The sequence below is a fragment of the Sphingobacterium detergens genome, assembly GCF_003610355.1.
GTDB lineage: Bacteria > Bacteroidota > Bacteroidia > Sphingobacteriales > Sphingobacteriaceae > Sphingobacterium > Sphingobacterium detergens.
This window is the reverse complement of sequence record NZ_RAPY01000001.1, coordinates 1914500-2145185: the sequence shown is the minus strand read 5'-3', so window position 1 is coordinate 2145185 and position 230686 is coordinate 1914500. Positions and strand designations below refer to the sequence as shown.

165 protein-coding genes are annotated in these 230686 nt (G+C 40.6%); 123 read left to right on the top strand and 42 right to left on the bottom strand.

Going from position 1 to position 230686, the window contains the following annotated elements; genetic code table 11:
• The first annotated feature begins 677 nt into the window (after positions 1-677).
• From DFQ12_RS09305 to DFQ12_RS09295, 3 genes are read left to right on the top strand one after another with little or no spacing between them, the layout of a single operon-like run.
• Complete coding sequence (locus DFQ12_RS09305) at positions 678-3863, top strand: SusC/RagA family TonB-linked outer membrane protein (protein ID WP_208642485.1); 3186 nt, start codon at positions 678-680, stop codon at positions 3861-3863.
• A 15-nt stretch (positions 3864-3878) separates the two neighbouring features.
• On the top strand, positions 3879-5747 hold the full coding sequence (locus DFQ12_RS09300; protein WP_120258656.1) for a RagB/SusD family nutrient uptake outer membrane protein: 1869 nt from the start codon (positions 3879-3881) through the stop codon (positions 5745-5747).
• A gap of 32 nt (positions 5748-5779) precedes the next feature.
• The gene (locus DFQ12_RS09295) at positions 5780-6331 is read left to right on the top strand and encodes a DUF5018-related domain-containing protein (RefSeq protein ID WP_120259288.1); all 552 of its coding nucleotides are present in this window, start codon (positions 5780-5782) and stop codon (positions 6329-6331) included.
• 107 nt (positions 6332-6438) lie between these two features.
• Here the strand turns inward: DFQ12_RS09295 and DFQ12_RS09290 are convergent, their stop codons facing one another.
• Positions 6439-7317, bottom strand: a complete 879-nt coding sequence (locus tag DFQ12_RS09290) for an AraC family transcriptional regulator (RefSeq protein WP_120258655.1) — start codon at positions 7315-7317, stop codon at positions 6439-6441.
• Between the two features lie 217 nt (positions 7318-7534).
• Here DFQ12_RS09290 and DFQ12_RS09285 point away from each other — a divergent pair, with 217 nt between their 5' ends.
• The 14 genes from DFQ12_RS09285 (at position 7535) to DFQ12_RS09220 (ending at position 24641) form a co-directional block, all read left to right on the top strand.
• The gene (locus tag DFQ12_RS09285) at positions 7535-10504 is read left to right on the top strand and encodes a glycoside hydrolase family 2 protein (RefSeq protein ID WP_120258654.1); all 2970 of its coding nucleotides are present in this window, start codon (positions 7535-7537) and stop codon (positions 10502-10504) included.
• Positions 10505-10514: 10 nt separating this feature from the next.
• Positions 10515-12146: a sodium:solute symporter family transporter gene (locus DFQ12_RS09280; RefSeq protein ID WP_120258653.1), complete on the top strand. Its 1632-nt coding sequence runs from the start codon at positions 10515-10517 to the stop codon at positions 12144-12146.
• A 22-nt stretch (positions 12147-12168) separates the two neighbouring features.
• The gene (locus DFQ12_RS09275) at positions 12169-12876 is read left to right on the top strand and encodes an RraA family protein (protein WP_120258652.1); all 708 of its coding nucleotides are present in this window, start codon (positions 12169-12171) and stop codon (positions 12874-12876) included.
• Positions 12863-15769, top strand: coding sequence for a glycoside hydrolase family 2 protein (locus DFQ12_RS09270; protein ID WP_120258651.1), 2907 nt, complete (start codon positions 12863-12865; stop codon positions 15767-15769). The genes DFQ12_RS09275 and DFQ12_RS09270 overlap by 14 nt, the downstream gene beginning before the upstream one ends.
• Positions 15770-15783: 14 nt before the next feature.
• A complete protein-coding gene (locus DFQ12_RS09265; RefSeq protein WP_120258650.1) occupies positions 15784-16950 on the top strand; it encodes a mandelate racemase/muconate lactonizing enzyme family protein in 1167 nt (388 codons plus the stop codon).
• Positions 16951-16963: 13 nt separating this feature from the next.
• Complete coding sequence (locus DFQ12_RS09260; protein WP_120258649.1) at positions 16964-17755, top strand: SDR family NAD(P)-dependent oxidoreductase; 792 nt, start codon at positions 16964-16966, stop codon at positions 17753-17755.
• Positions 17756-17796: 41 nt separating this feature from the next.
• On the top strand, positions 17797-18663 hold the full coding sequence (locus tag DFQ12_RS09255; protein ID WP_120258648.1) for an SMP-30/gluconolactonase/LRE family protein: 867 nt from the start codon (positions 17797-17799) through the stop codon (positions 18661-18663).
• Between the two features lie 183 nt (positions 18664-18846).
• Entirely contained in the window at positions 18847-19224 is a 378-nt protein-coding gene (locus DFQ12_RS09250) for a hypothetical protein (protein ID WP_120258647.1), read from the top strand.
• 197 nt (positions 19225-19421) lie between these two features.
• A complete protein-coding gene (locus DFQ12_RS09245) occupies positions 19422-19916 on the top strand; it encodes a c-type cytochrome (RefSeq protein WP_120258646.1) in 495 nt (164 codons plus the stop codon).
• Positions 19917-19933: 17 nt separating this feature from the next.
• A complete protein-coding gene (locus DFQ12_RS09240; protein ID WP_120258645.1) occupies positions 19934-20320 on the top strand; it encodes a hypothetical protein in 387 nt (128 codons plus the stop codon).
• Positions 20321-20362: 42 nt separating this feature from the next.
• Positions 20363-21229, top strand: a complete 867-nt coding sequence (locus DFQ12_RS09235) for an AraC family transcriptional regulator (RefSeq protein ID WP_120258644.1) — start codon at positions 20363-20365, stop codon at positions 21227-21229.
• 192 nt (positions 21230-21421) lie between these two features.
• Positions 21422-22888 (top strand): c-type cytochrome, encoded by a 1467-nt coding sequence (locus DFQ12_RS09230; protein WP_120258643.1) that lies wholly within the window; start codon positions 21422-21424, stop codon positions 22886-22888.
• Positions 22889-22904: 16 nt separating this feature from the next.
• Positions 22905-24251: a c-type cytochrome gene (locus tag DFQ12_RS09225; protein ID WP_208642484.1), complete on the top strand. Its 1347-nt coding sequence runs from the start codon at positions 22905-22907 to the stop codon at positions 24249-24251.
• Positions 24252-24371: 120 nt separating this feature from the next.
• Positions 24372-24641 carry a hypothetical protein gene (locus DFQ12_RS09220; protein WP_120258642.1) on the top strand — a complete coding sequence of 90 codons (270 nt, stop codon included), beginning with the start codon at positions 24372-24374 and terminating at the stop codon, positions 24639-24641.
• Positions 24642-24729: 88 nt separating this feature from the next.
• Here the strand turns inward: DFQ12_RS09220 and DFQ12_RS09215 are convergent, their stop codons facing one another.
• The gene (locus DFQ12_RS09215) at positions 24730-25356 is read right to left on the bottom strand and encodes a hypothetical protein (protein ID WP_120258641.1); all 627 of its coding nucleotides are present in this window, start codon (positions 25354-25356) and stop codon (positions 24730-24732) included.
• Between the two features lie 133 nt (positions 25357-25489).
• Here DFQ12_RS09215 and DFQ12_RS09210 point away from each other — a divergent pair, with 133 nt between their 5' ends.
• Positions 25490-25798: a thioredoxin-like domain-containing protein gene (locus DFQ12_RS09210; protein WP_120258640.1), complete on the top strand. Its 309-nt coding sequence runs from the start codon at positions 25490-25492 to the stop codon at positions 25796-25798.
• Positions 25799-25965: 167 nt separating this feature from the next.
• Here DFQ12_RS09210 and arsB read toward each other — a convergent pair whose 3' ends face one another.
• From arsB to DFQ12_RS09190, 4 genes are all read right to left on the bottom strand, one after another.
• Complete coding sequence (gene arsB, locus DFQ12_RS09205) at positions 25966-27012, bottom strand: ACR3 family arsenite efflux transporter (protein WP_120258639.1); 1047 nt, start codon at positions 27010-27012, stop codon at positions 25966-25968.
• Between the two features lie 3 nt (positions 27013-27015).
• On the bottom strand, positions 27016-27630 hold the full coding sequence (locus DFQ12_RS09200) for a low molecular weight phosphatase family protein (RefSeq protein ID WP_120258638.1): 615 nt from the start codon (positions 27628-27630) through the stop codon (positions 27016-27018).
• 21 nt (positions 27631-27651) lie between these two features.
• Positions 27652-28125 (bottom strand): DUF6428 family protein, encoded by a 474-nt coding sequence (locus DFQ12_RS09195; RefSeq protein ID WP_120258637.1) that lies wholly within the window; start codon positions 28123-28125, stop codon positions 27652-27654.
• Positions 28126-28195: 70 nt separating this feature from the next.
• Positions 28196-28528, bottom strand: coding sequence for an ArsR/SmtB family transcription factor (locus tag DFQ12_RS09190; RefSeq protein WP_120258636.1), 333 nt, complete (start codon positions 28526-28528; stop codon positions 28196-28198).
• Here DFQ12_RS09190 and DFQ12_RS28650 point away from each other — a divergent pair.
• Genes DFQ12_RS28650 through DFQ12_RS09175 form a run of 3 tightly spaced genes read left to right on the top strand, consistent with a single transcriptional unit; the run spans position 28487 to position 30394 of the window.
• Entirely contained in the window at positions 28487-28939 is a 453-nt protein-coding gene (locus DFQ12_RS28650; protein WP_425275591.1) for a response regulator transcription factor, read from the top strand. The two genes, DFQ12_RS09190 and DFQ12_RS28650, sit on opposite strands and share 42 nt — an antisense overlap.
• 53 nt (positions 28940-28992) lie before the next feature.
• On the top strand, positions 28993-29400 hold the full coding sequence (locus tag DFQ12_RS09180) for a hypothetical protein (RefSeq protein ID WP_120258634.1): 408 nt from the start codon (positions 28993-28995) through the stop codon (positions 29398-29400).
• 46 nt (positions 29401-29446) lie between these two features.
• Complete coding sequence (locus DFQ12_RS09175) at positions 29447-30394, top strand: hypothetical protein (protein WP_120258633.1); 948 nt, start codon at positions 29447-29449, stop codon at positions 30392-30394.
• Between the two features lie 168 nt (positions 30395-30562).
• Here DFQ12_RS09175 and DFQ12_RS09170 read toward each other — a convergent pair whose 3' ends face one another.
• On the bottom strand, positions 30563-31798 hold the full coding sequence (locus tag DFQ12_RS09170; RefSeq protein WP_147420368.1) for a hypothetical protein: 1236 nt from the start codon (positions 31796-31798) through the stop codon (positions 30563-30565).
• Positions 31799-32068: 270 nt separating this feature from the next.
• Between DFQ12_RS09170 and DFQ12_RS09160 the strand changes: the two genes are divergently transcribed.
• Positions 32069-32980: a DUF6268 family outer membrane beta-barrel protein gene (locus DFQ12_RS09160; RefSeq protein WP_120258630.1), complete on the top strand. Its 912-nt coding sequence runs from the start codon at positions 32069-32071 to the stop codon at positions 32978-32980.
• Here DFQ12_RS09160 and DFQ12_RS09155 read toward each other — a convergent pair.
• The 4 genes from DFQ12_RS09155 to DFQ12_RS09140 form a co-directional block, all read right to left on the bottom strand.
• The gene (locus DFQ12_RS09155) at positions 32977-33705 is read right to left on the bottom strand and encodes a LytR/AlgR family response regulator transcription factor (RefSeq protein WP_208642482.1); all 729 of its coding nucleotides are present in this window, start codon (positions 33703-33705) and stop codon (positions 32977-32979) included. The genes DFQ12_RS09160 and DFQ12_RS09155 overlap by 4 nt on opposite strands.
• 6 nt (positions 33706-33711) lie before the next feature.
• Positions 33712-34752, bottom strand: a complete 1041-nt coding sequence (locus DFQ12_RS09150; RefSeq protein WP_120258628.1) for a sensor histidine kinase — start codon at positions 34750-34752, stop codon at positions 33712-33714.
• An 85-nt stretch (positions 34753-34837) separates the two neighbouring features.
• Positions 34838-35434, bottom strand: coding sequence for a porin family protein (locus DFQ12_RS09145; RefSeq protein WP_120258627.1), 597 nt, complete (start codon positions 35432-35434; stop codon positions 34838-34840).
• Positions 35435-35545: 111 nt separating this feature from the next.
• Positions 35546-37903 (bottom strand): ABC transporter permease, encoded by a 2358-nt coding sequence (locus DFQ12_RS09140; RefSeq protein ID WP_120258626.1) that lies wholly within the window; start codon positions 37901-37903, stop codon positions 35546-35548.
• Positions 37904-38153: 250 nt separating this feature from the next.
• Between DFQ12_RS09140 and DFQ12_RS09135 the strand changes: the two genes are divergently transcribed.
• Positions 38154-38540: a hypothetical protein gene (locus DFQ12_RS09135; protein WP_120258625.1), complete on the top strand. Its 387-nt coding sequence runs from the start codon at positions 38154-38156 to the stop codon at positions 38538-38540.
• Positions 38541-38587: 47 nt separating this feature from the next.
• Here the strand turns inward: DFQ12_RS09135 and DFQ12_RS09130 are convergent, their stop codons facing one another.
• The 9 genes from DFQ12_RS09130 to DFQ12_RS09090 all read right to left on the bottom strand — a co-directional run bounded on the left by DFQ12_RS09130 (position 38588) and on the right by DFQ12_RS09090 (position 54130).
• Positions 38588-40987: a mechanosensitive ion channel family protein gene (locus DFQ12_RS09130; RefSeq protein WP_208642480.1), complete on the bottom strand. Its 2400-nt coding sequence runs from the start codon at positions 40985-40987 to the stop codon at positions 38588-38590.
• A gap of 515 nt (positions 40988-41502) precedes the next feature.
• Positions 41503-43779, bottom strand: a complete 2277-nt coding sequence (locus DFQ12_RS09125) for a redoxin domain-containing protein (RefSeq protein ID WP_120258623.1) — start codon at positions 43777-43779, stop codon at positions 41503-41505.
• A 28-nt stretch (positions 43780-43807) separates the two neighbouring features.
• Positions 43808-44995 (bottom strand): TlpA disulfide reductase family protein, encoded by a 1188-nt coding sequence (locus DFQ12_RS09120; protein ID WP_120258622.1) that lies wholly within the window; start codon positions 44993-44995, stop codon positions 43808-43810.
• Position 44996: 1 nt separating this feature from the next.
• The gene (locus DFQ12_RS09115) at positions 44997-46076 is read right to left on the bottom strand and encodes a TlpA disulfide reductase family protein (RefSeq protein ID WP_147420367.1); all 1080 of its coding nucleotides are present in this window, start codon (positions 46074-46076) and stop codon (positions 44997-44999) included.
• Positions 46077-46113: 37 nt separating this feature from the next.
• A complete protein-coding gene (locus DFQ12_RS09110) occupies positions 46114-47553 on the bottom strand; it encodes a RagB/SusD family nutrient uptake outer membrane protein (protein WP_120258620.1) in 1440 nt (479 codons plus the stop codon).
• Positions 47554-47563: 10 nt separating this feature from the next.
• A complete protein-coding gene (locus DFQ12_RS09105; protein WP_120258619.1) occupies positions 47564-51076 on the bottom strand; it encodes a TonB-dependent receptor in 3513 nt (1170 codons plus the stop codon).
• Positions 51077-51227: 151 nt separating this feature from the next.
• Positions 51228-52295 carry a FecR family protein gene (locus DFQ12_RS09100; RefSeq protein ID WP_120258618.1) on the bottom strand — a complete coding sequence of 356 codons (1068 nt, stop codon included), beginning with the start codon at positions 52293-52295 and terminating at the stop codon, positions 51228-51230.
• A gap of 117 nt (positions 52296-52412) precedes the next feature.
• The gene (locus tag DFQ12_RS09095; protein ID WP_120258617.1) at positions 52413-53006 is read right to left on the bottom strand and encodes an RNA polymerase sigma factor; all 594 of its coding nucleotides are present in this window, start codon (positions 53004-53006) and stop codon (positions 52413-52415) included.
• Between the two features lie 428 nt (positions 53007-53434).
• Positions 53435-54130, bottom strand: a complete 696-nt coding sequence (locus DFQ12_RS09090) for a class I SAM-dependent methyltransferase (protein ID WP_167457222.1) — start codon at positions 54128-54130, stop codon at positions 53435-53437.
• A 160-nt stretch (positions 54131-54290) separates the two neighbouring features.
• Between DFQ12_RS09090 and DFQ12_RS09085 the strand changes: the two genes are divergently transcribed.
• From DFQ12_RS09085 to DFQ12_RS09055, 7 genes are all read left to right on the top strand, one after another.
• Positions 54291-55286, top strand: a complete 996-nt coding sequence (locus DFQ12_RS09085; protein WP_120258615.1) for a hypothetical protein — start codon at positions 54291-54293, stop codon at positions 55284-55286.
• A 409-nt stretch (positions 55287-55695) separates the two neighbouring features.
• A complete protein-coding gene (locus DFQ12_RS09080; protein ID WP_120258614.1) occupies positions 55696-55953 on the top strand; it encodes an FUSC family protein in 258 nt (85 codons plus the stop codon).
• Between the two features lie 313 nt (positions 55954-56266).
• Positions 56267-56791 carry an RNA polymerase sigma factor gene (locus tag DFQ12_RS09075; RefSeq protein WP_167457221.1) on the top strand — a complete coding sequence of 175 codons (525 nt, stop codon included), beginning with the start codon at positions 56267-56269 and terminating at the stop codon, positions 56789-56791.
• Positions 56792-56971: 180 nt separating this feature from the next.
• The gene (locus DFQ12_RS09070) at positions 56972-57937 is read left to right on the top strand and encodes a FecR family protein (RefSeq protein WP_167457220.1); all 966 of its coding nucleotides are present in this window, start codon (positions 56972-56974) and stop codon (positions 57935-57937) included.
• A gap of 108 nt (positions 57938-58045) precedes the next feature.
• Positions 58046-60706 carry a TonB-dependent receptor gene (locus DFQ12_RS09065; protein ID WP_120258611.1) on the top strand — a complete coding sequence of 887 codons (2661 nt, stop codon included), beginning with the start codon at positions 58046-58048 and terminating at the stop codon, positions 60704-60706.
• A gap of 24 nt (positions 60707-60730) precedes the next feature.
• Positions 60731-61987: a DUF4374 domain-containing protein gene (locus DFQ12_RS09060; RefSeq protein WP_120258610.1), complete on the top strand. Its 1257-nt coding sequence runs from the start codon at positions 60731-60733 to the stop codon at positions 61985-61987.
• A gap of 62 nt (positions 61988-62049) precedes the next feature.
• Positions 62050-63225, top strand: coding sequence for a PepSY-associated TM helix domain-containing protein (locus DFQ12_RS09055; RefSeq protein ID WP_167457218.1), 1176 nt, complete (start codon positions 62050-62052; stop codon positions 63223-63225).
• A gap of 115 nt (positions 63226-63340) precedes the next feature.
• On the opposite strand, the gene DFQ12_RS09050 is transcribed toward DFQ12_RS09055, so the two are convergent.
• Positions 63341-64372: a fatty acid desaturase gene (locus tag DFQ12_RS09050; protein WP_120258608.1), complete on the bottom strand. Its 1032-nt coding sequence runs from the start codon at positions 64370-64372 to the stop codon at positions 63341-63343.
• A gap of 265 nt (positions 64373-64637) precedes the next feature.
• Between DFQ12_RS09050 and DFQ12_RS09045 the strand changes: the two genes are divergently transcribed.
• Together DFQ12_RS09045 and DFQ12_RS09040 are read left to right on the top strand one after the other, a co-directional pair.
• Positions 64638-65639, top strand: coding sequence for a hypothetical protein (locus DFQ12_RS09045; protein ID WP_120258607.1), 1002 nt, complete (start codon positions 64638-64640; stop codon positions 65637-65639).
• A 136-nt stretch (positions 65640-65775) separates the two neighbouring features.
• On the top strand, positions 65776-68238 hold the full coding sequence (locus tag DFQ12_RS09040) for a PIG-L family deacetylase (RefSeq protein WP_167457217.1): 2463 nt from the start codon (positions 65776-65778) through the stop codon (positions 68236-68238).
• Positions 68239-68248: 10 nt separating this feature from the next.
• Here DFQ12_RS09040 and DFQ12_RS09035 read toward each other — a convergent pair whose 3' ends face one another.
• Positions 68249-68740: a copper resistance protein NlpE gene (locus tag DFQ12_RS09035; protein WP_120258605.1), complete on the bottom strand. Its 492-nt coding sequence runs from the start codon at positions 68738-68740 to the stop codon at positions 68249-68251.
• 342 nt (positions 68741-69082) lie between these two features.
• Between DFQ12_RS09035 and DFQ12_RS09030 the strand changes: the two genes are divergently transcribed.
• The 5 genes from DFQ12_RS09030 to DFQ12_RS09005 all read left to right on the top strand — a co-directional run bounded on the left by DFQ12_RS09030 (position 69083) and on the right by DFQ12_RS09005 (position 72943).
• Positions 69083-69583, top strand: coding sequence for a hypothetical protein (locus DFQ12_RS09030; RefSeq protein ID WP_147420366.1), 501 nt, complete (start codon positions 69083-69085; stop codon positions 69581-69583).
• Positions 69584-69694: 111 nt separating this feature from the next.
• Positions 69695-70534 (top strand): hypothetical protein, encoded by an 840-nt coding sequence (locus DFQ12_RS09020; RefSeq protein WP_167457216.1) that lies wholly within the window; start codon positions 69695-69697, stop codon positions 70532-70534.
• 116 nt (positions 70535-70650) lie between these two features.
• On the top strand, positions 70651-71652 hold the full coding sequence (locus DFQ12_RS09015) for a hypothetical protein (protein ID WP_120258601.1): 1002 nt from the start codon (positions 70651-70653) through the stop codon (positions 71650-71652).
• A gap of 298 nt (positions 71653-71950) precedes the next feature.
• Entirely contained in the window at positions 71951-72442 is a 492-nt protein-coding gene (locus DFQ12_RS09010; RefSeq protein ID WP_120258600.1) for a hypothetical protein, read from the top strand.
• A 57-nt stretch (positions 72443-72499) separates the two neighbouring features.
• The gene (locus DFQ12_RS09005; RefSeq protein ID WP_120258599.1) at positions 72500-72943 is read left to right on the top strand and encodes a tetratricopeptide repeat protein; all 444 of its coding nucleotides are present in this window, start codon (positions 72500-72502) and stop codon (positions 72941-72943) included.
• A 156-nt stretch (positions 72944-73099) separates the two neighbouring features.
• Here the strand turns inward: DFQ12_RS09005 and DFQ12_RS09000 are convergent, their stop codons facing one another.
• The 3 genes from DFQ12_RS09000 to DFQ12_RS08990 form a co-directional block, all read right to left on the bottom strand.
• A complete protein-coding gene (locus DFQ12_RS09000) occupies positions 73100-73795 on the bottom strand; it encodes a type 1 glutamine amidotransferase domain-containing protein (RefSeq protein WP_120258598.1) in 696 nt (231 codons plus the stop codon).
• Positions 73796-73910: 115 nt separating this feature from the next.
• Positions 73911-74486, bottom strand: a complete 576-nt coding sequence (locus DFQ12_RS08995; RefSeq protein WP_120258597.1) for a Crp/Fnr family transcriptional regulator — start codon at positions 74484-74486, stop codon at positions 73911-73913.
• Between the two features lie 371 nt (positions 74487-74857).
• Positions 74858-75706, bottom strand: a complete 849-nt coding sequence (locus tag DFQ12_RS08990) for an AraC family transcriptional regulator (RefSeq protein WP_120258596.1) — start codon at positions 75704-75706, stop codon at positions 74858-74860.
• A gap of 77 nt (positions 75707-75783) precedes the next feature.
• Here DFQ12_RS08990 and DFQ12_RS08985 point away from each other — a divergent pair, with 77 nt between their 5' ends.
• From DFQ12_RS08985 to DFQ12_RS08885, 21 genes are all read left to right on the top strand, one after another.
• Entirely contained in the window at positions 75784-77184 is a 1401-nt protein-coding gene (locus tag DFQ12_RS08985; RefSeq protein ID WP_120258595.1) for an MFS transporter, read from the top strand.
• Between the two features lie 11 nt (positions 77185-77195).
• A complete protein-coding gene (locus DFQ12_RS08980) occupies positions 77196-77585 on the top strand; it encodes a hypothetical protein (RefSeq protein WP_120258594.1) in 390 nt (129 codons plus the stop codon).
• Positions 77586-77869: 284 nt separating this feature from the next.
• A complete protein-coding gene (locus DFQ12_RS08975; RefSeq protein WP_120258593.1) occupies positions 77870-81043 on the top strand; it encodes a SusC/RagA family TonB-linked outer membrane protein in 3174 nt (1057 codons plus the stop codon).
• Positions 81044-81068: 25 nt separating this feature from the next.
• Positions 81069-82934, top strand: a complete 1866-nt coding sequence (locus tag DFQ12_RS08970; protein WP_120258592.1) for a RagB/SusD family nutrient uptake outer membrane protein — start codon at positions 81069-81071, stop codon at positions 82932-82934.
• A 347-nt stretch (positions 82935-83281) separates the two neighbouring features.
• On the top strand, positions 83282-85285 hold the full coding sequence (locus DFQ12_RS08965) for a DUF5054 domain-containing protein (RefSeq protein WP_120258591.1): 2004 nt from the start codon (positions 83282-83284) through the stop codon (positions 85283-85285).
• A 164-nt stretch (positions 85286-85449) separates the two neighbouring features.
• Positions 85450-87861 carry a hypothetical protein gene (locus tag DFQ12_RS08960; protein WP_120258590.1) on the top strand — a complete coding sequence of 804 codons (2412 nt, stop codon included), beginning with the start codon at positions 85450-85452 and terminating at the stop codon, positions 87859-87861.
• 125 nt (positions 87862-87986) lie between these two features.
• Positions 87987-88565, top strand: a complete 579-nt coding sequence (locus DFQ12_RS08955) for an RNA polymerase sigma-70 factor (protein WP_120258589.1) — start codon at positions 87987-87989, stop codon at positions 88563-88565.
• Between the two features lie 73 nt (positions 88566-88638).
• Positions 88639-89733, top strand: coding sequence for a FecR family protein (locus DFQ12_RS08950; RefSeq protein WP_120258588.1), 1095 nt, complete (start codon positions 88639-88641; stop codon positions 89731-89733).
• 125 nt (positions 89734-89858) lie between these two features.
• Complete coding sequence (locus DFQ12_RS08945; RefSeq protein ID WP_120258587.1) at positions 89859-93200, top strand: TonB-dependent receptor; 3342 nt, start codon at positions 89859-89861, stop codon at positions 93198-93200.
• Between the two features lie 18 nt (positions 93201-93218).
• The gene (locus DFQ12_RS08940; protein WP_120258586.1) at positions 93219-94838 is read left to right on the top strand and encodes a RagB/SusD family nutrient uptake outer membrane protein; all 1620 of its coding nucleotides are present in this window, start codon (positions 93219-93221) and stop codon (positions 94836-94838) included.
• 161 nt (positions 94839-94999) lie between these two features.
• Positions 95000-97357, top strand: a complete 2358-nt coding sequence (locus DFQ12_RS08935) for a glycoside hydrolase family 95 protein (RefSeq protein WP_120258585.1) — start codon at positions 95000-95002, stop codon at positions 97355-97357.
• Between the two features lie 134 nt (positions 97358-97491).
• A complete protein-coding gene (locus DFQ12_RS08930) occupies positions 97492-100017 on the top strand; it encodes a beta-galactosidase (protein ID WP_120258584.1) in 2526 nt (841 codons plus the stop codon).
• 16 nt (positions 100018-100033) lie between these two features.
• Positions 100034-102958, top strand: a complete 2925-nt coding sequence (locus tag DFQ12_RS08925) for a glycoside hydrolase family 2 TIM barrel-domain containing protein (RefSeq protein WP_120258583.1) — start codon at positions 100034-100036, stop codon at positions 102956-102958.
• Positions 102959-102982: 24 nt separating this feature from the next.
• Complete coding sequence (locus tag DFQ12_RS08920; protein ID WP_208642478.1) at positions 102983-104596, top strand: glycoside hydrolase family 43 protein; 1614 nt, start codon at positions 102983-102985, stop codon at positions 104594-104596.
• A gap of 187 nt (positions 104597-104783) precedes the next feature.
• Positions 104784-106127: a MutS-related protein gene (locus tag DFQ12_RS08915; protein WP_120258581.1), complete on the top strand. Its 1344-nt coding sequence runs from the start codon at positions 104784-104786 to the stop codon at positions 106125-106127.
• Positions 106128-106229: 102 nt separating this feature from the next.
• Positions 106230-108128 (top strand): glycoside hydrolase family 97 protein, encoded by a 1899-nt coding sequence (locus DFQ12_RS08910; RefSeq protein ID WP_120258580.1) that lies wholly within the window; start codon positions 106230-106232, stop codon positions 108126-108128.
• Positions 108129-108398: 270 nt separating this feature from the next.
• The gene (locus DFQ12_RS08905; RefSeq protein ID WP_120258579.1) at positions 108399-108935 is read left to right on the top strand and encodes an RNA polymerase sigma-70 factor; all 537 of its coding nucleotides are present in this window, start codon (positions 108399-108401) and stop codon (positions 108933-108935) included.
• Positions 108936-108967: 32 nt separating this feature from the next.
• Positions 108968-109864, top strand: a complete 897-nt coding sequence (locus DFQ12_RS08900; RefSeq protein ID WP_120258578.1) for an aldo/keto reductase — start codon at positions 108968-108970, stop codon at positions 109862-109864.
• Positions 109861-111033 (top strand): enolase C-terminal domain-like protein, encoded by a 1173-nt coding sequence (locus tag DFQ12_RS08895; RefSeq protein ID WP_120258577.1) that lies wholly within the window; start codon positions 109861-109863, stop codon positions 111031-111033. Before DFQ12_RS08900 ends, DFQ12_RS08895 begins: the two co-directional genes overlap by 4 nt.
• Before the next feature lie 20 nt (positions 111034-111053).
• On the top strand, positions 111054-112613 hold the full coding sequence (locus DFQ12_RS08890; RefSeq protein ID WP_120258576.1) for a sodium:solute symporter family transporter: 1560 nt from the start codon (positions 111054-111056) through the stop codon (positions 112611-112613).
• A 79-nt stretch (positions 112614-112692) separates the two neighbouring features.
• Positions 112693-113124 carry an L-rhamnose mutarotase gene (locus DFQ12_RS08885; RefSeq protein WP_147420365.1) on the top strand — a complete coding sequence of 144 codons (432 nt, stop codon included), beginning with the start codon at positions 112693-112695 and terminating at the stop codon, positions 113122-113124.
• On the opposite strand, the gene DFQ12_RS08880 is transcribed toward DFQ12_RS08885, so the two are convergent.
• On the bottom strand, positions 113111-113992 hold the full coding sequence (locus DFQ12_RS08880) for an AraC family transcriptional regulator (RefSeq protein WP_120258574.1): 882 nt from the start codon (positions 113990-113992) through the stop codon (positions 113111-113113). The genes DFQ12_RS08885 and DFQ12_RS08880 overlap by 14 nt on opposite strands.
• A 529-nt stretch (positions 113993-114521) precedes the next feature.
• On the opposite strand from DFQ12_RS08880, the gene DFQ12_RS27930 reads away from it, so the two are divergent.
• The 6 genes from DFQ12_RS27930 (at position 114522) to galB (ending at position 128388) form a co-directional block, all read left to right on the top strand.
• Complete coding sequence (locus tag DFQ12_RS27930) at positions 114522-116774, top strand: hypothetical protein (RefSeq protein ID WP_147420364.1); 2253 nt, start codon at positions 114522-114524, stop codon at positions 116772-116774.
• A 41-nt stretch (positions 116775-116815) separates the two neighbouring features.
• Positions 116816-119095 (top strand): hypothetical protein, encoded by a 2280-nt coding sequence (locus tag DFQ12_RS08870; protein ID WP_208642476.1) that lies wholly within the window; start codon positions 116816-116818, stop codon positions 119093-119095.
• 62 nt (positions 119096-119157) lie between these two features.
• On the top strand, positions 119158-121104 hold the full coding sequence (locus DFQ12_RS08865; protein WP_167457215.1) for a right-handed parallel beta-helix repeat-containing protein: 1947 nt from the start codon (positions 119158-119160) through the stop codon (positions 121102-121104).
• A 90-nt stretch (positions 121105-121194) separates the two neighbouring features.
• The gene (locus tag DFQ12_RS08860) at positions 121195-123420 is read left to right on the top strand and encodes a glycosyl hydrolase family 95 catalytic domain-containing protein (protein ID WP_120258572.1); all 2226 of its coding nucleotides are present in this window, start codon (positions 121195-121197) and stop codon (positions 123418-123420) included.
• A gap of 154 nt (positions 123421-123574) precedes the next feature.
• Positions 123575-125806, top strand: coding sequence for a glycoside hydrolase family 3 C-terminal domain-containing protein (locus DFQ12_RS08855; protein ID WP_120258571.1), 2232 nt, complete (start codon positions 123575-123577; stop codon positions 125804-125806).
• A gap of 65 nt (positions 125807-125871) precedes the next feature.
• The gene (gene galB, locus DFQ12_RS08850; RefSeq protein WP_120258570.1) at positions 125872-128388 is read left to right on the top strand and encodes a beta-galactosidase GalB; all 2517 of its coding nucleotides are present in this window, start codon (positions 125872-125874) and stop codon (positions 128386-128388) included.
• An 82-nt stretch (positions 128389-128470) separates the two neighbouring features.
• On the opposite strand, the gene DFQ12_RS08845 is transcribed toward galB, so the two are convergent.
• Positions 128471-129517, bottom strand: a complete 1047-nt coding sequence (locus DFQ12_RS08845) for a hypothetical protein (RefSeq protein WP_120258569.1) — start codon at positions 129515-129517, stop codon at positions 128471-128473.
• A 203-nt stretch (positions 129518-129720) separates the two neighbouring features.
• Between DFQ12_RS08845 and DFQ12_RS27925 the strand changes: the two genes are divergently transcribed.
• Entirely contained in the window at positions 129721-129909 is a 189-nt protein-coding gene (locus tag DFQ12_RS27925; RefSeq protein ID WP_147420363.1) for a hypothetical protein, read from the top strand.
• A gap of 87 nt (positions 129910-129996) precedes the next feature.
• Here DFQ12_RS27925 and DFQ12_RS08835 read toward each other — a convergent pair whose 3' ends face one another.
• Positions 129997-132534, bottom strand: coding sequence for a TonB-dependent receptor (locus tag DFQ12_RS08835; protein ID WP_244211703.1), 2538 nt, complete (start codon positions 132532-132534; stop codon positions 129997-129999).
• A 591-nt stretch (positions 132535-133125) separates the two neighbouring features.
• On the opposite strand from DFQ12_RS08835, the gene DFQ12_RS08830 reads away from it, so the two are divergent.
• A complete protein-coding gene (locus DFQ12_RS08830; RefSeq protein WP_120258567.1) occupies positions 133126-134124 on the top strand; it encodes a hypothetical protein in 999 nt (332 codons plus the stop codon).
• Between the two features lie 121 nt (positions 134125-134245).
• Here the strand turns inward: DFQ12_RS08830 and DFQ12_RS08825 are convergent, their stop codons facing one another.
• Positions 134246-134842: a hypothetical protein gene (locus DFQ12_RS08825; protein ID WP_120258566.1), complete on the bottom strand. Its 597-nt coding sequence runs from the start codon at positions 134840-134842 to the stop codon at positions 134246-134248.
• Between the two features lie 114 nt (positions 134843-134956).
• Between DFQ12_RS08825 and DFQ12_RS08820 the strand changes: the two genes are divergently transcribed.
• From DFQ12_RS08820 to DFQ12_RS08785, 8 genes are all read left to right on the top strand, one after another.
• Complete coding sequence (locus tag DFQ12_RS08820) at positions 134957-136156, top strand: transglutaminase-like domain-containing protein (protein ID WP_120258565.1); 1200 nt, start codon at positions 134957-134959, stop codon at positions 136154-136156.
• A gap of 230 nt (positions 136157-136386) precedes the next feature.
• Positions 136387-136935, top strand: coding sequence for a sigma-70 family RNA polymerase sigma factor (locus DFQ12_RS08815; RefSeq protein ID WP_120258564.1), 549 nt, complete (start codon positions 136387-136389; stop codon positions 136933-136935).
• 60 nt (positions 136936-136995) lie between these two features.
• Entirely contained in the window at positions 136996-138051 is a 1056-nt protein-coding gene (locus tag DFQ12_RS08810; protein ID WP_167457214.1) for a FecR family protein, read from the top strand.
• Between the two features lie 109 nt (positions 138052-138160).
• Positions 138161-141496 (top strand): SusC/RagA family TonB-linked outer membrane protein, encoded by a 3336-nt coding sequence (locus tag DFQ12_RS08805; protein WP_120258562.1) that lies wholly within the window; start codon positions 138161-138163, stop codon positions 141494-141496.
• 12 nt (positions 141497-141508) lie between these two features.
• Positions 141509-143137 (top strand): RagB/SusD family nutrient uptake outer membrane protein, encoded by a 1629-nt coding sequence (locus tag DFQ12_RS08800; protein WP_120258561.1) that lies wholly within the window; start codon positions 141509-141511, stop codon positions 143135-143137.
• Between the two features lie 60 nt (positions 143138-143197).
• Positions 143198-144721, top strand: a complete 1524-nt coding sequence (locus DFQ12_RS08795) for a hypothetical protein (RefSeq protein WP_120258560.1) — start codon at positions 143198-143200, stop codon at positions 144719-144721.
• A gap of 7 nt (positions 144722-144728) precedes the next feature.
• Positions 144729-146720 carry a hypothetical protein gene (locus DFQ12_RS08790; RefSeq protein ID WP_120258559.1) on the top strand — a complete coding sequence of 664 codons (1992 nt, stop codon included), beginning with the start codon at positions 144729-144731 and terminating at the stop codon, positions 146718-146720.
• A 274-nt stretch (positions 146721-146994) separates the two neighbouring features.
• Positions 146995-148581 carry a glycoside hydrolase family 16 protein gene (locus tag DFQ12_RS08785; protein WP_208642474.1) on the top strand — a complete coding sequence of 529 codons (1587 nt, stop codon included), beginning with the start codon at positions 146995-146997 and terminating at the stop codon, positions 148579-148581.
• Positions 148582-148665: 84 nt separating this feature from the next.
• Here DFQ12_RS08785 and DFQ12_RS08780 read toward each other — a convergent pair whose 3' ends face one another.
• Complete coding sequence (locus DFQ12_RS08780; protein ID WP_120258558.1) at positions 148666-149505, bottom strand: helix-turn-helix domain-containing protein; 840 nt, start codon at positions 149503-149505, stop codon at positions 148666-148668.
• Positions 149506-149674: 169 nt separating this feature from the next.
• On the opposite strand from DFQ12_RS08780, the gene DFQ12_RS08775 reads away from it, so the two are divergent.
• The 3 genes from DFQ12_RS08775 to DFQ12_RS08765 all read left to right on the top strand — a co-directional run bounded on the left by DFQ12_RS08775 (position 149675) and on the right by DFQ12_RS08765 (position 151557).
• The gene (locus DFQ12_RS08775; protein WP_120258557.1) at positions 149675-150241 is read left to right on the top strand and encodes a Crp/Fnr family transcriptional regulator; all 567 of its coding nucleotides are present in this window, start codon (positions 149675-149677) and stop codon (positions 150239-150241) included.
• A 54-nt stretch (positions 150242-150295) separates the two neighbouring features.
• The gene (locus DFQ12_RS08770) at positions 150296-150745 is read left to right on the top strand and encodes a DoxX family protein (RefSeq protein WP_120258556.1); all 450 of its coding nucleotides are present in this window, start codon (positions 150296-150298) and stop codon (positions 150743-150745) included.
• 101 nt (positions 150746-150846) lie between these two features.
• A complete protein-coding gene (locus DFQ12_RS08765) occupies positions 150847-151557 on the top strand; it encodes an HAD hydrolase-like protein (RefSeq protein ID WP_120258555.1) in 711 nt (236 codons plus the stop codon).
• 91 nt (positions 151558-151648) lie between these two features.
• On the opposite strand, the gene DFQ12_RS08760 is transcribed toward DFQ12_RS08765, so the two are convergent.
• The 3 genes from DFQ12_RS08760 to DFQ12_RS08750 form a co-directional block, all read right to left on the bottom strand.
• Positions 151649-154174, bottom strand: a complete 2526-nt coding sequence (locus DFQ12_RS08760; RefSeq protein ID WP_120258554.1) for a TonB-dependent receptor — start codon at positions 154172-154174, stop codon at positions 151649-151651.
• Between the two features lie 125 nt (positions 154175-154299).
• Complete coding sequence (locus DFQ12_RS08755; RefSeq protein ID WP_120258553.1) at positions 154300-155025, bottom strand: LytR/AlgR family response regulator transcription factor; 726 nt, start codon at positions 155023-155025, stop codon at positions 154300-154302.
• Entirely contained in the window at positions 155015-156055 is a 1041-nt protein-coding gene (locus tag DFQ12_RS08750; protein ID WP_120258552.1) for a sensor histidine kinase, read from the bottom strand. The genes DFQ12_RS08755 and DFQ12_RS08750 overlap by 11 nt, the downstream gene beginning before the upstream one ends.
• A gap of 235 nt (positions 156056-156290) precedes the next feature.
• Here DFQ12_RS08750 and DFQ12_RS08745 point away from each other — a divergent pair, with 235 nt between their 5' ends.
• From DFQ12_RS08745 to DFQ12_RS08735, 3 genes are read left to right on the top strand one after another with little or no spacing between them, the layout of a single operon-like run.
• Positions 156291-157250, top strand: a complete 960-nt coding sequence (locus DFQ12_RS08745; protein ID WP_147420399.1) for an aldo/keto reductase — start codon at positions 156291-156293, stop codon at positions 157248-157250.
• Between the two features lie 30 nt (positions 157251-157280).
• The gene (locus tag DFQ12_RS08740) at positions 157281-157763 is read left to right on the top strand and encodes a YdeI/OmpD-associated family protein (protein ID WP_120258550.1); all 483 of its coding nucleotides are present in this window, start codon (positions 157281-157283) and stop codon (positions 157761-157763) included.
• A 40-nt stretch (positions 157764-157803) separates the two neighbouring features.
• The gene (locus DFQ12_RS08735; protein ID WP_120258549.1) at positions 157804-158787 is read left to right on the top strand and encodes a Gfo/Idh/MocA family protein; all 984 of its coding nucleotides are present in this window, start codon (positions 157804-157806) and stop codon (positions 158785-158787) included.
• 197 nt (positions 158788-158984) lie between these two features.
• On the opposite strand, the gene DFQ12_RS08730 is transcribed toward DFQ12_RS08735, so the two are convergent.
• Positions 158985-159968, bottom strand: a complete 984-nt coding sequence (locus DFQ12_RS08730; protein WP_120258548.1) for an aldo/keto reductase — start codon at positions 159966-159968, stop codon at positions 158985-158987.
• A gap of 300 nt (positions 159969-160268) precedes the next feature.
• Here DFQ12_RS08730 and DFQ12_RS08725 point away from each other — a divergent pair, with 300 nt between their 5' ends.
• The 3 genes from DFQ12_RS08725 (at position 160269) to DFQ12_RS08715 (ending at position 165203) form a co-directional block, all read left to right on the top strand.
• On the top strand, positions 160269-161945 hold the full coding sequence (locus DFQ12_RS08725) for an FAD-binding dehydrogenase (protein ID WP_120258547.1): 1677 nt from the start codon (positions 160269-160271) through the stop codon (positions 161943-161945).
• A gap of 174 nt (positions 161946-162119) precedes the next feature.
• Positions 162120-163403 carry a Gfo/Idh/MocA family protein gene (locus DFQ12_RS08720; RefSeq protein ID WP_120258546.1) on the top strand — a complete coding sequence of 428 codons (1284 nt, stop codon included), beginning with the start codon at positions 162120-162122 and terminating at the stop codon, positions 163401-163403.
• Positions 163404-163436: 33 nt separating this feature from the next.
• A complete protein-coding gene (locus tag DFQ12_RS08715) occupies positions 163437-165203 on the top strand; it encodes an alpha-L-fucosidase (protein WP_208642473.1) in 1767 nt (588 codons plus the stop codon).
• A gap of 27 nt (positions 165204-165230) precedes the next feature.
• On the opposite strand, the gene DFQ12_RS08710 is transcribed toward DFQ12_RS08715, so the two are convergent.
• Complete coding sequence (locus DFQ12_RS08710) at positions 165231-165701, bottom strand: hypothetical protein (RefSeq protein ID WP_120258545.1); 471 nt, start codon at positions 165699-165701, stop codon at positions 165231-165233.
• Positions 165702-165914: 213 nt separating this feature from the next.
• Positions 165915-166751 carry a cold-shock protein gene (locus DFQ12_RS08705; protein WP_147420362.1) on the bottom strand — a complete coding sequence of 279 codons (837 nt, stop codon included), beginning with the start codon at positions 166749-166751 and terminating at the stop codon, positions 165915-165917.
• Between the two features lie 298 nt (positions 166752-167049).
• On the opposite strand from DFQ12_RS08705, the gene DFQ12_RS08700 reads away from it, so the two are divergent.
• Both DFQ12_RS08700 and DFQ12_RS08695 read left to right on the top strand, forming a co-directional pair.
• A complete protein-coding gene (locus DFQ12_RS08700; protein WP_120258543.1) occupies positions 167050-167463 on the top strand; it encodes a GNAT family N-acetyltransferase in 414 nt (137 codons plus the stop codon).
• A gap of 15 nt (positions 167464-167478) precedes the next feature.
• The gene (locus DFQ12_RS08695) at positions 167479-168366 is read left to right on the top strand and encodes an SPL family radical SAM protein (protein ID WP_120258542.1); all 888 of its coding nucleotides are present in this window, start codon (positions 167479-167481) and stop codon (positions 168364-168366) included.
• A gap of 49 nt (positions 168367-168415) precedes the next feature.
• Here the strand turns inward: DFQ12_RS08695 and DFQ12_RS08690 are convergent, their stop codons facing one another.
• Positions 168416-169558: a TlpA family protein disulfide reductase gene (locus DFQ12_RS08690; protein ID WP_120258541.1), complete on the bottom strand. Its 1143-nt coding sequence runs from the start codon at positions 169556-169558 to the stop codon at positions 168416-168418.
• A 390-nt stretch (positions 169559-169948) separates the two neighbouring features.
• On the opposite strand from DFQ12_RS08690, the gene DFQ12_RS08685 reads away from it, so the two are divergent.
• From DFQ12_RS08685 to DFQ12_RS08655, 7 genes are all read left to right on the top strand, one after another.
• Complete coding sequence (locus DFQ12_RS08685) at positions 169949-173215, top strand: SusC/RagA family TonB-linked outer membrane protein (RefSeq protein WP_120258540.1); 3267 nt, start codon at positions 169949-169951, stop codon at positions 173213-173215.
• A 4-nt stretch (positions 173216-173219) separates the two neighbouring features.
• Positions 173220-174962 carry a RagB/SusD family nutrient uptake outer membrane protein gene (locus tag DFQ12_RS08680; protein WP_120258539.1) on the top strand — a complete coding sequence of 581 codons (1743 nt, stop codon included), beginning with the start codon at positions 173220-173222 and terminating at the stop codon, positions 174960-174962.
• A 68-nt stretch (positions 174963-175030) separates the two neighbouring features.
• On the top strand, positions 175031-176209 hold the full coding sequence (locus tag DFQ12_RS08675; RefSeq protein WP_120258538.1) for a purple acid phosphatase family protein: 1179 nt from the start codon (positions 175031-175033) through the stop codon (positions 176207-176209).
• Between the two features lie 377 nt (positions 176210-176586).
• Positions 176587-179298: a TonB-dependent receptor gene (locus DFQ12_RS08670; protein WP_120258537.1), complete on the top strand. Its 2712-nt coding sequence runs from the start codon at positions 176587-176589 to the stop codon at positions 179296-179298.
• Between the two features lie 15 nt (positions 179299-179313).
• Positions 179314-180678 (top strand): DUF4876 domain-containing protein, encoded by a 1365-nt coding sequence (locus tag DFQ12_RS08665; RefSeq protein WP_120258536.1) that lies wholly within the window; start codon positions 179314-179316, stop codon positions 180676-180678.
• Between the two features lie 82 nt (positions 180679-180760).
• Positions 180761-182236, top strand: a complete 1476-nt coding sequence (locus DFQ12_RS08660; protein ID WP_167457213.1) for a DUF6850 family outer membrane beta-barrel protein — start codon at positions 180761-180763, stop codon at positions 182234-182236.
• Between the two features lie 37 nt (positions 182237-182273).
• Positions 182274-183404 (top strand): cytochrome-c peroxidase, encoded by a 1131-nt coding sequence (locus DFQ12_RS08655; protein ID WP_120258534.1) that lies wholly within the window; start codon positions 182274-182276, stop codon positions 183402-183404.
• 480 nt (positions 183405-183884) lie between these two features.
• Here the strand turns inward: DFQ12_RS08655 and DFQ12_RS08650 are convergent, their stop codons facing one another.
• Positions 183885-184202, bottom strand: a complete 318-nt coding sequence (locus DFQ12_RS08650; protein ID WP_120258533.1) for an ABC transporter ATP-binding protein/permease — start codon at positions 184200-184202, stop codon at positions 183885-183887.
• 146 nt (positions 184203-184348) lie between these two features.
• On the opposite strand from DFQ12_RS08650, the gene DFQ12_RS08645 reads away from it, so the two are divergent.
• The 11 genes from DFQ12_RS08645 (at position 184349) to DFQ12_RS08595 (ending at position 194862) form a co-directional block, all read left to right on the top strand.
• Positions 184349-185338 (top strand): helix-turn-helix transcriptional regulator, encoded by a 990-nt coding sequence (locus tag DFQ12_RS08645; RefSeq protein WP_120258532.1) that lies wholly within the window; start codon positions 184349-184351, stop codon positions 185336-185338.
• Between the two features lie 78 nt (positions 185339-185416).
• On the top strand, positions 185417-186241 hold the full coding sequence (locus DFQ12_RS08640) for a siderophore-interacting protein (protein ID WP_120258531.1): 825 nt from the start codon (positions 185417-185419) through the stop codon (positions 186239-186241).
• Positions 186242-186470: 229 nt separating this feature from the next.
• Positions 186471-187187 carry a response regulator transcription factor gene (locus DFQ12_RS08635; protein ID WP_208642471.1) on the top strand — a complete coding sequence of 239 codons (717 nt, stop codon included), beginning with the start codon at positions 186471-186473 and terminating at the stop codon, positions 187185-187187.
• A 28-nt stretch (positions 187188-187215) separates the two neighbouring features.
• On the top strand, positions 187216-188574 hold the full coding sequence (locus DFQ12_RS08630) for a HAMP domain-containing sensor histidine kinase (RefSeq protein WP_120258530.1): 1359 nt from the start codon (positions 187216-187218) through the stop codon (positions 188572-188574).
• A 133-nt stretch (positions 188575-188707) separates the two neighbouring features.
• Entirely contained in the window at positions 188708-189139 is a 432-nt protein-coding gene (locus DFQ12_RS08625; protein ID WP_147420361.1) for a hypothetical protein, read from the top strand.
• Between the two features lie 61 nt (positions 189140-189200).
• Positions 189201-190202, top strand: coding sequence for an ABC transporter transmembrane domain-containing protein (locus DFQ12_RS08620; RefSeq protein WP_120258528.1), 1002 nt, complete (start codon positions 189201-189203; stop codon positions 190200-190202).
• A complete protein-coding gene (locus tag DFQ12_RS08615; RefSeq protein WP_120258527.1) occupies positions 190192-191553 on the top strand; it encodes an HlyD family secretion protein in 1362 nt (453 codons plus the stop codon). The genes DFQ12_RS08620 and DFQ12_RS08615 overlap by 11 nt, the downstream gene beginning before the upstream one ends.
• 10 nt (positions 191554-191563) lie before the next feature.
• A complete protein-coding gene (locus tag DFQ12_RS08610; RefSeq protein ID WP_120258526.1) occupies positions 191564-192994 on the top strand; it encodes a TolC family protein in 1431 nt (476 codons plus the stop codon).
• A 129-nt stretch (positions 192995-193123) separates the two neighbouring features.
• Entirely contained in the window at positions 193124-193642 is a 519-nt protein-coding gene (locus DFQ12_RS08605; protein WP_120258525.1) for a hypothetical protein, read from the top strand.
• Positions 193629-194129: a hypothetical protein gene (locus DFQ12_RS08600; protein ID WP_120258524.1), complete on the top strand. Its 501-nt coding sequence runs from the start codon at positions 193629-193631 to the stop codon at positions 194127-194129. The genes DFQ12_RS08605 and DFQ12_RS08600 overlap by 14 nt, the downstream gene beginning before the upstream one ends.
• The gene (locus DFQ12_RS08595; protein WP_120258523.1) at positions 194113-194862 is read left to right on the top strand and encodes a YoaK family protein; all 750 of its coding nucleotides are present in this window, start codon (positions 194113-194115) and stop codon (positions 194860-194862) included. Before DFQ12_RS08600 ends, DFQ12_RS08595 begins: the two co-directional genes overlap by 17 nt.
• A 57-nt stretch (positions 194863-194919) precedes the next feature.
• On the opposite strand, the gene DFQ12_RS08590 is transcribed toward DFQ12_RS08595, so the two are convergent.
• A complete protein-coding gene (locus DFQ12_RS08590) occupies positions 194920-197406 on the bottom strand; it encodes an FBX42 beta-propeller domain-containing protein (protein WP_147420360.1) in 2487 nt (828 codons plus the stop codon).
• A 391-nt stretch (positions 197407-197797) separates the two neighbouring features.
• Between DFQ12_RS08590 and DFQ12_RS08585 the strand changes: the two genes are divergently transcribed.
• The 5 genes from DFQ12_RS08585 to DFQ12_RS08565 all read left to right on the top strand — a co-directional run bounded on the left by DFQ12_RS08585 (position 197798) and on the right by DFQ12_RS08565 (position 207935).
• Positions 197798-199255, top strand: a complete 1458-nt coding sequence (locus DFQ12_RS08585; RefSeq protein WP_208642470.1) for a glycoside hydrolase family 76 protein — start codon at positions 197798-197800, stop codon at positions 199253-199255.
• Between the two features lie 126 nt (positions 199256-199381).
• A complete protein-coding gene (locus DFQ12_RS08580) occupies positions 199382-202561 on the top strand; it encodes a SusC/RagA family TonB-linked outer membrane protein (RefSeq protein WP_120258521.1) in 3180 nt (1059 codons plus the stop codon).
• A 21-nt stretch (positions 202562-202582) separates the two neighbouring features.
• Positions 202583-204643, top strand: coding sequence for a RagB/SusD family nutrient uptake outer membrane protein (locus DFQ12_RS08575; RefSeq protein ID WP_120258520.1), 2061 nt, complete (start codon positions 202583-202585; stop codon positions 204641-204643).
• A gap of 125 nt (positions 204644-204768) precedes the next feature.
• Entirely contained in the window at positions 204769-205581 is an 813-nt protein-coding gene (locus DFQ12_RS08570) for a DUF3823 domain-containing protein (protein ID WP_120258519.1), read from the top strand.
• Positions 205582-205757: 176 nt separating this feature from the next.
• On the top strand, positions 205758-207935 hold the full coding sequence (locus tag DFQ12_RS08565; protein ID WP_208642468.1) for a hypothetical protein: 2178 nt from the start codon (positions 205758-205760) through the stop codon (positions 207933-207935).
• Positions 207936-208254: 319 nt separating this feature from the next.
• Here DFQ12_RS08565 and DFQ12_RS08560 read toward each other — a convergent pair whose 3' ends face one another.
• Entirely contained in the window at positions 208255-209022 is a 768-nt protein-coding gene (locus DFQ12_RS08560; RefSeq protein WP_120258518.1) for a response regulator transcription factor, read from the bottom strand.
• A gap of 2 nt (positions 209023-209024) precedes the next feature.
• Positions 209025-212180, bottom strand: a complete 3156-nt coding sequence (locus tag DFQ12_RS08555; RefSeq protein WP_167457212.1) for a ligand-binding sensor domain-containing protein — start codon at positions 212178-212180, stop codon at positions 209025-209027.
• A gap of 171 nt (positions 212181-212351) precedes the next feature.
• Here DFQ12_RS08555 and DFQ12_RS08550 point away from each other — a divergent pair, with 171 nt between their 5' ends.
• From DFQ12_RS08550 to DFQ12_RS08530, 5 genes are all read left to right on the top strand, one after another.
• Positions 212352-213515 carry an aldose epimerase family protein gene (locus tag DFQ12_RS08550; protein WP_208642467.1) on the top strand — a complete coding sequence of 388 codons (1164 nt, stop codon included), beginning with the start codon at positions 212352-212354 and terminating at the stop codon, positions 213513-213515.
• 158 nt (positions 213516-213673) lie between these two features.
• Positions 213674-215719: a beta-L-arabinofuranosidase domain-containing protein gene (locus DFQ12_RS08545; RefSeq protein WP_120258516.1), complete on the top strand. Its 2046-nt coding sequence runs from the start codon at positions 213674-213676 to the stop codon at positions 215717-215719.
• A gap of 29 nt (positions 215720-215748) precedes the next feature.
• Positions 215749-217593 (top strand): glycoside hydrolase family 2 protein, encoded by a 1845-nt coding sequence (locus DFQ12_RS08540; RefSeq protein ID WP_244211702.1) that lies wholly within the window; start codon positions 215749-215751, stop codon positions 217591-217593.
• Between the two features lie 102 nt (positions 217594-217695).
• On the top strand, positions 217696-218787 hold the full coding sequence (locus DFQ12_RS08535) for a family 43 glycosylhydrolase (RefSeq protein ID WP_120258514.1): 1092 nt from the start codon (positions 217696-217698) through the stop codon (positions 218785-218787).
• Positions 218788-218871: 84 nt separating this feature from the next.
• Entirely contained in the window at positions 218872-219933 is a 1062-nt protein-coding gene (locus DFQ12_RS08530; RefSeq protein ID WP_120258513.1) for an acyltransferase family protein, read from the top strand.
• Here DFQ12_RS08530 and DFQ12_RS08525 read toward each other — a convergent pair.
• A complete protein-coding gene (locus DFQ12_RS08525; RefSeq protein WP_120258512.1) occupies positions 219925-220872 on the bottom strand; it encodes an alpha/beta fold hydrolase in 948 nt (315 codons plus the stop codon). The genes DFQ12_RS08530 and DFQ12_RS08525 overlap by 9 nt on opposite strands.
• A gap of 310 nt (positions 220873-221182) precedes the next feature.
• On the opposite strand from DFQ12_RS08525, the gene DFQ12_RS08520 reads away from it, so the two are divergent.
• The 10 genes from DFQ12_RS08520 to DFQ12_RS08475 all read left to right on the top strand — a co-directional run bounded on the left by DFQ12_RS08520 (position 221183) and on the right by DFQ12_RS08475 (position 230481).
• Positions 221183-222694 (top strand): ankyrin repeat domain-containing protein, encoded by a 1512-nt coding sequence (locus DFQ12_RS08520; RefSeq protein ID WP_120258511.1) that lies wholly within the window; start codon positions 221183-221185, stop codon positions 222692-222694.
• 4 nt (positions 222695-222698) lie between these two features.
• Positions 222699-223184, top strand: a complete 486-nt coding sequence (locus DFQ12_RS08515) for a DUF2271 domain-containing protein (RefSeq protein WP_120258510.1) — start codon at positions 222699-222701, stop codon at positions 223182-223184.
• Between the two features lie 6 nt (positions 223185-223190).
• Complete coding sequence (locus tag DFQ12_RS08510; RefSeq protein ID WP_120258509.1) at positions 223191-225389, top strand: PepSY domain-containing protein; 2199 nt, start codon at positions 223191-223193, stop codon at positions 225387-225389.
• Between the two features lie 13 nt (positions 225390-225402).
• Positions 225403-226410, top strand: a complete 1008-nt coding sequence (locus tag DFQ12_RS08505) for an FAD:protein FMN transferase (RefSeq protein ID WP_244211701.1) — start codon at positions 225403-225405, stop codon at positions 226408-226410.
• 203 nt (positions 226411-226613) lie between these two features.
• Positions 226614-227171 (top strand): RNA polymerase sigma factor, encoded by a 558-nt coding sequence (locus DFQ12_RS08500; RefSeq protein WP_199768592.1) that lies wholly within the window; start codon positions 226614-226616, stop codon positions 227169-227171.
• 22 nt (positions 227172-227193) lie between these two features.
• The gene (locus DFQ12_RS08495) at positions 227194-227520 is read left to right on the top strand and encodes a hypothetical protein (RefSeq protein ID WP_244211700.1); all 327 of its coding nucleotides are present in this window, start codon (positions 227194-227196) and stop codon (positions 227518-227520) included.
• A 242-nt stretch (positions 227521-227762) separates the two neighbouring features.
• A complete protein-coding gene (locus tag DFQ12_RS08490; RefSeq protein ID WP_120258508.1) occupies positions 227763-228056 on the top strand; it encodes a hypothetical protein in 294 nt (97 codons plus the stop codon).
• Positions 228057-228163: 107 nt separating this feature from the next.
• The gene (locus DFQ12_RS08485; protein WP_120258507.1) at positions 228164-228616 is read left to right on the top strand and encodes an Hsp20/alpha crystallin family protein; all 453 of its coding nucleotides are present in this window, start codon (positions 228164-228166) and stop codon (positions 228614-228616) included.
• A gap of 325 nt (positions 228617-228941) precedes the next feature.
• Positions 228942-229223 (top strand): helix-turn-helix domain-containing protein, encoded by a 282-nt coding sequence (locus DFQ12_RS08480; RefSeq protein WP_077436743.1) that lies wholly within the window; start codon positions 228942-228944, stop codon positions 229221-229223.
• 1 nt (position 229224) lies between these two features.
• On the top strand, positions 229225-230481 hold the full coding sequence (locus DFQ12_RS08475) for a type II toxin-antitoxin system HipA family toxin (RefSeq protein WP_120258506.1): 1257 nt from the start codon (positions 229225-229227) through the stop codon (positions 230479-230481).
• Positions 230482-230686 lie beyond the last annotated feature (205 nt).

The window sequence follows — 230686 nt, the reverse complement described above, 5'->3', positions numbered from 1 at the left end:
AATTGGTTGTGATAAGCAAAATAATATCTTAATCCTTATGGAATGACTTATTTTTAATATCTACACTAAATTAATAGGGATTTGTATTTTATTTTAAAAGTTTATTGCTTAATATATAAACTTTTTTAACCCTTTCGGCTTGATTATATGTTGATTTGGCAACTGTCTATTGAGCTAAGGAACTATGATTTGTTCCGAAAAATTAGATTTAAAAAACTAGTCGTGATACTTTATGAAGATGCGTTCATTTGATTGATTCTGCTTGAAAAAAAGATTTCTTTAGCAAATGCTACAGCGATCATTTTTGATTTAGACGGACAACAAAAGCGAAATCTTACGCAACAATAAACATAGAAAAGCTGTTGAGGTCAAGAATGACAATAGTTTGGAGCCACAAGCTGAATTGTATTATAGATGTTTTAGCTAACTTATTTTTTTGCAACTTTTCTATTCGATCACATAATCTCCAAGAGTATTTGTTTGACTTAGATTTTGGCTGTGTATACACTTGTTATCAGCTATATAAGGGGTAATATAGTTTCAATAATTGATTTTCAAGTTTTAGTTTCTCCATTCGATCTGTTATAATTTTGGTTAATAATAGCATTGTAAACCGAAGCGAATCCATGGTGCCGTCGTCTACCTATGCTGAATTATAAACTAACTTATTATTATTTATGAAAAAACTGTTGACCAATAAAAAGCCTAGGGATCGTATGGGCAATTTGGACCTGTTGAAGGTTGGAATGGGAGTAGGGATACTTGTCTTGTCTATTTGTCATGAACAGGATGCATTTGCCAAGGGAAGGCCCGAAAGTGAAAAGATGTTTACCATCCAATGGTCTTACAAAGGCGGACTGAACAGCAAAGCACAAAAGGCGGAACCGGTCCTGATCGAGGGAACCGTGCGGAATAAAAAAGGTGAACGACTGACTGACGTAACGATATTGTCTAAAGAGGATAGTAAAATCGGAACGAAAACTGATGATGAGGGCCATTTTTCCATCCGTGTGGCTGACCGCTCGACCTTGATTGTTCGCCATGTAAATTATAGAAATCAGGAAATCCCTGTTCACGGCGCCCAAAAGAACATAGAAATTTTCTTGGATGATAATGATATCGCTTTGGATCAGGTCGTTGTTATTGGTTTTGGTACGACCAGTGTGAAGAAAAACTCTACTGCTATCGCCTCTTTTGATGCAAAAACGATTGAAAATCTGCCCTTTGGAGACATGGGGTCGGCTTTGCAGGGAAGAATTCCTGGGGTGATCGTACAGCAGGGCTCGGCCGAACCTGGGCAAAATGGCGCCAGTATTTCCATTCGGGGCAATGGGACACCGCTTTATGTAATTGATGGATTTATCTCCACACAACAGCAATTTTTTAGCCTCAATAAGGCGGATATCAAATCGATGACGATTTTGAAAGATGCGGCTTCAACAGCAGTGTATGGAATGAATGCCGGAAATGGGGTTGTGCTGATTACCACCAAACAGGGTGATTCGGGTAAACTCAATGTCAATTACCAGGCAAATTTTGGCTTTAATACGCCTTCCTACCAAACCAAACGCATGGATGCCTATCAATATGCCACAGCGATCAACAACCTTAATCAGGCCTTGGGAATGGGAGTCAACTCGTTCAAGACCGCTGAAGAAATGGAGGATATCAAAAATAATCCCGGTAACTACACCAACTGGGAAAAAGAACTGACCCGCAGGTTTGTGCCGCAACAGGACCATACGCTTTCACTGAATGGCGGTAGCGAAAAGCTACGTTTCTTTGGTAGTCTCAACGCCTTTAGTCAAGAGGGTATTTATAAAGCCAAATCACTGAATTATCACCGGTATACCTATCGGAGCAATGTGTCGAGCAACTTTGATAAAATCGGACTGAAACTCGATTTCAATGTCAATGGATACATCCGAAATGAGGATTATCCACCAGCAAGTGCCTATACAATCTACAGTAGGCTGCGCGATCGTAATCCATTTGAGAAACCCTTTACATCCAGCGGCCAAATATCCAACCAGTTTGATAACCCAGCATTGGCATTACTGAGCCCTGGTTATATCAAGTTAAAGACGGTGTATAATCAACTATCGGGGGCCCTCAACTGGAACGTGCCGTGGGTTGAAGGGTTGAGCCTCGGATTTAATGGGAATTTTAACATCGAATCTCAGGATCGTGTAGACTGGGTAGAAACAGCTACCTATTACGATGAACAGGGAAATGCAACAAAAGAAGATCCTACAAACATTAGTGTCGGACGCTCTTCGTATATGACCCAAAACTTTGACGTCAATTTCAGAGCCGATTATCGGCGGACATTTGGCGATGGCCACAATGTGGAAGCAACCCTGGTTCAAAACATGCGTCAGTATTATAGCAATGCCTTAAATGCGGGTTCCCGTGGGTTTTACACCACAGCGATCAAACAGATTCAAAAAGGTGATGCGGAGTTGATCACAGCGAGCAATACCGAAGGCAAACAGGCATGGATGGGGTATGTGGGCAAGTTTCATTACGATTATAAACAGCGTTATATTTTTGATTTTGCCGGACGTTATGACGGTTCAGACAATTTTATATCAACCAAAAGATGGGGCTTCTTCCCCTCATTCTCCGCTGGTTGGGCGCTGTCTGAGGAAAACTTCTTCAAAGATATAAAGGCCAAAAATGTCTTGACTTATTTGAAACTGAGGGGCTCTTACGGGCAAATTGGTCTCAATGATGCGGATCACTGGGCATATGCTTATCTCGCAACGTACAACTACAATACAAATGGTTATGTGGTGGATGGGAAGTTGGTCAATACGGTTACCCCTGGTGCACAGCCAAGTATCAACATGACCTGGTATACCCGATCGAAATACAATATAGGCGCCGATTTTGCACTATTTGGAAATAAGGTCGATGGTGCGTTGGACTATTTCTTTGAAAAAACCAAAGGCTATCTCGCCGCCGATAATTCCTATCGCTATACAGAACCCATCGGGTATACACTTCCATTAGTGGTGACCAATGCCGAAGACCGGAAAGAGGGACTTGATGGTTTTATCAAATACAAGGACAAGATTGGCAATGTTGATTTTAATGCTGGTTTTAATTTTACCTATTATAAATCGTTTGCCTTTAAAACCAACGAGGACAGTGTCACCTTGGCTAATCCGCGGATTCGTCAGCAAGGTAATTACTATGGTTACGTGGGTACTGGTTATGTGGGGGCACAGTTCTATACGAACCCACAGGATATTCTGAATAATCCCAAACGCGAAACTTCAACAGACCTCAGACTTGGAGATCTCTGGTACCAGGATGTCAATGGTGACGGTAAGATTGATGGGCAGGATCAGGTGCGTTATGGACATAATTCGAGCCCGACATTCGTTTATGGGGTAGACTTGGGCGCGAGTTACAAAGGCTTCAGTGTACAATCTACCATTCAGGGAACAGGGATGAAACAAAATTACTTCTCCAATGTGGCCATGGGCTCCGAAGGCGAACGACGCCTGGACTTTCAGTTTCAGAACGACAATTGGTCGCCATCCAATCCGAATGCGACGATGCCAAGACCCGGCAACGCTAGTTTGAACAATAACAACAACTATTCGTCCTCAGACTTCTGGGCCCGAAATACCTATTATGTTCGATTGAAATCCTTAACCCTATCGTATGATTTTAAATATTCGATCATGAAGTCGCAGCAATGGATGAACAACTTGACCTTTTTTGTCTCGGGTGTAAACCTGTTGGCATTTGGTCCATCAGTCAAATATGGTGATCCCGAATCCAACACTTTTGATGGTTACGCATATCCAATGATGCGAACCTACTCCGCGGGATTTTTATTGGGATTTTAATTAACTAAGAAAATTATGAAAAAACGTTTGATAATAGGGATGCTGGGCTTGACGGTGATGTTCTTCTCTTCCTGTAAAAAGTTTTTGGAAACAACACCATACGATAAAATTACTGGTGAGCAGACCTGGAATAGTGAAAATTTGACAACAGCCTATATTTATCAGGTATATGCTGATGTATTGGGTACCGATGCCTGGATGTCGGGATATGCGCATCCTTATTCGGCAAGATCGGAAGGGACCACTAAAAATGTGATGGTGGGTACGCTGAACGGTGCCTTTTGGACAAAAGAAAGGGCCGAGCTCATGCTAAAATCAGATAATTATGGCTGGTTAAATTATTCACTTTTATGGCGTATCAATTCGGCAATTGCCAATATTGAAACAAGCACGACTTTTTCGAGTGAATTTAAGAACAGGAGTTTAGGGGAGTTATATTTTTTAAGGGCTGCGCACTACTTTGTGTATGCCAAACTATATGGTGGACTGCAACTGATTGACAAAGTGTTGACACTGGATGATGATCTTCAGATTCCGAGAAGTTCAGCCAAGGAAACTTACGATTTTATGCTGGCCGATCTTCAAAAAGCTGCAGCGGCTCTTCCGGCAACTGCCGAAAAGGGACGGGCTACTGCCAAAGCTGCAAATGCTATGATCATGCGCATAGGGTTGCAGGCTGCTGCGTATGTGGATGGAGGGGCTGCAAATAGCGGGTATTATGATAAAGTGATTCAGTCGGGTGAGGCATTGGGGCTCAGTAATGGTGGGACGCAACTCAGTCCTTACTACAACATGTTTCGATCCTATGAAACTGCAGTTACGGCCACCGAGTTTATCCTTACCCGTGAGCGTAACAAAACAAATACCTCCCTCTATGATGTGCCTATGCAATATCAGGGGCTTTGGTCCACGGGTAAGTTTTCGGCTTATGCCAAAGCTAACTTTCCAATCAATGTCACGATGAACTTTTGGGGCATGGATGGCGGTTCGTGGCCAACGCAGGACCTGGTCGATGACTATCTGGTCTCAGATGTAGATGGACAGTTGAAATCATGGAATAACGCCAGTTATGTCACGACAGGTAAAAATGTGGACGAGAAAATGTATTTCTCCAACACCAAGAAAAGAGACCAACGCTTTTATGCAACGATACTCTATGATAGCTGTATGTATTTCAACAATCAGGTACGTGTGTTTTTTAGAAGGGATGGAAATGTGAGCAATGCCAATAGCAAGATTAATGAAGGTTCGGTACAGGAATATGGATACCAGTCCGGAAATACCGAAAATTATAATTCCAGTACGGGTTATGCGATGGTGAAGTATTTTTACGATAATATTGTGAGCCTACCTTCTCCATCGGACCAAAAATTGGACTATGTGTTTTCGGTGCTCCGTTATGGTGAGGCTTATCTCAATATGGCTGAAGCTTATCTCATGAAAGGGGACTTCGCTAATGCAAAAAAATACATGCTGCCGACCATGGTACGTCATGGTGGTTTTTCTGAAAGTAGTGTCAACCAATATTTAAATACACTTTCGGGCAACAATTGGGGGAACTCACTTTTTGAAGCCTACAAAAGAGAACGCAATGTGGAGATGGTTTACGAAAATAACGATCGGTATTGGTCGCTGTTACGCTGGGGCATGCGCACATCGGGTGGTCTGCGTGATGGAGCTTATGTAGGATCGGGATTTGTTATTCCCGAATTACAGGGCGCCTTACGGGGTATTCGAATTTCGAGAGATGGTAAATCCTATTCTTTTTTTGAAGACAATAACGTCGTTGGGGAAGCTCGATTCTCTGCCAAAAGGTACTTGATGCCAATCAACGAAACATTCCGCTTGAAATCGGGCGTGAAGCAAAATCCGGGATGGGAATAAAACTTTGGTATACAGATATAATGAAATTGATTATGCATAGAATAAATCACAAAATAGGGCGTATTCTGCTCGGCGCGCTGACGCTCATTGCGATGGGAAGCTGTTTAAAAAAGGGCTATGAGGAGCTGCCAAACTCGCCAGACAACAAATTGACTGCCGTAAGTTATTCATACCGCTTTCTCTATAATGATACCATACAGAAAGGAACTCCCATGCAGGAGATTGAGCTTGACCGGGTCTGTGAGATCGTTTTTAAGAATATGGCTGTAGCTTTTGATACGAATGGACAAAAAGGATATACGTCTACGATTTCGTACGATATCAACTCAGTTAAGAAGGCGGGGCCTTCGGGATCCGTCACCAAGCAGATGTTATTTGATGAGTTTAAAAAACGAATTCAAAAAGATCAACTTGCTAATCTGTGGGTTACGATCACCGTGTCGGACGTTTCGGTGGTTTCGCCGCTCAATGGATCTCCAGTATTGGGTAAACCAGGCGATTTTTCACAGGATAGAATGTATCGGGTGACAGCAGCGAATGGTGACGCTCAAGATTATACGTTGAAAACAATAAAGGGTTTTTAAATAGGTGTTAGTTTCAGTAAATTGGTAGGAGTGGGCTGTACTTTTGTACAGCCTTTCTTGTTTGTAGCGGATATCAACCCGTTGCTATTGGATCTTTTTGGCGGGACTTACATATCCATCTCTTTTCGAAACTCCCGTGGTGTCTTGTTCATAATGGACTTAAAGAACTTATTAAAATTCGTCAGGTTTTGATAGCCACATTCGTAACAGATCTCCGAAATGCTCAGTGTACGGTCCATCAGTAATTTGCAAGCATGACCAATCCGCATCTCATTGACAAATCGCGAAAAAGGCTTTTGGGTATGGCGTTTAAAAAAGCGGCAGAAAGCATTTGGGGTCATATTGAGCATGTCGCTGGCAACCTGTAGATTAACATCTTCTTTAAAATTGCTCATGACATAGAGGTAGACCTTATTGATACGTTGGGTCTCCTGTTCACTAAATGTGGGTCGATAACCTTCAGAAGCGAGGCTTTCAAATTCGGCTGTTTCCTGCAGCAACTGGATGAGTTTGAGGAATTCGATAATCCGAGGGAATCCGTCCCTATCACTGATATTGGCCATGAGAGCATCGGCTTTATCCAATGTTGCACCATAAAATCGAAGCCCGCGTTGGGCTTTACGGATAAAATGTTGCATTGCCTGAATCGTCTGGTGCTCGTCGGTCAAACGGAGTAGAAAATCTGCTGGAAAGTAAATGACAATTGCACGGGCACGTAATTGGTTATCCTGCTGCAAAAATACATCATCATTACGCCAGATATGGGGGATATTGGGTCCCATCAATACCAAGTCACCTTCCGTAAAGGTGGCTACGTTGTTACCAACAATGCGCTTACCGGAACTTTCCAAAATCAAGACCAGTTCACACAACTCATGAAAATGAAGCGGGTTACTCAAAAATTCCTGATCGACCAATTTAACATGGATTGTCTTTTCGCTGGGGGGAGCAAGTTCGATAAATTGAGGTTTGGATAATTTGTTCATAACTAGATGCATTGGTTGTCTACAAAAATAAATGATTTATTGATATTTCAAACAATATTCACTTAATAATGTGTCATATGTTTTTAATTGGGTATAAATAGTTTTATTTTTTGTATAACCAGTTGTAGTATTGCGATACGAGAGCATCTATCTTTGACAAAGAATGTAACAACGTCGTATTGCGTTTGAATCGGGTGGAATTACAACCTATTATGATATGAAAAAACTAAAAAAAATGGTATTGTTGGCCTTGTGGGGGGTAATGGGGAGTTTGGCAATGGCGCAGCAGGCAGCTTATCAGTTGCCGGCCAAAGTGACTGGTCTGAAAGCTCCTGTACAATCCTTAAATGGCCAATGGAATTTCAAATTTGACCGTAGTTCGACCTGGGAAAATATTCAGGTTCCCGGGGAAGCTGTCATGCAGGGCTATGGTATTCAACACGACCAATCATTTTTTTATAGACGCAAATTTTTAGTACCCAGTCAGTATAAGGGTAAAAAGACGATTATCCGTTTTGATGGTGTATATAGCTTTGCCAAACTGAGCATCAATGGTAAAGCGGTGACAAGCCATCATGGTGGATTTACACGTTGGGAAGTAGATATTACACCTTATGTGATCTTCGGAAGGCAAAATGAAATCGAGCTGGAAGTACAGGATCAACTGGATGATATTTCGTACGCATCTGGTTATGCACATCATCCGGTAGGTGGAATCTTACGGGATGTCACCTTATTTGCAACTGCTACACATCCTGTGACCGACTTTAACCTTGAAACAGCCTTTGATACGTCATATACAGACGCTCAGCTAAAATTGGATTTTGGCGGTTTTGCGGCCAAAGGAGCTACGATTAAGTATACATTGACTGATCCAAACGGCAAAAGTACTGTCTTGGATAATCCTGAAAAACCAATTGTAGATGGTGCCAACAGCCATGTGTTGCGTGTAGCTGCACCACTAAAATGGGATGCCGAACATCCAAATCTTTATCGGTTGGATGTGGAAGTGAAAGAGCAGGGGAGCGCTACGTATGCCTTTCATAAATCGGTCGGTTTCCGCGAAGTACAAGTGGTCAAAGATCAGCTTATGGTAAACGGCAAACCTGTAAAGCTACGTGGAGCCAATCGGCACGATATGCACCCGACCTTAGGACGCAGTGCTTCGGCTTATTATGATAGCCTAGACGTTCAATTGTTTAAAGAAGCAAATATCAATTTCGTTCGTACTTCGCATTATCCACCTACGGAGCGTTTCGTCGAATATTGCAACCAATACGGTATTTATGTGGAAGTAGAGACTGCGATCTGTTTTGTGGATACGTATAGACAAAAAAACTATGCCCCGGGCAACTCGCAAAATGATCCGAAAAAGACGGACCAATACTTGAGCCAATCGCGCGAGATGGTCAATACCTTTAAAAGCCATCCCGCTGTGCTATTCTGGTCCATTGGAAATGAATCAATCTATGGCGATAATTTTAAAAAAAGCCACGATTTTGTGAAACAGGCGGATCCCACAAGGCCTATCATCTGGAGTTATCCGGGCTCGCAAACCACCGAACCTAAGATTTATGAAATCCTGAGCATGCACTATCAGGACGTGTATGGTAACTTGACACAGTATGGCAAGACCACGCGTAACTTTGAGGGACATGGCATCCCAGCTTTATTTGATGAATGGGCTCATCCGGCATGTTATACGTATAAAACCTTACAGGATGATCCGAATATCCGTGAATTTTGGGGTATCTCCATGGACATGATGTGGGGTGGGTTGTTTCCGAAGCAAGGCGGGCTTGGCGGTGCAATATGGGGCTATGTGGATGAGGCATTTATGATTCCACAGCAGCTGAAGAAGGGAACTGCTTTTTGGAAGGAATTTTCCCGTACCGCCAAACCTGAAGATTTTCAGGGACAGGCGGTAGGCTACGGTGAATGGGGGATCGTCGATGTCTGGCGGCGCAAGAAACCTGAATTTTGGTCAACAAAAAAAGCGCAGTCTCCTGTATTAGTCACGTTGAAAGGAAAGATAATACCTGATTTTGCACGCTTTCAGCCACTAGCGATCCCCGTATACAATCGATTTGATCATACTTCGCTCCAGGAAGTTAAACTGCAATACACCTATGAGGGGAAGACCTACACATTGGCATTACCCGATATTGCTCCGCATGAGAAAGGATATATTCAGCTACCGGGTTTAGCCTGGCAACAGGGGGAGCAACTGACTTTGCGCTTTGTGGATAGCAAAGGGATGCTGCTGGATAGCTACCGTTATTTCTTGGGTGAGCATCAGGTCAGAATACCTGAATCGACTCAAAATGGAGGTCTACAACTTGTTGAAGAGCCTAATCGTTACCTGATCACGGGAAGGAATTTCACCTTTCCGGTTTCAAAAATAACAGGCTTGATCGAAAATGCGCTGATCGATGGTAAAGTGGTGATCCAAAAAGGTCCTTTCTTAAATATGGACATCAACCTCAACCACCTGACCGGTGCAGAAGTACGCAAAAGTGCAAGCAAATACCTGCTCGAAGATAAAAATTGGCAATTGAACAAATTGGATGTACGCATCAAAGACAATTTGGCCCTGGTATCGATTGTGGGAAAAAATGGCGGTTTATCCATTCAGTTTGATCTGACTATCGATGGTAAAGGAGAAATGAAGACTTTATACCATACCCAGGGTGAGCCCAATGGCTACCTGCGTGAAATTGGACTAAAGTATTATCTCAGCAATGAACTCGATCGTATTACCTGGAGCAGAAATGGTTATTGGAACGATTATCCCCAAGAATCATTTGCGGGTAATGAAGGAACAGCAAGCTTGTCTTATGTAGATAAGACGCCATACGGTCAAGAACCCAAACAGTCGTGGTACATGGATACGCACAACTATTACTATTGGGCCGATAAAGGAGCGCGTAGTCAGCATCCACTAACACAGCAGGCGAAGGGAATGAAAGAGAATATATACTACTACGCTATGGGTAGTGGCGCAAAGAACCTGATGCATGTGGTTTCTCCGCAAGCAGACAATGCTTGCCGTATGGATCGCCTGGAAAATGAGCAACTGGTTTTGTATGTAAACAACAAATGGGATTATCCTGAAATTGCTTGGGGCAATTATTGCAAGACCTTGGAAGCTTCACCCTGTCAGGGATCTATCACATTAAAATTCTAATGATATCACTATGTTTGCTTGGATTGATCAAATCATTTATCTGCTGTATTTTATTGTTGTCGGCGGCTATGGCTATTACATTTATCGACGTAAACACAGTTCGGGTTCACTAACGCACGACTATTTTCTGGCGGAAGGTTCCTTAAGCTGGTGGGCAATCGGGGCTTCTATTATTGCTTCGAATATCTCTGCAGAGCAATTTATAGGGATGTCGGGGTCGGGTTTTGCACTGGGACTGGCCATTGCATCCTATGAATGGATGGCTGCTATCGGACTAATTATTGTGGCGGTCGTGTTTTTACCCATTTATCTGAAGAATAAGATTTTTACCATGCCTGGGTTTCTGCGTAAGCGTTTCGATCCGCGGGTGAGTATGGTGATGGCTGTATTCTGGGTCTTGGTCTATGTCTTTGTCAATTTGACCTCGATACTTTATCTGGGTGGTTTGGCCATTCAGTCCATTGCGGGGATTCCCATGTTTGTAGCTGTTTGGCTGTTGGCGGTATTGGCCTTGATTATCGCTTTAGGCGGGATGAAGGTGATTGGTTATACTGATGTGATTCAGGTTGTGTTATTGATTATTGGTGGACTTACGACAACTTATATTGCCTTGAATCTCGTGGCGCATACAAAGGGCATGGGACATTGGCTGGACGGACTCCTTATCTTGAAAACGGAGGTGCCACAGCATTTTCATCTTTTTATCGAAAAAGGACAGATGATAAAACCCGATGGTACCGATGCTTATATGGATCTGCCTGGATGGTCGGTTCTATTGGGCGGCATGTGGGTGATCAATCTATCGTATTGGGGATGTAATCAATATATTACCCAGCGTGCACTGGGAGCCAAAAATTTAAAAACAGCCCAAAATGGGATGTTGTTTGCAGCCGTTATGAAGCTGTTTATGCCCTTGATTGTAGTGCTGCCCGGCATTGCCGCATACTATTTATACAACGAAGGTTCTAACCTAAATTTTGCACAAGGTATGCTTGAGGGGAGTACGGTGAAGCCGGACAAAGCTTATCCGCTGCTACTCTCGATTTTACCGACGGGCTTCAAAGGATTGGCTTTTGCAGCTTTAACGGCTGCTATCGTGGCCTCACTGGCTGGAAAGGTTAATAGTATAGCAACGATTGTGTCTTTGGATATTTATAAGAATATAAAAGGCGATGCCGTGAGCGATACAGCTTTGGTGAAGCTGGGCAAAGTAACTGTACTGATCGCCTTGGTCATTGGTGCTTCCTTGGCTCCGCTATTGCAGCATCTGGATCAGGGCTTTCAGTTTATTCAGGAATTTACAGGTTTTATCACACCAGGCGTATTGGCGATTTTTCTGATGGGTATCTTTACAACGTGGACAACACCTAACGCAGCCTTTGCTGGCGCCATTGCTACATTTGCCTATTCTTTGCTTTTTAAAAATTTCTGGTTAGATGAAAGCCCCTTTATGAATCGGATTCTTGTGGTGTTTATATGTACGGTGGCAACAATGGTATTGGTGAGCCTGCTGGGCAATCGAAACTATCGTAATGATACAGTAATCGTGAATAGAACTCTTTTTGTGACCTCCAGTGGTTTCAAATTAGTGAGTTTATTCATCCTGGGCGTATTGGTAGCCCTGTATGTCTTTTTGTGGTAACATGATTTAATTTATATAAAAAATGAAAGAAAACTATCTGGTGGAATGGGCAAATGATGCGGAGCTCTTTGAGCTGATCCGTAAGGAACTTTTTACGGCTGTCATTGGGGATGTGATGGACAAAATGGGATTGTTTCATCAATTTCTACCACCGAATATAAGACCGTTAAAATCCGATCTGTTTTTAATAGGCAGAGCAATGACGGTATTGGAGGCCGATGTCTGCGGGAATGCTGAGGAGCAATCGAAAAATCCGGTGCTGTCAAAAGCATTTGGTTTTATGCTTGAAGCCTTGGATGATTTAGGCCCGGGAGAAATTTATATTTGCAGTGGCTCCTCACCAGACTATGCACTTTGGGGTGAAATTATGAGTGCAAGAGCAAAAGCATTGGGTGCGCATGGGGCGATAGTCAATGGTTACTCAAGAGACACCGTCGGGATCTTGGCGTTGGATTTTCCTTGTTTTTCCATGGGCTGTTATGCGCAGGACCAGGCACCGCGCGGAAAGGTGATAGACTGGCGCGTGCCAATCCGTTTTGGGAATGTCCTGATCAAAGATGGCGATATGTTGATCGGCGACATTGATGGAGTCTGCGTAGTTCCACGTGCACATGAACAGGAGGTTTTCGCTCGGGCATTCGAGAAAGCGAGAGCAGAAAAAGTAGTATTAAACAAAGTGATGGAAGGCATGGCTGCCAAAGAAGCATTTGAAAAATATGGAATTATGTAAGTTCAAATTATCCAAAGGAAGCTGGTTGGTTCTACTGTTGACCTGTTCCAGCTTAGGAAATCTATCTGCGCAACAAGGTGGACAATTTTTGACGCCATTGCCTGATCAATTGTCCACGACTACAACCAGTCGCATTCTTTTGAATGGACAATGGAATTTTAGAGTGGCCGACGCTAAACCCGTGGCCATTCAGGTACCGGGAGAATGGGAAATGCAAGGCCAGCATGTCGCTGCGGGTGAGACGGCAGTGTATGAACGTTCATTTGATATGCCCGACGATTGGGAAGGTAATCCGGTATATATTCGCTTTGACGGGGTCAGTTCGCATGCGCTTGTGAAAGTTAACGATCAGTTGGTTGGTGAACATGAAGGGGGATTTGTTGCTTTTCAGGTCGACCTGACCGGAAAAGTGAAGAAGGGTAAAAATAAACTGACTGTAGAAATTCAGGCAAACACCATCAGTGATATTCTCTCCTGTGTTTCTCAATATGCGGCACATACCGTGGGTGGAATTCTGCGCAAAGCGACTTTGTTTACCCTGCCTAAGGTGCATATTTCGGATGCACAGGCCGTAACAGATTTCGATTCAAAATATGTCCATGCAATGCTTAAACTTGCTGGTCTGGTGCAAAATGGCTCGAACCAGAAGCAGCAGGTCCAATTGCGCTACGTACTCCGAGATGCCGACGGCAAAACGGTCCTTCAAAAATCCTCCGACAAGATTCAGCTTGGAGTAGGGAGCCATAAACAGATCGAAAGTCTATTAGTGGTAAAAAAACCGAAGCAATGGTCGGCCGAGACACCTTACCTCTATGTGTTGGAAACGGCATTGATTGTGGATGGTAAGGCGATACAGAGCAATAAACAAAAGGTCGGATTCCGTGAAATTGAAGTCGTCAAAAATCAGCTGATGGTGAATGGTAAACCGGTCAAGTTGAGAGGGGTGAATAGGCATGCTGTACATCCATTGAACGGGAGGGCTTCAAATCCAGAAATAGATCGACAGGATGTGCTTTTATTCAAACAGGCGAATGTCAATTATATTCGCACGTCGCACTACCCTCCATCAGAGGAATTTTTGAATGCAGCAGACGAATTGGGTATGTATGTGGAGAGCGAGGCCGCTTTGAGCTGGATCCAGCATCATGCCTCACCAATCTGGCGCAAATGGGATTATAAAGACAAGCGTTTCTTGCCTGTCCTACTTGGCGCAAATATCGATAATGTGCTGAGCAACCGCAATCATCCCTCGGTATTATTTTGGTCTCTGGGCAATGAATCGCATTGGAGCCCATTATGGGCCGAGGTTAATTCGCGTATAAAAGCCTTGGATCCAACGCGCCCGACGAGTTTCCATGATCAGACCTGGGGTGGATTTAACAATGGCGGAAGCAAAGCGGATATCGCCAATTACCACTATCCCGGTATTAACGGACCTAAGGCAACAGATACCATGACAAGACCGACTTTATTTGGTGAATACGCCCATTTGTCTACCTATAATAGACGTGAATTATTGACCGATCCTGGTATTCGTGAGGCTTATAATGCTCCCTTGGTGACATTTGTTGACTCGATCTATAAACATTCCGGCAACTTGGGCGGAGCGATCTGGAGTGGTATTGATGATACTTTTCACCTTCCAGATGGACGTATTGTGGGTTATGGGCCTTGGGGGCCAATTGATGGATGGCGCAGACCGAAACCGGAGTACTTTGGCATGAAAAAGGCTTATTCGCCCATCAAAATCGGTAAACCGGTTACTAAAGGTAGTAAAGTCGTTATCGAGATTGAAAATAGGTATGATTTTCTTTCACTTGATCAAATTAAATTTGTAGCCATTGTCGATGGAAAACAATTTCCGTTCAAAGCTGCTATCGGACCTCGTAAAGGTGGACAGGTAACCTTGCCAATTCCAAGCAGGTACAATGCATTGCAGATTATTGCAACAGATAATCAAGGCAATGAGGTCGAAAATGAGCTGTTTCAGAAAGACCTAAAAAATCAAGAACAGTTTTTGGAGACAGCGTTACAACTGAAACAAGATTCGGCGTATATTTATGTAAAACAAGGAAATCTGGATTATACATTTAGTCGAACCTACGGTAAATTGGTATCCGTGCGAAAAGATGGCGGACTTATTTTGAGCAAAGGCCCTACGGTCGCATTAATCGAAGCGAATGCGGAGGACGGTGGAAAACCGAATGTAGCGGGAGAGACCTATCAGAATAATATTGCACCGTTGAAACAATATGAGCAATATACCTTATTTGCCGATGCCGTGGAGGCAATTGATTCGGCTGATAGCATTTCGGTAAGTATGAATCTTACGTATCAAAATGGAAAAGGAAAACAAAAATTTGTTTTCCTTAAGAACGGTCTTTTGCGTGTAGAATACGAAATGTTTTATCAACGGGAGCAGGAAATGGATCTTTATCAATCAGGTTTGATGATGGAATTGCCTTTATCGTACAATAAATTAGCTTGGTCGCGCAAAGGAGCATTTTCAACTTATCCAGAAAATCATATCGGGCGAAATGAAGGTGAAGCTACATTGAATGCCATTCCGCTTTATGAAGTGGAGGAACATGGGAAGCCACAGGCGAAGGATTGGAAAGATGATGCCAATAGTTTAGGATCAAACGATTTTAGATCGACCAAAGCAAATATTCACTGGGCAAGCATAAATGGGCCTGGAGCTAAAGTAACGGTACTATCCAATGGACAACAATATTCCAGAGCATGGAAGCAAGATCAACATATTCAATGGTTGGTAGCGGATTATTCAAACAATGGATCAGAACCTTTTTATGGCTCGCCGCATAGCTATGGCCGTAAGAAAATAAAAAAAGGGGATAAGTTAAGTGGACAGATTATTCTAAAAATAAATTAAAAAATTGAATCGGAATGAAGATTATAGACGTCAAAGTCTGGTTGGTAGAGGGGGTAAAATACAATTGGACTTTATTAAAGATTTATACAGATACAGGTCATACTGGTGTGGGCGAGGCTACCAACTGGCCAGGTAGTCCAATTGTGTTTGAGGCTGCCAAACATGTGGGCCAACGGATCATTGGGTTGGACCCCATGAAAACAGATTTTATCTGGACCAAACTTTATCGCGACTTAAACTGGATAGGGCCCTATGGTGCGAGTATGTGTGCGATATCGGGTATTGATATGGCCCTCTTGGACTTGAAAGCAAAGGTGCTTGGCGTACCTTGTTATGAACTACTGGGTGGTGCATTTCGCAAAGAAATCTTGCTGTACGCGAATTATTGGTTTACCGGTGGCGGACACAATCCACAAGATTATGCCAAACAGGCGAGCGCGGTGAAGGATGCCGGTTTTACAGGATTAAAATTTGATCCTTTTGCGCATACAAACTACCTCTATGGAGAGGATTTGGCGGCTAACCTAACTTTGACTGCTGAGCAGCAAGACTTAGCTTTTGAAGTGAGTAAGGCGGTTCGTGAAGGTGTGGGGCCCAATTTTGATATTATGATTGAGACCCATGCAATGTTGAATTATCGGGTAGCCGTACAGATGGCACAACGCCTTTCGGAATTGAATATCACTTGGTATGAGGAACCTGCAGGTCCAGAAAATGCGGACAACCTGCGTGCTATGCGTGAACGCATACCTTCCAATGTGTCGATCTGTGTCGGAGAAAGACATTACACAAGACATGGAATCCGACCGGTACTGGAAAAAAATATCTGTGATATTATGATGCCTGATATTACGCGATGTGGCGGACCTTCGGAAATGAAGCGGATGGCAACGATGATGGAAGCCTACAATGTATTGTTGGCACCACATAATCCAAATGGGCCACTTTCAACCTTGGCAAGTGCTCATGTGTGTGCATCGGTGCCAAACTTTTTTAGACAGGAATTTATGTTCAACGATGTTCCCTGGAGGGATGAAGTCATCGATCATCCAATTAAGGATATGGTGAAGAATGGTCATTTGATATTGAGTGAGAGACCGGGATTAGGTGTAGACTTGATCGAAGAAGAAATGCTTAAGCATCCCGGGATATTGGAGCCTAGACCAGGTTTTTACGTGTAAATTTTATAAGTAAATGGCATTTACAATTGATTTGACAGACAAAATTGTCCTTATCACTGGTGGTATTTCTGGAATTGGGCTGGGGGTAAGTATGCAATTTGCACAGGCTGGCGCAACAGTGATAGTCTGCGCTGAATTAACTGGTGATGATCCGATGGTGGCTTCATTTTTTGCAAAAATGGAGCCCTTTCAGCGGCGTACATTTTATTATGAGACTGATGTGTCTCAAGAAGCTGCAATTTTGGAGCTGGCTTTACTTTTGCAACAAGAGTATGGTCGTTTGGATATACTGGTCTCCAATGCTGGACAGAATGTTTTCAGGGGCCTGGATGACTGTACATTAGCGGATTGGAAGAACAACAGTGCGTTGAATCTCGCTTCCCATTGGCTGTTGGCCAAGGCCCTTAAACCGCTACTGATGCAAGCCTCACCTGGAGTGATTATTATCATGGCCTCTAACCATGCCTATGCTTCCATTCCGGGATGTTTTCCCTACAATGTCACAAAAGGGGCTTTATTGTCCTTGGTGCGTGCCATGGCTGTTGAATGGGGACCGGCGATCCGTACGGTAGGGCTCGCTCCAGGATTTATTGATACCCCTGGAAATCAAAAATGGTTCGATTCATTTCCGGATGCCGAGCAGGAGCGACAAAAAACTATCGATAGACATCCTGTTAAACGACTTGGTACAGCCGAAGAGATCGGTGGTTGGTGTGTATTTCTTTCCAGTACTTACGCTTCCTTTGCGAGTGGAACTACCTATCTCATTGATGGGGGTAGAAATGCTTTAATGCAAGAAGATTAAGAAATAGGTACATCGATAGAGAAGCTTGAAGCGTAATAGTTATGGAAAGAAATGTAAAAACAGCGCAGGTATTGCTAGAAACGAAAAGTCTGCTCGGTGAAGGCATTTTGTGGAATAAGCATGATCAAAGTTTGTATTGGGTGGATATCTTGCAAAAGCGTATTCATCAGTATAATTTGGAGAACAATGTTTCGACTTTCTGGGAACTCCCTGGCTATGTCAGTAAGATTGTTCCTTTAGAAGAAGATGGCGGCAAATTTCTCATTGCCATGCAGGAAGGGCTTTCAATTTGGAACAAGGAAGATCAGGGCTTATCAATTGTCGCATCCTTGGACACCTATAATGGTCAAATTCGAACCAATGATGGTGGGATTGATCCAGCTGGTAATTTTTGGATCGGAACAATGCATATGAAAGCTTTGCCAAATCAAGGAAAGCTGCTGTGCTTTCGAGATGGTATTTTGGAGACCATTATTCCTGCGGTGACTATCCCGAATGGGCTCGTATGGTCTGCCAATGGCCGTTTTTTGTATTTTATCGATACCCATACACGGGAAATCCGACGGTTTACCTGGGATAAAACAGCGGGCCTCTCAAAAGCATACCATACATTGGTACGTGTGCCTGATAAACTTGGCATGCCAGATGGTATGTGCATAGGACCTGATGGCCATTTATGGGTGGCACATTGGGATGGCTATGGTGTTTATAAGTGGCACATCGAAACAGGAGAACTATTGGATAAAGTGCAAGTAAATGCACCACATGTGACTTCCTGTTGTTTTGGAGGGCCTACGGGAATGGATCTCTTTATTGCGACCGCAAGGGAAGGCTTGGATGATGCCCAACTGGAGGCATATCCCGATAGTGGAAAAGTATTTCATTTTAAGAACCTGATCTCTGAATAAAAATTGAACCTAAGACTCCACTTTACCTAATCGTATGCGTACAAATCAAGTTCGAAAGCACTTATCCTGAAGAATGCATTTATTACCTTACTTTAAATACAATAGACTAGTAGTTTTTTGTTACTTCTAAAATTATTGCACCTCCAATGACAACAATTATTATATTTGCGATACTGTCAATTCATGAAAGCGAAACAATTCATATGGATCTTACTGCCATTGATGCTCCTCCAGAGCTTCTCCACAGTATGGGTATGGACTGTTTTTGAACTCAATAGAGACTATATTGCCAAAAATGAATGTATCAATCGCTTTAATGAAAAGGCGCTATCCTGTAGAGGACAATGTATATTGATGAAAAAGATGCGTGAACATGAAGAAAAGGAGCAGAAAAAACTTGAGACTCGCATCATCGATGTTGTTTTTATCAACAATGCCCTGAATTTTACCTTTGACAGTTCTTCATCTGGGGGAGCATATATTAAACTGGCTTTTGCAGAATTGAAAGAAGATTATGCTTACCGCCCCATCTTTTCTATTTTCCACCCTCCACTCGTCTAATACCTTTTTAACGAATTTATTGGATGCAATGATTGGCGTTTTATGTAAACGATCCAATTTGTACATATTTCCCCCTTTTGGCACTATTGATCCAGCTGGATTAGGCTAATGGGATTGGCTATCAAATCTCCTATCGGCTGAAGGTATAGCACAAGGGAATACTATATACTGTTTTAAACAATTAGAAAAAGAGAGTAATGAAAAATAGAATCACAATAATCCTTGTCTGTTTTGGCTTTATCGTTCTGCTTGCCTGTGCGGACAATGGGGATAAGAAAAAGGTATCAACCGGCAAAGCTACTGAGCCTGCAGCGGCATCTCTAGCAACTGAAATGTTGGACTATAAAACCGAAGGAGCCAAAGGGGTAGGTCCTGTTGTATCTTTTGAGCACAAACCCTTTGATGCACAGCTCGCAAATAGGGGGGTAGAGTTATTTGTCTCCAAATGTGCCATGTGTCATGGCTTTGATCGTACCTTGGTAGGTCCGTCATTGGACGGTGTCATCAAACGCCGTACACCGGAATGGATCATGAATATGATGCTCGATCCGGCAACAATGCTTGAAAAAGATCCTGATGCAAAAGCACTGAGCAAGGAGTTTGCGTCACCTATGATCAGTCTGGGGTTGCAACAGGAAGATGCGCGCGCAATTTTGGAGTACCTCCGCGAACGTAATAGCGCAACGAAATAAAGAAATAATCCATATCGATGAAATCCTACAAGCTGAAAGGACTTTTCTGTCTGTTGATGGCCTGGGCTCTTTGCCTACAGGCAACCAATCTATTGTGGGTATTTATTGGCTTTGAATGCAATCGAGATTATATTGAGCAGCAGCTATGTGTTTATCGCTATGAACCTGCGGCTACCTGTAAGGGCTTCTGCTACCTGAGTGAGGAAACAGTGGAACAAAAAGAGGCCAGCGATGTGCTGATCAAAGTGAAAAGTGCTGAGATACCGCTGTTTGTGCAGCTTGTTCAAGAGCTGACCCGGCAGCAACCCTTTACCCGAATTTTAAGAGTAACTCATCCGCTAACGGAAGGTAACCCCTTGTGTCAGGGGATCTTTGATCGGATTTTTAAACCTCCAATCGCATAACCATTCCCTTTAAATTTTTTATTGAAGAAAAAGAATAAGATAATGGTAATACGAAAAGAAAAACTAGATTTTTTAAGACTAGAAGATATTGATTCGGCTTCCAACGGGATTGTTATTATGCCTATTGCCGAATATTTACAGGTCAAAGGAAACCAGAACACATTGCATGCACGCTCGTTCTACAGTTTAATGTTGATAAAGAGCGGAAACCTGATTTTGGTGGCGGATAAAAGAATGTACGCCATGGGCAGACATGATATCGTAAGCATAAGTTGCAATTGTGTCTGTAGTTTCCAGCATCATGTACCCATTGAAGGATGCGTGATTCTATTTACAGAAGCATTTTTTATGCAGCGTTACAATACTGAAGTGATACATTATTTTAACTTTTTAAAATGTAACCATATGAATGGCTTTGTATTGACAAGTGATGAAATTGAGCGCTGTATTCACTTGATGGACTTGATGCAGGTGGAATATGATATAGCAAAGTTGGGCTCAAGAGAAGTGCTGCGCAATTATCTGAATATTTTACTTCAGATGCTAGGACGCCAGATCACCAAAAACTTCGGATTTGTACAGATGGATGAAAAAGAGGAAAGAATAGTTGCATTTGAGTCCTTGGTTGATGAAAATTATAAGCACAAACGATTCCCGTCTTTCTATGCTGAACGATTGAATATTTCAGTAAATTATCTGAACCGCATTTGTCGTGAGAAGAGAGCCATAAGCTGTGGTACATTGATCAGGGATCGTATCGTATTGGAAGCGGAGCGCCTATTGTACCATACTTTCAAAACGGTAAAGGAAATTGCTTTTGAACTGGGGTTTGAAAATGTACCTTATTTTATCACATTTTTTAAAGCTAAGAAAGGACGGAGCCCAGAGGAATTCAGAAAAAACCAATAGGCATAAACGGCGACAAAAGCGTTCTTTTCACTTGATGAAAAAGACGCTTTTGCTGCTTAATGTACGGGAGTTACGAAAATGGAAATATGTCGACTCTTTATCGAATGAGATCGGGTAGAAACAGAAGGCATCGGAACTGTTATTTCTGCTTTTTGGAAGAATATAGCTAGATCTTTGAAAAAAAGAATAGCGATGGATTTTCCAATGTTTCATTTAGATTGGTTGAATGACCGATTTTTAATCGCAGCTGTGGCGATTATACATGTAATGATCAATCATGGCCTTGCGGTGGGTTTTATTCCTTACGTTACTTGGCTTGAGTTTAAAGGTGTACAGCGTGTTGGCAGGGACCAAATTGCAGATTGGGAGTGGGATAGGCTCATCCATAATAAAATGAAAGTTGGTTTTATCATTATGACGACCATTGGCGCGATGACTGGTGTGGGGATATGGTTTACGGTCGCACTCGTTAGCCCTAGCTCGATAGGAAGCTTAATTCGGGTTTTTTATTGGGCTTGGTTTACCGAATGGATCGTTTTCGTTACCGAAGTGGTCCTGATTTCTATCTACTACCTGAGCTGGGGGAGTGCCAATAAATCGCTCCGCTCCAAGTTGAAACATATCCGATTTGGTGCATTTTTGAGTATTGCTTCCTGGATTACCATGGTTATTATCGTTTCCATATTGAGTTTTATGATGGATCCAGGCAATTGGAATACGCATAAAAGTCTTTTCAATGGTTTTACAAATCCAATTTATATTCCGCAGCTATTTTTTAGAACACCGGTTGCTATGCTGATGGGCGGGGTATTCGGTATGTTGCTGACGACATTATTTACAAAAAAAGGATCAACGCTCCGCATTCAGGTGGTCAGATTGGGTGGCAAATGGATTTTAAGCTGGACGCCGTTCGCACTTGCAGGGGCGCTTTATTACTGGGATGCAATGCCTGAAACTATGAAAGCAAATATGAGTACAGCAGTGGGATCGATAGACTTTGCTGAATATTATGATATACTTAAATATTTTATTGTTGGAGCTACGGTGCTTTCTGTCCTACTCGCGATCTGGGCAATCTGGAAACCTCAAAAAGTGAACGTTGCTGTCGTGATCGTTCCTTGTTTATTGATCTTTGGTTTTCTGGGAATTTTCGAACGGGTACGTGAGTTTGTCCGAAAACCTTATGTAATCGGTGGGTATATGTATTCGAACTTGTTGCGGGAAGAAGACTATGCGCTGTATAAAAAAGACGGAATTTTAAAACATGCCACCTATACTTCAGTTCAGGAAATAACGCCGGAAAATAAGATCGAAGCGGGTAGAAATGTTTTTATGCTTACTTGTAGCCGTTGTCACACCAGTAACGGCATCAATTCCATCGTTGATGTTTTTGAAAAAATGTACGGAAAGGGCAAGCCGCTGGAAGAGGAATCCATGTTGGCCTATATCCCCAATATGCACCAGGGACGTACGTTTATGCCACCATTTCCCGGAAATAAAAAAGAACTTGAAGCGATTGTTGCTTACATAAGGCAATTGCAAGGGTCTGGAGAATCCCTGCAAGGTGCTCAGGTCGAAGGTATTACGGTCAATCCGCTACAGAATATCGAGCAAGCAGTAAAAGTATACGGCGATTCAGTATTAGTTTCAAAAAAATAAAAAAGAACGTTTAAAAATGCAAGTGAATTTATTACATATATCTACCACGCCCGTTCCAAGGGATCTGCCTTTGGATCTTCCCTTACCCGAATGGTTATTGGTTACTCTATTGATCGTCTCATTTCTGCTTCATATCATATTCGTGAAATTAATGGTTGGAGGGAGCATTATTACTCTTTGGGCGGAAGTCAAGGGATTGAAAAATCATGACTACGATGTATTTGCATATGAAATAGCCAAGACGGTGACGGTCAATAAGAGCATGGCAGTCGTATTGGGAGTTGCTCCTTTACTGAGTATCAATACGCTTTATACCATCTATTTTTATTCGGCCAATGCGTTAACGGGGCTAGCCTGGTTTATGATTATCCCGTTGGTAACCATTGCTTTTTTGTTGACCTATTTACATAAATATACCTGGAGAGCAATGGCCAACTACAAGTATTTGCACATCAGTATAATTGCTTTGGCTGTGCTTATTTTTTTAATTGTTCCAACGATTTTCTTGACAAATGTCAACCTGATGTTATTTCCAGAACGTTGGGGGGATATCAAAGGTTTTCTGAGCGCACTGGCATTACCCAATGTGCTGCCTCGGTATCTGGAATTTATTGGTGCTTGTCTAACGGTCACAGGTGTATTTATTGTTTGGTATAACGGTCGAAAGTCGTACAGGGTACATCTTTTGTATGAGACATTCAGTCAAGACAGGTTAAAAAGACAGGGATATTATATCACCACATTTGGAATTGGTTTGCAGTTAGTCTGCGGCATCATTGTTATGATTACTTTACCTGCAAAGGGGATAAGTTTTGAAGTCGTTGAGTTGATGGTATTCGGTGGGCTGATGCTTTTTGTGGCTATGTGGTTTTCCTGGAAAGCATTGTCCGCGGATAGTGAACTCAAACGAGATAAACAATTTTGGAAGGTCTTTATCAGTATCCTGTTTTTTATTCTGGTTTATGGAGGCAGCCGTCAACTCTACCGCGAACAAGCATTGTATCAGCATCGCGAGCTGATGGCAGCAAAAACTAAGGCATTTGAGCAGATGAGTAAAAAGGCCCGGGAAAATCCGGTCAGCGATGCTGGAAACTTGGATATTGATCACGCGTTGGGAGATCTATCGAAAGGTTCTGCGTTATTTAAACAAAATTGTTCCAGCTGCCATAAAGAAAAACAGCGCTTGGTAGGACCTCCAGTTCAGGAAATGATAACTATCTATCGCGGCAATGAAAAAGGATTGAAAGACTGGATAAAAGCGCCCGGTAAGAAAAGAGAAAATTATCCGCAGATGCCCGGCTTTCCTCAATTGTCTGAAGTAGAGCTGACCGAAATAACCAAGTATGTACTGTCAATAAAATAAAAGGGCGATGAATTTGAATGAATTAAACCGTAATAAGGATCTGTTATTGGATACGATACTGATAAGTGTGGTTTTAGGGCAGGTAATTTATATGATTTTCGAAATAGTAAAATAAACAACATGAGAAAGTTTAAAATTTCAAGAGGCTATTTGTCTTTTATGTATCTCATTGAGACCACTTTATTGATCGGATCAGCCTGTACATGGTATCAACATAAAGAACCCCTTGTATGGTTGATGGTGTTGACAGGAATATTTTCTGCATTGATCGTCGTTTTTCAAGGGATACATATTTCTAGCCTTTACTTATTTATGCTAAAGGATGATACGCTGTGGCATAGTGATGATATTCTTGAAAAGAACTATCAGTTTATTAAGGGACTTTATTAAAATCTTTTACATAACCTCAGATTCGGCAGTAGGCTCGCATTTAGCACATTCGCCTACTGTCCGAATTGTTTTTTCTTAACATGTCATCTTATTCGACCAGTTTGATATTGGATACAAGGTAAGCCTTTCCAAAATTTTTGGGGTCATGTGTGACAGTCGCTTGAATGGATTTCCATTTAAGGGGTAAGGAAACCAAACTATAATCAGTCAATCTTTTATGATTGTACTGCCAGATTTCCTCCAGTTGATCCCCAACCTTTTTATCGGTGTAGGTGAGTTGGATCTTTGTTCCAATGTTGATGAGATACTTATCTTCTTCTTTCCAAAGTATGATTTGGGGCGGTCCAGGTATAAATGAGTGTATAAGCGATATTTCAAAAGAATCGTTGCCTGTATATTTCTCCCGACTGATAATTTTAATAAATTGAAGACCGTCGGATGGGCCACCATCCATCAGTTCAGGGCCATTGTAAGCGACCATCTTGGCCTTTATTTTATAATTATATCCGGGCTCCCTATCTTTAAAATTTGAAAGAGGCAGCTCCGCTGATTCTTTTTGTGGTAATAACAAGGGGGCATCGTTAATAGCACCATAATGGTGACTGACCAAAAGCTCGACCTCTTGTCCATCTCTTAGGTTAAAGCGACCATATCCCTTTTCTTTCGAACAGGCAGAAAAGATAAATAGGGTAATTAGTAGGTAAATGTACTTCATGGCTTAATATAATGGTTTGTAAAATGATGTTGTTAAATCTTTCCGGTAGAACGATTTGACTGTGCTTTATGCTACAGCAAATTAATTTTTATCGATGTAATGGCGAATTTCACCTTTGAATAATTTGTGCTAGATCTGTAAACCCTGTATTGCTGCTTTTCCAAAACTGATTGACCTCTATAGCAAATACAAAGACAGAGGTTTTGAAATTATCGGCATATCGACAGACCGGACTATGCGTGTTAAAAATTGGAAGAAAGTAATCCTAGAACAGCAACTTCCATGGGTGCAATATCTCGATGAAAATGCGGTCAAAACCTCTGAAATGTATATTAGACTTTTTCCAACGGCTGTACTGATCGATAAGAAAGGGAATATTGTAAATAAAAAAGCCTCATTAGAAGAGATTGAAATTTATTTGTCCAAAGAATTGGGAGGCTAGGCAATGTCTTTGCACAAGTGGAATTTTCGAAAATACTTCTGTGTAAGCGACTGAGGGGGAAAACATGTAACTAAGAAAACTTTACATGCCAAGTGTATATCCTTTTAGTATACCTTAAAAAAGCCATGTTTTTTGACATGGCTTCGGGATTTATTATAAGTCTATACTTAAGTAGCAAGTTCTTTTACAACGTATTTTTTTCGGAACCAAAATGCGAGGTTGACAAGTGCTATCAATGCGGGAACCTCGACTAGTGGACCAATCACTCCGACGAAAGCCTGCCCGCTATTGATGCCGAATACGCCAATTGCGACTGCAATAGCCAATTCAAAATTATTGCCTGCAGCCGTAAAAGCAATGGCTGTACTTTGTGAGTAATCGGCACCAACCCTTTTGCCAGCAAAAAAACTGATTGTGAACATCAATGCAAAATAAATCAGCAATGGGACAGCTATACGCAATACATCCAAAGGTAACTGTAAGATCATCTCGCCTTTGAGACTAAACATCACCACAATGGTAAAGAGCAACGCTATCAAAGTAATCGGAGAGATCGAGGGTATAAAACGGTTCTGAAACCAATTTTCACCTTTTAAGGCGATCAGTCCATATCTGCTCAAAATTCCGGCGAAGAATGGTATCCCTAGATAAATAGCGACGCTTTTTGCGATTTCAGCAATGGAAATGTTCACGGAAAGCCCAGTCACCCCAAAAAGTGGGGGTAATACAGTGATAAAAACGTAAGCATATAAACTATAGAGTAAGACCTGAAAGATACTGTTCAACGCAATTAATCCTGCGGCATATTCTCTATTACCATCTGCGAGTTCATTCCATACGACAACCATCGCGATACAACGAGCAAGCCCGATTAGGATCAATCCGACCATATATTCAGGATATCCGTTCAGAAATAAAAGTGCCAATACAAACATTAATACTGGTCCTATGATCCAGTTCAGAACCAGGGAGGTACCGAGAACTTTTAGGTTTCGGAAGACCTTTCCAACCTGTTCATAACGCACCTTGGCCAATGGCGGGTACATCATGAGAATCAGTCCGACGGCAAGTGGTATATTTGTTGTTCCACTGCTATAGCTATTGATCCATAGTGCAGAAGCCGGAAAAAAATTACCCAAAGAAATACCAAGAACCATGGCCAGAAAAATCCATAAGGTGAGGTAACGGTCAAGAAATTTTAATTTCGATTGCATGGGTTAGCTTTTAATAGTTGAAAAGACATAACACATTTCAGCCGCAATTTCTAAACTACGTTCTGCATACACCAATGTTTGTTCTGCTGTACCATCTGAAATCTTGGGATCTTCAAAAGTAATCGGTATCCTTTTCTCAGCACCGGGAATAAAAGGGCATCCGCCATCCGCCTGTGAGCAGGTCATGATTGCAGCAAAGCCAGAGATTGGGTTGAATGGACTATCATATTTTTTTGAAAAGCCGATTACTGGCGGGTCGTTGTCGCCATATTTTATTGCATAGATTGGGTTATCTGTGTCTGCGATCTTAAAAACCTCAAATCCTTGTGAAACCAATGTTTCCGCGATTTTAGGAAATAAAGCAGTTTCTTCCGTCCCCCCTGAATAGCAGTTCACCGCTGGGATGTGATGAAAGGATGCTGCCACCTGCGCCCAAAGCTGAGATAAATGGCTTCTACGGGAGTTGTGGGTACAAATGAAATTGAGGTTGATCGGCTGTCCACGATCAACCTTGTCCTGAATAAATTGAATCAAGGGGTTCAATGCCGCCCTACGCTCCTCAGATAGCTGTTGTCTGCTGGTAATCGTGCTGATTATTTCTTCTATTCTTTGATACATTATTGCGGAAATTTTAAGTGATTAACAACAGCCTGAGCCTGGCGTACAGCAAGAGGATCCGCTAACGGGCAACACAGAAAGATTTATTTTCAACTTTTCTGATGGTACACCACAAGCGTCCTGGGCAAGGCAGGCTGTGGTCTTGTTTTTCAGGACAAAGGTTTTACCATTAAAGTCAAGATCGTATTTGCCGATCGTACCGCTTTGGTATTCCACTTCAATTTCCCCATCTTCGATACCCAATTTATCTTCAGACAAATTGATGATATGTAATAGTTTGCTTGGTTTTAGACGGTGCTCATAATCATCCGCATTCCAGAGCTGGAAGTTGACCACTTTCTCCTGACGGATAACACCACCACAGTCAATGAAATTTTTTGTGATCTGACCTACTTCGGTGACATGGAAGTGTTCAGGAACAAATGTGCCATTTTCCAACTGAAAATCAACATGATCCAATGTTGCTAAAATTTCTTTGATTTCTGATAATTTCATAAAAGACTAATTTTATTATTTATTAAAAACTATATATTGCAATATTACGATGTGTTTACTCAAAAAAAAGTTACTTACAGCAACTTGAAATGTTTACGTCCTGATTGAAAAATGCGTTGAACTCCTGTTGCATTTGTTTCCAGACTGCTTCATTAATGCAGTAACAAACAGATTTTCCCTCAATTGTCCCCTGTATTATTCCTGTATTTTTTAATTCCTTAAGATGTTGGGAAATAGTTGCCTGTGCTAGCCCTAGTTCATCAACCAGATCATTACAGATGCATGCTTTCTTGTCAATAATATATTGAAGGATAGCTATACGTGCGGGGTGTCCTAAAACCTTAAATGCTACAGCCAGTTTATTCTGTTCATCAGCGAAAATTTCTGTCTTTGTAAGTCCCATCTTGTTTTATTATATCGCAATATTACGATAATAATTTTAAATATCCAAATTAAGAGAGTTCTATGCGTTTATCGAGAGTCGAAATGTGCTATTCCGCTATTATCCAAGCGAGAGATGGAAATCCTGGCTTTAGTAGCTAAAGGAAACTCCAGTCCACAGATCGCAGAAAAGCTTTTTATCTCCCCTGACAGGGTGCGGACTCACCGGAAAAATCTGTTCAGAAAAACGGAAACCAAAAGTGTTGGCGAATTTGTGCGTAAATACATCGAATGGGGTTTGGTAGGATTGATATTCAATAATTTGCTTTGCACACTTTTTGGCAATAAAATTGTTGAGGTTACTTTGATTAAAGCGCCAAAATGGTATTATACGATAAGATTATACATAAGCCGAAATTGGCTTCAGGATTGATCTTATGCTGAAAATACCTGCGTAAACAAATTTAATTTAGCCATTAATGATAGATGAGACCTATTTTATTGATTATATTCATTCTTTTCATAGGACGTTCGGGGGCGCAGACCCTGGAAATTCCCGATCGTATAAAATCTGCTTTTACGGGTACGTGGGCATATGAGACCCGATTTCAGACCAATACCGTTGTGATCTGGTTTGAACCGGGTAATGAATATGCAAATTTTAAAGATATCGGTAGCGGTGAGGCTCCACCAAGGACTTTTCGGGCTCAATTAAAAGGAAAGGTTTTGTTTATCCCAGCCAAGCTGGGACTTAATGACGAGCTGGAAATGGAGGTTATAAAAGGGAAATTGAATTTAAGGGCAAAATCGATTATATGGGATGAAACAGGAAATATGGTGAAAACCGGAACTGTCGAAACAAGAATTTTTAAACGTACGACCAAAAAGAAATAAAGACCCGCAGGTAAATAGATGCCCTGTCCAAAACGAACTAAATAATATGTCAAGAATAGCTGTCTTTTTTGTATTAGTCCTTTTCTCATGCCAGGGACAGTCGACCAATAAGGCACAGCAGAAAACCGATACTGTTGATGCGAAAATTATCGTTCCGAAAAATAATACTGTTTCTTGCGAACAAGTTATAACGCAATTGGTGAAGTCAAGCAATGCAATCGCATTTAGTCAATTTGGTAATACACTTGTTCAGGTCGCAGTGGCTTACCTAGGCCCTGAAAAGCTGACGATCAAGTTGTATGTTATTAATGATATTTCGGAAAATCCTTCAGAAAAAAGACTGGTAGAACATGCCGTGGGCTGGTTGGAATTTCATCAGAAAACCGGACAACTTTTAGATATAACAAATGACCCCGATAATTCCCTAACCTTGAGATATGACAAGCGTATTGCACAAGAACATGATCTTTCGTCGTTATGTTATTCCAAAGCAACGATTGTCAAGACGGGCAGCGGATATGCATTAAGAGATGTGATGTTGGTCAAGGATATCAAGTTTAACGGTAAGCTGGACAGGTTTTTTACCCGAAGTGATTTTGAAAAAGTTTTTGGTCGGCCCGATAGTATTCAACTGCTAAAAGATGAAGCACCCTGTGTCACCATTTTTGATACCGAAGCTCCAGACGATAAATATCTGTACAAAAGTGGCTCACGTTTTGAAACCAGTGGCGATAGTGTTGCAGTAGAAGATTTTTGGTTTTTGAATGGAAATTTTATCAGCTACAATGGGATCCGGATAGATGCGAACACAACGATAGAAGACATACAACAGCTTTTCCCTACAGCTGTGAATGAACGACAAGGGATGGATAAAGCGGGGAAATTGTGGGTAATCAGATTGCGGGAGGACAATGAAGGGATCGTGGATGGTCATATCAGAATGTACTTTAAAGATGGTAAAGCGCAATCTATACATTGGTGGTCTCCGTGCTAAAACTGAGCAGTCAATAACAAATCGTATCAGCGATATTCTGCTGTAGCCTTGGTCGACTAATCAAAATCAATGTCATTTTGCTTGAATTCAACAGTGTGTTTCATCACAGGTATTTAAGTGAGGATAATCTATCATCGACTTACACCGCCAATGCGTTGAGAGGCCCTGCTATTTGCGTGTTTTTGTAAGCTTTTTATTTTCCTTATCAAATACATATTCAACCCGCTTCTTGTCAACATCAGTCAGGCCCCAAAACAGTCCTTCGGTTCCCCATTGTGCATTAAGCTCTAAAAATTTTGGCTCAATGATCCAGTTGCCTTCCAAGCCAATAAGACCGTACAACTCTGATTTTTTATCCTGGGCAACAACACAGGAGCATGCTTCGTAAAAGTCTTCAGGCCGCAGGTCCGTTTGATCTGCGGAATTCCGTTCATACACTTGTTTGACCTCTTTTGTATTATCCCAGAATACGATAGATGCTTTCTTAAAATCAGATACAAAATATTGCGTCAGAAATAAGGAATCAGCCATTCCATCCAGTTCGGCATTCAATATTTCGGATGAGTACTTCTGATGGACCTCTGCACAAGTGATTTCGTCTTTATCCAAAAGGGCTTTCGCCTGTTCCATGTTTGTAATATAAACACGTAAATCGTCTTTTTTGTAGGCATTCCGTTGTTCGGCTGCTACTGTTGTCAATTGGCGCCCTTTTTCATCTGTAGCCAAAATTCGTACAAGATGCCGCATGGGTTCAGATGTTTTAATCCGCACATACCCATTGCCGCAGTGTATCACTTCAATGCTACCAGCCGAGGTTTCTATACGTTGCCCTGTTCTGGTAATTTCATAACTAACCTCTTTGTTCAGGTGAGTTTCCATGCTATAATCGAAACTCTTAATGGGTTTTGTTCCTGAGAGGACCAAGGTCTGGTCACCAAGCTGCTCCGAAACGATTTTGTCAACAACCTTTATTTCTTGATCCCGGACTGATCCATCCAGAAAGTAGATTTTTTTCAACTTAAATATCGCCTGATCAATATTATTGATAAAATCCATTGTGAATGGATAATCTTTGTCTAATGTATGAGCAATATTAAATCTGTCGAACTTTAATTTAATGAATGTATTTGGATAGATATATTCCGTTATGGGCGGATATCCCTTGTGAAAATGAGAGCTTTCGTCAAATTTGGTCTTATTTTCTTTTTGATAAGGTTGATTGCTGAAGGTAGTCTGCATTTCTTTGAAATCTGTGGCAACATGTTTATCGTTATTCAAAAGATGCTCAAGCAAAGCAAGGTTATCATCCAGCATATCCAGACATTCCTGTTTGGATTGTCCATTGGAACAGCTGTTGTTGGTGATCAACAAAATGGTGAAAACAATCTTAAATATTTTGCTCATTTTTTACCTGTTAAAATGTTCTTACAGTTTATCCTTCAGAAACAGGCGACTATCAATTCCAATTGGATAGGGCCATTGATCACTAAATTATTAATTTGATAAAGAAGAAAATAGCATTGTTTACAATCCGTAAACAACCTTTTACGATCCGAAAAAGGCTTTTGCGTTTTTTGAGATCGCAATAGCTTTGCATTTGGTCAATGGAAAGCAGCGGTACGTCAAAATGTTTACTGCTTCTGGGGATCGAGGCCTTCCTTTGCAGAAAAAAACATGAAGAAACAAGTTTTATGTGCCATCTTGTTCAGCAGCTTAGCGACGCTGACAGCACATGCCCAAAATGCAGTATCTGGACAAGTTATTGTCGATTATGTTCCGCTGTCAAACTATATCCGACCAGAAGATAGCGTAAAGACCGGCTCTAAAAGTGATTTCAAAAGGATACAATTCAATCTTGAAATACCTTTGTCGACCAAAGTGGATTCTTTGGGTAATATCAAACGCTGGTCATGGAAAATGGGCGCTACATACGCAAAGATGCAAAACCGCGATTATGAACAACAGCTTTTTCCGACTGAAATGTTGAATGCCGAAATCGGACTGCAATACTTGACTTCTTTAAAGAAAAACTGGTCGCTATTGACTTTTGCTTCGGTCGGTATTTATTCTGATCTAGTCAAAGTCAATGGTAAGGATGTCCTGGGACAGGGGGGAGTTCTTTTTATCAAACGGTTTAAGCCGAATCTTGCCTTTGGATTTGGTCCGGTATTGAGCAATAGCTTTGGTGTACCGATGATTCTGCCGGGACTGTATTTTGACTGGAAGACCAATGGCAAGGTCAAGTTCAATGTCAATTTCCCTCAGGGTCTTGCCGCTGCTTATCAGGTCAACAAGTTTATGGATCTTCGCGCAGTAGTCAACCTGGATGGTATGACAGCTGAACGGGAAAAGAACGGGAAGTCCACACTCGGCGGATTTATGTTGTTAACGGCCGGTCTTCAACCTCAATTCAACCTCGGTAAGAATCTTAAATTGCAGCTAACAGGGGGAAGCACACTCGCCCGGATGTATGTTGAAAACGACCGGTCCTTAAAGAGTTTCTTCAAGGATAAGAAGCAGGCCGATCCTCGCTTTTCACCGACCTTCTATACCTCGGTAGGATTTAAATGGAATATGCCCTATTAACGGCTAAGGAGCTTCTTAAAAACCACGTTTTGGAGAAGCTCTTCTCTTTTTGTACGGGAGATGGGTAATTCCTGTTCCCGAATGTATACCCTTCCACCTGAGATAATATCAATATGATTGACATTGACCAGATAAGATTTGTGGATACGGAAAAAATGGCTACCCGGTAAAGCCTCTTCCAATGCAAGCATGGTCTGGTGGATAGTGAGGGTCCGTTCTTTAAAATGGAGCTTGGTGTAATTCTGCATGCTTTCGGCATAGAGGATATCTGTCCAGGAGATTTTGACAAAGGCATCACCTTGCCGGACAAAAAGCATGGTATCGTTGGCAACAGGTTCCTGTGTCGATTTATTTCGCTGTACAAATTGCTGAAAGGCTTTTGTTGCTGCCTGAAAAAAACGTTGGAATACAATAGGTTTCAGAAGATAATCCACTGCCTGAAGACGGAATCCTTCCAGGGCATACTCCGAATAGGCTGTAATGAATATACATAACGGAGGATTTTCAAGTGATTCCAAAAAATCAATACCATTGAGATAAGGCATATTGATATCCAAAAAAATAAGGTCAATATCGCCTTGTTGCAATCTGGAGGCTGCCGCCAGGGCTGAAGGAAAAGTTGCGACGAGCTCGAGAAAATCAACCTGTTCGGTCATTTCAGCAATATGCTGCCGTAGCAGCGGTTCATCGTCCACGATGATACATTTCATCTTTGTTTGTTCCATAGTCATTTAGCAGTTAAGATTGATTGTCAGGTCGACGCAAAAACTGTCGTCTTGCTTGTCAATGGTTAAGCTATACTGATTTTCATACTGCAGCTCCAACCTCTTTTTGACATTTTCCAGTCCAATACCAGAGTGTCTTGTTGATGTCTGCAAGGGATAGGTCTGATAGCTATTTCTGATATGAAATTGGAAATAGCCGTCTTTCTCAGCGCAGTTGACGCTGATTTTACCTTTTTGATTCGGAAGTCGATCCACATGTTTGAAGGCATTTTCCACAAAACAGATGAGCATCAGCGGTGCAATATGTAGATCTTCTGTTGACTGTGACCAGCTGCAGTCAACCTCCAGCTCGTCTCCCCAACGCATCTGTTCAATCGTAATAAAATTCTGTAAATATTGTAGCTCACGGCTCAGCAGTACAAATGATTGGTTGCATTCATAGAGCTGGTAGCGCAGGATATCGGAGAATTTTAACAGTAAAAAATCGGCCATATCCACATTCTTTTTCATCAGGATATGGATATGGTTCAATACATTGAACATAAAGTGTGGATTGACCTGATCTTGCAAAATTTTGAGCTGGCTTTCCAGGAAGTTCTGCTGCAACTCGCTATGGTCCTGCTGAATATTGGCATGTTCTTGATAAAAACGGATACCACAGGCTGTGCCATTGATCAGCAAGGAAGAAGGAATAGATTTATAGCATTGAACAAATAAAAGTGTGTTTCGCTCATCCTCTGATAACACCTGGCTATGCATAATAAAATAAACATCCACCACACTGATCAGCAACGCTAAAATAAGGACGAAAAAGATAGCTTTGAAAACAAAGGGCTTCATTTTTTGTGTCTTAATCGCTTTGGGTAAGATGCTGTCACTCAGGAATTGCGAGATGCTAATGGAACAGATCATCACTAATGAGCTATGGATCAGTGCACTGGCTGTGTCCATATCCTGTTTCACTTGTATCCACAGGGCAAACCAGAGGACAAGCCAGAAGAGCGTGAGAAACAGGTGCCGATGGAGATAGTTTTTTTTGAGAAACATGGGACAAAAATAGTCAAATATATGACAAAAACCTTTGAAAGCGAATACAGGATTGCCTTCAAAGGTTGATGTGTTAAGGGTTGTATTAGAATATGAAGTAACCTACACCAATGGAAAATGCCTGTGGCTTGGATTTAAAAGATTTGGACAAGTCCGAAAACCCACGTTCGTACCGGACATCGATACTGAACCTTTGGATATCGACCCCAAGACCACCTGTAAACTGTACATTGGACTTATCGAAATGTTTGACACCTTCTTTGATGGCCTTTAAAGGGGATAGATTGTCATTCAGGGTATAATTATATACTGCACCGGCAAATACACGAAAGTTCATATCCTGCTGTTGGTAGATTTTATAACCGACCATCACGGGTATATCGATCGCATTCCATTTGAGTTTGGATTCGGTCTGTCCCTGTGGTTTGAGCGCAGCTTTACGTTTGCTGAAAAGTGCCTCACCCTGAATGTATGCTCTTCCGAGGTTGACACGTGCCATACCACCGACATGGAGACCAATTGCATATTTGTCGTCCAAGTCTGCAAGCTCGGTGTTCAGCTTGTTGATACTGCTTCCACCTTTGATACCAATCTGAATAAGAGGTTGCTCCTGTGCAAAGACCATTTTACTTAACATCATTGCGAAGAGTACAACGCATGATAAAATTGCTTTTCTGTTCATTTTTATTGTTTTGATATGCACAAAAAAACGAAGGCCAGCGGCGATACAGAAAAGTCTTTGACGAACTGCATACTCGTGGTGACGAAAGTAAAGACGGTAATGTTAACCCTACTATTCGTCCTTCAGGCTCTTCACCGGATTGAGCATGGCAGCTTTGATCGATTGATAGCTGACAGTTAAGAGGGTGAGCACGAAGGCACCTGATCCGGCAATCAGAAAAATATCCCAGGTAATCCGGATGCGATAGGTATAAGAACTGAGCATGTCGTCGGAAATATAATAGGCGATCGGAAATGCGATAAGGCATGATAACAGTACCATGATAAGAAATTCTCGTGACAGCATCTTTGTAATCGAAATGATCGACGCGCCAAGAACTTTCCGGACGCCGATCTCTTTAGTTCTGGTCTCCGCCATAAAGGCTGTCAAACCGTATAATCCCAGGCATGAGATAAAAATTGTCAGTAGTGCAAAAAGGCTGGAAAGTTTACCTAATTGATTGAAGTCTTTAAATTTTTCTGCATAGTTCGCATCAACAAAAGCGTACTCAAAGGGGTATTCTGGGTTATATTCCTTAAATATTTTCTCCATTCGAACCAATGCATCTTGTGTTTCAATATGATCACGTAATCGAATATTGGTTATCGTAGTACCAGCAAAGGCTCCTTGGATAACCAACGGTGTTACGGGATTAAATGGTGATTCTTGAACAAAATCTTTGATGACACCAATGATATGCCAATCCCTTCCATCAACTATTGTCTTTCCGATCGGATCATCAAAATTAAATACCTTAGCAGCCGATTCGTTAATTATCATGGCGGAAGAATCCGTTGGGAATTTGCTCAGGTCAAAGTCTCGCCCAGCGATCAATTTCAATCCGGCAGTATTGACTAAATTATCGTCTACTCCAAACCGTGTAAACATGGTGTTGTTATCTTTTGGTTTACCATCCCAGTTCATGGAATTGTTGCTCCAGTTTTCTGTTAAGGGGGAGGAAGTTCGTGAAACATGTGAAGCAATACCGGAGGAGATTAAAGCATTTTTGATCAGTAATTTGTTTTTACCGATCTTTCCCTGATCAATAATATTGATCAATCTATCTTTGTTATAGCCAATTTCTCTATTTTGAGCATATTTTATTTGTTTTTGAATAGTTATTGTTGTCACAATGAGGATAATAGCAATACAAAATTGGGCAATGACCAGTACTTTCCTGGGGTTGAAATTCCGTTGGGCGTGTAATAATTTGCCTTTTAATACTTTTACCGGTATAAAAGAGGATAGATAGAAGGCAGGATAACTGCCTGAAAGAATACCTGTAAAGAGAACAAAGATTATAAAAACAGACCAAAAAGGAATATCCGTATAAGGCATAGTCAATGTTCTTGAAATTAAAAGACCAAAGTAGGGCAGGGCCAGCATGGTTATCAAGAGTGCCAGTATACCTGCAATACAGGCAATGAGAATGGATTCGATTAAGAACTGATAAATCAATAGCCCTTTATTTGCACCGACAACTTTTCTTACACCAACTTCTTTCGCTCTTTTTTCACTTTGTGCTGTACTTAAATTCATGAAATTTATACAGGCGATTATCAATATAAAGCAGGCAATAGCGATAAAGGAACGCACCATTCCGATTCTACTGGATGTTGGCTTACCCATCTCGGTGTAATTACTATAAAGCCATTTATCCGCAATAGGCTCAATAAAATTCTCCGCTTTATTTTCAGTATGTTTTTGTAGGAAACCCTTTATATTTTTCTGAAACTGATCAATGTTAACGTTTTTTTCTAGTTCAATATAAGTCTGAATGGAATTATTCCCCCAGTAATCATCTGAATACCCTATTTTCTCCATCAATGTCCATGGAACAAGATAGGTGGTGCCCTTCATAAAGGAATTGTCGGGTATGTCTTCAATAATAGCGGATACGGTGGAAATCTGTGTGCTATCTAATTTTATGGTTTGGTTAAGTGGGTCATCCTGGCCAAATAATCGATCTGCGAATGATTTGGTCAGAACGATCTGATTAGGTTTTTTCAACGCTTCAACCGGATTTCCGGCCAGTACTTTATAGTCAAATATTTTCAGGAAAGTACTGTCAACAAAAACACCCTGTTCTTTTGATAGTTTAATTTCCCCTCGTGTTAATAAAAAACCGGTCCCCTTATTGACCCTGGCAACATTGTTTATTTCCGGAAAATCAGTTTTTAAGGCAGCGGCCATTGGTTTTGGGGTATAAAAATGTTCTACGACCTCACCACCCCAGACATCCTTTATGCCTACAGCATATATCTGATCAGTTTTTGAATAAAACCGATCATAGGTAAATTCACTTTTTACCCAAAGCATGATCAAGATTGCTGCCGCCATTCCGATAGCTAAGCCTACAATATTGATTGCTGTAAACCCTTTGTTCTTCTGAAGATTACGAAAGGCTATTTTGAGATAACTTTTAAGCATATTGATCAGTTTAAATTATTTCCACCAATTCGTTTGCCAATTGTTTAATTTATTGATATGTAGTGTTTTATTTTTTAATTAAGGTTCAAAACTGTTCGATGTCGGACGTTTTCTGTACGGAAGCGGACAATTTTATAATGGGAAAAAGAACAACATATACTAAAATTTAAACTATAAAGTTGAGATACATCACGTATTTTTAGCGTAAATTGTTGGTAACAAAAATTTTAGGTATAAAAATAGTCCAATTATGAAAAAGAAGTATTTTTTTATGGTCATCTTGCTGGGTTTGACATGTTCGCTCATGGCACAACAAAGCAAAAAGGTTAATGGTTGTGGTATGGCGTCCACCTATGCTGAAATGGCTTTTGTAAGTTTTAAAAAGGCCTATAAAGCAGAATCGCTGGATGATGCGAAGTCTTTGCTGAAGGAAGCGCTGGGAAAGGCAAAAGAAGCTTCTGCTTATACGATAATCCCCGACTGTAACTGCCTTAATGCCAAAAACTATGCGTTGAATGCTGTGACATTTGGTAATAAAGCCCTAAAATCAGCGGACTTAGACAGTTTGAAAAAATGGACCAAAAAGGCCATGGATATGTCTCTGGATGTATTGACAGCTATACCGAACTGTAAGTAGACCGAGTATGGATTGACCAGCGTGTACATACACATCGCCTATTGAAATTAATCAATCTGATCGTTTGGCTGTTGTCTGTTTACGATCAGCTCCTGGGCTGGCAAAGCCAGCACAATATTTTCTTGTCGAAATATATTGTTGATGGTTACCATGATATCACTTTTAATCTGACCAGTATCTTTGTTCGCCTTGACCCAGAAAAAGAGGTCTAGTGCGACAGATTGCGCGGATACAGAGGCAAACTGTACAATAGGTGTTGGGATGCTAAGAATCTGCTCATTCTTTTCCGTAATGGCTAAGAGCAAACTTTTTACTTTTTCTAGGTCGGTCCCATATTTGACTTCGATATGGCTAGTCAGGCGTTTGCGGGCTGTTCCCTGGCTCCAGTTGATGACGCGTGAACCAAGTAGGTCACCATTGGGTATAATTAGGTTTGCCCCCTCAGTGGTCATGATAACACTACTCCGAAATCCGATGGATTTAACACGGCCGGATTGTCCACCGACTTCTATCATATCATCTACATTGACGGGTTTTTCAAAGGCAATAATTAAACCACTGACTAGATTATTGACAAGTGTCTGTAGACCGAAACCTATACCTACACCCAATGCCCCAATGATCAAGGTAATCTGCTGGATAGGGATACCTGCAGCAGCAAAAGCAAGAAAAAAGCCTGTAAAAATAATTGTAATACGAATCAGCAATAACCAGCTTCCAAGATGAAATTGTGATCCGTCACGTTCGTTGTGGTGGGGCTGTGGACCTGAAGCAAAAAAAGAGACAATCTTGGAAAGTATCGTTGCACAGGCCATGATCAGGACAAAGACCACGATGTTGATGACCGTGAAACTGTAGCTGCCCAACTTGTGCGTGTTGTAGAAGAAATCGTGTATAGGTTCTGACAACAACCTGAATTCGTAAAAATTGCGTCCAAATAGGACAAACCAACCTAAAATAAGGATCAGGTAGAAAAATAAAGGTGCCCGTTTGCCAACACGATCGTAGTTGATATAAAAGAGCTTTCTCTCTTGCTTTTTATAGATCGATGAGGCATAAGTAAGTCCCTCATTAACCAGACGTAAGACCCATAAAAAGATAATTGTCACGACTACATTCAGTAGGCCCGTAACCAGTAGTACTTTGGCAATATTAAAACTACCAGCAAGGTTAAGCCCAAGTGACAACAGTTCCATTACCGTCATCAATCCGATCGGGAACAAGATCCAACGTTCCCGTAGTTCCGCATGACGGGATCTGTTTATTAACGAAAATAAACCGAGCAAAAAGGTCGATGATGCAATGAGTATCATACACCATCGTTCTGATCGTGAGGCCTGCAAAACCATATTATCTAGGACAGCTAAAATATATAGACCCACTAAGCAGAGCCAGATTGTCATCCAGTAATTGGAAATATGTTTGCGAAGTATTACGCTAATGAGTATGGCCTGGGTAATGATTAAGATTGTTGAAAATACAAAAGGCGGATTGACAAATAGAAACTGTACGATACTCAACGCAATGACCGTTCCCGAAATGAGAGGCTGGGCTAAGAGCATGGCTGATTCCGCTTGCATCTGTCCCTGATTTTTTAAACTATTTTTCAATGAAAATAGGTAATAAACAACCAATATTACTGCAGCAATTAAAAACAGAAGCCTCGCCCAGTTGCCCTTTAAATAGTAGGTGAGTGCCAGTTTCGCCTTGATGACAGACAAATGGAGTATCTCTTGTATCGGCCTGTTATAGACGCTTTCTTCCCAGAGTGGTGCAAACTCTTTGTCGAAGGTTTTTTCGGCAATCTGTTGTTGATAATAACGTATTTCCTCCGTATCATTTTCCAAAGCCATCAGTTCTAGGTTCAGTTCATTCTGGAGTGTCTGGATAATACTGATGTTTTTTGTAAGTTGCTTGCTCACTGGCGATATCTCTTTTGATAAAACATGTAACCTGCCTAGGTATTGACTCAGTTGTACGGAATCTTCCGAAACGACAAAGAGAGATTTATCCATCGTGAGAGAGTCTATTTGTAAACGGTAGTTGATCAATTGGTCCTGATAATTGTCTACTCGCTTTTTATAGGTTGATACTTCGGTTGTGAGGGTATTTAGAATATTAAAAGTGGTTGTTAAATTTCTGGAAGAATGGGCGGATCCCTGGTTGTTGAATACGCCATCTTTTGACAGCTGATGCCAACGAATAATTTCCTTTAATTCCGTGCGGACTGCTGCGGTATCAAATCCTTTTTTTAGAAAAGATCCGGCATGTCTTGATATTGTTTTTATCTGTTCGAAAACCTGATTTCGCCTTACTGATGCACGATCCTGTTCGAAGTCGCTGACACTTTGTTTGGCTGATTTGTTGAAAAAGTCCTGCATCCGGGATACATAATTGTCTTTTACTGAATCGGTGGGTACAACTACGCTTTCTGCTGTAGCGGCCATGGATTTTGGCATTGACCTAAGGCAGCACAAAATAATCAACGAAATGTATAAGAATGCATACCTTCTTTTCATACTAGTAAATTGGGTTTCGATAGGGGTAAAAATAATAAAAAAGCAGGAGATTTAATAACAATCATTGAGAGGGAAACAGACTAGATCATTAATAATTCTGCTCACTATGGCTTTAGACTTTAAAATATGGTAAAACCATCCAACGGATTTGCTTTTCTGTTCATTTGACGAACGGCATACTCGCGGTGACGAAAGTGACCGTGGGAATGATATCAAAAATGATATACTACTATATTTGACTCGTGTAGAACGCGCATTCGAGAAGTGATAGTTAGCCTATTTATATGCAGATTGGAAATACTAAAACGGTCCTAAATTACCGAATCCATGAGAATGAGATCTTGATATTGTTATTTTATAAGATGGATATTAATTGTGTTTTGGAAATTTAAGCTAAAAAAAGAGCCGTATCAAACCTCAACTATCCGATACGGCTCTTTTTCTTAGAATTTAAAAACAGTCTTCAGTTTAGCGTCTAGATCGTCTTCACTACCACCGCCACCACCGTAACGGCCAACGATAACACCATTTGGATCAATGAGGATCTTGGTCGGCAAGGTATGGATGCCATAGGCTTCTGAACGGTCTTCTGATTTATCAAAATCACCTTGAGCAGTTGTCTTTAGGCCACGTAAGACATGCTTCCATACACCAATCCTGTCTTGATCGACCGCTTTTTTCCACGCTTTAGGATTGGAATCATCATCTGAGACACCGATAATTTCAAAACCCTTCTTTTTGTATTTACCGTAGAGTTGCAAGAGGTGTGGATTACCCTTACGACAGGGTACACACCAGCTCGCCCAAAAATCCAGTAATACATATTTGCCACGGTATTCGGATAGTTTAAGTGGCTTACCGTTGATGTCCATTCCCGAGAAATCGGTGGCTGTACTTCCCGGTGAACCTGATTTCAACTTCGTAATTTCTTCCGCCAGTTCCTGACCATTGACTGAGTTTCTGATCTCAGGTCCCATCTGGTCGTAAATGCTTTGAAGTTCTGCTAGGTCTACACTGCTAACGAAAAAGCGAAGTTGCGCAGCGGAAACAGCTGAATTAGGATGCTTCTTGATATAGGAAAACTGTTTGTCGCGTATTGCTTGCTGCATAGGGGACATGTCTTCTTTGATTTTTTCAAGTTCATCAAGTTTACCATTGAGAACTTCCTCGGAAGCTCCTTGTTTTTTCAAGGCGATGTATTCATTGTTTTTGTTATTGTACGACTCGTTGAGTGGTTTTAAGGAAGCAATTTCGGACTTAATCAAGTTGTTATAGGTATTGAATTCATCCTGAGTTTTTAAACCAGATAGGACTATCTCCTGGGGAGAACTAGCATCACCACTAATCTGTAGAATACCTGGTTCAATATAAAACTGTAGGTATTGTTCGTAGGACTGAGGCGCGCCGCTTTTTCCATCGCTGAAGTAGCCTGTGGCTTGTGTAGGGGCTTGCACTTTGCCGAGGTAACTGAATACACCATTGAAAATCTGGGTACTGTCAGCGACTTTCCTCCCTGCAGCATCGGTATAACGTATATTGAACCAGGATGCTTTTGCAGGATTTTCGATTTCTCCCTTAATGACGAGGGTATTTTTATCCATGACGGGCGTGCCAAGGAGTTCTGCTAGTTTCTTGTCCAAATGCTCTCCGCGAAGATTTTTGGCGATGATTACACCATTGGGATCAATCAGAAGGTTGGAGGGGATGGATTTGATATCATAAAGCACGCCGACTTCATTTTTCCAGCCTTTGAGGTCAGAAAGTTGGGGCCAGTTTAGATGATCACTATGAATTGCATCCAACCAACGTTTTTGCTGTCCAGGGTAGTCGAATGAAATACCCAATACAGTGAAGTTTTTGTTTTTGTATTGCTGGAAGGCACTGACTACATTTGGATTTTCCATGCGGCAGGGTACACACCAGCTGGCCCAGAAATCAACTAGGACATATTTACCCTGGAAATCAGCTAGAGAAACTTTGTTTCCTAAGGTATCGGCTTGTGTGAAAGGCAGTGCTGTGCGGCCGATACCCGTCAGTTTATCGGTGTTGATGCTATGTTCGATGGCTTTGATTGGGACATTATTTCTTGCTTGTGGACTAGCCTGTTGTAACAGCTCATCCAGGGAAGCAAGATCGTCACCATTGCGCAAAGTAAAGAACATCGGATATACGATTGCGGGACTGTTTTTATGTTTTAGTACAAAGCTCTTGTCCAGTGTGGCTTGTTCAGCATTTTTGTTGTCTATCTCTTTGCGTAATGTAGCGATCTGATCTTGGTCCTTGTTCTTGCGGGCTTCACCAAACTGATCATATAAAGCATCTAACCCAGATACTTTGGAGCGTTGTTGGAATAGGTTGTAATAATCTGCGAGTTTGCCACCACTATATTTCGCATCTTTGAGCATAGGGGTTTTGCTACTGATATTAAGCTTGCCTTTTTCTAAGAATATAAAGGCGCCGTTCATCTCTCCCGAAGCTTTCATTTTGCCTACCTGAAGAATGTAAAAATCACCTTCACCTTCAGGGATATCCAGATCAAACCGAAAGCCTTTTTCAGTCTGTTGGACTGAGTCCTTCTGTCCGTTTACGAATCCAGAAAGATAAATCCATTGGTCTTTAGGCAGATTGTCTAACTTGCCTGTCAGTACGGTGTTTGTTTTTTGCGCAAAAGCCTGACTGGCCAGGGCTAAAAACAGGAATGATAATGTGCTCTTTTTCATGTTGCTGTGGTCTATATGCTTGTATGAGCTATAAGGTACTGAATGCTGCTTTTAATTGGGCATCCATTTCTTCTTTAGAGGTGGTATGTATAATAATTTTTCCTTCTTTGTCCAATAAAACATACGTCGGTAAGCTCGGAATGTCGTATAGGGTTGCGATCCTCGCTGGACTATTTTTGATAGGGAAATCATCGGCTACTTGGATCCAGGGCATTTTTTCCTGATCGAGTGCTTTGAACCAGTCTGGCCAGCGACTGTCATTGGTGACGCCAACGATTTCTAAGCCCTTATCATTGTATGTTCTGTAGGCTTCCTTCCAATGAGGGATGGCTTGGCGACAAGGTACGCACCAGCTGGCCCAGAAATCGAGAAGGACATACTTGCCACGTAGTGAGGAAAGCTGGAAATCGCTACTGTCACGTTTTAACGCTTTGAAATCTGGAGCTTGATTACCAGGCAACAGCGCTTTTTTCACGGCCACTTTGCCTTGAAGATTTTTGATGTAATTGGATTCTTTTGCGGGAGACTGAAACACTTGAAGACGTTTGTCGAGTTCCGCAACCGGCATGGATTCATTAAAGAGTTGATAGCGCTCCAAGAGGTAGGCTCCGGCTACGAGTGATGGGTGCTGTTGAGTGATGCTATCAATCCAGTGAAGTTCCCAGATTTTGTGTTTATCTCCAAAAGCTTCCATTTCTGCACGGATGGCTTCTTTTTCTTCAGATTTGCCTGCGGCCTCGTATTTCTTGTTGAGCTGTTCAAATATCTTTTTGGCAGCAAGGCTTTTGGGATGCTTTTCAAACGCATCAAATATGTCCTGGTTTTCGGAACCGATTAAACTGAAATTGCGTAAGATGGCGCCTTTGCTATCACCATAAGCGGTATAATCATAATGGGTGGATCCGCTCGTATCTGCCTGGAATTGAAGTTCACCCGATTCGATAAACAGGGTGGCTGACCAGTTACCGGGTTCGATCTTGATAGACATCATCTCTGGCCGATCAATAGGACCTGTCAGCTGGAATTTGCCGTTTTGTAGCACTGTGCTATCTATCGTAATTGACTGTCTGGTGGCATCATCGAGACGTTGTAATTTGACTGTCCCTGAGGTAATACCTTTGATTTGTCCATGTAATGCATATTTTCCGTCCGTTTGTGAATTTTTGCAACCCTGCATAAGTAACAGGGTTACAATGGATAGTAAGGTATATTTCATCTTATTGTGTTTTAAAAATATCGTTCAGCTTTTGTTGTAGGGATGCGCCACGTAGGTTGCGAGCAATTATTTTTCCATTGGGATCTACCAGTAGCGAACTTGGTATGCCCTGAATACCATAATAGGTGGATACTTCATTTTCGAAGCCTTTTAATGAAGATACTTGCGACCAGGGCATGCCGTCATCTTTGATGGCTTTTTTCCATTTTTCGGCGTTGTCATCCAAAGAAATCCCAATAACAGTAAAATTATTGTCCTTGTATTTGTTATAAGCTTTAAGGACATTGGGGTTTTCGGCACGGCAGGGGCCACACCAACTTGCCCAAAAGTCGACCAATACATATTTTCCTTTGAAGCTGCTGAAACTGATCGGTCTGCCTTCGGGATCATTTTGCGTGAAATCCAAAATTGTCGCTCCTATGGCACTACGTTTGAGCACTTCCATACGTTCAGTAAGCTGTTTACCTGTCGCCATAGCAAGTACGGTTTTATCGAGTACATCGTAAAGAGGTTTCACCTCTTCATAGCTTCCCATAGCCGATCGGTCAGAGACCAGGCTCAGGCTAAAGGCACTCTTGGGATGGGCGGTGATATAGGCTGCTGCTCGGGCACGACGTTCGGTACTGATTGCATTCAGTTGTTGTTCGAGTTTTAATTGCTCTTCTTCTGTACCTTTTCCCCATTGCTGATAAAGTGGGTTGGATTGTTGTTCCAAGTCTTTTAAGGTCGCTTGGTAACGTTCGGCCTCAGCCTGTATTTTACTGCCCTTGGCTTTTAATAAATGTAATGAATCGGCCTGGCCGGTTATGCTGATATTGCCCGCTTCGAGGAAAAGTTCGGCGTAACGCGATGGGAACATCAGATAGACCTTTTGAGGTTCGGGCATATCTGCCTCCCAAACAAATTTATCTTTCTGAATCTTAACAGTATCTGTTTTCATCTTGCCATCTTTTAGGTAACCAATAGCCACTTGAGCGTCGCCAATACCTTTGATCAGACCGGAAACTTTTGTCTTTTGTGCCAGGGCACCTAGTGTTGTTGTGAGCAGTAAAGCACTAAGTATATAGTTTTTGCAGTTCATATTGTTATCTTTTAAATTTTTATCAAAGTCTTTTTTCTTACAGATCAATATTATAACCCGGGTTTTGTTCGCCAAATTTGGAATTATCTGCAAATTCACTTTTTGGTACTGGCAATATATATTGCTGGATATTGGTTAATTTAGGACGGATGGACGTCACGGTAGCTAATGGCAAACGCAACAGACATAACCATTCCTGTCCATCTTCTGCTACAAGGCTCTTGGACGTTTCCTGGTAGTTGTACTTGAGTATATCTTCACGACTCGTCAGTGCATCAAGTTTGGAAAAATCGGATAAGCCATTGTGTGTACCTATTTCTTTGAGGATCGCTTTGGCCTCAGTGATAGATCCATTATTGCGCAGCAAAGCCTCAGCTTTCAATAAATGTACTTCTGTCAGGCGGATCGCATAATACGTTTCCGAAACGACTGTTGGGACTGTACCCTCAGCAATATACTTTGTGAAAAAATAGTTAGCGTAGTTTTTACGGAAACTACCGACCATCCAATCCTGTCTTGGATCAGCTGTCAGGAGATCACGTAGACCTTGCGTCGCACAGTATAGGGCTGATGCACCAGGATAAAACTGTCGGCTACGACTGTAGGCATAGGCAGGTTGGTTGGGCTGCGGAGCTATACTGAGGATGACTTCTGAGCTACTGGCTCCTTTGGTGCGGAAGATATCTTTTGCCAGTGGCTCAAGTTGGTAAGGACTATTGTTGATGATCTCTTCGGTTAGTTTGATGACTTCAGCATAATCACCCGCCTGGCCACGACACATCAGTACGCGGGCCTTCAAAGCTCTTGCCGCCCACAAGGTGGCATAATATTTTTCATGCTGAGCGGGACAGTGCAAAATGGCGTAATCCAAATCTTGTAGGATGGAGGTATAACTTTCTGCGACTGAGGAGCGAGCCTTTGGGATATTGCCGATTGTGACAGCCTCATAGCGTAATAATACACCATAAGGACTGGAGTGATCAAACCATTGTCCATAGAAGGTTAGTAATTTGAAATGCCCATAGGCCCTTAAAAATCGCGCTTCAGCTTCGATAGGCTCGCGTTCAGCTGTTGGAATACGACCTTGAGGTAAATTATCCATACCACCGATCAACGAATTTGCGGCATTGATAATACCATAGCTATAGGACCAATAGATATCGGACGAACTGAGCATTTGGTTATCTTCTGGTGCTCCGGCGCCGGTACCATATCCATACATCATATATCCTGTCAACTGGGCGGGAAGGCGCTCATTGTTGGTCCATTGGGTGATGCCATTGTCTTGAGACACGTGCGCAAAGCGAAAGTATATACCATTCAAGGCGATGCGAGCTGTTGGCGCATCCAATACAGTATTGCCATCGACTTTTGCATTTTCGGGTAGGGCACCGAGTTGGCTTTCGCAGGAAGTTAGACTCACACTGCTCGTTATAAAGGTTAATCCAAATAGTATATGGAAGAGTTTTCTTTTCATATTCTCGTCATTAAAGTGAAAAACGTAGTCCCAGAATAAATTGTTTAACAGCGGGGAATGTGCCTGGGTCACTTGCGCCGTTGACTAGGCTATAGGGGTCGTTGCTAACCTCAGGATCCACACCAGGATAGCTTGTCCATGTTAGAATATTTGTCGCTGAACCGAATACTGAGGCCTGAGGAATACCGATCCGTTTGCGTAATCCCGCAGGTAGGACGTAGGTTAAGGTCAATGATTTAAGGCGTAAAAATGATCCGTCATATACTGCTGAGCTATTTGTGTAAGCAGTTCCATTTTGTCCGTAAAGAAGTCTTGGCCGTGTAGATGTAGGATTCTCCGGTGTCCATCGACCTAAAATTTCTGTTGTCTTATTTGATCTGTTACTCACATTGTTATTCTGGATATCACCTTGGTACAAAATGTCGTTTCCATAGCTGAACGTAAATAAGGTTGTCAGACTGAGTCCTTTATAGGATATACTATTGGTGTAACCACCGTAAAACTTAGGTTCTGCATGTCCAATGATTTCATTTTCAGGGAAAAATTCACCTTCTGGAATTTTATAACTTGGATCACCAATTCCCAAATAAGGGTCAAAATACATCCAATACTGATTTTTCCCCTTATAGGTATCCACTTGTTCTTGTGTTTGTAATAGACCCGTGAATACCTTTCCATAAATCAGTCCGAGCGGTTCACCTTCCCGGACGATTGCATTCCCGAGGTTATAGTCTGTGATGTCATTTGGATTGGTAAAGTCTCGGTTCACATTGGTTACTAGGGAGCGGTTAAACGAGATATTAAAAGCACCATTCCAAGAGAAGTTCTTCTTTTCTAGAAAGGTGCCACGTAGGGCGATTTCCAGACCTCGGTTACGAATATTGGCCAGATTGGCAATGACACTATGGTAGGAAGAACTACCCGCAACTGCTCTGGTGAACAAAATACCAGAAGTCGCTTTTTCGTAAATTTCTATACTGGCACCAAATTTCGAGTTAAATAAGCTGATATCCAAACCTGCGTCTTTCTGCAGAGTAGATTCCCAACGGATCGCTTCATTGCCGAGTTGTGTAGGTACCATTGCACTTTTACCGCCGTATGCATATGGGCTGTATAAGGTGTAGAACATATTATCGCCAATATTTTGGGTACCTGTGTAACCCGTGCTTGCCCGTAATTTGAGGTCATCTACCCATTTTAGACCCTTCATAAAGGGTTCGTCGGAGATGCGCCAAGCCACACCCCCAGAAGGGAAAAATCCAGTACGGTTGACTTTTGGGAATTTGGAGGAAGCATCCGAACGACCTGTAAAGGTGACAATATAACGGTCCTTCCAGGCATAACGCGCACGTGTATAAAAACTTAGTAGGGAGTTCTGTCCACTGGTCCCAACGGCCGCTGTCACCAAGCTAGCTGATGAAAGGTTGTTCAAATACTTGTCATCAGGATAACCCTGTGCGGTAACACCAAAAAGTTGAAAACGAGTTTTCTGCCAAGAAGTACCACCCACAATATTGAATCGGTGCTGCGCATTGAAAACTTTATCCCAGGTCAATGTATTTTCAAAAAATAGGTCTGTCAACTGATTCTGCGACTGCGATCCCGTTCCTAGACTGGAGGTCCCCACACCGTTTGATGCGGCGATTAAGGCATCACCGGTTACGTAATTGCGTTGGTTCGTACTGTTATAGTTGACTGAAGCAGTGCTTCGAAAAATAAGTTCCGGTAAAATTTTATAATCGGCTGCCACTGATCCTAGGAGAGAGTGACTGGCTGCTCTGTTTATTCCGTCGAGGAGTACAAGTGGATTTTGATAGCCCTGATAATCGTATCCTCCTATAGATTCGCCGGTATATTTAGCAATGGAACCATCCGCATTATAAGCTGCAAAAGTTGGCGGGGCAAAGAGTGCCTGTGTATAAAGACCATTGGTGATATTATTAATGGTATAGCCATAACCAAATGTGGCTTGCGTGCGGAGCTTACTAGTGATCTCGTTGTCTAGGTTAATCCGTCCCGACAAACGTTGGAAGTCGGTGCCTAATACAACGCCTTGATTACCGGTATATCCTAAAGAAATAAAATACTGCGAAGCATTACCACCACCCCTAACGGAGAGATCAGCGTTGTCGGATTTTCCCGTCCGGGTGACTAGATTTAGCCAATCCGTATTCGCAGGACCATAAAAATTAGGATTGTTGATCCGGTTGTCAAAATCGACAAGTTCCTCAGGCGTGAGTGTTTCCCCTGCTGCTTTGCGGGCATCAAGGAGGTTGCGATTAGCCTCTTGCATAATCATGATATATTGGTCACGATTGAGCAGGTTGATTGGTCGTTGCTTGCTAATACCATGATAATAATTGGCCTCCAAAGTTGGTTTTTGTTCACGTTTTCCACGTTTGGTGGTAATAATGACAACACCATTGGCAGCCCGAGATCCATAAATTGCTGTGGCAGACGCATCTTTTAATACATCTATTGTCTCGATGTCGCTGATGTTTAGTCCGGCTAGACTATTGAGTCCACGGGCGAATGAGCCAGATACTGCGCTGTTTGGATCGTCTGATCCAAAGCGATCTACCGGGTTGACCACCTCAGCTGAATTGCTCACATAACGATTTTGTACGGTCATTTGCACCCCATCAATAATATAAAGGGGATCATTACCGCCCATAAGCGAGGTACCGCCTCGAATGCGTATTTTGGCAACCCCGCCTGGCGAGCCATCAGCTTGTATGACTTGCACACCGGCAGCCTTACCTGTCAGGGCCTGATCAATACTGGTAAAAGGCACATCCCTGATCTCCTTCACGTCAACAGAGACAACCGATCCGGTCAGATCTTTCCGTTTGACACTACCATATCCCACCACGACGGTTTCTTCCAAGGTATTTACTCCGGTTTCGAGCTGTACTTTGATTCCTTCTATGCTATGTTTTGTCGTAAGTTTGATATTTTGTGAAACATGACCGACATACGAAATCCGGAGTACTTGTCCAACGGACGCTCGGATCCGAAAAATTCCGTTTTGATCGGTCAATACCGTGTTGTTGTTTTCCCCTAACACATTCACCGTAACACCAGGCAATGGTCGGCCTTGGCTATCCTGAACAAGCCCTCGAATATTAGACTGGGTCGCTAGTGCCTGTTTTTCTTCCTTTGAAAGAATGATAAGGTATTCCCGATGCATCCGAAAACTGAGGTCAGTATTCGTCAATAGTTCATCGAGGATATCTTTGACAGGTTGGTTTTGGGCGTGCACAGCAAATGCTGCACCCAGACCTTCGACGAGATCGTCACCGTAAACAAAGCGATACTTGGTCTGGCTTTCAATTTCTTTTAAAACCGTGCTCAACTTCACCGATGTGAGATGTAAGGTAGCACGTTCATTTTGAGCCAAAGAATTACCTATCGCAGTCAGGTGGAACAGCAGGGTTAGGATGATGGTCAGTTTCACGAGAATGATCGTATTAAAAAGTTTAGGGTAATATCTTCCCTTAACGCGAATTGCGTTATTTTTCATAAGTTTGCAAGGTTAATGTAAACAATTGACAACAGCGCCTAGGATTCGCAGTCACAGCCTGTTGTGTTAATTAACGATTTTGGGAGTATGCCTGGCATGCTCCTTTTTTTTCTCTGTTGGTTAGGTAACTGTATCTTTCATAAGTTTTATTTTATGGATTAGTTAGGTAAATTCTGATGCTGCGTGGCCCGATCTTCCGATAGTTGAAAGGGATGCTGCTCCGTAGGCTTTGGAGCACATTCTGTAGTTCTTCGCGGTCATCGAATGCTGCTGTATATTTTCGGGAGCTGATGTCCGAATTTTGGAATTCAATAGTAATATTATACCAGCGTTCTAACGTTTTAGCAATTGAAGACAGCGGTTCGTTAACAAAGACAAGTTTCTGGTCGGCCCAAGAGGTTTCGGCCAATCGTTGCTCAGCATCATACTGGGTAACGGTCTCCAATTTGTAATTGGATTTTTTTTCTATGCCTGTTGTATTGTTTTTGGAACTAGGCTGCGCTTCTGCTAGTGGAGCAACGACTTTGTCTTTTGGTTTTAGACGGATAGGCGCTTGGGATCTGCTCTTCAAAATAACCTCCGCACTGCCCTCAATCAGTGAGGCAGCAGTAAGTTCTTCGTTGGCATAGGCTCTGACATTGATCGTTGTCCCCAATACCCGGACTTGCAGTGCCTGAGTCGTTACGGTAAAGGGTAATGCTTTGTTTTTAGCCACTTCCATATACGCTTCACCAACAAGTTTGACCGCACGGTTTGTTTTACCAAATCCATCAGCGATCTCCAATTTACTTGCGGCGTTTAACTTGACCAGTGTACCATCAGTGAGTTTAATTGTTTTTTTTTCAGCAGGTTGCGTTAGGTAAGCATTCGTCTGCGATTGGTTGAAATGATATTGGAAGACATATAGGGAAGTGATCAAACACAGAAAGACAATAGCCGCCGCCGCATAATAGGTCCATTTTTTCTTTAACGGTATGTTTTTGAAAGGGGGATCCAAATGGGGCACTAGCCGGACATAGTTTTGCTCGGCATCAATCAAATACAGTGCATCTTGCATAGCCAGCAATTCTTGCTTAGCATGCTGTATAAGTTCCTGCTGCTCGGGATGTTGTTTAATATAACTTTCCCATTTCAAGATTTCCGATGGATCTTGTCTTACCGCATAGCGAAAGAAAGATTCATCCAATATAAAATCCTGAACAGACTGGTATGCACTCATGGTCTAAAAATTAGTCGTTTATATAGATAGAGCCTACCGAGTTCGGTTTTTACCAGTTATTTTTTAGTTAAATATGTAAAAAGCTGTGTGTCTGCTTGTTATTTTTTTTCTAAAAAACTAAAATAAGATTAATAGGGGGAGAATCTGTTTGAGATTTTGCAGACTAGTGTCTTTTTTTAATGTATTGATGGCGCTATGGATCTGATTGTAGACCGCACGTTTGCTCAGGTTTGTTCTTAGCGTAATTTCATCGTAACTGAGTCCCTCGTAATAACGAAGCAGAACGAGCTCACGTTGCCGTTTGGGTAATTGGAGAATCGCATTTTTAAGGACATTAACCCGTGTATTTTCTTCCTGTCGGATAATGAACTGAAACTCTTCAACATCAACCGTATCGGTGTCTTCGTTGTTTTCGAGAAGCTTTTCAAATTTATTTGTATTATTGAGGTCCTTGACTAATTGTCGCTGGTAACTTTTGAAAATATAGTTGCCAACATGATTGGCGTTGCCTATACTTTCGCGTTTTTCCCAGAAATAAAGAAAGGTATTGTTGATGCTGTCCTTTAGGGTATCCCGATCGTCTGTATACCGCAGTCCATATTTCAACAGGCCTTTGTAATAGGACATGTATAACTGCTGTAAAGCAGCTTGTTCTCCACTTCTTAGCGCCTCCCACAATTGTATTTCTAGTATATCGCGATCCTTACTCATGAATGTCTTGTCCTCTACAAAGGTAACATTATGGATATATAAAACGATAATGTTTTAAAAAATGGGCCGGTGGCGAGTGGCGGAAGCAAAATTTACCAAACCATTTCGTTCTGCAACACTTACTAGCTTAAAAAGCCTGAAAAACTATATCCTGTTGTCATTAGATCCGAGAATAGTTGTTTTAAGGCTTCGCGAAGGAGGAGGGACGCCAACGTATTCTACGACGCCCGAAAATTCAGTGTCGGGTTGAAGGGATAACCTGATCAATAAGTATTAATGGATTGGTTATACCATCGCTAATGCATAGCGATTGCTGAACGTGATTGGAAACGTTAGCTATAAATTTAATGAGCTCCGTTTGGAAAATAAATAAGAACCCTCAATTGTTTAAAACTGAGGGTTCTTTATTCTTGAATACCTCTCGATTATTAGATAGTTATTTTTTTTGTTGCTTCGAGCATAAAAAGCCCTTCAGTAGTCAAGGGAAGTCCTAGAATACGGTTTTGGGCGTGGATGTCGACTTCAACGGAACCGAATCCGATTGTTTGCAATATGTCGATATCTTTGGCTGGACGTTCGTGCTGGCTGATTTCCAGCGCCGATTTGATGGCATTCACCTCTTCAATCGCACCCGATGGGCATTCGTCATGTCTGTCTGTGCTAAAGACGGTTTTTCCGAAATCTGCATCCAGGTTGATCAGCTTACCTCCGGGCTTGAGCACACGATGCATCTCGCGGTAGCATTTTTCCAGATCAGGGATAGTCCAGGTCATTAGACGTGTGAACAGTAGATCAAAGGTATTGTCCTCGAATTGCAGGGACTGCGCATCCATGACGCTATAATTTACATTTAGCTTTAGTTCCTCGCTCACAAGCGTTGCGGCTTCGATCATCTGCGGTGAAAGATCAATGGCTGTCACCTCAAAACCGGCCAGGGTCAGGATATTCGCAAAATATCCCGTTGCAGTACCGACTTCGAGTACGCTATTTCCAGCTGCCTGATGCCGGACAGACTTAAAAAAATCAAGCCATTGCTCGGTTTCGGGGCGTGACCAGGCCTCATCTCGTTCCTTGCGCCATGAAACACTTCTTCCATCCCAATAAGTTGCTATTCTTTCAATCATCTCGATACTTTTAGTACATACAAATTTATCCATATTATCCTGAACAAAGGGTTGAATTTATGTCAAGACGAATATATTTTTTCATAAATTAGATTACAGGGATTAGTCTGGTACTGGAAAAGTAAGCGCGGCTAATTTTATACCATGATAACTTAAATATATGGGTAAGGTATTTCATCGGGGGCGTTTTATCGTTCCGGCTTTAGGCAATAAACAAGTCTGTTGGATGTTGATGATCGGAGTGTTTTTGATGACCTCTTGTCGGACCATCAAAGATCCCGGTATACGGGATACACTTTATAACAGCAACTGCAATCAACGGAATTTATATAGCTATACCGCTGATCAACTTCCCGTGGCACTGTACCAACAGCAGCTATCAAAACGTCTGACGGAAAAATTTGATCACAACACGCTTAACATGGCGAATGCCATAGGGATATTGGATCTGATAGATAAGTATATGCAGCTGCGGACCCGGAGAGATAGTACCAGTGTGGAGGCCCGACTCCGTATCCTTGAGATCAAGCAGGATATTGACCATCGGATAAATGCCGCTTCAATTGAGATTTCTGCCGTTTCTTCGGAGATGGACTGTGAGGAAGAAAGGGTAAGTCAGGTAGCCAATTACCTCAAAGGCAGACAGGGGGACCGTGAATCCAAATTGACCAAAGGAGCGATTGTGGTGGGGGCGCTTGGGGCTATCCTCGCCGGTGGAGCGGTTAAAAACGAGGGTGTAAGCAATACTATTGGGATAACAGCAGGTATCGGAGAGGCTGGCCTAGGGTTGATGATGATTTTTAATAAGGAGTCTGTTGAGTTTCATCACAAGCGAAATGCCTTAAAGGACGTGTGGGATAACGTAGAAACTTCGGCGATCTTCCCGCCCTTGGTCTGGTACTACCTGAAATACAAAAACCCGTCTATCGGTCAAGATAAATCTCTAAGAGAACAGATCGTAGAAAAATGGACCAATCTGGGGCAGATCAATCTAGATCCGAAGAAGTCGTCCGTACCGCTCTTCTTTGGTGAAGGAGGGAAGTACTCTACAGATGAACTGGAGAACCGCGCAGATATGTATGATCAATTGGAATCTAGTATTACGCTTATGAAACAGGATCTCAAGGCTCTTATGTTGGAGCTTGATAAGATTTAATACTGTCGTGCTTTCCAAAGGAAGGGGAAGACATAACAACGTCAAACCTTTTCATCGTAAGGTCTGTATCCGCCAGGTAAATTAGCTATCATGCAAGGATATGGAAAGTTCAATGCCTTATAAGGTAAGAGATAAGTAGTCGTGTCTATTTCGTATAATACTACTGAAGTGATACTTAGTCGATACTTAAACAATACTTAAGTAATACTAATAACGTACTGGAGAGTTGATTTTACACGCCTTACTTATTCTGCATTCGCTTCCGTTGGGAGAAGGGGTATGTCTTTAATGTGTGAAAAGTAGACTTTCATCGATCATATCTTTGACCATTATCTTATTGGTGAAATAGGTGAATATTTTTTTAGATTGTATATTTGCTCCATACTATATTGACCAAAACATTAAAACTATGAAAGAAAAGGAACTAACTGAATTGACCGATCAGGAATTGTTGGAGAAAAAAAAGCAACAAAAAAGTAGTAAACTGATCAATGCCATACTTGTCGGATTTTGTGCTGGGATTGTTGTTTATGGTGTCGTAAATAAGGGTATTACTATTTTTACGTTTATGCTTATCGTTATGGGAGCTTGGGCTTTTATTCGCTGGAAGAAAACGGATGAGGCACTTGACAATGAGTTGAAATCCAGAAACCTGAACGAAAAATAACCTGTGGAGGTACTGTATGACAATAATACCGAAGCTTTCATCGCTTCGGTATTATTGTTATGAAGAAATTAGCATCCTTTAGAGGGAAGTCTAGTTGTTGTTTATAAAGGAGTACGTTTATTATATCCTGTATTTTAGATGTTATGTTTAGCATAATCAACCTATATATCTACTTGATAGCTTTGCAATAGATGAACAATAACATCGGTAAATTCAACAGCATCTGAAATTTAAGTATCTAAAAGATATTGTCAGTTTTATTTGAATTCATTCTAAATAGGCCTATCTTTGGAGTCTGAAAAACATGGATAGGATGGCGAACATAACTAAAATATCAATTCTTCAGCTGGATGAATCCAGTTTTGAGGAACTATATAAGTTATATGCTACTAAGATGTACCGGATCTGTTATCGGGAAACAAACGACGAAGATGTTTCCGGAAATATCGTTCATAATGTATTTTTATCTATTTGGGAACGTCGGGAAACGCTGCTATTGGAGAAACCGGAACACTTTCTTACCCATGCAACCAAAATCCAGATCCTCAAATATTTTAGGGATTCCGCTAGTCAGAAACAGCATATGCAAAACTCCTTGATCGATTATAACGAAGCGGACTGTAGCACGCAGGAGGAAATTTATTACAACGACCTTTCTGATCGTGTGCAAAAGCTGGTAGACCTGTTGCCACCGCAATGCCGCAGAGTCTATCTGATGCGTGACCAACAAGGTATGGACAACGCTCAGATTGCTGGCGAATTGGGGATTTCCATGAGTGCAGTGAAACAACATATCGGTAATGCTCTTACATTCTTACGCACGCATCTAGCGCGGTAAAACCACCTCCTGAAATTTAAATGTAATTTTTCTTGTTGAAAATCAATGTTTTGTGTGTTTTCTATAAAACTGACCTGTACTTTTATCTGGCTTAGGGAACTGTATTAATAGAGAATCTTATTTAGACTTGATTAAAACAGAGCTTGGTTTCCGGTGGATAAGAGACTCCTACAAATGATAATGAAAATAACGAGAGAAGAATTCAGACGGTATACAAATGGACAGTCATCTGATGCTGAAAAGGCGAAGATAGAACGCTGGTTACATGAGCAGGAGGGAGAGCTGGAGGAGGCACCTGGAGAAAATCATCAGCTTCGGTCCGCTTGGGATAAGCTTTCGACAAATATAGAGGACAAGGTGAAGGTAATTGATGTTGCGGTTCAAGGGAAACCTGCCATCCAACGTTTATCATTTATCATTGGACTAGCCGCGAGCTTGATCCTCGTTCTCGGCTTAGGTTGGTATATATATCGACAAGATAGATCTGCATTACCTATCGAAAAACAAGCATCGTTAAAAACTGTACGTACTGAAGCTGGGCAACGGCTCACATTGACCCTTTCTGATGGCTCCCATATCGTACTCAACGGAAAGAGCGAACTGGAATACCCGTTGCAATTCGAGGGGACACAGCGACTTGTTAAACTTCGCGGTGAAGCACTCTTCGATATCGCGCATGACCCCAATAAGCCCTTTATTATTCATACAGACTCTACGTTCACGCAGGTACTCGGTACGCGGTTCAATTTAAAAGCCTATGCTGAAGACAGGCAGGTCTTGTTGACTGTTGAGCGGGGGAAAGTACGATTTGGTCGTTACGCTCAGTCGGATCAGGTACTGCTGACAGCGGGCATGCAGGGTGTTATGAACTTCCATGAACCAGTTCTGAGCCGCAATGTAGAAACTACGGATGCTGTGGCATGGACCGAAGATGCTTTTGTCATCAAAAATGAACCACTTGAGGCTGTCGCTAAACGCTTGGAACGTAGGTATGGAGTAAAAATCATTATTGAATCCAAAGCACTTAAAACGCTTACTGTGACTGGGACTTTTAAGAAAACTAGTCTTGATAATATGATGAGCAGTCTGGCATTCAGTACTGGAATAAAATATACAATAGATAATAAAACAATTACAATCAGATAGTAAATGGGATAGGTTAAATATAAAAAGTAACCGGTATGGCGTCGACCAAAACTACATACCGGACTATGAAAAAATCCAAGAAGTATTCATCCATAATATTCGCAAAATATGAAAATATTTTTAGCGCAGCAACCTTCTACTTTTTTGTTGCGTATAATTTCCTGTACACTTTTGTGTATCATGTTATTACCTTTGCCTGCGCTCGCACAGCAGCGCTCCCTATTGGAGAAAAACCTGACCATAGATTTTGCTTCGATCAAGATATCCCAGGCTTTGCAACAGATCGAGCAGCAGATCAATTGTTCGTTTGTCTACAGTAATCAATTATTGGATGCGGATCGTAAGGTCACCAAGCGGTATCGAAATGAAAAATTAGAACGTCTCCTGACGGACTTATTTGCCGGAAAGAAAATTAAACTGAAACAAGATGGTAAACAGGTTTTTATCGGTCTGCAAAGTGAAAGGAAACAGCGTGTTTATGGCAGAATTACGTCGTCTGAGGGACCTCTAGCCGGTGTATCAGTTCGCTTTGGTCAACAGAGTACAACAACGGATCAGCATGGACGTTATGAGCTTAGCGCTTTAGCCGAGCGAGAATATCTGCTGCGCCTAAGCAGCGTGGGGTATAAGACCATTAGCCAAACTGTATTTCTAAAGGAATCGTCGCCTCTGGTCGTGAATCTGACATTGCAGTCTAATGCACAGCAGCTACAACAGGTGGATGTGGACGCGAAGACAGCTAGTCAGCTGGTTAGAGAAACTGGATTTAACGTCGCTGCGCTTGAATTGAGCAAGTATAATAACAGTACCCGTGATGTGAATCAGATTCTGAATACCACAACAGGAGTTCGCATTCGAGAATATGGAGGCTTAGGCTCGGATTTTAACTTTTCATTGAATGGTCTCTCCGGTAAAGCGATACGTTTTTTTATTGACGGTATACCGATGGAGAACTTTGGTATCGGGATGAATTTTAATAATATTCCGGTCAACCTCGCCGATCGGCTCGAGGTATATAAGGGGGTGGTTCCTATTGAACTTGGCTCGGATGCGTTGGGTGGCGGAATTAACATGGTGACCAATAAAGGTGCTAAAAATTACTTGGATGCAAGTTATAGCATCGGCTCGTTTAATACCCACCGTCTGTCTCTGAATACACAGTCGGTCAATGATACAACAGGACTGATGTTTAAGTTGACCGGATTTTATAATTACTCGGACAATGACTATTGGATGCATAGCAATCCAAAATATGATGCCGCGATCCGGGTACCCGATGGACCGAACAGCTTCATCGAAAAGAGCGTAAAGCGCTTTCACGATCAGTACAAATCGGGTATGATTCAAGCTGAGGCCGGTTACATCAATCAGACATGGGCAGATGCGCTTGTACTTGGCATGTTGTACAATAACCATTACAAGGAGTTTCAGACAGGCAACAACCAGAATATCGTCTATGGCAAAGTAAACCGTCATGGAAATTATTTTATGCCCAGTTTGCGCTATAAAAAAGACAACCTCTTTATTGAGGGACTCAATGCGACAGCATTTGTCAGTTATGCTGTCGACAAATATAGCGTGGTAGATACTTCAACAACCACCTATTGGTGGGATGGATCCGCAAGTAGCAGTAATAATGACTTTGGCGAACTAAATAGATCGAAAAATCGCTCCTATACAAATTATCAAAATACTTTTTTGCTGACCCGTGTAAACCTGAGCTATCGTATCAATGAAGGTAATCAATTGACCTTAAACCACAATTACAATAAGTCCGACCAGAAATCGGACGAGGAGTTGAGTCAGAAAATTTTGAGTCCAGCTGGTCAGTCCAAATCCGTGACAGGATTATCTTGGCAAAATAAATCACTACAACAGCGGTTGAATACCAGTGTATTTGCTAAGTTCTTTCATTTTGGCATTGAACTAGGGGCAGTTACGGAAGGAAAAAATCCAATGCCAGCACAACACCGTTCTTATAATAACTTTGGATACGGATTAGCAAGCCGTTACAGCATGGGCGACAATATGGGGGTCAAGTTTTCTTATGAGCATGCGTACCGATTGCCCGAACTCGTGGAAGTATTGGGGGATGGGGTGAATGTGATCCCTAATCCAGATATCAAACCGGAAAGCAGCCATAATTTTAATATCAATGCTGACCTCAGTCGTAAGCATGACCGTCATTTTTATAGCGCTGATATCGGGGGATTTCTCGGTAATGCCAAAGATTTTATCTATACCATTCCGATGGGCAACAATACCTCACAATTTTTGAACGAAGGTAAAGTGATCGTATATGGAGCGGAGGCAGAGGTACAATATAAATATGCCAAACTGGTAGAGCTGACACTGAATGCCAGCTATCAACGGTCTAAACAGAACCAAAAATATACCTATGGAACGGAGACACCGCGGGCAAATTATGGTAATATGATCCCCAATCAACCTTGGTTGTACGGCAACCTATATCTGTCGGTCGGAAAAAGCGACTGGCTAGGCAGGGGGACACGTTTGCAGTTTGATTGGTCCAGCCAATATTACCACAGTTTTTACCTGACATGGGAGGCCTGGGGTAGTTCACAGTCTTTAAATATCATTCCGACACAGTTGCTACATCATGCCGGAATGACCTATTCCTTAAAAGATGGTCGCTACAATATTTCATTTGAATGCCGGAATCTTGGAAACGAACTGGCTTACGACAATTTTCGGTTACAGAAACCGGGAAGGTCCTTCAATCTAAAATTACGCTATTTCTTGCACTAATAATTTTTTATACACACAATTATCATGAAAATAAATATGACTAAATTTGCGATGCTAGCGCTTGCAGCGCTGGTGACGGGTTTTTCCCTGCAATCTTGCTCAAAGAGCAATCCTACTGACAATCCTGACCCAGAGCCCGAAACAGAGAAAATTTTTGCTGTTGGCGGACTTGTGTTGGATCCCGATGGTTCTTACCTTTTCCAGCATAGCACACTTTCGGAAGGTGAAATCTCCTTTTTGGGTAAAGGTGCGAATGTGACCACTCAGGATCCCGGCTTTCTGGCTTTTATGACAAAGGATGGTTTTTATTATTCCTATAAGTCCGGTGAAAATACACTCTCCAAATACAGCTATGTTAACCAGAAGCTGCAATTGGTTAAAGTGATTCCATTTGTCCTGGCTGATGCCAACCGGTACAATCATCAATGGATTGATCAGAACAATCTACTTATCTATGGCTATAAAGGTGCTTATAAAATTGTAAATGTTGAAAACATGACGGTGGTCAAAGAAGGCAAATTTGATATTCCGACCAAGGCTGGCCTCACGGGACCGCTTATCGGATTTGCGGAGCTGAAAGACAATAAGCTACATGTAGGCTATTGGTATGGTGATGAAAAATATCCGGATGCAATCGCCAAGGGTAAAACCAACTACGCAACAGGTACTGCTTATTTTGCCGTATTTGATTATCCAGCCATGAACAATCCTGTTTATAGCGAAGATAACCGCTCGACAAGTCCGGGTAATGACCGAAATGGTGTTTTAAAAACTTTTACATACAATGATGATCTGTATATCATGACTTCACCATTTGAGATGATCTCTCAAAACTGGGATAAACCACATGGTATTTACCGTATCAAAAAAGGAACATCGGTTGTCGACCCTACTTATTTCCTGAATATTTCAGAAAAACTAAACGGGGATCCGGTACTGGGCGGAGGTTATGCTGGCAATGGTAAATTGCTGGTTCGCAGAATTCGTATGGATCTGGCCTTAACCTGGCAATCTTATGGCTTTGGCAATGTACAGGAATTTCATGTCGTTGACATGGCAACAGGTAGCTTGACTAAATTAGACCTTCCATTGGTTAAAGGCCAGCCTACCGCACCGAACATCCTGGCGAATGGCGGAAAGGTTTACTTTCCTGTAAACACCAAAAAAGACAATACAGGGGATATTCATATTTATAGTTATGATGGCGCTGCAGGTAAGATGGTTAAGGGTATCAAAGTAAATGATTTGGATGCTGTAAACGGGCTTTTTAAAGTTAAATAGAGATATAAAGTAGAGACTGGCTTTTCTGCATGGTGGAAGTAGCTGGTCCCTTACTACAACATATGGCAAAATCTAAAAAATCACTGTTCAGAAGAATAAGCAACTGGCTCCATCTCTGGCTGGGTTTATTTTCGGGCATCGTTGTTTTTGTCGTCTGTCTGACGGCGGCGATCTGGACCTTTAGAGATGAGTTTGTTTTGTTCTTGACACCGGGGCAATATGTTGAACAATCGGACAGTCCATTTTTGAAACCTTCGCAATTGATCCAGGCTGTGGCAAAAGATATTCCGGGGGATAGTTTAGGTCGGATACTCTCATTGGAGTTCCGGAATCGGAACAAAAGCTGTATCCTTGGTTACGGACCTGACCGTCATGGTAATTACCATGATCTTTATCTCAATCCCTATACAGGCCAAAAGCTCTATCATCGCATCAATGAAGATGGAATTTCAGTGTTTAATGATTTTTTGCGAGCGGGACATCGTTTTTTTTGGTTTCCAAGACCTTATGGAAGTTATTTTGTCGGCGCAAATTGCCTGTTGTTTCTGATCACATTGATAACCGGTTTCATCTGGTGGTATCCCAATAAGTGGAACAAATCTACACGGGATAAGAGTTTCAAGATTAAATGGGGGGCAAGCTGGAAGCGGGTTAATCTCGATTTGCATAATGTGCTGGGGTTTTATACGTTGATATTTACCGTTATTCTGACGGTGACTGGTGTCGTATTTACATTCGGCTGGTTTGATGATGGTTATCATTGGTTGGTCACTGGTGGCAAAGCAAGATTGGAGCATCCACATAAGGGACTTTCGGATACAACAAGGCTTACCAGTGATTTTAAACAACCTGATGATGAGATCTGGCGAAGATATCAGCAACAACAACATGTTCGGATCAATTATCCCAAAGATGCAAAAGATGTCTATACAGTTTATCTCAATCCAACAACAGGACATAATGATATGACTACTTGGTACGGGTTGGATCAGAAGAGTCTAAGCGTTGTAGGCGGTGTTTCGAAGGATGAACAGATCTCTTTTGGACAGCAGATCTATCGCGCAAACTTCGATATCCATGTGGGCACTATTGGTGGATTGCCTACGAAAATATTGGCCTCATTAGCGTCGCTGGTAGGGGCCTCATTACCTGTGACGGGATTTATTATCTGGTACAACCGCAAATGGGGGAAGAAAAGGAAACCCGCTAGAGCAGCAGCTTCCAATACGAAGGCTTGATATGCTGCAATAAATTAAGTGAATTATTTAAAACAAAAGAAACAGCTAGTACTAGCTGTTTCTTTTGTTTATTGTATAACCAATTTGGTTTGATACCGGGAATCAGATCCCCTGCCTATTTTTTAGCATCGAGATAAGGTTTATGATACTGTTCATCGAACCGTTTTTTGTCATCGCGATAACTGCTGACAGCGCCTAACTTGTGCATCATTTTGATATAACACCAGGCTAGGTCAATTTGGTAAGGTTTAAAACCACTTCGCGCACTTTTGGGATAGAGGTGATGGTTGTTGTGCCATTCACCAGCGACAATACCTGGCCACAATTGATTGATGGATTTATCCTTTTCATTAAAATCTATCCCTTCCCGTTGCTTATCTTCTCCTTTGGCATGTCCTTCATAATTAAATGTACGCACACCAATGGCCCAAAAGCCAGCTGCACCAAATAGACAACAGGCTAGGGCATGTCCACCGATTAAAAAGAATACAACATACCAAAATGACCAATTTAATACCCAGGATAGGATTGCATGTGTCGGGTTGACATAGGAACCCCATTTTTGATATTGTGCATAAGTATTGGCTGTAACACCAGTATGCTTCATAAGCGACTTGACGCGGTTGTAAGAGTTTTCTGTTAGATCTTTAGCAATGGGTTGATGGTTGACATCGGCCAAAAAGCAATATAGAAATCCTGCCTGTGCGTTGTATGGATCTCCTGGTTGATCTGATTTTGCATGATGTACGTGGTGCGAAATGACATAGATTTCCTCGGGAATCACATTGATTGTGAGGTTCTGTGTGAAAAAACGCCAGAAGGGGTTACGGAACTTAAAAGCACCGTGTGTAGAAAATCTGTGATGCCAGATCGTACCATGTGTCCCCATAATGATCATACTGTAGATAAAAGCTGCCAGCACTGTCCACCAGCTAAGGTGAGCAAAGAGAAAAACAAAGAAAAAAGGGATAAGACAAGCTACTTTCAGCCAACTAAAAAAAGGTAACCAGTTGCGTTGGTCCTTAAAAACATTCAATCTTTTGAAAAACTCGCTGAATATTTGTTTTGGGCTGGGTTTAATAAGGTCTCCATTGTCGTCTTTCCATCCGTAGCTGGGTTTTTGGAGCACATGATCTAAAAAGGGCATTCTGTTGGTTGATCTAATTGTTGATAAAGCGCTAAGCTACGGTATATATCGGTTAAAAAGTGTTAATTCCAAAAGTTTAACACATGACCGCAAGTCTTTAGGTACTATAAATGGATTTCTTGATACAATATGATAGGGAAAAATAGTTGTTTCATTTTTTAATTGCAGGTTCCAAATTAATATTCGCGGCCCTTATTTACCCAGAACTCGATATCTTTACTTCGAGTAGAAGTATCCGGTGTGTGCTTTGGAGAAACAGTAAAAAATGAAGATAAAAAAAATATTAATAGGAGCAGTCATTCTGGGCTGTATCGTTGTATTGCCCGATGCTGGGAAGTATTATAAACAGTTAGCAGTGAAATTTCAACGGGTTCCGGAAGTGTACAGAACATGCGGCACATTGGATAGTCTGAAAGATGATGACTATGAAGTGCTGGAGATCCAGGCACAATATTTTGAACCTATCCTCCAGATAAATGACAGCACTTTATTGATTGCTGGAAGTAGATTTATGGACGAAGATGAGAGAACGACGACCGAACATTTTTGGTATAAACTCGATCAAAATGGACGTGTTGTGGATTCATTAACCTATATATATCCGAATACAATAAAGCATAATTATAAGACAATGGATCGGTATGTTGTTGATACAGAGTGTGACACTTATAGCAACTGGATATCCAATGGTGATACGACAAGGTATCCGATTAACAATTTAGATGGGACCCGAACGTTCTCAAAAAAGGAAATTAAAAAATTGCTTTCCACTAAAGAATATATGGCAAAGGAGAGACATGCATTACCCTCTGACCCGGAAAAGTGGGTAGACAAATTATTCCTGTATGGCCATGGCCAGTGGAACTACCTGCTTACGGATAGCTATGATGATCCCGAAGCTAGCGACAGCAAGTTGGAAATAACATATGCGGGAGAACTTACAGACGAAAATGAAGGATTGGATTTTATCCGGCGCGAGTACATCCATAAAGACAAGTGGATTCAATATTCATTTTGGGATTTCGGCAGATACCTAAAATGGGGCACAGGCAATAATTCCCATATTGACCATTGGGAGGGAACAAGTTATTTCAAAATTGTGATGCCCCATAAAACACTGTATTTCAAACAACCCAATAAAATATACGAGGATTTAAAAACAAGAGAATTAAATAATTATAAAGTGTATCGCTCAAATGAAAAAAAATACTTGTTATTAAAAGGGATAGATTTGGGCACATACTATGTAATCAGACAGAAGAAATAACAAGGTATTTTGAGCAGGCGGTTTCGTAAGCTTTCGGCTACATTATATTTAGTATTATTAATAATATCTATAGGATTAGTAGTCTTTTAGAAATTATTGCTATATTTGGCCATCGCAGGTATTAAAATAGATGGATATGGCATTAAAATTTCTCGCACAACAATCTCGACAACAACCTAGAAACGGAATTTCTTCGCAAATAAACCATGCTGGTTTCATGCGTGAGTTATGCAAGTTGAAGGTTTTTGGAAGGATTTTGTATGTAGGTGCCCATCCAGATGATGAGAACAACAAGCTATTGACATTTTTTGCTCAGGACCAGCTTGTAGATGCGGCTTATTTGTCGCTTACGCGCGGCGAAGGGGGACAGAATTTTATAGGTTCCGAAAAAGGAACCGACCTTGGTATACTTCGGGTACAGGAATCCTTATCTGCGCGAAAGACCGAAGGTACAAGACAATTTTTTACACGGGCCAAAGACTTTGGATTTGTAGAATCTGCAGCCGAAACGATGCTCCGTTGGGATGAGCAAGCTGTGCTTGCGGATATCGTATGGACCATTCGGTACTTTCGGCCAGATATTATTATCACGAGGTTTTCACCGAATATTCCTGATCTCCATGGACACCATCAGAGTTCGGCGATCCTAACACAAAAAGCTTATGATCTCGCTGCGAATCCGCAGGCCTATCCTGAACAATTGGAGGAATTGTCTGTCTGGCAGACACAGCGTTTGTTTTGGAACGTTTATCAGGAGAGTGGCGTCAAAGATATTGGTGGTAAGGTAATACCTTTACCACAGCATTTTTCGGTCACTATCCCTGTATATAATCGTTATACAGGCTTGCATCATGGTGAGATTGCTGCTGAAAGCCGTAATAAACACCGTTCTCAGGCGATGGCTAGTTTAACGCAACATACACCCACGCTTGAATATTTTGAATTATTGAGGGGAAAGTCTGTTGATCCTACAGCTGCTGACGCTTTATTTACTTCAACTGAAACGGAGGACCAGTATATCCCTGTTTTTAAGAAACTTGTCGATCGTTTGCTTGCGAAACAGGCCCAGGGAGATAATCGGGAACTTTCAGTGACGATCGCAACAATTTTGATCTGGATGAGAACTGTATCCAAAAATAGTGTAATCCATGAAAAACGCGCTGACTTGGAGCTGCTTTTACTACGCACACTTGGGGTATCCTTTGAAATAAATTCATTGGTCGATAGCTGGGTACCCGGCACCGATGTTAATTTATTTTTGCAGGCAAATATACCTCAGGATTCTGATCTGGTGTTGACCCATGTGACAGTTCCCTTTTTTGAATCGTTATATCATCAGCCTCTTCAATTATCAGGTACAGAACGAATAGAAATTACGGGTCGGCTTAGCAGCACCATTGAGCCCTCATTACCATCCTGGTTAAAGGAAGAAGGAGATAGGGGGAATTATTCTCCGCGGTCTTTCAATGATATTGTACTTGCTCAACATAACAATTCAATCGTTGTACAATTGCAGTTACAGTTTGGCGGGGTATCCATGGCGATTAGTGTACCTGTATTGAATAACAATAAAGCAATCACGATTGCTCCAGCTATTACCGGCACCTTTGATACAGATATTATCGTTCTGGCGGATTCTACCAGTCGTTCTGTCTCACTTGAACTACAATCCAATGTCTCTACAGCAGAGTCTGTCACTGTGAGGTTAAAGGGAGCAGATGAGCTGGGGTTATTTCCTAAAGAGCATACATTGAACTTAGAGGGTAATGCTTCCGAAAAAATTCATTTTCAGTTGACTTCTTTGGGATCCGCTGAACAGATACAACGGATTGGATTTGAGATAGAAAGTAGTTATGGGATCCACCAACGTGGTTTAAAATCGCTTAGCTATCCCCATATTGAGGATGTCGTATATCATCCCAAAGCTTTTTTTAAGGTTTTAGATAGTCCCGTGGCAAACACTGCTAAGAAGATCGCCTACATCGCTGGAAAAAAGGATGAACTTCTAGGTAGCCTAAAGCAATTGGTGAATGAGATCGAACTTCTATCAGTGGCCGCTTTGAAAGATACAGATTTGTCGACTTTTGATGCCATAGTGTTAGGCATCCGAATTTATAATACTGATCCACAATTGGTGAATTTCCATACGCAGTTGCGCGAATATGTTGAAGCTGGTGGCGTTTTGATAACCCAATATAATACCCCCTATGATCTACCTCTGGAAGAGGTGGGAGCTTATCCTTTAGCTGTTACTGGCGAACGGATTACCGATATGGAATCAACCATTAGCTTCTTGGATCCCACCCATCGAATCTTGAATTATCCAAATAAAATAGAACAGTTAGATTTTGCCAATTGGGTGCAGGACCGCGCGCTGTTTCTCCCCAAAGACTGGAATAGTGAATTTAAACCAGTCTTGCGTACCCAAAATTCCAATAACGGAAATGAAGATGGCTTGTTGCTTGTCAATAGAAAGGGAAAAGGATATTACATCTACAGCAGCCTGTCTTTATTTAGACAGCTTCCTGCTGCTGTGTCTGGAGCCTATCGTCTTTTTGCTAATATGCTTTCTATTGGCAGACTGGAATCTCATTCGTGAAACACTGATTTTATTTTTCCTCGGATAGCGTATAGTTCAATTTCGAGTTGATTATCTTTTGATCCTTATCCAACATGATCAACTTACCAGGTTGTGCTGTCAGACGTACAAAATAACGCTTTTCAGTATCACTATCTGGATTTAGGATGTATAAGGTTGCATCATTGTCTTTTTCGTAGCCGCGCTCGATCAACATTGGACCTTTAGACTGTATGGCTTGATCTGATTTTCCCAAATAGGTTTCCTCAAGACTATAGGTTTCATTCACCAAAGTCAATACTGTTTTTATCCCCTCACAATCTGCACAGGGAACTGTCCCAGTATATCGGGTTTGTATTGCAGGTATAGCAGTCGACTGTGTGGTTTTGTTAGCAGCAGATAATGTATCTGTCATTGCCGCTGTATCAATAGCTGTGCTAGTAGATGTTTTGCCACTGTTTTGGCAAGAAGAAATCGTAATGGTTGTCATTCCGACGAAAAAAAAATGAAAGATTTTGTTCATATATGTATGTTTATAACCTGAAATACACAACTACTATACCAGTAAATTCAAATGTATTTTATATCACTTAATTTCGTAAATGTCCACTGATGATCAAGTAGTGCCGCTCTTATATTTCCATACCTAAAATATATGTAATCATATATCAATCTATTCTAAAAAGGGATCGATTAGCCGTTTTTTTGCAGTAAATATTTTTATTTGTTTTCAGCAGTTTGTAAAAGGAACAAACGGATCGTAAATGCGCCTAATTTTATATGGTCAAAATAATGTAGTTTTAGCTATATTGAAAAATCAGCTATACATTTTGACAAAATGGACTAATCATATATATATTATAAAATGGCATATTTTGAAATAAGGACAATGGTTGAAAAAGCAGAAGTAGAATTTACACCAAGGATTTCACCTGAGGTGGCGCAATATATCTGGGATTATATCTATCGTAATCTACTGGTGGGTAAAAAGATATTGATCGATGATCAGTTTAAATATAGGATTACTTTGCACCTAAAGAAATTTGATCCCGAAAAGCATAAATTTTTTACAGACTGTCCTTTCAATACCACCGAGGATAAATTTCGTCCGGAACCAAGATTTAACAAGCAGCGAACTTTAAAGTTTGCGCTACTCTCCGTGATTTCAACAAAAATTGAGCCCCTTATGTCTCCCCGGATTTATGCGGATATTATCTATGACGCCTTTGGATCATTTTTAATTTTGATCTCGAAGAAAGTAAAAAAGGAGGATTTTGATGAGTTAAAAAAGAGAATGGATTATGATAAGATTGAAAGTTTTCTTTTTCCGGCCGTTATTGAGGATATGAAACTATTTATTTTTTAATGGTGTCTGTTAGAACAAGAAATCAGAAATTTGCATACAAAAATGAACAACGGAATAATGTGATCGCAACAGCGATAGAAAGCCTGACGTTAAACTATGAGCTGAGAACCTATGATTTTATACGGACAATTCTCGCAGACGTTCTTCGTCAACGGAAGGGATTTAAATCAAGGTTTGGTAACTAAGTTAAAAAGGGAAGCATATATGATGGAAAAAGATTATCAAAGCACCTATATTGAATGTGCTGATGAATGTCGAAAGACGGGTAATTCAAAGGATGGTATAGCAAAAATGTATGATCTGCTCTATCGTTTACAACAAGCAGATCGAACAAAAGATCAGGATTTGATACTTGTTAACGTATATACATTTTTGGGTTATCATCAATCTGCTTACGATCTGGCAAAGTTGTGTCTGGAATTGGTGGATAGGAAAAATATCGCCAAACTTTATACATTGGAGTCAAAAGCAAAATCTCATCAGAATAATTTTATTATAAAAGACCTCAGAAAGCTTAGACAGAGAAATACCCCAATTACACTTCATCCTGTGGATTTTGTTGTATCTGCGATTGATGAAAATCATATTAGTATAAAAAAAGATATTGTCGTATTTAACAAGATCGTTGAAGCAGAAAGAGTGAAAGTATTTATCTATGCTATTTGTAAACCGGAGGATTATATTGATCGGATCAATGACTATCTTTTTTGGATGGCCGATTGTCAAAAAGAACTGATCCTATTTTATAACCAGGAATTCGCTGAAGGCAGGCCGCAAAAAGCCGATACAGATTGGTATGACACGCTGGAGGTATTCGGGCTAAAAATTATCATAGGTGATAATGGCCGTTTATATGCCGAGGTAGCCAGTGGCGATGAGTATATGACTGATCATATTTTGGATGTTGAAATGCAAGAGCGTGAAATACTAGCGATGCAATATGATGGATAGTTTGTGAAAGTTTAGTATTTTTAGATTTATTATTTTTCTTTAAATATGTTTATTTTGCTGAAATTATTTCGTTTGAATATTTCTAATTTAGTATCTTGTGTAAATTTTTGAATAATATGCGTAAACCTCGTGCTTACCTCGCTGTGCTATTCATTGCTTTTTTCTTGGGCTCATGCAAGAAAGAAGCAAAAAATAATGGTGAAATTGAGAAACCAATAGAACCGGTCCTGGAACTTACCAAACAAACATTGTCTTTTTCGGAATTCGGTACTGACGAAGATATTATGGATCAGATTTTCTTGGGTAATATGTTCCGTGTGGACACAATTGATGGAGATCCAAGGCTTAAGTTAGAACCATTTACAAAGTATACAAAGTTGCCAGTTCGTATTTCTTCTGAATTATACGTTGGAACTTCGCTGGAATTGCCTTCGTTTGCAGCAACGCGCCGGTATAGTGAAAAAATGGAAAAACTTGCTTCTATTTATGATAAATTTATTCCAGGTATCTGGCATCCCATTTCAGATTTCAAAACACTGGTTGTACCATTTGGTTTTCAAAAAGATATTTTGGCTCTTTTAAATAGTGTAATGGATTCAGGAAAGTCTGATTCCAAGGTTAGCGCAGGTCAATCAGCGATTATTTCCTTTAGTAATCAGGGGACTTATAGCATTGATATGTCATTGCCTAAGCGTGAGGAACTGATTTCTATGGATGAAGCGAAAACCTTGGCTGATGCTAATCTCTATTATGTAAATACCGTGGTTTATGGACGTACTTATATGTTGGTTGCGAAGGGGCCTGATTCTGAGCAGCAGCTGAAGGAGACAATGGGGTTAGTTTTCTCGAATAAAGAACTTAATTCGTTGCAAAAAAACATTTTGGGCCGAACGACCCTGTTTGTTTATCTCAGAACCGGACGGTCAAAAGAAAAGCTCTTATTGAAAGCGACAGGTGAACGCGAGATATTTCAAGCAATGGATAAGTTTGTGAAGGCGTATGAAGATACGAAGAACGAATATGCTTATCCAGTGATGTACTCGCTCCGAAGTTTACGAAATTTAGGCAAATTTGAGCACAGTTTCATTTATGCATGTTACTTCCCTGTTGCTAAATAAAAGACTTTTCGGAATTTGTTGAGCGTGCACGTTTTACGAAATTAGTAGGATCGATCCGCAGTTTGTTTGTTAAAAAATAGACTGCGGATTTTTTTTACACCGGATGAGTAGTAATCCGTGTTTTTGAATCTTTCACGTGATCTTGTTAATTCTGCGAGCTGATTTTCCTCAATCCCGGCGAATATTAAATGGATGTTATCGAATTTTAAATAGACAGGAATACCCGCCTATTACTGTCTATATTTGATCGTAAATAATTTTTGAACCAGGTGAGCCCCCACATAAAAACACAATAGAAATGGAAGAGCACAATTATAAATATTTTACGCAGGACGGCAGTAGATATACCTCTAAAAGGATTGGATATTTTGCGCTTTGCCTAGCTTTATTCTGGCTATTTATGGCCATCGGTATTTTAATCGTTGGAATTAAAGATGGAAATATTTTTGGTGAAAAGAATTGGTATTGGATCTTTGGGCTTATTGTCTTTTGTGTGCAGATTAGGATCTTTGCCCAGCAGATGACCATCGATTGTGCGGCGGGTACCATGAGCAAGTCCTATTTTGGACTATTCAAAAAGGAGATTCGCATCGAAGAGATCCAAAAATTAGAAACCCTCAGACATCTTGCTATTGCCCTACACAATGGTACCGACATCATTGTGGTAACAAAGGATCATAAAAGCATAAAAATGCTGGAGCGTATTGGTAGAACTAAAAATGTGGAACCTATATTGAAGGAAATCCAACAGCTGATCCAATTAAATCAGCTTAATGTACAAAAGGGATAAGTGGAAGCTTGTTATTCCTGGTTTTGGAATTAAATAAAAAATATAGTTATCGGTTGTATGGAGATTTTTAGAAAGATAATTGCCGTCTTGGGACTAATTCTTCTACTCAGTGGAATGGCTTACTATTTCTTGTTCAGAAGTGATGGGGAGAAGTATCTGGATCAGGGTAAAGAATATTTTAAAGAAAGTAAATACAAGGAAGCCTTGTTTTATTTTGAAAAAGCTGAAGAGTTTGATATAGGGGAAGCATTAAAATATTCGGGAACCATTTACCTGGAATCTGGTGACCCTCAAAAAGCGATTGTCAAATTTGATAAATATCTTCAGATAGGAAAGCCCAGTGACAATGATCGTAAAATGTTGTTAAATGATCTGGGGGTAGCTTACTTTAAACTAAATGAAATCGAAAAAGCAAAGATCTATTGGAAACAGGCTGCCGATCTGGGAAATATTACAAGCGCCAATAACCTGAAGGAGCTAGAAACGAAACTAGTTAAATAACGATAGGTATCATTCGGTGTCAGTTAACAAAAATCCCATTTTTATTGTTCTTAACATATAAAAATGGGATTTTATAATTGTGTTATTGGCATCATCTATGATCTAGCGTGCGGTTGTATATTTCAAAACGGAAATACAGTTTTAACTGATAGCGTTTTATTGCTCCAACAAGGCTAGTAATTCTTTTGCGGTCTCTTCCGATGAGCCAGGATTTTGGCCGGTAATCAGTTTACCATCTTTGACCACATGACTGCTCCAATCTTGACCTTTACTGTAGTGTCCACCAAGTTTGACGAGCTCATCTTCAACCAGGAAAGGGACGACATCTGTCAATTGTACAGCTTCTTCCTCAGAATTGGAAAAGCCTGTTACTTTTTTGCCCTGTACCAATGGACTACCATCGATATTCTTAACAAACCTGAAAACACCAGGAGCGTGGCATACAGCGGCTACAGGTTTATTATGTTTCCAAAAGGATTCAATCAATGCGATGGAAGTCTTGTCATTCGCAAGGTCCCAGAGTGGTCCATGGCCACCCGGATAGAAGATCGCGTCATAGTCCTGCTCATTAACTTCTGTTAGGACAATGCTGTTTGCCAGTTTGTTCTGAAGTTCAAGATCTGCATCAAAACGTTTTGTCGCTGCTGTCTGAAAATCAGGGAGCGCACTTTTGGGATCTATAGGTGGTTGCCCGCCTTTTGGCGAAGCGATGGTGATGTCAACGCCTGCATCGGCCATAACATAATAGGGGGCTGCAAACTCTTCAACCCAAAAACCTGTTTTAGCTCCTGTATCTCCCAATTGGTCATGTGAAGTCAAAACGACCAATACCTTTAAGTTCTCTTTTTTCATCTTCAAAAAAATTAATTGTTTAAATGATAACACAAAGTAGGGCATAAATCGTTAGACCCCTATGTGATATACATCACATTTTAAAGAATGGTTTGTTTTGGTGATATAGATCACATTATTTGTTGTGATAGAGCCGGCTGAGCGTCTCATGGGAAACCCCAAGATAGGCTGCAATCAAATGCTTTGGAACAAGATTGTACAATTCAGGATATTGCAGCATCAATTCCTCATAACGACTGCGGGCGTCATTGTTGAGCAGGGATAGAATCCTCTTTTGTAGACCGATATAACCCTTATTCGAACGCCAGCGTAAAAATGTTTCGACCTCATGGATTTCCTTGCATACACGTTCACGATCGTCAGCAAATAAACAAAGTGTATCCGCATCACTTACACAATCTAGGTTGACCGTTGCTTTCGTATTATTGTGTAAGGCATTATAATCAGATGCCCACCAGGTTTTTGTAGCAAACTGTAGGATATGCATTTTTTGTTCATCATTGACCACAAAAGTTTTTAAGCAGCCATTGAGGACAAAATATTCGCATTCCACCGTATCGCCCATGGTGATAATCGATTGTTTCTTTTTAAAGGATACCGGTTTGAAAAAAGAAAAGAAATAATCAAATTGATCATCATTCAAGTGGACAGTTTTATTGATATGTTGCCTGAGAATTTCGCGACCGGTCATAGCTTATCGTTATTTAATGGACTAAAATTAAGCAAAATCTCGTAATCTCAGCGCGGTTTATCTCCTTTTGGGAGTGCTTACATGTGCTTGGATATTCACTAGAAAGGGAGGGTATTACGATGTTACTATCGGATTTGGGGATAATTAGTTATGAGCTCAGGCACTAGATAAAGGAGACTAGGTTGTTTGCCTAAATGAATGTTCAACCGGTTTAGCAGTGATAGGAAAAAACCGGTTTTTTTCATTTTTTATTTTGTTTATACAAAGTTATTTTCTACTTTAGTGTTGCCCATCACGGGCACTTTTCATAAAATAGGTTAATAATATGGCTAAAACACCCGGAGTACCCCATGCTATCGGGTGTTTTTTTATTAAGACTTTTGTTTTCTATATTCATTTGGCGTAAACCCTCTATGTTTTTTAAATAGTTTCGAAAGATGGCTTTCGTCAGTAAACTGCAATTCATGTGCAATTTCTCCGAGGCGGATGCTGCTATAGCGCAGATAGGTTTCGACCAATTTCAATCGATAATCGAGTAGGTAATCTTGGTAGGATATACCGGTCTGTTGTTTGAAATACTCTCCGAAGTAATTCTTAGCTATACCAAAGTGGGAGGCTATCTCCTGAATGCGGGTTTTCTCTTTGTCTTTGGCATACTGCTGTATGTACGTGATGATCTTTAAAATTGAAAAGGCTTTTTGATTTTCCCGGATATCTGATATCTCCTTTCCGATGAGGTTTCGGGCGATCAGGTTCAGGAGAATGGAAATACTGTTTCGGATGACGAGGTAATCGTCGGTTTTATTTCTGAACTCTCTTGCGATCTGTAGAACGAGCATTTCGGCAAACTTTTCATCCGATTTGTCCTTGAATACACAGCCCGCACGTGCATGGTAACTGTTGCTGATGTATTGTAGTTTGTATAGATTTTCACAGCTTTCGATCCGGTCTGCTTCGAGACGTATTTTATCAACAAAGGTCAATGGGCATTGAATCAATATTAGTTTGGCTTGGGTACTTTCAAAATGATAAGTCTGATGCTGTGGAACAACGATAAATTTCCCGATGTCAAAGGCAAGTGTATGCCCTTCATAGGTAAAAGCTCCCTCCCCCTGAATTACATACACAAAAGATAAGGATGTCTTTGTGCGGATGGTCTCCGATGTATTGATCAGTGATATCTCACGGACTCCGATCTGTTCTGTATGTATGCTCTTCATCTATTCATACGTTATATTCCTTTAAAAGTACAATTTATATGGTATAAATGAAGGTTATTTTTGCATAAAAAATAACTATGGATATTTATACAAAGCGATGGCAAGCGCTAGGCTTCCTCGTGGCAGGAGCTTTTCTATCTCCTTTGGATTATTTTATTGTCAATATGGCATTACCTGCGATACAGAATGCCTTTGGAGCCAGTGGCCAGCAGTTACAGCTTGTAGTCGCCATTTATGGCCTTACCTATGCCGCACTTATTGTCTGTGGTGGACGACTGGGGGATATTTATGGACGCAAAAGAATATTTATATGGGGGCTGTACCTCTTTCTGTTTTCGTCATTGGCCTGTGCTTTTTCACCGAATATTACCGTTCTTATTGTGTCAAGATTCATTCAAGGAATAGGAGCTTCGCTGCTTGCTCCTCAGGTATTGGCTTCTATTCGTGTACTATTTGATAGTAACGAACAGTCCAAAGCGGTTGGTGTTTTCAGTGCGGTATTTGGTCTGGCAGCAGTGGCTGGTCAGTTGCTCGGTGGTGTATTATTAATGACACATTGGGGCAATTTATCCTGGGAAATGGTTTTCCTGGTCAATGTGCCCGTCACAATTTGCTGCATTATCGGTATTCATTTTACGATGGACAACAACGGTACTGAAAAGGGGGCTGCCATTGACTACAAAGGTGCTTTACTACTGATTATTGCTTTATTGCTGTTGATCTGCCCGCTTATTTTTGGTCGTGAATACCACTGGCCTTGGTGGATATTTGCTGTCATGATGGCCGGAGCGCTCTTGCTGAACATATTTTTTAAACATGAGGTAGCTGCTCATCGACTGCAGCGACCTGTTCTGATCGATCCCATGTTATTATATAATAAGCAGTTTGCCACTTGTCTACCGATGATCTTTCTGTACAATTTTACAGCCGGCCTGTTTATCTGTTATCCCTACTATTTACAGGAATTCTTACACTGGGATGCCATAGATACGGGCTTTGCAATTATTCCCTATGGCATAGCATTCTTCTTGGGACCGCTGCTTGTAGCTAGATTGAGATTTACAACAAATGGATTTATTTATATCGGATTGACACTGCTCATGGGCGGTTTTTTGGGGACAGCCTTGCTGTTTTATTACGGACAACAACCTTTTTGGGCAACACATATTACGCTGTTTATGGCAGGATTGGGACATGGAACGATGATGCCCGTGATGATGCGTACCGCTATTGCCCTTGTCCCCAAAGAGAAGGCGGGGCTGGCCTCTGCTCTGGTCAGTATCAGTATGCAGATAGGTGGGGTTACTGGTGGTGCTATCATTGGGACACTATTCTTTAGTTTGATTGAAACTGTAGGTTTTCCCAAAGCCTTTGCGCTGGCAATAGCAACAATTGCATTGTTCCAGATCATCAGCCTGCTTATCAGTCGCAGATTGTTTGAACTGAGAAATAATGCATTTAATACAATTGATAAATAAATTTTAACACAATGGAGAATAAAGAAAAAGCAAGATTGACATTGGAAAGCTTCTGTACAGACATCGAACTTTGGTTTAGAGGGGGAGAAGCAAATAGGGAAGAACTATCTAAAAGGATCCTCTCAGGGTTTTCAGCTGATTTTGAAATGGTGAGCGGTGATGGTAACCGGATCTCATTGGACTCGTTTATAACTTGGTTACCCACGGTATACGGTATATTTCCGGATCGTCGTGTATTCCTGGAAAATATCGAAATAGCCTGTTCGCAGGATCATGCACTGGCTACGTATGTCGAAATACAGTCCACTAGAAATACAACTACACGACGCAGGTCGTCTGCTGTTTTTCTGATTAAAGAGGAAAAGGCTTTGTGGTTTCATCTTATCGAGCATTGGTTGTAGCAATCTCCGCCTAGATCCTGAAGCAGAAAAACACTTACATAGGATAATCATAGGCTGGATACTTGTAACAAAATGATCGATAGCTATGATCTAACGCCCTCCACAGCATGTTGTGAAGGGCGTTTTTGCTGACGATCAGTCCATTTGTAAGCTGAGTAGATAAGTGAAAAAAACATAGATGTTTGCTAAGATTAGCGTGGTTTGGGCGAAATATTCCGCTTTTATTTGTTGTTGACGGACGTATTATTAAAATATGCCTCTGAAAAACCAAAAAACTAGAAATTATGAAAGAAATTTTAAAAATGCACCTACGGTTGCTCGGAATTGTCTTCATGCTATTGCAATCCCACCATGTTTTTTCGCAAATTAAGATATCAGGGACGGTTATTGACTCTGAGAAAAGAACTCCTTTGGCAGGAGCTACAGTTGTTATCGTAGGGGCGCAAGGAAATTCAGCACTTTCTTCTGTACAAACAGATGCTGTAGGTAAATTTGCGATTACCACAAACGAAGGATCAAGCCTAAAGGCATCAATGATCGGTTACAGGACTATAACTGTGATGGGGAAGCAGGGTATTGTTATAGAGATGGTTCCCACCGCTGTTACATTGGATGAAACTGTAGTTGTCGGTTATACCACACAAAAGAAAGGCCTTTTGGCCGGCTCTGTTGCATCGGTAAAATTTAAGGAAGCAGATATCGAGATTCCAACGACCTCAGTTGGGAATCTATTGGCCGGTCGGATGCCGGGTTTATATGTGTCCACACCGAGTGGTATACCCGGAGCGCAACCCGATATCCGTATACGGACAGCGAGTTCATGGAATGCTTCACCTACACTTTATGTCATTGATGGAAAGGTGACTATTGATGCTGCAGAATTCAACAATTTAAGCCCTAATGAAATTGAAGAAGTGTCTATTTTAAAAGATGCTGCGACTACAGCTGCATATGGCGCCCGGGCTGGTGCAGGTGTTGTGCTGGTTACGACCAAACGCGGGAAAGCGGGAAAAGTTTCTATCAACTACTCGGTGAATACTGGGCGGGATGTTCGTGGAAAGAATATGGAGTTAACGAGCATCATGGAATGGGGACAGATTCAAAACAGAATCTGGGGTGAAGCCGGTGGTCCAGCGAACACACCTTGGACAGAGACTGCAAAAGCTTACTTTAAAGACAGAGATTTTGGTGGCGGTAAAGGATATGGTTTTGACAAATTAAGAGATGTATATGTAAACCCTTCCATTACTACGCATAATTTAAGTGCATCTGGAGGTACGGATAAACTTCAGTATTTTATCGGCGCCTCCTATGTAAATCAGGAAACTTTTATCAAGAACACCAATGAAAAAAAGTATAATGTACGGACCAATATAACGGCTAATTTAACCAAAAACGTTTCGGTTTTTGCTGGTCTCAGTTTGAACAATAATAAATTTAATTCACCTGAAGGAGACTGGTCCGGAGATATGTTTCCCAAACTGCTACTATGGCAACCCTATATGCCTTCTTTCACGGCTTCAGGCTTACCAGTAGATTATTTTTGGATTTCCAATAAATCTGGAGAGGCACAAGGACTCTCTGGTTATAATAAGTCGGAAGGTCTTAAGTCTGTTGTAAATTTGAGCCTGACCTACAAAATGCCATTTTTGGAGGGCTTAAGTGCAAAAGTTGGTTACATCAAAACCTTTAACAATAGTAATCAGAAAATTTACTCACATCCTTTTACCTACTATCAGCTGGCTCAGATAGAACCTGTGGTTTGGGATCTAAATAATATCGTGGGCCAGCGCCTCACTTACCATACACCAGGTATACAGAAAATGGCTGCATGGAACCAAGAAGACCAAACAAACTTACAACTAAACTTTGAAAGAGATTTTGGCCAACATCATGTCAATGCAGCATTGGTCTATGAAAGACAGGAAAGAAGCTATGATGGTATAGATGCGACTATCAATGGTTTTCCGATCTATATGACAGACCAATGGTGGGCGTCCACAGGTGGTTCGGGCATTGTAAACGGTACAGCCACAAAGAGAATTAACAATGCTTATGGATTTTTACCAACAGTTGGACGTAAATCTTATATTGGACAATTTGCTTACGACTACGCGGATAAATATGTCGCCACTTTTGCTTACCGTTACGATGGCTCTGCAAATTTTCCGAAGGATAAGCGATGGGGATTTTTCCCTTCTGTTTCAGCTGCTTGGGTAATCTCTAAGGAAAATTTCTTTAAAAATGTCAATGGAATAGAGTCATTGAAAGTCAGAGCTTCGGTCGGATTAACTGGTAATGACTTCGTTGCGATAAACCCTAGTGGGGGAAAAGATGATGCAAATGCCAAACGCTGGCAATATGAAGATAAATATGTGACTGGTAATAGTGCGATTTTTGGCGAAACTCCAACACTCAATCCAGGTATACAATATGATGTTCTCCCAAATGCAAACATTACCTGGGAAAAATACCTGAATAAAAATTTTGGTGTCGATATCAGTTTCCTGAAACACTTTAATGCAACAGCTGAATACTGGGAGACACGTACTTATGATATTTTAAGTACGAGAATTCAATCTACTCCACCTACTTTCAGTCGACCTTTACCCTCTGTTAATTATGGAGAAATGAAGGCGAATGGTGTCGATCTTAGTGTGAATTACGCAAACAGAACAGGCGATCTGAATTATAATATCGGCCTTAATTTCACTTATGGAAACTCTTGGTATACCATAAGAGATTTAAATATCACGTATGATTATCAGAATTTAATTGGTAACGGCCGTTCTTCCAATATGATCACTGGATATACAGTGGATAAACTGCTTAGAACACAGTCTGATGTCGATGCTTTGCTAGCAGCTCACCCGGGCTATAACTTTAAAGGCAATGCACCTAAACCTGGACAATTTGCATATAGAGATTTCAACGGAGATAATACAATTAATGAGAATGACATCACTGTATTAAATAAGAGCAATAATCCGAAAGTCGTAGGATTAAACCTAAGTGCTGATTGGAAAGGTTTAAGTATCAGCGCGAATTTCAATGGTTCGTTGGGTTATAAAAAGTCTTTCAATAATTTGAGCGACGGTGTAGAGTGGAACCGGATGTGGCGACCTTGGGCTGCCGAATCCTGGAGCCCAGAAAATACAGGCGCATGGTTACCTTATCGCTATAGTGCAAATGATGAGGTGAGAGTGGTTAATACGAGCGGAAGTAATTTTTGGTTGGCCGATGCAAGTTTCGTACGCTTAAAGTTTTTGAATATTGCCTACAATCTTCCGCAAAGCTGGTATAAGAAATATGCGAACAATATTCGTTTCTATGTATCGGGATCTAATCTTTTTGTGATCAGTAAATTCAATAAAAAATTCTATGACCCTGAGATGGATAGAGGGACGTCTTTCCCTATTGTTAAGTCATTTAATGCCGGAATCAGTTTAACCTTCTAAATTTTAACATTAAAAGGAAATCAAAATGAAATATCTAAATCAATTTAAATCGATCCTTTATGTTGTACTACTAGTTGCCTTAGGCGCCTCATCTTGTACAAAGGGATTAGATTACGAAAATACTGGAGCGATAAATCCAAAAAACGTCTGGACAGATTCTGTTCTGATCAAGGCCTATTTAAATGATATATATGGTGGTCTTATGCCGCGCTGGGAGCTTGGAAGTGGAGCGAATGCCGATGAAGGGATAAACGCGGCAGGAGGAAATTTAGGCAGTTTCCAACAGGGGATTGTTGATGTAGCAGTCAACTTCACTAATTTGGATTATACCTATATCGACAAGGCCAATTATTTTATGGATCAATTGGAGGGTGTACAGGAGTCTGTACTCAGTGCAACAACGAAAAATCGATTAATCGGTGAAGCTAAATTTTGGCGGGCTTGGAAATATTGGGAGATGGTCAGTTCAATCGGTGGTGTACCTTTGATCTTGCACACACAAGATGGTAGTGATCTCAATTCATTGAAAGTGCCCAGAAGTAAAACCTCTGAATGTGTTGCACAGATCATAAAGGACCTGGATGAAGCCGCTTCGTCTTTGCCTCCCAATTACAGTGGGGTTGACTATGGCCGTATAAATCGTGCAGCAGCTTTGGGCCTTAAAGCGCGGATTCTTTTGTGGTATGCTAGTCCGTTATTTAATGCAACAAACGATCAAGCGAGATGGACAAATGCGTATAATGCAGCAAAAGCTGCTGTGCAAGCTGCTGATGTTGCGGGGTTTGGACTGTTTGAAAACTACCGGTTGATCTGGTATTCGCGAAATAAAGAGCAGATTATGGTTAGGCAGTATTACTATCCCGATAGTTATATGAATTTTGCACCGATTAGACCTCTTGCATTCACGAATGGAAGTACGAACAGTGACCAACCGATACTTCCCTTATTGATTGCATATCCTAAACGTGATGGCAGTCCTATGCAGCTTGATCAGAACCAATTGTCCAATCCGGCTTATAATCAACAGTTCTTAACAGATTTTTATACCAATCGTGATGATCGTTTCTATGCAACGATCTGGTGTGGGGGTACAGTATATCCAACACCTGATGTCAATGTTATCGGAATGACAACTCCGCGGTCGCGCTCTTATTGGCAGGCCTGGACTTGGAAGGAAAAGGCAACGCCCAGTACTGTGCTTCCAGCTAGAGATAATAGTTTGTTTTCAGGGATTTCTCCACTGATCCAAAATGGTGATGAAAATGGTGTAACTGGATTTTTTCAACGTAAAGGTTTAGATACGCTTTTGGATAGAAATGCGTTAGTGGGTGTTGCGGCCAATGCGAAAAGCTGGTTTTCACCAATGCGTTATGCTGAACTGTTGCTAAATTTGGCTGAATCTGCGAATGAAACTGGCCGGAGCGGTGAAGCATTAAATGCATTATACGCTATTCGGAAGCGCGCAGGGATTGCAGCAGGAACAGCGATAAATTATGGTATTACAGCGACTGGACAGGCAGATCTCCGTCAGGTAATTATAAATGAGCGTCAGGTGGAACTTGCTTTTGAAGGATTCAGATACGCTGATTTAAGAAGATGGAAACGCTATGATATCTTAAATGCACAAGGTACTAGAAAAGGGTTATTATTGATGTTAAATAAAGGTCAGGCCCTGCCAGGAAATACAGATAATATCATGAATGCTGCGGTAAGATCGAAATTCTCTGCTGTCGTTATTGAAAACTTAGATAAAACGGCTTCCGCTAATCAATTTTATAAACTCAGTCTCAAACACTGGTTTAATTCTTTAAATCCTGCACAAATTTCTATTGAACCAGATCAGCTCCCTCAGAACAAAGAATGGGGTGGGACCTTTGACCCCTTGCAATAGTGAGTGGTTATAATTCGGTCAATGCGCTGCAGCTCATGGTGCCTATGAACGTTACTTACATTAAGTTTAAAAAGACGTTAAAATAATAATAGAAAAGAGGCTTGTACATTTTTGTACAAGCCCTTTTTTATGTATGGGGGGCTCTATCTTTTCTTTTTTGCCAATGTTAACTAAACCTAAATAGGATGTAACAACGGATATTTTGTTTAAACCATGTTTAGTCAGTAAATACTTCTTTATAGGAAGATATTTTTCTGTTATTCTCAATTTTTGACTAGGGATTAGTCCTTTTCAATCGTCTTAAAAGAAAATAACGATATTTGAAAACTACAAACCTAATATTAACCATGAAACGCAGAAAATTTTATTGTTCCTGTTTTTTTGTACTGACCTCTTTTTTTGCTTTTGGGCAGCAGCAAAATGATGCAGTTCAAAAGGTACACCTGATCTTCAAAACACATCTCGACATCGGATTTACCGAACTTAGTTCGGTTGTGGAGCAACGTTATATCAATGAATTTATTCCCAAAGCCATTGCTGTCGCTGAGGAGCTTCGGAATTCTGGGGCAAAGGAGCGTTATGTATGGACAACAGGCTCTTGGTTGATTGCCACCTATCTGGAACAGGTAAGTCCGGAGAACAAAGCAAGGTTGGAAGCAGCTATTCGTCGTGGTGATATTGTGTGGAATGCAATCCCCTATACGGTTGAATCGGAATCGCTGAATAAAGTACTGTTTGGAACGATGTTGCAATTATCCAAAAAATTGGATCGCCAGTTTGGCAAACAAACGCGGGCAGCAAAGATGACTGATGTTCCCGGTCATACAAGAGGAATCGTTCCTTTGTTGAAAGAAAATGGAATAGATTTCTTGCAGGTAGGTGTAAATCCAGCGAGCAAAGTGCCAAATGTTCCTGCACTATGTCGCTGGAAAAGTCCCGATGGTAGCGAAGTGACGTTGATGTACCAAAAGGATTACGGTAGTGACATGATATTGCCTGACGGAAAGACGGCGATGGTCATCGCATTTACCGGCGATAATCATGGACCACATACCGTACAGCAGGTTAAAGAAATTTATGCATCCCTCCAGAAGCGTTACCCAAACGCTATATTGCAAGCTTCAACACTTAGTGATGTTGCCGATGTATTACGACCAATGAGAAATAAGCTCCCTGTGATGACACAAGAGATCGGCGACACCTGGATACATGGCTTCGGAAGTTCGCCTTTAATGATGGCTCGGTTTAGAGCCTTATCCAGATGTTATGAGACTTGGGTTCAAGAGGGGCGTATAAATCCAAATAGTGATGCTGCCATCCGCTTTGCCATTCATCTAGGCCTCGTGGCCGAACATACTTGGGGTTTGGACGTCAAGACCCATTTGCAACACTGGGATAAGTATCGTTTTTCAGATTTTACGCAAGCGTTAACATTACCTGCGTTCAAAAAAATAGAAGCTTCCTGGGCCGAAAAAGAAGCTCATGTTGAACGGTCACTGCAATATCTACCCAAAGATCTGCGCACTGAAGCCGATAGTGTTCTACAGCAATTGGCACTGGTTCCTAAACCCAAATTTGAAGGACAAGATTGTTCGCTACAATTCGCTAAAGATGGATCATTCCAATTGGATAAAAAAGGTCTTCGGATGAAAATGGGGGAACTTAGCTATCAGAGTTTTTCAACTAAGGAATTTGAACGTTTTATGGATTCCTATATTACACAAAAAGTGGATTGGGCCATTCGGGATTTTGGAAAACCAGGACTAACCTCGGATATGTCCGAAAGCCGCACCCTGATAGCCTCTCTTCAGAAATCTGTTTATGATAAAACTAAAAATGAAATATACAATAGCTTGAGTCTAACGGGGGGAGATGGGGTCGAACAAGAGGTGCTCCCAAAACAGATCTATAGCAGTTATCATTTCAATGAAACAACAAATCATATCCAGTTGAGCTACACCTTGGTGGATAAACCGGCTAACCGTTTGCCGGAAGCATACTGGCTGAGCTTCTATCCGAAGGATGTCCTGGATATACTCGTTGAAAAAGTAGGCCAACCAGTACGTGTATTGGATGTTGTGGAAGGAGGAAATAGGCAACTGCATGGATTGGATCATTACGTGGATATAGTGACGAACGCAGGTAAAATACGCATCCGTAGTAAAGATGCTTTGTTGGTAGCCGTTGGCGAGCGGGATTTGCTGAATTATTCAGTGCGTCAACCGAATATTAATAGTGGTTTACATTTTTGCTTATTTAATAATGTTTGGGGAACTAATTTTAGAATGTGGTTTGGTGGTACAATGACATACCGATTTGATATTGAATGGATACCGCAGAAAGCAAAATAAACATCTTGAAGTGGAATACAAAATAACAAGGAAGTGACTATAATCGAATCGCAGATTGGGATAGACAATCGGGGTGTCGAAAAAACGAAGGAGCGAGCTCATAACCCTGTTGAAATAAACACGAATAAATAGTTATTTATATACAAATAAATAGATTACATACAATGAAAAATATCACGTTTCTGGTTGGCCTATTGATCTCTGGACTGGGATTTCCTGTATTGTCGCAGGAAGTAAAAACGAACTTAACGGAAATACATTTTAACCAACAGGGCTACTATACTTCAATTAAAGTAGACGGTAAGGAGCTTCTTGAGGCTGGTAAATATCCGATCCTGTCGGTTTATAAAGATCAAAAAATCATACAACCAAAAGGGCTTAAGGTTAATGGGGATCGTTTTTCGCTAACGATGGAGGACGGTCAGGCTGTCGAACTGAAAGTCGGTCAACATAAGGAAGCGATTACATATGAAGTTCTAAAGCTATCACCGGCTTATAAGTTACTGGTGTTTGGCCCTGTAAAAATTAAGCTTCACGAGGTTGTTGGTGAGGTCGTAGGAGTAGCTCAGGGGGAGGATCTGGCTTTTGGTATGCAGTCTTTACATGTTAAAACCGTTGCCGGTATTCCCGAAGATTATATTGGGAATTATAGTACAACTTTTGGCTATAAGGGAGCAAATAGTGATCTATCCGTAGCTAGTATTTCATTTGGTCATTTTGCAGCAGTGGATGCTGGAAATGGAACTGTATTTCAGTTGTCTGCCAAAAATCGGAGTGAGAGGGAATTGCAACAGGTGAAAGGATTGAACAATATGATGACCTTGCCTGTTGAAGGTCCCGATGGATTAATCGTTGGAGCTAAAGTAGCACTCTTTGGTGATAAACGAAGCCAGATATTAAAACGGATCGGAAGAGTGGAGGTGGAGCAGGGCTTGCCTCATCCCATGATCGAAGGGGAATGGGCTAAGCTATCGCGTGACGCGATGCGTTCATACTTGATCACAAACTTTTCCGCTACCAATTTGGATTTTGCGTTAGAAAAGACAAAACTCGCAGGATTTAAAAATCTATACCATCCCGATCCTTTTCTTAATTGGGGACATTTCGAGTGGCGCAAAGAATTGAGTACAGAAGCCGATGCTGGCATGAAAAAATTGGTTGATAGGGCTGCGCAGCGAGGAATCGATATTGGTATCCATACCTTGTCTAACTTTACGACAACGAATGATCCTTATGTTACACCAGTCCCCAGCAAGCACCTCCTCAAACAGGGTGAATTGAAACTCATTGCTGCATTGGATGCTAATCAGCAAGAGATCACCGTTCAGAATAGTGAGCTTTTTTCTCTACCGCTGACACTCAATACGCTACAGATAGAGGACGAACTGATCACTTATGGCAAAGCCGAAAAGAAGGGGGATCAATGGATATTGACCAATTGTGTGCGGGGAGCGTTTGGTACCAAAAAAACAAGCCATGGGGTAGAGAAAAGTGTCTATAAATTATGGGATTATCCCTATAAGACTTTGTTTCCGGATTTAACACTTCAGGATGAATACGCCAAAAGACTGACCACAATTTTTAATAAAACAGGTGTGAAACAGATTTCATTTGATGGTCTGGAGGGCTGCATGTATACCGGACAGGATTATTATGCAACGGGCAAATTTGTGGCTGATTTCTATCAAGGTCTTGAAAATAAAACTGGTCTCATCAATGATGCCAGTCGTCTCGACCATTATTTATGGCATATCCATACCCGGATGAACTGGGGTGAGCCTTGGGGCGAAGAAATGCGTACGGGGCAGGTCGAAAATCGGATCAAGAACCAAGCTTATTTTTATCGCAACTTGTTCCCACGAATGTTGGGTTGGTTTTTGGTACGACTAGCGGATAGAAAGTTTGAAGCCACCTCTTTGGAAGATCTGGAATGGGCACTCTCCGAATCCGCAGGTTTTGATTCAGGATATGCTATGAGTATCGATATGAAAACTTTACAACAACATGGACAGATAGACTTGTTATTGGAAAGCATGAAGAATTGGGATCAACTGCGATTGGCCGATGTTTTTACAGCCGAACAAAAACTCAGGCTGAAGGATCCAAAGACCGAATGGCATTTGGAAAAGATTGATGACACTAAATTTATGCTTTATCCATTATTTGTCTCCAAAAGATTCCATTGTGACCTCTCTTCGATGCAGCCAGGACAACCAGGGGGAGCTGACTGGTCATGGGAGTCGCCAGAAGAAAGCACATTCGCCTTACGAATTAAGGTGGAGGGCGATGGTTCGATCGAAAACCCTTCTATTAAAACAGATAAAGGGATTGTCAAAATCTTGGGGAAACTAGAAAAAGATCAGTATATCCTATTGGATCATAAAGGAAAAGCAATATTAACAGACAAGAATTATCGTCTTATTGCGGATTTATCTGTGGAGGGGACCGCCATGCTGCCAAAAGGTGGTTCTGCTATCGCATTTTCTTGTGACAATAATGGGGATGAAAAGCCAGAGGTTATCATCAGATACAATACACGGATGAAAGGTGAATCGGTAAGTTTAGTTAGAAAATAGGGCATTGAATAGGGACAAGGTAAGAGCTGCTCGTAAAATTTGAATAGCCAATATGAAAATTGATTTTGAAATGATCGTTTAGTTTACTAAGATTGTGACTTAACCAACAAAATTTCATTCGCAGCATGCGCAGATCTACCATTGTCGATAATGCTAAGGAAACTGTTGAATTGGATATCTCAGCACTTTATCATCAGTACTGGGAAAGCCTATTCAAGCAGATGATGCGCATTCTCCTTGATGAGGATGAAGCTGCTGACGTTGTGCAACAAACATTCTTGGACCTCCTTGAAATGAAAGAAAAGATTCCGGAAATCAAATCGGTCAAATCTTTTCTTTTTATCATGGGCAGGAATTTGGCTTTCAAAAAACTCAGAAGAAAACTTGTAAACGATACCTATCGTGACTTTTACGCAAGTCAATACAAAGAAGCGTCTTCTTTAATTGAAGAATGGATTGTGTTTAAAGAGTTGGATGATCTGATTGAGAAAGAAATCGGTAAGTTGCCCAATAAAATGAAGGAAATTTTCATTCTCAGCCGCCATGCTGAAATGTCTTATTCGGAAATTGCAAAAAAATTAAATATATCGGATAAAACAGTAAAAAAGCAGATTAGTAATGCGTTGAAGCTTATTCGTCTTAAGGTGGATAAGGATTATCAACCACTGCTTCTGGCGATTTTGCTGACAGATCTACTTTTTTAATTTTTTTTCTACTACCTAACGCTAGTTCAAGGCTCTTTTCTATATAGACCTAAAAAATCTGACAGAAGAGACTATGAATAAAGATGAACAACTTAAAAAAGTTCTATTGGACTATGCCGCAGGACATCTGTCTGCGAGAGAAACAAAAAAACTAGAACATCTAATCCTTAAGTATCCTTCAGGTGAATCTTGGGATTGGAAAGATAGCAGCCACAAGGAGGCTATGAAGTATCGGATTCAAGCACGAATAGAAGCACATAACAATACGAAGGCTAAAATAAGAAGGATTAATATTCGAATTGCCGTCAGTATTGCTGCTGCACTTGTCTGTTTCTTTATCTTTTTTTACCTGTATTTAATTCCAGGCCCAACAGATACTTTTTATACAGTTGCCCAATCAAAATCGTATAGCAGTGATAAGGTTGTCCTGATATTGCCCGACGGAAAACAATTTCAGCTAAAAGATACAGCCAGTTTTGCGCATTTAAGGAGCGAATTGGGGTTGCAGATGAAATCTTTGGGCTTAGAAAATAATATAACCGTAAGTGTTCCGGGCCAAAAACAGTTTAAGTTGACACTTGAAGACGGTACCAAAGTTTGGCTAAACGGCGGATCTACGTTAAAGTTCTCTTCCGACCTTTATAAACAAACAGCAAGAGAAGTGCTACTCGATGGAGAAGCGTATTTCGAGGTTGCATCAGATAAGATACATCCTTTTCATGTTTTTGGAGGGGGGGCTGAGGTTAAAGTTACAGGAACGAAATTTAATGTGCAGGCTTTCGAAAGTGATCATTTCGTCCGGACTTCCCTAGTTGAGGGGATCGTAACCTTCCGCATGGATCACAAGACTTATAAATTGTCTCCTGGTATGGAGGTGATCGCTGATACTGAACAGAAAGATGTAAGTTCTCAATCATTCGATATTGACAAACTCTTGTCATGGAAAGCGGGGTATTTTGTATTCGATAATATAGAGCTTGTGGATGTCATGAAGGCTGTATCACGCTGGTATAATATATCTGTAGTCGCAAAGTCGCCTATCAAAAACAAGAAAATAGGCGGTACATTTCCTAAGAATGTACCATTGATCGATTTTTTGAATGATTTGACACTTCTTAGTGGTGTTGAGTTTAAAATAAATGGAAAGGAGGTACAGATTATAAACTAATACAATCCCTAATTCAAAATCGATCAAATCATTTAAAATATAGTGTTTTAAATACTTTTATGGTAATGGTGATGACGATTTCAATATGTTAAAAACCAATTAATTATTATTAATATCTGAATCAAATGAATAGAAAATATATAGCATATTTCAATCGATATGACTATGCTTTAAAGTATCTCAATAGGACTAAGGTCACTGTGCTTACAATGCTGTTGATGAGCAGTCAGGTAAATGCCAATGTTTTTGGACAGCGGGTTAGCCTTACGACAAAAACAGCTTCATTGAAGGAAGTTTTCGCTAAAATTAGTAAACAATCGGGTTACCACTTTTTGTATTTAGAAGAGGACCTAAAGAGCAGTGGAAATAAGCTTTCCTTAAAGTTGGAAAATGTTCCATTAAAACAAGTTCTTGATAAGGTGTTGGTAGAGAATGGTTTGGCTTACGTGATTCGTGACAATAGAATTATCGTTGAAAAGGTAAACCATAGCGTATTAACATCTAAAAATGAAGTTGTGAAAATTCAGAAACGTGTTATTAAAGGAACTGTTTCTGACGATAAGGGAAATAAGCTGTCGGGGGTTACGGTCAAAGTCATTCATGGGACTGCAACAGCGACAAATGAAAATGGGGAATTTGAAATTCAAGTCAAAGAAGGAGATCAACTTCAATTTGATTTGATTGGTTATGGTCAATTCATAACAACGATTGATAATCGCAGTGTTTATCAGGTGACGCTATCCGAGAAGGTCGGTGATTTACAAGAGGTTGTTGTGGTTGGTTATGGAACACAGCGAAAAGTCAATTTGACTGGTGCAGTCGCAACAATTTCTCCAAAGCAATTGGAAAATAGGCCGATCAGCTCACTTTCAGCGGGACTTCAAGGTTTGGTTCCCGGAATGACAATCACACAGGGGAGTGGTCAGCCAGGTAAAGATAATGGAACAATTCGGGTTCGAGGGGTCGGGACATTGAATAACTCCAATCCGATGGTGCTAGTTGATGGGATTGAATCGTCGATGGAAAATGTCGATCCCAATGATGTTGAATCAATATCTGTACTGAAAGATGCGGCTTCTGCATCGATTTATGGTTCTAAGGCTGCTAATGGAGTAATCCTTGTAACGACTAAAAGAGGTAAAGAAGGGAAAACAACGATCAATTACAGTAATTTCTTTGGTAAGCAAAATGCGACGAATATAGCCGAACGCCTGAACTCATGGGAATATGCAGAATTGTACAATGAGGGATTGAGGCTAGATGGGAAAAAGGAGCGTTTTACAGCGGAAGATATCAAAGCTTTTAAAGATGGAACAGACCCATATAAATATCCAAATACAAACTGGCACGATTTGCTTTTGAAGGGATCGGGATTTCAGCACCAGCATAATCTCAACATTTCCGGAGGTGCAGAGAAAGTCCGTTATATGGGAAGTATAGGTTATCAGGGGCAAGATGGTATTATTAAGTTGACTTCAAAAAAGCAATTTAATGTCCGTACAAATTTGGATATGACGCCAATAAAAAACCTAGATATCGGTTTGTCAATGTACTTATCGAACCGTAAGCTTCAGGAGCCCACCAACCCATATGTAGGTGGTATGGACCAATACTTTCGTCTAGCCAACCAAATGGCCCCATGGATTCCTTACAAAGATGCAAATGGCAATTATGGTACGATCAGTGACGGAAATCCAATTGCGTGGATGGACCAGAGCGCAACCACTGATGAGGTCCAACGCCGTTTTAATGCGATTGGTAGTGTACAATATAAATTTATCGATGGTCTTTCCTTGAAAGCACAGGGATCTTATAGGCCGTCAACGGATGATTCGCATGAATTTAGAAAAGACATTTGGTATAACTCCTCGAAATATCAAGGGCCAAATAAACTCTTCGAGAAAACAACGATATCGACAATGTATACCGGTGACATTACCTTAAATTTTGACCGTACATTTTCAAATCATCACATCGGAGCATTGGCAGGTTATCATGCCGAGCAATATGATTACAAATATGGAGAGATGTATCGGCAGAATTTTCCAAATAACGACCTCACAGATATCGATGCCGGCGATACAAATGGGCAAACCAATAAAGGTGATACAAAACACCTGAACATGCTTTCCTATTTTGGTCGTATCAATTATGATTATAAAGGTATTTATCTTTTCGAAGCGAATGTTCGCCGAGATGCTTCTAGCCGTTTCTCCGAAGGTTATCGTTGGGGCACATTTCCATCCTTTTCAGCCGGTTGGCGACTTTCAGAGGAATCGTTTATGGAATTTGCAAAATCGACCTTTAGCAATATTAAACTTAGAGGATCGTGGGGACGTTTGGGGAATCAGAGTGCTTTAGAATACTATCCTTCAATACCTGTAATTGGTTTAGGCAAAGACTACTCCTATCCGTTTAATAACGTAATTTATCCTGGAGCGACACTAAAAAAAGCAAATAAACGCAGCATCACTTGGGAAAAGACGCGTACTTGGGATCTAGGATTGGATCTTGGTATCGGAAACAATTTGACCCTTACATTGGATTATTACGACCGTTTAACAACTGATATCCTCATGGAGGTTTTGGCCCCTGCGACCTATGGACTAAAGGGATATGTAGATAATGTTGGCCGTATGCAAAATAAAGGTTTCGAGGCTGTCGCGACCTACCGAAAACGCTTAGGAGCAGTTGATTTTAGTGCAACCGCTAATTTTTCTTACAACAAAAACCGTATTCTTGACCTAGGTGGAGATCCTTACCTTTTGGACGGAAGTTGGAAAATCAAGCAAGTCGGTGCACCCATCAATTCTTTTTATGGTTACCAAACTGCAGGGCTATTCCAAAGTACAGCAGATATTCAAAACTGGGCACAATATAAAATGGCAAACAACAAAGTGTTGCCTGGTGATCTGCGCTACGTTGACCGTAATGGAGATAAGAATATAACCGCCGATGACCGTACATTACTCGGCTCAACTGATCCGAAATATACTTTTGGATTAAACCTCAGTGCAGCCTACCATGGTTTTGATATTCAGGCATTTTTCCAGGGTGCATCGGGCGTGTACGGTTATGTTGAATCATCGGGTATAGGCGAGTTCAGTGGCGATACAGGAAGCCCCTTGCGTTTTTGGCTTGACCGTTGGACACCTGACAATCCGACAAGTACAATCCCACGTATTCAGAACAACAATGGAATAAGTAGCCCCAATCGAATTGTTTCAGATTACTGGGTCCAAAATGCAAAGTATGTACGATTGAAAAATCTGCAACTTGGCTATACTTTTCCTGATGCTTGGGCAAACCGAATAGGAGCATCAAAGGTCAAGTTATTTTATAGTGGACAGAATTTATTGACCATAACCAAATTCTTGAAGGGTTATGATCCGGAAATGCCTGCAGGCTCTGGGTCGTATTATCCTCAGGTAAAGGTAAATACTGTTGGAATGAATATTACATTTTAGTTGAGAGGGTTTATACAAATGAAAAAGATATATTTATTAATTATGCTGGCAATAGCTAGTTTACAGTCATGCTCCGATTTCTTGGACAAGTTTCCTGGCGATGCATTGACACCAGAGACATTTTGGAAAACAGAAGCGGATGCCAAACTTGCTTTAGTTGGTTGTTATCGTGGCTGGGAATCTGAAGAGATTCTGTATCGCGATTGTGCGTCTGATAATGCGTATAGCTTCCACAAGCATGAAGGTTGGCAGGTGATCGGAAATGGTGGGATGAGTTCTGCGGACCCCGGGGCAGAATTATACGATTACACGACAATTAATCGTTGCAATGACTTTTTGGAACACATTGATGCAATCAATTTTAAAGATGCCGACCTGAAAGAACGATATAAAGCTGAAGTTCGTTTTCTACGGGCTTATCGTTATTTCCTGTTGACCAACAATTATGGTGACGTACCGCTCGCAACTAAAACTTATGCGACTATCGAGGAGGCACGGTTGACGCGTACACCAAAAGCTGAAGTCGAGAAGTTTATTCTAGAAGAATTGAAAGCCGTTGCTGCGGTGCTTCCTGAAAAATATAGTTCTGCAGAAGTCGGACATATCACAAAAGGTGCAGCTTTGGCTATTCGCATGCGTTTTAACCTCTATTTGGGCAACTATGAGGCAGCTTTGACTGATGCGACAGCGATCAAAGCATCAAACGTATACCAATTGTTTCCAACTTATGATGGTACTTTCCAATTAGCTAATGTGAATAACAAAGAGGTTATCCTTGATGTACAATATAAGGCAAATGACTTGGAAAATTGGCTTATTGCAGCATTGTTTCCGAATGGCGACGGGGGCTGGTCTTCTATTGTCCCTATTAAGGCCTTGGTAGATGCGTACGAAATGAAAGACGGAAGTACTGTCGAAGAGGCAAAATCAACTGGTGAATACGACAGCAAATATCCTTTTCTAAATAGGGATCCACGATTGAAAATGTCTATTCTTTATCCAGGACAGGATTGGAATGGCCGTATCTTTGACCCATTGGCAAAAAATATTAATGAAGATGGAAAAGAGGTAAGCAATCCGGATTATTTTAATGGAGCCAATAACGCATCAAAGACGGGATTCTCGTTCAAAAAATACACCGCTCCAATTTCCCAATACGATGATCCATGGAATACGAGCATGAATTTAATTGTTAGTCGTTACGCTGAGGTTTTATTGACCATTGCAGAGGCTAAGATAGAATTGGGTAGATTGGACGAAGAAATGTACCAAAGTTTGGATATGGTTCGTGAACGTGCGGGAATGCCTAAAGTGAATCGGATTAAATATGCATCGAAAGACAAGTTAAGAGAACTGGTTCGTCGTGAACGCCGGGCAGAATTTGCCTTTGAAGGATTGAGAAGAGCGGATATTATCCGTTGGGATATTGCCAAAGATGTATTGAATGGAAAAGCAGAAGGTAGTTGGATGGGGGGCATTAATGCGGATGAATCTAATGAGGACAAGCGGTTAATACAGATTGGAGAGCCTATCTCAGTGGAAACGAGACAATTTCAACCATTCAATAGGTATTTGCCGATTAGCCAACAGCAGATCGATCTCAATAAAAACCTGACACAAACTCCTGGGTATAATTAGTCCCTAAACCAAAGTTTTACATCGAAAAAAAGGTGTAAAACTTTGTTAAATTGCTTATCATCAATTTAGGTTAAGTTTAGGCATAGAAAAGATGATTTAAATAACCATGCAGTGGAAACATATTTGTTTGACTGAACGTAAACACTAATAATAATTTCTAAATGAAAGTATATTTATGGAGCTTCATATTCATGCTCTCTGGCATGCAGCTAAAAGCGCAACATCAAGATCACGTGTTATGGTACCGTGAACCGGCTAAAGTTTGGGAGGATGCCCTTCCTGTCGGTAATGGACGTTTGGGGGCTATGGTTTACGGAGATTGGAATAAGGAGAATATCCAGGTCAATGAAGAAAGCCTATGGGGTGGTTCCAAAGTGGATGCCAATGCCTATGCAGCAGACAAAATTCCCGAAATTCAACGTTTACTTGTCGCCGGAGAGATCGAAAAAGCTGCTGCGCTGTCTGAAAAGGAGCTCAAGAGCAGTCCCCTGCGTATACGATCCTATCAATCATTCGGGAACTTTCGCATCGATTTTGGAACCGAAGGCTTTTGGCGGGAACAGGTCATAGACTATCGTCGTGATCTTGATTTACAGACCGGATTAGCAACAACGAGCTATCGTATCGATAGCGTAAAATATACAAGGGAAGTATTTGCCTCGGCACCCGACAATATGATTGTGATTCGTCTATCGGCAGACAAGCCTGGAAAGTTAACCTTTCGGTTTTCTTATTCACGTGAACAGGATGCAGTTGCGACACCTTTATCTGACCATGAGCTGAAAATTCAGGGACAGGTGGTGGATCTACCGATGGCAGATGGTGGTGAGATAGGTGCACATATGAAATTTGCAGGACTAGTCCAGGGGAGTCACAAAGGCGGAAGCATGATAACCAATGCAAATTCTTTTTTTGTCAAGGATGCGGATGAAGTCCTTTTTTACTTTACGGCAGCCACAGATTATGATGTGTCAAAATTAGACTTTGATCATCGTATTGATCCTTTGGCTCGCTGCCGGGCACTATTGGATCAGGCTCAAAAACAGAATTATGAACAGATTCTTTCCAGGCATATTGCCGATCATCGTCAACTTTTTGACCGTGTGGTCTTCAATATAGGACAGCCTTCGGATTTACCAACAGACCAACGTCTGAAAAAAGTAAAAGAGGGCGGTCAGGATCTTTCTTTGATCAGTCTTTATTTTCAGTATGGACGCTATTTGTTGATGGCTTCTTCGCGTAGTCCAGGTGTACTTCCGGCCAATTTACAAGGGATATGGAATAAGGAGATGAATGCAGCCTGGAGCTCCGATTTTCATACGAATATCAATATCCAAATGAACTATTGGCCGGCCGAAGTCTGTAACCTCTCGGAGACAGTAGTTCCTTTCTCCAATTTGATAAATGCCTTGCGCGAACCGGGGCGAGTAACAGCCCGGAAAACCTACAATTCCTCGGGCTGGACAATGAACCATCTGACGGACCCATTTGGACGTACAGCAATTGCAGATGGCGTCGGCTGGGGAACATTTCCTATTGCCGCAGCATGGCTGGTACTCCATCAATGGGATCATTATTTATTTACTAACGATAAGAGCTACCTGAAACAGGAGGCTTATCCCTCCATGAGAGAAGCTGCTGAATTTATTTTGGGTTATCTCGTAGAAGATCATAAGGGCTACCTTGTTACTGCTCCATCCAATTCTCCTGAGAATAAGTATCGTATGGCCGATGGAAAAGAATTTCAATTGACATATGGTGCTACCATGGATATCGAGATTATTCGTGAGTTATTTGAGGCTTGCCTAACAGCTGGCACAATGGTCGGAGAGGAAACTGATTTTACTAAAAAACTGAAACATGTGTTAGCTAAATTGCCTCCTATCCGAATCAGTCCACGGTATCAGACCATCCAGGAGTGGATTGAAGATTACGAAGAGGTCGAACCGGGGCACCGTCATATGTCCCACCTTTTTGGACTTTATCCGGGGAAGTCGATTACTTCAGATAAAAAGGATCTGTTTGAAGCCGCGCGAAAAACGATTGCCCGCCGTCGATTCTATAATGAAAACGAAAGCAACCGCAATGGCTCCTATACAGGATGGAGCAGGGCTTGGATGATTAACTTTTATGCACGACTGCTCGATGGTGAGGAAGCTGGTAAGAATGTACAAGCATTGCTCGCTAAGACAACATTAAACAATCTATTCAATACACATCCACCTTTCCAAATTGATGGTAACTTTGGCGGTACGGCCGGAATTGCCGAGATGCTGATCCAAAGCCATAATCAAGAACTTCATTTGCTTCCTGCACTACCGTCATTTTGGTCCGATGGTGAAATTAAAGGTTTGCGTTCCCGTCAGGGATTAACCGTTGACCTGAAGTGGAGTCAGGGCAATTTGATTTCGGTAACGCTAACTGCAGACGAGGATACAACAGTCAAATTGCGGTACAAGGATCATGTCAAAAAAGTAAAAGTAGCTGGCAAGAAGCCATTAATTCTAAGTCGTTTATAATCTCATGGATACTTTGGCAGTGATGTATTTTAAAAAAGAAAATAACGCTGTTGAAATCATGAGATACCGATGGAATTAAGAGTAAACTCATATGGCTATTCCATATGAACATTGAAAAGATGCATTATTTACCGATGAATATATTTAAATTAATTTTTAGCAGGAGGGATGGTACTCTGTTTGTAAGCCATTTGCTTTTCTGCTGTATTATTTTTTGCTCTTCCGCAGTACTCGCACAAAATGGTGACCAGGTACGTCCAGTCAAAAAATTTGCCCGTCCAGAACGGATCCGTTACGATGGATCCTGTATGACCATTGAGGGAAAGGACGTTTATATCTATAGCGCGGCTTTCCATTACTTTCGTTGTCCCGAGGAATTGTGGCCTGATCGGTTTCGGAAAATAAAGGAAGCGGGTTTCAATACAGTAGAAACTTATGTACCCTGGAATTGGCATGAACGTCATATTCCAAAAGATATGCAGGATCAATCCAAATTTGATTTTTCCGACCTCAAAAGGTGGCTAAAAATGGCGCAGGAAGAGTTTGGTTTTTATACTATTGTTCGTCCCGGCCCTTTTATTTGTGCTGAATTTTCTGGCGGTGGTTACCCAAGATGGCTAGCCAAATACCGCCCCGACAATCTGGAAGGTTTTTGGTTGCGAGGCAATGACGAACAACATATTGCATGGTCGCAGCATTGGTTTAATGCAGTATGCAAAGAGTTGGTCCCTGAGCAGATCACACGTAAGGAAAAGGGTGAAAAAGGGATTATCATGATCCAGATTGAAAATGAATATGATGCGCATTGGAGTCCCGGAAAAGATAAAGTGCTGAAGGCCCTCAATGAATCAGTGCATAAAAGTGGGATGGATATTCCGGTTTTCACCTGCTTGACGAATGAAACAAGAGGGAGCAAAGATCCTGAATTATCGCAGGTTTTCGATTGTGATAATTACTATGTAAGCGGGCCATCGGACGCGCCAAGCTGCGCTTATCGCATGATGGATCTACGCAAAAAGCAACCTGATGCTCCCGGGTTTGTGACTGAATTGCAAGGTGGATGGTTTTCGCTGGTCACAGGGAGATTGAGTGAAGAACATTATTCCGACGACCGACATTTCAAAGCTATTGGTTTAATGACTATGCTAGGAGGTGGAACAGGAATCAATTACTATATGTTTTTTGGTGGTACACATTTTGATGGCTGGGGAGCAAGGGGCATGACCACAAGTTATGACTATAATGCAGCGATTCATGAGAACGGTGCTATAGGTCTTAAATACCTTGCTGCTAAAGAAATAGGTTCATTCATCCAAAAATTTGAATCCAAACTCGTCCGCACGGAAGGAGGACCTTGTGAACTGCAAGGCGCTCCAAAATCATTATTTGGAGGAGTGAGAGTGGCCAGTGATGGTACAAAGTTTATATTCCTGCACAATACGGACCCTAAACAAACAATCAAGGGAAAAGTGACCCTATTGCCAAACAGTGTCAATCTTGTTAAAGATCCGATCTATAATGTCAATCAAAATGGGGAGAAAGTACTGATCAAAACCGATGATCAGCTGGTCAATCAGGTTCAGCAAATGGAGAAGATTGAAGTAGATTATGATCTTGCGGGTTTGGAATCAAAAATATTGGTTGTGGCAAAAGGGCAATCGGCAAATAAGGGCGATTGGTGGCCCAAGAAGGCTGCTGCTATTGAACGACCTTCTAAAGTACCGGCGGGAGTCCGTGTCAGTACAGCCCGTAAGGCTGAGGACGCTATAGGACAGGCCGATTGGGACACGATGTCACAGTTGGTCAGTCTTTCTGATATGGACATCAACGATTTTAGATACAGCAGCTATCGCAGTCATGTGGTCCTGACGGCAAAACAAGCGGAACGCGAACATTATTTACTGTTCAATATGTATACTCGGGATATTGTATCGGTACTCGTTAATGGAAAGCCTGCTAAGCGACTTTTTCCAGACCGTGCTGATGCGCAAAGCTGGACAACGCGTAATGCCTTTGAGCGTATTCGACTAGACGAGTACGATAACCGTTTTGATGTGGCCAACTTATTGAAAGCAGGAGAAAATGAAATTGTTGTGGCTTATGAAAACCTGGGGCACGCACATGGTTACGTACCGATGGAGGAGTTGGCAGGTATTCATCAAGCGGGACTCTCGTTAAGTGAAACAGCGCTTACGCATCCTTTGGAATGGGAGTTTTCGACAGATCTTGCCGGTTTGCAGCAAGGCTGGAACTTACCCGATTTTGATGATACAAGCTGGTCGACAGTTTCTCTGGAAACAAAGAATGAAATTCCACGCAAAGGTAATCAAGTACAACCCAAGGGTAAACAGGACGGTCTTGTTACTTGGTACCGTGTTGAATTTAATCTAGACAAACTCCCGAAAGACCTCTGGGTACCCTGGATGGCAAAGGTCAATGCTTCGGGCAACGGTTATATGTGGCTCAATGGACACAATATCGGACGCCATTGGGAGGTAGGACCTCAACGTGAATTTTTTCTTCCGGAATGTTGGCTGAATTTTGGTGCGAAGAAAAATGTACTCACTTTTGGGCTGAGACAGACTGAAAACGGAGCACTTTTACACGCATTGGAGATCGTACCTTATCCTAATACTGCTGAGGTAAGAAAAAATAAATAATCAATACTTATGAAGAATGAATAAGTTTTTAAGAGAATTAACAATCCTGCTTTTATTGGTATGGGGATCCTGTCTCCAGAGTTTTGGGAAAAAGCCAACGAGCCGTATTGAGTATCAATTAAATGCGAATTGGGCCTTTTATCGTGGCGATCTTAAAGGTGGGGAAGGTATTGGTTTGGATGACTCCAAATGGATCCCGGCAGTATTGCCACACGTGATGCAGCTTGAGAAGAAGCACAACGGTGGTGATGTTATCTACGATGGGATAGGTTGGTATCGACGCTATTTCAAACTCTCCAATCAGTATCGTGGTAAGAAGGTCTTTGTGCAGTTTGAAGGTGTGATGAACAGCTGTGAGGTGTTTGTCAATGGTAAAAGCGTTGGTAAGCACCATGGTGGATATGTTGGCTTTACTTTGGATATCACAGATCAGCTCCATTTTGATCAGACAAATAACGTTATTGCAGTTCGGGTGTCGGCTGAGTACGATCCATTGACACCTCCGGGTAAGCCCCAAGATAGACTTGATTTCTATTATTATAGCGGAATCTATCGGGATGCCAAATTGGTAGTTTCCGATCCCTTGCGCATTACCGATGAATTGGAACCAGATGCGACCCAGAATTCGGGTGTTTTTGTGCATTATCCTAAGGTGGATAAAAGCAATGCCACGGTCGCTGTAAAGACTGAATTGAAAAATGATGATAAAGTGGCTAGGAAGGGGCATCTCTTGACCTTATTGAAAGATACCAAAGGAAAAGTTGTAGGGCAGCAACGCGTATCATTTGAGTTGAAACCGCAAGAACGTCGACGGATAGACCAACAGATAGAAGTCAAAAATCCTCAATTGTGGCATCCCTATCATCCTATCTGCTATAACTTGGAAAATCGGGTGTATCTTGCCGATGGTGTCGAAGTGGATCGCCGTTCCGAGCAAATAGGTATCCGTCAGATTCGATATACCAAAGATGGAGGGTTCTTTATTAATGGCGAGCATCTTTATATGGTCGGTGCCAATCGACATCAAGGTTATCCTTATGTTGGTGATGCAGCATCTAATTCCGTACAGGAACGGGAAGTGATCGATATGAAACGTGGTGGATATAATGCGGTTCGGGCAGCACATTATCCACACGACCCTGCATTTTTGGAAGCTTGTGACCGTCACGGCCTCTTGGTTGTCGAATGTGTCCCGGGATGGCAGTATTTTAATAAGGCAGCAGAGTTTACAGATCGTTTGGAATCCATAACGCGCAGTATGATCCGTCGTGATCGAAACCGACCTTCTGTTATTCTGTGGGAGACGGCATTAAATGAAACCAGTTACCCCCTGTCGGTGGTGAAGCGTATTGCTGAAGCCGCACATGCCGAATATCCCGGGGATCAGTTTTATACCGCCGGTGATTATTTTAGTCATGAGGAAACAGAATCTTATTATGATGTTTTCTACAAACAGGTGTCCAAATACCCCAAAGATGGTAACGTGATGAGCAATTATCTTGAAGATCAGATAGCAGTTAAACCTTTGTTGACCAGGGAATGGGGCGATGGTGTAGGGGAAAAGCCAAGGGTAAGTCTGACCGAAAATGAATATGAGCAAATGCGGCAGGGACGTAGCCGATTACATCAAATGAATGGAAATGGCTATTTCGATTGGTGTATGTTGGACGCCAACCCGCGTATGGGGGGGCACTTTATGTGGAGTTATAACGATTATACCCGTGGTGCTGAGGAAGAGACTATGTATTCTGGTGTGGTCGATGTAAACCGATATCCTAAGTTTGCCTATTACATGATGCAGAGTATGCGTCCTTATCAGCTGAATCAAAAGGGAGTCTTTACAGGCCCTATGGTATTTATTGCTTCCTATAACTCGCCGGAAAAACTGAAGACATCAAGTACTGAAATCACGATTTATTCAAATTGTGAAGTTATTGAACTCTATAGAAATGGAAAGTTTATTGCGCGGCAAACCCGTGAAGAACGAGCCAAGGTCTACCCGTACATCGTGGGAAAAGGCGGGAGTCCAAGTTTTGTTTTTGATGCGGGCGAATATGAAGCCGGCGAACTGAAGGCATTAGCCTATGTAAAAGGCAAAGTGGTTGCACAAAATACCGTGCATACAGCCGGTGCAGCTCATCATATTGAAGTCCTGATACCGGAATATGGCATTCAGCCAGCTGCGGATGGATCCGATATGATTCCGGTGTATTTTAAAGTATGTGACAAAGAGGGCAACCTGTTGCATGATGCACAGACAGAGATCCGTATTCAGGTTACAGGTGAAGGACACTTAATTGGGGATGGTTCGGCGCGTATCGCAGCAAACCCACAGGTCGTTGAAGGCGGAATTGGATTTGCTTTTGTGCGTACCAGCAAAAAAAGCGGGACAATTCATATCAGCGCATCAGCTGCAGGTTTGGAAAGCGGAAGCAAAGATGTCAGATCGATCCGACCTACATCCAGTGAAATCCTTGATGGTGATCACGCTGTCTTTTGCGGAAAGGAAGAAGATCATGCAGTTATTAAACACACAAAATGGGATAAAGAACTGCTGGCTCGGCCAAAAGTGAAATTTAAAAGTATAACAGCAACATCAGCACATCCTGATTTCCCGGTTGCTCATGTGAACGATAGCGATGACTATTCGTGGTGGATTGCAGATCAGGATAAGTTCCCGCAGGTCGTTAACTTTGAATTGGACGAGGCAACCCAGGTGGTCGGTGCCCGTATTCGTTTGCAGAAAGATAGCTCGAAATATCGCTATAAAGTAGAAGGGTCGTTAGATGGAATTACATGGGAAGATTTGTATGAAAAGGAATGTACGGGGTGGGATTTTAAACCGGTCAAACTGGATAAAGTGATGCGATTTATACGGATCAGTATCTTGGAGGTATCCGAGGGGAGAGCAGGATTAGCCGAAGTGTCCCTGTTTCAATAAATAATAACAACGAATTAAATAAACATGAATACAATTATAATGAAGCGCTACTGTAAGTCATCCACGAAACTGGGATTTGCGCTGGCTTTGACACTATCAATTTTTGGCCGGGTGTCGGCACAACAGGTATGGAGTCCTGACAATGGAAACGGAACGTTTACCAACCCTTTGTTTTGGGGTGATTGGCCCGATCCGGATGTTATCCGTGTTGGTGATGACTTTTATATGATTTCAACGAGTATGCACTATGTACCGGGTGCACCGATTGTGAAGTCTAAAGATTTGGTGAATTGGGAAATGTTAGGTTATGCCGTAGATCGTTATGAAGAAGATCCCCGTTATAATATGGAAGGAGGAACTTTGTACTTGAATGGTTCATGGGCAGCAACCTTGAAGCATCATAATGGGAAATTCTACGCTGGATTCTGTACACCATATGGTTGGGGGCGAGAAAAAGGTAATTTTTCCATCTGTGAGGCAGATAAAGCTGAAGGTCCCTGGAAACGGACTATCTTTCCTGAATACCTTTATGATCCGGGATTGTTCTTTGATGATAATGGTAAAGTTTATGTCGTGCATGGTCAAGGTACATTATACCTAACAGAACTAAATGCAGATGTTAAATCCGTGAAGAGCGATAAAGTCAAAATCTGGCAAGGGAGTTTCAAGAATGCCAACGAACTTGGAGGACATTTTGGAATGGAAGGAGCACATATGTACAAGATCAAGGGCAAGTACTATATCACCTGTCCGGCAGGTGGAACACAGGGCTGGCAGATCTGTTTGCGTTCCGATAATATTTATGGTCCCTATGAACACAAATTGATTCTTAATGATAATAGTTCTTATCCCGACAACGGTTTACATCAGGGTGGTATGGTACAGTTGAAAAACGGAGACTGGTGGTTTGTGATCATGCAGGATCGTGGTGCCATAGGTCGGGTCCCTCATCTTCTGCCTGTCAAATGGGAAGATGGATGGCCGATGCTCGGAACAGGTAACAAGGATGTCATTACCTATAAGAAACCCAATGTCGGAAAGACCTATGCTGTAAAAACTCCAGCGACGACAGATGAATTCAATGGAAGTAAACTGGGCTTACAATGGCAATGGAATCATAACCCTGACAATAGCAAATGGTCACTGCAAGAACGTAAAGGTTATATGCGTTTACATGCTTCACGCGCAGATTCTTTAAAAACGGCCCGTAATACCTTGACACAACGTGTGCAGGGGCCGAGTTCGGAAGGTACTGTTGAAATTGATCTGAAGGGATTGAAAAATGGCAATGTAGCTGGCTTTGGTATCTTTGAATTTCCTTATGCTTTCGTCGCTGTGGAACAGGTCAATGGCAAACGAAAAATTATCATGAGCAATGATGATAAGATTATTGAGCGCAAAGAGAATTTTGAAGGTGACAAACTATGGGTGCGGGTGCGTGTGACCGATAAGGGATTTGTTGCGAAATTTTATTATAGTACCGATGGTGAAAATTTTTATGTCATTGGAAATGATTTAACCATGCAACTCGGCTTACCTTGGACAGCAAACCGTTTTGCACTGTTCAACTATAGTAAAAGTGCTGAAGGGGTGGACGGTTATGCCGACTTTAACTGGTTTAGGTTTACCAATAAGTAAAATATGGTTTAAAAATAATAGCCTATATTTACACGAAAGCCTAGTATCATTTGACGATGCTAGGCTTTTTTGTTGCTTTTTGCAAAACGCATAACTATTCTGATACAGTATTGGCAATAACAGTGATTTTAGGTAAGTTTAGAAAACAGTACCAAGAACCACGCATGAAGCAGTCCCGTGAGAAAATATGAATATTGTTGACAAACAGACCTTAGCAGATTTAAATGTTACGAACAGTCAGTATAGAGACATGGTTGATTTTTTCGACCGTACAATTACATGGGGTGGTCGAGATACCCTGTATACGTATTTTCTTGAACCGCTTTCCGCCAAATCGGAAATAGAAGATAGACAGTGGATTATTCGTTTTATGCAAGGGGTGGATATTACGGATATTCTGGATAAATATATGATGCAAGATCTCGAAAAATATTTATCGTTACCATTGGAACCCTATTCAGCAACCAAAACATCCTATTACTTGGAACTGGTATCGACAAATTTTCTTTCGTTAGACTTCAAAAAACGCGATCTATTAATCAGACGCTCTATTTATGAAATAGCGAAAATCATAGATTATCTCAACGTATTTCTCGGGTCCATTAAGTCTCAGCATCCCACCAGAAGTATTATAGCCAATTACTGCGATAAAATTGATTGTGTACTTGAAGATATCGATCAGGCTGAGTTTGAAAAACTGTTGGAAAATAAACTGTCCCTGGAACTGATGATTAAATATGATTATCAGTTTAGGAATATAAAGCGAAATGCAATACGGGAAGTATTTGAGGTTTTATATCAACTGGACGCCTTGTATGGTGTGGCTCAAGCTACCAAAGGTAAGCCCCTTAATTTCCCTAGTATTGACGATCGAAATTTAGGTTCCGATATGATAAAAATAGGGGCAGCGTATAATCTTTTTCTAGAAGATCCGGTCAAGAATGATATTGAAATAAAAAGAGGTGGTAACTTATGGTACCTTACGGGCGCGAATATGACGGGCAAGTCTACCTTATTGAAAACCATTGGAACCTGTGTGTATTTGGCGCATCTTGGCTTTCCTGTCCCTGCGGATGTTATGGAAACGGTGTTGTTTGATGGGATATCAGCGACAATAAATCTAGGCGATAATATCAATGTCGGTGCGAGCCATTTTTTTAATGAGGTACTTCGTGTAAAACACTTAGCTGAATTACTTGCTGCGGGTAAAAAGATGTTTGTGCTGATGGATGAGCTATTTAAGGGCACAAATCACAATGATGCCAGTGAGGCAACATTGGAACTCATCAACTGTCTTCACAAATTTGACAATAGTGTATTCTTATTATCTTCCCATATCACTGAAATATCATCTTTGCTAGCTGGAGGAACTACCATAATGAAGCACTTGGCTGTCAGGTTAGATGAGGAGAAAGGACTTCTGTTTACCTACCAGCTTGCAGATGGTGTTGCAGAAGAAAAACTCGGTATGTGGCTCCTGCGGCGAGAACATGTATTTGATATTTTGCGGAAAACTCAGTCACAGCAATGATCGCAATAGCTTAGATTTTATTTTCTTTAGAAGCATACTAGGGTTGCGGTGATTCTACACGTCTTATACAAAGAGTTATTCTTTAGATAAAAAATCAAATTTATGATAAAGGTTATTTTACTTACTCTTTTTATTCCGCTGATTTCTATTGTACATGCACAAGAGATAAATTTGAAGAGCCCTACAGCTGTATTGCAGGCTGAGGTAAAGCTTACTTCACAGAAAAATTCCATACAATTATTGTCCAGTGCTAAGAAGGTGCTTACGACTATTGATCTATTAAACTTTGACTGGACTGAGAATATTGTAAAAGGAGACTGGCGACTATCCAAAAGTAATAAGAATACAGTGCGTCAGAAATGGAAACCTGTTTTTGGAGAATGTGATAATATCAAAGATTATTATAATCAATTGGACCTGCAATTGGAGTCTAGTGGAAATAAAAAGAAAATCTATGTGTATATACGACTTTATGATGAGGGAATAGCCTTAAAGTATGGTTTTGATGCCAATGATTTTTCTGGCGCTGCTATTAAATCTGAATATACAGCCTTTCGTTTCGGGACAGATGCAACTACCTGGGTTTCTGGCGCTGCACAAAGTGCTTATACAAAAACGAATCTGAGTCAGTTAAAAGGTGAGTTCGAGAGGCCGCTTGTTGTCAATCCTGCGCCACAATTATTTATGGCCATTGGAGAGGCAGCTTTGGTGGATTATGCCCGTATGAAATTTACTTATCAGGAAGAAAAACAAAGCTATGTTGTTCAGTCTGCACTATCCGGAGCAGTTGATTTAGATAAGGCTGGATATGAAAGTCCTTGGCGTTATGTTATGGTGGGAAATTCGGCTGGAAAACTGGTTGAAAATAATTATTTTGTTCTTAACCTCAACAAGCCTAACACGATTAAAGATACCTCTTGGATAAAGCCCGGCAAAGTGCTGCGTGAGGTGACTTTGACCACTGATGGTGGGATTGCAGCAGTTGATTTTGCAGCACGTAATCAGATTGCTTATGTAGAATTTGATGCAGGCTGGTATGGACCTGAGGAGTCGACTACCTCGGATGCCTCTCAGGTAAACGTTGATCTCGCACGTTCCAAAGGCCCTTTGGATCTGCAATATATTATTGACTATGCGAATAAAAAAAATGTAGGTATCTTACTTTACGTCAATAAAAAGGCTTTGGAAAAGCAGTTGGATGAAATCCTACCAATTTATCAAAAATGGGGCGTTAAAGGCCTTAAATTTGGCTTTGTTAATGTGGGTAGTCAAGAGGCTACGGTATGGCTTCATGAGGCTGTTCGTAAAGCCGCTAAATATAAATTGATGGTTGATGTACATGATGAATATCGGCCTACGGGGTATTCCCGCACTTTTCCAAATCTTATGACACAGGAGGGTATTCGTGGTGATGAGGAATCGCCGAGCTCTGAACAGAGTCTGACGACAATGTTTACACGTGCCATTGCAGGTGCTGGTGATTATACCAACTGTTATCATGCCGTTCGTGTAAATACCAAAATGGGAGGGAAGGCAGCCCAAATGGCCAAGGCAATTATGATCTATAGCCCATGGCAGTTTATCTATTGGTACGACCGTCCGGCTGATGCACCGCATAAAGCTGGTGGCGCAGGAGGAGAACACGAAAGCTTGATTGACGAATCTGAAAATACCCTAGAATTTTATCGTGGTCTCCCTGTAACTTGGGATGAAACCAAAATTTTGAAATCGGATATTGGAGAATGTGGTGTTATCGCCAGGCGTTCGGGAAATCGCTGGTATATTGCCATGCTTGGCGCAAATATAAAACAAGATATCAAAATAGACCTTTCTTTTGCCGGGAATCCGGAACATCTCAAAGCACATTTATGGAGTCAAGATACTCAGGATCTAATCAATAATATCGTAAATAAAAAGGAGCTCAAGCTAAATTCGGCAACATTTGCTACAGTGCTACCACCTAATGCAGGGGCCGTATTGATTGTAGATACCTTGAAATAACTGTCGTTCAATCTTTAATACTTTTAAAATCAGCCATTGACATTAATGGCTGATTTTATTTTAGCCTCAATCTATGTTTTTACCCTTTTGGCAAATGATGATGAATTTAAAGGGCTGCAAAGAAAACACCAATAATAGTCAAATTTGACGTGGTTGTAGTGTGTGCATATTTGAAACTTTACAGATAAGAAAGAAACAATTTGTTAGGTAGGGAGAGATAAAACTCCATTGCAATGAAGACAAAAGCTTTCCATATTTCTAAACTATGTAATGAAACAGATAGCAGACAACTTTGATCAATTATTTAAAGCGTATCATTACCGATCGTTTTTATTCGCAAAATCTTTTGTTCATATCGATGTGGTTGCCGAAGATATCACTGCTGATGCACTTATGATAACATGGATACGAATGCAGGAGAAGAATTTGTTGTCACCAAAAAGCTTTCTGCTAAAGGTAATTAGAAATAAAGCTCTGGATTATCTGAAGCATCAGCGAATTCACCGGCAATTGATAGAATCTTTGGATAATTGGGACGAGTGGGAACAGCAACTGCGGATTGACAACTCAAACGAAGTCAATGATGGACAAATTTTCCTAAAAGAAATTAAGCAAATAACGCAGCAAACCTTGGATACAATGCCTATGAAGACGAGAGAAGTTTTTGAATTGAGCCGGTTAAGTTATGTTAGTGGTAAAGAAATCGCTCAACAATTAGGGATTTCACTAAAGGGGGTGGAGTATCATATCACCAAAGCGCTTAAAGTATTGACGGTTAACCTGAAAGAATATATGCTGGCTTCTTAGTATTTTAGATACTGGATTTTTGATTAAATAACATGTACAATCAAGGAATAGATAGGGTAATATTGGGGACAGCTGGATTGGGTGGTGCCTGGGGAGCTGTGGACGAGGAAGAGTCTGTTCAAACCATATTTGACGCTTTGTCCCATGGAATTATGGCACTGGATACAGCCCCGGCCTATGGGCGCGCAGAACATTTTGTTGGCATAGCCTTAAAACAATGGGCAGGAGTGAAGCCTGCAATTAGTACCAAAGTAGGCCGATTAAAAGGGGATACTGCTACTGAGGCTCGTTATGACTATTCGAAAAGGGGGATGGAAAGGAGTCTAGAGGATAGTCTAGCTAGACTCGGAATACCACAGGTTGATGTACTTTTTTTACATGAACCCGCGGTTGTAGCACCAGAAATGGCCGAAGGGGTCGTACGTCAAATGTTACGGTTTAAAGAACAGGGCCTAGCGAAGCAGATCGGCCTAGGTGGTAACCTGCCGGAATGGTTCAGGCCATTTTTCGTAGAGGGGCAATTTGATGTTTTAATGGAGTATAATAGGTTGAATGCCTGTAATCTAGATGCAACTCATAGCACTATTCCGATATGTGTACAAGCTCAAAAAGAGTACTATGCTGCGAGCCCGCTGAATATGGGATTGTTGGGATGTAATTTTAGGCAATTCTCTCAGTCAATACCCGACTGGCTTGGTTCCAAAGCGGTGGAACAGGCAAGACGGGTGCACGCCATTGCGGAACGGTATGGTATGCTGTTGGATGTAATGGCATTACGATTTTTATACACAATACCCGCATCTTTTAAAATTGTAATAGGAGCTGCAAATCAATATCAACTAAATAGTTCCCTTAATGCGATTAGCCATGGTGCTCTGCCGGTCGCGATTTATAATGAAATACTTCAAACGTTTAACGAGAATAAATGAATAGAATAGAACAGGAGATTTTTAATATCCAAAAAATCAGTATTCGCGTCTTAGAACCAGTCGCGACGATAACTCCTTTTCAAGATGCAACAATGGGACCTTTCCCGAGTTTCGGCCTGTCGATCATCCGTATTGAGGATGCTGATGGTTATGTTGGTGAAGCTCCTGTATATAACAGTTATAACAATATATTAGAAACCTGCCTATTTCCGATATTATTTCATTGTGAAGGCATGTCCTACCAGGAGTTTTTCCCAAAGTTGTATTGGTCTATCCGAAATGAAGGATTTAAAGGTGCAGCCTCTGCTTTATTGGGACAGGTCGACATGGCCCTTCATGATTTGGCGGCCAGCAGGCAAGGTGTACCCCTGTATCGTTATATCGGTGGGGAAAGAAATCGGGTAAAGATCTACGGCAGTGGAGGGGGAACCAATTATACATTGCAGGAGTTAGAAAATGAGGTTGCCTTATTTTTGGATGCTGGAGTAGATTGCTATAAAATGAAGATCGGTAAGGATTTTGGAACGAATATGGCCGCTGATATTGATCGGGTAAAACATGTGCGTAAATTGGCGGGGGATCAGATGCAAGTGGCTGTGGATGTTAATCAGATCTGGTCTTCAGCAGATGTATTTAGATTTATAGATGCTATTGGTGAAGATGAATTATGTTGGCTTGAGGAACCTTTACATTCTGCGGCATACGATCAGATTGAAGAGCTCTGCAAGCGCACATCGGTAGCTGTGGCCTATGGTGAATCTGAGCGTACTTCCAAGATTTTTCCCATGTTGGCTAATTGTGGTGTCAAGCATTTACAACCGGTACCAACCCAGTTTGGTGGCATAAGAGAATGGATGGAAGTTCGGGACTTATGTGCGAAGCGTAATTTGCAGCTCTCTTCTGGCGGGTATTCCTTATATTCGAGCTTTTTAATGACAACAGCAAGCGAAAACAGTACGATCGAATATTTGTATTCCCTGATGTATGGTTTGGAAAAGTATTTTATGATTCGACCGACATTGGAAAAGGGGCATTTTCATTTACCAGAATCAGCAGGATTGCCTGTAAGGATTGATTGGGATTATTGTTTTAAGGAAAATAAAATCGTACGGGAGCAGGTCTGGTTAAAGCAGGACGTACCAGGATATAATCCACTAGTTAGCATGTAGCACCATAAAAATAGAATCTAATGAGCCTAACATTTAATAGTATTGATTATCTGGTTTTAGTATTATATGCAATAGCTCTGTTTTATATCGGTTTTCGCTTCAGTAAAAAGGAGAAAAGTCAACAAGATATATTTTTGGGTGGACGGTCGCTGAAGTGGTGGCAGATCGGTTTCTCTATCTTTGGCGCCAATGCAGGACCAATGATGTTGATCGGATTTGCGAGTATCGGATTTTCTCATGGTATTGTAGCTAGTAATTTCGAGCTGCTTGCCTGGGTTTTTCTGATGTTGCTGGCGATGATTTTCTTACCTTACTACCTGAAAGCCAAAATAAGTACGATCCCACAGTTTCTATTAATTCGTTTTGGCAAAAGATCTTATAATTTCCTGATTGTATACAGTTTGATGTCCATATTGGTGGTATGGTTAGGTAGCGCTTTGTATGCGGGGGGATTACTCATCTCTGGTATTTTCGGTTGCCAACTATTTACAGCCATCGTAATCATTGCTGTAGTGGCTACTAGTTTTACCGCAATAGGGGGATTGAAGGCTGTCGTTCGTACCGGAGTTTTTCAGTCTGTGATCATTATCATATCCTCTGTTATTTTAACCTTCCTTGGCTTTCAAAAGATTGGTTCTCTTGATGCTCTGGTCAGCCAAACTCCAGAATCTTATTGGAAATTATTTCTTCCGGCATCTAATCCCGAGTATTCATGGATAGGCATTGTATTGGGCTATCCTGTGGTGGCCATCTATTATTGGTGTGCAGATCAGACGATCGTGCAAAAAGTGCTTGCAGCAAAAGACCTCAAGGAAGGACAATATGGAGCTTTATTTATCGGCGCACTTAAGATTATTATGCCGATCATATTTATTCTGCCGGGTATCATGTGCTTTGTGTTATTTAGGAATACTGCGCCAGACAATGCCTATATTACCATGATCAAACAATTGATGCCCCACGGTTTATTGGGTTTGAGTATTGCAGCTCTGATTGCTTCATTGGTGGATACGGTATCCTCCAGCTTAAATTCGTTCTGTACAGTATTTACATTAGATGTGGTCCAACAATTTAAAGTGCTGAACAGTAATCAGCAAAGACGTATGGGGAAGTGGGTAACGGTATTTGTTGCCTTGGTAGGGATTGGAATAGCCATGTTATTTTCCTATTCCGGAAAGGGTTTTTTTGATCTGACACAAGGCTTGGTGTCCATTTTGGCTCCGCCACTGGCCGTAGTCTTTCTTTGGGGAGTTATCTGGCGTGGTGTCAATGGGATTGCTGCCGAAGTTGTACTCTACGGAGGTGGCCTAATCTGTTTGGTGTTGGGTGTCTGCCATGTTCTAAATTATCCGTATCAGGGCTACTGGCCGCATTTTTTAATGCTTTCTTTTTATATTTTTGTCGCGTTGAGCCTTGTTATTGTTGCGGTGTCACTCTTGACCAAATCCAAAGATAATCTGGAAATACCAACTTTGTTTGAACAACACGCAGGAGAGACAAGAGGGCAGTCTAAATCTGTCTGGCTGAGTTGGGCTGGTCTGGCAATTGTTATGATCATGATTTATATTTATTTTAATTGACATTATTCGTGAATTGGTATCCGATCTAATCTGGTTTCAACATATCGACCATTTAACTGATGGAATAAACAAATTGGAAATGAAAATTCTTATTCGACTATTAGGACTATGCACCGCTGTGTTATTTGTAATGTGTAAAGGGGAGGTCTCAAAATCTCCATTGACTGACTATGATGAGCATGTCTTTGTTGTCAATATTGTAGACGATGCCAAGAAATTAAAGGAATACTTGACTTATCACAAGCAGGTGTGGCCTGAAGTGGAAGCTGGGTTTAAAAAAGCAGGTTACCAGCGGATTGCACTTTATCGTTTCGATAAACTGATTGTTATGACAATTCGTGTACCTTCGGGTGCCGATCTGGCAAAGATGGGTAAGATAGCCGAATCCTACAGCCCAAAATGTGCTGAATGGAACCTCCTCATGAATACTTATCAGCATGGGGTCCGTGGAACCAGCGAAAAACAGACATGGGTAGAAACAGATCTTTTTTACGAATTTAAAAACAAATAGCTTCCGGCGTACGGTATTGCTTTAAGAACTCACGGGGTGAACTACCTTTGACATCCTTAAAGTGTTTGTTGAAGTTTGAAATATTATTGTAACCGCTTTTATAGCAGGTCTCTGTAATATTATATCTTCCCTCCATCAATAATTTAGCGGCATGACCAATGCGTATTTCTTTTATAAAATCTACTAAAGTTCGATTGGTCTGCATTTTAAAAAAACGACAAAAGGCCGAAGAAGACATAGGGACAACAGAAGCCACATCCTGTAAAGTGATATCTTCCCTAAAATGCTGGAATATATAGTCAAAAACTCGATTGATCCGATTCGCATCACTGGAATTTTCAATGATATTAAAAGAAGGAGAAGATAAAGTTTTATACGATCTAGATAAGGCTAATTTGTCTAGAAGTTGTAACATCAATACAACACGGGATAGTCCTGTTGCGTGCAACATCTCTTTGAGGATTTCTTTGGCCTGTCTGACGATAGGGCCGGAAAATATAACTCCTTTTGCAGCATTGATAAACAACTGGTTGAGGAGGATAGCCTCTGGCTTAGTCAATAAATCTTTTCCCAGAAAATCAGGATAGAAATGTATGATGGTAGCACTTGCTGGTTTGTCTGTCTCAACAGTATTATGATATTGCCAACAATGTGGTAGATAGCTGCCTAATAGTACCAGTTCATCTCCTTCGAAGTCTTCGATATGGTCGCCGATAAATCGTTTTCCGATACAATTTTCCAAGAGTGCAATTTCAAAATTCAAGTGCGACTTTAACGAAGTGTATTTCTTGATTTCGAGTTCTTCACTACGGACGGTAAATGATTGATCAGGTGGAAATGTAAAGTTTTCATAAATATGCTGCATCATAATAAAAGCTTTAAATCGTTTAAAAATCCTTGCATTATAGCAACCGGTTGCATAATTTAGTTAAAGGTAGAGAAAATTTTTGTTAATTTATAGCATTTAAGATGTCCATGTATCAAATGTCCTATGCAAAATAACATAATAAAAGAGCAATTTATTGGTGGTTCGGTTTTTATATAATCGCGAAATTTACAGATAACCTGAGCTATATAAATGATACAAATAACCATGTTCAATAGAATACGCTTGTTTATGGCCTGGAAAGTATAAATTCAGTGTACAGGGAGTAAAATTGAAATAGAATGATGATCTCGATGTGAATTTCATGAGTTTAGCAATTTTGTGAATTAAGTGATAGAGCAGATCTATGGAAAGATCCGGAAGTAATTTTGCATACACTGTATGATATAAAAATGAAAAAGTCGCGGTATAATTTAGAGTACCTTTTGACCCGTGTGGAAGTTGGGCTATTATTACGACCCAACTACTTATGTTATCCAACGACTATTGATCAGAATAATAAATCTAATAGATGAGAAGCAAATACAATATACTACTAAAAAAAATAGTGGGAAGCCTGTTGCTCTGTGTAACTACATTCAATAGTTTTTCTCAGGACTGGTTACCCAAACAGCAGGATAAAAAAGTGGTATTCCGTTTATTGGACTGCCATTATGAGGGTGCAAAATTAAAGCAAAGTTCTGTTATAGACATACATTCCGACAACTGGGATGTCAAGCAGGAGATTTTGAAAAAGATAGGGGACAATGCGGTAAGTTACCGATTTATTTTTAAGGCGAAAAAGGCCATGAAAGATGTGGGGGTAGCCGTAGCTTTTGATGCATATGATTGGTCTAGCGATAATTTTGTTATGATCCCTGCTGTCGTCTATAATGGTAATAGACAACGTATTGTTAACCGCGAATATGCGACAGGGCTAGACAAAACGGATTATTATCGAAAGGATTTGGCACTAACATCCAATCCGATTCCCCAGCTTTCCCCTGAATTTGGCGCACGCTCCCAATTGGAGGTCAATATAAGTAATACTACCACGCCACTGATGGCCTACCTGGACCGCAAGCAAAAAAGAGGAGTTTTTCTTTTTACAGATCAAGGTATCACATGGAAAAGTGAGGTGAAAGACCATGCGTTAATTGTTGAAGAAAGCTCAGATCGGAGCATGGCTAGTTTTGTTGTCAGTGCTCCTGGAGTAAGATCACGTAAACCCGAGTTTATCGGTTTTAGCGATAGCCCCGATCGTGGGATCACTGTAGCCCCAGGTGATGAACTTGAGATTCGGGTCACTAGGATAGAATTTCAAGCCGAGAATGTCGCTAGCCTCTACGATCGTTTTATGAAGGAGCGGAAACTACACCTCAGGGAAGCATCTCCCCGTAATTTAATGCCGATGAGTGAAGTCCTGTCCCGCATGGCAAAAAATATTGATGAACGTTATTATTCAAAAGATAAGGTGGGATTTTACTGTCCTGAAAATGCAGATTGGATGTCCTATGGCTGGGTTGGTGGATTGATCAATACCTATCCTATGCTTGCACTGGGCGATAGTGTACATTTTGGACGAGTGAACAGCACATTCAATTTCGCACTTCCTCAGGGGCGTGGCGCCAGCGGTTATTACTATGATGTGCTTGGTGCAGATGGCCAAGTTATTTATCGGGATGGCGCCAAACTAAATCCAGGTATCGGATTGACGCGTAAAAATGCCGATGTCCTGTACTGGATGGTGAAGCAGTTTATGTTATTGAAAAAACAGGGTAAATCTTCTTTGATTGTCAAAGAGTGGGAAAACTCAACCCGGCAACTTGCGGATGCATTTGTGAAAACTTGGCGTGAGGAAGGAACTTGGGGTAATTATTTGGCCGTTGAATCTGGTAAAGTTGCAGCTTATAATACAACAGGGGGAGCGATGGCTGTTGCGGGACTCACATTGGCGGCCTCTTATTTTAAAAACGACAATTATCTGCTGATAGCAAAAGAGGCTGCAAAAAAATATTACGATGATTTTGCACTGGTTGGTTTTACTTCGGGGGCCTGTGGCGATATACTTCAAAATGCGGACTCCGAAACCGCAATCGCTTTGACTACTTCGTTGATGACACTTTTTGAACAGACTGGAAACCGGATGTATCTGGAGCAGGCAAAAGATCTAGCAAATTACACCGCTTCATGGACGGTATCTTTTCCCTATCAGCTACCCGAAAATACAGCTCTCGCTAAATTGGGAGCTAACCTAACAGGAGCTGTATGGGCCAGCACGCAAAATAAGCATGGTGCTCCAGGCTTCTGTACACAGTCCGGTGATGTGCTATTTAAACTTTTTCGGGAAACGGGAATAAGCTTGTATGCTGACCTGATCCGCGATGTTATTCATGCTCACGCTGAAGGTATCCAACCAAATGGAAAGATTACCGAACGCCTGACGTATTGTGATGCAGATAGTCGAGGATCGCGTGGCGATGGTGGAAAAACAGGATGGAATGAAACCAATGGCGCGTTAATGGCCTTGGAGATACCGGGACTTTACGTTCGCAAGGACAAAGGGACTGCTTATGCCTTTGATCATATTATCGTGAAAGCGATCAAGAAAACAAGTCAGGGTTTAGCTATGACATTGTATAATCCAACAAGCTATGACGCGAATGTCTCGCTGCTGGCAGAAGATGCCGTCCAATCAACGAAACCTTTGGGAGAAAATGCTTTTTTGGACTGGAGTAAAAAAATAAAAATCAAAGCTGGGGACACGGTTCAGATAACGATATAAGGAGGGGCAGTACAGATACAAGATGTTTAAAAATAAAGCTAATGAAATTTTTGAAAACTAAATTACTATGTCTCGGGTTGATGGGACTATCGGCTGCAGGCTATAGTCAGACAACATTAAAAACAGATTATTTTAAGATTGTGATAGACCAGAAGGGCTATATCACGAGCATGCAGAACATGACAAAGAAACCGAACCGTGAGTTTAGTCCAGCAGACAAACCTTCGCCCTTAATGGTGATTTATAATGCCAAGAAAAGACTATACAACTATCCGGAACAAGCCAGTTATTCTGCTAGTGATAAGATTATGACTTTACGCTATCCGAACGGTTCTACAGCACGGATCAGCATATTACCCCAGGCGAAATATTTCAAGATGAAATTACTCTCGTTGACCAATTCGGAGGAAATTGAGGCGATTCAATGGGGTTCTTACCATACAAACATTACCAATTTATTGGGGGAGATTATCGGTGTAAGTAGGGATACAAGTGAATCCATAAATTATGCCATCGGTATGCTGGCCTTAAATGATAATACTTTGGGCGGAACGGCAGATATTCAGGGTGATGCGGCTCCGTTTCAGTATATTATCCATTCACCGGATGCTTCACGCTTTCCCTTGCCAAATAATTTACACGAAGGACAAGTGTTTACTTTAGGGGGGAACGGTATCAGTGATGTTGCCTTTTATGCACATAAGGAACCCTATTATCGAATTATGTATGGAAATGCGGCCGAGGTCGATAAGAATGGACGAATTTCAATTTCTTACCAATCCCGTGATCGTAGAAGTCCACGCGAAGTCTACTATTCGCTGATTCCTAATATGCCTTCCAACAAGCCGAATCATTTGCAGGTACAGCCTATTCCCGGAGTCGACTTTATCGGGTCCACGGTCGCTTTTTGGGGTAGCCCGGATAGTACTGCTTTGATGGATGTGGTACAAGATATTGTGCGTAAAGAAGGTCTACCGTACCCTACAGTAAATGGCAAATGGGTGAAAGATCCAGCGGCCTATGTGCCAGATATATTGACTGAAGGCGGCTATTACGATAATATGATCAAATATACAGATCGTTTGGGATTTAAGGCAATCAGCTTGTACGACCAAGGATTTCTACGTCCAGACCGTGGTAATGAGGGGTACATTGATGGTAAAAACTTTGAACATAAACCGTTGAAATTCTCGAAGGGGAATGCGCTTTCTCATAAGGAATATGCTGTATTAGCCGCTAAACATAATATTGTGATCGGTCGTACACCGATTACAAATGCCCTGGCTCCAGGAACAAAAGATGCGAGCCCCGTTCCAAGTGACAGTATCTGGTATCAGCAAAAAAGACTTCTAGCAAAAGGTATCAGTGCTACCGATACCTTAATCTATGTAGACGACCCTACGCATTTGGAGGAGATCGGAAGTTGGGAAGGGCATGTCAAAAGTTTGAATATGATTAAAATCGGAAAAGAACTTATCCATTATTTGGGTGTAAGCGACACCAAGCCGTATAGATTATTGAATGTAAAACGTGGTTATTGGGATTCCAAAGCAACAGCACATCAAGCGAACGATACCTTGTATAAATTGCAGGTAACAATTAACTATGGTTATGATGGCCTGATCCCGAATATACAGTTACAGGATAAAATAGCCGAATATTATGCCGATGTATGTGCGATCAACGGTCTGGGCTATTATGATTTTGACGGTCAGGAATTTCTATTTAACAATGGTCATGGCTATTATTCCGCAAAACGTTTTTTTCGCAAAATGTTTGAAAGGGCGAAACAACATGGCCTGGCGGATATTCGCTTTACTGGTGCTACATTATCAGAGGGATCTTGGCATTACCAGAGTATATGGAATGTTGGTGGAGGAAAGAACCTGTACGATGCGCAGACGCGGGAATGGGGGAGTGCGACAAGTCAGGGGAAAGACTTACGTGACGTTTGCTATGCCAATTTCTTTCCGGCAGGTATGGGTGGAAATTTCCCAATTACAGAAAAATCCACTGTCGAAGAGTATGAACATATCCAGGCGATGTCTGTGGGGACTGGCTCGACTTATAGTCTGAAATTGAATCAGCAACAGGTGGAAAGTTGTCTGCAGAAGGATGCTATCTTCAAGACAATCCGTACTTGGGAAAATGCACGTGCTGCAAATGCCTTTCCCAGATGGGTGAAAAAGAATCTGGTGGATCCAAGCCAAAGCTTTAGGCTGGAGGAATTGGATAAAGATCATTGGAATCTTTATCGCCTGAATAAAGATGGCTCAGGTAAAAAACTTCTATCAAAATTGACTCGTGCAAAAGGTTATTAAAAAGAAAGCCTGTGTTCTGTTTAAGCGGAATCCAGGCTTTTACTAAAATTTAAATGATGCGAATGAAAGTAAAGTTTTTGATTGTATGTAGTTTCCTCTTCAGTATCGGTTCTTTGGTCGCTCAAACGGACTCGAAATCTAAGGAATATCATGTTGCTATCGGGGGTAAAGATGGACAGGCTGGTACGCGGGAAAAGCCACTCCGAACCATTATGGCGGCGGCGAAGCTCGCTATGCCCGGTGATATCATCACGGTCCATGAAGGAGTCTACCGAGAGCATATTGTTCCGCCAAGAGGTGGGCTTTCGGAGACAAAACGGATTATCTACCGTGCGGCGAAGGGCGAAAAGGTCGTCATCAAGGGCTCAGAAGAAGTGAAAGGCTGGAAATTTTTACAAGACGATATCTGGCAATTAGAATTACCTAATTCATTCTTTGGTGCTTTCAATCCCTATCAGGAGGAGATTCGGGGGGACTGGTTTTGGCCGACACCCAAAGAACGTAAATATCATCGTGGAGCAGTCTATCTCAATGGACATTGGCTGATGGAAGCCACTTCCAAAGAACAGCTGTTGGAAGATCATTCTCCCAAGGGGGGATGGTGGGCTTCGGTAGATCGGGAGAAGACATCAATATGGGCTCGATTTCCACATGCCGACCCTAATCAACGAAAAGTAGAGATTAATGTACGCCGTCGGGTTTTCTATCCTGACCAACCTTTTGTCAATTTCATTACCGTGGACGGTTTTGTACTGGAACAAGCTGCTACCAACTGGGCTCCGCCAACAGCCGAGCAGGAGGGGCTTTTGGGTACGCATTGGAGCAAAGGCTGGCGCATCGTAAACAATACTATACAGTACTCTAAATGTGTTGGAATTGCATTGGGAAAATATGGCGATGACTACGATAATAGAGATACGGAGTCTGCCGAAGGCTATGTCGGCACAATAAAAAGAGCGCTAGCTTTTGGGTGGAATAAAGATAGTGTCGGTAGTCATTATGTAGGCAATAATAAGATTGCCTATTGTGAGCAGGCTGGTATTGTTGGGAGCATGGGCTGTTCATTTAGTACAGTCGAAGACAATACCATCCATGATATCCATATCGAACGCTTGTTTACGGGAGCGGAAATGGCCGGAATAAAATTTCACGGTGCAGTAGATGTGAGCATCAGAAATAATCACATTTTCCGGACAAATATGGGGATTTGGTTAGATTGGATGGCTCAGGGAGCACAGATCACGAACAACTTATTTGACCACAATGATCTTGATGTATTTTTGGAGGTGACGCATGGACCTGCTATATTGGCCAATAACGTCATGCTCTCTACAAAAAATCTATCAATGAATGCGCAAGGAGCAGCATTTGTACATAATCTTTTTGCTGGAAAAATCGAAGTAATAGCCTACGATAGCCGATTGACACCCTATCTTAAACCGCATTCAACAGGACTTGTCGCGTTAAAAGATAATCCCGGTGGCGACGTGCAGTTCATCAATAATATTTTTGCAAAAGGAGCAGATATTAGCGATTATAACAAAGCCTACCTTCCTGTTTTGTTAGATGGAAATATTTATTTAAAGGGCAGTATCGGGGTTGCGACCAATAAGGTCAATGAACGAATGGGCGAAATTCATGCTGATGCCCAACAGCAAATGAAATCCTATGTAATGCACGCCGCAGTGGAAAAGGACGCATTAATTGATATGAAAGAGGTAGCTGACGTCGAGCTAATGGAAAAAGATGGTGAAGTTTATCTGGCATTCCCATTCTCCGAAAAATGGTCAAAACAAAAAAGGAACCTGGTGACTTCTAAATCATTGTTGCCAACGGTAATTTCGCAATTGCCTTTCGAGAATCATGATGGATCAGCACTTCAGATTGATCGCGACTATTTTGGTGAAAAAAGAAAGTCGTCTAACCCATTTCCGGGTCCTTTTGAATCTATCAGTAAAAGGGATAAACCCCAATTGATATGGTCTGAATCCAAAAAGTTACTACATTAACCGATAATTTCCCAATCAAGTGTTATGATAAAATCGTCAAATCTTAAGATTGTTTTCTTTGCCTGTATCCTGAGTTTTTGTTCTAGCAACATGAGTATAGCACAAGAAGCTCTGTCAAAACAGGGATTATTGAAAAAAAGTAAAGCCATCGTGTCGCAATATACCACCAATTTTGACCAGCCACCGGCACGGATACCCTCTCAAGTAGCGGTCGACGCACCGTTATTGGGAAATGGAAGTACAGGAGTTGCCATTGCTGGCCCTCCTGAAAAGCAAAGCTATTATCTGGCACGAAACGATTTCTGGCGGTTGAAATCTGGATTTAATGAATCTTATCCTGCCGTATTAGGGAAGGTAGAGCTTAGTATGCCCATGCTGAAAAAAGCAAGTTATCAAGTAAATGTTGATCTCTATACAGCGATTGCGACTTCTACGTTCAAGTCTGGAGATGCCTTACTGGTGATTAAATCTTTTGTTTCAGCTCAAAATGACTGTCTGATTTTACATCTTCAAAATAAGGGGACACTACCAATTAATGGACAAATAGATCTCCTTCTCCCCGATAAAGATCAGTTTAAAAATAATCCACCGACGGAAATGCTTTTCCCAGCGGTCACGAAAACGGAACATGGAACGAACGGAACGACATTGATCAGTAGGGGCTTCGATACGCTGGTTGATATTCCGACAAAAGCTGCAGCAGCGGGCAAGATACTCGGACGGCAGCAACCTACTTTCAACTTGAAGGTGGGAGACTCGTTAACCTATGTTTGTGCATTGTCGTCCAATTTCAAAAATAGAGATTGTGCGCAAGCTGTACTAAAAACAGTGAATGGATTGAAAGCGAAGAAGCTGAGGGCTTTAGAAAATGCCCATAAAAAATGGTGGGCGGACTTCTGGGCTGAGTCCTATGTTGAAATCCCCGACAAGCTAATTGAAAAACAATATTACCGCTCACACTATTTGATGGGCTCCTGTAGTCGGGATACCCAATTTGCTCCCCCAATTTTCGGGACATGGATCACCAAGGAAATTCCAAATTGGAATGGTGATTATCATTTGAACTACAATTACATGGCTCCCTATTATGGACTTTATTCATCCAATCATCTTGGCGCAGCTAGTTCATATGAACAACCATTACTTGATTTTATGGAACGTGGTAAGTTTTATTCTAAGGAAATTGCTGGGATTACGGACGGTTTACTCTATCCTGTGGGGATAGGTCCCAAAGGGATGGAGACAACCCGTCAAAATGCAATTATGGAAAATACATTTGGGGGATACATCAAAGGTGGACAGGTTGAGTATCAAGGCTTGTTCTTTGGACAGAAGAGTAATGTATCCTATGGTGTGACCAATATGGCTACAGCATTTTATACAACTTATGATCGTCGCTATGCGCGGAAAATATACTCTTATGTGCGGGGAGCAGCACAGTTTTGGAGTAGTTATGTGAAGAAAGATGCCAACGGTCGTTATGTGATTTTCAACGATGCCATCCATGAGGGAACGGTGGGAGACAGTAATCCGATCTTAAGTCTTGGGCTTGCTAGGCAAACATTACAGCTTGCGATGGATTTAAGCGCCTATTTAAATATGGACGACCAGTTAGCACTAAAATGGGCGGAGGTGAAAGAGAATTTAGCCGTATTTCCTGTTCAGGAACGAAATGGGAAACAGGTTTTTCGCTATACTGAAAAAGGACCCGCTTGGTGGAACGATAATTCATTGGGCATACAACATATTTTTCCTGCCATGCAAATTGATCTGGAAAGCGAACAGAACCTAATCGATATCGCACGGAATACCATTGAAGAAATGGGACGATGGTCTGATAACAATGGAACCAATAGTTTTTTTCCTGCGGCGGTACGGGTGGGATATTCTGCCGATCGTATTTTGCAACATCTCAACCAATATAGTAGACATACTTATCCTAATGGATTTCAGTTGGATAATCCACATGGAATAGAGAATTGCAGCACGGTACCGACTACAATAAATCAGATGTTATGTGGAACGCATGGTGCGGTTTTAAAATTGTTTCCTGTATGGCCAAAACAGCAGAATGCTCTATTTGCCAATTTGCGTGTCAACGGTGCTTTTTTAGTATCATCGAACCTCAGAGATGGGGCGGTCGATTATGTCGAAATTTCAAGTGAACAGGGACAGCCACTAATCTTGGATAACCCCTGGCCGGGTAAACAGGTTTCCTGCCATAAAAATGGAAAAAAGACATGGCTAATGAAAGGAAACCGGCTACAAATAGATACAAAAAAAGGAGACCACTTTTATCTAGTGGCTGTTCGCTAGAATACATTGTCGCGTAGTTGGTACCTGGAACGAAACAATTTGATTTGATCAACAGGGGTGGTTAGCCGATTCGGCTTTGCAATGGTGGACATGCAGATAATCCGTTTTGGAACAATTTAAAAGAAAAAATCATTATTGACTAATAGATAAAACGATGAAATTTAACTGTTGTTTTTCGCAATTGACTATACTTTTTCTATTGCTTGTAGGTGGAGGAAAGCAGGCTATGGCACAAAGCAAAAATTATGCTTTTCTAGATGTGAAAAAGAGCCGCGAAGAACGTATACAAGATCTGATTGCACGACTGACTTTATCAGAGAAAGTGCAGATGATGAAACATGAGTTTAAAGGAATTCCACGATTGGACATTCCAGCATACGATTGGTGGAATGAGGCACTGCACGGTGTCGCACGTACAGCAGAAAAGGTAACTGTATATCCACAGGCAATAGGGATGGCAGCAACCTTCAATACGGTTGCGGTCAGACAGATGGGCGATTATACGTCGACTGAGGGACGCGCGCTTTTCAATGAAGATTTAAAGGCCGGAAAAACAGGTAAACGTTATCGTGGCTTGACCTATTGGACACCCAATATCAATATCTTTCGCGATCCACGGTGGGGAAGGGGACAGGAAACTTATGGTGAGGATCCTTATTTAACGGGACAGATCGGAACAGCAATTGTTCAGGGACTGGAGGGGGATGATCCACATTATCTAAAGGCAGTTGCTGCAGCCAAGCATTATGCTGTGCATAGCGGACCTGAGCATAACAGACATTCTTTTAATGCCGAAGTAACACCTTATGATCTTTGGGATACCTACCTCCCGGCGTTTCGCCAATTGGTCGTAAAAGCTAAGGTACATGGTATCATGTGCGCCTATAATCGTTTGGATGGAATGCCTTGTTGTGGAAATAATATATTGCTCAATAACATTTTACGTCAGCAATGGGGCTTTAAAGGTTATGTGACATCGGATTGCGGCGGTATTAATGATTTTGCCAGTGGGCATAATACACATCCGGATAATACAGCAGCCGTTAGTGCTGCCGTATTAGCGGGAACAGATCTTGAATGTGGCAATTTATATCAATTGCTGGAACAGGGGGTAAAGCAAGGTGCTTTATCTGAAAAAGATATCGATGTATCCTTGACCCGACTTTTACAGATCTGGTTTCAATTGGGCATGTTTGATCCACAAGCGCTCGTGCCTTATGCGAAGATCGGCCGTGAGGTTATCGAAAGTAAATCACATAAAGCACATGCTTATAAAATGGCACAGGAGTCTATAGTGCTATTGAAAAATGAGCACAGTATCCTACCCCTTGACCCCAATAAAATAAAAAGAGTTGCTTTGATCGGACCCAATGCCAATAATGGACATGCGCAGTTAGCCAATTATTTTGGTACCCCTTCTGAAATCATCACTCCATTGAGCAGTTTACAAAAACGTTATGGTAAGCAAATCGCTATTGACTATTTCGCAGGAACTGAAATCATGAAAAAAATAGATGGTGGTCCTTCTTTTGAAGAAATTGTTAAAAAAGCTAGTGCAGCAGACGTTATTGTCTTTGTTGGTGGTATAACTGCAGATTATGAAGGAGAAGCAGGTGATGCAGGGGCTGCGGGCTATGGTGCTTTTGTGAACGGCGACCGTTCTACTATGGCTTCTCCTGAGGTACAAACTACGCTTTTGAAAGAACTGAGGAAGGCAGGAAAACCTCTTATTTTGGTTAATATGTCGGGGTCAGTCATGAGTTTTGACTGGGAGTCGCAACATGTCGATGCGATATTGCAGGCATGGTATGGTGGACAGGCTGCTGGGGATGCCATTACCGATGTGCTTTTTGGTCGGTATAATCCCGCGGGCCGTATGCCATTAACAACCTATAAGAGCGATGCCGATTTACCTGATTTTGAGGATTATTCGATGGCAAACCGAACTTACCGTTACTTTAAAGGTGAAGTACGTTATCCGTTCGGTTACGGCCTGAGCTATACTAATTTTGAATACGATCAGCTAAATGCTCCGGCGATGGTGGAAACGGGAACAGATATTCAAGTCACGGTACAAGTTACAAATACGGGTGAGCGTGATGGAGATGAGGTTGTACAATTATATGTTGTTCATCCGAAAGAAGGGAACTATAAGGTTCCAAACAGTGCTTTAAAGGGCTTTCAGCGCGTGTTCATCAAAAAAGGACGTTCTCAAAAGATAACCTTCACACTGACAGCCGAAGACCTGGCCCTGGTCAACGAAAAAGGTGAATTGATACAACAAACCGGATCTGTGAAAATATATATCGGTGGCGGTCAACCGGGGAAATCTGTGGGAGGGAAGCGTGAAATTACAATGCAAGGAACAGCGTATCGACCTTATTAAGGCAAAATAGAAGCAGGCTTGTATAGGTCCATATTTTTAAATAATCAACGAATAAATAATAATAAATGAAAGCAATTTTCGGAATGATCCTAATACTGTTATCCTTCTCCTTATTTGGACAACAGCAGGAAATTATACGCATGGGAAACGCTCGTGTTGAGCTTTTTGATCGGGACTGGAAGTTTTCCCGCTTTGGTTTGCAGGCTGATGGTAACCAATTGGCGGAACCGAATGATTTGTATAAGACCGAGTTTAGTGATAATACCTGGCGTAGCCTGGATCTACCGCATGATTGGGCTATTGAGGGACCATTCCGTATAGAATTGGCCAGTGAATCTGGAAAGCTGCCCTATAAAGGAATAGGATGGTATAGAAAACATTTTAAAGTCGAGAACCTTCAAGCTGGAGAGCGTGTTTATCTGGATTTTGATGGTGCTATGGCAAATGCCAAAATTTGGTTAAATGGTCGTTATGTGGGAACTTGGCCTTATGGTTATAGTTCCTTTCGTATGGACTTGACGCCCTATCTGAAAAAAGAGGGTGAGAATGTTTTGGCTGTACGTTTGGATACGGAAAATTGGGAATCAAGATGGTATAGCGGAGCAGGAATCTATCGTCATGTATGGATGGTGCGTACTTCTGCTGTGCATGTTGCACATTGGGGGACTTCGATTACAACACCGGTTATCAACGATCAATACGCCACGGTAAAGAACGAAGTAACATTGGATAACTTCCGTTTTTTTCCAGTACATGCTGAGGTAAAAGCCACCTATTTCGAGTTGGATGCGCAAGATAAACCTGGAAAACAAGTGGCGACTGCCAGTGGATTTGTAGACCTTCATGCCAATGCGAGTGGCAAAATGAATCTTGAAACACGTATTAATCAACCGAAACGCTGGGATATTCTGTCTCCAAATCGTTATGTGGAAAAGATTGAAATAATCGTTGACGGTCAAGTAAGCGATACATATTACAGTCCTTTTGGGGTACGGACAATCGAGTTTACAGCACATGAGGGCTTCAAATTAAACGGTCGCCGTGTAGACATAAAAGGCGTATGTAATCATCATGATTTGGGTTCATTGGGTGCTGCATTCAATAAAAGCGCATTGGAGCGCCAGCTTAAAATGTTAAAGACAATGGGTATGAATTCCTTGCGCACCTCGCACAATCCACCAGCGCCTGAATTATTGGAATTGGCGGATAAAATGGGGATCCTGATCTGGGATGAAGCTTTCGATGCATGGCGAACAGGTAAACGTGCTAAAGATTACAACAAATTATATGATGAATGGCACGAGCGTGATCTATTGGCGATGGTTCATCGTGACCGCAACCATCCTTCGGTTTTCATCTGGTCTATCGGTAATGAAGTGCTTGAACAGCAAGATATTGAGATGACTGGGCATTTGGCTGATATTATCCGTCATGCTGATCCTACACGACCAGTTTCCAATGGTTATAATGATCCCGATGGCGGTCGGGAATCGGGTGCTGCGACAGCGTTGGATATTATGGGAGTTAATTATTTCTTTAGCCAGCAGGGGCGCTGGGATAAAGATGAACGCTATAAAAATATGCCTACTTTGGGAAGTGAGACTTCTTCTTGTGTATCTTCTCGGGGAGAATATTTTTTTGGAACAGATTACGATGGGTGGCAGGTAACCTCCTACGATAGGGCGGCTCCAGGCTGGGGCTGTTCGCCAGATACCCAGTTTCGAATATTGACGCAATATCCAAACTTGCTGGGGGAATACGTGTGGACGGGTTTTGATTATTTAGGCGAGCCAACACCATATAATTCGGCTGAAACCAATTTGTTGAACTTTAGGACGGATCCCACAAAACGTGCTGAGCTAGAAGCTGCACTGGAAGAATTGAAAAAGAAAAATCCACCTTCGCGAAGCAGCTATTTCGGTATTATTGATCTTGCAGGATTTCCAAAGGATCGCTTTTTTCTCTATCAATCACATTGGCGTCCAGAATTGCCGATAGCACATATCCTGCCACATTGGACTTGGGAGAATAGAAAGGGAGAGATTACACCTGTTCACGTGTATACTTCCGGAACCGAAGCTGAACTTTTCGTGAATGGAAGAAGCCAAGGGAGGAAAAAGAAAGTGGCAGGTCAAGATTTTAGATTGCAATGGGATAGTATTCGTTACGAACCCGGAACGGTCAAAGTGGTTGCTTATAAGGATGGTAAAGAATGGGCTAAATCCGAAATTAAAACCGCGGGCAAAGCGGAAAAACTTCAAATGGAGGCAGATCGTGTAACGATTGATGGGGAAAAATCGGAATTGGTGTTTGTTTCTGTTAAGGTAACGGATAAAAAGGGAACGTTGGTACCCCAATCCGACGCTCTGATTGATTTCTCGGTCGAGGGTGCAGGAGAAATAGTATCTACGGATAATGGAAATGCAATTGATTTTACTTCTTTCCAAAGTCATTCGCGTAAAGCATACAACGGTATGGCATTGGTCATCGTGAAGGCGAAAAAAGGAGAAAAGGGTGAAATCCGTATTAAAGCAAAAAGTAAAAAGTTAAACTTGGCTTCCGTAAAAATAATGGTCAAATAACCTAATCTAAGTTTGAGGTAAACCAACAAAACCATTCTTAAAGAATGGTTTTGTTGGTTTTGGATTTTAGCAATTTTTCCATTTATTCTGTTTCTCGTTTCTCCGGCCAGCCAACAAACACGCCGGTCTCTAATGTTAACTCGCCAGTGGAAGGATTATAATTGTCTTTTGATAAGATGGGCATTTCTCCGGCTACCTTACTTTGTTCAGGATTATGTGTACGGTTGTGGGATGTGGGCACCTTCTCAAGATGGACCGTTTTGCCATTGATCTGTAAATTTTTCTGTATAATGGTTACTTTAGGCAATTTGTCATAATGTATCACAGTCATCCCTTCCAGATTTCTCGGTCTTTGCGCAAAATCTATAAAGTATTTGTATTGTTCTAAGAACGAGATGATTTGTTTCTCCATTTTAATCTTTTTACCTGGGAATGCCAAAGACCCCACATTGGTGATCTTTTTGCTGCTTAAATCTTCGACATACATGGTGATCCAGGAATGCTCATAATCTCCCCAGCTGAAATAGGTCTCTTTGTGATTGATTGAATCAGGTACTGCCTTGCCCGGGATATAACCATCTTTTTTTAGCGTTATCCGATAAGCCCCCTTATGCCAGCCTACTGTATTGCGGACGCTGATAAAGTCTCCCTCGGCGTCTGAACTAGCATAATATCCCGTTGTTTTTAATGCCTTTTTTGTCCGTTCAAACCAGCGTGAAAAGATACCATTAAATTTGATTTCTTGCTCCTTGCCTGTCTTCACACTGATACCACCACCAGCGGATTGAATACCACAATACAAAGGAATATCGTTCAGCGCAATATTAAAAGGGGAAATATAAAATGAATAGTGATCAGGTATATCGTCCTGCACTATAATATCGATGGAAATAGATTGGAAATCATTGATTGCCGAATCCAATACATAATAGGAATTGGTATAGTGTAAAGGAGGCAATATTAAGCTGTCAGGAAAGACGAATTCCGTAGCCATCTTTTTCTTGAGCTCTTGATCTATACTGCTGTTCTCGTACTTTTTTTTGAGTTCTTCTTTGGTTTGAGAAAATGCTGTCATACCAAATGATAGCATCAGCAACAATAGAGGATATTGATGTTTGAATGACTTCATCGATTTACTTTTAATTTGATTTGAAAATAGGTATTATATTTTATATTATTTACTCATAAAGTTAAAATTCTGTGCAAAAATCACTGTCAGAACTACGAATCATAAATCATCTGGGGCGAATTGTAAGAGGAGGAAAAACAGCCGTGAATGGCGCTTTATATTTGTATAGGAAAATTATTTTAGCTGTATCCTATTATTCGTTTATGGAAATTATTAAAGCATTTATCACTTATCTGGCTACTTACGTCATCACTTATTATGGTATTAAGTATTCACTTTCCGATCACTTTTTGGTCAGTACGCTAAATATTGGAATCTCTGCATTGGCTGCGGCATCCATTACTGCTTTATTGTCAACTGATCTTTTCAAAAGAAATAAAAACAAAGCATAAAGCCCTATAGTTTGAAATTCTGAAAATAGAAAAAAGAGGGCGCTTTTTTATGTAAAAGCGCCCTCTTTTAGATCGAAAAAATAATCGCTATCTTTTCTCGAATTTATACGAAAGCGTTGCCATAAAACTACGCGGTGGGATAGGGTTTACACTATAGTTTTCGTGGATGTAATAATTAAATGCGTTGTTGATATTGGACAATTTTCCAAGAATGCTCCAATTTTTATAGGTGTATCCGGCAGAAAAGTCAATTGTTGTAAATGGACTGACTGAAATTAAACGGTTCAAGCCATTTCTCACATCCACTTTCGTATTGTTCCATCCTGCGTTACGTCTGCCCGTATAAAAAGAAGAGAAGCCCAGTTTTAATCCTTTGACAGTTCCTTGTTGAAAAGTGTAAAATACGGTTCCATTTGCGGTATGAGCAGTGGTGCCCACTAAGCGTACGTTTTCTTCACTTCCAGAAATTTCTACAGTTTTTGTGTCATTTCCAACTGTTGTTGTATAGCTCGAAATAGGATTCGTATGGGTATAACGCATATAGTTATAGGAGTATCCAGCTGTCACATTCAGACCTGGTAATAATGTTCCCGTTACTTCAGCTTCTAGACCCTCAGAAGCTGTCTTTCCGGAGAACTCCTTCATGTTGGCATCGCCGTTTTCGGTGCCATCTGGTTTCAGTAGTAGCTGTTGAGCGAATTTGTTGTTATTGATTCTATACCAGGCAAGATTCGCAGATAAACGACCATTGAAAAAATCATTCTTGACACCGGCTTCATATTGATCAATTATTGATGGTGCTAGAGGCTGGTAATTGATATCGTAGCCGGAGTTAGAGGTGAAATTATTCGCATAAGTGATATATATACTCGATGAAGGTATTGGCTGATAAATCAAGCCAAATTTAGGTGACCATGCTTTATCAACTTTGGCTCCCATTGGATTCCCTTGCCCATCTTTTGTAACAATTTCTTCTGTTTTATTTTCCTTGTAAGTAAATCGCTCAGAATTAGGCGTACGCTGATACGAATAGCGTATTCCGGCCAAAACTTTAAACTTCTCATTCAGTTCAATTAGATCCTGTAGAAATACACCGTATCGATAGATATCTGTTGTGGTTTTTGTCAACAGATCAGCTCCTGGGATATCAGTTCTCAATCCGTTGCCTGTAGTCGTATGCTCTGCTGTTTGACTCGGATTGAAAACATAAATCGCATCATAAGGATTTGCTTTTAATACTTTTTTGTCATCATAATAATTAATCCCTTCTATAAAAAATGCGTATGCATTTGCATGTGATTGATCTGCATCGGCACCGACTAGAATTTTATGTTTAATAGAACCTGTTTTTACAGTACCTGTTAAATTTAACTGCTGGTTGGCTGTAAATTCGTTTGATTTGGATCTTGTCAAATTTCTGGGAGCAATACCATTTTTGTCAGCCTGGATCCGATCAGACCCGTAATAGTCACGATCGTAGGTTTGATAACTTGCGATCGCATTTAAATTCCAGGATTCGTTAAATTTATGGTTGAAATTGATCTGACCGTTTGAAGTATTTGTATTGTTATAAGCCCAAGGTACATTTAAGAATGTATTTCTTCCAACAGATTGATTTAATTTGCCGTCGACAGTCCCTATTCCGAAGTCTGGTGTGAAATCACTTTTCAAGTAATCAAATGTAAAGTTTAGATCCGTTTGATCGGAAATCTTATACAATACAGACGGGTTAACATAGGTTCGTTTTGACTTGACCTGATCTCTGAAGCTGCCAGCTTTTTCATAAGTGCCTATCATGCGAAAAGCAACTTTATTTGAAATTGGGCCGTAAACATCGACTGTAGGTTTATAAAAGTCATAACTACCTACACGCATTGAAGCTTCTCCGCCATAGGAGAACTTAGGCTTTTTGGTAACCAGATTAACGACCGCACCGCCGGATACACCACCATATAGTAATGCAGCACTTCCTTTAAGGATTTCAACGGATTCTAATGTACTGGCTTCTATCGAACCACCATTATTTGTGCGTGCGCCATTTTTAAAGATATTGTTTGCTCCCAAGCTGTAACCTCTCGCATAGAAGTTTTCATTTACACCACCACGATTTGCACCCATGGCTACACCATTCGCATTTTTGAGCGCATCGCTCAATCTGTTGACTTGTTGATCGGTAATGATCTGTTTATTAATAATCTGCACACTTTGCGGCAGGTCTTTATCAATAATACCTGCTTTCCCAACATTGACTGTTTTATTATTATGGGAATTATACCCAAATACTTCAACCTGCTCCAATTGCGACTCAGAAATATTCATCGCTACAATAACTGTTTGCGCTTTACCATCTTTAACAGTTATTGTTTGTTCTTCAACAGCGTTGCCTATGCTCTTGATTCGAATGGTATAGGTCCCATCGGGAAGATCGGAGAAATGAAAACTGCCATCACGGGAGGTTGAAGTTGATCTACCAAGTGTTGTAATGGTTACTGTAGCTGACTCGATTGCTGCGCCATCTTTGGTTTTGACGCGTCCATGTACCCCTTTACTTTGAGCCGAAACATCCAAATGTATCGCTCCTACCAATCCCAGACTTAAGATAAGCCCCAGAAAAGATCTTTTCATTATTAATATTGAATTAGTCTAAATTATTTGTCGGCGCAAACATACAATTAATTTAGTTATTTAGACTGATTTAAAATAAAAAAATAACATACCTTTTATGCAATACTATTGTAGGTAAGAATACTGGGATATTTGCTTATTTTTGGTATTTAATGTATTGACATTCAATGATCTGCCATATTTTTTTTAACAACTACGAATCGTAAATCATAAGCGCGGATTGTAAATGAATGATACCTAGGATAAATAGACTTGATATATTTGGAATTAGGAGATCAACACAGTACCGATCACGGTATCGATGTTTTTCATTAGGTTAGAAGAAAGCCGTTAGGAATTCCCCATTCCAGCGGCTTTTACTTTTTACAAATTTGTATAATCATAATCCTTTCCACCGCTGAACTGGCTGTTCATGACACTACTGCTATCCTACAATAAAAATCACTTTATCTTATTTCTTTGTTATTCTGATTTTTATATAGGTTGGATAGGTATTTTTATATATCTTTGATAAAGAACCAAAAGCCTTTAGCCTTTCCGCTGTTAACATGGAGATATTTTGACTTTTGGGGAACGAGTAATTTTTGAATTATGAAATATCTTTTTGCACTATTGCTCGGTTTATTCCTATTGTCCAGTTGTGACAAGGAAGAAGGTGATCCAGACTCCATGGAGATCGACGGTGCTGCATTAGCCAAAAAGTTTCAATTTATAGGTCGCTCTGTTGGTTTTTCAGTAAATCAGATTTATGTAGATCAAACCATAGACAAAAATTTTTACCTGGGAACAGTATGGGGATTGAAAGATACTATACCCACGGTGAAGCTAGCTTCCCTTCGTAGTCATTATAAGCCTTTTAAAATTACAATTGTGCCTACCACTTCCGCTATTTCAAATGCGAAGATCATTCCAACCTTCGACGGAATTCGTTCCTATGCCCGTAAAAATAAAAGCACTGAGGTGACAATGTCAGGTTTTTCTATAACAGATTTCTTTGATTATGAATCAATTCGCTACCATCTCAATAATAGCCCTGACGTAGATAGTGTTTTAAAGCTTGTCGAACACCATGATTCAACAACAATCAAAAGAGCATATAGCTGTTTGATGCGTAGTGAAAATATTGCATTTTCATTGATGGCACAATTCAATGAGTTTTCTTCAGCTTTTGGCCGTAAAGATGTTGCTCAGCTAAAACAAGCTGGTTTTAATCCCTATTATACAAATATTGTAAATTACGGTACACATTTGATTATGATGGGAGAAAGCGATTATCCTCGGATTGATTTCAAAAATGTACTTGATAAATTATTGGAAGGTCAGCCATTGACAGAAAAGGAGGAAACGATCTTGAACGCTTCGGATCTGCTAATCTATCTACGTGGTGGTAAGAGAGAAAGCTTTATCAGGCGCGAAAGCGGTTTGCAAGAAATAACTAAGCTGATAACAGAATTTAAAAAAGAGTTTGAAAAACAAAGTAATTCATTTGATTTCCCCATCAGCTATTCGCTCAGAAGTTTAGACAATTTTACACCTTTGAAGTTTTGGTATTCCTATGATTTTCTTGCCCGTGAGGAAAAAGGTAATTAAGGTTTTTTAATTTGACAGAGAATACCTCTTTATCTTGCTAGTTTGGCATTAACGAGATAAAGTTAATGCCAAGCTAGCGAGATATATAAAAGTGGATAAACTGATAATATTACGCTTAAGTTTAGGGAATTAGAGCTACCTTACCATTTTCGTCCACGGTAAATTTAAATGTGTAATAATTTTGGCTTACCATACGACCTTGTTGTGATTTACCTTCACCCTTTTTGGTCGCATTTACTGCGAATAGTTGTTTTACTTTTCCATTATCATCAACAGAGAAGGTATATTCATGTAACGAATAATTCTCATATTCTTGCGGAATAAGTGTTGTGGCTTCGCCTACCTTATAAGGTATAGGGGTTACATCAAAGCTTTTGACAGCTACTGTTTTGGTTTTCTTTAGAAAAGGCATTTTTTTCTCTGAAGCAAAGGATTCTTTGGATTTCTGCATGCCATCGGCAGGACTATAAATATCTTCCATTTGTTTATCTCCATCCCAATAAACAACCTTTACTTCTCCAAGTTCTCCATAAAGCTCTTCTTTTGACCTGATTTGTAATTCTTCTACCTGTTTTTCCGGATCGAAGTTTTTTTCAATGATTTGTTTGACAGCTTTACCACCATCTTCGTTCTGTGGGTATACCGTACTATTGCCGCATGATGTAATCAACAGCGTACTGGCTACCAAGGCTAAAAAAGTAATTTTGATTCTTTTCATTTTTATTTATATAGTTAATTATTGCTATATCTATCGAATTTCATGCCATTTTTATTGCGGCGATGGCTTGCAATAGCTCAGCAAAAATTAGTAACTTTATTTTTTTGAACTACTATGAAACTACGCTCTTTATTTTTTGCCCTATCGGTATCACTTTTTAACTTATGTCTAGCGCAACCAGCAGATACGCGTGCCAATGCTAAACAGGATAACAGACCTCTTGAAATAGCCCTTTCTAAAGCAGGGAAAAATAGGGCTTCATTGGAAAAAGTGCTCAAAGACGTGCCCAAAAATATGAAGGAAGGTGCAGTCTTCTTAATTTCCTATATGCCACAACGGGATTTGGAATCCTTAAGCAGCGATTTCTTATTGCGCAATATTGAATTGGCCTATCGGGCAAAAGAGAAGTTCCCTTGGACGAAACAACTACCAGATTCCATTTTTTTAAATGAGGTATTGCCTTATGCCGTGCTCAATGAAAATCGGGACGAATGGCGTGAAGAACTCTTTAATAGGTTTTCAAAGTATGTGGAGTCTTGTAAGACACTTCGTGAGGCCATCGCCGCTGTCAATAAAAATATTCGGGACGAAGTTATGGTTGATTATAACACAAAAAGAAAACGGCCTGATCAATCTCCCTCGGAATCCATTGATCAAGGGATGGCTTCCTGTAGTGGGCTGTCAATCTTGTTGACTGATGCATTTCGTGCAGTGGGTATCCCATCCAGGGTAGCGGGAACCTTAAACTGGTTTGACAATCGTGGAAATCACAACTGGTGTGAAGTTTGGATAGATGGGAAATGGTATTTTACAGAATATTACCCCGATAAAGAGTTGAATCGTTCTTGGTTCTTAGCGGATGCGGGCAAAGCAGATGCAAGTAACCGGGAGCATGCCATTTATGCTTCTTCTTTCAAAGCGGCAGAAACATACTTTCCTTTAGCTTGGGATACAAACTTGAAATATGTGAATGGGGTGAATGTAACGCCTACTTATAAAGCTTTATATAACGAGCAGCAGCAACAAATTAACATAGACAATAAGCATACGGCAATTTATGTTATTGCTTACGAGGGTAAGGACAAGACCACACCCGAAGATCGGAAAAAGTGTAATGTCGATATCTTTCAAGGAAAGGATCAAGTAGGCGGAGGTTCTACCAAAGATGCAAGACAAGATGCAAACGACCGGTTGCAGTTTGCAGTAGAAAAAAACAAAATATATACACTTAAGTATAATTGTAAACAAGGAACAGTGGAAAAACAGGTGAAAATAGAGAATGATCCTATGACAGTAACCATTTTCCTTGATTAGAGACAAAATCTTTTTAATTATAAATTGTACTCGCTCTCTTGTTAGATGACCCTTTAGAATCTGATAATAGAGCGATTTTTTTTATCTAAGATTTTTTATTAGTATTTCCTGTCGGAGAAAAACAGCTGTCTAATTGCGATTAAAGCTGAGAAAACCACGTTATGTAACTTTTTTTTTTGCAATCTTAAACTGAATTTGTTTAAATTGCCAATCGAATTGTGACACAACCAATGTATTTGAAACCTTTATCCGAAGAAAATAAGAGGAATATTGCTATTCATCGAGATGAAAACTCTTTTAAGGCCTATTTTTTGGCTAATTATGGGGTGCTAAAAAGTAATGCATTTTCTTTTATAAAAGATAAACAATTGGCTGAAGATGTAGTTTCTGAAGTACTTTGGAAAATCTGGTACTTGGGACCGGATCTTATGAATATCGTGAGTCTCGAAAGCTACCTCCTCCGGGCGATCAAAAATAAATGCCTGAACCTGCTCCGGGTTCGTCAGCTCGTGCTAACAGATGGCATTGAATATCAAGATACATTAATCGATCGCAATACACCTGAAGATATATTGATATCTAATGAAAGCATCCAACGCATCCAACAGGCTGTAGAATGTTTGCCGCCAAAAACAAAAGAAGCGTTTAAATTGGTGAAGGAAGAAAAGAAGACCTATTTGGAGACTGCGGAAACGATGGGAATATCTAAAAAAACTGTAGATAGACATATTCAAATAGCCCTTGGAAAACTATGGGCCTGCATGAAAGAAAAAAAATAATTTTTTTATTGGGGATTTTGTATTGCTTCGGTGTCTCTATCACAAATACACCGAATGCGCATGTTTTCATCTGAAGAAGAATACTTTTTATTTTTAGCCAATCGATTGCTTGAAGGAACGCTCACAGCAGAGGAAAGGATCGTTTTGGATAATTTACTGCGAGCAGATGAAAATAAAAGACAATTCATTGCCTTCTTGGAAAGTGAGCAGGAGGAACGGCAAAATATCGAGGCCGAGATTATCTATGAAAAGTCAAAACCTATAGAATTGGTTGCCGATAGGGATTCTAATGTCCACCCCTTTTTAAATCACAAAAAAATAAAAATAATATCCATTGCAGCCAGTATTTTGATGGTATTTGGATTGTTGACTTTTTGGTCTATAAAAAGAGACAAAGAGGAAAATATTGATTCAGAATGGCAAACAATTGTTACAGGAAAGGGAGAACGTAAATCGATCAAGTTAAGTGATGGATCTGAGGTCTGGCTTAATAATGAAAGCACCCTGCGACTGAAAAGTGGATTTGGAAAAACTGACCGGGTATTGCAATTAATAGGGGAGGGCTACTTCTCGATTGCCAAGAATCCAAATTTGCCTTTGACGATTAAAACAGCGCATGCAGAGGTGCTGGTACTGGGTACTAAATTTAATCTCCGCGCGATTCCAGATGAAAATATAACAACGACTTCGCTAATTGAAGGTAAGGTACAACTGAAAGTCGTGGAGAATAAGCAAACAAAAACCTATGAACTCCTGCCGGGAAACAAAATCTCTGTGGTTAATTCGGTGCTGGAGCCAAGCCATAATAAAAGCAAGCATGCTGTTATACAGCAGCAGGTAGCTTTTGAAAAACTTGATATAGTCGAGACTGAAGCTACGGAAACACTCTGGATGAAGAACCGTCTGGTGCTTAAAGGTGATGATTTTAATGCCGTTGCCCGAAAGATGGAACGTTGGTTTGGAAAACCTGTTGTTATCAAAACAGAGCGATTGGCGGAACAACATGTCACCGGCATATTTGAAGAAACAACGAGCGAGGAATTCTTGGATATGATCAAGCGAACCGGCATAAAACTAAATTACTATACCCTAAATGATACACTTTATGTAAAGTAAAATTAAAAAAGGGTATCCCTCATAGTGAGCAATACCCATACGTTTTAACCAATGGCATCGGACCCTAGGAAAGTAGGATGCCAATCGATTATTATTAAATACCAAAATTATGAAAAAAAAATCACATGTACTTTATCATGTGCCTATCTCGTATTACCTAAAATGGTTGTTAATGGCCAAATTTTTAATCATTTTCTTATTCGCATGTGTTGCAACTGGTCTAGCGAAAGAATCTAAAGCGCAGAAAACGGTTTCTTTACGATTTGAAGAGGTTCGGCTCAAAAATCTCTTAACTTCAATCGAAGAGCAAACCAAGATTAATTTCATCTATAACGATAATAGTATTTATGATATTAAAGTAAAGCGTGTTGATGTACGTAATAAAAAATGGACTGATCTATTGTTACCAATCTTAGCGAAGGAATCTTTGGAGATGGATATAGTAAGTGAAAATCGTATTATCATCCGTTCGATGACCAGATCGCAGGATAAAATAGCATCGGGTACAATCAAAGATAGCCATGGAAAACCATTGGCGGGGGTATCTGTGAAAGTAAAAGGAACAGACAAGATGACACAGTCCAATAGTGATGGACAATTCTCACTTGTGGTCGAGAACGAAAACAACATACTGTTGTTTTCCTATCTGGGTTATCTCACGCAGGAGCTTCCTTATCAACGACAAGGGATGTCAGTGGTGTTACAGGAAGATCTCGCCCAATTGGAAGAAGTTGTTGTCATTGGATACGGAACCCAGAAGAAAGCAACATTGACGGGTTCGGTCAGTCAGGTTTCGGGGAGCGAGTTGCAACGGTCGCCAGCACCTAACTTGTCCAATTCCCTTGCCGGGAGAATGCCGGGTGTGGTGGCCAACAATCGTTCAGGTCAGCCCGGGAGCGATAATTCTGAAATATTTATTCGCGGTAAAGGTTCCTTGGGAGACAATAGTCCATTGTATGTGATTGATGGGGTTGCCAACCGTGGTGGCATCGAGCGATTGAATCCGAGCGATATCGAAACTATTTCCGTATTAAAGGATGCTTCCGCTGCAATCTATGGTGCACAGGCCGCAAATGGTGTGATTTTGGTCACGACCAAACGTGGAAATGGTGATAAACCAACAATTTCTTACGATGGAAGTTATGGACTCTCCGAGCATACACGTACACCTAAGTTGATGGATTCTTACCAGTTTATGGTCTATGATGATGAAATCAACGCTCATTTTGGTCGAGTTGAAAAGTATAAGGATATAAAAGGAAAGTATTTGGATGGAAGTATCGATCCGCTGCTATATGCAAATACAGACTGGATGAAAGCAGTATTTAAATCAGCTCCGCAAACACAGCATTCGCTTTCGTTGCGCGGTGGTGATGAAAAAGTACGCTACTATGTCTCGGGTGGATACCTATATCAAAAACCGGGTTTCAAAAATACTGACCTGAATTTCAGAACTGTGCAGTTCCGCTCCAACCTCGATGCAAAGATCACCAAAGATCTGTCGGTATTGATTGAAGTCGCTACAAGACAGGAAAATCGAAACAATTCCAATTATGATATGGGGACCTTCTTTTGGGAAGCGTTCCATGCTTATCCGTTCTTACCAGATTACTATCCCAACGGATTACCAGGCCCGGGACTTTCCTGGGGTAATAACCTGACAATCCTCGCTGCAGGAAAAACAGGTTATCAGCATATAAAAGATAATTTTATAAATACAAAAGCTGGCTTCGACCTCAAAACTCCTTGGTTGTTGGATGGATTGAGTTTTTCAGGATATGCCGCATTTGATTCGAGATATCGGCATGAAAAGAAGCTCAACAATATGTGGGATGCCTATCGTTATAATCCAGCAACCAAAGAATATGACAATATTCGGGAAACAACAGGTGATGTTAATATAAACCTTTCCGAAAGAAATGATAACGATCGCATCGAAACCTGGAATTTTAAAATTGGCTATGATAAAAAATTTGATGCACATAGTATTAATGCCTTTCTTGCTTATGAGCAAAGTAAGAACAGAGGAGATTGGTTTTCAGCTTATCGCCGTGATTTCTTAAGTGATGCTGTAGATTATCTTTTCGCAGGAAGTGACAATCAAAAAAATAACGATGGGAAAGCAACAATCTCGGCACGCCAGAATTACTTTGGCCGGGTAAGTTATGGATTTAAAGATAAGTATCTCGCCGACTTCACATTGAGGAGAGATGGTTCGCAAAACTTCAGCAGCAATGCCCGTTGGGGTTGGTTTCCCGGTGTCTCAGCAGGTTGGCGTATCTCCCAGGAAGATTTTTTTAAAGAAAATGTTCCGTTCATCAATGAATTGAAGATTAAAGCTTCTTGGGGTAAATTGGGAAATGATCGCGTAAGTCCTTTTCAGTATATCAGTACCTATGTACTCGGGGATGGAGCAATGTTTGGTGTTGACCCTAAGAGAGGGAAAGGTTTTACGGTAGGAAGATTGGCCAACCCTAATATTACCTGGGAAAAAGTGGATACGAAAAATATAGGTTTTGAGTCTGTTTTCTTTAAAAACACGTTAACTTTTGACCTACAGTATTTCTATTCGATGCGGACTGATATTTTAACACCAAAGCAGGCCTCTGTACCTAAATATACAGGATTGACTTTGCCCGATCAGAATATCGGCGAGATTTCAAACAGAGGTATCGAGAGTAGCCTTCTATATCGTAATAAGGCTGATGATTTTAGTTATTCTATCGGCGGAAATTTCACTTTTGTACGCAATAAGATTCATTTCTTTGATGAGGCACAAAATACGCCGGAATGGCAGCGTAGAACAAACCACAGCATAGACTCTTGGTTGGTGTACAAAACCGATGGTATCTACCAGAATCAGGCTGAAATAGATGCTTCTCCACATTTACTGAATACCAAACCCGGTGATATCAAGTATATTGATGTTGACGATGATAAAAAAATTACAAGTAATGATATGGTCCGGATTTACGAAAGTCCAATACCCGAAATTACCTACGGCATTACGATGGGGGCGAAATGGAAAAATTTCGATTTGAATATCCTATGGTCGGGGCAGGGCCGTGCGAAACAGATTATCAAACCGGGAAGTTACAATAGAGATGTCACATATTTTGAAAACAGATGGACCTCAGAAGCAGAAACACCGAATGCGCTATATCCCAGAGCTTTTGATCGCGATGACACGTTTAATTCCATGAACTCGACATTCTGGTTGAAAAATGCCTCCTTCTTAAGACTGAAAAATGTAGAACTGGCTTACTCCCTATCACCAGCCATGCTCGAAAGGATCAAGATGAAAAATCTGCGTGTCTTTATCAGCGGTTTCAATCTCTTTTCCATCGATCAGATCAAAATCCAGGATCCTGAAGGGACACAAGCTGGTGGTATGTATTATCCACAGCAACGGATTTATAGTGTGGGGATGAATTTAAGTTTTTAATTGATAGATTACATGAAAACAAAGATAAAACTATATATAGCAATTTTTTTTACAGCTTGTTTTACATCATGCACTGATTATCTAGATGTCAAGCCTTTAGACTCTTTTACCGGAGAGGCTATATTTTCGGATGTCAGTTTAACGGAAGCTTATGTGAACAAGCGATATACGGAACTACGGGATGGGTTTGGAAATTTCGGTTTACGCTACATTTCCGATGAGGCATATCACAACTTCAACTCGGGTAATCCTTACTTATATAATCGGGGCGAGGTAACAGCAGATCAATTTGGTGACTACTCGACCTGGAACGCGTATTATGAAGGAATCAAGAACTGTAATATTTTCTTTGATAATATTGCTCAGCTCAAAGCAGACAAAGCGAAGGTAGACCGGTTGATTGGGGAGATGACTTTTCTGAGAGCATTTTTTTATGCGGATCTCGTTGCACGATTTGGCGGTGTCCCTCTGATTACAAAAACCTTCGATCTGAACAGTGATATGATGGTGCCCCGGAATACCTATGACGAATGTATCGATTTTATTGTAAAAGAATTAGATAAAGCAGCAAACTTCCTTCCCCTCAGTTATGAGGGAAAGGATTTTGGTCGCGCGACTAAGGGAGCTGCATTGGCACTGAAGTCACGGGTAACATTATATGCCGCTAGCGCTTACTGGAACCCATCTAATGATAAGTCCAAATGGCAAAAAGCTGCGGATGCAGCGAAGGCTGTGCTGGATCTCAATCAATACCAGCTCGATCCGAATTACAAACAGCTTTTTACGAGCAATAAGAGTAAAGAGATTATTTTCATGAAGCAGTTCAATACGGAATTTGGGCACTCCTTCGACTGGACTGATTCTCCGAACGGTTTTACAGGCTGGTCAAGAACCTGTGTACTCCAAGACATGGTGGATGCTTATGAGATGGAGGACGGTTCAATGCCTTCAGCACAACAGTACCAGGATGGTAAACCCTGGGAAGGGCGTGAGCCTCGATTCTATGCTTCTGTTGTCTGCGATGGTCAGCAATTTAGAGGAAGAGAGATTGAGTTCTATGTATCTTCTACCGGAAACAGAGCCAATAGTGGTAAAGACAGCGAATTCGGTATTGATGATTGGAATGCTTCGAAGACCCATTACACGATCCGCAAGTTTATGGACGAAAGTTTGCGCAATCCTTGGAACGATAAAAGCGCACAACCTTGGATTTACATGCGTTTGGGTGAGATTTATCTAAATTATGCGGAAAGCCAATATCAGTTGGGGAACGAGGAGGCCGCCCGTACTTACATCAATAAGATTAGAGAGCGGGCACGTGGAGGGAAGGCTGGTATACTTCCTGCTATTACAAGCACCGGGGCAGCACTTTTGGGGAAAATAGAACAGGAACGCCGCATAGAACTTGCTTTTGAAGATCATCGTTTTTTTGATGTAAGACGTTGGAAAATCGCTGAACAGACCGAAAACAAACCAGCACGGAAAATCACGATTGTGCGGGATGACCAAACGAAAAAGAAAAGTTATAAAATCGAGGTGTTGCAGGAGCGGAAGTTCTTTCCACAGCATTATCTGCTTCCGATTCCGCGAAGTGAGATTCAACGAAATGCACTGTTGAAACAGAATCCAAGTTACGACTAATCAACCTACCGCCCAGGGTCTGTCATGTACAGATCCTGGGTTCATTAAAAGCTAATCCTTATGAAAGCGATCTTATTACTCGCACTGCAGACACTATTTTTTGTAAGTTTATTCGCGCAAAAAAATGATATTTCCATTGATACAGATCATAAAGAGCTAAACGAAATCTTTGTGTGGGCAAAGCGGAAAGCGCGGTCTTTTGTTGTTACAGGAAAAAGAGGCCCAGTCAATATCCATCAGAAAAACCAAGAGTCAGCAACCGTTTCTTATTTACCTAGCTACTGGGCAGGCTATCCTTTGCGTACTGCGTTCTATTCACGTGATTTTTGTCATCAAGCGATTGGAGCTCATTTATTAGGACTGGAAGCTGAAAATTTCACTATGCTCCGTGCTTTTGCCGCGAGTGCTACCCCTAGCCGAAAATGGTTCCCTTTATGGGCTATTAATTTTGATGGGACACCTTACACCTTAGATTATAAAAATGACGATAACTTTGTGCGTGAAATTCCAGCTGTTTTTGAACTCGTTGAAAAGAATGCTCAGCTCTATGACTGGACCAAAGATCAACGTTATCTGACTGACTCCGCATTAAGACAATTCAATGCCAAAGCTGTCAGTGACTTCGTGCTAGCGCATGATCTTAAAAACCCGAACGGTGTTGCCGAGAGTGATGGCTCGGGCAATATCTTCAAAGGTACCGCCACCTATAATGAACATCGTGACCAGACTTTGATCGAAGCAGGCGATGGTATTGGTAGTCAATATCAGGCTTATATGGCTTTCGCTAAGCTGTCAGAGTTAAGTGGCGAGAACGCCCAGGCCAGGATCTATAACGAAAAGGCTAGTGCATTGCGGAACTATTTTAACAAGGAATGGGGGATAGTCGATAATAAAGAACTGTATAACCGGGGCTACGATAAGAATAACCTCCCTGTTGCTGGTTGGGGAAAAGAGAACTCTTGGTTTCTTCCCTTGAAAGAAATTACAGACCCACGATCGGACAGACATCTGAAGTATTTGAATTATATCGATGAACAGCTTGGCTCCAAAGAAGGATTGCCCGAAAATATAGAAGCAATTACCTATGTGCCGGAGTTATTTTTTAAATATGGGCAGAATGAGCGTGGCTGGAAATGGTTGAAATACATTATTTCAAAAATTAATACAGTGCATGCCATGGCAACATTGACTGGTAACAATGGCGATTACCCAGAGGTTTCTTTTGTGCTGATCAGTAATGTTGTACAGGATATGATGGGCGTTAATCCCGGGGAAAAAGGTAACGCTATAGAAACCTGCCCCCATCTTCCAAAAGAACTTGGCCGAGTGAAAGTGTCGAATGTCAAGATTGGTCAGGTACTGTACACGGTGGAGCAGCGTGCTATATCGGAAACGATCTTGTCTTATACAGGAGGAGAAGCGGTACAGTATTGGCAGGCTGGTTTTCCGGGAAGTCATCTTTATCTCTACTGTAATGGTAAAAAGATTAAAAGTAGCATTGGCGAAAAAAATGGCATTACCTACAGTTATATCGATGTGAAGATCACCGGAGATAAGCAATATCGTGTAACGACTCAATTATAGATAAATCATGAAAACTAAATTATATTATTGGAGTCTTGTTGCCATTAGTCTACTGCAGGGGAGTTTATCGTTCGCTCAAAATTCAAAAAAATGGACGTTATTGAAAGGGAATAAGATTGAATGGAAGGTTAGAGCGGGAGAGAATCACGAGGACCATATTGAAATGGCAGGTTTACAAACCGCTGCTGTCGTTTACTATGGTGTTCGCAACGGTCGCCTCTTATTGGACAAAAAGATCGTATTTCCCATGTTGCGAACAATTCCCAACAATACACATGCAAGCCTGACCGTACCCTTTCAAGATAATAAGTCTTTATTGATAAAAGTAGATGGTGTAGGGGTCGATGAGTATCCGCTGAGCTTTGGGCTCGATGGAAAATTAAGTGTTTATTCAAAAACGAACTCTCCGCTGGAGATACAGCGGACCTTATTTCCCGCAGTTGATAAGCCTGTTTTGATTGAACAGGTTAAGTTGGTTAATACGGGGAGTAAACCCTTGCAGATTGATCTGATTAACAAGTATTCAAAATTCTATTCCGACCCTGAAAAAAGTGTATATGGGCAATATGTCGTGCAGGCTTTACTAAGAGACAGCCTCGTCCCCAAACTTGAACCACTGCAGTCTTATCAATTCAATATTGTGTATGAGGGGAAGAAAATCACCGAACCAGCTTATCAGTATTCGCCTTCCTATGAATTAGGGAAAAGGGAGGATTTTGTGAAAGGCTTAGCCGGGGATCTTATTCTGGAAACACCCAATGATACGATCAATACAGCATTTGCCTTTGCGAAGATTCGTGCAACAGAAAGTATCTATGATACAAAGGGCGGATTAATGCATGGTCCTGGGGGCCTAAGCTACTATGCCGCGATATGGGCAAATGATCAGGCTGAATATGCCAATCCTTTCTTCCCATTTTTAGGCAATCGCAACGGCAATGAAAGTGCTATTAATTCCTTCCGTCATTTTGCCCGTTTTATGAACTCAGATTATAAACCGATTCCCAGTTCAATAGTTGCTGAAGGTGACAGTTATTGGAATGGAGCAAAAGATAGGGGGGATATGGCGATGATTGCCTACGGGGCATCGCGTTATGCCTTGGCATTAGGTAAGAAAGATATCGCTACCGAGCTTTGGCCATTGATTCATTGGTGTTTTGAGTATCTTGAGCGACAGAAGACAGATGAGGGCGTATACCGCTCAGACAGTGACGAATTGGAAGGCAGAGCTCCCGCAGGAAAGATTAATCTGTCGACGAATAGTATTGCTTATGGTGCTTATCGAAGTGCTGCGGATCTAGCCCGTGAGTTGGGTAAGGATGATCTTTCAAAACTATACCTACAGCGTGCTGGAGAACTTCGGAGCGCGATTGTTAGGTACTTTGGAACAGATGTGCAAGGATACTCCACGTATCGTTATTATGATGGAAATAGCATCTTAAGGGCTTGGATATGTTTGCCCATGACGATGGGCATTACCGAGCGAAGCGCGGGAACAATCGACGCATTGTTGTCAAAATATCTTTGGACCAATAATGGTATCCTGACACAATCCGGAGATAAGGTATTCTGGGATAGAGCAACATTGTATGCCTTTAAGGGATTTTTTATGACGGGTGCGACGGAAAGAGCGCTTCCCTATTTTAAATATTACTCTTCGATGCGCCTTTTGGGCGATCACGTCCCTTATCCAGTTGAGGCTTGGCCTGAAGGTGGACAAAGGCATTTAAGTGCCGAAAGTGCCCTTTATTGTCGTGTCATAACAGAGGGCTTATTTCATATTGTACCCACAGGGTTTCGTAAGTTTAGCATAAATCCCAGTCTACCAAAGGAATGGAAGTATATGCGACTTAGGCGCATAAGAGCCTTTGACCGTGTGTTTGATCTTGAAGTAGTTCGGAGAGGCAAACAAGAGTTCCTTGTTGTGAAACAACAAGATGGAACGATAATTCAAAAAATAATTTTAAAGAACCAAGCTATCAGTATCACCTTAAACTAAGCGAATAAATCGCTACAGGTCGTCCTGTAGCGATTTACTTTTAATTACATGCCCTTATAATGGGCCGGAATCTTGTATATCTTTCCATGTCCGTCTAGTTTCATGTACTCCGCGGATAACGAGCCATTGATATTTTTGTAGAAAAGGACTATGGAATTTACGTCTTTGTGTTGCTAAATTAAACAAACGGTTGCGTGTGGATCGGAGTTGTCAATGCTAATAATTCTCGTTATTATCGTATTGCTAAAGTAAATGAGTACTTAAATAAGATAAAGTGAAAAAATATATATCACTGGCGGCAGCTCAAATGTTGTCAGTTCTATTATTGTCAGCGCAAACGACCAAATCCGATGCTCCATTGCGATTGTTGGGAACAAGAAGTTGGATACGACTTGATATGAAAGATGGAAAGAACGATCTTTCGGGAGCCAAGCTGTTCTGGTCAAAGACGCATAGGAAGCCTGCTGTTGCCAATGCGGTACTGGCAGAGGGTACCAAACGCTATTATATCCAGCAGGTTGATCCTGAGACAACTTATTATGTTTGGGTCGAATCTGCGGCTGGCAGGCCTTTGGCGCAAGGGAAGTCCTATACCTCTAAAAGTTGGACTTTGGATGACGCCGAGCTCGAGGAAGAGAAAAGAAATCCAAGTTCAGCTGTTGTTCCTGTCGGTATGGAAATTTTTTGGCAGGACGAGTTTAATGATCAACTTTTAAACCGAAATAAATGGACCACCAATTATTTCTCCTCATTGAATTATCTAAATGAAAAATCAAAGCGGGAAATGTTGCAGGATCAATTACCCCAGCCGGCCTATACGCTTGACGGATCCGCAATTAACCTCTATGTGAACGATACCATCCCAAAGCGAATCTTTACAGAAGGTGGAAACCAAAAGATTTCGTCCATTCAGACCTATGACTGGAAAACGAATGAAAACCTGTTGGACAACAGTAAAGGTGGTTATTTTGAGGTAAAAGTACGCCGCAATCGTCAAGGTAACCCGAAAGGAACAAATACTGCATTTTGGTTTGATTCACCAGGACCAGATATTCGTTACTATCTTCAAGAGGGGGGCGAGGTTGACGGAATAAGAGGAATACGTCCAAAAGGCCAATTGTTTGAAATAGATGTGTTTGAATATATTACGGCTCAATTTGTCATCCACGGACATGTCGATGCGAAAGGGGTATTTCAACGTAATCTTGCCACACATATTGCCGAAGGCTATGAGCATGTAGGCCAGTGGGTTACCCATGGTGTGTTGTGGACTCCAACGAGTATTAAGCATTATATCAATGGTGATTTAATTAAAGAATACAACAATAAGAATCAAATCTACTCACCCAACCATTTTATGAATGTGTTTTTGGGCGCATACGGTTCCGAAGGTGGGGTGAATATGGAGGTCGATTACATCCGTGCCTATAACTGGCCCTTGCGTGATGGAAATGAGCTTCCTAATCCGGATTTAGAGGGAAAAGCTGGTCTTAAACCCTGGGAAGGAGAGGGTACGATTGAAGAGGGCTTAGGTGAAAAGGGGAGTAAGGCTCTTGTACTTGCTCAAGGGAAAAAGATAGAACAATACATTTATTTGGACCCGGAGCAACAATTTAATCTTAGGTATTGGGGCAGAGGTGGCAGTATAGCCGTAGCAGTAGACGATGTGAAGGTTGTGACCGGAGAGCTGTCGAATCTAAGCCAACAGACACTGGAGTTGGGTAAGAAAGGTAAAAAGTACGAAATTAATTTTGTGACTGGTCAGGAAATCAAACCAAATAAAAAAATAGTGCGAATAGCTTTTACGAACACTGGTAAGGAGACCATATATTTAGATAATATCATGGTAAAGAAGAAATAAAATAACTGAAACTAATCCTACCATAATAATGGAAATATGGCTCCATGTAGTTGAATAAAAATCAACACATGGAGCCTGTTTTTGTTAAAAGGTTATTGTACTCTTTTGGAACTCAGTTGGTGACATACCTGTTGAGCTCTTAAAAAATTGAGTAAAGACGGCCTGATCTTCAAATCCAAGTTGATACATGACAACTTTGATTGTAATGGGTACGAGACTCAATAGGCGCTTGGATTCGGTTAATATCTCCCCTTTAATTACTTTTTTTGGTGTTATATTGAGATGGTTCCGTGTCAGTATCGCGAGGTAGTCTGAGCTTACATTTAATTTTTTTGCATAGAATGTGACGTTGTGCTCTTTGTTGTAATGGAGCTTTACAAGCTGCAAAAATTCAAATAAAACAGATGGTATTCTAAATAAATTAATATCACTGATACGCTTCTCTAAAATCCTACTGATTTCCTGTAAGGTGACACGCGCCCGTGAACAAATGATTTCAAGGAGAGGTCGATCCATATGCAATTCATCTCCGATATTCCTTAACTCATCGCGGAGTTTCTCAAATTCCGATTGCGTAAGATTCTGTACGGGGTGTATTCTGTATAAATGAAGGCTAAAACGTAGTGCAGTACAAACCTTTTCAAAATTTATTTTGGCAATCCGAAGTTGATAGGTAAATGTATAATCCAAAATACTGAAATGGCTTCGTTGTCCCGGAAAAACAATATGTAGCTGATATCCCCGCATGATGTGTTTTTCCAAATCAATATGGTGGGCACCTCTTTTTGATTCAGACAGAGTGATAATAAATTCATCGTTCTGAAAATTTCTTGTTCTATGGAGCCGTCCCTGCCATTCGGTATAGAGCGTCTCATGATCTTTTTTTAGATCTCCACTTTTTTTGACGATACCTGTTTCAAACATTTTTTTAGGTTAAATAGGGTTATGTGTTATCCAAGTATATAAAAAAAATGAATGATAAAATTGAATAGTCACGTTTTATCCTGCTCTTTCTATTTTCTGTATCAGAAAAAGGTGTTTTTGAGATACGTATTGACCAGAAGTTTTTATCTTGTTTTAAAATTTGGATAGCATGGATAAAATCAAGAATTATTTTGACTCGCTCATTGCGATGGAGGCGGAGGACTGGGATATTTTTTCGTCAATGCTTACCAAGGCAGTTTTTCCGAAAAGATCACTGATTCTGGAAATGGGTAAAACCGAGCGCTATCTATCTTTTATTGAAAAAGGGATTGTCCGGTTCAATATTCCAAAATTGGATTACGATTTTACATTTGGTTTTGCCTTTGAAAACTCCTTTGTGAGTGCCTATGATTCATTCCTGACCCAAACTGCATCGTCCTATAATCTTGAAGCGATTACAGATTGTGTCTTATGGCGGATATCTTATGATGATCTGAATATCGTGTATAAAACGACACAGGTGGGGAATTTTATCGGACGAAAGGCTATCGAAGATATCTTTTTGAAGAAAATGAAACGTGAATTTACCTTACTCGAAGATTCAGCCAAAACGAGGTATGTCAATCTAATGCGGGAACAGCCTGAGTTAATTAAAAATATCCCCCTTAAATACTTAGCATCTTATATTGGGATTAGACCACAATCGCTAAGCAGAATCCGGAAGGAAATTTCTTAACAATTGTTCATTGATAGGGAATAGAAAGGCCCATAACTTTGAATAAAAAAGATTATGAAACCACTTTTTGTTTTACTTACAGTATTTCTCATCAGCAATTTAGTTATACGACAGTATAAGGGCGATATGGATTACCATTTGGCTGGAAAAATAGCCCTTGCGGCCACATTATTGTTTACCTCCCTTGGACACCTCATCTACACAAAAGGCATGCTGTTGATGCTTCCTGATTTTATCCCATTAAAAAAGGAAATGATTTATATGACCGGATTATTGGAGGTCATGGCGGCCTTCGGTTTATTTATACCAGCATTAAGCCGTCTCACAGGGATGCTTTTAATTGTCTTTTTTATATTGATATTACCGACAAATATATATGCGAGTATGAGGCACCTGAACTATGAAACTGCGACTTTTGATGGAAAAGGTCCAGGATATCTGTGGTTTAGAATTCCATTTCAACTGTTGCTGATCGGCTGGACTTATTATTTTGTGCTACGTTAATTTACGCTCCTCTTAACTTAAAGATAGCAATAAGTTAATATTGAAAAGTTTAGTTTTATTTAACAATATTTTATTTTTGCTAAACATTTAATAGTGAATAGATGAGAGAAGCGATCAAGATGGTAGTATTTGATATGGCAGGTACTACTGTAAATGAGGATAATATAGTTTATAAGACACTTCAACAGGTGATAAATCACATTGGTGGTTATCAACTGACATTGACAGAAGTGTTGGAGCACGGAGCTGGCAAAGAAAAGTTGCAGGCCATTAAGACTGTACTAAAAAATTGCCTCAATATAGTTGACGATCAATTGGCTGAGCAGATGTTCCAATCATTTTTGCAAGCACTTGAAAATGCCTATGAAGCAGCAGACATTTATCCGAATTCAAATGCCAATGAACTTTTTGCGATTTTGAAAGATATGAATATACTTCGGGTATTAAATACGGGATATGATCGCAAAACAGCGGAATCCCTTTTGAAAAAGCTTAATTGGGTTGTAGGTCAAGATATTGATGCATTGATTACGGCATCCGATGTGCCTAAAAATAGACCATACCCGGATATGATCGATCTTGCAAGAGCAAATTTTGCAATAACAGATCCCAAAGGCGTAGTGAAAATAGGGGACTCAATTATTGATATAAAGGAAGGTCAGAATGCTGGTTGTGCTTTAAGTATTGGCATTACGACAGGAGCCCATCATGCTGACCAGCTAAAATCAGCTAATCCGGATTACGTGATTGATGATCTACTGGAAATTGTACCCATTATAGAAAAATACAATATCCCAAGTCAGCTGGTTTAATGAAATGAAGATAAGATAAAATGAATAAAGCAGAAAGAGACCATTCAATCGGTCTCTTTTTGCTTTAATATGTCAAGCTAAATGCAAGTGTCTATTGCATCTGCATGCCTTCCATGGAATTTTGGTTTTTGTTTTTCTTGAACATGTTCATGTCCATTTTGCCAAAACGATAAGATAGGTTCAATTTGACAAGCTGCGGATTGGAGAGACGATAATACTCTTGGTAGAAACCATCACCCGAAGAGATTATGGTATTTCCGCGGGTTCTAAAGATATCGTTTACCGCCAATGTCACGGAAGCAGCCTGATTTTTCAAGAAACTCTTCTTGATGGCAAAATCGATCCCATAAAAAGGCTTAATGTACCCCTGAGAGGAACTTTGAGCCTGATTCATCGGTGGGCCAAAGGTTTGATTTTGTGTGACCGGCATATTTGTTTTTCCTTGATATTCAAATGCGAGCTGAAGGTTCCAATTCTTTTTCAAATTGAACGTATTATTCAATTTTCCAAATACGGTCCACATACCTTCCGATGGAGTCTTGTCATCGATTTCAATTTTTGAATTGTAGAAATTGAGGTCTGCTGTCAGATCCCACCATGTTTTTAAATTATTGGTGTAGGTGAACTCTGCACCATAGTTTTTGCTGGAATTCGCATTAATATAGGTGTTGATGAAATCCATTTTGTCCGTAATGGGATTGAGCTCCTGTGTCAGGTATCGGGTGATCAGGTTCGTGGTATATTTGTAATAAAATGAAGCCAGGAAGGTCCCTTTACCATGTGTTCGGCTATAAGACAATTCGCCTGACGTTGTAAACTCCGGGACGAGGTCCGGATTACCACGTGTAATATTTAAGCTATCAGTATAATCAACAAATGGAATTAACTGAAAGAAGTTAGGACGATTGACACGACGCGTGACACTCATCTGTAGCTGATCTTTCTCCGTCAGTTTCTTACTCAGGAATAGGGAGGGGAAGAGACTAAGCGGGTATTTATTGTGGAATTTTTGGTTTGTATTGATTAGTTCACCGTCATAGGTGGAATTCTCGACACGTAAACCGACTTTATAAGATACCCAATCTTTAAGGTTGCCACCAAGTGAAGCATAAGCCGCATAGACTGTATTCTTATTGTCGTAATTGGCTGAGGCAGCACTGATATCTTTATACTCATCTTCATTGCGGGCTTTAAGGCTGTTGCTATTCAGGTTTTTGAGCTTGTTGATTTGCGCGCGAACTCCTGTTTCAAGTTTCATCCCATTTTTGAATGGTTTAACATAATCTGCCTGTACAGTCATAAATTTATTGTCGCCAGATCCAACGTTCTTTTGGATCTGTGAACCAATGATTCCACTGTTATCTAAATAATTGGTGGTGTAAGTGCCATTAGATTTGTTTGTTCCACCGAAATAATTGAAGTCGGCGGTCAATTCTTCACCTTCGGTTTTGAATTTCTGAACAAGGCCTGCCTGTAAACCCCTAGGTTTGAAACTACGTTCGGACTCTGAGATTCTATTGCTATTGCCTTGCGTTTCCGTCGTTATCATCGTGTTTTCATTGGGGCGAAATTTACCTTCGACAAAGATTCCAGCAACAGATACGGTAGTGCGCGGACTAAGGTCATAGTCTAACCCGAGTCTTCCAAAGCTGATCATTCCCTTGGTTTTACCTTCGATATCCTGGTTAACCGTAGATTTGACGCCATCAATTGTGCTTTCCCGATAGCTATCACCTTCGGTATTCGTCCGCATACGCATATTCATTCCCGTAAGGGATATATTGAATTTGTTTTGACGCAAATTGAGACTTCCCATAAAATTGGTTCCGCCAAAGCGATCAGCTCCAAGGGTAACCATACCATTGTAACCTGTTTTTTTATTCTTTTTCAGAATAATATTTAAAATTCCGGCCATACTCCCCGAAGCATCGTATTTAGCAGAAGGGTTGGTGATGATTTCAATCTTTTCGATCACGTCAGCAGGTATTTGGTCTGGCGTTAGTGTTGTCGGTTTGCCATCTACAAAAATAGTTGGTGCAGCATTCCGGAGCTTGACATTCCCATCAATATCAACTTGCACAGAAGGCATATTGCGCATAACATCGATGGCAGTACCACCCGCTGCTACAATATTCTTTTCTACATTGTATACTTTTTTGTCGATATCCATTTCAAGTAAAGCTTTACGACCAGTGACTGTTACCTCGTCTAGCTTTCGATTATCATTTTCCAATGTGATAGCACCAAGATCTTTATCTAAAACTTTGCTATCAGATCCATACTCGATCGCAATATCTTTAGCAGTGTAACCTACTGAGCTTATTTTTAACTTCCATTTGTCTTTGGTGGATAGTGCCGTAAAACTAAATTTTCCATTTTCAAGCGAACTCGTGCTTTTGAATAAGATTTCTCGCTCTTTGCCTGTAGATTGATCATGGATCACCCGCAGTAGATTGACAGAAGCCTGTGCGATTGGTTTGCCCTGAAGGTCTATCAGTTGACCGGAAAGTTTGCCTTCAGCGACAGCGAAATTGCTGGGACGGCCACTGGGAGCTGTTTGGGCATGTAATGAGGCAACAGCGGTTGCCAATAAGAGTGCTGCTATAATTTTTTTCATTTTTTCTTTGCTATACGGATCAATAGCCGGTGTTGGACAAATTGACCCCAAGCAAATTTGTAAATGATTTTTATTCTACACAATCATCTGTAGAGCGACGGGCCTAATGTGTAGACGAATGGCCGTTATCGAATGCTGTTATCTTTGCTCGCTGGCCCTTTTGTCTGAAACTGCTCCATATTTTTGACATATTTTTTGCCAATCGGCAGTTCCACTTCAGGTAATGCAAGTTTTGCAACTGTGCAATGTTTGATCCTATTTTTGTTGACGATAAAGGAATTGTGTATTCGGAGGAAGTTGCCTGTTGGTAACAATTTTTCCATACCACGTAAATTGCTCCGGGTTAGCAGTGGAACCGGCCGGTCAACCAAATAGATTTTTACATAATCTTTTAAACCTTCGATATAACTGATTTCCTGGAGAAAGATCTTGGTTTTTTTATATTCCACATGCACGACAATATGGTCTTTTTCAACAACCTGTTTGTTGCGTAGTGTCATAATATCTGCTACTTTTCGAATCGCAGCCGTGAGCCGTTCTTTTGAAATAGGCTTCAAAAGATAATCTACCGCATTTAGTTCAAATCCCTCAACAGCATATTGATGATAGGCTGTTGTGAATATGATTAACGGTGGATCTTCGAGGTCCCTGACAAATTGTGTTCCTAGTTGTTCAGGCATCTGGATGTCCAGAAAAATGAGATCGACCGAATGGTTTTTCAGGTAGTCAACAACGTCTACAGGGGCATGAAATTTCTGTAGAATTTCAATTTGGTCAAAACTCAACAGATCGTCCTCCAGCAAATTAAGCGCGAATGGTTCGTCGTCAATGAGTATACATTTAATCTTCATCTGTCATTAATCTGAGTGCAACTTCAAAATAGTCGTCTGCTGTCCTTTCGATCTTGAGGTCATGGCGGTTGGGATAAAGCAACTGTAATCGTCGTTTCACATTTGTCAATCCGATCCCTTCATTTGGCCGGTGCTCGGTATATTGTAATATTTTATTGACTGATTTAAAAATAAGCCCACCCGGAATATCTACGAATTGAAACTGTATGTAAGGGCTATTTTTACTGTCTACTCCGTATTTGAAAGCATTTTCTACAAAATGAATAAATAATAGTGGTGGGATCATTCTATTCTTGAGGCTGCTTTCTATTTTTAGATCAACTTCACCCGCAATGGGAAGCCTTAATGTCTGTAAAGCAATGAAATTGTGCATATGATCAATTTCTTTGAAAAGTTCAACCTTTGGCCCATCCACTTCATAAAGGATGTAGCGCAGCATTTCGGAGAGCTTGACTATTGTCCCCTCGGAGTCGGGTGACTGTTTGCGGATCAGCCAACGGATATTGTTGAGCGTATTAAATAAAAAATGTGGACTGATCTGAAGTTTCAAAATAGTTAGTTCGGCAGTTGTCTTTTCTAATGCAATTTGCTTATTAAGTTCCTTTTGTCTGGCCTGTTCATTATAAAGAAAGATCATGGATGAAGTGATCATGCAGAGTGAGTAGATAATCCCTGGGCCTACAACGAGTCGTACAAATAGTATATTCTCCTTTTTAAAATGAGCTAATTCTCCATTGGGATTGAAATAGACGATCGCATAATTGAGCAGGACATAGGCGACAAACCCCAACGCGATGAAGAGGACAAAAATCTTTCGACGGCCAAAGAAATACCGTGGTGCGACAACGTAACAATGCAGATAAAAATTGCCTGCCAGAAAGATGATATTAGCCAGATGGGATAGTGCCGAATAGATTTTAAAATCTGCGATTTTATCAGGTTGATAGAGATAAGTAATAAAAGGCAGTAAGAGCAGAATGATCCATATCGCAATATGTAAATAGAATTTTCTAAAGAATCTACTGATCATGGGGACGTTCTTAAAGTTGTGCTATTATTGGACTATAGTCAAAAATATAAAAATATTTGTGATACTAGTATGGTATCTGTTGAGTGGACTGGTATAAATTTTAATTCAAATTGTTGCGTATCGAAATATTTCGATTAGATTGACTGTTGCACTTGCATAGACTCTTCAAAATAGTTTTGTATTTTGCATACATAAACTTGATAACGTGACATTCAATCCAAACCGATATACGATAATGCCTTACAGGCGATGTGGGAAAAGTGGGATCCAGCTTCCAGCAATTTCCCTTGGTCTGTGGCAAAATTTTGGTGATATTGATCAGAAAGAAGTGTTTAGGCAGACCCTACGTACGGCTTTTGACAATGGTATCACACATTTTGACCTCGCCAATAATTATGGCCCACCTCCCGGTAGCGCGGAGCAAAATTTTGGCGCTATACTGAGCTCAGATTTTGTTGGACATCGGGACGAACTTTTGCTGTCGACCAAAGCGGGATACACCATGTGGGATGGACCGTATGGCGATTGGGGAAGCCGTAAATATTTGATGGCCAGCCTTCATCAGAGCTTAAAACGTCTAAAACTTGACTATATTGATATTTTCTATCATCATAGACCTGACCCACAGACACCACTAGAAGAAACGATGGGCGCATTGAGTGATATTGTACGACAGGGGAAAGCCCTCTATGTCGGTTTATCAAACTACCCTGCGGATTTAGCAAAGAAGGCAATTGCTATATTACAGGATCTTAGATGCCCTTGTCTGATCCATCAACCGAAGTACTCGATGTTGGTGCGTAACCCAGAGGATGGGCTGTTGGACGTGTTGAATGAAGAGGGGGTGGGTATGATTGCTTTCTCTCCCTTGGCACAGGGATTACTGACCAATAAATATTTAAAAGGTAATATTCCAACCGAGTCTCGGGCCTCAAAAGAACATTTTTTAAAGAGTACTGCAATTACACCCGAATTGATAACAAAATTGTCTGCTTTGAACGAAATTGCATTGCAGCGCGGACAATCGCTGGCTCAAATGGCAATTGCATGGTTATTGAAAGACGAACGCCTGACTTCGGTTTTGGTCGGAGCACGAAACAGTGAACAGTTGACTGATTCGTTAAAATCGCTCGACAATTTGAGCTTTAGTACTGTGGAACTCGATCAGATCTCACATATTCTTGCTACAACTTAATTTTTTGCTGGATGGTAAATTTCAACGCCTATGTCGGTCTTTAAAGCCAAACTAGAACTAATAGGAATCAATCCCTTTGTTTTTGTTCCCGATGATGTATTGCATCTACTCTTTGAAGAAGCTGGGGTCAACAAGGGATATATACCTATTAAAGGAACGGTAAATGGGAAAGATTACAAACAGACTTTGTTGCGTTATCAGGGAGCGTGGCGATTGTATATCAATACGGAGATCTTGCCAAATTCACCTAAACGGATTGGTGAAATCTTGGAATTATCCGTTGTTTTTGATCCGACGGACCGAAGCTTGGTTCCGCACCCCGAACTTGAGCAGGCATTGGCAGAAAATGAAGCAGCCAAAACTGTCTTTGACCGTTTAGCACCATCAAAAAGAAAAGAGATTATCCGTTATATTTCTTTTTTAAAGACCGACGACAGCCGGCGTAAAAATATTGAAAAAGCAATCGGATTTTTGCTTGGTAACAATCGATTTATTGGGCGCGAAAAACCCTGATAAAAAGGATTTATTGGAAGATTAGATCATAAAAAATAGAATGGAAAATACAAAGGTAAGATGGGGGATCATTGGCTGCGGTGATGTGACAGAGAAAAAGAGCGGACCGGCATTCAATAAGGTTAAAGATAGTCAATTACTTGCTGTCATGCGTAGAGACGCTACAAAAGCAGCCGATTATGCTCGGAGACACCAAGTTGCCAATTGGTATTCGAAGGTCGAGGACTTGTTGGACAATCCGGCATTGAATGCTATTTATATTGCGACTCCACCATCTTCGCATTATGACTATGCATTGAAGGCGCTAGAAGCCGGAAAGAATGTTTATGTGGAGAAACCTGTTACATTAAATGCGGATGAAGCCACATTGCTGTTAGAGGCTGTTAAAAAAACAAGTGGCAAGCTCGTCGTTGCGCATTACCGAAGACAATTACCCTTGTTTCTCAAAGTAAAAGAATTGCTAAAGGCAGGACAGATAGGGACTATCCGAACCGTTCAACTTCGATTATGGCAGAGCCGGACACCGGAATTGGTGACTAAAGGTGCTGCAGACTGGCGTACAGACCCAGCGATATCGGGTGGTGGATATTTTTTTGATCTTGCACCACATCAATTGGATCTAATGCTGTATTTCTTTGGTATACCTATTTCTTATAATGGATTTAGCCAAATTCAGGATGCGGCAAGCGCCGTTGCTGATCAAACAACTGGTACCATATTGTTTGAGAATCAGATCATCTTTAACGGGAGCTGGTGTTTTAATGTCCGATCAGAAGATAACATAGATTGCTGTGAAATTGTAGGTAGCCAGGGAAAAATCACCTTTTCGATATTTGGCAATTCCATCTTATTAAGATCTGATCAGGGAGAAAAAGAATTCGTATTTGAGCATCCTGAGCATATACAATATCCAATGATCGCGAGTACAGTTGCCTTTTTTGAGGGTAAAGGGCCAAACCCGGCTCCAATGGAGGAAGCGCTGATTCTTATGAAAATCATTGATTGTTTTGCTGAAATAAAATAAGTGATTGGTGGTAGGCTAGCGATAGATTTCAATGCTTATTAAGTGTCGATTCCTATGCTATGGTGGGGCAAAAATGAAGCCTAATGGTGGTCAGTATTTAGCCAAAGGACAGTTACAACATTGAATTTTTAACTCTTATAACAGAACAATCCTGGAGTGGCGCACTGTCATAAGAGTTCTTTTTAGATGGCTAAATTTTAAATCTTAGACAAGGCTGTATCGATAAATGATAGTTCATCTCCAGTGAGATCGATTGCTGTGGCTTCTGCATTTGCAATAGCCTGTTCAGCATTTCTGGCACCTGCCAATACAACAGTGATTGCCGGCTGCAGACTGGTCCAGCGTAACACAAGTTGTGAAAGACTGATGCCTTTGTCAGCTGCCACCGGACCAATGGTATCTAAGAAAGTTTTTACCTTTTTGAGATCAAATTGCTGAAAGTAGCCGTTGCGGTGATCATTTTCTTTCAATTTACCTTCATTAAAGTATTTGCCTGTAAGCAGACCACGTTCCATAGGGCTATAGACAATAATACCTAAATCGTGCTGAAGTGCATAAGGTATAAGATCTTGTTCAATCCCCCGGTTTAACATGCTGTATCCGACCTGATTGCTAGCGATTTGGATCGAATTCTGAGCTTCCGAAACTTGTTCAACACTATAGTTGCTTACACCCGCTGCACGAATTTTTCCCTGCTGTAAAAGCAGATCTAGGGCTTCCATTGTTTCAGCAATGGCTGTGGTATTGTCTGGCCAATGGATTTGCAATAGGTCTATATAGTCCGTTTGCAGGCGTCTTAGGCTGTCTTCGACTTCTTTAATCACACTAGCTTTGGAGGCATACTTGTAAACGGGGATAGTTTTGCCATCTTCCTCCGCATCAAAGAAAAATTCACCTTTACCCTGATTACTTCCGTCCCATACCAAACCAAATTTGGTCAACAACTGAATTGTAGACCTATCGTAACCCTTTATTGCTTCGCCTATCATTTCCTCACTTAAACCGAAGCCATAGAAAGGAGCTGTATCTAGCGTAGTAACACCATGATCAATAGAAGCTCGTACCGATTCAATAGAGTCTTTTTTCTCATTACCACCCCACATATTTCCACCAATGGCGAAAGCACCATAGGTAATTGCTGAAAGTTCTAAATCTGTTTTTCCTAATTTTCTGTATTCCATATTTTGTTATTTTAACCTTTGTTACCCTCTGAATATTTTCATCAAATCAAAAAGGAGTGAATTACTCAATATTATTATTTTAGTTTGTGATGCAACAAAGGTAGAATAGTATTTTCTATCATTAAAATAAGTTAAATTGTATTTATGTATAATTTTAATTATAGTTTGTATTCCTTTTTCACAGGTTGAATTTTATTTCTCTTTGTACATCAGAAGAGAAACTGGTAAATTTAAGGGAACCAAAAATGAACTTACGTACAAGAAGCCGTAAAGAAAATCGAATCCATTGATATAAACAGTATGCGGATAGAACAACAATTTAAACCTGATGCCATCATTATAGGGACTGGTCTGGCGGGATTAACTGCGGCTATGGAAATTACCAATGCTGGAAAGAAGGTGCTTTTACTGGATCAGGAAACTGAAGAAAATATTGGTGGGCAGGCCTTTTGGTCATTTGGAGGTCTATTTCTTATCAATTCACCACAACAACGCCGCATGGGAATCAAAGACTCCCTGGAGCTGGCGCGGCAAGACTGGTTGGGGACCGCAGGATTTGATCGAACTGAAGATTATTGGCCCCATCAATGGGCGGAAGCCTACCTAAAATTTGCTGCTGGCGAGAAATACGCGTATGTGACCAAGTTAGGTATCAAATTCATGTTTATGGTAGGCTGGGCTGAGCGCGGAGATGGCAGTGCTTCTGGTCATGGCAATTCGGTTCCCAGATTCCATGTGAGTTGGGGAACCGGAACAGGGGTGGTCAGACCATTTATAGAAAAAGCTTATGCTGCTGAAAAAAGCGGACTATTGCAATTTAAGTTTAGGCATCGCGTGACGAAACTGATAATGGAAAATAACACTGTAACAGGAGTGTTCGGCGATATTTTAGAAGCCGATGCTCAGCAAAGGGGGGCAGCGACCAATAGAAAGGTCATCGACACATTTGAGTACCGTGCCCCAGATGTTATCATCGCTTCGGGTGGACTTGGAGCCAACCATGAGCTGGTCCGGAAGAATTGGCCTGAACGATTGGGAAAAGCACCAGCACATATGATTTCAGGAGTTCCAGCCTATGTGGATGGAAAGATGATCAGTATAGCCGAAGAAGTCGGGGCACACATGATCAATAAAGACCGTATGTGGCATTATACCGAGGGGATTCAGAACTGGAATCCGATTTGGCCCAATCATGGTATCCGTATCCTACCCGGCCCCTCCTCACTTTGGTTTGATGCAAAAGGAAATAGACTTCCAGCGCCATTCTTACCTGGGTTTGACACTTTAGGTACCCTAAAGCATATCCAAGATAGCGGGTATTCATATTCCTGGTTTATTCTGACACAAAAAATCATTAAAAAAGAATTTGCACTTTCCGGCTCCGAACAAAACCCAGATATCACCAATAGGGATTATAAGCTCTTCCTCAAACGAATTTTTGGCAAAAAGGCCCCTGGTCCAGTTGAAGCGTTTAAGGAGAATGGAGTCGATTTTATTGTGTCAGATACATTGTCGGAATTGGTACGCAAAATGAACCTCCTGTCTGGCGATGATCTGTTAAATTATGAATCTATTAAATCACAGATCGTAGCCAGAGATCGGGAATTGGATAACAAATTCTCTAAAGATACGCAGGTCAATTATATCCGTAGTACGCGGAAATATCTTGGTGATAGACTAGGCCGGGTTTCGGCTCCGCATAAGATATTGGACCCAAAGAATGGACCATTGATTGCCGTACGGCTCCATGTGCTGACGCGTAAAACGTTAGGCGGGCTTAAAACCAATCTTGATGCACAGGTTTTGACGATGGATGATGATACTATTGAAGGATTGTATGCCGTTGGTGAGGTGGCAGGTTTTGGAGGCGGTGGTATGCACGGTTACAGAGCACTGGAAGGGACATTTTTGGGTGGTTGTATTTTTTCTGGGATGAAAGCGGGAAAACATATTGCTGGTAAAGCCCATCGCCAATAACCCCGTAGTTTCTCGTTAATGTCGTCAAAACCTTAACGATGACACAAGGATTGTCGTTATTTTGCCTAATCTTCAAGATTAAATCTTATATTAGTTATTTCTAGGGAAAGTGCTGCATGAATCGTCTTTACTAAAAAGATAGTAGAGCAAAATCAAAATAAACCAAACTAAGCAATGAAAAGAAAAGATTTTATCCGTAATGCAGGGATTCTTACTGCCTCAACATTATTTGCGAATACACGTGTTTTCGGCTTTCAATCTGAATTTATCCGTGTTGGACTGATTGGTGTAAACGGTATGGGCTGGTCCAATCTAAATGCAATATTGAAAGTCCCCGGTGTCCAATGTACAGCACTTTGTGACGTAGATGAAAATATACTCAGCAACCGAGTGGAGGAATTAAAAAAACGAAATATTACAGTCAAAACCTATATTGATTATAAAGATTTGCTTAAAGCAACTGATGTGGACGTTGTTATCATAGCCACACCCGACCATTGGCATTGCTTGCAGATGGTAGATGCTGTTGCAGCAGGCAAGGACGTATATGTTGAAAAACCTATTGGAAACTCCATTCGGGAATGTGAAGTCATGGTTGCCGCTGCGAAAAAATATAACCGTGTTGTACAGGTAGGGCAATGGCAACGTAGTCAACAGCATTTCAGAGATGCAATGGCATTTGTACATGGTGGCAAACTGGGTAAAATCCGTTTGGTCAAAGCTTGGGCTTATCAAGGTTGGATGAAGAGTATTCCTGTGTTGGCAGATGCCGCCGTTCCTGCAGGTGTTCATTATGACAAGTGGCTGGGACCAGCTCCAAAACGGGCTTTCAATCCCAATCGTTTTCATTTCAATTTTAGGTGGTATTGGGATTATGCGGGTGGCTTGATGACAGATTGGGGAGTCCATATGTTGGATTATGCCTTGATCGGGATGAAGGTTTCTGATCCGGTATCCATTATGGCAGCTGGAGGAAAGTTTGCTTATCCCGATGATGCAGCCGAAACACCGGATAGCTTAACCACAGTGTATGAGTTTGATGGATTCAATGTGCAATGGGAGCAGGCAACAGGAATAGATCTTGGTCCCTATCAAAAAACACATGGTGTCGCTTTTATCGGTAATAACGGTACGTTAGTCGTTAATCGTGAAGGTTGGGAGGTCATTCCTGAAAAAGGACGTATGGAAGCTGTTGCTTTTCAACCTTCAAAAGATAATGGGCTCGATAAACATATGGTCAATTTTATAACGGCAGTTCGAAATAAATCCAGTGAAGGACTTCATGCGCCGATCGAAGCGGGTGCTCATATTGCCATTTTCTCTCAAATGGGGAATATTGCTTATCGTAGCAAGAAAAAATTATTTTGGGATAAAAATAAGCGAACTTTCAATGATAGGGAGGCAGATCGCTACTTGGCTAAAAGTTATCAAAATGGGTATAGTATGCCTAAGGTATAATGTTGTACCCAAACGTATCAAAAGTTTTTATAGATGAGTTTTAAAAATATTGTATTGGGGGCAGTGATCAGTGCGCTATGCACGCAGGAGGTCCTTGCGCAACGAATGGAAGAGATGTGGGATGGTGCAGGCGGGAAAGGTGTTGTTTCACAAAATAGAGGAAAGCTGTTTCGGGAGGGGAAATATGCGCTATTTATTCATTGGGGTATCTATTCCCAATTAGCAAATAAATGGCAGGGAAAAACCTTTTATGGAATCGGAGAATGGCTTATGAACAAGAGTATGGCGAATATTTCGCCAGCAGAATATAAGTTGGCGGCATCTTCCTTTCATCCGGATCACTTTGATGCCAAAGCGATCGTGCAGCTGGCAAAAGATGCTGGAATGCGTTATATCGTTATTACCAGTAAACACCATGACGGATTTTCGATGTTTCATTCGAAAGTAAACCCATTCAATATTGTCGATGCGACGGATTTTAAACGTGATCCAATGATCGAATTGGCGCAAGCTTGTAAAGAAGGCGGCATCGGTTTTGGATTTTATTATTCTCAAAATCAGGATTGGACTTATCCCGGTGGAAACGGTGGGCCAAAGGTTGATGCACAGGGGAAAGCGAAATCTTTTGACGATTACTTTTGGGAGAAATGCTATCCTGAGGTACAGCAAATTACAACAGGCTATGGTCCTATAGAACTGGTATGGTTTGATACGCCGGGTGGAATGGATAAAAAATACGCACAGAAGCTTGTTGAACTGGTACACAAGAATCAACCGGGAGCCTATGTGTCAGGAAGGGTAGGACATGGGCTCGGAGATTATTCTACTCTTGGTGACATGGAAGTGCCTCGGGAGAATGTGGATGGCATTTGGGAAACGGTTGATGTGACTAATGATTCCTGGGGCTATGCTTGGTATGACAATAATTGGAAGAGTAGCCAGGAAATATTACAACGTACACTATCAACTGTCGCACGTGGGGGAACATACATGCTGAATGTAGGCCCGAAACCGGATGGTTCTATTCCGGATCAGGCGGGTTTGGCTCTGCGCAATGCAGGTGCTTGGATCAAGCGTTATCCCGAAACGGTTTATGGTGCGCAAGCATCACCTTGGAAGCATGCGCTACCTTGGGGCGATGCCACCGTGCAGGGGGATCGTATTTCCTTACTGGTCTATCATTGGCCTGCAGATGGAACCTTATACGTTCCGGGCTTGACCAAAGGGGTTCAGTCGATTAAACTCCGGGGTTCGAAAGATCAAGAAAAATTGAATTATACACTTGAAAAAGACTGGCTTAAAATTGATATTCCGAAAATTGCCCCCGAAAAGATGGTATCTGTCATCGAGGTTAAGTTAAACGGTACACCTCAGGTCGAAAAAATGCTGGGGGTTGATCCAGCACTGGAAACCGTTATCCCTGTTGATTTTGGAGAGGTGGAGGGCTGTAATAAAGAAGGAAAATCGTGGATGGAGAAATTTGGTGAATGGAAACATGTTGTTCAGGTCAGTAAATGGACAGGAAAAAGTAAGTTCTCCTATGAAATAGCTGTAAAAAAGCCTGGTTATTATCAGGTAGACATGAATTATGCAGGCGAAGGAAGGATGGTATGGCGTATTGAAAATTCAGCGGGCGAGGTTGTTCAAAACCAACAAGAGTCGGCCCATGTCTATAACTGGTATCCCTGGGGCTGGATGAAATTTGAAAAGGCTGGACGATATAAAATAACTGTTTCGTTGATCGAAGGCAATGGTGATAAGGCGAGTCTGACTGCGCTTCGGTTTAAATATGTGGAATAGGAAGGGGGGGATTTGCGAAGATGGGTATTACTTTCGATACTTACTCATCAAAAATCGGATTAGTCCGGCCATCGCTTTAAAGGCAAGTAAGCCTAGGCCTGTACCCAAAATAATCCCTAGGACGAGGCCGATTAGAATGGCCATGTTATTGCTGCTCCAGTCATAAACTGCATTTAGGAAAATGCAAAATATAACGGAAACAATGCTACTGCCCAATATGGCTGAGGAAAGAAATAGGGTTTTGAAACCTTTGGTTATGGACCGCTGTTGTAATCCGACGATAACAGATGTTGAAATAATGCCCGCACTAATGAGTAGGATGATTGTGACGATAAAAAGTAAGCCAAGAAGGATGCTTATTACCGCGAGTGCCAGAAAAACAAGTGAGCCCATAAGGAGCAAGGTCACTATAAAATTATCGTCGTTCTGGAAAGAGTCTATTAGATAAAAATGATCGGATAGCTGTCGAAATAGTAATGTATATAACAATTCTTGCATTATTTTAATTTAGTTAATCTTACCGCTTTATCTTGTTTTAATAGTCGCTTTGCACTAACTAAATTACTCGTTTATCTTAATATTTGAAAGACTGTTGTTTTATTTGTTTTCTTCTTGATTTAATTCTTCTGCTGGTTTTTTCGGTGTTCTCCCATTGTCGAATCCGCTGATAGATAAACAAGTAGGAAGAAGAGCAGTAAAATGGTGCTGATCTTACTGCATGATTAGATTAATTTTCTCAATAGACTCTTCGTTTTCAAGGAAATCAATATAAGGGATCAGGGGCTCAATATCCTGCTTGTCCATTGTTTCTAAATCATCAAATAAAGCCTCTACAAATTCGTTACAGAAGGATTTACCAAAACTGTAGTCTCTGATTCTTGTTAAATCATCATAATTGATCTCCGTTGCGTTCAGGTTCAGCACTTCTTCAGGAATCTCATAGTCACCATCAGCTGGATAGCCGATATATCTGAACATTCTTTCTTTCCATACCCGAAATAGGATCTGATGTGAGACATGGTTTCCGAAGTACTTAAATACCTGAGAGAGAAGCTCTGTTGCCGTTTCTTTTTCGAAGGTGCCCGAAATGCTTTTGTCAAGTAATTCGGCATAAGTCATGAAAATGGAACAGTTGAACCGGAAATCAAAGTGAGAAGTCAACATAGAAACTACATTGTCTTTGCCCTGGGTTCGTAGTAATTGTCTTGCTGCTAATGAGGTGAGGTTGTGCTTTTGCTCGTGGCCGTGGTTATCGGGGATGAGTACGATATGGTCCTTGTCCAGAAGGGAGATAACGAATTTCCAATCTTCAGGCCTTTTGAGGATTTTACAGTTGTGGGCTAAGTAACCGTTCCGCTTGGGATCCGATTTCTTGTCTCCGACTATTACCTCACCAGGCTGGATAATATGCTCTGGAGGGATTTTAAACCTGCGTATATGCACAAAGAGTTCTTCTCCGGAAGGTAACGCAAGGGTACCAAATCCTTTGTTATTGTCGAACCATTTGACAGCGCCGATAAACATGGCTGGTGTTGAGTTTTGTTTCAATGCTATAAAGGTAATGAAAAATATTTATTATGCATTGAAAATTAAATATTTGCGATTATCCAATGAATAAAGAGATTTTTTTAATGCATTAGCTCTTCTGAAATGATTTTCTGGTTGTCAAGATACAACGAAAACAAGTCAGTTGATTGATCTACGGATAAATAGCTTGTTGATCCCTGACTGGAATTCGAGTTTTACAATAACGATGTAGGTGTCTTTTGTTAGTGTATAATCAACGCAGTTTTGAAAAATGTATTATTATGAATAATTTCATAACAAATAAACTCATCATTTTACTATGCACTATCAAGCCGTATATCAGAAGATAGATTATAAACGCTATCAATTTTTAAGACAACAGTCCGGGTTATCTCCAAAAACGGAGGAAGCTGCACGTCTAGGAATGGAAAATTCCTTATGCTGTGTGGCTATTTTGGATGAGGACAACGATAATGAAATAGTAGGTATGGGTAGGATCGTTGGCGATGGTGCTTGCCATTGTCAGGTCGTTGATATCTGCGTGCTTCCCGAACATCAGAAAAAAGGACTTGGAAAACTGATTATGCAGAAACTTGATGAATACATGAATTCGAACCTGCCAGATAGCTGCTATGTCAGTTTAATAGCTGATGGTCCGGCTTTTCAGCTCTATGCGCAATATGGTTTTAAGGAAGTGTGGCCCGCATCGAGAGGTATGGGTAGAAAGTTTTAAAATGAATAGGCTATTATGCATCGTATAATTGTGAAATCCATCCTGAATAAGACAAAACAAAGAGATCCTTGGTTTCTTGACGATTATACATTAAATCCCTATAGTGGTTGCTATTTTAATTGTTTGTATTGTTATATCCGGGGAAGTAAGTACGGGATCAATATGGCTGAAAAACTGAGTATGAAGAGTAATGCTGTCGAATTGCTGGAAAAGCAGCTGGCAATACGTGCGCGTAAAAAACAATATGGAATTATTGTCCTTTCTTCTGTAACAGATCCTTATCTGCAAATGGAGGAGTCCGAATTGCTTACCAGACAGTTATTGGAGGTAATCTTACACTATCGTTTTCCGGTGCATATTATTACGAAGTCGAACTTAGTTACCCGAGATTTTGATGTGTTGAAACGGATCGATACAGAAGCAATACTTCCTGAAGATCTCCAGTCAAAATTAACACATAAGGCTTTTGTTACCTTTTCATTTTCGACAATAGACGATCATGTAGCGCGGATTTTTGAGCCGGGAGCTCCATCACCCTCGCTACGATTGGATGCATTAGCGCAAGCATGTGAACACGGACTCCATAGTGGGGTTAGTCTGATGCCACTGTTGCCCTATATATCGGATTCTGGAGCGAACCTGGAACTGCTATTTCAGACTTTTCAGACTATCGGTGCCAGCTATATTTTTCCTGCTACCCTTGCTTTATATGGGAGTGATCCAGCGGATAATAGAGCCCTGGTCATGCGCGCTATTGAAAAGCATTATCCAAATCTAATACAAAAGTATCAGCGTTTATTTGGCGCAGATGGTAAATTACCAGACTACTATCGTCAAGCTTTTACAGATAAGGCTAAATCGTTGTGTTTACAATATGGATTGCGGGATAGCCTTTTCTGTTAATCGCTTTATTACAATTTGCTCCCCATTTTGCTGATTCCCATCGTTATAGTTACAATGTATTTAATATGTCACGAAGTTGATTGATCTGAAAATTAGATCGGACAACCTTGTTTTCCTTTGTATTGACGATAACATAACGTGGAAATGAATATATACCCAATTCCTTTCGAAGGTTGGGGTAATCGCTGTCTTGGAATATGTAGTTTTCATAGGTATACACATGTTTTTCCAAATACTGCTTCCAGCTTGCAAATTTGTCATTAACAGCTATACCTACAAATTTAAATTTTCCGTTAGCTTTATACGCATTAACGATACGCTGTAGTTCAGGGTGCTGAGCTATACAGGGACCGCACCATGTGCCCCAAAAATCAATGATTAGGTAATCGGTACTGTTGTAAAGCTCCTTAATATATTTTGATTGTCCTTTAGCATTTGTTATGAGAAAACTAGGGACAGGCACATTTTCTTTTGGTTCATATAATGCAACCATGCTCTGATATTTTTTTAAGATCCGTCCGCTATCAAAATAAGGTGAATTTTCTTTCTTTAATCGCTGAATAAGCTGATAAATTGAATCTTTATGTTGAAATACAGTGTTAGAATTATAAAAAGAAAAACTAGGGTTTTCTAAGAGATGTGTTAGATACTCTTCACTGAGCTTATTTGCCGGATATTTTGCAAGAATTTTTAGGAATCTGGCCATTCTATTGTTATCACCTTTAATCTGTTCCTCCATAGCTGGAATATGGGTTAAATCGAGACTCTTTGCGATGGTTTCAAATTCAGAAAATTGCTTGTTCAAATCGCTTCCATATACTTTTAATTGATGTGTTTTTATATCTATATCCATTGTTAGATCACTAGAATCTATAATAAGAGAATAAAAAAAGTTGGGTGGAAAAATTTTATGTCTACGGAAAAAACTGGAGAAATCTTCCCGGCTTGTGAATGCGCTATCCGATAGAGCTAATTGCGCAAAATTGAAATGCCCTTTATCAATAATCTTGTTTATGACAAACTCACCAGTTCCATTTTTAATTTCCGTTTTGAAGACATCTTCATCCATCAATATGTAGCTATATACAGGTAAGGTATCAGCATAGACTTTAAATTTTAACCGAATGTTTTGGCCATAACTATTGCTGATTGCCAAAAAGGTGAGGATGAAAACGAAAATAGACCTGCTCATAATTAAATGTTTACTCTAAATTAATAAAAATAGTTGATTAACTATCTGTGGTTAATCTTTTTAATTGTTTCGTCTTCATTTGTTTTTAATTTGTATTTGCTTCTTTTTGTGTTAAATATGTTACATTTCGTTTTGCGGATAATAAGCTATTGTGTTAATATTCTGGTTGTCCATATGTATTTGCTTTTCAGTGTGTTGTGTTTTTTATTAATGTTTTTAGGTAAATTTTATCTGTATAAATAAAAATATAATGCTTTTTTTATGTTAAAAATACGTTATCTTAACATTGACTTAACCGGTTGTAGTTTAATTGTTTAGTAATACTTTATTAATAATTTACAAATATTAAATAACCTTTCTTTGTAACCGAAGAAAAACAAAACCAAAATCATGAAAACGAAACACGTATTACTTCCTGTAATGATCGGGATGTCTTTGAGCGGCTGGGCGGAGAGCAGGCCCCTCTTTCTGACAGCTATCCCAAATGTTGAAATTCCCTCCAAATTTCAAGAATCTATCAGTGGTCTTGTGAAAAATGTTGCCGGCGAACCGATTGCTGGAGCTTCAATATTAAACACATCCACCGGAAAATCTACCCAAACTGACGCCAGTGGTGCTTTTATTATTCAAGGGAAAATTGGACAACTGTTGAAAATATCAATAGTTGGATTTGAAACGCAACAACTAAAAATCGAATCAACGGCATTGACGATAAAAATGGTATCTACGGATCAATCACTTGACGAAGTTATTGTTGTAGGCTATGGTAAACAAAAGAAAGTTAATCTGACCGGAGCGGTAACACAAATTGACTCAAAGGTACTTGAAAATCGACCTGTTGCCAATGCTACGCAAGCCTTGCAGGGAGCAATCCCTAATTTAAACATTACGTTTACAAATGGAAGACCCGGTGGCGAAGGAAATGTAAATATCCGTGGTTTCGCTTCGATCAATTCTGCGAATGCACAGCCACTTATTCTTATTGATGGGGTACCAGGTAGTATTAATACCATCAATCCCAGAGACATCGAATCAATTTCTGTCCTAAAAGATGCGTCCGCAGCAGCTATTTATGGTGCAAGAGGGGCATTTGGCGTAATGTTGGTGACAACCAAAAGAGGAAAGGCCGGTAAAATGAATATCAATTATAGTAATAATTTCGGTTGGTCTGGACTTACCGTCAGAACTGATTTTATGACAAGTGGATATGATGCCGCTAGATTGAATGATGAGGCTTTTATCCGGGCCACCGGTAATAGTTACACCGGCTATACCGAAGAGGATTATGCGGAATTATTGAAAAGAAAAACAGACCCTTCCTTACCTTCCGTCGTGATCCAAAATAGAAATGGAAAGGATCAATATGTGTACTACGGAAATACAGACTGGTGGAACGAGATGTACCGTAAGACGCAGGCGTCGATGGAACATTCTCTGAACTTTTCTGGAGGGACCGAAAAAATTGATTACTATATCTCGGGGCGTCTCTACGAGAAAGGTGGATTGATGAAAATCAATCAGGATAAATTTGATGGCTACAACGTAAGGTCAAGGATAAATGCACAGGTTACGCCCTGGTTAAAAGTTGGAGCGAATACACAGCTTAATTATCAAAACTATACCTATCCAGGTTGGGCTACCAATCCCGACAACAATAATAACTTTATTTCGACTACCGTACATGCATTACCGTCTTACGTGCCAATGAACCCAGATGGTACTGCAACGTATAGAACAGAACTTAATAATTACAACATTGGTGATGGAATATACGCAGACTTATTGCATGGGAAATCAAAAGGAGGGGAGGATAAATATGAATTTATCAATATGTTTGAAGCTATATTTCAGTTGACAAGGGATTTAACAGTTACGGGGAACTATACCTTCACCTACAATCCGATTCATAATTGGAATAGAAGAACTACAGCTCCCTGGTCGGTTTTTCCTGGTGTAATCAATTATTTAGGCAACGATACCTATACCGAAACCATTATCAATAGGCCTAAGCATTCGCTGAATCTTTTTGCAAATTATAATAAGCAATTGGGGGATCATCAGATTGGTGCTACAGTAGGCTTTAACCAGGAAACTACCGGTTATAAACGTATTGGCGGGACACATAACAACTTACTGTCAGAAGATCTGAATGATTTTGCATTAGGAACAGGGCAAATGCAATTGCTTGGAAATGCAAATACCTGGGCATTGCGCGGCTTTTTCGGAAGGTTGAATTATAATTATAAAGGGAAGTATCTACTGGAAGTTAATGGTCGTTACGATGGAACCTCTAAATTTCCCTCGAATCAGCGTTACGGATTCTTTCCATCTTTTTCCGGTGGCTGGCGTTTATCAGAAGAGGCGTTTATGGAGCGTTTGAAGCCGGTTTTGAACGAAGCAAAATTTAGGGTGTCTTATGGCGCGCTCGGAAATGCGCAGGAAGCAACGGAATATGGTTATATCCAATTGCTAAACGCAGGATTGTCCAACTACATAACCAATGGTGCAAAGACCCAGTATTTAAGTGCGCCTACTCCCATTTCGTCAGATTTGACATGGGAGCGAACAAATACATTGAATTTCGGTACGGATCTGGAGTTTTTTAGAAGTAAACTAACGGTCTCCGCGGATTATTTTATCCGAAATACATTGGACATGTTAATTCCAGGAAAAACATTGCCGGCTGTATATGGTTCAGCGTCACCAAAGACCAATGCGGGAGACTTAAGGAATAAGGGTTGGGAACTTGCTGTGGCCTGGCGAGATCAACTTGAATTAAATGGAAAACCTTTTGGATATAATATTGGGATTGGTCTGTCGGATTCCAAAGCAAAGATCACGCGTTTTGATAACAAGGAGATGTTGTTGAGTAATTATTATGTAGGTCAGACATTGGGTGAAATTTGGGGGTATCAAACAGATGGCTTCTTCCAGTCCCAATCAGAAATTGATAATTGGAAGGTTAATCAGGATTATGTTGATAAACAACGGCTAGCAGCTCCCGGAGACTGGTCAAAATTACGACCTGGAGATCTAAGGTTCGTTGATATTGGAGGTAACGACGGTGTTCCGGATGGAAAAGTTGATGCCGGCGATAATACCCTGATGAATCCTGGAGATCAGGTGGTTATAGGAAATAGTAGAGCGCGTTATAATTTTGGTTTTAATCTAGGTGCAAATTGGCAGGGTTTTGATGTGTCGGCATTCTTTCAGGGGATTGGTAGGCAGCATTGGTGGCCTGGCGCGAATGCGGACAAATTCTGGGGTCCTTATTCGAGACCGTATTACTCTTTTGTACCTAAAGATTTTGAAAATGATGTATGGACGCCTGAGAATACGGATGCTTATTTCCCATTGCTGAGGGGTTATATCGCTTTGAATGATCGCGGGTCTCTAAATGTAAAATCAGATCGTTATTTGCAGGATTTAGCTTATATACGCTTAAAGAATTTAACGGTAGGGTATACGATGCCTCAGGCTTGGTTGAAACGTGTGAGATTGGCCAATGCACGAATCTATGTCTCAGGGGAAAATATCTGGACTGCAACAAAGCTTCGCTCCAAATATATTGATCCTGAACAATCTGCGCAGGAAGCAAATGGAAGATCCTATCCTGTCTCTAAAACATTTTCTTTTGGTCTAGATTTAACTTTTTAATATCATGAAAAAAATATTTTTTATATACATCTTGTTGAGTACAGGTTTGACAGCCTGTAAGAAAGATTATTTGGAACGTTTCCCTGAGTCTGCCGTTAGACCTGAAGATTCGTTTAAAACAGAAAAAGATCTGGGGTTATTTACAAAATCATTTTACGATGCGGCCTTGCCTTCGGCTGAAGGTGTCTATAATGAGTCGGTTGATAATATTGTTAAAACAACATTAGATGATGAACTGACTGGGAAAAGACAGGTGCCTATCAGCGGAGGTGGATGGAGCTGGGCTAATCTACGGAACATTAATTATTTTTTGGAAAACTGTTTTAATACTGTTCCGGAGGCGGCTGCTGCACCCTATGCAGCGGAGGCTAGATTCTTTCGTGCTTATTTTTACTTCGATAAATTAAAGCGTTTTGGCGATGTGCCTTGGTATGATAAGGTGATAGACCAAAATAATGAGGAACAATTAACAAAGCCCCGTGACCCTCGGACGCTTGTTGTAACGAACATCCTGGCTGATTTGGATTATGCAATTGAACATCTCTCTTCAGTAAAAAGTGATGAAAAAGTAACGAAATGGACTGCCTTGGCATTAAAATCCCGAGTGGCTCTTTTTGAGGGAACCTTTAGAAAATATCATACTGAATTTAATTTGTCAGGGGCGAATGAGTTACTGGAGAAAGCTGCGGATGCTGCCAATAAGGTTATTGAAGGAGGGCAGTATAGTATATATAACGCCGCAGGTGTAAATTCATATGCTGCACTGTTCTATAGTGTCAATAGTCTACCTCAAGAGGTTATATTAGCTCGAAAATTCTCGGATGCACTGCAGATCTGGCATAATGTTAATTATTATACGATTACAGCTTCCTATGGTAAGCCGGGGCTGGATAAAAATTTGGTGGATTCTTATTTGATGAAAGATGGAACCAGATTTACGGATAAAGCAAACTATCAAACAATGACGTTTAAGGAAGAAATACTAAATCGTGATCCTCGTTTGAGCCAAACTATAAGGACACCGGGATATAAACGTATCGGTGGCGCTGCAACTATTCCGCCCAATTTTGGGAATTCAGTGACTGGATACCAGTTGATTAAATTTGTAGGCGATGTAAAATATGATAATTTCAACCGGTCTGAAAACGATATGCCGATATTTAGATATGCAGAAGTACTGCTAAACTATGCTGAAGCCAAAGCGGAATTGGGAATATTAAGTCAAACTGATATAGATAAATCGATCAAATTACTTCGCGATCGCGTGGGGATGCCTAATTTAAATTTGGAACAGGTTAAAGCGAATCCAGATGCATTTCTTACAAAAGATTATACAAATGTCAATGGTGATATGAAAGGGGGGATACTTGAAATACGAAGAGAACGTCGTATTGAACTGGTGATGGAATCTTTTCGGTGGGATGATATTCTGCGATGGAAAAGTGGGAAGTTGGTGACAAGGCAGTTTAAAGGGATGTACTTTCCTGGTACAGGCAAATTTGACCTGGACAATGATGGTAAAGATGATATCTGGATCTATGAAGGAGACAAGCCTACTGCCCCGGGAATACAGTTGCTGAAACTCGGGTCAGAAATTACCCTAGAAAATGGAAATAAAGGAAATGTGATCATCAATTCGCATATTAAAAAAGCATTCGATGAAACTAAAGATTATTTATACCCGATACCAGTGCAGGAACTGCAGTTAAATAAGAACTTAAAGCAAAACCCCGGTTGGGGAAATTAAGAATTTTCGTATTTTAGGTCACTCATCCCTGATGAGTGACCTTAGTTTTTAAACCTAATTTAAATCTTATGTATAAGTACCTCCAATGTATTGCAGTGATCTTCTCACTACAGTTTGTAACCTTGCACTGTAATGCACAGCAGGATGAAAAAGTTAGCTTGACACACTTGCCTTATATCCAAGGCTTGACAGATCACTCTGTGTCCATTATATGGACAACTAATCGCCCAGCAACAGGTTGGGTAGAATTGGCGCCAGATGATTCGAGTCATTTTTATCATATTGAACGACCCAAACATTATGCTGCAGCCTATGGTTTTAAAAAAGTCGGGACTGTTCACCAAGTGAATTTAAATGGATTAAAACCAGGGACAAAATACCGTTATCGGGTATATAGCCAAGAGGTAACTAAACACGTTGGCGTCAATGTGGAATACGGGAAAATTGTAGCAACCAATGTATATCGACAGGAACCGCTGGCATTTACTACGCTCGGACCGGCTAAAGTAACCCGCTTCGCTGTGGTTAATGATATTCATGGTCGTAACGATGTGTTGAATAAATTACTTGATCTCTCTGATCTCCCTAAGCAGGACTTTATTGTTTTTAATGGTGATATGGTCGATAATTTATTGAGTGAACAACAGATGTTTGACGGTTTTATGGATACGGCAATCAAACGATTTGCGAGTGAGAAACCTATGTTCTATTCAAGAGGGAACCATGAAACCCGAGGGCCATTTGCCATTACCTATCCACAATACTTCCCGACACCGACAGGAAAGCTTTATTATCAATTTAAGCACGGTGAAACTGCTTTTATCGTGTTGGATTGTGGTGAGGATAAGCCAGATTCTGATATGGAATACAGTGGCATTGTAGAGATGGATAATTACCGTACAGAACAAGCAAAATGGTTGGAGGAAGCCGTGGAAAAACCGGATTATAAAGATGCAAAATATAAGATAATCATATGTCATATGCCACCATTTGGCGGTTGGCATGGCGAACAGGAAATCTTGGATAAATTTGTTCCTATTCTAAATAGATCCGGAGCGCAAATTATGTTGTGCGGACATTTGCATAGACATATCATTAAACAGGTGTCTGATAAGGTCAATTTTCCTGTTATCGTAAACTCTAATAATAATTTGCTTAAAGTAGATTTAGCTGCTAAAGGGTCTTTTAAAATTATTGACCAACAGGGGAAACTTATTGATGAAGTAACTATAACACCCCTACACTAATTACCGAGCATTCGAGGTCTGTTCTTATTCCTAAGACAGACCTTTTTTACCGATGAAACCCCGGTTTTAATGGTAATTTTTCCTAATTAAAGCTCTCGGATTGTTTTCGTCGACGAAGCGCCCGTCATCGAAACAAGGTTTTTTCCGTTTTTTACCTGCCCTTAAATTCCCCCATTTATAACCTATTATTAAGTTGTGGAGGTAATATTAGTATTCGTTTTTGTGCGTTTTTTTATTTATTTACTGAGTTATGTTGCGATATGTAATTTAGATTTATTAAAAATAATTTTAATAAATGCTTTAGAATAGCCTATATTTGCAGCTGTTTAGAACGGTTTTAAACAAGCGTATTTCTAGATGCGTTTTTGTTCGTGCTTATGAAAAAGACTTTTTTTATATTAATTTTTGTTTTCTGTAGCATTATAGTTCATGCTCAGCATACAGCTATTGGGGGGAAAGTGTTAGATGAAAAGAGAAGACCTCTAAGTGGCGCAACTGTCTCCATTAATTCATTTGATCTCACTAGTGAGACGGATGCAAAAGGCGATTTTAATTTGATTATTCCAGTCAAAAACTATAGTGATAGTGTTTTATTATCCGTAAGCTATGTAGGGAAAAAAATGGTTGAGTTGTGGGTTGATGTAAGAAAAAGAAAAGAGAATTTAGATTTTATACTCCGGGACAATAGTTTAACCTTAGATGAGATTAATGTAAACCAGATATTTAAACAAAATAAAAATTCCATTTCTTCCATTGTGTTTGATGAGGAGGCTATAGAAAGGGTTCAGGCGTTTAGTCTGATGGATGTGTTGAACACATTGCCAGGCAAGCAAATGACAGCTCCTAATATCAATGCACCGCAGACTTTGAATCTGAGAAACACCCTTGATGAGAGCAATAGTCTTAATAATTCACTAGGGATACCTATAATAATAGATGGGGTGCGGCTTTCAAATGATGCTAATATGCAATCACGGCCCGTAGGACAACGGGGAATGGCAGGGTCTGTGCTTCCTGCCGTAACCAGTGGAAATGCGGCAGATGTACCATTTAGGGGAGTGGATTTAAGAGAAATACCTGTAGAGTCTATTGAGAAAATTGAGGTAATTCAAGGTGTAGCTTCTGCAGAACATGGCGAATTAACTGATGGTGCAATTTTAATCGAAAGAAAAACAGGAAATTCGCCACTGCACTTTTCAACAAATATAAATGATGGCTCTCGTAATTATTCACTCAATAAGGGGTTTGGTCTTCCTAAAAATTTGGGGGGGATAACTACAGACCTAAACTATGCTATTTCGAACTCTAACCCCCAAGATAAGGTGCAGGAATATAGACGCTATGGTGGTTCATTGCGTTGGAACACGGTGGCGTCACGTAAGCTTCGCAATAAGTTAAGCTTAGATTTTAACATGAGAATAGATGATGCAAAACAGGATCCGGATGATAATTCAAGAAGAAAATATTATTCAAAAGAAATCGGTTTCCGCTTTTCAAACACAACCCAATTGAACTATAGCACACGATTTTTTGACGAAATCAATTTCATGCTTTCTTATTCTATCCGCAAGCAAGAGAGCTTTGCACAATGGTTATTAAATCAAGGCAACAAACCTTATACTGCAAAAGATACCACTGGCATATACGAGGGAATATTACTTAATTCGCAATATCTCGCTGAGGAAGAGATTATCGGAAAACCTATAACAGCAAACACAAGTTTAAAATTTACAAAAAGGTTTCAAATAGGTAAGACTTTTCACAGTCTATTGTATGGGTTTAATGGGAGTTATGCAAACAATGGTGGGCGAGGGATTATTTCTGACCCGGATAGACCGCGTTTTATCAATTTTAACAACCAAAATATTAGACCTTATTCTTTTGAGCTTAATCCCGCTTTAATCAATACGGGTATATACATTACAGATAACTTTCATTATAAGCTGTTTGGTAAAAAAATTAATAGCAATTTTGGTGTTCGTTTTGATAATCAAAATGGAAGCACCAGCTTTCAGCCACGATTAAATACAAGGATTGTTTTAGATAAGAGGTGGGCGTTAAGTGCTGCCTTTGGAGTTGCAACCAAATCTCCAACTTTAGCGCATCGCTATCCATCACCTTCCTGGATAGATGTTCCACTTATTATTGCGCAGAACTCCCAGAGTTCCTTATATTTAGTGTATACAGAGAAATTTATTACTAAGAATGAAAACTTAAAATCTAGTAAATCTGAGAGCGCTGAATTTAATATAGAATTCAAAAATCACTGGATTACATCCCGTATCAATTCTTATTATAAAAATAACAGCAATGGTTTCAATTCCGTCAAGGTCTACAAACCATTTCATTTGCCTATATTTGATTACCATTATAATGAGAGTCTAAATCAAATTGTATATCAGGAGACTGGAAGATACATTGATTATTATGACAAGTCATATAATAAGATTGAAAATTTTAAAAACTCCTATACCTACGGTTTTGATTGGTCCTTAGCCTTTAAGGAAATCAAATTTATCCGTACGAGCTTTTCCACCAGTACTTCGTATATTTTATCTGAACAAAACGATAAGATACTGGAGGCAATAGATTTATCCTCTCCAGTTCAAATCAATGGGCAGCCAATTTCTTATCTGTTGTATCAACCCAGTAACCAAGGGAAACGATATGTACTGACAAGTAAGTTAAACACTACCACGCACATTCCCACTATCGGATTTGTCATCATGACCAATACAGATATTTTTTGGAAGAATCGCTATAAACGGAACTATAATGACAATTTTCAAAAACCGGTAGGTTATTTGGATGCTAATATGAAACAAGTGTTAATAAACAACGATTTGGCGTCCTCTCTTCCTATTCGTGGACTAGAATTGTTCGATGGCCAGCAACGTATTATTTATATGAATTTCTCAATGTCAGTTGCCAAGGAAATCAGCAAAAAGATCCGCATTGCTGTGACAGCCTACAATACCTTTAATGTACAACCCACTAGTTCGTATCGGGATCCCAATACTAACCAGGACGTAATTGTCACATACAATAGCCCTTTAAGCATTACAGGCGGAATATCAATTAAACTTTAACAAATACTATATACTATGAAACAGAATTATATTTTACTATTTTTCTCCTTAATACTAGCCTTATTTGGAGGTTGTAAAAAAGACATTGACGAAGTACAGCCAATAAAAGTGAACGTACAACTAACGGTAAACCCTGAGGAGGTTTGGTTTGAGGTACCTTACGACAAGGCCGAAATTACGTTGATAAATAAAGGTAATAGCAGTTCCTACAAAATTCAAGCAGATGCAAAAGGTAAAATTGCATTGAATAATATTGCTCCAGGTAATTATAGTATCAATGTCTCGTTGGCAATCTCAGCAGAAGAATATACCAAATTGACGGGTGTAAATCGCACATCTATTTTTTATCTGAACTATGCTTTGGCTGATAAAGCTTTGTTTGCTAATGAGGACTTTAATATTCGCTTAGTGACCAGTGAACCTATTGGCGGTTTTGTTATTAAGCAGATCTACTATGCCGGATCAGATACCAAGGATGCGGCTCTTAACCGGGATAATTTTATTGAGATTTATAATAACTCGGATGAAATGTTGTATGCGGATAGCTTACTTGTGGTATTAGCATATGGAAAACCGAATAATAAAACAGACGAATATTCCCTAAGCAACAATCAGTATGATTGGAGCAAGTCTATTAATATGACCGTGTCTAATAATGCAAATGAAGATTATGTCTATGCCAAAGGAATATTTATGATTCCAAGTGATGGGACGGGTAAAAAATATCCTGTCGAATCGGGGAAAAGTATAATTATCGCTGGTTCGGCCTTAAATCATGCTGGTTCATATACCGACAACAACGGGAAAATAATCGGTGCTCAGAGGCCTGAACTTACAGTGGATTTGAGTAAAGCTGATTTTGAAGCCTGGTTGTATCCTTACGAACAGAAAATTCAGCCTGGGCGAACGATATTCGCGAATGACGTAGATAATCCATCCGTTACAAACTTAGAGGTTTTTCTTGCCCTAAGTATGCGTGATATGTATTTCCCGCCACAGGCTAGAGAATCTTTTGTATTGATGAAAGTCGATGGAACCTTTGATTTAAATAATATTCCCTCATTTGCGATTCCAACTGTAAAAGCTGTTACAACGAGTACTGTGCGTTATGCTCAAATGCCGGCAAGGTTTATCTTGGATGCTGTTGAAATTCAGGACGCTGTTGTAGCTGATCAAATTCCACGTCGTTTACCACAAAAATTTGATGCAGGAGCAATATCTGTACCTGGAGGAGCTTACTCTAGTCAGTCCGTCGTCCGTAGGACCGAAAGGAAAATTGGGAATAGACGTATTCTTAAAGATACAAACAATTCGTCAAATGATTTTGGTGTGCTACAACGTGCCAATCCAACCAAAACAGACGCATCATTTATAGATTAGAATCCATATGCGGAACATTTTTGCTATAATATTTTTGGTTTCCCTTTTTACTTTGAGCTCTGCTCAAAGTAAAAAGGATTCTGTGTATAGTTATACCATTGATCATCATTTAGTTGAACGCAGTCTTTTGAGACCCGCTTTTCTTCAAAGAGATTCATTGATGTCTTATGGTGATGTTCGAGTTGCTTATCAAATGAATAAGGGAGGATTTCGAAAGGCCCAACAAGCCTACAACGGTGTGATAACAAGTTTTCAAGCCAATGGATTCAATCGTTTGGGAAAGTTCTTATTGGGAGCAAAATTTGCGTTCAACTCCATCCGCGAAGATAGTTTGGCAAATAGCCTTCGTTCTGGATTAGAAGATTTAAGCCCTTATTATCCTTACGCAAATAAAAGTGGTGACTATCAGCGTCAAAATTATCAGCTAAATGCTTCACTCGGATATGAATTAGCTCATTCAGTACAGCCATTTCTCCAAGTGGATTACCATCGACATTGGAGTGCAGGTACAGTGGATCCGCGCTTAAAATCTAATAGATTTACTTTGAAAGTCAAACCTGGTGTTACCTTAAATTTTCCGAAAAGCACATTGGGGCTATATGGAATAATTGGGCGTGCAGATGAAAATGTTTCTTTGTTATACAAAAACATGGATTTTCAATCTTCAAATCTGTATCCAGATCGAATGTATTATATGAATTATGGATACGGGACGACACGTCAAAAAGATACGACAAGAGTTAATTTTAAATACGATAACTATAAAGGGGTAGGGATTCAGTACCTTAAAAAGCTTTATAGCTGGCATACCAAAACAGAGATTGAATATCAACAATATCACAATACAAACCAAAATTATTCTAAGAAGTCTGTTCTTTATAGCGGCCCTTTGGCTATTTATGATCAAAGTACCATTAAATTTTTCGTAGATGCAGTCAAATATAATGCTGATCAGGGGCAGCAATTATTGATTTTCGATGGCGAATATAATAAAGGTGTTGATGGTAACAAATTGACTACGGGTAGCCTAAATAAAGTCAATTATAAAGTTAGCACTCTTTCCCTTACAGGACAATATGTTAAGCTTTGGCATAGACATCATCAGCTAGCGAAGGAATTAGGTTTTCTTGTCACCTACTATACGGAAAATAGAAAAGATCTCTTGCAGGCGATCGACTTTGAAGTGGGACAAATGCGTGTTGAGCCATCTCTAAGATTATATTTGCAAAAAAGCAACACGAAACTTATACAATTTGCATTTGCACCTTATGCGACTATTCCGACAGAAACCACATTGGAATATAGCCCCTTATCCATAAACACCTTTATTCAAAACGTTGTTTTTTGGGACTATTACTATTATAAGACCCAATACTTAGGTGCAAAATTTGGTGTAGAATATAAGGACCGGTTTTGGGGAAACAACCTTGCATTTTATGCAAAGTTAGATCTCCGAAAATCTTCAGGTACTATTGAATTAAAAGATGATATAAAACCTAAATTTCTTTCAACTGGAAATAGAACGAATATGGAAATTGGGATTCGGCTTTCTTTATAAATTATTTTTGATAATAATCGTAATAAAAAAACTGGTAATGAAAAAACATTTTGCAGTATTGGTCAGTATCATTGGAATTGTTGGTTTACTATCTATGAAAGATCAACAAAAAGCATTGTATGAAGAACTGCAGTTACTTTATCGAAGACCGATAAGCGAGTGGCCTAAACCGACGATTGATGCTGGTGTCAGCTGGAAGGAATTTACATCACTGCCCAAGGTTGATACAAGTTATTTTTCTTTGATGGAAAAGCCGGATGTCAAGTTGGGAAAATATCTTTTTTTTGATCCGATACTGTCTGGCAGCAATCAGATCTCCTGTAGCAGCTGTCACAATCCCCAGACATCATGGGCTGATAAATTGACGGTTCCGGTTGGCAATGATCATTTGGAGGGGACACGTAATACACCATCACTACTGAATGTGTATGCGCGGAAAGAATTGTTCTGGGATGGAAGATCCAAGTCGCTGGAAGAGCAGGCGCTAGGTCCCATTGAAGCACATCATGAAATGGACATGGATCTGACCAAATTGATTCCAAAATTGAAAGCTATACCGGCCTATAACAAGCTGTTTCTAGCAGCCTTTGGAGAGGAAGATTATTCCATGCCAGAGGTTTTAAAGGCTTTAGGTGCTTTTCAACGGACTTTAACAAGTAGACGTAGTCGCTTTGACGAGTTTTTGGATGGTAATTATAAAGTACTGTCCGAGCAAGAGGTACGTGGGCTGCATCTCTTCCGCACAAAAGCGAGATGTATGAATTGTCACAATGGTCAATTTTTTACGGACGACGCTTATCATAACATCGGACTGACTTATTACAAGCGTAAATATCAAGATCTGGGTAGGTATGAGGTTACCAAAGATCCAGCTGACGTAGGACGTTTTAGGACACCATCACTGCGGGACGTAATGAATACCGATCCGTGGATGCATAATGGATTATTCTGGAATATGACTGGATTGTTGAACATGTATAACAGTGGGATGCAAATGAACTCTGCGAAGCCAGAACAGAAGGCTAAAGATCCGCTTTATCCAGTTACAGATCCTTTAATGCAACCTTTGAATCTTAGTAAAGAGGAAATAAAAGATATCGAGGCATTTTTACATGCCATCACAGCAACGTCCTATCGGATGCGGCGTCCTGAAAGCTTGCCGCGGTAGTGTCTATAAGCGCTTGATGTAGTTAAGGACCATAAGATGGATTGTTGTCGTGGGTTGAGGGGGGAGCATCTTTTCCTCCTAAAAATGCTTGAATAGGCCACGAGTTTACAGGCTTTATTTCCCCCCCATTTGATTCTTCAAATGGGGGGAAATTTTACTGTTTTGTTTTGGTGAATAATTAGTCTTTATAGTTATTATAATCTTTTTATAGCTATTAAATTTCTTCCTATGAGACAAAGCAATTCCCCAGTACAGATATAGTACTAACTAAGTACAGATAAAGCACAGATAAAGTACTATTTTGTTACAAAGGGAAATGTACTTTAAAAGTGTAATAAGGGGGGATAAGAAGGCTTATAGACGAGTTTCGATGCATTTGTTCTTATGTGTCTTTTTTAATTTATAGGAAATCAAAATGCTGTCAAATATCAGCCTTCTCAGTTTGTTCTCATTCCTTTTCTACTCCCAGCAGATGGATCACTAAAATACATCAGAACTCGAAATATTAGCTTCAGATGTCGTATTTCGTACATTTTTCAAAAATATACGGGCCAAATTGATACGTTGCTTTTGATCGGCCGAAAGTGGATAGCGTTCATCATCAACAAAGGTATCCAAGCCATTCGGAAACTCCCAGGCAAAGTCCAGTACCAAGGCTTTCTCTGCTGCAAGAATAATGTCCAACTTACTAGCGAGGGGATTGCCCATTTTGATATTATTATAAATGCTATCTGGGAGCAGCTGGCTGTCTATATCCAGAATTAATGGCAGCTTAGTTTCAATTTTTTTCTTTTGCATGTGCTTATTTGTATTAAATAATTAAGAATCATTCTAAATAAATTTGTAATTTAGCCAAAGATAATAGGTATAGTGCCATTGTTGGGTATGTAATGAGGAGTAAAAAGTCCGTGAAAAGGAATAGTTGAACCTTAAAGAAATATGGAATGGGATTAAGACTTTATGATATTGATTCGGCTAGTTTATTGTTGGAAAAAAACTATCCACAGACTTTCTTTTCAATCGATGCCGGTATCCAGGAATGTGTCACACAGTTGGGCGCTCCATTTGGTGATGGCTATTACAAAGAGATCTTTTTTGATGGAATTCATATTGGCTTTGGTCATGCAAATCTGTATGAACGGATACTATTTCGTTTTGAAAGTGACTTTGAGACGGTCGAAATGCATTTTGCATTGAAGGGTAGAAGTCGGGCAGCTGGGGAGACATTAGCCGCTACCATAGATTTTGAAACTTGCCAGCACAATATCCTTTACGGCAATTCGATCTGTGGCCAGATGCAATGGGAACGTGAAGAATTCCAGTTATGTGAGATAAATTTGTCTCCAGATTTTTTTAAGAAATTTCTACCCGATAATTCCATCTTATTTAATGACTTCAGAAATATTATTGAAAAAGGAAAATCTGGCTTATTGACAGATATTAATAGAAGAATTACCCATGAAATGCATGCTCTTATTGATAGTATCATAAATTGTGAACGTAAGGGGGTGTTTAAAAAAATATTTCTCGAAGCCAAGATCATGGAGTTATTGCTGCTTCAGTTGGAGCAGTTAGCCGACAACAGCGTTTCGAACACGACCCTCAGAAAGCCTGATGTTGATAAAATCTATGCGGTCCGTGAATTTTTACTGGATAATATGGATTCAAACAATACACTTGTCAACCTGGCCCATCTGGTCGGGACAAATGAGTTTACATTAAAGAAGGGGTTTAAGGAGTTGTTTGGTACGACAGTTTTCGGTTTTTGGAATGATGCAAAAATGGAACATGCCAAAAAGCTCATTTTAGACAAAAATATGACCATTGGTGAAGTCTCTGATGCCATTGGGTATAAAAATCAACGTCATTTTTCAGATGCTTTTAGACGGAAATTTGGATTTCCACCAAGTAAATTAAAAAAGACATACAGCTAGTTTACCCGACCTACAACGCGGGCTAAGAATAGCTATTAAAAAATTGATAGATCATTTATCCTTAAATTTTATAAAACCATGGGTAGAGCTGAAGCGAAAATTATACAAGCTGAATTGACTGTTAGTCGAAAAGAATATGTGACTCCACATTATATCCGGATTTATCTGACAGGAGAGGCTGTCCCAGAAATCGCGGACACAACCATCGGTGTTAACAATAAGATTCTGATCCCCCCTTTGGGATTGAATAAAGTCTATTTTCCAGAATTTGATTTTGAAAAAGGGCAATGGAAACCAATGGACAACAGTATTCGGCCAACAGTACGTACATATACGCATCGGGGGATAGATCTTCGACGTAATGAAATTTGGATAGATTTTGTTGCACATGGGGATGAAGGACCAGCATCTGCCTGGGCAATAGGATCTAAGCCAGGGGATGTATTGGGTGTCCTTATGAGAGCTGGTAAGACCGAATTATTTCCACTGACAGAAAACTATCTATTAGCGGGGGACGCAACGGCACTTCCGGTATTAGGTGCAATATTGGAAAATTTACCAGCATCAGCAAAAGGAACCTGCATCATTGAGGTGCATGGTCGGGAGGACGTACAAAAATTATATACGAAAGCGAATATAGAATTTATCTGGTTGCATAATGATGCTCCACAAGGAGGTAGTCTGCTGGCGGATCTGGTGAAGATAAAGTCTCTTCCTCAGACAGATCGCTTTGCTTACATCGCTGCCGAGTATTCTACCGTTCGGGAGATACGCAATTACCTGCGCAAGGATCTTGCATGGAAGAGGGAGGAACTTTATGCCTATTCCTATTGGAAAAGCGGTGTTTCAGAAGATAAATCTGCCAATGAACGACACAATGAGAATGAGGAGGTCAATTCATAAATAAGACTAACTACAGGACCGCTGCTATCGCCTCATTGCTTGAGTTACGCTAGTTTTTCAGTTTTTTACTTCTGTTTATCATGAGATAATGGTTAAAAGTATCATTTTTTTGATGTATCTATTGTGACCTCCGAGTTTATCTTAGGCGGAGATTTGTGTCTGTAGGATCAAAACAGTATTTTTATGGTTTGGCGATGAGCGATAACGGGAAAGACACATTATGATGCATATGGAGGAGCAAAAAATTATTCTGGTTGAAGATGAGCAAGACGTTGCGGATTTGATCGTACAGGGATTGGGCGAGGAAGGTTATAAGGTCATTCATCTGGGGCGTGCCGAAGGGCTTGAGCAACTATTGGCCAAACAAGATGTAGCCCTTGTTCTTTTGGACATTCTTTTGCCCGGCACCAACGGACTTGATATTTGCAAACAGATCAGACATTGGGGCTATACTGATCTTCCGGTTATGATGCTGACGGCGCTCGGAACCCCTGAAAACGTTGTTCTTGGTCTTGATAATGGCGCTGATGACTATCTTTCTAAACCATTTAAGTTAATCGAACTTAAAGCCAGGATACGTTCATTGATCCGTAGACAGCAATCCATTGTTCAGGCGACTCAACGTGAAGCACAGCCTTCAAAAGATACATTCAGTTATGGATTTCTAACGATTGATGATTATAAGAAAGTTGCCTATTGTGAAGGTCAGGAACTTAACCTGACCAGTACAGAGTATCGTTTACTTTTATTATTTATCCAAAGCCCCAAGAAAGTATTTGAGCGCAGTGAGTTATTAGATAAAATATGGGGAATTAATTTTGATATCGGATCAAATGTCGTTGATGTATATGTTAATTACCTGCGGAAGAAGATCGAGAAGGTAACGAGCAAAAAGGCCATTCATACCGTTATCGGAATGGGCTATGTGTTAAAAATCGAAGACTGAATAGATTAAGAAGACTGAATAGGTTAAAATGAATAATTACAATAGGAAACTCATCTATCTCATAGCAATACTAGTTATATATGTCAGCTGTTTCGTTGGCTTTATCTTTTACTCCATCACAAACTTTGCTTTCACCGATTTTTATAAACGCCTGGATCTGCGAAGAAATATTGCAGCAGAAAAGTTCCTCAATAGTAAATCCGCTTCGCAAACAGATCAATGGAGTCTGGATTTTATAGAAAGTCTGAACAATCAGCATGAGTTTTTGGTTGAATTTGATAAGAATGGAAAAATTGTTCAAAGTCAGGGATTCTATTCTGAATTGTGGGATAAAATCAACAAGACCGGAACATCAAATTTTAAAGCAGGTCACCAATTCTATTCGACAAAGTACTTTTCAAAAAACAATAAGCATTATATTGTCGGTGCATCGGCGGAAAATTACTTCTATACACATCACCTGGCCTATCTGCGTAATCTGCTTATTATTAGCCTGATTTTGGGTATTCTTTTTATTTTGGTGGTTTCTGTTTTTATGAAACGTTCATTTCTAAAACCTATCCTGACCATGATGAAGGAAGTCCAGCAGATTGGCTCTGAAAATCTGGACAAGCGCCTGGATGAAGAAAAATATAAGGGGGAGCTCCATGATCTTGCGTTTACATTCAACAGCATGCTGACACGTTTGGAAACGTCTTTTGAAACCCAGAAAAATTTTATCAGCAATGCTTCACACGAATTGAATACACCCCTGACCTCGATTATAGGGCAGGCTGACTTAGCGCTGTCCAAAGAAAGAACAGTGGAAGAATACCAACGTACCTTATGTAAAATTATAGAATCTGCGGAGCATTTAGAAAAAAAGACCAAGGCGCTTTTGATGTTGGCCCGCACTGGTTTTGTAAGCAATTCGACAACATTTAATCCTGTTCGTATAGACCAGATTGTTATGGATGCTGAACTGACCGTTAAAGCCATTAATGATAAATTTAAAATTACGACAGATTTTAGCTTGCTACCCGATGACAGTATGCGACTCAAAGTCAATGGAAATGCCATTTTACTCCAGCTTGCATTATCCAATATCATTAGCAATGCCTGTAAGTACTCTTCCAATAGGACTGCTTATATCGCCTTGGGCGCATTAAACAATAAAGTGTTTATCCTGATAAAAGATAAGGGCATCGGGATCCCGTCAAAAGAATTAGGATATATTTATGATCCTTATTTTCGGGCATCCAATACCAATGGAATAGATGGATACGGCATTGGCCTGCCCTTAGCAAGAAATATAATAAAGCTCCACGGTGGGACATTAAAGGTCAATTCCGTCGTTGGGGAAGGCACGACTGTAGAGATTGAATTGCCAACTTACATTCGGTTTTAATCCCATTTTAATTCCCTCGTTATTTTTAATCTCATTTTAATAAGTCTCTTAAAATTCTAATGAAAAGCTAATTTCAGCTTCATTCCGTTGCCATTTGTGCCGACTATTTTTGTCCAAAAGAAGTATGGCCAAAATGACACGTATATTAATCCCAAGTGATTTTACCGTTGATTCACTCTATTTTGTAAGACAGAGTATTGAATCGTCGTCAGCTGAAGAAGTTGATATAATTCTTGCTTATGGTAATAAAAGCAGCACATCTGCGAGCGAACTAATAGCTATTGGAGTGGAAGACCAACTCGATGAACTTCAGTCTGATGCTTTTTTGAAGGCATGCGAAAGAATATGCCAACGATTTAAGAACCGTAAGCTGACTATTTATGCGGATATCATAAGAACCGACAACGCCAGTTATTTACAACATTACCTGCGAGGGGCGGGTGTAAACGAAATCAAGATCCCAGCTAATTATAGCTATCAGAATAAAACACGTGATTTTTTCGATGTAGGGAAAGCATTACGGAAATTAAAGAACCATGTTCTTCACCCCATTTCGGTAATGTAAGTTTTACATTGATTATTTAAAGAAATTATCGCCGCATACTTTCAAACTATTTTCTATTTATATGGCTCACACACAAGGCGGCCCATCAGCTTTACAACGTTTGGTCAATTTACTGCATACTGAACGGAAGACGATTAATTATATTTTTATTTACGCGATCGTTATAGGTATTTTTAGTTTATCCATTCCTATTGGGATAACAGCAATTTTTAACTTTTTGAGTAATGGTGCGATGTATAGCTCTACCTATATTTTAATTGCTTTTGTCCTATTGGGTGTTATCGTTGCAGGATCTCTTTTGATCGGGCAATTAGCACTCGTTGAATATCTAGAACAGAAAATCTTTCTAAAATCAGCGATGGAATTTGCTTATCGCCTTCCGAGGATAAAACCCAAAGAGTTAATTGAGAAAAGCCTTGTGGAACTGGTGAACCGTTTTTTTGATGTTATTATTATTCAAAAGGGTATTATTAAGCTTTTGATAGATATCATTGCTGCGGTTGTAACCATATTCTTTAGTGTGGTACTCTTATCTTTTTATCATCCGGCATTTTTAGCCTTTGGACTTGTGGTTATAATCGCTGTGGCGATCATACTTGTTTTGTATTATAAACGCGGACTGAAAACAAGTATTGATGAATCTGAACATAAGTATGCAACTGTTGCTTATCTGGAACAGGTTGCGGAGGATATCGACCACTACCGAGGAAATGATGCTAAAATGAATGAAGTTACTCAAGTTACTGATGCTATCGTAAGCAAATATCTGAATTCCAGGAATCAGCATTTTAAAGTGCTAAAACGCTTCTTTGTTGGGTCAGTCCTGCTACGGACCGCATTGTTTGGAATAATGCTTTTGCTAGGATCTTATTTTGTTGTTGAGCGACAAATAACTTTTGGTCAGTTTGTCGCTGCCGAAGTGGTAATTGTCCAAATTGGTTATGCCATAGAAAAACTAATGACAAATTTAAATACCATTTTTGATATGTTGACGGGGGTTGTCAAGTTAGGCACGGTAACTGATCTAGCGTTAGAGGAGGGCGCAGCTTATTATGTTGACTAAGGAGGAACAACCTATCAAAACAACTGTCAGTTGGAGAGATCTTTCCCATCATTCAGGTCAGGCTCTTTTAAAAGATAAAGGATCACTACTATTGGGTCGTATCCTGGTCCTATCAGGGCTGGTTTTTGCTTTTGCCTTATTTCTGCCCTGGAGACAGACAATACCGGGGAAAGGTACCGTCACTGCATTACGGCCACAAGATAGACCTCAAACGATACAAAATCAAATTGGAGGCCGCATAGAGCATTGGGCGGTTAGTGAAGGACAAGAGGTCAAAAAAGGAGATACAATTTTAGTTTTATCCGAGACATCACAATCTTACTTTGATCCTAACTTACCTTTACGATTAGAGGAGCAGTTGTTTGCAAAGCGAAGTGGAGAATCTGCAGCACAGCAAAAAATGAATGCAACAGAAGAACAAATTAAGGCCTTAAATGAAGGGCTGACTTATCAGTTGGAGTCCGCACAAAATAAGGTCATACAAGCTCAAAATTTTGTAAAAAGTGATAGTGCCGAGGTTATTGCGATAATGAGTTTTTTTGAAACAAGCGAAAAAAGACTAAAAAGTTACGAAGAAGGTTATCAAGATGGACTGTTTTCCCTTACAGATATCGAGACCAGGCGCCTAAATTTACAGAATGATCGGGCTAAGGTAGTCAGTGCTGAAAATAAGTTGCTAAACTCGAGACAGGCATTATCCAATGCACGTATCGAACTCAATAATATTCGGGCGAAATATAATGAATCGTTGGCTAAGGCACAATCAGATTTAAGTTCAGCGTTTTCCTCCAAGGCTTCTGTACAGGGCGATATCGCTAAATTAAGAAATGAGATTTCCAATATCGATATAAGACGTGGTCTTTATATCGTCCGTGCTCCGCAGGATGGCTATATTGTAAAAACCTTTAAGGCAGGAATTGGCGAAAATATGAAAGAGGGAGAATCCGTAGCAACACTCCAGCCCAAAACGCCACTACTTGCTGTAGAACTTTATGTAAATGCAATGGATGTACCTCTTATATTGCTGGAGAGTGACGTTAGAATACAATTTGACGGTTGGCCATCCATTCAATTTTCAGGTTGGCCTTCAGTAGCGGTAGGTACTTTCGCCGGAAAAGTTTCGGTCATTGATAAAGTGAGTAGCACGAATGGCCAATTTCGAATCTTGATCCGTTCAACAGATCCTGTTCCGAAGGATGACGAACCTTGGCCAGCTCAGCTCAATCTGGGGTCTGGCGCCTATGGTCGAATCATTTTAAATAAAGTCCCCTTATGGTATGAGATCTGGAGACAATTAAATGGATTTCCACCAAGTTTGGAACGTGAACCGAAAGAAGACAAGAAAAAGTGATTGTAATTATATGAATAAATTGAATTTTATCATTATCGCCTTGTGTGTTGTTTTTTTTCATAAGCTATCCGCACAAGAGAAGGAAGATCGCTTAAAAATAGATTTTACGACGGATGATCTGGAAGAGCTCTTAATGGCCAATCATCCCATTGTTAAGCAAATAAACCTATTGACTGAAACGGCTAAAGCCCAGGTTGTGCAAGCTGCAGGAAAATTTGATCCAACCATTTATTCAAATTTTAAGAATAAAAATTTTGGTAATACCAATTATTATAATCAGTGGAACAATGAATTAAAAATCCCATTATGGCTGGCCGGTGCTGACCTAAAAATTGCTTATGATCGAAATGTTGGAAGCTACAGCAATCCTCAATCAAGGACGAACAATGAAGGATTATCTGCTGTAGGTATTACTATTCCACTGGGACAAGGCTTCATAATTGACGGTAGAAGAAACACCCTGCGGCAAGCGAAGGCAATGTTAAGTTATGTCGAGGCAGAAAAGATTAAACAGATAAATACAATTTGGTATCAAGCATTGTCAGATTATTGGAATTGGTATTTTGCCTATAAGCAATATGAACTTTTGTTGGAAGGCGTAAAATTAGCCGATAAGAGATTTAAGGCGATCAGTGAACAGACAGCATTGGGGGATAAACCACGTATTGATTCAGTCGAAGCAGCGGTTGTCGTGCAAGAGAGGAGAATAGAACTGTCAAAGTATGAAGTCGAACTTCAGAATGCAAAAATTGTGTTGTCAAATCATTTATGGAATGCACAGCAACTTCCTGTGGAGCTTCCTGAGCATGCAGTGCCTTATAAAGCGGATAGTACGGCAATTTTGCCGGATAGTAAGGTGATTTTGGAGCTTCTTGACTCCGCAAAAGTTGCACATCCCGAATTAGTAAAACTCGCTAGTAAAAGCCAGCAATTAGTTTTTGAGGAACGTTATCGAAAGGAAATGCTCAAGCCAAAGTTAAACATTTCAGGTACACTTATTTCAAGTCGTAATGGTTTCAATAATTTTATCCCTCCAGAGTATGATTTTAAATGGCATAACTATAAATTGGGGTTCGAATTTGCATTTCCGCTATTTATTCGTAGTGAGCGTGGAAAATTAAGAGAAGTAAGAATTAAACAAGATCATCTGCAGTTTGAAAGACGTATTGAAGAGCGAAATATTTACAATGACATCGTGAGAAAATATAACGATTTAAGTGCGTATAGCAAGCAAATTGAACTTCAATCGGTGAATGTGAGCAATCAGGAGCTATTGCTCAAAGGTGAGTTGAATAAGTTTAGACTTGGGGAATCGACATTATTTGTTGTCAACAGCAGGGAAAATAAGCTAATAGAAATGAAGATAAAGCAGGAGAAACTTTTTACCGATTATCGGAAAGCGTTAGCAGAACTGTATTATAAAGCCGGAACTAAATTTTAATCCCATTTTAATTTCCCCGTTATTTTTAATCTCATTTTAATAAGTCACTTGAAATTCTAATGAAAAGCTAATTCTAGCTTCATTCCGTTGCCATGTGCGGCCATTAACTTTGTTAAAAAATAATTGGGTATGGCAAAAGCGACACGAATATTGATTCCAAGTGATTTTACAATTGATTCACTTTTTTTTGTAATCCATAGTATTGAGCAGTCGAAGGCTGAGCAGCTTGACATTATTTTGGTTTATGGAAATAAAAGTAGCACCTCAATCAGCGAATTACTAGGAATTACACTAGCGGATCAACTCAACGACCTTCAGTCAGAGGATTTTTTGAAAGCTTGCCAAATGATCTGCCACCGATACGAAAACCGTAAACTGAATATCTATGCAGATATTATCGGTACCGATAATCCCAATTATTTACATCATTATCTGAATGGAGCTCGTATTGACGAGGTCAAGATTCCAACAGATTATCAATTTGAAAAAAGAACAAGACATTTCTTTGATGTTGGACAGGCTTTGTTGGACCTCAACGAAAGTAAACGTAGGCATGTAGCCATTGTTGAAAAACCGGCAACGCACAAAACAGGAGGAAATGTCTTAGCGGATTTATTTTTTAACAAACAATGGGATGTTAACTATTAAAAGAAAAATACTGGCAAGATTCAACTTTGTCTTTTTGGCATTGTTGCTTTTTGGGGCATCAGCGATGGTCATGCTTTATGAAAACCCCGAACGACTTTTAGAAGGAGAGTGGGAAGAACAGGGCTGGTACTTTGAAAAGGTGGAGAAATCGCCAACCTTCAAAAAACAGGCGATTATCCATGAAGGGATCAAAGATGCCGCCATCGCGCATTTGCCGCCATTACAGGATGGTCTATGGCATTTTGAAAAAATGGGCCAAAAGAATTTTGTGGCCCACCACAAGGATAAGCAGTATAATTGGTTTTTGAAAGGAAGAGGACATATCCTTGAGCTACGAAAAAATAACGAACTCGTGGAAAGTTTTGTCATACAGAAACTGAACAAAAATCAGCTGGTCCTGCATCTCAATCTGGATATGCAGACCAAGGGAATAGCACGTATCGTGCTGAACAAAGGAGGAAAGGAAAAATATGCTAAGAAAATATAGCAATCATAGGACAATTCAAGATAATATAAAACTGGGAGGACTAACGGCATTTTCTGCCGGTATGGTCAACGTCGCTTCAGTTATTGTATTTTTTTCCTTTACATCTAATGTAACAGGATATTATGCCGTTTTTGCACAGGAGATTGCGAAAGGGAATTGGTATCAAGGTGCTGTCGTTTTGTTTTGGATACTGTTGTTTTTAATTGGAAGCATGTTTTCCAATCTGATTATCATCCATGGTAAGGGAAAATTTAGCGCATACCTGACCCATTCGATACCCTTGGTGCTGGAGATATTAAGTATTTTGTTTGTCGGGATATATCTCGATGTTTTCTACGAAGATTCACTTAAGGAAACCGAAATATTGGTTGGAGCTTTATTATTTGCGATGGGTCTGCAAAATGGACTTACTGCAAGTATATCCAATTCTGTTGTGAAAACAACACATTTGACCGGATTGACAACGGATCTAGCAATCTTAATATCCATGTTTACCAAAGAAGCCAATAGAAGCAATAAAGATTTGGTGGATAAGTTTCATCTGTTACTGACCATTGTCACAAGTTATGTAATGGGAGGACTACTCAGCGGAATCTCTTTTAATTACTTGTCTAATAAAACATTTTATGTGGTTTGTTTTGTTTTGCTTATCATAGGTTTATATGATCATTACAAACTATATCTGCTTAAAAAACAATTTGTAAAACGTCATCGCGAGGAGTTGGTTGCCTAAATCTCTTGACGATAATAATACAAGCCCCACCATACAGCAGCGTATGGTGGGGCTTATTTATATCATTTTATCCAGGTTGTAGGGGAAGTCCTCGTTCATCAGCTGTCTATAGTTGAGACAAAACTGCTGAAATTTAATGCGGGCTTCATTCTGCTGATTTAAAGCAAACATCGCTTTCATTTCGGAAAATAATGCTTGTTCATTTAGCGGATCCAATAAGAATATCGTATGCGCAATCTCAATGCTTTTTTTATGAAGATGTGCAATGTCAGCTTTATGAAGTTCCGCCAGTAAAATGGGTAATAAATTTTGTTCAACCTCGGTCTTCAATGTATCAAACACAGGCAGATCTAACCCCTGTAAGAATTTACCCCTTTGAATGATCTGAATTAATCTACTTTCATAAGCAGCCGAAGGGTTTGCCAGCAACTGGATGTAATCTACGTAATCACAATAAAATTCAGCGCTATGTTCAATAAGGAATCTTCCCTGCTTGTATACGAGTTCAATCCCAGCAAACTCACTCAGCACTTTTCGTAAATGATTGATCGTGACTCCTCTTGAGTTCTTTACCTTATCTTCTGATTTGTCAGGCCACATGATCTGACTGAAATATGGTGAACTAATACCAGCACTGTTAGATAGGATAAGACAAAATGCCTGTTTCAGCTTTGTACTGAACAAATGGGAGATATCACGTTTGTTGCGGTCAAAAGCACGGAACTCACCAAACAGGAAAATTGCATTTGCCCGTACAAACTCGTCTTTTTGTATTGTTTGTAGGATTCCTGTATCTGCTATCGGCGGAACCTGAAGGACTCTTTTTTCAGCTACCCTTGCTATTTTTCGCTTTTGCCTACCTCGCTGCCAAAAGAAATAGAGGCCAACTCCGCAAATCGTAGATAACAACAATAGTAAGAATATCTTGCGGTTGGATCTAGACAGTGGAACGCCATTTAATTCGTTAGGGGTTATCGGCGTCATATTCAAGGAATAGACTTTTAGCGTTGACTGTATATCATCTTTTGACTCTTGGACCAGTACCAGAAGTCTACCTAATTGTTGGTCATAATAAAGTTGGGCATGTGTACTTATTTTATCTGAATAGATCGGAACAGAGTCTCCTAGGATATCAAAACTTCCATCTTTGACAGAAAAGCGATACAATTGGATATTGGACTTCGTTAGATATTCCGGATAACATAAGGCGTAAAAGTGGCTGCTATCGGGGAACACCAAACCACGGGCAGGTACGATATGCTTATCCTTCCAAAGGATATCCCATTTTTTTGTAATTTCCTTGGTGTCCAAATTTATCTGATAGAAATCATAGAGGTATTTTCGCCCTACAATATGCTCCCCGGATTCATTTCCCATACCCCCAAAGATATAAGCGATTCGATTATTGCTCCCTTGGCCAGCCGAAAGAAAATAGCGTGGGAAAATTTTATCTCCTGTCCATCCGTCAACAGTTTGCCATTTGCTGGAATCTAAATCATATCGGTTAAACTGCCCACTATAGGCCATGTTTCCATAGCCACCGAAAATATAGAATTGTCGCTGTTGTGCATCATAAAAAGAGCCGTGATGATTTAATTCTTTCTTCATTAGGTCTTCACTTTCGACCTTCCATTCGAAAGTTTCCAGATCAAGGCTGGCTACCGTAGGGCCTTGATAGGGCTGGGTATAGAAAAGCTCATAGACATACAGTTTATTTGTCGTAGCGTCTATAAAATTGTTTGCTAAAACCAATTTTACGGGACATGGTTTGTGAAAGGCCCGTTTTTTTGTCTGATTGGTCTTTATGTTGTATATGGTTATAGAATCCTGATTGAAATAATAAATCTCTTTGGTTCGTTGATTGTAGTTGGAACCAGCTTGTGAAAAGGAACCGCTTGCAAAGAGATTTTTCCATTTGTAAGAATCCACAATGAGCCAGGTTGGGTTTGTAGCGGAGCCATAAGCAATCCCGTTTTCATCATGTACGACAGTACCTGTGCTTTCTTTTAATGGGAATAGATAGCTTTTAGCTGTATTTCCAATCTGCACATTTTTGATAGACATGGCCGGAACATCGATCAGATAGTCACTTTTTCCAAAAATCACTTGAGGACTATACTGAGATGGCAATTTCACTTTTGGTGATTGAAAAATCTGATTTTGTATCTGAAGCTTAAATAATTGCTTTTGCAGGTCGAAAGTCAACTGAATCGTGATCCATTCCTCCTTGAATAATTGTTGCTGATTTATTTTTGCGATGATTAGACTGCTTTTACCTTCTTCGTTCAGACGGAAAATACAATTACCGGCCTCCTCATCATAAAACAAATTGTAAACCGTGTTATTGTCTTTATTCTTAACACGGAAAATATTGCCCAAAGAATTTGATGAATAAATGGATAGTTGAAATTTTAGCGTAAACTCCTGTTCAAACGAAATTGCCCTTTTGTCAAATAACTCGTAGGAGCTGCGTTTGTCTATAGGCTCATGTCCACCTCTAAATTTGAGACCCTGGGATTGGGAAAGTCGGGGAATTAAAAGCAAAAAAATAATATATAATATACAGGGTCGCATAGCGCAATCAAAAAAACTTAAACCAATAGTTATCGACAAAGACCTATTCACAATAATTTGTCCGCTGCCGGCTTTTTATGAAATATAGTAACGGTTAGTATATCCCTTATCAATATCTTACAGGACTTAAAAGTATGCAAAAAAATGCGCTCAATAAAATAAAAGCTGTGTTACAATTGCTGTTTGTATTGGCCTCCCAAATGAGGGGAGGTAGGGAAATAAAATAGAGGGTTATCGTTTTATTTTTGCATTTTAACCCAATTTTAACCCAAAAATTAATCAACCGACTTTACCTTGCGTTAGAATTCCTGCCGATATTTTCGGTAGAAATTCGAACTAATTATAAATCGGAATCTTACTTATGAAAGTCTTTAAAAAGCTGCAATTTATTTTTGTTGCTTCCGTATCCATGCTGATGGTGCGGCAAGTTCAAGCTGAAACTCAAATTTCTTTTTCCGTTGACAATATCAAAAGCGATCAGGCTCGGCAGGATCAAAACCTAGTACGTGCGATGGCGCTCTTGGACCGGTCAATGGAAGTTTATTTCTCCGCAGACGGAAAGTCTATGCATCGTTTCTATAATCCCGATACGAAGGTGCGCTCGGAGGAAAAGGCAAGTGTGTGGATGTACTCGGCTTCGATAGAGGCTGTCAATGCAATCTTACATGGACTTAAAGCCCAAAAGGAAAGAGGAAATCATAACCTATTTGACAAACATTACAAGCGTTACGCGGATTTATTGGTCCAGCTTCACGAAAATGCCGCTTATTATTTAGGCACATTTAATCTTATTTCTTTTACACAGAGCAAAGACTGGACGGTTTATGCTGTGGATCGTGCAAAGGCAAAGGGTGCAGCAAATGTAACTGGGGTATTAAATGTCTATGATGATCAAATGTGGCTAATTCGGGAACTGATTGAAGCCTATCGCCTGACAGGAAAAGAGCGCTATTTAAAGGAGGCGGAATACCTAACCACCTATGTATTGGATGGGTGGGACTGCACCCTAGATGATAAAGGTAATGAAAATGGTGGAATTCCCTGGGGACCGGGCTACGTGACCAAACATGCCTGTAGCAATGCGCCCATGATCAGTCCATTGGTGTGGCTATATGAAATCTATAAGAAAAAGAACGATCAGATCACATACAACTATATCGATGCCGGAGATAGGCAGTCGCGTCGTTCTAAAATGCTGCGAAAAGCTGATTTTTATTTGGATTTTGCTAAAAGGATTTATGCTTGGCAAAAAGATCATTTATTGAACAGTAAAGGTGTTTATGATGATATGATGGGAGACTGCTATCCCGATTGCAGTATTATCTACGAAATCGTCGATGGTATAAAGTATCGCAAAAATACCCAATTAAGGAAAGCCGTTGGAACCTCATTTTCCTATAACAGTGGAACCATGATTTCTGGCGCCGCTGATCTGTACCGTGCGACCCGATCTAAGGTCTATTTGGAGGATGGAAAGAAGCTGAGCGATGCCAGTTTTCAATACTTTGCCAAACTAGGTTCACAGGTGCCAGCGCATTATACTTATGCTTCCGATGGGTTCAACAATTGGTTTAACGGCGTATTATTAAGGGGATTTTTTCAGATTTCTCCTGTCTTCGACAAAGCTGGACGTTATATGGACTCCTTCCAGCAGAATTTGGACTATGGATATGCTCATTTTTTACGTTCCGGTTTATTGCCACCAGATCTTCTTGGTGGATGGCATATAGACAAAGACAAAAATAACCTGGAGGGAATGTTCATGTTCACTTATGCGGCACAGTATGCAATGTTGTCCCAATACCAAATCGAAAAATAGCAAGATGAAGTAAAAAGATCGACGTAAACAATTGTGATACTAAAAACGAATACCAATAAAACCAGGCTTGCGAGCCTAAAAAATACATCAGATAGCTTAATCACTATTTAAAACCAAATTATAAATATGAAAAAGGATTTAGGGAAATCAAGGCGGCGACTTAGCACACTGCTTGTGCTGATGGCGCTAGGTATTCCGTCCATGAGTTGGGCGCAGCAGAAAAATGTCAGCGGAAAAGTGCTTGATAGTAATAATAAGCCTATCGCTGGGGTAACGGTTTCTGTTCAGAATGCGGGTACACGTGTGGAAACCACTACCAACGCAGATGGTAGTTATACAATCGTAGTTCCGGAAGGAAAGAAGCTTTTATTTAAATCGCTAGGTTTTAGTGCGAAGGAAGAGATTACAGATGGGAAAACTACAATTAATGTTGTCCTTGAAAACGATGATACACAGTTGGAAACAGTTGTTGTTGTCGGTTACGGTACCCAGCGGAAGCAGTCGCTGACTGGCGCTATTGCATCCGTGAAGGGGACGGAAATGAGGCAGACGAAGAATGAAAACCCACAAAATATGTTGGCGGGACGTATCCCTGGTGTTCGCGTATGGCAGAAAAGCGCCGAACCGGGAGCATATAGTGCCAATTTCGATATACGTGGTCTCGGAGCTCCGTTAGTTGTGATCGATGGGGTACCACGTACAAGCGAAGATTTTCAGCGCCTGAACCCGAGCGATATTGAAGAGGTTTCGGTACTAAAAGATGCATCCGCGGCTATTTATGGCGTGCGGTCTGCAAATGGTGTCGTGTTGGTCACAACAAAAAAGGGAAAAGAAGGGAAGACAACAGTCAGCTATAATGGTTCCTATACTTTTCAAAAGCCTTCTGGCATGCCTGTATTGGCCGATGCGATCAGTGCAATGACGATCTACAATGAGAAATCCATGAACAACATCAATGGTGGAAGTCCCGTGTATACCGAAAAAGACTTTGAAGATTTTAGAAATGGAACAAGACGCTCGTCGGATTGGACTTCATTGATCTTTTCAAAATATGCACCACAGACACAACATGACATTAGTTTTTCGGGTGGAAGCAATAAAGTGCAGTACTATATTGGTGGTGGTTATTCCTATCAACAAGGCTTCTTTAAATCGGGTGATCTCAACTATAATAAATACAATTTGCGTTCGAATATCTCCGCAGAACTGGCCAAGGGATTGAAATTGGATTTGAACATCAGTGGGATGGCCGATCAACAAAATAGTCCCTACACAAGTTCGGTTGACATTATTCGAAACTATTGGAAACAAGGCATGTTGTTTGCCGCGTATGCAGATCCCGAAAATACCTTGTTAAATTATGAAGGTCTAGATTTGGAGCAAAATACCGTGGCGATGATGGATGCGGATATTTCTGGTTATCGCAAATTCAAAAAGAAAACCTTTCAGTCCTCAGCTGCATTGAATTATGACCTGAGTAATTTATCTCCGATTCTTCAAGGGTTTTCCGCAAAGGCATTGATTGGTTATGATTATCGTGCAGATAACAATTCCATGTTCAGAAAGGAATATTATCAATATGCGTTTAATAAAACGACCAATAAATATGATCAGAAACTCTATAATTTGAGTAGCCCAAATCAAATGAAACGGGAGTTTTTTGATAAACAACAGGTCTTAGGTCAATTGATATTGAATTACGATCGTACGTTTGGCGATCAGCATAAAGTATCGGGACTTGTGGGATGGGAATCACAAAAGAACGACGGCGATAACTTCTATGGCCTGAAAAATCTTGCTTTTGGTTCTGACCAATTGCTCGCAGGTGTAGAAGATGGCCAAATGACCTCCATGTATGGTGGTATCAGTGATTATTATAACGAAGCAAAGTCGGCCCTATTCGGGCGGGTTAATTATGATTTTGCGGGTAGATATATTGCCGAATTCCAATTTAGATATGACGGCTCCTCCCGTTTTGCCAAAGGGCATCAATGGGGATTTTTCCCCTCGGCTTCTTTGGGATGGCGGATATCCGAAGAACCATTTTTCAAATCTATTGACGCGCTTTCCTTTGTCAATCAACTAAAATTCCGGGGTAGCTATGGCGTGCTAGGGGATGACTTATCCTCTTCTTGGGATTTTGGTTGGGTACCCGGCTATGTTTATCCTGCGACGAGCGGAAATGCTGAAAATGGCTACAATAATCAATATGCACCAGGATATATTTTTGGTGATAAATATATCACAGGCGTGAGTCGGAAGGCTATCGCCAACGAATCAATTACTTGGTATAAAGCGAAAACATTCAATGTTGGTTTAGATTTCGAGGGATGGAATGGGCTGTTTGGTTTTACATTGGACTATTTTGAACGCACACGATCGGGGCTATTTCAACGTCGCACGAGTGAATTTCCAACCGTGATCGGTGCAACGGCTCCGATGGAAAATGCTAATAGCGATCGCCATATGGGATTAGAATTGGAACTGAAGCATCGCAATAAAATCAACGATTTCTCATACAACGTTCGAGCAATAGCGACTGTGACCAGAAATAAGTACCTGACCGCCGTCCAAAATGGCCCCTATAAAAACTCGTATGACCGTTGGCGCAATGACAACTTCAACAATAGATATCAAGGGATTCAATTTGGTTATGAATCGGCTGGAAGATTTGAGAATTGGGAAGATATTTGGACTTACCCGATTTATAAGGAACGTGATGTCTTACCTGGAGATTATAAATACCTGGACTGGAATGGAGATGGCGAAATTAACGGTCAGGACGAACATCCTTTTGCATTCGACCAGACTCCGTGGCTCAACTATAGCATGAATCTCGAAACCGCTTACAAGAATTTCGATATGAATATATTGTTTCAAGGATCGGCTTTGGGTTCTATGGAATACAAAGAACCACTTTATGCGATCTGGGGATCGAATGGTGGCGGAACGTTGGAGCAGTATCTTGATCGTTGGCATCCTGTGAATCCTTCCGCTGATCCCTACGATCCGGCGACAGAATGGGTAAAAGGATACTATGGTTTTACAGGTAGATACCCAAAATCAAACTCTGAATTCAATCGGGTGAGTACATCCTATTTACGCTTAAAAAGTATAGAATTGGGCTATACCTTTTCAAATTTAAAACCTTCATCATCCATGCGCCTCCGTGTTTATGCCAATGCCTATAATTTATTCACGATTACAGGTGTACGATTTGTGGATCCTGAGCATCCTGATGATAACCTAGGTCGTATGTATCCGTTGAACAAGACTTATTCACTGGGTTTATCACTTACTTTTTAGCATTCACTAAAAAATATTACAATGAAAAAAATACTCATTATACTATCACTAGTTGGCTCAATCGGACTTACAGGTTGCGCTGATCTAGATATTACACCAAAAAATATTGTAACGGATCAAGACCTATTGAATACACCAGCTGGTATGGATATTTATATGGCCAGGATGTACAGCTTAATGCCTTTTGAAGATTTCAAATACATGGCACAATGGGGGATTGAATTCAATGGCTGGTTAGCAGCCATAGGCATTGAAGGAACCGGTGAGGCTGTGACCCGGGATGGTATCAGCACCTCTTTTACCGGTGAAAGGACCGCTTATTGGGGAAGAGCATTTGAATTGCTCCGTGATGCCAACCATCTGATTGAAACCTTGCCCAATTACCGGGACAAATTCTCAGAAGAACTTTATAATCATTACTTGGGAGAAGGATATTATGTCCGAGCGACCGTATTTTATGCGATGGCTAGACGTTTTGGGGGAATTCCTTTGGTGACCAAGGAACTACAATACCCGAATACATTGGAGAACTTGGAGATACCCCGTTCGAGTGAAGAAGATACCTGGAATCAGATCTTGAAGGATTATGATGAAGCAATCAAATTAATGCTTCCAAAAGGCCCTAAATCTGGCTATTCCAATAAATATGTTGCGCTTTCTTTTAAATCAGAGGCGATGCTCTATGCGGGTAGTGTGGCCAAGTACAACGAAACGGTTTCTGGTCGACTGACAGGACTAGGTCGAAAAACGGGTGTCCGCGTCATCGGATTTGACGCCAGCACAGCAAAGGCAGCATCACAGAAGTATTTTTCAGAAGCTTATTCGGCTGCACGGCAGGTGATGACAGCAGGGGGCTATTCACTCTATAAAAAGAAATGGGCAGCGAACGATAAGGAGGCACAATATCAAAATATGGTGGATATGTTTAGTGACCTCAGTAGTCCTGAAAATATCTACGTCAAAGAATATGTCTATCCAACGTTGACACATAGTTTTGACGCCTTTAGCTCGCCTTTCACGTTTAGATCTCCACTTTCGGCGGGTACCTGTCCTACAGTAGATTTTATGGAATTGTTTGATGGATTTGACAAGTATTCGGATGGAACAGTCAAAGTGACCACTGGACAAAGCAACAGGGAAGGGGAATATAAGCTGTACGACAAACCGATGGATTTCTTTAAAAATGCTGAGCCTCGATTACGTGCCTATGTTATTTTTCCGGATGATATTTTCAAGCAAAGAAAAATGGATATACGAGCAGGGGTTTATACTGGTCAAACTCCTGTAAAGCCTCTGTTTACAGATTATTCCTATGCAACAGCTGACACGCGCTATCAACAGTTGGGTGCCTACACAGGATCACCAAAAACCTTGTATCTGAGTCCAAGAGATGGTAGCGGACAACAAACAGTGGATTACAATGGACAAAAAATGAATGCCGCTGGCAACGAAGGACCATTCTTTGATAATGGTGAAGCAACCTTAACAGGCTTTTATGTACGTAAATGGCTCAATACAAATCCAGCAAAAGAAGTTGGAGAAGGGAAATCTGACCAACCTTTTATTTTGATGCGTTACGCGGAGGTATTATTGAATGCCGCCGAAGCAGCCGTTGAACTCAAAATGTTGGGCGCTAGTCCGACAGATGGAAGCGACCTGCTGCAAACAGCGACGACTGCGGTCAATGAAATTCGTACTCGTGCGGGAGCAGATCTTTTAGCAGGCACGATTTCAGGAGATAATACAGGCCGAGATATTGTTCGAAGAGAGCGTCGCAAGGAACTAGCATTTGAACATAAGGCGAAATGGGATTTACGTCGCTGGCGCGTGCTGCATTTTGAAGGTCGGGACGGTTTCTGGGGAACACAAAAGGATAAAAATCTATACAGTAACAACGAGAACTTTAGGTTCAGAGGATTGTATCCGTTTTTTTCCACAGCAACAGGGAAATACTTCTTTGATGCACGCTTCCAATGGGTAAGCACCAAAACGTTTCGGTACACACCTGTAGACTATTATTTTGAAATACCAGGTGACGAGGTGGCTAAAAGTCCAAAAATAGATCAGCAGCCTAATCGATAGATAAGAAATTGTGCTGAGCATGTTCATGTTCCAGCACAACTTGTCGGGAAGGAGTGAAATTTAATAAAGCAATAACTGGTGGAACTAAATTCTAAAAGTCCAAGCCACCATTAAACGTATAAAAAATGAAAAATAGCATTTTAAGCGCACTGGGTATACTATGTATGTTGAGTTCGTGTAGTCTTTTTGAGGCAGATAACTACGAGGCCCCCGCCGTGGAATTGAAGGGCATAGTCGTCGACGCACAAACGGGGGCACCGGTATTGACCGATCAGGGTAGTGAAGGCATCCGCGTTCGATTGACCGAGCTTAGTTGGGGAGATAATGTGGAACACAATCCTGACTTCTATTGCATGCCTGACGGAACATTTCAAAATACTAAACTGTTTAAGGGAAATTATAATATCACTGTTGATGGCCCATTTATCCCTTTGGTACGCACAGACGGAGACGGTAAGGTACTGTCAGACGATAGCAAAAATATGGAGCTGAATGGTTCACATGAAATAAAAATGGAAGTTCACCCCTTTCTTAAAGTGGAATGGGTTGGCGATCCAGTTGTTGAAAATGGAAAGATAAAAGCGAAAGTCAAAGTCACCCGTGCTGTAACTGAGCAGTTTTTTCGTGATAAGATCGAGCCACTAGGAAATTACAATCCAGATTTTTTAAATGTTACAGATATACAGCTCTTTGTTAGCTATTCCGCTACGGTTGGATATCGTGCACGAGATGAACGCTGGTCGAGCAAAATCGAATACAATGGCGATAGCTTCAAGACAAAGTTAGGGCAGGTTATTGATATAGTGTCTACTGGCGAAATTCCGAAAGGACGTACGGTCTTTGTTCGTGCAGCCTCCCGTATCAACTATGATACTCCGCGTGGAACGGGCAATCGTAGGTGGAACTACAATGAAGCCAAACGAGTAGATATCCCATAAGAGAATCAATACACATGTTGAACCGTCCTGTTTAAACTCTCATGGATGAAAATGAATCTTAAATAAGGTCGGTTCCATTTGGGTAAATCATAAAAAGAACCAACCTGTTCATTTAAAATAACAATTACAGATGCTCAATCAATAATTATTTCTAGGTGAAAAACAAACAATAGATTATGATAAAAACGAATATACTCGCTTTATTGTTGCTGGCTGCGCTCACAGCGACCGCCCAAAAAGGAGATCCTGTAAAGACGACCTTTCAGAGTTCCCGAGAATGGCGTCCGACAATTGACAACCGTGCAGATGCTGTCATGATATATGGAACCGGGGGGAACCCTTCCGACAAATCCCGAAAAATTCCATTTGAAGAACGGGTAAAATCCTGGCGTGATAGGGGATATATTACGCATTTTATGACGGGTATTGCCTGGGGGGAGTATCAGGATTATTTTACGGGAAAATGGGATGGGAAAATGCACCTGGATGAGGGACAGGTCGATGTAAAAGGTGATACCATCTGGCATGGTCACATGGTGCCTTATATTGTCCCGACTGAAAATTATTTGAAATACATCAAAGAGATGCATGTCAAACGTGTTATTGATGCGGGGATTGATGCCATTTTTATGGAGGAACCCGAATTCTGGGCAAGGGCAGGTTATAGTGAATCATTTAAGAAGGAATGGAAAAAGTATTACGGTTTTGATTGGCGCCCACAGCACGAGTCGCCTGAGAATACGTACTTATCCAATAAATTAAAGTATGCTTTGTACCTCAATGCACTGAATGAAGTCTTTACTTACGCCAAATCTTATGGGAAAACCAAAGGGATGGATGTAAAATGCTATGTGCCCACACATTCGTTGATCAATTATTCACAATGGATGATTGTCAGTCCTGAGGCAAGCTTGGCCTCGCTACCCTGTGTTGATGGATATATCGCACAGGTATGGACGGGGACTTCACGTGAACCCAATTATTTTAATGGTGTGGCGAAAGAACGGGTTTTCGAAACGGCATTTTTAGAGTACGGCGCAATGGAATCCATGACCGCACCGACCGGAAGAAAGATGTTTTTTCTGACGGACCCGATAGAAGATTGGCCTCGTGACTGGGCAGATTACAAGAAAAACTATCAGGCGACTTTTACCGCACAGCTTTTATATCCGAATATTGCCGATTATGAAGTCATGCCCTGGCCCGAACGAATCTATGAAGGATTGTATAAAACAAGCGCCAAGAGTGACCAAAAAGAAAAAATACCGCGGCATTATTCGACCCAGATGCAGGTGATGATCAATAGTCTGAATAGCATGCCCAAAACGACCAGTAAAGTGTCCGGATCGACAGGGATCAGCATTCTGTTGGCAAATTCACTGATGTTCCAACGTTTTCCGACACATGCCGGATACGACGATCCACAATTGGCCAATTTTTACGGACTTGCTCTTCCGTTCTTAAAACGTGGTGTTCCCGTTAAAACAGTTCACCTGGAGAATTTAGCGGTCAAGAATGCCTTAGCTGAGACAAAGGTGCTGTTGATGTCGTATTCCAATATGAAGCCCTTAGCTCCCGAGGCCCATCAATATCTTGCGGACTGGGTAAAAAATGGGGGCGTACTTATATATTGTGCGACGGATCTCGATCCCTTTCAATCCGTCCAGGAATGGTGGAATACAAATGGCAACCAATATCAAAGACCATCAGATCATTTATTTGAAAAAATGGGCTTGCGGGACGGAATGGCTAAGGAGGGGCAATATAGCTACGGAAAAGGTACTTTCTATGTTTTGCGTTCAGATCCCAAAGAATTTGTTGTCAAGCCGAACAACAGCCAGAAACTATTGGACCTGACTAAAAGTCTTTACGATGTTAGGAGCAAATCTGGGAAACTTCAATTTAAAAACTATTTTACATTGACAAGGGGTATCTATGACCTGATCGCTGTATTGGATGAGAGTGTGAGCAATCAGCCTTATCAGGTTAAGGGGAATTTAATCGATCTTTTTGATCCGACTCTACCAATTGTTACCTCCAAAAATATCCAACCGAATGAACAGTGCCTGTTTGTCAATATAGATCATGTTGTAAATAAACAAAAGCCGCAGGTATTGGCATCGGCAAGTCGTATTTACGATGAAAAATCGACGGGCCATCAATACTCATTTACGGCTAAAAGCCCGATCAATACCACAAACATTTCACGGATATTATTACCCGGCAAACCAAAGAGCCTTGTCGTGGATAAAAAGGAAGTTTTTGCAGAAGCAAATTGGGATACGAAAACAAAAACCTATCTGCTGGAATTTGAAAATAGCCCCGAGGGTGTATACGTGGATATCAAATGGTAGCATGTTAGATCGCTTGAATTTTAGTATGATGAAAGAGCGTGTGCTGGCCATATAAAATATCAAACACGATGCGGTAAACTTGGGACGAAATAAGCCTTAGTTGCCGTATCAGATAGCAAAAAACCAGATTCGAGAGAATCTGGTTTTTTTGTGGATAACTGAATTCAGAATACCAGTATGAAGCTGTTTCAAGTCAGGTTCTTTGCGATCGTTTCAATCAGATAGCTACAATGATCCGCGGTTAAATTTTCAGTTCGAAGATGAGTACATCTTTAATGGAAATCGCGATTCTAACCGAAGCTACCATCCGAAAAGAATATTACTTCGATTGCGATTCCTGGAATTCCGTCGGGCTGAGTCCAAATTGTTTTTGGAAATTTCGGGAAAAATGTGTTGCCGAGCTATAGCCTAATAAATTGGAAATTTCGTAGACTTTATATTGTCGTAAACTAAGCAGTTCCGCCGCTTTCCGAAGCCTGGTCAGATTGATTAGTTCATTTGGAGAGAGGCTCGACACCATATTGATTTTTCGATACAGTGTTGGTCTACTCATGCAGAGTATATCCGCCATTCTATCGACATTAAATTGCGGGTCATCCAAATGTTGCATAATGATTTCCTCTATCCTGAGCAGGAAATCCTGATCGTTTTGGTTCTGTCCGATTTGCTGGATTTGAGACATCGGATTCTTGATGAAAAATTCCTTAACTTTAATCCTATTTTTTAGCAAGCTGGCAATTTGTGCCCGTAAAAATGCGGGCGAAAAAGGTTTTTCGATATATGCATCAGCACCATATTCCAGGCCTTGAATCTTTGATTCTATACTGTTTTTTGCTGTTAATAGAATAACAGGAATATGTGCGTAAGCGATGTTTTCTTTAATTTTTTGGCAGAGTTCATAGCCATCCATTTCGGGCATCATCACGTCGCTGATGATCAAATCAAAGTATTCAGATGCAAGTAGATCCAAGGCCTCATTTCCATTTGTACTTGTGGTGATATGGTAATCCTCATTGAGGTCATCTGCAATAAATTCAAGTAATTCAGCATGGTCATCTACCACTAATAAATTGGCTTTTGCATTCATAATTATTGGTTTGAGTTGTGGTTTAGTGGTAAAGTTAAGCGGAATACATTCCATTGAAAATTTTCAACATCATACACTAAACTGCCCTGATGTTTTAAAACCAGGGATCTGGTTAACGCCAGGCCTAAACCACTGCCTGGAATGTTCTTGTTTTGTTTTAAGCGATTGAATGGTTCGAAAATTCTTTCCCTTTCCTCCGAAGGAATTAATGCACCGTCGTTTTTCACCGTCAATATAGCAATATTTTTCTGTTTATCCAGCTCTAAATTCACTTCAATGACCTTTGATGAGTACTTTAGGGCATTATTGAACAAGTTATAACAGATCTTTTCAAAAGCATCTATCGCAACCGAACCAATGATGTCAGGCCTGATTAAAACCTGCATACTCTTCCCTTGCGCTTGGATAGTGACACCAAAATCGTTGCTGATTTTTTGCACCGTCTGGCTAATATTTGCCAGCTCAAAATGTAATTTAAAACCCTCGGTTTCGACCTGTCTAAAATCCAGTAACTCATTACTGAGTGCAATTAGTTTTTCCGTATTGTTCTGCATGGTCAAAAGCAGCTTATCTGTTACGGGATTGTGTTCGACTTTGTCCATGAGTTTTTCCAAAGGCGCCTTAATCAATGTTAATGGTGTACGTATTTCATGGACTACATCCGTATAAAAATTGATTTTCGCCCGATAGAGCTCCTGTTCCCGAAGATTCTGCACTGTCAGCAAATGTTGGCGGTTACGTTGTTTTATCTTTTCATTAAAATGATAAATAATAAATATAATCAGGCCAATGAGAATGAGCGCATAGCAGATATACGCTGGTATGCTTGCCCAAATAGGCGGCAGAATAACAATTTTAAGACTTGCAGCAGTGGGGATGACATTTCCATTGGGATCTTCAGCTTTGACGGTAAAAACATAACTCCCCGGTGCGAGTTTAGTGAAATACACCCGTTGATTGCCGGTGATATCAACCCAATTGTTATCAAGACCTTCCATCTTATAGCTGTAATGAACAGAATGGGGGGCCTGATAATGAAGTGCCGCCACATCGAGACTAAACGATGATTCATCATGTTTCAATTGAATCTTATCCGTAAATAAAATGGATTTCGAAAGTATATGCCCGTCTGTATACTGATTGATTGCTCTGTTATTGATGTAAAGGTTGGTGACATAGATCGGGATCCGGGTATTGTAATTGATCTGATTGAGTTTTTTTGGATCGAAACGGATCAAACCATTGATTGTGCCAAAGTAAAAACGACCATCGCCATCGTCAAATGCAGAATTGTAATTAAACTGAATGGAAGGTAGGCCAGATTCCAGGTTGAAAATCCTTTTTTTTCCATTCGATAAATGATAACGGACGAGCCCTTTGGAAGTACTTACCCAAAGATTGTTTTGCTGGTCTTCGAGAATCGCCAAGATCACATTACTGGGCATTCCTTCTTTTATACCAATCTTTTCAAAACCTTCACCTGTGGGAAGTTTTTTTGCCATACCACCTTCTGTGGCAATCCAGATTTGTTTTTTAGAATCTTCAAATAGACTATTGATGCGGTTGTTGGGGAGAGAGCTCGGATTGTCCTTTTGATGCGTATAATGCTTGAGATCTCCATTATTAGGATTATAGCAATATAAGCCATCTCGCCAGGTACCCAGCCAGATATTTTCCTGTTTATCTTCAAGCACGGTCGTATAAAACATATATTCCGGAACGTTGCGCATCAAATGAAAGGATTTTTTGGCGAAATCAAAACGATATAAACCTCGGGTGGAAGCTGCCAAAATTTCGCCCTTCGTAGTTTTATACAGGTAAAAGAGAAAATTACTCTGTAACTCGGGATTAGGGGAACTATTTCGATCGATATGGTAAACAACTTTTTCCTGTATGGGATCGAAAATATCTAAGCCATTGACGAAAGTTCCGACCAATAATTTATTGTCATAGGGCAGGATGCCATGAATATTATTGTTGGCCAGATTTCCCTTTTTCTCAGAGAAATTTTGAATCTGTCCTGAGCTGGGATCTAACTTGGATAAACCACCATTTTCGGTTCCGATCCAGACCTTGCCTGTCGAATCTTTGGTTATGATACGTACAACAGAACCTTTTAGGCTACCAGGTTTGTCCTGAGGTAAAAACTTTTCGATAATGCTGTTGTTCTTGTGATAGTAGTTGACTCCACCAAAGTAAGTACCGATCCAGATTCCTTGATCTTTGTCCTGCAGGATATTGTAAACCGCGTTGTCGGAAATACCCCATGGATTTTCCTGTTCTTTCTGAATATTGATAAAGCTCTGGTCAGCAATTTGATAAATAAATAATCCTGATTCGGTCGCAAACCAATATTCAGTATCATTCGGCTGGAGGATATCGCGGACATAGAGAAATTGCTTTAGTCGCTCTGGACCAAGCATAGATTTTAAAGTTTTTTCCTTAAAATCGTAAACATAAACGCCAGATTTAGAGGTGCCGATCATGAGTTCCCCTTTGCGGTTCTCTGTGATTTTTTCTATGCTGAACCAATCTTTTGAACCATATTTTACCTGAAAATCCAACAGGAGTGAGGGCTTATCCGAACTATTGATCTGGAAGATTTTACCTTCTGGAGTACCATAGAAGATGGTCCCATTTTTTGTACAGCTTACTGCGGTAATATAAAGATCAGATGTGGTAATCTGTTTGATTTCATTGTTGATCAGATTGTGGTAGTAAAGCATCCCATTGGATATAAACCAGATCCTTTTTCTTTGGTCCGTAATGATAACGGGTACATCTGCATGCTCAAACTGTTTGCTTAATAACTTAAACTGTTCGTCGACAGGATTGTAACAATAGATCCCCTGATCGGTTCCTATCCAGATTCTTTTTTTGAAATCCTCTTTCAGGGAGATAATGTTATTGCCCCCTAAACTATTCTTGTCAGAAGCCGAGGCATCAAAATGTTTGAAACTATTTCCATCAAAGCGATTTAAGCCATCCTTCGTGCCAAACCAAAGAAATCCATAGCTATCTTGCATACTACAGATCACTGCATTGTTTGAAAGCCCCTCATTAATCTGATAATGGTTGAAGTAATAGGGCTGTGCCTGGATCAGAAAAGGAAACAGCAACAAGAAAGATAGAAAACGGACCGGCTTAAGGTTGATCATGATCATTTGGTTATTGATACAAAATAGCTCAAAATTGAAACAATTTAATCCCAAAAAAATAAAAAAAATTAGGATTTTAGTATTTGTATTGTAACCAATAAAATTATAAAAAATATAGAAAACAACACATTTGTCATTCAATAAAGATTATAAACCATTAAATCATAACAAATGAAAGGAAAATTGATGTTGCTGGGTATTGCTGGTATACTTAGTTATTGTTGCCTGTCTTGTCAGCAAACGAATAGTTCAAAAACCACCCCAAACGACAGTGTCGCAGCCTTGATGGACACTTCATCATTTAGCACAACGATTGATACGAAAAAAGTCTATTTATACGAATTAACCAATAAGAATGGTGTACAGGCCTATTTTACAAATTATGGAGCACGACTGGTTGGCCTTTGGGTGCCTGATAATAAGGGGAAATTGTGTGATGTGGTTTTGGGATTCGCGAAAGCCAGTGATTACAATAATCCTAAAGAACCATTTTTTGGAACAATTGTAGGGCCTTTTGGCAATCGGATTGCAAAAGGAAAATTTAAATTGGATGATAAGAGCTATACATTGGCGGTGAATAATGGTCCGAATACATTGCATGGCGGTTTTAAGGGCGTACATTTTGCGCATTGGGTCTTAAAGAAGGCCGATCAGTCATCCCTTACTTTCACCTATACATTGCCGGATGGTCAGGAAGGGTTTCCGGGTAATATTCAGATGGAAGTTACCTATTCGCTGAATGACAATAATGAATTGATGATTGCTTATCGTGCCGAAACAGATAAAAAAACAGTCATTAACTTAACAAATCATGCTTACTTTAATCTGAATGGAGAGGGTAGTGGTACAATACTAGACCATCAACTTCAATTGTTTGCCAATCAATATACGCCCGTTGACAGTACATTGATACCTACTGGCCAATTGATAGCAGTGAAAGGAACTCCCTTCGATTTTACTGCGCCCAAGGCTATCGGAAAAGATATTAATACCAATGATCAGCAACTCAGTTATGGGAAAGGTTATGACCATAATTTTGTATTGAACAAAGACAAAGAGGGTGAATGGTATAAAGCCGCACATGTTGTAGGTGATAAATCTGGTATTGTTATGGATATCTTGACGAATGAACCGGGGATCCAATTCTATAGTGGCAATTTTATGAATGAGCAAGTGCAGTTGAAAAACGGGAAAAAGGATTCATTCCGAACAGCTTTCTGTCTCGAACCACAGCATTTTCCAGATGCACCAAATCAACCCAACTTTCCAACGACAGTTGTAAGTCCTGGACAAGTCTATCAAACGAAATCCCTGTATCGTTTTTCGGTAAAATAATACATATTAATAATGATTGGTTTTGGAAGTACATCTCGATAGAGATGTGCTTTCTTCTATTGATACAAATAGGCAGTGTTTTGAGAAAAATCAATCATCTAACTCATCGATTAAAGTTTAATTTTGGGTAATCAGTTATAAAACTAATCAAGCCAATAATGACAAAAAAAATAGGCCTATTATCTTATTTAATTGGAATTTGTTTTCTAAGTTCAGCGCAAAACAATGCCGTAATCGCTGTTGATCAGCTACCTGTTGAAGGGAAGAATTTAAACTATATTAATAACCGTTTACCATTAAAACAGAATGCGCTGCTGAAACTGCCTGTGGGTAGCATTGTTCCTCAAGGTTGGTTGGGGAAATATTTGGAATTACAGAAAAATGGCCTTACGGGACATTTGGGTGAGATTAGCGCATGGTTATCCAAAAAAAACAATGCCTGGTTGAGTTCGGATGGAAAAGGAGACTATGGCTGGGAGGAAGTTCCCTATTGGTTGAAAGGTTATGCAAACCTGGGCTATATTCTGAAAGATCCCAAAATAATAGCTGAATCAAAAATATGGTTGGAAGCAGCAATTAAAAGCCAACGTCCAGATGGCTACTTTGGGCCCTTGATGCTGCGTAACAATAAACCGGATTTATGGGGTAATATGATTATGCTTTGGTGTTTGCAATCGTATTACGAATATAGTGCTGATCCACGTGTCCTGACCTTGATGACCAATTACTTTAAGTGGCAGGCAAGTTTACCGGATAGTTTTTTTCTAAAAGATTATTGGGAGAACAGTCGTGGTGGAGACAATTTATTGTCAGTCTATTGGCTTTATAATAGGACGCAAGGGAATGAATGGCTTATGGATTTGGCCGATAAAATCCATCGCAATACAGCAAATTGGCGACAAAAGAATGATTTACCCAATTGGCACAATGTCAATATTGCACAGTGTTTCAGAGAGCCGGCTACCTACTATCTTAAGAGCCAATCAAGCGACGACCTGAAGGCGACCTACGCTAATTTTCACTTTGTCAGACAGGTATTCGGTCAGGTGCCGGGTGGCATGTTTGGTGCTGATGAAAATGCCCGTCCAGGGTATACAGACCCACGGCAGGGCGTCGAAACCTGTGGTATGGTTGAACAAATGGCTTCCAATGAGATCCTGCTGGGAATAACAGGAGATCCTTTTTGGGCTGATCATGCTGAAGATGTGGCCTTCAATACATATCCCGCAGCAGTAACAGCAGATTTTAAGGCACTACGTTATATCACCAGCCCCAATATGAGCATTAGCGATAGCCATAATCATGCTCCGGGCATTGATAACAATGGTCCATTTTTGATGATGAATCCCTTTAGTTCACGTTGTTGCCAGCACAACCATAGTCAGGGATGGCCGTATTATGCGGAGCATCTCTATATGGCAACAAACGATAATGGTGTTGCCGCGGTATTATATGCAGCTTCCAATGCAGATATTAAGGTCGGAAATAATCAAAAGATCCGAATTCAACAAAGCTCTAATTATCCATTTGAAGAAGCTATTCGCTTTGTCATCGGAACAAATGGAAAGACAATTGATTTCCCATTTTACTTGCGGATTCCGGCTTGGGCAAAACAGGCGCAGATCAAAATTAATGGCAAGACAGAAAAGGTTGAATCGGGGGCAAAGTATATCCGGATTGATCGAAAATGGAAAGATAACGATCAGGTTGAACTTTCGCTGCCGATGTCCATTGTATTGAATACCTGGACAGCGAATAAAAATGCGGTGAGTATCCAGAGGGGACCATTGACCTACGCTTTGAAAATCAAGGAGAATTATGTGCAGAAGGATAGTAAAGCTTCTGCCATTGGAGACTCAAAATGGCAGGAAACCGCTGATCCGACAAAATGGCCTTCCTATGAGATCCTTCCGGCAAGTGATTGGAATTATGGTCTTGTTCAAAATCAGCTAACAGCACCGGATCAATTGAAGGTGGTCAAGCGGGCTTGGCCCAAAGATGCCTTCCCGTTCGAAGCGGACGCAGTACCGATTTCCATTCTGGTCAAAGCAAAAAAAATTGATGGTTGGAAAATAGATGAAAATGGATTGACAGGAGTATTGCCATTGAGCCCTGTAGCGAGTCAAGCTGCGGTACAGGAAGTAGAATTGATTCCTATGGGTGCCGCCCGCTTACGTATTGCGGCGTTTCCAACAGTAAAGTAATTAAAGATATAAATGACATAACGATTTTTATGATGAAGAAAACCTTATTTTTTGCCAGTCTGATGATGGCTGCTCAACTGAATTTTGCGCAGGAATGGAAGCCTGTTGGTTCACACATTCTGACGCCTTGGGGTGAAAAAGTAACAGCACAGAAGCCCCATCCAGAATACCCAAGACCGCAACTGGTGAGAACCAATAACTGGCAAAATTTAAATGGTTTATGGAAATATGCCATTACCCCAGTAAATACAAAAGAAATTCCTCAGCAGTGGGATGGAAGTATTTTGGTTCCTTATGCCATAGAATCTGCCCTTTCTGGGGTAGGTAAGGAAGTTGGCAAGGATAAAGCCCTTTGGTATACGAATACGGTTACTTTGGACAAGTCTGTCAACAAAAACAATGTGTTGCTCCATTTTGGTGCGGTGGATTGGCAATGTGATGTCTATGTAAATAATCAATTGGTCGGAAGACATGAAGGTGGTTTCGATCCTTTTACGATGGATGTGACCTCTTATCTCAAAAAAGGAGCCAAGCAGGAAATTGCGCTCCGTGTATGGGATCCTACCGATGATGGACCACAGCCACGGGGTAAACAGGTTAACCGTCCCAATGGAATCTGGTATACACCGGTTACAGGGATATGGCAAACGGTATGGTTAGAAAGCGTACCAAAGACTTACATTGTGAAAACAAAACAGACGCCAAAATTAGATGAAGGTGTACTTGCCTTTCAGGCCACAGTAGCAGGTAGTCAAGCGGGTGATGAAATCAAAGTTCGCGCATTAAATGGAACGCAAGTTATTAAAGAACAAGTGGGGCAACCAAATGCAGATTTTGAACTTTCTGTCCCAAATTTGGAAGCCTGGTCACCGAGTAATCCAAAACTTTATGACCTGGAAATTCAGTTACTTCGCAAGGGTAAGGTCATTGATCAAGCAAGAAGCTATTTTGCCATGCGTAAGATTTCAATGGAAAAAGACGAAAATGGGATACAACGCATGCTGTTGAACAACAAGTTTACCTTTCAATATGGACCACTTGATCAGGGCTGGTGGCCTGATGGCTTGCATACAGCTCCTACGGATGAAGCTTTAAAATTTGATGTGATCAAGACGAAAGAAATGGGTTTCAATATGATCCGTAAGCATATTAAAGTTGAACCCGCACGCTGGTATCGTTATTGTGATAGTATCGGTATGCTTGTGTGGCAGGATATGCCAAGTGGTGACCTGGGGGGAAATCATTGGGATATGCAACCTGGAAAAATATCAGGTGGGAATCGGGATAAAGCACGTTCGCAGGAGTCAGAAGGATACTACAGAAAAGAATGGAAGACCATCATGGACGTGCTGCACAATTACCCGAGCATTGTGATCTGGGTACCTTTTAATGAAGCTTGGGGTCAGTTTAAGACAAAGGAGATTACCGAATGGACAATGGCCAATGATCCTTCCCGATTGGTAAACAGTGCCAGTGGTGGTAATTTTATGGAAACAGGTCATATACTGGATATACACAATTACCCGGATGCAGCGATGCCCGATCCAAAAATATTTGGTGCAAACCAGGTGCTGGCACTGGGCGAATTTGGTGGACTGGGGCTGCCGATAGATGGTCATTCCTGGCAGCAAAAGGATAACTGGGGCTACCAAAGCTTTAAAAATAAAACCGAACTTCTCGAACGATATAAGCAACTCATCCGTGATCTGACGCGACTAATTCCAATGGGATTGTCAGCTGCAGTTTATACACAGACCACAGATGTGGAGGTGGAAACCAATGGTTTAATGACTTATGATCGTAAGGTGGTAAAAATGCCTGAAGCGGAATTAAATACTGCCCATCAGGCCCTATATCAAGCGCCAACGAAGTAAGTCAGTTAATGCTTGGACTCCATCAATGGAGGCTGTAGCAGCTTAGAAATAATTTTCCAGATACAATGTGTGGAAGTATCGGGATAAAATAAAAATGATAAAATGTTGCAGTTAACCTTGCTAAAATATTGTAGTGGAGTTTTGTACCTGTGCCTGTTGAGCTCCTGTAAAAGTTCTTCAGGTTCGGGTGCACAAACTATACAGACCACAGGGGCGTCCGTAAAGAAGACAACCTATATAAATCCTGTTTTTGAACCGATACTTGCGGACCCTACGGTGGTACGTGATCTGCAGAATAAGTTATTTTATGCTTATGGGACGGCGGACAACTGGGGTGATGGCAAAGGGCAGCGTCTAGTTTCTATTTTGCAATCCAAAGATTTGGTGCATTGGACCTGGATCGGGACAGCATTTTCGGCCAAACCAAATTGGAAGTCAGAAGGTGGGATTTGGGCACCTGATGTGGTATTATTGAATGGAAAATATGTGATGTACTATGCGTACTCCACCTGGGGTGATCCTAATCCAGGTATTGGAGTTGCTGTAGCGGATAAACCCGAAGGGCCATTTATAGATCGGGGCAAACTGTTCGATAGTAAATCGATCGATGTGCCTAATTCGATAGATCCCTATTTTTTTAGGGAAAAGAGCCATAACTACCTCTTCTGGGGAAGTTTTAGCGATGCCGCTACACAAGGAACTTATGGAGTATCTCTGGATAACGATGGAACGCAAGTACCAGATTTGAATAAGAAATTTAAAGTTGCAGCGGGTGATTTTGAAGCTGTGGTGATCCATAAAAGAAAAGACTATTATTACTTTATCGGCTCAAAGGGCTCCTGTTGCGAAGGTGAAAAAAGTAGTTACCATGTACTCGTTGGCCGGTCAAAAAATTTGATGGGACCTTATTTGGATCGGGAAGGTCGTGATTTAGCCCAGAGGGGAAATGGAACCTTATTGCTGAAGGGGAATGATAAATTTGTTGGGACAGGGCATACTTCCCGGATTATAACCGATGATCAGGGCAATGATTGGTTACTTTATCACGCTATGGACCCTAAACGACCACGCGTTTCTACAGGGGGTAATCGTCGCATGCTATTATTGGATAAGGTAATCTGGACGGAAGATTGGCCGAGGATTGAAGGCGAGACAAGCAGTGTCATAGCCAAAGAGGCTCCCATATTTAAATAGATCTTAAAGTAATAGTTGATTAACCTTATAACCGTAATTGGGCAAAGACTTCGTCCCCATTGCAATTTCCCTCGGAAAATATACATGCTGAATCAAACAAGAAAACATTTCGAATTACTGGATGGAATGCGTGGAGTCGCGGCAATAGCTGTCGTTTTATTTCACTTTATGGAGATAGCTCAACCAGATTACCGGAATAGTTTTATTCCACGCAGTTACCTTGCCGTTGATTTTTTCTTTTGCCTATCTGGTTTTGTGATCGCCTATGCCTATGATCATAAACTCGTTAACATTGGTCTTAAAAGGTTTTTTGCATTACGTTTGATCAGGTTGCATCCCTTGGTTGTGATGGGTAGCCTGATTGGCTTACTGGCATTTGTATACGATCCTTTTAGCGATCTTGCTGCATCTTTTTCAGTCTTTCAAAAGTTAGGAATGTTTTTGAGTGGTAGCACATTGATACCCTATCCAGCAGTGCCTGAACGTTATTTTAATCTCTTTCATTTAAACCCACCCACTTGGTCCCTCTTTTGGGAATATATTGCAAATTTTCTGTATGGACTCCTGTTGGTGCGTCTTTCCAATAAAGTACTTTGGGGATTCGTTATTTTGTCTGCCTCAGCGTTGTGCATAGTGGCATTTCAATCTGGTTATTTGGCGGTAGGTTTTGGTGCAGATAATTTCTGGGCTGGTGGAATCCGTTTATGGTTTTCGTTTTCTATGGGCTTACTTATTTTTAGATCAAATTGGGTAATTATAAACAAGTTACCTCCTTTGCTGATCATAGGTTTACTAGGTCTCGTCTTTTTTATTCCCTTTTCTGAAGCCTATGGGAAAATTATAGATCCAATTCTGGTTATTTTTTATTTTCCGTTGTTAATTTTGTTGGGGATAGGAGCAAAGGACTTGAAAGGAAGATTTAAAGCCTGTTGTAGATTTTTGGGAGAGATTTCCTACCCACTTTACATTATTCATTATCCGTTTATCTGGATATTTATGAGTTATGTAGAACTGAAACAGCCCAATTTAAAGCAAATGTCCTTTATTATTACACTGGGGACATTGTTACTGATTATTTTTTCGTATTTGCTGCTAAAATATGTCGATGAACCAATCCGCAGATACTTTGGGCGACGATTAGCTTAAGTGCTCGTCAAGCCAATGATCAATGAATTGAAAGACTTCTTCCCTGCAATCTTCGTTGAGTATTTCGTGACGCATGCCTTCGTACAGTTTTACAGTAATATCGGTCTGTCCCTGCGTACGTAATTGGGTGGCGGTTTGTTCCACTCCCTTTCCGAAATCACCAATAGGGTCATCCTGTCCACTAATAAATAATAGGGGTAAACCTTTCGGAATGCGTTTTGTCAGTTCTTTATCTGTCGCGCGTAGCGATAAACTCAATACAGTATAAAAGCCATTGTTCGTAAATAAACCACCACATAAAGGATCTTCGATAAAAGCAATGCGATTCGCTTTGTTGACACTCAGCCAGTTGCTATTATTTTGATTGGGTTCATTTTTAAATCCGGCATTATTACGCTGATCAAATATGCTGTTAATCAATCGGCTTCGTTTTTTAGGTGCAAAGGAGTTGAGAACAGCCAACAGCATACGAAAAGCGGTGGATCCCTTTTGTCGTGCGCCCGTTCCAACGATTATTGCTCCTTTAAAACGATCTCCTGCCGTTTGTAAAGCACAGCGGGTAACAAAAGATCCCATTGAATGCCCCAAGATAAAATGCGGTTGATTTGGATAGTCTTGTTGCAAGACAGAGCTCATTGTTAACGCATCTTGCACAAGTTGTTCTGCTGGATCAGATTGTTGAAAATAACCTAATCCATCTGTATTCACGGCGGTCTTCCCATGGCCCAACTGATCATAGCTGAGTACAGCAAAACCACGGTCAGTCAGATGATTGGCAAGCATTTGATACCGGCCACTATGTTCCTGCATGCCATGAACAATCAATATTGTCGCTAATACCTTTTGGTTCACAGGTTCAAATATACTGTAGAAGAGTTTATGGCTTGGTTTACCTTCAAAAGAACTTATTGGAAAAAGATTGGACGATACCGTATTCATTATGTCGCTTCCTTAGTGTTAGTGTAAACTAAGACAATTTTGTTGGATTTGCAAGTTGGGCTTGTTGGGTTTGGATAAAAAAAATCCTAAAAGGGTGTATAATGAGCAAATTTAGTCTGTATTAATTTTTTAGTATCAGAATATTTTTTAGATTTGCAGTAATTTAGAATTAATTTAAATAAGCGATTAATTCTTCGGTTTAATATTTGTATTCAGCTGAGGTTAGCAAGAGCCATACGATATTCACAAACAGCTAGCGGGAATAGCGGTTGTTCATGATGACTTCATTATCAATAAAAAATACGTTCTAATGAAAAAGACACTTTTAGCAGCTTTACTTTTAGCGGCATCTTATGCCCAAGCACAAACAAACTCATTGATGAATGGTGAGTTTTGGAAAGGTAAACCTACTTTGCCTACCGTTAAGGAGGAAATTACAAAAGGAAATAGCCCTTCACAACCCAATGCGGCATCTTTTGATCCCGTAACGATGGCAATCCTAAATGGAGCTCCGACAGATGTTGTCAAATTCATGATTGAACAAGAAGGGAACAGTGTAACGAAGAAAACACACCATAGCCGGAGCTATCTGCATTGGGCTGCTTCAAGTGGTAATGCTGAGTTGGTGGATTATCTAATTGCAAAAGGTTCGGATGTCAACTATCAGGATAGCCATGGCTACCCAATCGTTGCCTATGCTGCGTCGACAGGAAATACCAATACCGCTGTTTATGATGCTTTATTTAAAGCTGGAGTAGACCCAAAACAAAAATATGAAGGTGGAGCCACGTTAATGATGCTGGCGGCTTCTGCTGATAAAGATCTTGCATTGACAGATTACTTTATCAAGAAGGGACTTTCTATACAAGATAAAGATGAATACGGCCGCGTCGTTACGGATTATGCAGCGAAATTAGGTAACATGCCATTGGTCGAAAAGTTTATCGCTCGTGGTGTAAAACCGACAAACAATGCATTGTTTTTTGCTACGCAGGGATCCAGACAAGCATCAAATGGACTGGAGACCTATACCTATTTGGTAGAGAAACTGAAATTGGATCCCAAGGCAATTAATAAAGATGGTGCGACTTTATTGCATGCGCTTGTACGCCGCCCAGATATGGCGGTGATCAATTACTTTTTAAATAAGGGAGTTGATGTTGCAAAGGCGGATAACGAAGGCAATACAGCGCTTATGGTTGCGGCGAATGGCAAAGACGCAAAATTAGTGGAACTGCTACTTTCCAAAGCAAAGAATGTGAATGCTGTGAATGAGAAAGGTGAATCTGCATTGACCAAGGCGGTGGGTAATGGTACAGCTGAGGTCGCAGCGCTCTTGATTAAAAACGGTGCCGATACCAAATTATTGGACAAGGATGGCAACAACTTAGCTGTTTACTGGTTTAATTCTTTCAAAGAAGCTCCGCAGGGTGGACGCCCACAACAGGGTACGCAATCCAATAGTCCTCAGGTAGATGATTTTAAAGAGAAATTAAGCGTGCTTAAAGCTGGTGGACTGGATGTCGTAGCACCACAGAAAAACGGTAGTACACTCTATCACTTGGCTGTAGCCAAGGAAAATTCAAACTTGATCCAGAAAGCAAGTGAATTGGGGGTAGACATCAATGCACAGGATAAAGAAGGAACCACAGCACTACATAAAGCAGCTTTGATTGCCAAAGACGATTCATTATTGAGAACACTGGTCGCTTTGGGAGCAAAAAAAGAACTGAAAACCGAATTTGATGAAACCGCATACGATTTGGCCAAAGAAAATGACTTTTTGTCAAAAGGAAATGTACAGTTGGACTTTTTAAAATAATAAGATGAATACTATAATTAAGATCGCGCTAATCACACTTTTGTTTTCTGTAGTTTCTGTCAGCACATTTGCCCAAACGGGTAAGTATAAATGTATGATCCAAATGAACGCTTATCAAGGGGAGGGAGCTTATGTTGTTATTTCACTCATAAACCCGAAGGGAGCATACGAAAAAACACTTGCTGTATTGGGTCCAGATAAACAATGGTATAATACATTGAAAGAATGGTATAAATTTCAGGCTAAAACCAAAGAAAAGCTGAGTGCAGTGACTGGTGCTTCTGTTGGTGGAGGTGACCGTGCGATGCGTACATTGGAAATAGATGAGTCTAAATTCAACAAAGGGTATAAACTTCGCTTTGAATCCGCTGTCGAAGAACAGAAATATCATACTGCAGATGTAGAAATCCCATTAACAAAAGAGGCTATTACTGAAAAAGCAAATGGTAAGGGATACATTAAGCTTGTCAAATTAAATAAAGTACAATAAGAAAAAATGTTGGTATCTGTCTGGAGGTATGCACATTTAGCCTTAGCTCTTGTTTCTTCTGTTTTTTTACTATTATTATCGGTCACGGGAGTAATTTTGGCCATTGATGCCGTCAATGAAAAAATACCACCCTATCGAATAGAAAATATAGAGTCTTTGAATCTTTCGCAGACCATTACTGGTCTGCGAAAGGTTTATCCTGAAATTATTGAAATTTCGGTTGACCACAATCAATTTGTGAGCATTGACGCCATAGATGCTGAGGGAAATACTGTAAAAGGATATATTGACCCACAAACGGGCAAATATCTGGGTGCGCAAAAGAACAAAACACAGTTTGTTCAATGGACTACGGCCCTGCATCGTTCCCTATTCTTAAAGGTAACAGGCCGAATCATTATTGGCATCGCTTCTTTTCTACTATTTTTGATTACAATCTCAGGTTTGGTGTTGATTATCAAACGTCAACAGGGCGTTCGACATTTCTTTGCCAAGATCAATCGGGATTTCTTCGCACAATATTTTCATGTTGTTTCAGGACGGTTGTTTCTGATACCCATTTTAATTTTGGCTTTGACGGGGACCTATTTATTTATGGTCCGAATCGAACTGTTAAAGAAGACAAACCAAACGGTTGAATATCCTGTGAAGGAAAATGAGACCGAGGAGCTGGCGATAACCGATTTTCCGATCTTCAAAAAAACGAAGCTTAGCGATGTTGCGAAGGTAGAGTTTCCTTTTATGGAAGGAGATCCTGACGAATATTATGTCCTCAAACTGAAAGACCGCGAGTTGACCGTAAATCAATTGAACGGTGCTGTACATAAAGAAGTCAAGTATCCCTTTACTGCACTTGCAGAACAATTTTCGCTCGATCTTCACACGGGTAAGACCAATATGATATGGGCCATTATTTTGGGGCTTGCATCATTGAATATTGTGTTTTTTATTTATACAGGTTTTGTCATTACCTTCAAACGTACGCGAACAAAGATTAAGAATAAGTATAAGGCGGCCGACGCCGAAATTGTTATTCTGGTAGGTACTGAAAATGGAAGTACCTTGTTTTTTGCCAATCAGATTCACAAACAGCTGTTGGCGGACGGTAAAAAATCACTTTTGCTTGGCATGAACCACTATCAGTATTTTCCAAAAGCAAAACATCTTTTACTGTTTACGTCCACCTATGGTCTAGGAACAGCGCCTTCCAATGCGAGTCAGTTTGAGAAAAAGCTGTTGGCCTATCCGCAGCAGCAGTCGATTAATTTCTCTGTTCTCGGTTTTGGATCGAAAGCATACCCTGATTTTTGTGCTTATGCGTATGCGATAGACAAGTTGCTCAGTGAGCAAGCATGGGCTTCCCAATTGATAGACCCACATACGGTCAATGACAAAAGTGTTGATGAACTGATTTCATGGGTACATCATTGGAGTGAACATACCAATATTGCCTTAGCTTCTGCTCCCGCGATATACAGTTCCAAAGTTGTTGGATTGAAGAAATTTAAAGTGATAGCCCGATCAGTTGTTTCGGAGAGCAACAGCACCTTTACACTTTTATTGAAACCACTTGGGAAAATGAAAGTGCAGTCCGGAGATTTGTTGGCCATCTATCCGGCGCAGGATCAACGGGAACGTTTCTATTCCATTGGATGTAAGGATGGGATGGTTCAATTAGTCGTCAAGCTATTTCCTGATGGTTTTGGTTCGGGATTTCTATACCAACTAAAAGCTGATCAGGTTCTGGAGGCACGTGTCATGGCCAATCCAAGTTTTCATTTTCCCAAGGCAGCACCTGCTGTAGCCTTGATTGCAAATGGAACCGGTATTGCACCGTTTTTGGGTATGATTTCAGAAAATCAGTATAAAATACCTGTCAAACTCTATGCAGGCTTCCGCAGGAACAATGAGATGACGGCACAATATTTGGAATTTACCGATGAACAAAAAAAACTGGGACAACTGAACGATGTACAGCTGGCTTTTTCACGGGAACAGCAGGGGCAGTATGTGATGGATCTGATCCGTCAGGATGGCACGTACTTTGTTGAATTGCTCGAACAACAGGGCTGTATCTTATTGTGTGGTTCACTTCGTATGCAACAGGATGTCGAAGCAACTTTAAACGAGATACTGCTGGTAAGTACAGGCAAATCGATCAACATCTACAAAGAAAATGGTCAGATTCTGACAGATTGTTATTAAACACGACAATCTTATGCTATCATTTATTTTGACAAGGGTAATGAATTATTATAAGCAGTATCTACTGATTTCAATATTTTGGTTGATAGCCGTCGCTAACGGTTTTTCACAGGTAATGCTCAAAAAACAGGTGGCCCTTATGGGGTCTGTTTTTGAGATCACCCTAGTTGATCAGGATAGCGTACAGGCCAACCAGCATATTGTCGAAGTCATTGCAGAGATTGAACGTATCGAAAACCTGATTTCGGAGTGGCGTCCATATACGCAGATTTCGGAGGTCAACCGCAATGCAGGGATTAAACCTGTTAAAGTTGACCGCGAAGTATTTGATCTGACCAAAAGGGCAATTCAATACAGCCGGAATTCAGAAGGAGCCTTTGATATTAGCATTGTGGCTTTAGATAAAATATGGAAGTTCGATGGCAGTATGGATACAATGCCTTCTGTGGATGCGATCAGAAATTCGGTTGCCAAAGTTGGCTATAAACATATTGTTTTGGATAGTGCTGCTTCGACTATTTTCTTGGAACTTCCGGGCATGAAAATTGGCTTTGGCTCGATCGGGAAGGGCTATGCCGCCGATCGGGGAAGGGAGATCATGAAAGCCCGTGGAATCACTGCTGGAATCGTCAATGCTTCCGGAGATCTATCTACCTGGGGTAGCCAACCAGATGGTGAACCCTGGAAGATTGGGGTGAATAACCCCTTCAAATCACATCAGATGGTTCGGGTTCTTCGCTTGAATGAAATGGCTGTCGCTACCTCAGGCAGCTATGAAAAATATGCCGAAATCGATGGAAAACGTTATTCCCATATTATTAATCCCATCACCGGGTATCCAGCTACGGGACTGACTTCGGTAACAATCTATGGACCGTCGGCAGAAATAGCCAATGCCCTAAGTACTTCCATTATGGTGCTGGGTGAAAAAGATGGAAAGAAATTAATCCGTAATTTCCCAAATTATCGTTTTATCTTTATTACAGACAAAGGAAAGGTTGTCCGGGATAAACGCAAGTAATCCTATTAAACAACAACCTGTATGTTCATGTAACCATCATGCTTTCTTTACACCGGATGAACCGAACGATTGAGCTCATGAATGCCGCTTAAAAAATACAGTCGATGAATAAATCAGATAGCTGCATCACAGCTGAAAATAATTTAGAGTAAAAGCTTTGTTGGTTCGTCTATGTAATTATGGACATTGCATACCAAAATCATATGGCAGAAAAAAACTCCAGATCATTTACAGACATCGTCAAGACCTATGGGAGTCAATTGCTGCGTTTTGTAAAAGGAAAGGTCAAAAAGACGGAAGATGCCGAGGATATCTTGCAGGAAGTCTGGTATCAATTCAGTCGTTTGACCAATATGGACGAACTGGAAAATGCTGGGGCATGGTTGTATGCTGTAACGCGAAACAAGATTACGGATAGTTATCGAAAAAAGAAAGATGAGTCACTTGATGATTTAATGGCGGATGGAGAGGAAGTGGATACAGCCTTTCCGATACGTCAGTTTCTACTGGCCGATGATTCTAACAATCCTGAACTTAAATTATTCAAAGACATTTTTTGGGATGAATTGATGAAAGCCCTCGAAGAATTGCCCGAAAAACAACGTCGGGTTTTTATGCTCAATGAAATTGAAGATAAAACCTTACAGGAGATTGCCGACATGGAAAATGAAAATCTGAAAACGATAATAAGCAGAAAGGGATATGCTGTAAAACATCTGCGTTTACGTTTGCGGAACTTGTATGAAGAATTAAAATTTTAAAAATAAAGCTATGAATAGAAGAATGAGAAGACAAGGAAAAGGTAAATTTGCTTTTGTGTTTGTTGCCATTATCATTGGAGTTTTCTTGCTGGTAGCCTTGTTGCAATATCTGTGGAATACTTTGATGTGTGATATTTTCAGTTTGAAGGCAATCACGTATTGGCAGGCGTTTGGACTGTTTGTGCTATCACGCATTCTATTTGGACGTGGGTTTGGTAAGCCGGGAAGAGGCGGGTTCCGCAAAAATTTTCCCCCTGATATGGGCCGCCATGAAGATCTTTCAGAGGAGGAAAGGGAGCGTTTGCGTGAGGAATGGAAACGTCGTTTCAGTGGACGATGCGGATTCTGAAAAAAAAAGTAAATTTTTTAAAGTAAAAACCTGATACAGGCGTCTTCTTCTATAAAGGCGCCTTTTTTTATGCCAAAAGCTGAAGAAACACTGTAAAGGGAATGACAGGACGCGATGATCTGTTACTAGCGATATACAATAATTATACGGGTTGAGAAATTGACAACGAAAGGAGTATATAGGATTACCAATAAGTGGATTGACAGATTTTGGGTTTAAAGAACAAATAAATTAAAGAAAAAATGAAAAATAAAATTCGATTTATATTACCCCGCTTGATCGCATTGACGGTAATAGTGGGTTTAGCCAGCTTGATTATGGGAGCGATCTTTAAGCTGTTGTTGGTTGCAACGATCTTATTCGGAATAGGAAGCTTTGCAATGGCCAAAATGCGCAGGAGAGAAATGCGTTCATTTAAAATGGACAAGGCTCCGGTCCATCCCGGAATGTACAGTGCTTCGAGGACGAATAGTGCAATCGTTCCTTTACACAAACAACAACGGGTTAAGAATGCGACGATTGTTCCGGTATATTAATATCAGGACTTGGTAGAAAACCAAATAACATAAATAGCGGCAATAGCGAAGTCCCTTGGACTGCTCATTGCGCAATACATAATATTCATTACTAAAAAAATAAAGACATGTTTAAAAGAGATCATTATTCCAGCGGACATTCAAATCAAAATAGATTTTGCGGTCAACATTTCAAAGACCGCTTTGAAAAATTTCAACAGCATTTTTTTGAAGGCGAAGCAGGACAGCGCGGAGAGGGACAGCAATTTGTTCCTGTAAATATTTCTGAAAATTCTGAGTTCTACGAAGTGCAGGTGTTTGCTGCAGGCCGAAAGAAAGAGCAATTTCAGGTCAGTATAAATGAAGGAATCTTAACGATTTCCTGTACAGAAAATACAAACGATGCGACAGCCTATATCTATAAGGAGCATTTGGGTACTGCATTTGAGCGTGAATTTCAATTAAATGAACAAGTGCTTACAGATAACGTACATGCCAGTTTTGAAGATGGTGTACTGACCGTCATTCTTCCCAAGGACCTTGACAAGGTAAAAAGACCACAAGAAGTCATTATAGACTAGGTTTGACGGGTTGTAACGCTTTTATAGCGCATAGAAAAAGGGGGGGCTGCATTGTGGATAACCCCTTTTTCTTTAATTTAGTTGGCACCCTCCCTATAATCTCTTTTTCGAATACTCAATTCTAAGGGAGCTTTTACTTTTTGGAGGCTTTTCCCTTTACGTTTTTTTGAGCTTCTTTTGCAGTTGTTTTCTTCCAAATTCTAGCTGATAAAGATTTTGATACTTGGAAAAATAGGATAATGGGAAGGGTGAAATGTGTATTTAGGTAATTATGTTCGTTATTTCATACATATTTATTATTTTTGTTTGAAATAACAAACGTTATATGAAAAAGCAATCTGTTTTACCTAAGTTCCAGATGTTATTGGAACAAATGGGAGAGAATATTAAACTTGCTCGTAAAAGGAGAAAACTAACAGCTGTACAGGTGGCTGAACGCGCTGGTATTGCTCGCTCTACTTTATACCTCGTTGAAAAAGGTGATGCTAGTGTCGCAATGGGAGCATATTTTAATGTGCTACGGGTCCTAGGTTTGCAAGATGATTTCTTGAAATTAGCATCAGATGACGTTTTTGGACGTAAGCTTCAAGATTTAGATTTATTGTAGGATGGCGGTTAATAAAATTGATATATATGTTTATGCCGATTGGCTTGGTCTATCACAGCCAACTTTTATTGGTATATTATCTGCCCATCAAGCAAAGGGTCGTAAAGCTTTTAGCTTTGAATATGATAAAGAATGGTTGAAGACTAAGGAACAACGTTTAATCGATCCTGATATTCAGTTTTATTCGGGACAACAATTCCCAAATAATAAAGAGAATTTTGGTATTTTTTTAGATAGTATGCCTGATACTTGGGGACGTACACTGATGAAACGTAGAGAAGCCCACCTTGCCAAAACTAGTGGGACAAAAGCCAAAATCTTATACGATATTGATTTCTTATTAGGTGTGTATGATGAAACCAGAATGGGGGCTTTTCGATTCAAACTTAATATTAATGGGGATTTTTTGGATAACAATATAGAAAAATCAACTCCTCCATGGTCGACTATCCGTGAATTACAACAAGCCGTTGTTCATTATGAGAACGATAAGGATAATGAAGCTATTAATAAATGGTTGAAATTACTTATTGCCCCAGGCTCTTCTCTAGGAGGAGCAAGACCAAAAGCTAATATTTTGGATGAAAACAATGAATTATGGATAGCGAAGTTTCCTTCTAAGAATGATACCGTTGATAAGGCTGCATGGGAATATTTAACCTATAAATTAGCCATTAATGCAGGTGTAGAAATGGCTGAATGTCGATTGGAGAATGTTAATGGTAATTATCATACATTTTTTACTAAACGTTTTGATAGAGTTGGAGCTGATCGAATTCATTTTTCATCAGCCATGACCATGACAGGAAATAATGAAGATACAATAAAGGACAATCCAGCGAGCTATTTAGACATCGTCGAATTCATACAAGATAACGGATTTCAGGTTGATGAAAATCTAGCACAATTGTGGCGAAGAATGATATTTAATATCGCAGTTTCGAATACCGATGACCATCTTCGTAATCACGGATTTATTTTGGATAAAGAAGGATGGAAATTATCTCCAGCTTATGATCTTAATCCTTCTATTGATAAAGATGGATTAGCTTTGAATATCGATATGCATAATAATGTTTTAGATTATGATCTAGCGAAGAGTGTCGGTGAACATTTTAGGCTGAATGAAAGTCAAATGAATAATATCATAGCAGAAGTATTAGCTTCTGTAAAAAAATGGGAAGTTTTAGCGAAAGAAATAGGTATTTCGAGAGCTGAACAAGAATTAATGAAATCTGCATTCAAAACAGAAACCTGACAAGGTAAAAAGACCAGAAGAAGTTATTATAGACTAGGTTTGACGGGTTGTAACGCTTTTATAGCGCATAGAAAAAGGGGTGTCTGCATTGTGGACAACCCCTTTTTCTTTAATTTAGTTGGCACCCTCCCTATAATCTCTTTTTCGAATACTCAATTCTAAGGGAGCTTTTACTTTTTGGAGGCTTTTCCCTTTACGTTTTTTT

Excerpts from the sequence above, each read along its gene's own strand:
- DFQ12_RS09305 (WP_208642485.1), top strand. The coding sequence starts at position 678 with ATGAAAAAACTGTTGACCAATAAAAAGCCTAGGGATCGTATGGGCAAT.
- DFQ12_RS09300 (WP_120258656.1), top strand. The coding sequence starts at position 3,879 with ATGAAAAAACGTTTGATAATAGGGATGCTGGGCTTGACGGTGATGTTC.
- DFQ12_RS09295 (WP_120259288.1), top strand. The coding sequence starts at position 5,780 with ATGCATAGAATAAATCACAAAATAGGGCGTATTCTGCTCGGCGCGCTG.
- DFQ12_RS09290 (WP_120258655.1), bottom strand. The coding sequence starts at position 7,317 with ATGAACAAATTATCCAAACCTCAATTTATCGAACTTGCTCCCCCCAGC.
- DFQ12_RS09285 (WP_120258654.1), top strand. The coding sequence starts at position 7,535 with ATGAAAAAACTAAAAAAAATGGTATTGTTGGCCTTGTGGGGGGTAATG.
- DFQ12_RS09280 (WP_120258653.1), top strand. The coding sequence starts at position 10,515 with ATGTTTGCTTGGATTGATCAAATCATTTATCTGCTGTATTTTATTGTT.
- DFQ12_RS09275 (WP_120258652.1), top strand. The coding sequence starts at position 12,169 with ATGAAAGAAAACTATCTGGTGGAATGGGCAAATGATGCGGAGCTCTTT.
- DFQ12_RS09270 (WP_120258651.1), top strand. The coding sequence starts at position 12,863 with ATGGAATTATGTAAGTTCAAATTATCCAAAGGAAGCTGGTTGGTTCTA.
- DFQ12_RS09265 (WP_120258650.1), top strand. The coding sequence starts at position 15,784 with ATGAAGATTATAGACGTCAAAGTCTGGTTGGTAGAGGGGGTAAAATAC.
- DFQ12_RS09260 (WP_120258649.1), top strand. The coding sequence starts at position 16,964 with ATGGCATTTACAATTGATTTGACAGACAAAATTGTCCTTATCACTGGT.
- DFQ12_RS09255 (WP_120258648.1), top strand. The coding sequence starts at position 17,797 with ATGGAAAGAAATGTAAAAACAGCGCAGGTATTGCTAGAAACGAAAAGT.
- DFQ12_RS09250 (WP_120258647.1), top strand. The coding sequence starts at position 18,847 with ATGAAAGCGAAACAATTCATATGGATCTTACTGCCATTGATGCTCCTC.
- DFQ12_RS09245 (WP_120258646.1), top strand. The coding sequence starts at position 19,422 with ATGAAAAATAGAATCACAATAATCCTTGTCTGTTTTGGCTTTATCGTT.
- DFQ12_RS09240 (WP_120258645.1), top strand. The coding sequence starts at position 19,934 with ATGAAATCCTACAAGCTGAAAGGACTTTTCTGTCTGTTGATGGCCTGG.
- DFQ12_RS09235 (WP_120258644.1), top strand. The coding sequence starts at position 20,363 with ATGGTAATACGAAAAGAAAAACTAGATTTTTTAAGACTAGAAGATATT.
- DFQ12_RS09230 (WP_120258643.1), top strand. The coding sequence starts at position 21,422 with ATGGATTTTCCAATGTTTCATTTAGATTGGTTGAATGACCGATTTTTA.
- DFQ12_RS09225 (WP_208642484.1), top strand. The coding sequence starts at position 22,905 with ATGCAAGTGAATTTATTACATATATCTACCACGCCCGTTCCAAGGGAT.
- DFQ12_RS09220 (WP_120258642.1), top strand. The coding sequence starts at position 24,372 with ATGAGAAAGTTTAAAATTTCAAGAGGCTATTTGTCTTTTATGTATCTC.
- DFQ12_RS09215 (WP_120258641.1), bottom strand. The coding sequence starts at position 25,356 with ATGAAGTACATTTACCTACTAATTACCCTATTTATCTTTTCTGCCTGT.
- arsB (WP_120258639.1), bottom strand. The coding sequence starts at position 27,012 with ATGCAATCGAAATTAAAATTTCTTGACCGTTACCTCACCTTATGGATT.
- DFQ12_RS09200 (WP_120258638.1), bottom strand. The coding sequence starts at position 27,630 with ATGTATCAAAGAATAGAAGAAATAATCAGCACGATTACCAGCAGACAA.
- DFQ12_RS09195 (WP_120258637.1), bottom strand. The coding sequence starts at position 28,125 with ATGAAATTATCAGAAATCAAAGAAATTTTAGCAACATTGGATCATGTT.
- DFQ12_RS09190 (WP_120258636.1), bottom strand. The coding sequence starts at position 28,528 with ATGGGACTTACAAAGACAGAAATTTTCGCTGATGAACAGAATAAACTG.
- DFQ12_RS09180 (WP_120258634.1), top strand. The coding sequence starts at position 28,993 with ATGAGACCTATTTTATTGATTATATTCATTCTTTTCATAGGACGTTCG.
- DFQ12_RS09175 (WP_120258633.1), top strand. The coding sequence starts at position 29,447 with ATGTCAAGAATAGCTGTCTTTTTTGTATTAGTCCTTTTCTCATGCCAG.
- DFQ12_RS09170 (WP_147420368.1), bottom strand. The coding sequence starts at position 31,798 with ATGAGCAAAATATTTAAGATTGTTTTCACCATTTTGTTGATCACCAAC.
- DFQ12_RS09160 (WP_120258630.1), top strand. The coding sequence starts at position 32,069 with ATGAAGAAACAAGTTTTATGTGCCATCTTGTTCAGCAGCTTAGCGACG.
- DFQ12_RS09155 (WP_208642482.1), bottom strand. The coding sequence starts at position 33,705 with ATGGAACAAACAAAGATGAAATGTATCATCGTGGACGATGAACCGCTG.
- DFQ12_RS09150 (WP_120258628.1), bottom strand. The coding sequence starts at position 34,752 with ATGTTTCTCAAAAAAAACTATCTCCATCGGCACCTGTTTCTCACGCTC.
- DFQ12_RS09145 (WP_120258627.1), bottom strand. The coding sequence starts at position 35,434 with ATGAACAGAAAAGCAATTTTATCATGCGTTGTACTCTTCGCAATGATG.
- DFQ12_RS09140 (WP_120258626.1), bottom strand. The coding sequence starts at position 37,903 with ATGCTTAAAAGTTATCTCAAAATAGCCTTTCGTAATCTTCAGAAGAAC.
- DFQ12_RS09135 (WP_120258625.1), top strand. The coding sequence starts at position 38,154 with ATGAAAAAGAAGTATTTTTTTATGGTCATCTTGCTGGGTTTGACATGT.
- DFQ12_RS09130 (WP_208642480.1), bottom strand. The coding sequence starts at position 40,987 with ATGGCCGCTACAGCAGAAAGCGTAGTTGTACCCACCGATTCAGTAAAA.
- DFQ12_RS09125 (WP_120258623.1), bottom strand. The coding sequence starts at position 43,779 with ATGAAAAAGAGCACATTATCATTCCTGTTTTTAGCCCTGGCCAGTCAG.
- DFQ12_RS09120 (WP_120258622.1), bottom strand. The coding sequence starts at position 44,995 with ATGAAATATACCTTACTATCCATTGTAACCCTGTTACTTATGCAGGGT.
- DFQ12_RS09115 (WP_147420367.1), bottom strand. The coding sequence starts at position 46,076 with ATGAACTGCAAAAACTATATACTTAGTGCTTTACTGCTCACAACAACA.
- DFQ12_RS09110 (WP_120258620.1), bottom strand. The coding sequence starts at position 47,553 with ATGAAAAGAAAACTCTTCCATATACTATTTGGATTAACCTTTATAACG.
- DFQ12_RS09105 (WP_120258619.1), bottom strand. The coding sequence starts at position 51,076 with ATGAAAAATAACGCAATTCGCGTTAAGGGAAGATATTACCCTAAACTT.
- DFQ12_RS09100 (WP_120258618.1), bottom strand. The coding sequence starts at position 52,295 with ATGAGTGCATACCAGTCTGTTCAGGATTTTATATTGGATGAATCTTTC.
- DFQ12_RS09095 (WP_120258617.1), bottom strand. The coding sequence starts at position 53,006 with ATGAGTAAGGATCGCGATATACTAGAAATACAATTGTGGGAGGCGCTA.
- DFQ12_RS09090 (WP_167457222.1), bottom strand. The coding sequence starts at position 54,130 with ATGATTGAAAGAATAGCAACTTATTGGGATGGAAGAAGTGTTTCATGG.
- DFQ12_RS09085 (WP_120258615.1), top strand. The coding sequence starts at position 54,291 with ATGGGTAAGGTATTTCATCGGGGGCGTTTTATCGTTCCGGCTTTAGGC.
- DFQ12_RS09080 (WP_120258614.1), top strand. The coding sequence starts at position 55,696 with ATGAAAGAAAAGGAACTAACTGAATTGACCGATCAGGAATTGTTGGAG.
- DFQ12_RS09075 (WP_167457221.1), top strand. The coding sequence starts at position 56,267 with ATGGCGAACATAACTAAAATATCAATTCTTCAGCTGGATGAATCCAGT.
- DFQ12_RS09070 (WP_167457220.1), top strand. The coding sequence starts at position 56,972 with ATGAAAATAACGAGAGAAGAATTCAGACGGTATACAAATGGACAGTCA.
- DFQ12_RS09065 (WP_120258611.1), top strand. The coding sequence starts at position 58,046 with ATGAAAATATTTTTAGCGCAGCAACCTTCTACTTTTTTGTTGCGTATA.
- DFQ12_RS09060 (WP_120258610.1), top strand. The coding sequence starts at position 60,731 with ATGAAAATAAATATGACTAAATTTGCGATGCTAGCGCTTGCAGCGCTG.
- DFQ12_RS09055 (WP_167457218.1), top strand. The coding sequence starts at position 62,050 with ATGGCAAAATCTAAAAAATCACTGTTCAGAAGAATAAGCAACTGGCTC.
- DFQ12_RS09050 (WP_120258608.1), bottom strand. The coding sequence starts at position 64,372 with ATGCCCTTTTTAGATCATGTGCTCCAAAAACCCAGCTACGGATGGAAA.
- DFQ12_RS09045 (WP_120258607.1), top strand. The coding sequence starts at position 64,638 with ATGAAGATAAAAAAAATATTAATAGGAGCAGTCATTCTGGGCTGTATC.
- DFQ12_RS09040 (WP_167457217.1), top strand. The coding sequence starts at position 65,776 with ATGGCATTAAAATTTCTCGCACAACAATCTCGACAACAACCTAGAAAC.
- DFQ12_RS09035 (WP_120258605.1), bottom strand. The coding sequence starts at position 68,740 with ATGAACAAAATCTTTCATTTTTTTTTCGTCGGAATGACAACCATTACG.
- DFQ12_RS09030 (WP_147420366.1), top strand. The coding sequence starts at position 69,083 with ATGGCATATTTTGAAATAAGGACAATGGTTGAAAAAGCAGAAGTAGAA.
- DFQ12_RS09020 (WP_167457216.1), top strand. The coding sequence starts at position 69,695 with ATGATTTTATACGGACAATTCTCGCAGACGTTCTTCGTCAACGGAAGG.
- DFQ12_RS09015 (WP_120258601.1), top strand. The coding sequence starts at position 70,651 with ATGCGTAAACCTCGTGCTTACCTCGCTGTGCTATTCATTGCTTTTTTC.
- DFQ12_RS09010 (WP_120258600.1), top strand. The coding sequence starts at position 71,951 with ATGGAAGAGCACAATTATAAATATTTTACGCAGGACGGCAGTAGATAT.
- DFQ12_RS09005 (WP_120258599.1), top strand. The coding sequence starts at position 72,500 with ATGGAGATTTTTAGAAAGATAATTGCCGTCTTGGGACTAATTCTTCTA.
- DFQ12_RS09000 (WP_120258598.1), bottom strand. The coding sequence starts at position 73,795 with ATGAAAAAAGAGAACTTAAAGGTATTGGTCGTTTTGACTTCACATGAC.
- DFQ12_RS08995 (WP_120258597.1), bottom strand. The coding sequence starts at position 74,486 with ATGACCGGTCGCGAAATTCTCAGGCAACATATCAATAAAACTGTCCAC.
- DFQ12_RS08990 (WP_120258596.1), bottom strand. The coding sequence starts at position 75,706 with ATGAAGAGCATACATACAGAACAGATCGGAGTCCGTGAGATATCACTG.
- DFQ12_RS08985 (WP_120258595.1), top strand. The coding sequence starts at position 75,784 with ATGGATATTTATACAAAGCGATGGCAAGCGCTAGGCTTCCTCGTGGCA.
- DFQ12_RS08980 (WP_120258594.1), top strand. The coding sequence starts at position 77,196 with ATGGAGAATAAAGAAAAAGCAAGATTGACATTGGAAAGCTTCTGTACA.
- DFQ12_RS08975 (WP_120258593.1), top strand. The coding sequence starts at position 77,870 with ATGAAAGAAATTTTAAAAATGCACCTACGGTTGCTCGGAATTGTCTTC.
- DFQ12_RS08970 (WP_120258592.1), top strand. The coding sequence starts at position 81,069 with ATGAAATATCTAAATCAATTTAAATCGATCCTTTATGTTGTACTACTA.
- DFQ12_RS08965 (WP_120258591.1), top strand. The coding sequence starts at position 83,282 with ATGAAACGCAGAAAATTTTATTGTTCCTGTTTTTTTGTACTGACCTCT.
- DFQ12_RS08960 (WP_120258590.1), top strand. The coding sequence starts at position 85,450 with ATGAAAAATATCACGTTTCTGGTTGGCCTATTGATCTCTGGACTGGGA.
- DFQ12_RS08955 (WP_120258589.1), top strand. The coding sequence starts at position 87,987 with ATGCGCAGATCTACCATTGTCGATAATGCTAAGGAAACTGTTGAATTG.
- DFQ12_RS08950 (WP_120258588.1), top strand. The coding sequence starts at position 88,639 with ATGAATAAAGATGAACAACTTAAAAAAGTTCTATTGGACTATGCCGCA.
- DFQ12_RS08945 (WP_120258587.1), top strand. The coding sequence starts at position 89,859 with ATGAATAGAAAATATATAGCATATTTCAATCGATATGACTATGCTTTA.
- DFQ12_RS08940 (WP_120258586.1), top strand. The coding sequence starts at position 93,219 with ATGAAAAAGATATATTTATTAATTATGCTGGCAATAGCTAGTTTACAG.
- DFQ12_RS08935 (WP_120258585.1), top strand. The coding sequence starts at position 95,000 with ATGAAAGTATATTTATGGAGCTTCATATTCATGCTCTCTGGCATGCAG.
- DFQ12_RS08930 (WP_120258584.1), top strand. The coding sequence starts at position 97,492 with ATGAATATATTTAAATTAATTTTTAGCAGGAGGGATGGTACTCTGTTT.
- DFQ12_RS08925 (WP_120258583.1), top strand. The coding sequence starts at position 100,034 with ATGAATAAGTTTTTAAGAGAATTAACAATCCTGCTTTTATTGGTATGG.
- DFQ12_RS08920 (WP_208642478.1), top strand. The coding sequence starts at position 102,983 with ATGAATACAATTATAATGAAGCGCTACTGTAAGTCATCCACGAAACTG.
- DFQ12_RS08915 (WP_120258581.1), top strand. The coding sequence starts at position 104,784 with ATGAATATTGTTGACAAACAGACCTTAGCAGATTTAAATGTTACGAAC.
- DFQ12_RS08910 (WP_120258580.1), top strand. The coding sequence starts at position 106,230 with ATGATAAAGGTTATTTTACTTACTCTTTTTATTCCGCTGATTTCTATT.
- DFQ12_RS08905 (WP_120258579.1), top strand. The coding sequence starts at position 108,399 with ATGAAACAGATAGCAGACAACTTTGATCAATTATTTAAAGCGTATCAT.
- DFQ12_RS08900 (WP_120258578.1), top strand. The coding sequence starts at position 108,968 with ATGTACAATCAAGGAATAGATAGGGTAATATTGGGGACAGCTGGATTG.
- DFQ12_RS08895 (WP_120258577.1), top strand. The coding sequence starts at position 109,861 with ATGAATAGAATAGAACAGGAGATTTTTAATATCCAAAAAATCAGTATT.
- DFQ12_RS08890 (WP_120258576.1), top strand. The coding sequence starts at position 111,054 with ATGAGCCTAACATTTAATAGTATTGATTATCTGGTTTTAGTATTATAT.
- DFQ12_RS08885 (WP_147420365.1), top strand. The coding sequence starts at position 112,693 with ATGAAAATTCTTATTCGACTATTAGGACTATGCACCGCTGTGTTATTT.
- DFQ12_RS08880 (WP_120258574.1), bottom strand. The coding sequence starts at position 113,992 with ATGATGCAGCATATTTATGAAAACTTTACATTTCCACCTGATCAATCA.
- DFQ12_RS27930 (WP_147420364.1), top strand. The coding sequence starts at position 114,522 with ATGAGAAGCAAATACAATATACTACTAAAAAAAATAGTGGGAAGCCTG.
- DFQ12_RS08870 (WP_208642476.1), top strand. The coding sequence starts at position 116,816 with ATGAAATTTTTGAAAACTAAATTACTATGTCTCGGGTTGATGGGACTA.
- DFQ12_RS08865 (WP_167457215.1), top strand. The coding sequence starts at position 119,158 with ATGAAAGTAAAGTTTTTGATTGTATGTAGTTTCCTCTTCAGTATCGGT.
- DFQ12_RS08860 (WP_120258572.1), top strand. The coding sequence starts at position 121,195 with ATGAGTATAGCACAAGAAGCTCTGTCAAAACAGGGATTATTGAAAAAA.
- DFQ12_RS08855 (WP_120258571.1), top strand. The coding sequence starts at position 123,575 with ATGAAATTTAACTGTTGTTTTTCGCAATTGACTATACTTTTTCTATTG.
- galB (WP_120258570.1), top strand. The coding sequence starts at position 125,872 with ATGAAAGCAATTTTCGGAATGATCCTAATACTGTTATCCTTCTCCTTA.
- DFQ12_RS08845 (WP_120258569.1), bottom strand. The coding sequence starts at position 129,517 with ATGAAGTCATTCAAACATCAATATCCTCTATTGTTGCTGATGCTATCA.
- DFQ12_RS27925 (WP_147420363.1), top strand. The coding sequence starts at position 129,721 with ATGGAAATTATTAAAGCATTTATCACTTATCTGGCTACTTACGTCATC.
- DFQ12_RS08835 (WP_244211703.1), bottom strand. The coding sequence starts at position 132,534 with ATGAAAAGATCTTTTCTGGGGCTTATCTTAAGTCTGGGATTGGTAGGA.
- DFQ12_RS08830 (WP_120258567.1), top strand. The coding sequence starts at position 133,126 with ATGAAATATCTTTTTGCACTATTGCTCGGTTTATTCCTATTGTCCAGT.
- DFQ12_RS08825 (WP_120258566.1), bottom strand. The coding sequence starts at position 134,842 with ATGAAAAGAATCAAAATTACTTTTTTAGCCTTGGTAGCCAGTACGCTG.
- DFQ12_RS08820 (WP_120258565.1), top strand. The coding sequence starts at position 134,957 with ATGAAACTACGCTCTTTATTTTTTGCCCTATCGGTATCACTTTTTAAC.
- DFQ12_RS08815 (WP_120258564.1), top strand. The coding sequence starts at position 136,387 with ATGTATTTGAAACCTTTATCCGAAGAAAATAAGAGGAATATTGCTATT.
- DFQ12_RS08810 (WP_167457214.1), top strand. The coding sequence starts at position 136,996 with ATGTTTTCATCTGAAGAAGAATACTTTTTATTTTTAGCCAATCGATTG.
- DFQ12_RS08805 (WP_120258562.1), top strand. The coding sequence starts at position 138,161 with ATGAAAAAAAAATCACATGTACTTTATCATGTGCCTATCTCGTATTAC.
- DFQ12_RS08800 (WP_120258561.1), top strand. The coding sequence starts at position 141,509 with ATGAAAACAAAGATAAAACTATATATAGCAATTTTTTTTACAGCTTGT.
- DFQ12_RS08795 (WP_120258560.1), top strand. The coding sequence starts at position 143,198 with ATGAAAGCGATCTTATTACTCGCACTGCAGACACTATTTTTTGTAAGT.
- DFQ12_RS08790 (WP_120258559.1), top strand. The coding sequence starts at position 144,729 with ATGAAAACTAAATTATATTATTGGAGTCTTGTTGCCATTAGTCTACTG.
- DFQ12_RS08780 (WP_120258558.1), bottom strand. The coding sequence starts at position 149,505 with ATGTTTGAAACAGGTATCGTCAAAAAAAGTGGAGATCTAAAAAAAGAT.
- DFQ12_RS08775 (WP_120258557.1), top strand. The coding sequence starts at position 149,675 with ATGGATAAAATCAAGAATTATTTTGACTCGCTCATTGCGATGGAGGCG.
- DFQ12_RS08770 (WP_120258556.1), top strand. The coding sequence starts at position 150,296 with ATGAAACCACTTTTTGTTTTACTTACAGTATTTCTCATCAGCAATTTA.
- DFQ12_RS08765 (WP_120258555.1), top strand. The coding sequence starts at position 150,847 with ATGAGAGAAGCGATCAAGATGGTAGTATTTGATATGGCAGGTACTACT.
- DFQ12_RS08760 (WP_120258554.1), bottom strand. The coding sequence starts at position 154,174 with ATGAAAAAAATTATAGCAGCACTCTTATTGGCAACCGCTGTTGCCTCA.
- DFQ12_RS08755 (WP_120258553.1), bottom strand. The coding sequence starts at position 155,025 with ATGAAGATTAAATGTATACTCATTGACGACGAACCATTCGCGCTTAAT.
- DFQ12_RS08750 (WP_120258552.1), bottom strand. The coding sequence starts at position 156,055 with ATGATCAGTAGATTCTTTAGAAAATTCTATTTACATATTGCGATATGG.
- DFQ12_RS08745 (WP_147420399.1), top strand. The coding sequence starts at position 156,291 with ATGCCTTACAGGCGATGTGGGAAAAGTGGGATCCAGCTTCCAGCAATT.
- DFQ12_RS08740 (WP_120258550.1), top strand. The coding sequence starts at position 157,281 with ATGTCGGTCTTTAAAGCCAAACTAGAACTAATAGGAATCAATCCCTTT.
- DFQ12_RS08735 (WP_120258549.1), top strand. The coding sequence starts at position 157,804 with ATGGAAAATACAAAGGTAAGATGGGGGATCATTGGCTGCGGTGATGTG.
- DFQ12_RS08730 (WP_120258548.1), bottom strand. The coding sequence starts at position 159,968 with ATGGAATACAGAAAATTAGGAAAAACAGATTTAGAACTTTCAGCAATT.
- DFQ12_RS08725 (WP_120258547.1), top strand. The coding sequence starts at position 160,269 with ATGCGGATAGAACAACAATTTAAACCTGATGCCATCATTATAGGGACT.
- DFQ12_RS08720 (WP_120258546.1), top strand. The coding sequence starts at position 162,120 with ATGAAAAGAAAAGATTTTATCCGTAATGCAGGGATTCTTACTGCCTCA.
- DFQ12_RS08715 (WP_208642473.1), top strand. The coding sequence starts at position 163,437 with ATGAGTTTTAAAAATATTGTATTGGGGGCAGTGATCAGTGCGCTATGC.
- DFQ12_RS08710 (WP_120258545.1), bottom strand. The coding sequence starts at position 165,701 with ATGCAAGAATTGTTATATACATTACTATTTCGACAGCTATCCGATCAT.
- DFQ12_RS08700 (WP_120258543.1), top strand. The coding sequence starts at position 167,050 with ATGCACTATCAAGCCGTATATCAGAAGATAGATTATAAACGCTATCAA.
- DFQ12_RS08695 (WP_120258542.1), top strand. The coding sequence starts at position 167,479 with ATGCATCGTATAATTGTGAAATCCATCCTGAATAAGACAAAACAAAGA.
- DFQ12_RS08690 (WP_120258541.1), bottom strand. The coding sequence starts at position 169,558 with ATGAGCAGGTCTATTTTCGTTTTCATCCTCACCTTTTTGGCAATCAGC.
- DFQ12_RS08685 (WP_120258540.1), top strand. The coding sequence starts at position 169,949 with ATGAAAACGAAACACGTATTACTTCCTGTAATGATCGGGATGTCTTTG.
- DFQ12_RS08680 (WP_120258539.1), top strand. The coding sequence starts at position 173,220 with ATGAAAAAAATATTTTTTATATACATCTTGTTGAGTACAGGTTTGACA.
- DFQ12_RS08675 (WP_120258538.1), top strand. The coding sequence starts at position 175,031 with ATGTATAAGTACCTCCAATGTATTGCAGTGATCTTCTCACTACAGTTT.
- DFQ12_RS08670 (WP_120258537.1), top strand. The coding sequence starts at position 176,587 with ATGAAAAAGACTTTTTTTATATTAATTTTTGTTTTCTGTAGCATTATA.
- DFQ12_RS08665 (WP_120258536.1), top strand. The coding sequence starts at position 179,314 with ATGAAACAGAATTATATTTTACTATTTTTCTCCTTAATACTAGCCTTA.
- DFQ12_RS08655 (WP_120258534.1), top strand. The coding sequence starts at position 182,274 with ATGAAAAAACATTTTGCAGTATTGGTCAGTATCATTGGAATTGTTGGT.
- DFQ12_RS08650 (WP_120258533.1), bottom strand. The coding sequence starts at position 184,202 with ATGCAAAAGAAAAAAATTGAAACTAAGCTGCCATTAATTCTGGATATA.
- DFQ12_RS08645 (WP_120258532.1), top strand. The coding sequence starts at position 184,349 with ATGGGATTAAGACTTTATGATATTGATTCGGCTAGTTTATTGTTGGAA.
- DFQ12_RS08640 (WP_120258531.1), top strand. The coding sequence starts at position 185,417 with ATGGGTAGAGCTGAAGCGAAAATTATACAAGCTGAATTGACTGTTAGT.
- DFQ12_RS08635 (WP_208642471.1), top strand. The coding sequence starts at position 186,471 with ATGGAGGAGCAAAAAATTATTCTGGTTGAAGATGAGCAAGACGTTGCG.
- DFQ12_RS08630 (WP_120258530.1), top strand. The coding sequence starts at position 187,216 with ATGAATAATTACAATAGGAAACTCATCTATCTCATAGCAATACTAGTT.
- DFQ12_RS08625 (WP_147420361.1), top strand. The coding sequence starts at position 188,708 with ATGACACGTATATTAATCCCAAGTGATTTTACCGTTGATTCACTCTAT.
- DFQ12_RS08620 (WP_120258528.1), top strand. The coding sequence starts at position 189,201 with ATGGCTCACACACAAGGCGGCCCATCAGCTTTACAACGTTTGGTCAAT.
- DFQ12_RS08615 (WP_120258527.1), top strand. The coding sequence starts at position 190,192 with ATGTTGACTAAGGAGGAACAACCTATCAAAACAACTGTCAGTTGGAGA.
- DFQ12_RS08610 (WP_120258526.1), top strand. The coding sequence starts at position 191,564 with ATGAATAAATTGAATTTTATCATTATCGCCTTGTGTGTTGTTTTTTTT.
- DFQ12_RS08605 (WP_120258525.1), top strand. The coding sequence starts at position 193,124 with ATGGCAAAAGCGACACGAATATTGATTCCAAGTGATTTTACAATTGAT.
- DFQ12_RS08600 (WP_120258524.1), top strand. The coding sequence starts at position 193,629 with ATGTTAACTATTAAAAGAAAAATACTGGCAAGATTCAACTTTGTCTTT.
- DFQ12_RS08595 (WP_120258523.1), top strand. The coding sequence starts at position 194,113 with ATGCTAAGAAAATATAGCAATCATAGGACAATTCAAGATAATATAAAA.
- DFQ12_RS08585 (WP_208642470.1), top strand. The coding sequence starts at position 197,798 with ATGAAAGTCTTTAAAAAGCTGCAATTTATTTTTGTTGCTTCCGTATCC.
- DFQ12_RS08580 (WP_120258521.1), top strand. The coding sequence starts at position 199,382 with ATGAAAAAGGATTTAGGGAAATCAAGGCGGCGACTTAGCACACTGCTT.
- DFQ12_RS08575 (WP_120258520.1), top strand. The coding sequence starts at position 202,583 with ATGAAAAAAATACTCATTATACTATCACTAGTTGGCTCAATCGGACTT.
- DFQ12_RS08570 (WP_120258519.1), top strand. The coding sequence starts at position 204,769 with ATGAAAAATAGCATTTTAAGCGCACTGGGTATACTATGTATGTTGAGT.
- DFQ12_RS08565 (WP_208642468.1), top strand. The coding sequence starts at position 205,758 with ATGATAAAAACGAATATACTCGCTTTATTGTTGCTGGCTGCGCTCACA.
- DFQ12_RS08560 (WP_120258518.1), bottom strand. The coding sequence starts at position 209,022 with ATGAATGCAAAAGCCAATTTATTAGTGGTAGATGACCATGCTGAATTA.
- DFQ12_RS08555 (WP_167457212.1), bottom strand. The coding sequence starts at position 212,180 with ATGATCAACCTTAAGCCGGTCCGTTTTCTATCTTTCTTGTTGCTGTTT.
- DFQ12_RS08550 (WP_208642467.1), top strand. The coding sequence starts at position 212,352 with ATGAAAGGAAAATTGATGTTGCTGGGTATTGCTGGTATACTTAGTTAT.
- DFQ12_RS08545 (WP_120258516.1), top strand. The coding sequence starts at position 213,674 with ATGACAAAAAAAATAGGCCTATTATCTTATTTAATTGGAATTTGTTTT.
- DFQ12_RS08540 (WP_244211702.1), top strand. The coding sequence starts at position 215,749 with ATGATGAAGAAAACCTTATTTTTTGCCAGTCTGATGATGGCTGCTCAA.
- DFQ12_RS08535 (WP_120258514.1), top strand. The coding sequence starts at position 217,696 with ATGTTGCAGTTAACCTTGCTAAAATATTGTAGTGGAGTTTTGTACCTG.
- DFQ12_RS08530 (WP_120258513.1), top strand. The coding sequence starts at position 218,872 with ATGCTGAATCAAACAAGAAAACATTTCGAATTACTGGATGGAATGCGT.
- DFQ12_RS08525 (WP_120258512.1), bottom strand. The coding sequence starts at position 220,872 with ATGAATACGGTATCGTCCAATCTTTTTCCAATAAGTTCTTTTGAAGGT.
- DFQ12_RS08520 (WP_120258511.1), top strand. The coding sequence starts at position 221,183 with ATGAAAAAGACACTTTTAGCAGCTTTACTTTTAGCGGCATCTTATGCC.
- DFQ12_RS08515 (WP_120258510.1), top strand. The coding sequence starts at position 222,699 with ATGAATACTATAATTAAGATCGCGCTAATCACACTTTTGTTTTCTGTA.
- DFQ12_RS08510 (WP_120258509.1), top strand. The coding sequence starts at position 223,191 with ATGTTGGTATCTGTCTGGAGGTATGCACATTTAGCCTTAGCTCTTGTT.
- DFQ12_RS08505 (WP_244211701.1), top strand. The coding sequence starts at position 225,403 with ATGCTATCATTTATTTTGACAAGGGTAATGAATTATTATAAGCAGTAT.
- DFQ12_RS08500 (WP_199768592.1), top strand. The coding sequence starts at position 226,614 with ATGGCAGAAAAAAACTCCAGATCATTTACAGACATCGTCAAGACCTAT.
- DFQ12_RS08495 (WP_244211700.1), top strand. The coding sequence starts at position 227,194 with ATGAGAAGACAAGGAAAAGGTAAATTTGCTTTTGTGTTTGTTGCCATT.
- DFQ12_RS08490 (WP_120258508.1), top strand. The coding sequence starts at position 227,763 with ATGAAAAATAAAATTCGATTTATATTACCCCGCTTGATCGCATTGACG.
- DFQ12_RS08485 (WP_120258507.1), top strand. The coding sequence starts at position 228,164 with ATGTTTAAAAGAGATCATTATTCCAGCGGACATTCAAATCAAAATAGA.
- DFQ12_RS08480 (WP_077436743.1), top strand. The coding sequence starts at position 228,942 with ATGAAAAAGCAATCTGTTTTACCTAAGTTCCAGATGTTATTGGAACAA.
- DFQ12_RS08475 (WP_120258506.1), top strand. The coding sequence starts at position 229,225 with ATGGCGGTTAATAAAATTGATATATATGTTTATGCCGATTGGCTTGGT.